Below are 188,357 nucleotides of genomic sequence, written 5' to 3'. Positions count from 1 at the left end.
GGGCATCACACCGGCCCGGCCCGACGCTCGGGTGTTCAGCGTCCGAGCCCCGCAACGAGTAATGCGACCATGCGGCGGGCGTCGTAGTCGGGGTTTCCGCCCGCGCCGATGCAGAGGTTTCCTACGCCTCGCATCAGCTCGAAAGCTTTTACGTCCGAGCGGATTTCACCCGTTTCGGTGGCGGCGGTGAGCAGGTGCTCGCATACGGGGACCAGTCGTTCGATGAAGTAGGCGTGCAGGGTTTGGAAGGCCGAGTCGTCGGACTGTAGGGCTTCGGCAAGACCGTGTTTGGTGACCAGAAAGTCAACGAAAAGATCGATCCAGCCGCGCAACGCCTCGTATGGGGTGGCGCTGGTGGCCAGCAACTCCGGACCGGCCGCGGCGCAGGCTTCGACCTGGTGGCGGTATACGCCGACGATGAGGTCCGCTCGGGTGGGGTAGTGCCGGTAGATGGTGCCGACTCCGACACCGGCCTGGGCGGCGATATCGCGGACCGGCACGTTGACACCGGATGCGATGAAGGCGGCGGCGGCCGCATCCAGCAGGGTTTCGGCATTTCGGCGGGCATCGGCCCGCTTACGTGGCGTCTCGGATCCAGTTTCGGCCACGGCACCTCCTCGAGCACTCTTGGCAAACGGAACAATGTTCCGTATGTTGGGTTTCGGAACGTTGTTCCGTTTAACGAGGGTAGCGCACCCTCGATTCCATCGCTTCGAGGAGAACCGCATGCAGTACCGCACCTTGGGCAGCACCGGCGTACAGGTCAGCACCCTCGCACTGGGCGCGATGAACTTCGGCAGTATCGGGCGCACCACCCAGGATGACGCCACCGCCATCGTCGACGCGGCGCTGGCAGCCGGGATCAACCTCATCGACACCGCCGACCGGTACAGCGACGGCGAATCCGAAAGGCTTGTCGGCCAAGCCATTTCCGGCCGCCGCGACGATATCGTGCTGGCCACCAAGGCGACCATGCCGATGGGCGAGGAGCGCAACCATCGCGGCGGCTCCCGCCGCTGGCTCACCACCGCCCTGGACGATTCCCTGCGCCGCCTGGACGTGGACCATATCGACCTCTACCAAATGCACCGCTGGGACCCGGCCACCAGCGATGAGGAAACCCTCTCTGCCCTCACCGATTTCCAGCGCGCGGGCAAAATCCGCTACTTCGGCTCCTCCACCTTTCCGGCCTACCGCATCGTCCAGGCCCAGTGGGCGGCCCGGGAACATCATCTGACCCGCTATGTCACCGAACAGCCCGGCTATTCGATCCTGCAGCGCGGCATCGAAACCCACGTGCTGCCGGTGACCGAGCAGTACCGCATGGGCGTGCTGGTCTGGAGTCCCCTGGCCTCGGGCTGGCTGTCCGGCGCGATCCGCGCGGGCAGCGAAATCACCACCAGCCGTTCACAATTCATGCCCGATCGCTTCGATACCGGCACCCCGGTCAATCGCGCCAAACTCGATGCGGTCGAACAGCTCGCGAAACTCGCCGACCAGGCCGGTCTGACCCTCATCCAACTGGCGCTGGCCTTCGTCACCACACACCCCGCCGTGACCAGCGCCATCATCGGCCCCCGCACGCTGGACCATCTGCACTCCCAGCTCGCCGCCGCCGACACCGTCCTGTCCCCCGACCTGCTCGACGCGATCGACGCGATCGTCCCACCCGGTACCGATCTCGCCCCCGCCGAAAAGCATGACACCCCACCGGCGCTGCTCGATCCGGCCCTGCGCCGCCGCTGAAGGATCACCCCATGCCGCACACTTCCCAGCCCAGCTTCGGAATCATGACCGCGCAGATGCAGGTCGAGTACGCCGATATCGTCCGCGTCTGGCGCGAAGCCGATGACATTCCGGAGATAGCGCACGCCTGGCTCTTCGACCACCTCATGCCGATCGGCGGCGACCCCGACGGCCCCATTCATGAAGGCTGGACCCTGCTTTCGGCGCTGGCCGCGCAAACACACCGCCTGCGCCTGGGCCTGCTGGTCACCAGCAATCGCTTCCGCCCACCGGCCCTGCTCGCCAAGATCGCGACCACCGTGGATATCGTCTCGAACGGCCGGCTCGACTTCGGCATCGGTGCGGGCTCACGGCCCAGCCACCCGCTGGCCCGCCGCGAGTACGACGCCCACGGCCTCCCCTACACCGACGGCCCCACGGCCGTCGCGGCCCTGGACGAAGCCTGCACGATCATCCGCCGTCTCTGGACCGAATCCGAACCCTTCGACTTCACCGGCGATCACTTCGAACTCACCGGAGCCTTCGCCAACCCCAAACCGATCCAGCACCCCCATCCGCCCATCATGATCGGCGGCCGCTCCGCCGCCGTCCTGCGGATAGCGGCCGAACACGCCGACCTCTGGAATATCCCCGGCCACGACCTCGACGACGCCATCGCACGCAGCGCCCTGCTCGACCGCTACTGCACCGAAATCGGCCGCCCGCCAACGGCACTCACCCGATCCATCCACCTGGCCGTCGACTATGAGCATCCTGCGCACACGCGAGACGCGATCGGCAAAGCCGTCGACAACGGCTTCCAGCACATCGTCCTGGGCCTGCCCGACCCCTACCCCACCGGTGTCGCCCGGTGGGTGGCCGACGAACTGATCATCCGATAGCCCTTGCCCGGACCCACGTAAACCGAAGCACCCCAACGCACTCCGGCTACGCGGGCCCCGACAGGAAAGATCAGTCCGTGTAGGAGTCGATCGGCGGGCAGGAGCAGACCAGGTTGCGGTCACCGTACGCGCCGTCGATGCGACGAACCGAGGGCCACACCTTGGCGCGAGCGCTGTGCAGACCCCGCGGGTAGACGGCGGTTTCGCGGCTGTACGGGTGATCCCATTCGCCGACCAGGCACTGCGCGGTGTGCGGAGCCCCGCGCAGCGGGTTGTCCTCGACCGGCCAGACACCCGCCTCGACCTGATCGATCTCACCCTTGATGGCGATCATGGCGTCGATGAAAGCGTCGATCTCTTCCAGGTTTTCGCTCTCGGTCGGCTCCACCATGAGGGTGCCCGCCACCGGGAAGCTCATGGTGGGGGCGTGGAAGCCGTAGTCCGCCAGGCGCTTAGCCACATCGTCGACGGTGACGCCGGTGCGCTTGGTGATCTCGCGCAGATCCAGGATGCACTCGTGCGCGACCATGCCGTTGTCACCGGTGAACAGCACCGGGAAGTGCGGATCCAACCGGCGCGCAATGTAATTCGCCGATGCGATGGCGGTCAGGGTGGCACGGCGCAGGCCGTCCGCGCCCATCATGCGAATGTAGGACCAGGTGATCGGCAGGATCGACGCGGAACCGTACTTGGCGGCCGAGACCGCGTGCGAACCCGCTTCCAGCGGATCACCGGGCAGGTACTGCGCGAGGTGTTCGCGCACCGCGACCGGGCCGACGCCCGGACCGCCGCCGCCGTGCGGGATGCAGAAGGTCTTGTGCAGGTTCAGGTGGCTGACATCGCCGCCGAAACGACCCGGACGGGCAACGCCGACAAGGGCATTGAGGTTCGCGCCGTCGACGTACACCTGACCGCCCGCATCGTGCACCATGGCGCACAGTTCGGCGACCTCGTGCTCGTACACGCCGTGCGTGGACGGGTAGGTGATCATGATGCAGGCCAGGCGGTCGGCATGGTCGGCGATCTTGGCGCGCAGATCGTCCAGGTCGACGTCACCGTTCGCGCGGGTCTTGACGACCTCGACGCGCATACCGACCATGGCCGCCGACGCGGCATTGGTGCCGTGCGCGCTGGACGGGATCAGGCAGGTATCGCGATGCGTATCACCGCGATCGAGGTGATAGCGCCGAATCGCGAGCAGACCCGCGTACTCACCCTGGCTACCGGCGTTGGGCTGCAACGACACCCGGTCGTACCCGGTGACCGCGGACAGCCAGCCCTCGAGATCCTCGATCAGCCGGATCAGACCCGGTGCGTCCTCGACGGGCGCGTACGGATGCACCCGATTGAACCCCGGCCAGGTGATGGACTCCATCTCGGCGGCCGCATTGAGCTTCATGGTGCACGAGCCCAGCGGAATCATGCTGCGGTCCAAGGCAATATCCTTGTCCGACAGCGACCGCAGATACCGCATCATGGCGGTCTCGGTCCGGTACCGGGTGAACGCCGGATGCGTCAGCATCTCCGAGGTCCGGTTCTCGATATGCGGGCGCTGCTTACCGTGGAAGAGCGCACCCTCCGGGCCGACCGGGATCTCCGCGCCGAAGCAGTCCAGCACCGCCACCACGTGCGCGTCGGTGGTCGCCTCATCGCAGGCGATGCCGACATGATCGGCATCCACCAGGCGCAGGTTGATCCCCGCGCCCTTCGCCTTGGCCACAATGGCTTCCGCACCGCCCGGCACATTCACCAGCACGGTGTCGAAGAAGCTCTGATGCACGACCGCGTCCCCGAGCCCGGCGGCCAGCCACTGCGCATGCCCGTGCACCCGCCGCGCGATGGACTTGAGCCCGTCCGCACCGTGGTACGAGGCGTACATGGCGGCCACGATGGCCAGCAGCACCTGCGCGGTGCAAATGTTGGAGGTCGCCTTCTCACGGCGAATGTGCTGTTCACGGGTCTGCAGCGCGAGCCGGTAGGCGGTATTGCCGTCCGCGTCCACCGAAACGCCGACCAGACGCCCGGGCAACTGCCGCGCGTGCGCGGTGCGCACCGCGAGGTACCCCGCATGCGGCCCGCCGAATCCGAGCGGCACACCGAAGCGCTGGCTGGTGCCGAAGCAGGCGTCCGCGCCCTGCTCCCCCGGCGAGGTGAGCAGTGTCGCCGCGAGCAGATCCGCGCCCACCGCGACGAGAGCGCCACGCGCATGGGCGGTTTCGATGACGGCGGTCCAGTCGACGATCTTGCCGGAGGCCCCCGGCTGCTGCGCGATCACGCCGAAGAAGTCACCCTCGGGCAGCTCCCCGCCGGACAGATCGGCCTCGACGATCTCGATTCCCAGCGGTTCGGCCCGGGTGAACAGCACGGTCCGGGTCTGTGGGAAGAGATCGGAGTCGACGAGCAGCCGCTGCGATTTGCTCGACCGATTGGCCCGCTGCAACAGCGTCATGGCCTCGGCCGCGGCGGTGGCCTCGTCCAGCATGGACGCGTTGGCCACATCCATTCCGGTCAGATCGGACACCATGGTCTGGAAGTTGAGCAGGGCTTCGAGCCGCCCCTGGCTGATCTCGGGCTGATACGGCGTGTACGCGGTGTACCAGGCCGGGTTCTCGATGAGATTGCGTACCAGCACCGGCGGGGTGAGGGTGTCGTAGTACCCGAGCCCGATCATGGTGGTGGCCACCGTATTCGACCCGGCCAGCGCGGCCAGCGCGTCGAGGGCCTCGTGCTCGTTCACCGCGGGCGGCAGCGCGTCCAGGCCATTGGCCCCGTCGCTGTCCAGAATGCTGGCCGGGATGGCCTTGGCGGCGAGTTCGTCCAGCGATTCCACACCGACGGTCGCGAGGATGCGCTCGAGTTCGCCGCTGTCGGGTCCGATATGGCGGTCGGCGAAGGATCGAGTCCAGGTCACGGCTGCTCTCCAAGGGGTGGGCGGGGGTCGGCTCGATGGCCGACGCGTCGTCTGCCCTCCCCCTCTGTCGTTGGCGCCTGAGAGATTCGCGGCACAGCCGTTGTGGCCGTACCCCTTTCACCATGGGCGGGTGGCTCGCGACCACCGCTTTCCAGAGGCGCCGAAACTCCGCACGGTCCCTTGTGCCTGAGAGATTGACGGGGAGGTGCTGCTCCTTCGGCGCCCGGTTCCACCGGTCTTCGAAAAGACCTGCATCCCCGGGACTCTCCCGCACGGCTGCGACGCACTGCCAAGTCTAAGGGGCGGCAAGTTACAGGAATGTTGCCTGGGTCGATTTCACACTCGCGCGCCCCCGAACAGCTATCCGGTCTTGCGATCCATCCGGGCCTTGCGACGGGACGAGAGCTCGTCTTCCGGCCGCTCGGTGGCGGTGCCCGCCTCGGCCCGTTCGGCCGGGAAACTGGCGATGGCCCCGGTCAACTCGCGCATGGCGCCGCCGACCGCGATACCGAATACGCCCTGCCCGCCCTGCAGTAAATCGACGACTTCCTCGGGCGAGGAGCATTCGTACACGGTCGCGCCATCGGAGAAGAGGGTGATCCCGGCCAGATCCTCGACACCTCTACTGCGCAGATGGTCCACCGCTATGCGGATGTTCTGCAGTGAGATGCCGGCGTCGAGCAGCCGCTTGACGATCTTCAGGACCAGAATGTCCTTGAACGAGTACAGCCGCTGGCTACCGGATCCGGTGGCGCTGCGGATGGACGGCACGACCAGTCCGGTCCGTGCCCAGTAATCGAGCTGCCGATAGGTGATCCCGGCGACCTGGCAGGCGCTGGGAACCCGGTAGCCGACGAGATCGTCCGGCACCGTGTCATCGGGGAACAGCCCTGGCTGCACCACATCCTGGGTATGCGGTTGGTCTCCCACTGACTACTCCCTTACTGCTGGCCTATCCGGGCTCGTGCCATATTTCGGACACTGCATCGACGATTGGAGCGTGGCCTAACTGTCGAGGCTACTCTCCTGATTGTCCCGGGAGCATCGGCGTCGAACCAAGCGTGACGAGCGGCGTGTTTCTAGACCTTAAGTACAGGTCGAGGTAACGATTCGGCCGCCCCCCGCCTAACTGTCGGTGGCCTTGAAATCATCCGGCGAGACCGACTCCAAGAACTCCTTGAACTTCTCCACCTCGTCCTCGCGCTCATCCGGCATGACGAGCCCGGCTTCCTCGAGCACCGGCTCCTCGGCATAGATGGGGCAGCCGACCCGCAACGCGATGGCCACCGAATCCGAGGGCCGCGCGGAGATACGCAGATCGTTCTCGAACACCAGATCGGCGTAGAAGGTGCCCTCCTGCAAATCCACGATCCGCACCTCTTTCAAGGTGTGCCCGAGATCCTTGATGAGGATCTTGATCAGATCGTGGGTGAGCGGACGAATGGGAGTGACACCCTCTTGTTCGAGAACGATCGCGGTCGCCTCGGCCTGCCCGATCCAGATGGGTAGGTACCTGTCGCCGGAAGCCTCGCGGAGCAACAGCACGGGCTGATTCTGTGGCTGTTCGACACGGATGCCGATCACACGCATTTCGCTCATCGCACGCCTCCCATAAACTCAGCCGGCCGCCCGGCCATCGACACAGCGGGGCGAGCCGTATCACCGAGTCTAGGCGAAGATTTCAGCCTCCGAGCGAAGCACGCACCGAGGTCTTCACCAGGCAGGTGTGCAAGGTCAGCGACAGTGCCGCCAACTCTCGCACGGTCTCCTCCGCACGGGCGCGAGCGTCCGCGTCCCGGCTCTTGGCGATGGGCGCGGCGATCTGCGCGACCATGGCCGCCTCCCGGTCCGCGGCCAGTTTGAAGGCACGCAAATGCCTTGCCTCCAAACCGAATTCACTCAATGCCTTGGCGGTGCGCGCGAGCGTCACCGCGTCGGCGTCGAAATAGCCTGCCGCACCGGGCGTGATGAGATTCGCGCGAATCAGTTCGGTGAGGAACTTCTCGTCGATTCCCGCCTGCTGCAACAGATCCGCCCGCGGAATCCGGATCTCGTGATCGAACCGGAGTTCCTCGGGCGATACCTCACCGGGCACGACGCCGAGCCGCCGTAAGCGGCCATCGCCGTTGGGCCCCAAGGCATCTCTGGAATCGGACACAGCTCCCCCACCCGCTCGGACCCGGGCTTCCCGTACTCCGAGCGTCGCGGCGCCGCTGTCGATCGCTTCCAGTTGTTCCTTGATCACCTTGAGCGGTAGATACTGATCCCGCTGCGCCGTGAGCACGAACCGCAGGCGTTCCACGTCGGCGACGTGGAACCTGCGGTACCCCGAAGGAGTGCGCTCCGGACTGATCAATCCCTCCGATTCGAGGAACCGAATCTTCGAGATGGTGATGTCCGGGAAATCCGGACGCAGCAAATCCAGCACGGAGCCTATCGACATGCCCCCGCGCGTCCACTGCGCTGCGCCAGTCATTCCGCTCGGTCCTATAGTGCGCCCGCCGCCGATTCACTCGACGCGGGACGCGGACCGGTGAGGAACACGAGACGGAACTTGCCGATCTGAACCTCATCGCCATTCTGCAGCTCCGAGGAATCCACCGGCTCCCGGTTGACATAGGTGCCGTTCAAGCTGCCCACATCGACGACCTGGAAGGTGTCGTCATCCTGGCGGAACTCCGCGTGCCGACGGCTGACGGTGACATCGTCGAGAAAGATGTCGCTGTCGGGGTGACGTCCCGCGGAGGTGGTGGGCTGATCGAGCAGAAACCGCGAACCGGCGTTCGGGCCGCGCTTGACGACCAGCAGAGCCGCACCCGCGGGCAGACCCTCGACTCCTTGCACCGGCTGTTCGCCGGTCTGCTCAGGGCGCGACGTGTCGACCTCGTTCAGGAAATCAGCACGGAACACCGAAGTGGTCTCTGCCGCTGTCTCCTGGTAACCCGGGTCCTTGTTCTCGCTCACCCTTGCTCTCCTCCTCGAACCGAATAATCCATAGCAAGCAGTTGATGCCTTCAGCGGAACTGTTGGCATTGACCGTACCCTGCCCGGGCACACCCGTGCAGGTAGAACTGTGAAGGCTGCTTCAGCCTCCGATAACTCCTTGATAACCTGCGGCATCGAGCAGGTCACCGTATGCGGCATCGAGGGTCTCGGCCGAGTCCAGCTCGAGTTCGAAGATCCAGCCGTCGCCATAGGGATCGGTGTTGAGGGTCTCCGGCTCTGCCGTCAGAATCTCGTTCACCGCAACGACTTTCCCGGCCAGCGGGGCGTAGATGTCCGAAACACTCTTGGTGGACTCCACTTCGGCGATGCTGTCGCCGTTGGCGACGTCTTTGTCGGTGTCGGGCAGCTGCACGAACACGACATCACCGAGCTGCGACTGCGCGTAGTCGGTGATTCCGACCCGCACGCGGGCCGGGCCGGCGATGCGCACCCATTCGTGTTCCTCGGTGTAGCGCAGGTCGTCGGGTAGGTCGCTCACTGGCGGTGTCCTTTCAACGGGCGGTCCTTTCGGGATCGGCGTCGATCCGTTCGCCACACACCCTAATGGCTACTGATCTTCACGCGATGCGGCCGGTATGGCTGGGGCGACCGTGGTCGGTATCGCGCGGGAAACGGCAATGGCCTTGCCCACGTAGAGAATGCCGGTCCAGACGTATACGGCGGTACCCCAGACCAGGAATGCCCCACCGAAGGCACGGCTGAAACCTGCCAGGGGCCAATCCATTTGGCCGGCGAGGGTCCACGGCAGCGCGGACATGAGCGCGAAGGTGGCGGCCTTGCCGAGGTAGATGACTTCGGGCGGGGGCAGCCCGCGTCGTTTGTAGATGCCCAAAGTCAGGAACAGGATGCCGTCCCGGGCCACCAGGATGACCACCACCCACCAGGGCAGGATGCCGCGAATCAGCAAGCCCGCCAGGGTCGCCAGCAGATACAGGCGGTCCACCAGCGGGTCCAGGATCGCGCCCAGCTTGGACGATTGATCAAGCAGCCGTGCGAGTTTGCCGTCCAGGAAATCGGTGAAACCGCTGGCCACGAGCAGGGCGAAGGCCCAGCCGTCGGCCTTCTCCACCAGCAGCAGCCAGAGGAATACGGGTACGCCGATGAGCCGGATCGCGCTCAGCACGTTCGGGACGGTGAGGATGCGGTCGCTGTACACCGGTTCGGCGTTCCGCTCGGTTGTCACAACCCTGGTCTTACCCCAAAGATCCTCGAGTCTCCAGGCGGGTGGCGTGCGAGTCTTGTTGTTGTATGGTCTCCGCCATACCCGGCGGATGACAGAATGAGTTGATAAGTTTCTCATTTGTTATCCCGGCATGCGAGAGGACAGACCCATGCCCGACTTCGACTACGACGTCGTTGTGATCGGCTCCGGTTTCGGCGGAAGCGTGAGCGCGTTACGGCTCACCGAGAAGGGTTACCGGGTGGCCGTGCTGGAATCGGGCCGCCGCTGGAACGCCGAGGACATCCCCAAGACCAACTGGAATGTGCGCAAGGCGATCTGGGCTCCGCGCCTGGGCATGACGGGCACCCAGCGCATCAGCGTGCTGGGCAAATGCGCGGTCTTCTCCGCGGCCGGGGTGGGCGGCGGCTCGCTGATCTACGGCAATACCCTCTACGAACCGCTGCCGGAGTTCTACACCGATAAGCAGTGGGCGCACATCACCGACTGGAAGTCCGAGCTCGCGCCGTACTACGACCAGGCGCAGCGCATGCTGGGCGTCACGCCGAATCCGCGAATGACGCCCGCCGACGAGGTGATTCGCTCGGTCGCCGAGGATCTCGGGGTCGCCGACACCTTCCACGCCACCAATGTGGGCGTGTTCTTCAACGAGGCCGATCCGGGGACCGAGGTCGACGATCCGTACTTCGGTGGCGTGGGGCCGCGTCGCAACGGCTGTATCCATTGCGCGCGGTGCTTCACCGGATGCCCGCACAATGCCAAGAACACGACCCCCAAAAACTACCTCTACCTGGCCGAACAGGCCGGTGCGACGGTCTTCGCGCTGACCGAGGTGACCAAGGTGCGGCCCATGGTCGGCGGCGGATACGCCGTGGAGACCGCCCGCTCGGATCGCTGGATTCGCAAGGACCGCAAGACCTTCACCGCCGAGCAGGTGGTGTTCGCCGCCGCCGCGCTGGGCACGCAGAAACTGCTGCACAAGATGCGTGACGAGGATGTGCTGCCGGAGCTGTCACCGCGCCTGGGCGAGCTGACCCGATCCAATTCCGAGGCCATTCTCAATGTGGTCAGTCACGGGCGCGATGATTTCGCGCAGGGCGTAGCGATCACCTCCTCGATTCATCCCGAGCCGAACACCCATATCGAGGTGTGCCACTACGGGCACGGCCAGAACGGACTGTTCCCCATGTCGGTGCCGATCGTGGACGGCGGGGCGTTCCGGTTCCTGCGCTTCCTGCTGGCGATCCTTATGCATCCGATCGTGTTCGCGCGCAGTCTCAATGCCCGCAATGCCTCGGATAAATCGGTGATCCTGCTGGTCATGCAGTCCCTGGACAATTCGCTGACCTCGTATCGGCGCTGGGGTCAGCTCAAGACCAGACAGGGCACGGGTAAGCCCAATCCGACCTGGATTCCGCTGGCGCACGAGGTGGGCAGGCGGTTCGGCAAGAAGGTGGACGGGGATGTGCACTCGCTGATCATGGATGTGTTCAATATCCCGGCGACCGCACACTACATCGGCGGCTGCGTGATCGGCGAGGGCCCCGAGGCGGGTGTGGTGGACCCGTATCAGCGGGTCTTCGGATATCCGGGACTGCATATCGCGGACGGGTCGGCGGTGACGGCGAATCTGGGCGTGAATCCGTCGCTGACCATCACCGCGCAGGCCGAGCGGGCAATGGCGTTCTGGCCCAATCGCAATGACGCCGATCCCCGGCCGGAGCTGGGACAGCCGTACCGCCGGATCAGCCCGGTGCAGCCCAAGCAGCCCACCGTGCCGGAGTCGGCTTCGGGCGCGCTGCGGCTGCCGATCTTCCCGGTGGATCCGCCGGTGCCCGCGCACTGAATCCCGGTGACCGGGACCACTGATCGGGTGGTTCCGGTCGTCTCGCGTGCGATCGCGCCCACCGGTAAGTTGGAACGTTGTGTGCTCCAACGTGATCGACTTCCGTACCCCCGTGTCGTCGCAGGAGGTGCGGGATCGCGGCCGAGCGCTGCGCGACCGCACCCCGGTCGAATCGCGGGATCGGGCCGCGGTGTCCGCGTCCCGGCCGGGAGTGCTCGACTTCATCGACGCCAGTAATGCTGGACGTTTGCCACACCTGCTGCCATTGCGCATCGGGCGGATGGCGGCGTCGCCGTATTCGTTCTTCCGGGGGTCCGCCGGGCTCATGGCGGCTGATCTTGCGAGCGGTCCGAGCAGTGGCCTGACGGCACAGCTGTGCGGTGACGCGCATGCGGCGAACTTCGGCCTCTACGGCACCCCGCGCGGCGAAATCGTGATGGATATCAATGATTTCGACGAGACCGCGCCGGGGCCCTGGGAGTGGGACCTGGAGCGTCTGGCCGCCAGTCTGGTGCTCGCGGGCCGCGAGGGCGGGGCATCGGAGGACGACTGCCTGGCCGCGGCCCGCGATGCCGCCCGGTCGTACCGGCTGGCGGTGGCCGAGCTCGCGACACAGCCGTTCCTGACCTCGTGGACGGCGCTGCCGGATGAATCGGTGATCGCCAAGGCCAGCGCCGATCCGCTGCTGGAGCAGTTCCGCAAGGCCGCCAAGAAGGCGCGCAAGAACACCAGCGCCAAGGTGGTGCGCAAGTGGACCGAACATCTCGAGGATCACGTAACCGGTTTCGGCGGTAGGCGATTCGTGGCCGATCCGCCACTGCTGACCCCGGTCGGGTCCGGCGTCGCCGATGCGGTGATCGACGGGCTGAGCGGATACGTGGGCACGCTGCGCGAGTCGCGGCGCAATCTCATCACCCGATTCACGGTGTCCGACATCGCTTTCCGCATTGTCGGCACCGGAAGTGTGGGCCTGCACAGCTATTTGGCGCTGCTGCACGGCAATGGCGATGAGGTGCTGGTGCTGCAGATCAAACAGGCCGCGCCGTCCGCACTGACGCCGTATCTGCCGCCCGTGCCCGCCCGGCACGAGGGTGAGCGAATCGTGCAGGGCGCCAGGCATGTTCAGGCCGAGACCGATATCCTGCTGGGCTGGACCACGCTGACCATCGACGGGCGGCAGCTGCCGTTCATCGTGCGGCAGTTCCGGAATCTCAAGGGCGGCATCGATCCCTCGGCCCTGGACGCGGGCCTGCTCGACGATTACGGGCGGCTGGCGGGCGCGCTGCTGGCGCGGGCGCATGCGCGCTCGGTGGATCCGCGACTGGTCGCCGGATACCTCGACGACGCCGAGGCGTTCGACGAGGCGGTGGCGGCTTTCGCGGTGCGCTACGCCGATCGGGTCGAGGTCGATCACGGCCAGCTGGTGACCGCGGTGAAGGAAGGGCGATTACCCGCCGAAATGGCCTGACCCGCCGACCGACACACGACAGGCCGCAAATCTGGGCGGCGGGTGCGGAGCGTCCGTACCATTTTCTTGACTGCCGGTATCGATTTCGACGAGAGAGGTGCGGCGCCGATGCTCGTTCGAGTGCAGAATCCCGCTGGCACACATGCGGAGAAGGTTCTGATCGATTGGCTGCGCACCTGGAAGGGCAGCGGCGATCCCAAGGGTGTGGCGACCGTCAATTGCAGCCTGTTCCACGGTGATCGGCTGTACCCGTTCGACGCGGTGATCTGGACGCCGTCCAGCTGTGTGGTCATCGAGGCCGAGGCCCTGGTGGAGCGCATGGAGGGTGAGTTGGAGGTTCCGCTCAACGGGCCGTGGCGGGTCGGCGACAAGCTGATCAACTTCGAGGGCAATGACAAGCGAACACCACTGGACAAATCCCGCGATCACACCTTCGCGCTACAGAATTGGCTGGCCGAGCGCGGGCTGGGGCAGCGCGTGGTGCACGGCGCGGTGCTGGTGGTGCCGCCGCCGGAGTCGAAACTGCGGGTAACCCAGCTCTGGAGCGATCCGAGTTTCGAGGTGCTGGTCGGCGATGATCCCAAGCGGCTGCACGACTATTTCGTCGGTCTGTCCTCGCGGGGTCGGCCGCAGTGGTCGGCCAATGATGTGGCGTGGGCGTTCCGCGGGCTGGGGATTCTGCCGTATCTGCCCGCACCGCAGGAACTTCTGAACGAGGGCTTCCTGGGTCCGGTGGACATCACGCTGTGGCACGGCGGACCGCAGCAGGCCCAGGCCGAGGCGTATGCCGAGGAGCAGGCGCAATTGGAGGCCGACGCGGCGGCGGCCGGTGGTTCGTTCCGGGTGCCGACGCCGTGGTTCGCGCCGACCCAGCTCTATCCGCGCGAGCGCGGGGATATCAATTTCGGCCGCGGGTTCATGCGGGTGATGCTCACCCTGGGCATGATCGTGGCGGTGCTGTGGGTGCTCTGGATGATCATCGCGGGAGTGGTGGCGTACGGCTGAGGTCTTCGTCGGTATCGCCGAGCCGCTCGCCCTGGCGGGCGGCGAACCAGCGCCACGGTAGGTAGGCCGCCGTCACCATCGCGATGGCGGCGGCGGTGCCACCGATGACATCGGTCGGATGGTGATAGCCCATACCCACCATGCCGACCAGCACCGCGGGCAGCACCACGGCCATGATCACCACGATCGTGACCCGCGCCCGCGTCGATTCGCTGATCAGCGCCAGCGCGGTGACCACCGCGACCAACTGCACGGTGTGACCGCTGGGATAGGCGAGATAGTGGTGCAGGTGCCGGTCCCAGAAGGGCTTGAGCGCGAACGAGTTCACCAGGATGGCGAGTTCGGGACCGACGATCATGAACCCGGCCGCCCACCAGCGCCGCCGGTACCCGAACCACACCGCCGCACCCAATTGCAGCGGGATGACGATGTAGTTGTTGCTCGGGGCGACCAGCAGCCGGTACAGCCACTGGTGCCCGTCGAAGGACGAGTGGATATGCCCGTCCAGTGAGTTGTCCAGTCCGGTCGGCCCGCCGTCGGCCGGAAAGAATTGCGGCACAACGATGGTCACGATCACGGCCGCGAGAATGAGCGCGGGCAGCGCGGCTTGTCTGGCCACTGAATCCAGCCGGTTCGGGGCGGGCGCGATCGATCGGGTCACGCCGCCACGATAGCCGCGAATCGGACTCAGTCCCGCAGCGCGGCTTTCTCCAGCAGTGGGCGGGATCGCGCCGGAGCCCACCAGTTGGCGGTGCCCATCAGCCGCATGAACGCCGGAACCAGCACCATGCGGACCAGGGTGGCGTCCATCAGCACCGCGACCGCCAGACCGAGGCCGAGCATGCGATTCATGGTGACCCCGCTGGTCGCGATACCGAGGAAGATCACGGACATGAGCAGGGCCGCGGCGGTGACGATGCGGCCCGAGCGCGCGATGCCCAGCGCCACCGCATTGTCATTGTCGGCGCGGGTCTTGTCCGAACGCTCCCATTCCTCGGTGAAGCGGGCGAGTAGGAAGACCTCGTAATCCATCGAGAGTCCGAAGGCCACGCAGAACAGCAGCACCGGCAGCGTGGCGATGGTGTACCCGGTCGCCAGGGTGCCGAGCCCGCCGAGGTGGCCGTCCTGGAAGATCCAGACCAGCGCGCCGAAGGTCGCCGAGAGCGAGAGGATATTGAGCACCAGGGCTTTGAGCGGGAGCACCACGCTGCCGGTGAGCAGGAGCAGCAGGATGAACGTGGTCAGGGCGATCCAGATGACCGCCTTCGGGAAGCCCTCCTTGATGCCCGCGGCGGAATCGGCGTTCTGCTGGGCGAGGCCGCCGAATAGGGTGGTGACGCCGGGCGGCTGTTCCACCGCGCGCAATGCGGTCAATTGTCGTTGTCCCTGAACGGAATACGGGTCGACGCCGGAGGTGACGGTCAGATGCGCACCGCCCTCGTTATCGGTCCCCGCCGGATCGGCGGGACCGGCGACCTTGCCGCCGATGAAGGTGCCCGCCGGTCCGGTGACCGCCTTGACCTCCGAAACCTGGGACAGCGCAGCCGAATACGCGCTCAGATCGCCGATGTGCGCATAGCGGTTCGGCAGCTGGAAGACGATATGCACCGTGCCGGTGGCATTGTCGTCGAAGCGTTCGCGCAGCAGATCGCCGACCTGACGTGATTCCAGTGAGGTGGGCAGTACCCGGTCATCGGGCATACCGAGTTTGAGCCCGAAGATGGGCAGCCCCAGCAGGATCAGCAGGGCCAGCACCGGCAGGGCACACACCGCGGGCCGTCGCTGCACGATGCGGGCCACCCGATACAGGAAGCTCTCCTGGACCGGCCTGGCCTCGCGCAGCGGTTTGCGATTGATGCGTTCGCCGAGCACAGCCAGCAAGGCCGGTACCAGGGTCAGGCTGAGCACGATGGACAGCGCCACCACCGCGAGTCCGGCGACCGCGAGCGAGCGCAGGAATGTGGTGGGGAAGAACAGCATTCCGATGAGTGCGATGCCGACCGTGGTGCCGGAGAAGGCGACCGCGCGACCGCCGCGCTGCATGGCCAGGATGAGCGCCTGTTCGCGGTCGCGGCCGTTCGCTATCTCCTCGCGGTAGCGGCCGATGATGAGCAGGGAGTAGTCGATGGCCAGGGCCAGGCCGATCGCGGTGGTGATGTTCAGCGCGAACACCGACAGGTCCATGAACAGGGTCACCAGATACAGCAGTGCGCTGGTGCCCGCGATGGCGGCGATACCGGTGATGAATGGAATGGCCGCCGCCACAGCGCTTCTGAGGAACCAGATGAGCAGCACGATGGTGAGCGGCAGGGCGATGGCCTCGGCGAGGGCGAGGTCGCGCTGGGTCTGCTTACCGGTCTCGGACCACACCATGCCCTGACCGCCCGCGTGAATGGTGATGCCGTCGCGGACGCCGAGGTATTCCTTCGCGATATCGGCCGCGGCGGCGGGTGCGGTGTTCTCATCGCCGCGCACGCTGGCCACGATCAGCCCGATCTTGCCGTCGCGGCTGATCAGGGTGGAGCTCAATTGTGGTTCGGTCCACGGGGATACGGCCTTGACGACCCGGTTGTCGCTCTTCAGGCGCGTGGCGATATCGCTGCCGCGCGCGGTGGCCGCCGGTCCCTGTGCGCCGCTGTCGGATTCGAGGGTCAGCACCAATTGCATTCCGGACATGCCGAAGTTCTGCGCCAGAATGTCCGCCGCCAGCGCGGATTCGGAGTCCGAGGCGACGAAGCCGCCGTTGGTCAGCCGGGCGGCGGCCTGGGAACCCAGTACGCCGCACAGCAGGAACGCGATGCCCACCAGGGCCAGCACCAGTTTCGGTGCGCGGATCGCCGGTGTGATGAGCCTGGTGATCATCGGAGCCCTCCCGCGCGAATCGCGCACCGCGCCATGGTCGTCGACATTGTTCTCCACCCCGTGTCGATAGCTTCTACTACTCCATGTAGTACAAACTATGCGCCGGGACCGTTCGGCTCGATCGGCATCGAATGTGTCACATATCTCAACGAGACACTGCCGCACCATGGTTCATGGTGCGGCAGTGCGGGTGTGGCGATTGCTACGGCGCGGGCGAGTCGAGCATGGCCGCGCGCAGCATCTTCTCGGGCACGCCGAGACCGTCGATGAGGGTCAAGGCGCTGGGGCGCAGGCGATCCACCAGCTCATTGACTCCGCGCCGGACGTTCTTGGCGCGTTCCACCGACATGAACCGGTGCATGATGTACCACGCCTGGTTCTCCTCGAGCGAGGTGTAAACGAAGAGGTCGCAGACGGTTTCGGCGAGTTCGCGCGCCTCATCGTCCTCGATGCCCGCGATACCTTCGATGAACGCCTCCAGCACCAGCCGGTCGATATGCGCGGTACCCGCCGCCAGAATGTGGTCCTGGGCATTGTTGAACGCCTCGAACGGCCCGGTTTCCTTGGCGCGGGCGCGAAGTCGATGCCCGGCGGTGCGGACCAGGTAGTCCTCGCGGTCGGCGAAGAGTTGCAATTGCACCGCGCGGCGGGACAGATCGCCGTCGTCGACGCTCTCCCCGGTGCGGTCGCGCAGCCGCTGGATGAGCTGGCGCACGCCCGAGCGCTCACGCACCTCATCGCGGGCGATGGTGGCGGCGAACTTGACCCAGCCCAGGGCGTCCAGATCGCGGACCTCATCGGAGTAGGCGGTGAGCAGATCCTTCGCGACCAGCTGGGTCAGCACCAGATTGTCGCCCTCGAAGGTGGTGAACACATCGCTGTCGGCCTTGAGGGTGACGAGCCGGTTCTCGGTGAGATAGCCCGCGCCGCCGCAGGCTTCGCGGCATTCCTGAATGGTGCGGGTGGCGTGCCGGGTCTGGGCGACCTTGAATCCGGCGGCGCGCTTCTCGAGTGCGCGCTGGGCGCCGGGTGCCAGATCCTGACCGGTCTGCACCAGATGCATGCGGCGCACCAGATCGTTCTGCGCGAATTGCAGTGCGTAGGCGCGGGCGACCAGCGGCAATAGCCGGCGCTGATGGCTGCGGTAGTCCATCAGCACGGTCTCCTCGCCGGTATCGGGATCGGCGAATTGGCGGCGCTGTTCGGCGTAGTGTACCGCGATGCTCAGCGCCACGCGGGCCGCCGCCGCGGCCGCGCCGCCGACGCTGACCCGGCCCCGCACGAGGGTGCCGAGGGTGGTGAAGAAGCGACGGCTGGGGTTGACGATCTCGGAACTGTAGGTACCGTCGGGTGCGACGTCGGCATAGCGATTGAGCAGATTCTCACGCGGAATTCGCACGTGGTCGAACAGGATTCGGCCGTTGTCGACGCCGGGCAGACCGCCTTTGAGACCGTCGTCGGAGGTGGTGACGCCGGGCAGATCAACGCCCGCGTCATCGCGGATCGGCACCAGGAAGCAGTGCACGCCCCTGGTCTCACCGCCGGTCACCAGCTGCGCGAAAACCGCTGCCATGCGGGCGTGTTCGGCGGCGCCGCCGATGTAGTCCTTGCGCGAGGAGGGAGTTGGGCTGTGTACGACGAATTCCTGGGTCGCGGGATCGTAGGTGGCCGTGGTCTCCAGATTGGCCACATCGCTGCCGTGACCGGTTTCGGTCATGGCGAAACAGCCGAGCAGTTCCAGGGGCAGCAGTTTCTCGATGTACTGCTGATGCCGTTCGGTGCCGAGGTTGTCGACCGCGCCGCCGAAAAGTCCCCACTGCACACCGCATTTCACCCACAGCGACAGATCGGTGTAGGCGAGCATCTCGAGCGCGGTCACGGCCGCGCCCGGATCGCTGGCGCCACCGGAAATGCGGCCGAAGCCGAGTTCGGCCCATCCGAAGGAGGACACCAGATGCATTTGTTCCAGCACCCGCGCTCGCGCGGATTTGTAATCGAGGTAGGGATCGCCGTAAAGGCGGTCGTCGTCGAGGTGTTCCCGGGCCTTCTCCCGCACATGTCGCCACGAACCATCGAGGGCCGCGCGTAGATGTTCCGCTATCTGATCGCCACCGTTCGCCATAGTTCAAAACACTACTTGCATAGACCTGGTCGACCCGGTGATCTATCGCACCCGTGTACTTTTCTCCTGTGAGCAATGATCTGGCTACCGAACCTCGCGGGGCCGTAGCGGGCCTGCGCGGGCGGTGGCGACTACTGCTGACCAGCGTCGTCGATCGCGCGGTGGCCGACCGCAATGCGATGGCGGACGCGGTTGTCGAGGCGCCCGCGCCGCTGCAGCCGATCGATCTGACCGATGACGCGACGGTCACCCAGGTTTTGGATCTCGCGGAGCGGGTAGGAGAAGTGGTCCTCTCCGCCGGAACGGCCGTCACCGACACCACCGATCAAATCGAATTCATCGCCTCGACCTACGGCCTCTCCAATTGCGATATCGATGTCACCTATAACTCGATTCGTATTTCGGCCGATCGCGGGCCGACCATGCCGCCCGCGAGCACCATGCGCGTTGTGCATTACCGGTCGCTGGATTTCACGCGATTGGCGGCGGTGGATCGGCTCACCCGGCGTATTCGCCGCGAGTTGGTGCCGCCGGAGGAAGCGCTCGAGGCACTGGACGCCATCACCTCCGCGCCGCATCCGTACAACCGGTGGATCTCCACCTTCGGGTGGGCGTTCATGGCGGCCGGGGTGGCCCTGCTCCTGAACGGCGGACTGCTGATCGCGGCGATCAGTTTCGCGACCACCTGGCTGATCGACCGCACCAATCGCCGATTGAACCGGCGCGGTCTGCCCTTCTTCTTCCAGCACATGGTCGGCGGTGCGATAGCGGCCTCGCCCGCGGTCCTGGTGTCCACCTTCGCGAGTCATCTCAAACTGGATCCCGCGCTGATCATCGCGGCCGGAATCGCCGTGCTGCTGGCCGGTTTACAGCTCGTCGGCTCGGTCGAGGACGCGATCACCGGCGCGCCCATCACCGCCTCGGCCCGCATGCTCGAGGTGGTCATGATGACCGGCGGCATCATCGCGGGCATCGTGCTGACCCTGCGCGTCGCCGAACTCATGGAGTTCACCGTCCCGACCGTCGATATGTCCCCCGGCCGCGACCTGACCAACCTCCCGGTCAAACTCTTCGCCGGTGCGATCACCTCGCTGGCCTTCGCCCTGGCCTGCTACGCCGAACGCCGCGCCCTCGCGGCAGCCGCCTTCAGCGGCGCGGCCGCGACCGTGGTCTACCTCCTGGTCCAGCACGCGGGCTTCGGCCCCGTCATCTCCTCCGGCGTGGCGGCCGTCGTCGTGGGTCTCGCCGGTGGCCTCCTGGCCCGCCGCGCCCTCACCCCACCCCTGGTCGTCACCCTTGCGGGTATCACTCCCCTGCTCCCCGGCCTCCGCGTCTACCGCGGCCTCTACGCCCTCCTCAACAACGAACAACTCATCGGCCTCAACCAACTCTTCAGCGCCTTCGCGGTCGGCTGCGCCCTCGCGGCCGGCGTAACCCTCGGCGAATGGTTCGCCCGAGACCTCCGCCGCCCCCGAATCATCACCCGCCTCAACACAATCCGCCGCCCCCGTTTGAACAAGGCCGGACTGGGCGCTGTGCCGCGGGGCGATAACCCCTCGGGCCGATAGGATCGGAGCAGGTAGTCGTCGCCCGGGCGAGGAGTTGATGGTGTCGGAACTGCTGGATTGGGCTCGCAAGGAGAATCTGCAGCCCGCACCTATCACGGTGGAAATATGGAAGAAGATGCCCGAAGACTTCTGCCGCCTGGTGGAGGTTGTCAACGGCGAGGCCGTGCGGGCCGAGTCACCGTCCCGACCGCATCAGAAAGCCGGCCGACGAATCGCTGATCTTCTGGAGACCGCCGCGGAAGCGCACATCAGCCGATACAACGACGGCTGCCTCGACGTCGACACCGACTTCGATGTGCTCCTGTGGGAGCTGCCCCGGGTGACCATTCGACGACCGGATGTCGCGCTGTTCGAATGTGCTCCACCGGATCTGCGACCGTTACCCGCTTCGAAGGTGAAACTCGTGGTCGAGATCGTGTCGCCCGGCACCGAGCGAATCGATATGGCGGACAAGATGGCGGAGTACGCCCTCGCCGGAATTCCCTGGTACTGGATCGTTCACATTGCCGACAACGACGTCGTCGCGATCGAAACCTATGTGCTGGACCACGTATCGAGCCAGTACCGCCGTCACCTCGAACTCGAGCACACGAACGGTGTCACCGACATCGAGTTGCCGATCGCGATCAAACTGGACTGGACCCGCCTCTCCGGCCTCGCCCGATAACCCCTCTGCCAGCTAGGGATTCGTAGCGGGCAAGTTACCAATCGTAGTGGGATGTGACTGCGGGCTGTCCGGTGTAGCCGGGGCCCGAGGTGTCGTCGGCACCCAGGTAGGTGGCGGGGAAGGTTAGTGCACGCGGCCCCTGGGCGGTGAGGCGGTGGTGGCGGCGGTCGTAGTCCAGGCCCGCTTCGCGTAAGTGCGCCAGCACCTTTCGGGCGGCCGAGGAACCGTCGGGGTTTCGGATGGAGTGTGGGTCGAAGTGTGCGGTGAGGCGACCGGTGGGGGTGAGCCAGCTCGCCATGGCGGACAGGAGTGCTAGTTTGTCGCCGATGTAGTGCAGGCCGTGCACGCAGGTGACCAGGTCGGCTGGGTGATCGGGGTGCCAGTCATGGGCGCTGGCGGTGATCAGGCGCAGGCGGTCGGTATGCGGGCGGGTCTGGAAGTAGTCGATCAGGTCGATGCCCAGGAGGGCGATATCGGCGTTGGGCAGGTCGCGGGTGAAGCGCTGTTCGGCCTCGAGGAGTGCGCGGCCCGATCCGCAGCACAGGTCGATCCAGGTGACGGTCGTATCCGGCTGGGCGCGAACGGTTTCGGACAGCAGGTGGAACGGGTCGAAGCCGAGGTCTCGTTCGTAGCTGTTGACGCCCGCCAGGCCGCGAGTGCGATTCATCGAATTGTTGGCGACCACCGAGGATCGTTCCAGTGCTGGGTCGTCGAGTAGCTCGGACACCGGATCAGGTAAACACACATTGCCGGGCGGGGGTGAATAACAGGTGGTGGGAGCGGGTAATGCGTTGCGGGGCAGGTTAACAGCGGGTGGGGTGGGTGCCGGGGACGATCTTGCTTGTTACCGTGACGTATGAACCTGTTCGCGCGATGGGGTGATCTGGCCTGCCGCTTGCGGTTTGCTGTCATCGGGATTGTGGCAGCGGCGCTGCTTGCTTTGGGAGGTTACGGGCAAGGGCTCGATGATCATCTGAGTTCGGGGGGCATGTTCGATTCGGGGTCGGAGTCGACCGAGGCTGCGGTGTTGGCGGGGTCGGCGTTCGAGCAGAATCACGATGTCGACGTGGTGCTGCTGTTCACCGCGCCGGAGGGCAAGACCGTCGATGATCCGGACTTCAAGCAGGTGGTCGTCGATCATCTGAGAAGCTTGCCGATAGATCATCCGGATCAGATCACGAGTATCCGGGGCAGTTACTGGCCGACCGAAACCGGCGGTGTCACACCGGCTCTGGCGACCAAGGATCACACGCGGGCGCTGGCAGCGATCGCTTTGCGTGGCACCAACGATACCGAGCTGCTGCAAAGCTATCGAGCGGTCAAGAACGACTTCGGTATTCCGGGTTATGACGTCCAGGTAGGCGGATTGCAACCGGTGGCGGTGACGCTGAGCGATACGGTGGCCGACGATATCCACCGCATGGAGCTGCTGGCGATTCCGCTGGTCGGACTGCTGCTGTTCTTCATCTTCGGCGGTGTGGTAGCGGCGGCACTGCCGCTGGCCATCGGACTGCTCACCATTTTCGGCGCGTTCGGCGTGGTGCGGTTCATCACCAACTTCACCGAGGTGAATACCTTTGTTTCCCCGGTGGTTTCGATGATCGGGCTGGGGCTGGCGATCGATTACGGGTTGTTCATCGTGAGCCGGTTCCGGGAGGAGCTCGCCGCCGGGTACGACACCCGTTCGGCGGTGCGGCGTTCGGTGATGACGGCCGGGCGCACGGTGGTGTTCTCCGCGACCATGATTGTGGCGAGTCTCGGTGGGCTGCTGCTGTTTCCGCAGGGCTTCCTGAAATCCATCGCGTACGGCGCGATCGCGACGGTGAGCATCGCGGCACTGACCGCGCTCACGGTATTGCCCGCGCTGCTGGCGATTCTGGGTCCGCGCGTGGACGCTTTCGGGCTGGAGCGGTTCCGACGCACCAAGTCCAAAGTCACACGGGAGAGCGGATTCTGGACGCGCACCACCCGCTGGGTCGTGAAGCATCCGCGCGTGGTCGCCGCACCACTGCTCATCGGCCTGTTCCTATTGATCCTGCCGATGCGCAATCTGGTCTTCGGCGGTTTCAGCGAAAAGTATCTGCCGCCGGACAATCCGACCCGTGTGGCGCAGGAGCAGATCGACCACTACTTCCCGGTACGCAAATCCGATCCGATCGAGCTGGTGTTCGACTCGGCCAATTCGGCTGCGGTGGGCCCGGTCTGGGATCTGGCGAATAAGGCCCCGGGCCTGGTGGCGCCGTTCGACATTCCCACCCGCTCGGCCTCGCATCCGGATATCTTTCGCACCAAGGCTCCGGTCGCCGATATCAACGACGCCGGGCAGACCATCGAATATCTGCGGCATATGGAACTCCCGGACGGGATGCGGGTGCTCGTCGGAGGCGTACCCGCACTACAGAAGGACAGTATCGACGCCCTGCTGGCGCGCATGCCCTGGATGATCGCCCTGGTCCTGCTGACCACCACCCTGCTCATGTTCCTGACCTTCGGCTCCCTGGTGTTGCCGATCAAGGCCGCGCTCATGAGCGGCCTCGGCCTCGGCTCCACGCTGGGCATCGTGACGTGGATCTTCGTGGACGGCCACGGCGCGAGCCTGCTGAACTTCACCCCGCAACCCGGCCAGGCCAACATGCTGGTCCTGATCATCGCCATCGTCTACGGCCTGTCCACCGACTACGAGGTATTCCTGGTCTCCCGCATGGTCGAAGCGCGTTCACGCGGCGCGACCACCGAGGAATCGATCGTCAAGGGCACCGCCCAAACCGGCGGCATCATCACCGCCGCCGCCCTGATCCTGCTGGTGGTCACCGGCGCGTTCGCGTTCTCGGATCTGGTTCTCATGCAGTACATCGCGTACGGCATGATCGCGGCCCTGTTCATCGACGCAACGGTGCTGCGCATGTTCCTGGTCCCGGCCACCATGAAACTGTTGGGCGACAGCGTCTGGTGGGCCCCGAAGTGGATGCAGCGCCTGCAACGCAAAGTCGGTCTCGGCGAACCGGTGCTGGAGGACGATCCGCGCCTGATCACCGCCCCGGATCTGGCGGCCGCCCGGCACTGAGGATGCGGCATCGCGCGAGCGGACCCGGGCGGCTATAGGGTTGGGCATCGTGTCGAATCTCCGCCTACTGGCCGCGCTCTGCGGTGCCCTCACCCTCATTCCAGGTACAGCCGCCGCCGAGACCGGACAACCGACCGACGCGCCGATTCGGTTGCTGGGTCAGCAGATCGTGCCGTTTGGTCTGACCTTCGACGGCACCACAGTCGGCGGCCTGTCCGGAATCGACTATCGCGCGGCGACCGGTGAGTACGTCCTGATCAGCGATGACCGCTCGGATGTGAATCCGGCCCGGTTCTACACCGCACGATTCGATGTGGGCGCGACCGGAATCGGTCCGGTGACATTCACCGGGACGCGGCCCCTGCTGACCGCCTCCGGTTCGCCCTACACTCCCAAATCGGTTGATCCCGAGGAGATTCGGGTCGATCCGTGGTCCCGGGACTACTGGTGGACGCAGGAGGGCGAGCGCGTCGACGCGACCCTGCAGGATCCGTCGGTGCGGGTGGCACGCCCGGACGGCGCTTTCGTGGCGGATATGCCGATTCCGGAGAACGAGCGCATGCGGCCCGATTCCGGCCCGCAGCGCAATCTGGCCCTGGAGGGCGCGAGCTTCGCCGCTGCCGGTTCCCTGTTCGTGACGGCGATGGAAGGCCCACTGGTACAGGATGATCCGGCCGCCCGGCAGACCCGCATCACCGTGGGGACGCGGTTCGGCCAGATCCTGGCGCAGTACGCCTATCAGCTGGAACCACCCTTCGCCGAATCCCGGCCGGAGCCGGGCCAGAGCATGAACGGGGTGGCCTCGATCCTGGCCGCAGATCCGGTCGACCCGGCGAAATTCCTGGTGCTGGAACGCTCTTTCGCGAACGGGGTCGGCAATAAGATTCGCGTCTACGAGGCGGATCTGGGCGGGGCCACCAATGTGCTGAACGCTCCGCTCACCGGTGCGCGCCCGGCGTCCAAACGCCTGCTGGTGGACCTGGACGAGGTGGGCCTGTCCGCGGTCGACAATATCGAGGGTATGACCTGGGGCCCGCGCCTGCCCTCGGGCGAGCGCACGCTGATTCTGGTGAGCGACAACAACTTCAGCGATAAGCAGCTCACCCAGCTGATCGCCCTGGCAGTGCGCTGACCTCAGCCCACCACGCCGATGCTGCGGCCGATATCGGCGAGCGTGGCGTCGAACAGCACGTCCGGATGGGTGATGGGGATCGGGTAGTTACCGAAGACCTCGAGGGTGACGTGGCCGTACAGGCGCGCCCAGAACTGGATCATCACGTAGCTGACCCCGAGGTCGAGTTTCTCGGCGGGGAACTTCTGGCCGGAACCGGCCAGGACGCCGAGCAGTTCGGTCTGGAAGGCGACGAGGTCATCGCGAAGGTCATCGGGGATGAATTCCAAAGGCGGTGTGACCACGTCGAATTCGGTGAGCAGGCGGCCGGCGGCCTCCAGGAAGAGGCGGCCGACGGGTTCGCCGAACTGCTGCATGGTGCTGCCGGATTCGGCAGCGCTGGGTGAGGCGAAGACCAGGGTGAATTCGCGGGAGTGGTCCAGCGCCCACTGCCGGAAGCCGCGGCAGACCGCGAAGAAGCGCAGGCCCGCGTCATCGGGCAGCCCGTCCGTCGCGGCCGAGAGCGCCTGCGCGAGATCGTTGCAGACATCGGTGCGGATCTCCGCGACCAGTTGGTCGCGGGATTCGTAGTACCGGTAGAGCGCGGGCGCGGTGATACCCAGCTCGCGCGCGATGGCGCGCAGCGTGATCGCGTCCGGTCCTTGCTCCACCAGCAGTGACCGCGCGACGCGGCGAATATCTGCGTCACTTACCGCAGGCACTCGTCCGCGTCGGCGTGGTTCACTCATGCTCACTCCATATCAAATGATCGGGGCACGACCGATCATTCGTACTTGACCTGCCAGCTCTTGATGCCGTTGAGCCAGCCCGAACGCAGCCGGACCGGGTCCGAGACCTGGCTCAGGTTCGGCATCACATCGGCGATGGCGTTGAACATGAGGTCGATCTCCAGGCGGGCGAGGTTGGCTCCCACACAGAAGTGGGTGCCGGTGCCGCCGAAGCCTACATGCGGATTCGGGTTCCGGAGGACGTTGAACTCGAACGGCTTGTCGAAGACCTCTTCATCGAAGTTGGCGGCCGAGTAGAACATTCCGACGCGCTGACCCTGCTTCATCTCCACACCCGAGAGCACGGTGTCCTGCAGCAGCGTGCGCTGGAAGGCGATGACCGGGGTGGCCCAGCGGACGATCTCGTCGGGAGCGGTGCGCGGACGCTGCTCGCGGTAGATCTCCCACTGCTCCGGATTGTCGACGAACGCCTTCATACCGTGCGTGATGGCATTGCGGGTGGTCTCGTTGCCGGCGACGGCCAGCAGGATGACGAACCAGGCGAATTCGTCCGAGGCCAGCGCCTCACCGTCGACGTCGGCATTGAGCAGCGTGGACATGATGTCGGCGTGACCGTCGAGGTCGACCGGGCATTTGCGCTTCTCTTCGGCCAGATTCCACGAGTAGCCCATGACCTCGGCGGTGGCGACCTTGTGGTCACCCTCGAAGTCGGGATCGTCGTAGGAGATCATCTGGTTGGTCCAGTCGAAGATCCGCCCGCGATCCTCCTGCGGAATTCCGATGAGCTCGGCGATGGCCTGCAGCGGCAGCTCACAGGCGACCTGGGTGACGAAGTCGCCGGAGCCGGTCTTCTTGGCCTCGTGCACGATTCGCTCGGCGCGGTCGCGCAGCGCGTTGCGCAGCGATTCCACCGCGCGCGGGGTGAAGCCCTTGGACACGATGCGGCGCAGCTTGGTGTGCCGGGGCGGATCCTGGTTCAGCAGCAGATAGCGCTGGACCTCGATCTCCTCCCGCATGATGTCGTCGTAGAAGCGGATGACCGCGGTGTTCTCCTCGGAGGAGTACACCTCCGGAGTCTTCGAGATCTCCTTGATGTCATCCATTTTGGTGACGGCCCAGTAGCCGTCGTCTTTGAATCCACTGCCCGCCTGGGGAACCCAGGCGATGGGCGTGGTGCGGCGGAGTTCGGCGAACTCCTCGACGGGAAGACGCTTGGCGAGCAGGTCGGGATCGGTGAAGTCGAACCCGGTGGGGATGGACGGCGCGGACACGGGTACCTCCTTTGGAACACGTTCCGGAGCAGTGAACCACACCACACCCCCGTTTGTGAACACCTATTAGTAAATAGGTTTCACTTGATTTCCGAGCACCCCGTCGTGCCGGGCGAAATCCGTTGGGTGTCAACCTATCCGGTTCCCGTAATGCTGGCCGTGCGGCGAGCGAAACCAGTAGTATCAGCTCGGGCGTCCGATCGGGGGGATTGCCACGAGGCTCAAGTGCCGCACGATGGAGCTCCAGCATGGCCTTCCAGCTCGACGGGGAACAAACGCTCGACCGCAATACCACGCACCGCATTACGCCGCGACCTTCGGGCAAACGGCACTGGCAGGCCGAATACGGCCGACGGCTGCGCATTACCGACACCCTGGTGGTCTGCGGGTCGATCGCCCTGGCCCAGCTCATCCGCTTCGGCGGACTCAACTACGATTCCCCGCTGGACTGGGCGGGTGACGCGCGCATCGGCTATTCGGTCATCTCGGTGCTGCTGGCCCTGACCTGGGTGGTATTCCTGGCGGTTGGCAATGCCTGGTCGACCACCGTCATCGGTACCGGCCCGGACGAATACCGCCGCATCATCGCGGCCACCATGCGCCTGTTCGGGCTGATAGCGATCGTCTCGCTACTGCTGCGGATGGATTTCGCGCGCGGCTATCTGGGCATCGCACTACCGGTCGGTTTGCTCGGCCTGATCCTGAATCGCATGCTCTGGCGCAAGTACGCGGCCCGCCGCCGTCGCGCCGGGCAGTACCTCACCTCGGTTCTCGTTGTGGGCCGCCCGGATTCGGCCCGCGAGATCATGCGCTGTTTCGAACGCGATGCGGCCGTTGGCTATTCGGTCACCGGCGTGTACATCCCGTACGCCGCCGATGAGACGGTGGAGGCGGCCGACAATGCCGATCTGCCGATTCTGACCGAGGCCTCGGTGCTGGACGCGGCCGAAGCGGTCGCCGCCGATACCGTGGCCATCGCCGCCATCGAGGAGCTCGGCACCCACGGCATCAACGACCTGGTCTGGAAGCTGTCCCCGCTGGGCATCGATCTGGTGGTGACCCCGGGCGTGGTGGATGTGGCCGATCAGCGACTCTCGATTCGCCCGGTCGCGAATCTGCCACTGCTGCATATCGAGAAGCCGCAGTACGACCGCGCCAAATCCTTCGGCAAGGCGGTCTTCGATTTCGTCTTCGCCACGCTCGCGCTGCTGGCGGTGTCACCGGTCATGATCGCCATCGCGCTGATGGTCAAGTTCACCAGTCCGGGTCCGGTCTTCTACAGATCCGAGCGGATCGGCTTGAACGGCGAGCCGTTCCGCATGATCAAATTCCGCAGCATGTGCGAGGACGCCGATAAGGAACTGCACAATCTCCAGGCCGAGAACGAGGGCGCGGGACTGCTGTTCAAGATGCGCGAGGATCCCCGCGTCACCCCGATCGGGCGCGTGCTGCGCCGCCTGAGCCTGGATGAGTTGCCGCAGTTCATCAATGTGATCCGCGGTGAGATGAGCGTGGTCGGCCCGCGCCCGCCCATGCGCAGTGAGGTCGAGCGCTATGACGGTAAGGTCCGCCGCCGCCTGCTGGTGAAACCGGGCGTGACCGGGCTCTGGCAGGTCTCGGGCCGCTCGGACCTGTCCTGGGAGGAGGCCGTGCGCCTGGACCTGTCCTATGTCGAGAACTGGTCCATGGTGCAGGATCTCATGATCATCAAGCGCACCATCTTCGCGGTGGCGCGCAGCGACGGCGCGTACTAACCGACCAGCCGCCGCTGGAGTTCGCGATGCCAGACCTCGAGTGAGAGCAGCGTCCAGATGCGCGGCTGTTCATCTCTTCCGCCCGTGGTGTGCGCCTCCAGCAGGCCGCGCACCGCGGTGCGGTCGAAATGCTCGCCGACGAACGATGACGGCCCGTCCAGCAGGTCGAAGGCCATTTCGCGCAGATGGCCGCGGAACCATTCGTCCAGCGGCACCTTGAACCCGACCTTGGGCCGGTCGACCAGATCCACCGGAAGGTGTTTGCGCGCCAGCTCTTTCACGATCCATTTGGAGCTGCCGCCGCGCACCTTGACGCCGCTCGGCAATCGGAAGGCCAGTTCGGCGACCCGGTGATCCAGGAAGGGCGGGCGCAGTTCGAGCGAGGCGGCCATGGACATGCGGTCGCCGCGTTCGAGCAGATTGTCCGCGAGCCAGGTGTGCACATCGGCGTGCAGCATGCGGCGCAGCGGATCTCCGCGTCCGGCCAGATAGGGATCCAGGACACTGCGCTGGGCGGGTCCGCCCAGCAACCGGTTTCGCTCACGAGTGGTGAAGGGTGCGAACCAGCCGCGCATGCGCTCGGCGTACGTCGGCTCCGAAAGTGCCCGCAGCGCAACGGTCAAACGCGCCCGGCTGGCCGGGAGCCGCTGTTCCAGTAACCGCAGCGGGCCGCCCGGAATCATCCCGGCGAGCCGGGTGGCCCGCGCGAACTGATATTTCGGGTAGCCGCCGAACAATTCATCGCTGCCCTCCCCGGACAGCACTACCTTCACGTGTTCCCGGGCCAATTGCGCCAGCCGGTACACCGCGACATCGGCGGGTTCGGACAGCGGTGAGTCCCGGTGCCAGCTCAGCCGCGCCCATTCGTCCTGGAAGTGGCTCGCGGTGATGGTGGTTTCGTGGTGGTCGCTGCCGACGATGAGCGCCGCCTTACGCGCCCAATGGGTTTCGTCGACTCGGGAGTCGCCGAATCCGGCGGAGAAGGTGTGCAGTCCCGCTCCCCCGCGCTCCCGCGCCACCAGGGCGCAGATGAGACTGCTGTCGACGCCGCCCGAAAGGTACGCGCCCACCGGCACATCCGCGGTCAGGGCATCGCGCACCGACTCCCGCAGCGCCTGATCGAGCAGGTCGACGGCCGCGGCCGGGCTGACGTCGAGTTCCTCGGACGGATCCGGCAGCTTCCAGTACGCCTCGATCCGGATGGTCCCGTCGGCGCGCACCACCAGGTGATGGCCCTGCGGAACTTTGCGCACCCCTTCGATGAAGGTGTACGGCGCGGGCACCGATCGATGCGCCAGGAAGTCGTGCAGGCTGACGGTGTCCACCCGCGGTGCTTCGATGAGCGGGTAGAGCGCCTTGATCTCCGAGGCGAAGGCGAAGACGGTATCGGTGGCGTAGTAGTACAGCGGCAGGATGCCGAGCCGATCGCGGAACAGATGCGTCTCACCGGTCGCGGAATCGTGGATGGCATAGGCGAATTGGCCGCGCAGGCGACTCACCCCGGCGGCTCCGTACCGCTCGTAGATGGCCAGCAGCACCTCGGTGTCACCGCGCGTGGTGAACGGGTAGTCCAGGTCCCGGCGCAGTTCGCGATAGTTGAGGATCTCGCCGTTGAAGGTGAGGTGGGTGGTGCCGGTGACACCGGTCATGGGTTGCGCGGAGGCGGACAGATCGATGATCGATAGCCGGGTATGCGCGAAACCGACCGGCCCGTCACACCAGAGGCCGTGATCATCGGGTCCGCGGTGGTGCAGCGCCGCACTCATATCGGTGAGCAATTCCTTGCTGACCGGTCCCCCGTCGAATCGGCGCACACCGACTATTCCGCACATCGATTCCCCCTTTGCCCGCACCCGTCACGCACATCGTGACCGAGCCTGTGTCGCCAGCCTAGTCGCGCCGAAGCCGAGGGGGTGGATCTACGAATCCTCTTGGAGGCGTTATGGTTTCGCAACATTCGCAGCCGACTCCGACGGCGCGGCGGTGCGCACGCGGAAGTCGTGGATGATTTTCGCCGGTACTCCGGCAACATGTACATCGGCGGGAACGTCCTTGATGACAACAGCGCCTGGGCGCACCTCTACACGGTCCCCGACCGTGACGCCGATTATCACCGCATTCGGACCTATGAATACGTCGTCGCCGATGACAGGGTAACTTCCCGGCGCACCGCTGGCCAGCGATACACCCTGATGAATCCGGCACCGTGCGCCGACCCGGGCTTCCGGGTTGACCACCAGTGTTCCGGCGTGCGCGATCGAGAGCCCGGGCCCGAACACATTGCGCGGCACGGTGAATCCGAGTCGTTCACCGAGCAGTTTGGTGCGCAGCGCATACCAGGCGAACACCACGCGGCCGATCGGATCGGTGCGGACGTTGTACCAGTACTCGGATTTGCGCAGCAGCCGCTGGAAGTACAGCGGCCGATAGGTGAGCCGATGATGCGGTCGCCAGCGGGTGAGCTGATGTCCGGCCAAATCCGCTGCGAGATAACGCCGTAGGCTCTCCTTGGAATCGATCACGGACAGATCCTCCCGTACAACTCGCCGGGTCCACAACCGATTCTCGCGGTATCGTCCAGTGCGTTGTCGACACAGCGGGGCGCGGCGGACGCCCGGTCGGAAGGGGCGATCGTGAGCCGGCTGACCTGGTATGTCCATCGACTGCGCGCCATGGACGCGCAGGAAATGCTGTGGCGCGCGGGCAGATTGCGCCAGCGCCTGGCCGCCAGGCCGGTGAGCTGGGACGCCACCGCCGACGCACTGTTCGGGCGCACCCGGCCGGAGTGGGACGCACTGCTGCGCGACCTGCGCGCCAATGCCGGGCGGCCCGTACTGCTCGATCAGGCCCGGGCCGCCCGTATCGCCGATGAGCAGCCCGAGGCGGCCGCGGCGGTGATCGCGGCGGCCGAACGGGTGCTGACCGGCAAGTTGGCGTTCTTCGGGTATCCGCCCGCCGGGCTGGGGCCGATCATCGACTGGAATCGGGATCCGCTCTCGGAAACGCGCTGGCCCAGTGTGAGTTCCGAGCGCATCGACCACCGCACCGCCGACGGCGATCCGAAATGGATCTGGGAGCTGAACCGGCTCCAGCATCTGCCGCTGCTGGCGCAGGCGTGGCTGTTCACCGGTGAGGAACGCTTCGCCGACGCGGTGTTCGAGCATCTGGACAGCTGGATCGAACAGCAGCCGCCGGGTGCGGGTATCGCCTGGCGCGGGGCGTTCGAATGCGGAATCCGCGCGATATCGGTGGGTTTCGCGCTCCAGGGCGTGCGCGACGCACCGGGTCTGACGCCCGAGCGCTACGGCGCGTATCTCACCATGCTCGGTGAGAGCGCGCGGCGCTGCTGGGTGGAGCGTTCGCTGTACAGCTCGGCCAATAACCATCTGATCGGTGAGCTGACCGGACTCGCGGTGGTGGCCATCCTGTTTCCGGAACTGCCCGCCGCCGCGACCTGGCAGCGCGATGCGCTGGCCCTGCTGACCGAGCACGCCGATCGGCAGCTGCTCCCCGATGGCGCGGGCGCGGAGCAGGCCATCGCCTATCAACTGTTCACGGTGGAACTGCTGGCGCTGGTGTACACGCTGCTGGCGCTGAAATACGAACCGCCGCAACGGCTCGGTGCGGCCATCGCCCGCAGCTCGCGCTTCCTGGCGCTGCTGGTTGGCGATAGCGATCCGCAGCCGCGGTACGGCGATGACGACGGCGGTTTCGCGCTGCGGCTGGGGCCCGAGCACTATCGCACGGTGCGGGACCATCTCGGCATCGCCGATGCGGTCGTGCCCGAGCCCGCGGCGACCCGGGCGGGCACCCCCACGATCGCCGCCGCCTGGTTCCGCGATGCGCTCGGCTCGGCCGCCGTGGCCGCGCCGGAACCGGCCGCCGACGGTTACGCACCCGACGGCGGGCTGGTCGTGCTGCGGTCGGGCCGTCGCCGCGTGCTGATGGATATCGGTGCGCTTGGCTATCTTTCGATCGCCGCGCACGGTCATGCCGACGCCCTGTCGGTGACGGTGGCGCTGGACGGCGCGGACGTCATCGGCGATCCCGGGACCGCCAGCTACTACGGGCATCCGGCCCGGCGCACGGTGCATCGGGGTACGCGCGCACATGCGACGGTCACCGTCGACGATCTGGATCAGTCCGTGATGGGCGGGCCGTTCATGTGGAGCGAGCACGCCCGGGTGCGGGTCCGCGCGGTGGATCTCGTGCGCGGCGTGGTGGATGCCGAGCACGACGGCTACCGGCGGCTGGAGGAGCCGATCACACATCGCCGCTGGCTGCTCGCGCCGCCGGGGGCGCGCGAGGTGGTCGTGGTGGATCTGCTGTCCGGCACCGGAATTCACTCCGCGCGGGTGTCGTGGCCCCTGCATCCCGCGCTCACCGCCGCACCCGCCGAGTACGGTCATCTGCTGTCGCGGGGCGGTGAGCCGGTGCTGACGCTGGCCTATGCCGCGATCGTGCCGGTGGGTACCGAACAGGTACACGGGGATGAGGGCACCGATCTGGGCTGGTGGTCCGAACTGCTCGAATCGCGCGAGCCGTCCTGGCTCATCGGCGCGCACTGTACGGGGCTGACGCCGCTCGCGATCATCACGGTGCTCACCCTCGATCCGGAGCCGAGCCGGGGACTGCGGATCACCCACGCGGGCACCGAGATCCGGGCGCACTGGGAGAGCGGCGAAACGGCACGCGAGCTGGTGATCGATACCGGGCGGGACGGTGCGGCCGAGCTCAGCACCCGGGATCGATGAACGCCCGGACGTAGCCCGCACTCTGGTACGCGTACGACCAGGCCCAGTACCACGGTGAGATATCCACCGGGCTGGGCTCCATGATCAGCGCGCCGGTGAAGCACTGCTCCAGGATGTATCGCGCCCGGGACAGATGCGGGCGCATGGTGACGACGATGACGGTATGCCAGCCGCGCGCGTTCGCCAGGGTGCGCAACTGCCGCCCCTCACCGAGGGTGGTGGGCGGATCGGGCGCGAAGCAGAGCAGGGTGAAGCCCTGCTGCGGGGTGTGACAGGGTTCGCGCACCTCGTCGATATCGGTGTCCTCCCCATAGGGATTGGAGAACAGCACGGTCGAGGCGTAACCCTGGCGAGCCAGGTCCAGGCCGTAGGCGTAGCGGTCGACGCCCTCGCCGCCGAGCACCAGGATGGCATCGGCATGGCGCAGCGCATCGACCTGGGGGCGCACGTAGACGGGGTAGCCCGCGCCGATGAGGGCCGCGATCAGCGCGAGCACCGCGGCGGCCGCGTACAGCCGCCGGCGGGTGCGCCGCTCCCGCACCCGCTCGGTCATCCGCGCCGCGCGGCCGACCATAGCGGCCGCAGGGTCGAGGGTGAGATCGCCTGGAGTACGAGAACGAATACGCCGAGGAAGCCGAGCGTTTCCAGCACGATCAGGGCGAGCCCGGGGGCCACCCCGCGCGCACCCGCGTGCACCGCGTGATGTTCGAGCAGCCCGGTCGCGACCGCGGCGATCACCCCGGCGAGCAGGGCGGGTACGAGGCAGCGCAGGAGTTCGCCACGGGACACCCCGACCACCTTACCCGCCAAGATCAGACCGGTGAGTCCGGTGGCCAGTGCCGAAATCGACAGTGCCACACCGACTCCGGTCAATCCGTGCGGTACCAGCAGCAGTATCAGGGGTATGGCCGACACCGCTCCGACGCCGGTCATCCAGTTGATCAGCTGCGGTCGCCCCGCGCCCTTCAGCGCCTCGGCGCACACCGACATGAGCGCATAGCCCACCCCCACCCCGCACATGGCCTCGACCAACTGCCCCGCACCGCGCCACTGCGCACCGAGCAACAGCGTCACCGCAGGCTCACCGAGCGCGGCGAGCAGCGCGGATGCCGGAATCACCGCCAGCCACATCCAGCCGAGCGCGGTGAGGAAGCCGCGCCGGAAGCGCTCCCGCTCCCCTGCGATCCGCGCGAAGGCCGGAAACAAGACGTACGAACAGATTTGGATGATGGCCATCACCGGCAGGAACGCCAGTCGCCGCCCATTGCGATAGTTGCCCAGCGCCGAGGTGTGCAGCCGATGCCCGACCAGCACCACCTCACCCGCCTCGATGGCCCGTTCCACCACGCTCTCCAGCAGCAGCGGAAACGCGAAAACCGCCAGCTCCCGCCACAATCCGACCCGGAAGCGCCCGCGCCCGGGCCGCCAGCCCGACAGCCACCACGCGGCGATCACCGATACCGCGACCGAGACGTAGTACCCGGTGACCAGCGCCCAGACCCCGAATCCGGCCGCTGCCAACCCGATCGCGACGATCGCGAAGGTGGCGGCATTGAGCGGATCGACGATCACCCGCCGCTTGAACTGGAAATCGCGCTGCATCAGCGCATCCGGCACCGCCAGCAGCGAGGTGAGCAGCACGGTCCCGGAGGAGATCGCGGCCACGTGGCCAACCTGCGAGTTCCCGAATACGTGTGAGAGCACCGGGGCGGTGGCCAGTAGCAGTCCCGCCAGCACCGCACCGGAGACGAGCGTCGCCCAGAACACGGTCTCCGCCGCGTCCGCCACCTGATCCCGGCGCTGAATCAGCGCATGGCTCAGCGAACTGTGCGAGAACACCACCACGAACCCGGTCAGCACGGTTCCCGCGGTGAAGACGCCGACTTCGCTGGGTGACAACAGATGTGCGAGCACCAGTGTCTGCACCAGCGCGATCACCTGCACCGAGGCGACCCCGGCCGCCGAAAGCGCGGCACCGCGCTTCAGGATGGCGAGCAGCCCGCCCGCCCCGGGCTGTTCGCCCACGTCCTCGGCGGTCACCGTTTGACGGCGGTGACGACCCGGCCTGCCGTATGCGCGACGCGCTCGGTGATGCGCTGTTTGAGCGGGTGGATCCGGCGCAGGACGCCGGGAATCGTATTGACGGACACGATGATCGCCGCCGCGCGGACCGTGCGGCGCTGGCCGAACGCTTCCCGCGCGGATGTTCGCGCGTCCCGATCCCGGCCCGCGAGCAGCGCCTGTTGCGCCCGGTGCAGGAAGACCCAGTAGCGGAAGGTGCGCAGCGTCTTGTCCAGTGCCGCCTTCTCCTTCGGATCGCTGGGTGCGGCCCAGGCGAAGGAGCGTTCCAGCTCGGCCATGAAGGATTCGACCTTGGCGGGATCGCGGGTCATGGAGTCCCCGCGCAGCCGGAAGCGCGCGAGGCGCTGCGGCAGTACGCGAATGTCGTACTTGCCGACCATGCGAATCCAGATGGCGACCGATTCGTGCAGTTCCTCACCGCCGCGGTCGTAACCGCCGACCGCTTCCCATGCCTCGCGGCGGATGGCGGCGGTGTAGTAGGGCACCAGCCCGCCGAGCAGATCGGTCAGGGTGAGCGGGCTGGCCGGATCCGGCTTCTGCTTCACATTGGTCGACCGGTAGTACCCGGTGGGCAGATCCGCGCCGGAATCGTCGAAACGGTAAGCGTCGCAACCGATGGCGTCGATATGCGGGTCGGCGTCGAAAGCCCGGGAAATGGTGTCGCAGAAGGCGGGCATGATCTGATCGTCGCTATCCAGCACCACAATGTACCGACCGGTCGCGATTTCAGACGCGGCCATCACACCGCCGTCATAACCCTTGTTCTCCTGTCGCACCAGCCGAATGCGCTCGTCATTCGAGCGCGATTCGACTATCGCGGCGATCTCATCGGACATCCCATTGTCGACGACGATCAGTTCCCAGTCCGAAAACGTCTGCGCCACCACCGAATCGATGGTGTCGCCCAGATAGTCCTCGGTCTTGTACGCCGTTGTCAGAAAGCTGAACGCGGGAACGGAAGTCCCCATGAAGTACCCCTTACCGCTACCACCCGATGCCCAGATATCCCGGCTGCTGCCGCCGCTGTGCGGCCCCCGGCAACCGCACCAGATCGATGACGGTGTGCTCGGGGCCGAGCCCGTCGATGGCGGAGACCACCTCGGGGTCGGCGCTGCCCGCGATGAATATCTCCCCGTGTGCGAGAACCGTTGCAATGTCATCGGTGAGCAGTTCGCCGATATGCGGCAGCCGTTCCTCGATGAAGGCGCGGTTCGCGCCCATCAGCCGGGACAGCGCCACATTGGCATCGTAGATGCGCACGTCATAGCCCTTACCGAGGAGCCGTTCGGCGAACTCCACCATGGGGCTCTCGCGCAGATCGTCGGTGCCGGATTTGAACGAGAGCCCGAAGATGCCGACCCGGCGGCGGCCCAGCCCTATCACCAGGTCCACCGCGCGCCGCAGCTGGGACTCGTTGGAGGCCAGCACATTCGACAGCACCGGCAGTTCCAGATCGTGCTGGCGCGCGGTATGGGTGAGCGCCCGGACGTCCTTGGGCAGGCAGGAGCCGCCGAAGGCGAACCCGGGCCGCAGATAGGCGGGGCTGATATTGAGTTTGGTGTCGGCCAGGAAGATATCCATCACCGCGTGCGAGTCGAGGCCGAGTTCGGCGCAGAGCGCACCGATCTCATTGCCGAAGGTGACCTTGAGCGCGTGGAAACTGTTGTCCACGTATTTCGTCATCTCGGCGACCGGAATGGGCACCCGGAAGCGCGGTCCGGGCAGATCGTCGTACAGGCTCATCATTTCCGCACCGGTGCGCTCATCGGTCTCGCCGACAACGGTTTTGGGCGGATTCTCGAAATCGCGCACACTGCTGCCCTCGCGCAGGAATTCCGGGTTCACGCACACCCCGAAATCCACCCCGGCCTTTTTGCCGGATGCCTGCTCCAATATCGGAATGAGCTTTCCGGCACAGGTGCCGGGCACCATGGTGCTGCGATAGGCCACCACGTGCCAGGCGTCCTTGACCGCCAGCGCCTCACCGATCTCCCGGCTCACCCGCTCCAGGTAGTCGGTGGACAGCGCACCGCCCGGCGCGGACGGCGTGCCCACGCAGACGATCGAGATATCGCTCGCCACAACGGCTTCGGCGACCTTCTCGGTGACCGTCAGCCGCCCGGAGGCGACCACCTCGGCGATCACCTCACCGATCCGCTCCTCCACCACGGGGGTGCGCCCCTGCCGGATGAAGTCGGTCTTCTGCGGGTTCACATCCACCCCGATGACCGCGTTACCGCGCGCCGCCAGGCAGGCCGCGGACACACACCCGACGTAGCCGAGCCCGAATACACTCACCCCCAGTGCGCTCCCCCTGCGCGGTTCCTGTTCGTTTGCCATCAGCCGGTCGTGCTCGTCCATCTGTACCCCATCAGGGATCGTCGCTACCGCTATTTAGCTTTATACCAATGTATTCCGTGATTCGTTCGAGTTAGGATCGTGCGGTGGAACGCGCGGCGGGTCCCCGTGTACGTCGCGGTCGGGGGTGAGGAAGTCGAGGCCGGTGAGCTCGCGGGGTCGGCTGGGGGGTTGCTGAGTAGATGAGATTGTCGAGCGCGGGCTTGAGCATGAAATATCGGCTCCGGCGCGCTCACCCGCGTCGCGGTGCGATCGGGCGGATGCTGGCGGGTTTGGAGGGGGCCGATGCGGAGCAGATCAGGCTGTTCCAGGAGCGGCGGTTGCGTGCCCTGGTGCATATCGCCGCGCGCCGTTCGCCGTTCTACCGCGAGTACTTCGCCGCCAATGACATAGCGCCCCAGGATATTAGAACCCTGGATGACCTGGCCTTACTGCCGCTGATCTCGCGCAGCGAACTGGCCGAGCGGTCCGAGGACTTCCGCACCGCGCCGCGCCGCCTGATGTGGTCGGTGCGCTCCAGCGGCACCTCCGGCGTGCCCATCGCGTGCTATCGCACGGTGAATTCCTCGGTATTCGAAATGGCGGCCATGGAGCGCCAGTGGAGCTGGTTCGGCCTGCCCGCGGACGCCCGGCGAATTGTGCTGCGCGGTAGCGGGTTCGCCAGCGACGGCACCCGCGGGCCCACTTTGGCGGTGCCCGGCGCGCGCCAGCTGCTGGTGTCCAGCTATCACCTCACCCCGGATCGAATCGATGTGATAGCCAATGACATTCGCCGCTTCCGGCCCGATGCCATCGAGGGCTGGCCGTCCAGCATCGCGTTGCTGGCCGCACTGCTGCGCGATCGGCGCACCCCGATTCCCATGCGCGCCATCATCACCTCCTCGGAGCTGATGGCCCCGGGCCAGCGCGCCCTCATGCGCGAGGTGTTCGGGGGTCCGATCGTCGATCACTACGGCCAGACCGAGCGGGTGGCCATGGCCGGCACCTGCGAGGCGGGCGGCTATCACGTCTTCCCGCACTACGGCGTGGTCGAGTTGCTGCCGGTGGCGGGTTCGGACTCACGCTGGGAGATCGTCGGAACCTCTTTGCAGAACAAGGGTTTTCCGCTGTTCCGATATCGCACCGGTGACGAGGTGCGCCCGGCCGCGCCCGGCCCGTGCCCGTGCGGGCGGGCGTTTCCGCTGCTCGGCGTGGTGGACGGCCGGGTGGAGGACACCTTCGTCGCGGCCGATGGCAGACCGCTGCCGCTGCCGTCCAGTGTGGTCGACGATCTGAGCGGTTTGCGGGAGGCGCAGATCGCCCAGTTGCGGCCGGGCGTCTTCGAACTGAGAGTGGTACCCGGCACCGGATTCTGCGAATCGCGGACCATCGCGCATGTGCGGCGCAATGTGGCGCAGCAGTTCGGGCCGGGACAGGAGGTCGGGTTGCGGGTTTTCGACCGACTACCCCGGCCGCCCAGCGGCAAGCTCAAGACAGCGGTGGTGGAACGCGAGCGCGCGAAACGGCTACAGCCATGACGGATGGGCAGTCATGACGAAAGGGATAGTGGCCGTGCGAATGGCGAGAACGGTTGTGCTGGTGGCGATCATGCTGCTGGCGGCGGCCTGCGGGGGCGGTGGCGCGGCGCCCGGGCACGCGCCGACCACGACCTCGGCGGCCCCCATCGACGAGTTCGTCGCCAAGACCAGAACCCCGGATCCGGGAGCGGTCGGCATCGGGCTGACTAATATTTCGCTCTCCCGCACCGATAAGTCCGATCGAGTGACCTTCGGGTTCACCGGGACCGCGGTACCCGGCTGGGCGGTGCACTATGTGACACAGGCGGTCTCCAATACCAATACGCAGGCGGTGTTTCCGGTGACCGGGCAATCGATAATCGAGGTGCTCATTCGTGAGGCGGCCAATCCGTTCGAGACGGGCGTGCCGCCGTACGCGGGCCCGCCGGTCCTCACCGATCCCACCCTGGGCACGGTCGGCGAGGTGCGCTACGCCAGCGCACTGCGCGGGGTGACGCAGGCGTTCATCGGCCTGTCGACCCCACAGCGCTCGTTCCGGGTGATCGCGCAGACCGATCCGGTCCGCATCGTGGTGGAGGTGGACCACAAATGAGCGCACCCGTCACCGAAACGGTCACGCCGAATGCGTTGCAGGTCATCCGCGATCGCGTCTGGCAGCGCCGCTGGCTGGTGCTGGCGATCGCGCTCGTGGTGACGTGCGGGGCGTATCTGTCCGCGCACGGCAAGGCCACCGTCTACACCAGCCGGGTGCTGGTCTCGGCGGCCTCGACCCGGCCGCCGACCCAGGACGCCATCCTGGCGCAGGGCTACACCTACTACCTCAACGATCCGACCTATCAGTCCAGCCTGCGCCAGAAGCAGGGCTTCCCGGCCGATATCAGCGGCTTCTCGGCCGAATTCGTCACGGCCAGCCCGCTTTTCTACGTTCAGGTCATCGCGGCCACACCGCAGGCGGCCACCACCGCCGCCCCGCAGGTGGCGCAATTGTTCATCGAGGACATCAACGGCCGCCTGGACGCCAGCCGCAATGCCACCGCCGCCGATATGACCGCGGCCATGCTGCGGGTGTGGGGTGACCGGCTCACGGCCAATGATCCCAGCGCCTTCAGCGCGCAGATCCAATTGCAGCAGCAGATCGATCAGCTCAATGCCAATGCGGCCAACCGGCTCACGGTCCTGCAGAACGGTGCGGGCGCGATGGCCATCGGGCCGGGTAAGACCCGCACGCTGGGCACCGGCATGGTCGGCGGAGTCCTGCTCGGCGTGGTGGTGGCGCTGATGGCCGGGGCGTCCACGCGCAGACTGTATTTCGACTACGACGTGGTGGAGAAGACCGGTATCCGGCCGTTCGATGTGATCCCGCCGGGCGGCTCACCCGCCCTGGACGCGCGCCGCGAGGTGGCGCTGCGGCATGTGGCCAATCTGGTGGCGCGGGCGGCCACGCACTCCCCCACTTCGATTGCGGTGGTGCCGGTTTCGGCGGGTCGCAGCGCGGATCAGATCGCGCGCGCCATCGCCGAACAGCGCGCGGCGCAGGGCTCGCGCACCGTATTCGTCAATGCCGATCTGCGGACCGCCGATTACGGTCCGCGCCAGTGGGGTGTGGCGGAGTATCTGCGCGGGCTGGTCGGCGATGTGCGGGATCTGGTGAAGAATCGCACCGAGGAGGGCTTCGCCGAGATCGCCGCGGGTGAGGCGACCTCGGATCCGTATCCGCTGTTCGATCGGGATCGGGTGCGCGAGTTGCTCCGAAGTGCCGGGGCCAGTTCCGATCTGGTGATCGTGGCCTTGCCGCCGATCGGCAGTGCGCCCGAAGCGCAGATCGTCGCCGATCTCGCGGATCTGACGGTGCTCGTCATCGAGCGCGGCACCACCAGGGTGCCCGAGGTGACCGAGGCGGTGCGCGCGGTGAATCAGGTCGGCGCACAGGTGGTGGGCGCGTTGTTCGTGGACACCACCGAATACCGCCCGACGGTATGGGATCGGCTGCGCCCGAAGCGATTGCGGACCGCCCCGTGACGACCGTGCTGGACCGGCTGACCCGGCTCGGCCGCACCCCGGACGGCCCGCTGCCCTTCCGGACGCCCTCGGTGGATCGGCTGGGTCAGCTCGCGGTCATCGCGGCCGCCATGATCGTCGGGCTCGGGGCCATGCTGGCGGTATCCCCGAAGGCTCCCGGCGGTATCGGCACGGTCGCGGCGGCGGGCGGCATCGCCGCGGTACTCGTCGTGATCGGCCTGCGAGATCCCCGGTGGGCCTTCGTCTTTCTGATGGTCGCCACCTTCCTGCGCCCGGCGATCCCCAAGATCCTGCCGACCACGGACCCGTTCATCCTGGCCTTCGGCGGTCTGCTCATCGCCACGCTGGCCTGGGTGCGCGGACATCCCGAGCGCCGGGTCTCGCTCGGTGCGCTGGAATGCGCGATGGCGCTGTACCTGCTGTGGAATATCGATTCGATTCTGCAACCGCACGAGTACAAGCCGATCCTGTATCCGCTGACCGGGGTAATGCTGGATCTGTGGCGGTATCTGATCATCGGCACCGGTATCCCGTTCGCCACCTATCTGATGTCGCGGATGATCTTCGATACCCGCCGCGCCGTCGGCTTCCTCATCACCACGCTGCTGTCCTGCAGCGCGTATTCGGCGTGGGTCAGCATCATGCAGTTCCACGGTCCGAAGGCGCTGGTGTGGCCGAAATACATTGTGCTGGCACCCGCCTGGTCGGATCGCGCGGTGGGGCTGCCCAATCAGCCGGAGGTCAACGGGCTGATTCTGATCGTGGGCTATGTGCTGGCGCTGGTGCTGCTCGGGGCCGAACAGCGGCCGCGCTGGCATAAGATCCTGCTCGCGGTGATCGCGGCCGCCTGCGCGTATTCGGTGTTCCTCACCCATACCCGTTCCATCTGGCTGGATTTCGCGGTCGTGGTGGTGGCCGGAATCGTCCTGGGTAAGGGGTATCGGACGGGATTCGTCGCGACCGCGCTGGGCACCTTGGCCATCATCGGCATGAACTGGAGCACCTTCACCAGCTCCGACCGTAAAGCGGGCGGCGTGGCCTCCACCAATGAGGTGTACGACCGGCTCAACGCCGATGCCACCGCGGTGTGGGCATTCCTGCAGAAACCCTGGAGCGGCTGGGGCCTGGGCCGCTTCGTCTCGGTGAATACCTATCGGCACCAGCAGTATTCGCCGACCACACCCTGGGAGCGCGGGCTCGGCATTCCGGCCCACGAGACCGAGCTCGGCATCCTCGCCGAACTCGGCATCATCGGTCTGCTGCTGTGGCTGACCGTGCTGGTGCTGCTGACCCGCCGGCTGATACTGGCGTTCGTGCGACTACCGGCGGACGGCCTGATGGGCCGCCCGCTGGCATTCATCGCGCTGACCGCGCTCATGTGCCTGGTGCTCGGCGGCCTATTCGTGGATCTGCGACTCTTCGACTATCCGAGCACCATGGTGTTCGCCCTGGTGGGCGCGGCGGTCGGAGCGGCGGATCGGGCGTCGAAACGCAGGCTCGCCGATCCGCTCGCCGCCGGTGCGGATCAGCGCGCGGCTTTGCGCGCGCGGAAGACCCGCGCGTAGAACTCGATCAGGTTCTGTCGCGAAGTGTCCCAGGACAATTCGCGTTCGACCCGGGCCCGCCCGAACGCGCCCATGCGTTCGCGCCGGGCCGGATCGTCGAGGAGTTCGGCAATGGCCTCGGCGAAGCCGAGCTCGTCATTGCCCGCGACATAGACCGCCGCCGCACCCGCCGAAACGCGGGCCTCGGTGAGCTCGAAGGACACCAGCGGCCGCGACATGGCCATGTACTCGACCACCTTGTTCATGGTCGACACGTCGTTGAGCGGATTGTGCGGATCGGGTGAGAGGCAGATATCCGCGGTGGAGAGTCCGGTCTGCACGAACTCGTCCGGCACCCGGCCGGTGAATTCGACCAGATCCTCCAGGCCCAGTTCCTTGGACAGCGCGACCAGATCGTCGAAGGCGTCGCCGCCGCCCATGAACAGGAAGTGGGTATCGGTGCGCCCCAGCTTGTCCCGCAGCAGCGCGATCGCGCGCAGCGCGTAGTCCACGCCGTCCTGCGGGCCCATCACCCCGAGATACGCGCCGAGATAGGTCTTGCCGCGCTTGAGCGACGGATCCGGTTCGCGCGGTACGAATCTGCTCAGATCGGGTGCGCTGCGCACCACCGTCACGAGTTCGGGAGCCATATGCCCGCGCCGGATGGCGACCTGCCGATAGCTCTCATTGGTGGAGATCACCGCGTCCGCACAGGCGAAGGTGATGCGCTCCAACAGTTTCGACACCCGGTACAGCGGTCCCCCGCCCCCGCCGAACCGGGACAGGAACAGCTCCGGCACCAGATCGTGGTGGTCGAAGACGAATCGGGTGCCGCCGATCCGCAGCACCAGTGCGATCAGGAACAGCAGATCCGGCGGATTGCACGCCTGCACCACATCGATCGGCCCCTCCCGCCGCACCTTCCAGGCCAGGCGCAGGGTGTGCCAGAGCGCGAGGGAGTATTCGCGCAGATATCCGGCCGGTCCGCCGGTGGCGGCGCGCAGCGGATAGCGCAGGATGCGCACGCCTTCCAGGGTCGCCTCGGGTTCGCGATCCTGTTTGGCGCCCATCGGGCAGATGACGGTGACCCGGTATCCGGCCTCGACCAGGGCCCGGCTCTCCTGCCAGACCCGGCGATCGAAGGGCACCGAGAGGTTTTCGACCAGTATCAGAATGTGTCCGCTGTGTTCGCTCACCGATTCACGACTTCTTCCAGGGCCTGCTCCGCGGCCGCGATACTTGATTTCAGGGTGAAATTCGCTTCGACGCGATCACGCGCCGCCAAGCCCATGCGTTTGCGGGCCTGGGGATCGCCGAGCACCTCGAGCAGGCGCGCGGCCAGTTGTTCCGGATCGCGCGGCGGGACGAGGTATCCCGTCTCGCCGTCCGCGATCATCTCCGGGACACCGCCGACCGCCGTGCAGACGGCGGGCCGCGCCGCGGCCATGGCCTCGAGCAGTGCCATGGGGAAGCATTCGACGCTGTAGCTGCTCAGCACCACGACGTCCATGGCGCGCAACAGATCCGGAATATCGGGGCGGTTGCCCGCCAGGATGACGCGTCCGGTCAGGCCGAACGCCTCGATGCGGGCTTCGACGGCGGCGCGTTCGGGACCGTCGCCGACAATGAGAAACCGTGCTGCCGGGAGCTGCTCGGCGACCAGGCGGGCCGCGGTCAGAAAGGCGACGTGGTCCTTCTCCGGCCGCAGCGCCGCCACGATGCCGACCACGAGATCATCGGGGCCGATGCCGAGGGTCGCAACCGCCGTGCGATCGTCGGCGATCTCGAACAGCGCGGGTTCGACACCGTTGTAGATGATCTTGATCTTGGATTCGGGATAGCCGAGATCGTCCGCCATATAGCGGATCTGCGCGCGGGCGACGCCGAAGTACGCGCTGGTGCGCCGATCCAGGACGCGATCCACCACGGTCCGGAATCGCCCGCGCGGTTCCACATCGCCGTAGTTGTGCACCCACACCACCGAATTCGGCACTCCCGCGCGCCAGGCGGCGATCCGGCCGAGCGCCTCGGCGTTGTAACCGCGCGTGATCACCACATCCGGACGCTGTTCGCGCATGGCCCGGATGAGATCCCGCAGCGCGGGGGCCGCCTGCCGCTTGGTGTAGCGCAACGCTTTCGCGGGCACACCGCCCGAGGCGAGATCGGCGAACAACTCGCCTTCCTCGCCGATACAGATGACCGAGGGTTCGAAGCGGGTGCGGTCCAGGTTCGGCAGCAATGTCGTCACATGCCGTTCGGCCCCGCCCACGCGCAGATCGGGTACCACGTAGAGCACTCGAATCGGCTGTCGCGCTGCGCTGTTCATCGTGCGATCTCCCGATAGATGCCGTCGAAGCGGCGGCAGACCACCTCGATATCGAATTCGTCGCGCACGCGTTGCAGGGCGGCCGCGCCCAGGCGCGCGCGCAGTTCGGTATCGCGCACCACCCGACCGAGCGCCTCGGCCAGCGGTTCCACCTCGCCCGGCGGCACCATGAGCCCGCAGGTCTCGTCGATGAGATCCGGGATACCGCCGACCGGGCAGGTAACCACGCACAGTCCGCGTGCCATGGCCTCCAGGATCGCCATCGGCTGACCCTCGCGATGCGAGGGCAGCACCAGTACCTGCGAGGCGGCGATGAGCGCCGGAATCTCCTGCGGGCCGATCCATCCGGTGATCTCTACGCTGGCCCCGATACCGAGTTCGGTAACCATTTCTCGCGCTCGCTCGACCGCGCCGTCACCTGCGACGATCAGCCGGGCGGGCGATTCCGGATCGGCAGGCAGCATTCGCCGCCAGGCTTCGAGCAGGGTGAAGGTGCCCTTGCGTTCCCCGATCTCACCCAGGAACAGCACCTGCACCGGTGCGCCGGAATGCTGTTCCACCTGCTGCGCGGGCCGAATGGCATTGGACACCACGATGATCCGCGATTGCGGCGCGATAGCGCGCAGCGCCACCGCCCAGGGTTCGCCGAGCGCCACCACCACCGCGGCCCCGCGCAGCGCATCGCGAATGGCGGTCTGGAGCAGGCGCGGCGAGCGATCGTAGAAGACGCTGAAGTCCGAGCCGTGCACATGCAGCACAACGGGTTTGCGGACCAAGCGCGCGATCAGCTCGAACAGGTATTTGCGCGGGAAGCTGCCGTAGGACGACAGGTGCAGGTGCACGATCGAGGGCCGGTGCACCGCCAGCCGATAGAGGTAGACGAAGACCGCCTGCGTATAGGCGGCCAGTTTGGTGGCGATGCCGCCGTCGCGATGGGTGGCGACATGTCTGATGTCCCATTCCATCCAGATGGGCGTCTCGCGCATCTCCCGCACGAAGGTCGCTACCCCGCCGCGCGTGGACATGCTCGTCGACACCCACAGGGCCCGTTGCCGTTTCATAGCCCGTCCGTGGTTATTCGGGACCGCGCGAGGGGGTGAAGACCCGCTCGCCCGGCACTGCCTGCTGCGCCGGGGGACGGGCGGCCACATCGCCGCTCGCCTCCTGTGGCGCATCGATCAGCACCGCGCCGAGCACGGTGGTGTCCAGCGCCGCGAGTAGGCGGTGCGCACGCCGGGCCGCGGCGGCCACGGTCGTGTTCTGTTCCAGCACGACGACGGTCAGTCCGGTGGTGGCGGCGATCACCTGCGATTCGACGGCGTCCAGCAGCGGTGGTGCGATCACCACCACGAAGTCCGCGCGATCGTGCAGCTGCGTCAGCAGCCGGGAGAAGCGCTCGCGGCTCAGCGCGGTGAACGGGTCCGCACCGGTGCTGCCGGGTGGCAGTTCGGTCAGGTACGGATTGCGCGTCTGCAGCAGCGCCTTGCCGAGATCGGCTCGGCCCGCGAGCAATTCGGCGACGCCGACGCCGCGGGTGCGGCGCAGATCGGCGTGCACCAGAATGGTGCGCACGCCCTGGCGGGCGCGTTCGTCGGCGATGGCGCGCGCTACGATATCGGCTCCGGTGCCGGGTCCGGGTGCGGCCACCGTCACCGCCGCCCGGGTCGCGGGAGCGGCCAGGCCGACCGCGGTGACCACCTGTTTCAGCGCCCGATCCCGTTCGGCGGCAGTCTTTTCGGTATCCGGCGGCACCACGGCCAGCGCGGTCATACCCGCCTTGCGCTCGATATCGTCGGCCGTGCGCAGCCGGCGCGACACCGTGCCCACCACCAGTGCGATCGCACAGCCGATGAGCAGTCCGCCGACCCCGTACGCCATCAGTGTCGGCCACGTCGTCGGATTCGTGCGCACCACATCCGAGGCCAGTTGCAGATCGATGAGCTTGTTCGAGGTGTCGGCGTTGATGCGGTTGATCTGATCCTGCATCTGGGTCAGCGAGACATCGCTGACCACGCCGTTGGCGGCGCGAATATCGTCGAACGGTTTGCGCACGGCCGCGATGGCGGCGTCCTGGGCGGCGCGCAGCCGGGCATTGATCTCATCGCGGAAAGCGTTGCCCGCCTTGGCCGCGGCGTCCTGGGCGAGCTGCGGTGTGCTCGCGGTGGCCTCGATGTAGAGGATCGGGCTCGATGCCACGGTCCGGGCCGCGAGGGTCACCGATTTCGGCAGCCCCGCGGTGGATTTGAGCTTGGCCTGATACGCCGGATCACCGAAGTACTGGGCATAGCCCACCGAGAGCACCGCGTCCTGATCCGGGGCGCGGTTGGGCGAGCCGACGGTCATGGCGACCCGGCCCGTATACGTCGGCTGCGCATCGCGGGTGCTCAGGAATCCCAGCGCCACCGCCAGTGCGACAGCCACCAGCACCAGCCATTTGCCGCGCCAGATTCGTAGTAGGTGAACTCGTGCGGCGCTGTTCAATTCTTCTCCCTCGAAGAGCGGGGCTCCGCGTTCCCGGATATCGCCGTCCGGGAGTCGTCGTTACGTCTGGGCTTCAATCGCGCTGCCAGCCTGGCGAATCCGCGGACCACATCCGGGGCCAGGACGGCCAGCACGAGCAAGTAGATCGCGGTGAAGGCGAGCGTGTCCAGGATGAGCAGCCCGACCGCGATCAGCAGCGATCGCGAATCCGAGTGCAGCACCTGATGTTCCAGATACCAGGTGGCCGCCAGGGCGAGCGCCGCGGCGGGCAGCGGGGGTCCGATCGCCCGAATCAAGGCGAACAGCGGCACACCGAGCGCGGAGCGCGCCAGCGTGGTCACCACCACCGCGACCACCATCGCGGTGCCCGAGGTCGCGAGTCCGACACCGGTCAGACCGTAGAACTTCACCAGCACCAGCAGCAGGCCGATACCGAGGAATATCTCGATCGCGGTCTGCCAGTTCAGCAATTTGGTGCGACCCGCGCCCTTGATGGCTTCCTCGCTCACACTCATCCAGGCTTTGCCGAGTCCGAGTCCGGCCATGGCGACCACGAGCACACCGGCCGCGCGCCAGCGCTCACCGAAGACCACCACCACCGCCGGTTCACCGAGCGCGATGATCAATCCGGTCAGCGCCGCCGCACCGATGGTGGCGAGCCGGATGGCACGCAGGTACGCGGCTTGCAGACGGGCCCGGTCGCCTTCCTCGGCAATGCGCGCGAACGCCGGAAACAGTGAGAAGGCACCGACTTCCACGATGAACCGCACCGGAATCTGCGCGATGCGCTGCCCATACCGGTAGTGCCCGAGCGCCGCCGAACTGAGCCCGCGCCCGACCACCGCGGATTCGACGGTGCTCTGTATGCGCGAGCCGAGCATGTTCACCACCACCGGTGAGCCGTAGCGCGCGAGCTCGCGCCACAGCTTGATGGACGCGCGCCCGCGTCCGGGCCGCCAGCGCGCCAGCCACCACACCGTGATCACCCAGACCACATAGGAGGCGTAGCTGCCGATGACCATGCTCCACACGCCGAAGCCGAAGATGGCCAGCACCACCGATACGACGGCGAAACTGATCGATACCGCCGGTCCGACGATGATCCGGCGTTTGACGCTGAAATCGCGCTGCAGCAGCGCTTCCGGCACATTGGTGAGCGCGAAGATGAGCAGGTAGCCGGAGGTGGTCGCGGCGATCAGGCCGATGGTGTGATTGTGGAAGACCATGCCGATGATCGGCGCGGCCGCCAAAGCGCCCAGCGTCATGGCCAGACCGTTCAGGAACGAGGCCCGGAACACCGTCTCGGCGGCATCCTCCACCTGCGATTCCCGCTGCACCAGACCGGATCTGAGCCCGCCTTCGACGAAGGTGGTCAGCAGCATGGTGAGCACGGTGCCCGCCGCGAAGATGCCCACCTCGGCGGGACTGAGCAGCCGCGCCAGCGCGATGGTCTGCCCGAAGGACACCACCTCGCTGAAGGCCAGCGCCGCCGCCGAGGCCAGCGCCACCCGGCCGACCTGTTTGGTGAGGGTGGAATCGCCCGCGGGCGCACCGGTTTCGGCGGTCACCGCCACCGATTCGACCGTGGGCGGTGCGCCCGGTTCGATGCGGGTCAGCGCGGTGGGCAGGTAGATCTGGACGGTATCGGCATCGTGCACGTGCCGCAGGATCAGGTCGTAGGCTCGGATGGAGCCCCGGCCCGGAACGTCGCCGTCGTGTCTATGCATGCTCGATATGCGTTCGTTCGAGCAATTCGAATAGTCGGTCGTAGACCTGCTGGCTGCTCGCCACCTGTTCATCGGCCCTGGCGCACAGGGTGTCCCGCAGTGCGGGGGCGTCCTCCCAGGCGTCGGCGATGGCGGCGCGCAGCCGCTCACCGAATTCGGGATCGTCGAAGTGGATCAGGCGCACACCGCCTTTGAACATATCGTCCAGGCCGAGGAACTTGTCGTCGTAGTACTCGGTGGAGGTGAGCGCGACCACCGGAATGCCCTGGCTCAGCGCGAAGACCGCGAGATGGTAAGCCCCCGTGACCAGTACCCGGCACCGCGACAGCTGTGCGGCGACATCGGCCGGGCGCACGAATCGGTCCAGGGGCGCTACCGGATTCGCGCTGCCGCGCACCAGCGGGACGGTGGTGGCGCGGTCCGGTGAGCCCGGGGTCTCGGCGATGATGAGCGGCACCAGTCGCGCGCCGAATTCGGCGGCGGCGGCCCGCACGGCGATGCCGACGCCGTCCTGTGCCAGCCGGGCGACCGGTGAGTATTTGGCGACTCGCAGGCACACGCCGATATCGCCGCCGAGTTCGCCCGCGCGCGCATCGCGCGCGAGTTCGATGGCATCATCCCCGGTCACGGTCACCGCTCCCGGCGAAACCCCGAGCGATTCCAGCAGTTCCGGTCCGCGCCTGCGCTCGCGCAGGGCGATGAGCGGCAGCCTGGTCAGCGCCCGCGACGCCTGTGCGGTGAGCTCCGGATCGCGCAGCGGCCCGATCCCCTGCCCCACCAGCGCCACCGGAATGCCCGCGTCACTTGCGTATTCGAGCAGGTCGAGCACCCGCCCGGCCTGCGGGATATCGGCATCGGTGAGATAGCCGCCGCCCAGCCCGATGACCAGCGACGCCTCGCGCACGGCCCGAGCCGCCCCCGGATGACGGCGCTCGATCCGCAGCGCTGCGTCCTCAGGAAGCGGCGCTGTGCCATCGGATAGCGGCACGGCGTTCTCGGAGCCGGGCACATCCGGCTCCGCCGCCGGGCTCGCACCCCGATCACGCAGCTGATCGCGCAGCCGAATCGCCTTGGGCAGCAACCAGGCTCGCGCCCGCAGCCATGCGATGGCCACCGGCCCGACGACCGCCGGACCCAGCGCCGCCGCCACACGTTCATTCAGCCGGGGCTCGCCCCAGGGATCGCGATCGCCGACGGTGATTCCGACCGCGCCCGGAAAGTATGCCGCCACCAGGGCGGGCGATTCGGTCATGATGCCGATGCGCGCCAGCGGCCAGCGGGCGCGCACCCGGCGCACCGTCACCTCGAGCATGGCCACATCGCCGTAATTGCGCAGCCAATACTCACTGTTCTCGATGAGCACCCGATGCCCAGATCCCCCGCACGGCAGTCCGGTTCCCATCTTCGACCTCCCCCGGCCACACCCGTGCCGTAGCTTGCGTTCGGCTTCGACTGCACTCGCAACAGTAACTCAATTAGCCACACCCACAACCGCTTTGCAACTCTTGGCACACAGCTACGCAGCGGTGCGCAGCGGATTTCCGGTAACGTCGATCGCATGCCGCAACGCGCCGCGGTCACCGGGTCCGCCCGCCGCCGAATCGAGCTCGGACCGGTGCTCGTCGCCGGACATCGGGTAGCGCTGCGCGAGACCCGGCTATCGGATTTCGAACCGTGGCGACGGCTGCGCGCCCGGGATCGCGAATTCATCGAACCGTTCTGGACCACCTCGGCGCTGAGCTGGGAGCAGCGGCATTCGCGGGCCTGGTGGGTGCGCGAATACCTGCGTCAGCGCCGGGCGCGGGCGGCCGGGTACGCGGTGCAATTGAGTGTGCTGGTGGACGGCGAATTCGCCGGGCAGTGCACGCTCGCGCCCATCGATCACGCCAATCATGCCGCCGAACTGGGTATTTGGCTGGATTCGCGACGGGCGGGGCACGGGGTGGGGACGGTCGCGGGTGCGCTCGTCACCGATCACGGTTTCGGCGATCTGGGCCTGCATCGCATCACCGCGCCGGTATGCGTCGGCAACCATCCGGCACGCCGGTCCGCGATTCGGGGCGGGATGTGGCTCGAGGCCACCATGGCGCGCGGTATGAGCGTGGGCGGACAGCCCCGCGACCATGAGCTGTGGGCGGTCACCGCGGGTAGGGCACCAACCGGCGGGTATGTGACCGCACTCATATCCACCGGCGTTGCCGCCGAACGCATTTCACCGCGTCCGGCGTCCGTGCTGACCCGGCTCACCGATCATCGGCGCACCCTCGGCACGGTCTCGCCGACGGTGCTGCTCATCGCCGCGCGGTACTACCTGGGCGCGCGACTGCGCCGGAACGTCACCGGCGGCCCGGCGCTGCCGGACGCCCTGTACACCCACGACAGCGCGGATCAGCGCATCTCGCTGCGGAAACACCAGTCCCGCCTGCCATCTCGCCGTAGCCCGCGCATCCGCTACGAGGTCACCGCGGCGGGCCGCCCCATCGGCAATCTCATCGTCGGCACCGTGGGCGCGCACCCCCGGCTCACCCTCGAACTCGATCCGGATCCCGCGCATACCAAGGCCGCCGCGGCCGGACTGGCCCTGCTGCTCGATTACGCCCGCGATGAACTCGCCCTGGATCGCATGGAGGCGCTCATCGATCCGGCCGCGACCCATCTGCCCGGTATCGCCGCGGCCGCCGGATTCCAGCGCGAGGGCGTCCTCACCGGAGCCCGGCTCGGCCCGGACGGCCGCTTCCACAATGTCGAACTCTGGGCCGCGATCACCGAGAATCAGTCGCGCACAAGCGCTCCCGGATAGGTAGAGTGCCGCGTAGCCCAGGTCTGCGGGGGACGGCTGTGGCGGTGACGCATCGAGGAGCACACGTTGGGCCTGAACGTTGTCATGATCGCGACCTATCCGTTCGAACCCGGAAAGATCGTGGGCGGGATCGAATCGGTGACGAGCACCCTGGTGCCCGCGCTCGCGGCTCGCGACGAGATCGACAGGCTCACCGTGCTGCGCTTCCACACCGGCGAGGTGCCGGTGCACACCCGGCAGGAGGGTCCCAAGGTCGAGATCCGCTATCTGCGCGGACAATCCCGGCTCGGGGTGGCGACGGGCTCGTATCTCGATGTGCGCCAGGCCCGCCGGATCATCGCCGAGCTGAATCCCGATGTGGTGCACGCGCAGGAGATCGGCCTGCGCGGCGATATCGCCACCCAGATCAGCCTGAACACCATTGTCACCGTGCACGGCCTGGTGCATCTGGAGACGAAACTGCAAGCGCGCGCGAGCATCAAGGAGCGGGTGCGCTATCACCTGGTGGCCGCCATGGTGCGCCGGGTGCTGCGCCGGGCGAAGGTCGTCATCTCCATCTCCGACTATGACGCGAAGGCGCTGGCGGGCATGGTGCGCGGGGAGCACATCAGCATTCCCAATCCCACCGCGCCGGAATTCTTCGCGCTCGCGCCCTCGGCGACGACCGAGCCGCGACTGCTGTTCGCAGGTGTGCTGTCGCCGCGCAAGAATCCGGAGGGTCTGCTGACCGCGTTCTCCCTTGCGGTACAGCGGGTTCCGAAAGCCCGGCTCACCGTTGTCGGCCCGCAGCCCGATGCCGAGTACGCGCGCGCCATTCGCGCGCACGCCACCGCGCTGGGGTTGGACGACAACCTCGAATTCACCGGCATGGTCGACAATGACCGGCTGCGCGAAGAGATTTCGACCGCCCGCGCCGTGGTGCTGTTCTCCCAGGAGGAGACCTCGCCCACCATCCTGGCCCAGGCCATGGCCGCCGGGAAACCGGTGCTGTCCTCCCGCGTCGGCGGTATCGGGGAGATGGTGACCGACGGCGAGAACGGCTATCTGGTCGCGCCCGACGATGTCACCGCACTGGCCGCGCGCATGGTGGAACTGCTCGAAAATCAAGAACTGGCACTGGATCTCGGCCGGCGCGGCCATGAGATGGCCCTGGAGAAATTCGAACCGGACGCGGTCGCGCGCCGCACGGTAGAAACATATCGCCGGGTCGCCGGGATGTAGTGGACGTCGAGACCGCAACGGGGAGAGACCGTGACCGCATCGCAGCAAGATTTCAACTGGACCGGGGCCGCCGTACTGGTGACCGGCGGGGCCGGATTCATCGGATCGCACCTGGTCGAACTGCTCGTCGCCGCCGGGGCACGGGTCACCGTGCTGGACAATTTCACCTCGGGCAGCCGGGACAACCTCGCGGCCGTGGCGGACGCGATCACCCTGCGGGAGACCGATATTCGGCAGCTGGACTGGCCGGAGTACCTCACCGAGCACCCGGCCGATTTCATCTTCCACCTGGCCGCCAACGCCTATGTGCCGCCCTCGGTGGAGGATCCGGCCTTCGATCTCGAACTCAATTTCCAGACCACCTTCCGACTACTGGAAGCGCTGCGCGGGCTGAAATGGCCGGGCCGCCTGGTCTTCGCCTCCAGCGCCGCGGTCTACGGCAATTCGGTGCGCATCCCGATCAGCGAGGACGATCCCACCGTGCCCATCTCCCCGTACGGGGTGGGCAAGCTGGCGGCCGAACGGTATCTGGCGGTGTTCGCGAACCTGTACGGCCTGAATATGGCCTCGGTGCGGTTCTTCTCGGCGTTCGGGCCGCGCCAGCGCAAGCAGGTGGTGTTCGATCTGCTGGCCAAACTGGATCGCGACCACGAACGGCTGTTCATTCACGGCGACGGCACCCAGGTGCGCGATTTCCTGTTCGTCGGCGATGCCGCGCGCTCGGTGATGATCGTGGCCACCAATGCCCCGCTGCGCGGTGAGGTCTACAACGTGGGCGCGGGCCGCGAGTACACCATCGACCAGCTGGCGAAATCGCTGTGCTCGATCACCGGTCTGCATCCGGATTTCGATTACAGTGGCAGTAACCGGCCCGGTGATCCGGAACAGCTGGTGGTGGACATCTCCCGGCTCAATGCCATTGGCTACCAGCCGCATACCGACTTCGATCAGGGCTTGACCACGACTGTAGCGTGGTACGAGTCGCTCACCGGCGCGAGTTGGCGCCATTCACCACAGGAGTAGCTCGTTGCGGTTCGCCCGCGCCTTCGGGGTCCTGCTGCTCGCCGTGCTGACGGGCTGCGGCGCGCCGGATGTCACCGTGGTCTCACCGACCCCCGATGTCACCACCGCCGCCGAACCCTTCGTGGCGGATCGGTTCGTCGGCGATTTCGAGACCGGTAATTTCGATCAGTGGGCCGACTGCCAGAACATCGCGGTCCGCAGTGAACCGTGCACCAGCTATCACGATCAGTCCGATCGCATGCAGGTGGAGACCTCGGTGGTGCGCCAGGGCCGCTATGCCGCCAGATTCGAAGTGCACCAGGGCGATACGCCCGGCAAACTGTGCTGCGGTGATCGCGCCGAGGTGAGCGGTGAGGAGGCCACCCGCTCCGATGAGGGCGATGACCGCTGGTATCAGTGGAGCACCCGCTTCGAGAACGGCTTCCCGGCCGATCACGGCTGGACCGTGCTGTCGCAGTGGCACGCCAATGAGGACGGTCCGCCGCCGCTGGCGGTGGCGTCCGGGCCGACCAATGTGGGCGTGAACCGCTGGGGCGTGGTGGTTTCCACCTATGACGCCCCCGGGCATCCGGGCGCGACGTATACGCCGTGGAGCACCCCGCTGATCACCGATACCTGGCTCGATATCAAACTGCATGTGCTCTGGTCGACCCGCGATGACGTGGGTTTCATCGAACTGTGGATCGGCGGCGTGCGGCAGGTGTTCGACGCCGAACCCTGTGCGGGACAGACGCGCTGTATGGTCCGCACGCTCATGCCGCACGGCGGCGGCACCTATTTCAAGCAGGGCTACTACCGCGATCCCACCATCGGCGGCCCCGGTGTGGTGTTCCACGACGGATTCACCGCAGCGAAGAACGAGGCGGCACTGGCCCCGCTATAGGGCCTGGCTATAGCACCTGTCCCCTGGTCACCGCGCCGATGGATTTGGCGATCATCACCAGATCCAATACCGCGGACCAGTTCTCGATATAGGACAGGTCCAGCCGCATGGCGTCCTCGGGCGTGAGATACGAACGACCGCTGACCTGCCAGAGTCCGGTCACACCGGGCCGCATCAGCAGACCGCGCAGGGTCGCGTCATCGTCCGGATCGGCGTGCAGCCGCACCTGCGGACGCGGTCCGACAATGCTCATCTCACCGCGCAGCACATTGAGGAACTGCGGCAGCTCGTCCAGCCGATGGCGGCGAATCACCCTGCCCACCGGCGTCATTCGCGGATCGACCCCGGTGCCGAGCAGTGCGTCGATATGCACTTCCGGCTCGGCGTACATACTGCGGAATTTCAGCATGCGGAACGGGCGGCCGTCCCGGCCGACACGCTCGGACCGATAGAAGACCGGCCCGCGACTGGTGGCCTTGATGGCGGCCGCGATACCCAGCAGCATAGGCGCGATGGCGATCAGCACCAGCAGCGCGAAGCAGAAGTCGAAGGCGCTCTTGCGAATCGATTTGGAGTGGCCGTACCGCGGTTTCGTCACCTGGAGCACCGGCATATCGGCGACGATGCGATGGGTGAGCTGGGTTCCGGAGATGCCGATCAGCCCGGGCGCGACCAGCAGTTCGATGCCGTGCGCATCCAATTCCCAGGCCAGACCCCGGAAGTCGGCGAGATTCAGGGTGTCGGTGACGGTGACGGCCACCGCTTCCGCGCCCGTACCGCGGGCCGCGGCCAGCACCGCGCCCGGTCCGTCCGCACCGGTGCACACGCCGATGACCTGGTACGCGCTGTGCGGATCGCGAGCGAACACCGCCGCCATCTCCTGTGCCGCATCGGGATTGCCGACGATCAGCAGATCGCCGCGGTGCACACCCTGCCTGGCCGCCCAGCCCCGCCAGCACCGCCGCCCCGCCAGCAGTCCGGCGCCGCCGAGCAGCAGCGCCGCTATCAGGTAGGACCGAGAAAGGCCCAGGCCGAGCAGCATGGACGCGATGGCCAGGCCGCCGAAGAGCTTGAGCGAGACCGACACCACATGCCGGTATTCGTCTGTGCCACTGCCGATCGCGCGTGATACCCGGGTGCCGGTGAGGGCGAGCACGGCGCTCCAGGCCGCCACCAGCAGCACCGATATCGCGGCGTAGGGAATACCGATCGGCAGCGGCCGCGGGGCACAGGCGCACTGTGCCGCGATGACGGCGACGGTGAGGATCGCCAGATCGCTCACACCCACCCGGCGGGCGTAATCCGCTTGCCGCCGTTCACGATCCGAGCGCGGCACGGCTCGGGTGAAACGGGTCGAGCGCACGATGCGACCGGCGGACATCTCGAAACTCATGTACGAACGCACCTCCCCCACGGGAGAACTGGGTTCCGATCCCCACTGATCAGTTCCTCAAACGGGCTGATGCCGGTCCCCGCGTGGCATACCGCTGGGGCCGCCGACTCTTTCGGTGGTAAGAGCCCGAATGTTACACACCCCGCACTCGCGCGACGGCGAAAACTGCGGGCTACCAATGTTTCCGGAGGATTGCGGTAAGCGTCGCAACCGGTTTCCCGTTTGTTTCCCCCATCCCTCCCCCGAACGCGTAATCGCAGGCCGCCGCATATGGTTTCGAGCACATTAGATACGCGTAACCCTTGAATTGCAAGACTCGCGAGGTAGCCGATCGACTACCGACTTCTGCGAGTCGCAGAAATCCACTTCCCGGATGCCGGGAGGTCACCCGCAGACCCGGCGGTGGCGGCCAAACCTGTTGTAACGTAAGGCCGGATCGAGCCGACCACAGTTCAGCCGGCCTTTGCCGCCGGGTCGGTATCGGTGAAAGGTGGGGATTTCGCGTGCACTGCCGTCTGTGCTCTTCCAGCAATTTGGTGAGCGTTCTCGATCTGGGGGCGACACCGCCCTGCGAGAAATTCCTGACCGCCGCGGAGCTGGATCAGCCGGAACCCACCTATCCGCTGCACCTGCGGGTCTGCGCGGACTGTCTGCTGCTGCAGATCCCGGCGCTGATCACCCCGGCCGAGACCTTCACCGAATACGCCTACTACTCTTCGTATTCCGACAGCTGGGTGCAGCACGCCAAGCTCTTCGTCGAGGAGGCCACCCAGCGGCTCGGGCTGAACGGTGATTCGTTCGTGGTCGAGGTCGCCAGCAATGACGGCTACCTGCTGCAGCACGCGGTGGCCGCGGGTATCCCGTGCCTGGGCATCGAACCGTCGGTGAACGTCGGTGCGGCAGCGCGGGAGAAGGGCGTGCCCACCGAAACCGCCTTCCTCGACGAGGAACTCGCAGCCCGGGTGCGGGCCGAACGCGGACCCGCGAATCTCGTTGTGGCCAACAATGTTTATGCGCATATCCCGGACCTGCTGGGTTTCACCCGGTCGCTGCGGGCGCTGCTGGCCGATGACGGCTGGCTCTCCATCGAGGTGCACCACGCGCTGAACCTGGTGGCGCTGGGGCAGTTCGACACCATCTATCACGAACACTTCCAGTACTACACGGTGCTGGCGGCGCAGCGGGCGCTGGCCACCGCGGGGCTCACGGTAGTGGATGTGGAACTGCTTCCCACCCATGGCGGTTCGCTGCGCGTGTGGGCCCGGCCCGATGCGATCGCCGAACCCGGTGAACGGGTCGCCGAGGTGCTCGCGCTGGAGGCCGAGGCCGGATTGCACGATGTGGCAGGCTATCTCGCACTGCGCCCGCGTACCGAGGCCGTGCGCCAGGAGCTGCTGCGCTTCCTGCTCGAGGCGCGGGCCGACGGTAAGCGCGTGGTCGGCTACGGAGCGCCCGGTAAGGGCAACACCCTGCTCAACTACTGCGGTATCCGCCCGGACCTGCTCGCGTACACGGTGGACCGAAACCCTTACAAGCACGGGCGATTCACGCCAGGCACCCGCATTCCCATTCATCCGCCCGAGGTCATCGACGCGGACAAGCCCGATGTCGTGCTGGTACTGCCCTGGAATCTGGAAACCGAGATCACCGCGCAGTTGAGCCGGGTGACCGACTGGGGCGGCGAGATCGTGTATCCGCTCCCCACCCTCCATCACGCTGAGAGGCCGGCGAAATGAAGGTTGTACTGTTCTGCGGCGGCTACGGCATGCGCATGCGCAACGGCTCCGAGGACGCCATCCCCAAACCCATGCAGATGGTCGGGCCGCGCCCGCTGATCTGGCATGTCATGCGGTACTACGCGCACTTCGGGCATAAGGACTTCATCCTGTGCCTCGGGTACGGGGCCGCGCACATCAAGAACTTCTTCCTGACCTATCAGGAGTCGGTGTCCAACGATTTCGTGATCCGCGGCGGGAAAGTCGAACTGCTGCAATCCGATATCAGCGACTGGACCATCACCTTCGTGGACACCGGGGTCGAATCGCCGATCGGGGAACGACTGCGCCGGGTGCGCGATCACCTCGAGGGTGAACGGTACTTCCTGGCCAACTACGCCGATGTGCTCACCGACGCCCCGCTGGACAAGGTGATCGGTGATTTCCAGGCGTCCGGGGCCGCGGCGTCGATGATGATCGTGCCGCCGCAGTCCTCCTTCCACTGCGTGGACGTGAACGCGGCGGGCGAGGTCAAGAACATCACCCCGGTCTCGCAGCTGCCCATCTGGGAGAACGGCGGCTATTTCGTGCTCACCCAGGACATCTTCGACCATCTACCGCCCGGCGGGGATCTGGTCGAGGACGCCTGCGGTGCGCTGGCGGCGCAGGGACGGCTGTACGGCTATCAGCACCACGGCTTCTGGAAGCCCGCGGACACCTTCAAGGAACGCGCGGAACTCGATTCCGGCTATCACTCGGGTGATCGCCCGTGGATGGTGTGGGAGCAAGCCAAAGCATGATCCGACTCGATACCGGGGCCGTCCGGGAGATCGCATTGCTGGCCGCGCACTGCGATGATCTGGCCATCGGGCTCGGCGGCACCCTGCTGACACTCGCCGATACCGTTCCCGGACTGCGCGTCCGGGCGCTGGTGCTGACCGGTGCGGGCACCGAGCGCGCGGTCGAGGAGAAGCAAGCCCTGGCGGCCTTCTGCCCTGGCGCGGAGGTGGATCTGCGGATTCTGGATATCCCGGACGGCTACGCGCCCGCGCACTGGGAGCGCGCCAAGCGGGCGGTGGCCGAGCTGCGCCGGGACGGCAATCCAGATCTGGTGTTCGCGCCGCATCGCGGTGACGCGCATCAGGATCACCGGCTGCTGGCCGAACTCGCGCCCACCGAATTCCGGGATCAGCTGGTACTGGGCTACGAGATCCTCAAGTGGGAGACCGACACCCCGCAGCCCTCGATCTTCCATCCGCTGCCCGAGGGCTGTGCGGAGCGCAAGGCGGAGCTGCTGCTCGAACACTATCCCTCGCAACGGGATCGGGACTGGTTCGACGCACAGTCCTTTCTCGGACTGACCCGGCTGCGCGGTGTGCAGTGCCGGGCCCGGCACGCGGAGGCTTTCCTGCTGGACAAGGCGATCATCACTTTCGGAGGGCAATGAGCATGCGGGTACTCGTCACCGGGCATCAGGGGTATCTGGGGACGGTCATGGTGCCGGAGCTCCAGGCGGCCGGACATGAGGTAACCGGTTTGGACACCGGCTATTTCGCCGAATGCGTCCTGGGTGACGCACCGGAGCCACCACCCGGGATCGCGGTGGACCTGCGCGATGTGACCGTCGAACAGCTGGCCGGATTCGACGCGGTCGTACATCTGGCGGCGCTGTCCAATGACCCGCTCGGGGCGCTGGCTCCGCAGATCACCTACGACATCAACCATCACGCCTCGGTGCGGCTGGCCCGGCTGGCCAAAGCGGCCGGGGTGCGGCGGTTCCTGTACGCCTCCACGTGTTCGGTCTACGGTGCGGCCGGAGCCGGACTGGTCACCGAGGACGCACCGCTGCGCCCGCTGACCCCGTACGCCGAATCCAAGGTGCGGGTCGAGGACGATGTGGCGGCGATCGCGGATTCCGGGTTCTCGCCCGTATTCCTGCGCAATGCCACGGCTTTCGGATTCTCGCCCCGGCTGCGCGCCGATATCGTGCTCAACAATCTGGTCGGCTACGCGGTGCTCACCGGTGAGGTGAAGGTGCTCTCCGACGGCACGCCGTGGCGGCCGCTGGTGCACGCGCAGGACATCGCGCGCGCGTTCGCCACCTGCCTGGAGGCCCCGCTGGAGGCGATTCACTGCCGCGCCTACAACGTCGGCACCGAGGCCAATAACCTCACCGTCGCCGAGATCGCGCAATCGGTCGTCGAGGCGGTGCCGGACTCCAAGCTGCTGATCACCGGTGAGAGCGGGGCCGATCCGCGCTCGTACCGGGTCGACTTCTCCTATGCCAGAGAGGAACTCGGCTTCGAGGCGGCCTGGAGCATTCCGGACGGCGCGGCCGAGCTGTACCGCGAATACACCGCGCGCGGACTCACCAGCGATGCCTTCTTCCAACGCTTCACCCGCCTGGCACACCTGACCTCCCTCAAGGAGGCCGGAGTGCTCGATGACGAACTGCGGCGGATCGGAGCCTGAGTGCGACTACATTCCGAAGGCGGTGAGCAGGTCCCGCCAGGAGTTCGCGGCGGCATCGCGATCCGAGACCACGGTGACCGGCTGTGGCCACTCGATCGCCAGATCCGGATCGTTGTACGCGATGCCGATATCCTCGGCCGGATCGTGCGGCCGGTTGATGCGGTAGCAGACATCGGCGACCTGGCTCACGGCCTGGAAACCGTGCAGGAAGCCGGGCGGTACGAACAGGTTCCGGAAGTCGTTGTCGTCCAACAGGAAAGCCTGCTGGCGGCCGAAGGTCGGCGAGTTCGGGCGAATGTCCACCAGCACGTCGTGCACCGCGCCGTGCGCACACCGCACCAGCTTGGCCTCACCCCGGCCCGCCCGGCCGTGCATTCCGCGCACCACACCGCGATGGGAGCGCGATTGCGAATCCTGGATGAAGCTCGCCGCGAAACCCGGTCGATCGAGGTACTCGTCGAACTCCTCGGCGTCGAAAGTGCGGGTGAACAGGCCGCGGTCGTCCCGGAACGGGTCCGGGGTGAGCACCAGCACGTCGGCGAGCTCGGTGGTTTCGATGCGCATCAGGCCATCGTGCCATGACCGCGGCATCGACGCGGGGATGCCGCGGCTGCGGGGCGGCCGGATTGGAGCGGGTGCTCGATCTCGGCAAAATGCCTGCGGCAGACGACTTTCCAGCGCTGGACGCGCCGACGGCGCATAGTGTTTCCATGCATCCGCTGGCCATGGATCAGTGCCCGGACTGCGGGCTGGCCCAGCTCGCCGAGGATGACACCGTCACCGCCGAACCGCGCGGCGTGGAACCGCAGGCCCTGCGCGATCAGGCCGCCGCGGCCGTCTCCGGCGTGCAGGCCGCCGGATGGCTGCACGGCGGCACCGTCCGGGAATTCGGCAGTCCGCACGGTGGCAGCTGGCTACCGCTGCTGGAGTCGCGCGGGTTCACCGTGGCCGAGGCACCGGCCGATGTGGTGATCGACTGTTTCGGCATCATGCACGAGCCCGATCAGCGGGCGGCCTTCGCGCAACGGGCGGCGGCGACGGCCGATGACGGCGTGCTACTGCTCCAATTCCACACGCTGCGTGCGATTGTCGCGCAGGGTCAGTGGAATGCACTGCGGCACGGGCATTTCGCGTACTACAGCCTGCGAACGCTGCGACTGTTGCTCGCGGCGGCGGGGATGCGGGTGGCCGCCGCATGGGAGTTCAGCCTGTACGGCGGAACGATTCTCGTCGCGGCGGTGCACGGAACCGACAGTGCGCCGGTGGATTCGGACGTGACACGGATACTCGATGCCGAATCCGAGGTATTGGACGCCGGACCCGACGCGGTCCGCGATCTCCAGCGCGCGGCCGATGAACAGGCGCACGCGCTGAGCTCCTGGCTGGAGCGCGAAAACGCCGACGGGCACACGGTTTTCGCCTACGGCGCCGCCTCCCGAGCCGTGGCGCTGCTACATCTCGCGGGCGCGCACCGGGGCCTGCTCGCCGCCGTGGCCGATGCCTCGCCCGGTAAGCAGGGCCGCCGCATGCCCGGGACCGATATTCCGATCATCTCCCCGGCCGAACTCGTCGCGGCCCGGCCGGATCGGATCCTGCTCACCCTTCCCGACCTACTGCCGGAAGTGCGCGCGCAGTGGCCGGAGCTGGAGGGGAGGTGGGTGGTCGACCTGTGATCGAGAGGAACAGCCGCTGATGAGGGTCGGCGGCTGAGATGAGCAATACCTGATGAGGGAAAAGTGGGAACATCAATGAAGCGCTCCAAACAGCGCGCCATCGCGCGCACCCTGGCCGTAGCGGCCGCGTTCACCGTCGGGCTGGCCATGGAGACCAGCACCTCGGTCGCCGGCGTCGACAGCACCAGTTCCATCCTCGACCGCCAGCAGCGCACGGTCGAGGCCATCCAATCCGATACGCACATCAGCTTCGTGCCGCCCCTGGACGGCAACCCGCTCAGTCGTGAGTGGTTCCACGACGGTAAAGCGGGCTTCCATATCAGCGGTCCCAACGCCGATAACTGGAACGGGCACATCACCATCGGCTACCAGGTCGGTTATCCCGCCACTCTGGACGGCAAGATCCGTTTCCAGTGGTGGACCCCCAGCCTCGGTCTGGAACTGGGCAATGACCCGAAAGTCGATGTCAACAGCCTGATTCCGCAGTTGGGCGTGGAATTGGCGGTCGGCTTCGGCCCGGGTATCCAGACCGTCGAGGCGGCCGGTGGCGATATCTCCGGCGCGGACGGCTTCATTCAGATGTCGGGCTTCCACGCCACCGTGACCGGTGTGCTCGGCCAGACCACCATTCGCCCGTGGGTCAAGATCGTCACCAGCAATGGGGACAGCGTGACCACCTACGGTCCGCTCTGGACCATCTGATTCGACCTTCCCGACCGGAACTTCATCGCAGCAGCTCCGGCCGGCGCAGCAGGGCGGCGGCCGCCCGAGCCCGCAATCGATCCAGCGCGATGCGGGCCAGTCGCAGGTCGCCGCCCAGTATCGTCGCGGGTCCGATCAGCTGCGGATACTCCCGTCGCAGGCGATGCTGAAACCGCAGCAGCTCACCGAGTTTCGCGGCGGTGGCGATGTCACCGCAGCGGTTGAAGCGCGAATCACGCCAAGCGGCAAGGCTTTCCGCCATACCGTAGAAATGCCCGAGGGCGCTGACCCGGGCCAGCAGATCCACGTCCATGGGCAGCACCAGATCACCGCGGAAACCGCCAACCCGCGAGAAGTCCGCGCGCCGGAACATGGCCGTGGCGGTCGGCCCGAATTCCGATGGCCCGCGCCGCACGATGCTGCGCATCAGGCTGCGGGAATCGCGCTGCCCCAGCAGATTCGCGAGTCCGAGCCCATCGCGCTCCACCTGACCGGCCGCGTCGACCACCTGGAACTTGGACGCGCACACCGCGATACCGTGATCGCCCATCACCTCGAGCTGTTTGTCCAACGCGCCGGGCAGCAGGATATCGCCCGCGCACACCACCTTCACCAGGCGGCCGGTGGCCAGCGAGACCGCCTTGTTCCAGTTCTCGCCCATGGGTAGCGGCTCCCGATTCCGGACCACCCGCACTCTGCTGTCCCGGTGCAGATTCGCCACCCGGAAGGTGTCGTCGGTGCTGGCGTTGTCCAGCACGATCACCTGGAAGGCACTGTCCTGCTCCAGAATCGAAGTCAGCGTGGCGGCCAGTGTGCGTCCGGAGTTCCGGACCGGGACGCAGATCGAGAGGTTGACCATCGTTCCCCCTGAGCTGAGGCGGCGGGTTAACGGATCGGCGCCGGCCGCTTCCGCATCAGCCCGGACACTCGGTCCAGGCCCGCGCCAACGGCGTCGATCTGTTCGACCGCCCGCTGCTGCAGGGTATCGCGCAGTTCGGGCGCGAACTCCCACAACTCCCGGACCGCCTGCGGCAGTGCGGATTCGGGGTCGTCCACGCCCAGCCGCACGACCCGCAGGCCGGAGCCGAACATATCAGCCAATCCGATGAACTTGTCGTCGTAATGGTCCGAAGCCGTTACAGCAACCGCCGGAATACCCTGGGACAGCGCGAAGACCGCCAGGTGATACGCGCTGGTGACCAGCACGCGACAGCGCGAAACCTGGCGCGCCGCCTCCTCCGCCGCGCCGGGGCGGGCGACCGTAGCACCGAACCGGACAACTCTTGCCCGCTCCACCGCGCTACGCACCGCGTACCCGATCCGGTCATGCTCGGAATTGCGCAGGCACAGACCCAGATCCGCGCCGATCTCCGCGCGGCGCATGCGATAGGAGAATTCGATGGCGTCGTCGCCGGTGACCTCGAAACGATCGGCGGAGACACCGAGCTCGGCCAGCAGCTTCGGGCCGCGCACCCCTTCGCGCAGGCCGATGAAATCCGCGCCCGGCAGTACCGCGGCCGCCCGGCGCAGCAGTTCGGGATCGCGGATCGGCCCGAGTCCCTGCCCGAGCAGCACGTTCGGAATACCCAGGGCCTGCGCGTATTCCAGCAGATTGAGGGTGCGATGCGCCTGATAGGGATCGGCGTCGGCGATATACCCGCCACCCTGCGCGATCACCAGATCCGCCTCGCCGACCGCGGCCGGAACCGGTGGCAACGGCGGCATTCCCGCCGAGGCGGTGCGATCCCTGCCGATGAACGCCTGCGTCTCGGCGCGCAATCGGCTGCCCACACCGCGTAGCTGCCGCATCGGGGCTTCGGTGGCGTCCCGCCATTTCAAGGTCGCGGGCCCGGTCAGCTTCGCACCGGCCAGCTGCTCCAGCTGTCCGGCGAAACCACTTCTGCCCCACTGCCATCCGCCACCGGCGTGTACGGGTTCGGCGTCCGGAAGCACCGTTCGCAGCACTCGCGGTTGCTCGGTGAGCATGCCGATTCGGGCGTGCGGCCAGAGCTCCCGCAACCGATGCACCGTCATGACCATCGTGGCTATGTCACCGCGATTGTGTAACCCATACTCGCCGTTCTCGACCAGTATCTTCAATTCCCCGCACTCGCTCTGCTCGCCCTGCCAAGCACATGAACGGAGCGAATCTATCGTATGTACCTGTCATCCGCTCGATTTCACCTCGGAGGGCACACAGAGATCACATCGGAGCACACAGTCCGGCGTCGACGACCTCGTCGAGATCGATATTCCGCTCCCGCGCGCCGAGAATATCGGGAATCTGATTCATACTCACCGTGACCGAACGCTCCGCGGTCGCACCGCCGTACACGAAGGTGCCGTTGATGGTCCCGCCGTGGCCCCAGGCTTGGATCCCGCACGAGGTGGTCCAATGGAAAAGTCCCAGGCCGAAATCCTCCGACCTGCGCCAATCCCCGCTCGGGACAGTGCGTTGCATCTGCGCCAGTTCGTTCGCGCCGACCACTCGCGCCTGGAGCAAGGCCATGAAGAAACGATTCAAATCCGCGCCGCTGGAGACCATCGCGCCATCGGGCAGACCCCAGCCCGGGTCGATGTCGGTGATATCGACGAGGCCGCCGCCGAAGTCGTCATAGGCGCGCGCGTGCGGGCCGCGAATCACCTGTTCCGCCGGATACAACGGCCAGTAGGTACTGGTCAGCCCGAGGGGAATCAGAATCCGCCGCGTCACCTCCACTCCCACCGGCAGTCCGGTGACGCGCTCCACCACCTGTCCCGCGATCAGATAATTCGTATTCGAGTACTCGGAGCGAGCTCCCGGCTCGAAATCCTTCTCCTTCGCCATGCCCATCGCGATCAGATCGCCGATCGGTTTGGGCTGTTGCAGCGCCGCCACCGACGACAGATCCAGATCGGTCAGGTAGTCCGGAATGCCACTGGTGTGCTGCAACAGATTTCGAATGGTGATGACATTTCCGTCACCACCGGGGGCGTGCACTACACCGGGTAGGTAGCGCTCCACCGGGGCATCCAGATCGACCTTTCCCTCACCGACGAGTTGCAGCAGCACCGAGGACACGAAAACTTTTGTGTTACTGGCGATCCGCACCTGCGCGTTGTCCGGAAATGGTGCGTTGGTGCCGAGATCGCCTACGCCGCTGTTGATCTGGAGCACCCGGTCGCCGTCGGTCAGCACCAGCTGAGCGCCCGGGACGCTTCCGCCCGCCACGGTCTCGTTGAGACCGATCTGCAAACGCTCTTGAAGCGAGGTCGGATCAGCGGCGGTGGTACCGGCCGCCAAGGCGACCGTTGTGGCGGATACGGCCAGGAGCGCGAGCGCTCTCGGTACGGCGGGCATTGGGCCTCCAGTCTGTCCCCCGGGAGAGCCATACACCTCCGAGCCCAAGTTGGTTCGAGGACAACACGGTTAAAGAAAAAGACTAAAAGAACAAAAGAAAAAGACGCCCGGACAAGAAAGAACAAGAACAAAGATAAAGACCAACAACAAGAACCAAAACACTTGAGCGGCTTGGTTCTTTGGTCTTGGAAGGTGACCACAGCCAGTCACCCCGTCGGGTGCGTGAGGTACGAGCCTGAGCTGCGGGAGAGCAAGTCGGGTACGGCAGGCGACGTGCCCAGCACTGCGTCTTTGTCTGGACTGCGGCAGGGCTGGAACCGCAGACGTGTCAGGGTAGGCGCGGGCACCCTATTTGGATGCGGACATGCCTGTAGCACCGGCAGGAGGGTTCCTGACGGTGGATACAGGTGGTGGTGGAACCTATTGCCGCGCTGGGCAAGCCGGGCGAGGCAAAACCCACGGTCGCTGACGCATCCGATTCGGCACACACCCCCGAGAGGGGCGAGCAGGCAACGGCGGGGCCGCCGGGGCGGTGGCCATCAACTCGTCCGGGTGATGAAGATGATTCACCTTCGGTGTCCGTGTCGGGTCGATGTGCGCGGGCGCGATCCACGCGGTACGGCCCGCGAAGGCCGAATCCTTACCGAGCTTGATTGTGGTCCACCCGGTCGGGGTGTCGTTCACCAGCGCGTGGCAGTGATCGCAAGCCAGGGTGAGGTTCTCGATGTCGGTCGGGCCGCCTTTGACGTACTCGGTGACGTGGTGCACGGCCGCCATGCTGGCTGGTGCGGTGCAGCCGGGGCGGGTGCAACCACGCTCGGTGGCGATGAGCGCCATCCGCTGTGCCGGGTTCGCCAACCGTGCCTCACCGATATGCAGAGGCATAGCGTTGCCGTCGGTGACCACGGAGAACGTCTTGCTCTTGCGCGCAGCCATTTCCAACGCGACCGCGACCGGCATCGTCCCACCGGTAGCCGTGGTCGCCACACCAGCAGCGCGCTCCACATCGGTGATGCTCATGGTCAGGATCGTGGTGACGGGCAGTCCACGGTGTGAGCCGAGGTGTGCGGGGTTGAAGTCGGGGTGCAGGAGCGCGAACAGCGCATCGTGCTGACGCTGCACCGTGGTGCGCGTATCGCGTGCGGCAGCGGCCTTCACGACCTCGGGGTCGAGCTTGTCATCGACCACGAACGGGCTTTCGGGATCAGCGGGGTTGCACAGGCCGGGCCGTGCGAGTTTGGCGAGTACCGCGTCCATGGCCGCGCGGGCTTCGGGAGTAAGCACCACGGTCATGGTGGACATCAAGTCGAAGCCCTGTGGGCTCAACCGCATACTGCGCATGCGAGCGCGGTCCGTGTCGTCTGTGAGGGTGCCATCGGGATCGAGATGGCCGAGGATGCGGTCACCGATTTTGGGGAGCTGGTTCGGGTTCAACACCCGCGCGTGGCGGGCCAGGTGTTCTTCGGCGAGTGCGCGGTCTTCGGCAGTGACTTGGTTGGGCAGCCGGTCCATGACCTGCCGGATCACGCGCACATGATCGAGACCGATCGCGCCTTCCTCTTGCGCCAGAGCGGTATTGGGCAACACGGGTGCAGGTGTGGACACTTCGGCGTTGTCTCCGATGCGCGGCCAGATGGCGGCCTGCTCGGCGCAGTGCCACCGGTTCAGCGCGTCCCCGTGTGAAATCCGCAGGGTGTCTTGCAGGAACAACGCCACCGAGCCTGCTCCGGCGCGCTTGGGCAGTGACCGCGAGCAGGTCTGCACGACCAGGTCGAGTTTGAGTGCGTCGAGTTTGCGGGTAGCGGTTTCGACCTGCTGCATCAATTCGACAATGTCGTTGTCCGACACCGGAATGAGCGGCTGAGAAACGAGGGAGTCGATCGCAGCGGAGAGTGCGTGTGCACTGTCCGTGATTGCGATGTTCTCCCCTGAATTCATACTTCTATTCTACTCCCGAAAAACAGACCCAGAAAGCCTAATTCCTTTGTGATATAAGGTTATTCAGAATTGCCACCATTTCCCTCACGAGGGGAACAGCGGGCTAACCAACCTGCCACACAACCATTTCCCATCCACGTAATCCATAGACAGCGTGATGTTCTGATGATTGGTGGTATCGGCTTTGCCTTTGGTCGAGTTGATCTGCGTGATATCCGCCGCCAACTCATAGTGCGTTGCACCCCCGGACGTAACCGTGCACTTGGCGTCCGTGCCACGAGTGTGCTCGGAATCCGCTTCCAGCAGAAGCCGAACGGTGGGGAGCAATGACTGCGCCTGGGATTTCCATGCCCCCGTCGCGCCGTTCACGACCTTCGTCTGCCAGCCTTCACCGTCGCTGTAGTCGTAGGTCGACATGAGAATTCCGTAGTCGCATGCCGCCTTGATCGCACCGTCACGGGTGGCGTCGGTGGGCACGCCACCCGGATCCGAGGCACCGGGTGTCGATCCCGCGCCGATCGTGAAATGCAATGCGCCACTGCCTAATCCGAGCCCAAGTCCCGCCGCGACGATCAATCCGGCGACACCCGCGAGGATCAGGCGCTTCCGAATCCGCCGCCGCGGAGCAGGTGCCGGACTCATCGGAGGTGCCGGAATCGGGAACGACGAGGCGTCCCGCAATTGCGTCACTTCCACTCCCGTCCGGGTGGTTCCGAAACTTGCGGCCGGATATGCCGAGGGCGGAGTCGCCATGACCGGCGGAGTCCAAGGCGCGCCGCCCTGGTTCGTGGCGGTCGATGCCTGGGCGGCCGCCGCCGCGAATTCACCGCAGCTCGCGTATCGATCGTCCCGATTCTTAGCCAGCGCCCGCGCGATCACCTGATCGAAAGCCATTGGCACACCGGGATTTCGCTCACTCGGGCGCGGAATTCTTCCGTTCAGGTGACCGTTCACCAACTGCGCGGTACTGCCACCCGGATACGGCAGTTCCCCCGTGAGCATGTGATAGAGCGTGCACCCGAGCGCGTACACATCCGAACGCTGATCCATATCCGTGCGCAGTTCGAACTGTTCCGGCGACGCGTACTGGAAACTCGCGTACATCTCCCCCGTCCGCGTCAGCGCACTGGTCTGATCCAGGGCCTTCGCAATTCCGAAGTCCGCCAGGAACACTCGCTGATCCGGTCCCCAGGCGAGCAGGATATTGGCGGGTTTGACATCGCGATGCAGCACCCCGGCCCGATGCGCGTGATCCAGCGCCCGCGCCGTCTCCCCCAGAATCCGCACCGCGTGATCCGGCCGCAGCGGCCCGTCCCGCAGCACCGCGGCCACATCGGTGCCCTCGACGTACTGCATGGCCATCCAGAGCCGGTCCTCGGTGCGCCCGCGCGCGTACACCGCGACGATATTCGGATGTGCCAGGCGCGCAGCGGTATCGGCCTCTCGCAGGAATCTCGCCCGCACCTCGGGATCGTCCGCCACGTGCGGGCTGAGCAGTTTCAAGGCGACCAGGCGCGGCAGGTCCCGATCCCGGGCCAGATACACCTCGCCCATTCCGCCGGCGCCGAGCTGCCGCTCGATCACATAGCCCGCGAATGTCTGCCCCTGCGCGAGTGTCCTCGCCACGACCCACTACCTCCGACCGGCTACCTTCTGCCGCTCACCGTAACCCACGCGTGCGGCGCGCTCCCGGCCGACAGCATTTAGACTTGCGCTGCACGGGCGTCGGGGCCTGTACCGCGCAATTCAGGGACAAGCCCGGGGGTGAGGCGACCATGGATGAATCCTTCAGCAGTGAACAGCGGCCTGCCGCGCAGACCGTTATCGCCGTGGTCGGTCGGCTCGCACCGGAGAAGGGGCAGGATCTGTTCCTGCGCGCGCTCGCCGGAGCCCGGGTGCTGCCGCGCGAAGTCTTCCTGATCGGCGGTATGTATCCCGGGGACGAGACCTATCTCGCCGAACTCGAGGTGCACGCCACCGCGCTGGATCTACCGGTGACCTTCACCGAACGGGTCGAGGATCTGGAACCCTATCTGCGCCATGCCGATATCCTCGTGCAGTGCTCATTGCGGCCGGAACCGTTCCGTCGTGTGGTGTGGGAGGCGATGCGGGCGGGATGCGCGGTGATCGCCACTCGCCCGGCCGGAACCGAACAGCTCATCGAGCCCGGACGCAACGGGCTGCTGGTGGATCCGGGGAATCGCGCCCAATTGACCCGCGCCCTGGACACTCTCATCACCGATCAGGAGCTGCGCGGTAAGTACGCCGATGCCGCCCGGGTGCGCGCGGCCGAGTTCGAGATCACCGCATCCGCCCGCGCGACCCCCACGTTCGCGGCCACACTGAGCGAAACCCGTTGGCGCGCCGCAGGAGGAACGTATGCCTGAATTCACTCGCAGCAACGACATCCAGGAGCGGCTACATCGGCTGGTGCCGGGCGGGGCGCACACCTACGCGCGCGGGGCCGATCAGTATCCGGAGGGCAAAGCGCCGATTCTGGTGCGCGGGTACGGGGCTCGGGTCTGGGACTGCGACGGGAACGAATACGTCGAGTACGGCATGGGATTGCGGTCGGTCACCCTCGGGCACGGCTATCCGCCGGTGGTGGAGGCGGTGACCCGCACCATCGCGCACGGTGTCAACTTCTCCCGCCCCACCGAGCTGGAATTGCTTGCGGCACAGGACTTCCTGAGTCTGGTACCGCACGCCGACATGGTGAAGTTCGCCAAGAACGGCTCCGACACCACCACCGCGGCGGTGCGATTGGCGCGCGCGGTCACCGGCCGCGAGACCGTGGCGGTCTGCGATCAGCCGTTCTTCTCGGTGGACGACTGGTTCATCGGCATCACCGAAATGTCCGCGGGCATACCGGCTTCCCCGACGGTGAAGTTCCGCTACAACGACCTCGGATCACTCGCCGAGGTGCTCGAATCCGAGGATATCGCCTGCGTCATCCTCGAACAGGCCACGGCCCTGGCCGAACCCGCGCTCGGCTTCCTGGAAGGCGTTCGGGCACTGTGCGATCGGCACGGCGCGCTGCTCATCTTCGATGAGATGATCACCGGCTTCCGCTGGTCTCCCGGTGGCGGACAACAGCTCTACGGCGTCCGGCCGGACCTGTCCTGCTGGGGTAAGGCCATGGCCAACGGCTTTCCGCTGTCCGCGCTCGCGGGCAAACGCGAATATATGGAACTGGGCGGGCTGCGCACCGATGCCGATCGCGTCTTCCTGCTCTCCACCACGCACGGCCCGGAAACGGCCTCCCTGGCGGCTTTTCGCGCCGTGGTCGAGGCGTACCGCGGCACCGATCCCATCGGCCGCATGGAGCACGCGGGCCGCCGCCTCGCCGAGGGCGTGAACGCGGTCGCCGCCGAAATCGGTATCGCCGACCACCTTCAGGTGCGCGGCCGGTCCTCCTGTCTGGTCTTCCTCACCAAGGATCCCGAGGGCAATCCCTCCCAGCCCTATCGCACGCTCTTCCTCCAGGAACTCCTGGAACGCGGTGTGCTCGGCCAGTCCTTCGTCACCTCCGCCGCGCATACCGACGCCGATATCGATCACACCGTCGACGCCTGCCGCGAAGCCGCCATCGTCTACCGAAAAGCGTTGGAACACGGCAGCGTCGACGGATTCCTCACCGGCCGCCCGGTCGCCCCGGCACTGCGCAGGCAGGCCGCGCCCCGCCGACTGCCGGACATACCGACGCGTCGGTAGGCCCTCGCGCACAGGAATTCCACAGCCGATTGCCGGAGTTGTGTCGCAAATCAGTCGCTGAACGACTATTCATGGATTGCGAAGCATTCATGGACGGACGGGTGAGGCAGTGGGTGACGGCGACAGCGCTACCGGCGCGCTCGTGACGGGCGGTGCGGGCGATATCGGCGGCGCGGTCGCGCGCCGGCTCGCCGCGTCCGGGCGCGAGGTGGTCATCGCCGATATCGATCTGGACGCCGCCACCGCGCTCGCCGCCGAACTCGGCCCGAAAGCCGTTGCGCTGCACCTCGATCTGACCGATCCGGACAGTATCGAGGCGGCGGCGCGGGCGGTGCGCAGGAGCGTCTCGGCGCTGGTGCAGTGTGCGGGCGCGGCAATCGTGGAGCCGTTCCTGGACAGCGCCATCGCGCACTGGGATCTCATGCACCAGGTCAATCTGCGCGGTCCCATGCAGCTCACCCAGCACCTGCTCCCGGCGCTCCAGGACGCGGACGGGGCGCGCATCGTCTTCGTCTCCTCCGATGGCGCGCGAGCGGGCGCGGCGGGTGAATCCGCCTACGCCGCATCCAAGTCCGGACTGTTCGGCTTCGCCAAATCGCTCGCCCGCGAAGTGGCGCGGCACCAGGTCACCGTGAACGTGGTCTGCCCCGGCCCCATCGAGGGCCATATGGTCGACCGCGCCATGGCCGATCACCCCGGCCACCTCGAAGCCCTGCGCAAGGCCATCCCCCTCAAACGTCTGGGCCGCCCGGATGAGGTCGCCGCCCTCATCGCCTGGCTGGCGAGCCCGGAAGCCAGTTATCTCACCGGCCAGCTGATCAGCGTCAGCGGCGGCATCACCATGCAGTGAAGGAGACGCCACCATGCCCACCATCCCGATAGTCGACGCGCACCTGCACCTGTGGCACCCCACGGCCAACGACTGGTATCCGCAGTTGCGTGAATTCGGCACGGCCGCAGGCGCACCCGAGCTGGCGAACGATTTCCTACTCGCCGACTACGAGCGCGCGGCCGGGGTCGAGATCGCGGGGCTGGTGCACATCTCGGCGACCACCGCACCGCACGCCTACCTCGACGAGGGCCGCTGGATCGACGGAATCGCCGCCACCGCCGGGCGGCCCGTGGCGATCATCGGATCGGCTGATCCGGCCCTGCCCGAGACGGAGTTGCTGGCGCATCTGGACCTGCAGGCGCAGAGCCCGAACTTTCGCGGGCTGCGGGTATTCGGCGGCCTGCACCCCAATACCCCGGCCGCCGAGACCATCGCCGCCTGGCTCCAGGAACGCGACGGCGTCTTCGATCTGGTCGCGCATCCGCACGATATGCTCGACTGGATCGACTTCCTCGCGGGCTATCCGCAACTGCGCGTCGTGCTGGAACATCTCGGCCTGCCCCAGGGCACCACCGAGGACGACCGCGCCGCCTGGCATAACGCGCTCTCGCTGGCCGCCAAGGAAACCCAGTGGCTGTGCAAACTCTCCGGACTCGGCATGATCTGCCCGGATCTGTCCTGGGAGACCCTGGAGTACTGGCTCGAATCGAGCGTGCAGCTGTGGGGCTGGCGACGGCTCATGTTCGGCTCGAATATGCCGATCGACACCATGGCCGGGAGCTTCGACAATCTGCTGGCCACCGTCGACCATCTGGTGGGCACCGACGCCACCGAACAGGAAGCCGAATTCTTCTACCGCGCCAACGCCTTCGACACCTACCGGCTGGGCTAGGCGGGCGACTGCGGCGTCCACGGTGTGCGCCGGGGAACCCAGGCGGGCACCGCGGCGCGATACCGCTCGTACTCCGCACCGAACTGGCCCAACAGCGTCGGCTCCTCGTAGAAGCGGACGAACAGCGCCTGCCCGACGGCGATGATCACCGCGTACCAGAGCAGATCGACGCGGCCGAACAGCAGCGCCTGGCCCAGCACCATCGACACCACCGCCAGGTACATCGGATTGCGCACGAAGCGATTCGGGCCGCCGACCACCAGGTGCGCGGTCGGGGCCACCGGCGCGGGCGTGCCGAGGCCCTCGACCGCGAAACGGTAGATCGCACCCAGCAGGATGGGTAGCCCCGCCGCGATCAGCAGTACACCGAGCACCCGCCACAGCGCGGTCGGCGGTAGCGCGTTCTCGAAATGCCAGCCGCTGATCCACAGCGGCAGGAAACCCGCCACCGTGCCCGGCACCAGCACGGTGAAGAGCAGACTCCCCCACACCGCCCGCATTGATCGCATATCCGCCCCCATCGATCGGCTGACTCGTATTCTGCACCGACCGGATTCGAGTGACCAGCCACACAGGACACTCGACCAGTTGCGGTCGAATTGCCAAGTGCATCCGGGAGTTACACCAAACCCGTTGTCACACACAAAAACTCGAATTGCCACCGGGTGACCAGTCCCACACGCCGGAAAACCCCGTTTTGGTTGAAGCGTCTATGTGCGGGCCGTAAAGTTACCCATCAGTTAGGCACGATGGTGTTCCTACCTCGGCCCGACATTCTGCTACGGGGCCGCATTCTCTCGTCCACATCCACCGACGCATGTCGGACGAACAACGTTGAGCACCAACAAGTTCGTATTTAGGAGGGGCGATGGTTTCCTACATCGTGACGGGCGGCACCGGATTCCTCGGCCGGCGAGTGATCGCCGGACTGCTGGAGCGCGACCCCCAGGCTGTCATCCACGCACTGGTTCGCGAGGCGTCGGTCGCCAAGCTGCGCGAGATGGCTCAGGGCTGGGACGCCGAAGATCGAGTGTTCCCGCTGGTCGGTGACCTCACCGCACCCGGCCTCGGGCTGCTGGACATCGACGGCGCGTTCGAGGCGCCGCAGGCCGATCACGTCATCCACCTCGGCGCGGTCTACGACATGACCGCCGACGAGGACAGCACCTACGCCGCCAATGTGAGCGGTACGCGTTCGGTCGTCGCACTCGCCACCGCCATCGGCGCGGTAATGCATCACGTTTCCTCGGTCGCGGTCGCCGGTGATCATCAGGGCAAATTCTTCGAAGACGATTTCGATCTCGGGCAGCGCCTCGAGTCGCCTTATCACCGCACCAAATTCGAAGCCGAGAAACTGGTCCGGGAGTCCCGCGACCTGCGCTGGCGCGTTTATCGACCCGCAATTGTGGTCGGCGATTCCCGCACCGGCGAAATGGATAAGATCGACGGTCCGTACTACTTCTTCCCCGCCATTGCCGGACTCGCCGCACTGCCCTCGGAACTGCCGGTGCCACTGCCGGATCTGGGCGCGACCAATATCGTGCCGGTGGATTATGTCGCCGCGGCGATGGTCGAGCTGATCAACAAGCCGGGCCTGATCGGGCGCACCTTCCACCTCACCAATCCCGAACCGCAGCCGTTCGGCAAGATCTACGCGGCGCTGGCCCGCGCGGCCGGAGCACCCGCCGGGATCGGGCCGGTCCCTGGCAGCCATGCCGCCCTGCACGCGCTCGGCGAACTGCCGGGCGTGCCCGCGGTGCGCGATTTCGTACTGGAGCGGCTCGGGATTCCCGCCGAGGTCGCACCACATACCGCGTTCGAATCGAACTTCTCCTCCGACTTCACCCGGGCGCAGTTGCGCGGCAGCGGCATCGCGGTGCCCGCCTTCGACAGCTACGCGGCCAAGCTGTGGAGCTACTGGGAGCACAATCTGGATCCCGATCGCGCCCGCCGCGGCCGGGAGAAGCTGTCCGGGCGCATCGTGCTGGTCACCGGCGCGTCCTCCGGTATCGGCTTGGCCACCGCGCACGCGGTCGCCCGGCGCGGGGCCACCGTGCTGATGGTGGCGCGCACGCCGGAGGATTTGGAGGCCGCGGCCGTGGCGGTGCGCGCGGAAAGCGGTGCGGCACAGGCGTACACCTGCGATATCACCGATGAGAAGTCGGTTGAGCTGCTGGTCAAGCAGGTGCTCGCCGATCACGGACATGTCGATTTCGTGGTGAACAACGCGGGGCGCTCCATTCGCCGCGCGGTGGCCAATTCCACCGACCGCATGCACGATTTCGAGCGCACCATGGCGGTCAACTACTTCGGCGCGGTGCGGCTGATCCTCGCACTGCTGCCGTCCATGCGCGAGCGCCGGTTCGGGCACTTCGTCAATATCTCCTCCATCGCGGTGCAGACCAAGGTGCCGCGGTTCGCCGCGTACGTGGCGAGCAAATCCGCGCTGGATAACTTCAGCGAGATCGCGGCGGTCGAGAACGCCGATGCCGGAATCACTTTCACCTCGGTGCGCATGCCGCTGGTGCGCACGCCGATGATCGCGCCGACCGATCTGTACAAGTCCATTCCGGTGCATTCGCCGGAGCAGGCGGCCGATCTGGTGGTGCGGGCCCTCGAACACCGGCCCAGCCGGATCGATACGCCCATCGGCACTTTCGCGCAGCTGGTGGACACCGTGATGCCGTCGGTGAAGAAGGCCATCCTGTCGCAGGGCTTCAAGACGTTCGGAGAGTCCAAGGCGGCCAAGCCCGATCCCGCTGCGGTCACCGAAAACGCTTCGGACAAGCCGGAATCGCGCAGCCCGCTGCTGCTGCTCGCGCCGATCGTGCAGCCGCTCATGGGCCTGCCCGGCCCGGCCGCGCGCTTCACCAACAAGATTCCGGGACTGCACTGGTAATCGCTGCCCGCACACAGCGGTCCGGCCCGGTGGGATCATCCCACCGGGCCGGACCTTTTATCCCCCGGGCCTCAGATGCGCACTGCGGCAAAGTTCGCCGCGGCTACGAAGCTATTGCTGTAGGACACATGGGCGGGGGCGTTCCATCCGGCGCCGCAGACCGGATCGCCTCCGGTGCACCAGTCTCCGGTCCGTCCGGCGTACTCACCGGGTACGGTCCAGCCGATGGCGCGCATGGGATCGCCGAACAGCAGTACCGCCGCGATCCGGTCGCCGAGATAGGCGGGCAGTTGCACCCGGCCCGGATACCCGGTCATCGCACCGGTGCCGAGCGCCGCGTGCACGACCGCCGCGCCCTGTGAGTAGCCGACCAGGACGAAGCGCTGGCCCGGGCAGGATGCGGCCTGGGATGCCATATGCCCCACCAGATCCGCGGTGCCCGCGCCGACGTTGAAGCTGTAGTCCGCCGGATAGGCGACCGGGTATGCCGTGGTCGACGCCGGCAATCGATCCTGTAGCAGACCGTACAGCTGATTGCCCACCACATCGCCGAGCCAACCGGGTTCACCCGTGCCCCGCGCCACCACCACGTCCACATCCGAACATCCGTCGGCATGGGCTCGCGGTAGTGGGAAGAACACGCTCGCCACCACCAGCGCGGCGGCGAAAACCCAAGCGATACGCCATTTCTCAGATAGCAGAACCTTCCGGTCGGCCATTGCTCTCACCCTCTCACGCCATTGTGAGCAGCCCGGTGACTCTTGTCAGTGACAAGTGACAATTCACCGGGCTATGTGACCCAAGGTAGGGAGGGGCGTTAACAGCGGCAACGCATTCCACCGGAGAGATACCCAATCGGTGCGCAACCGTATCACTGCGAAACTTGTTATCTACAAGCTACTTTGAGGCAACGAACCGGCCTCGAACGGGTACGGGAGGCTACCGCAATCGGTGCGCAAAATAGAACCAGTTCTCATAGGGTGTTGGTATGGAACGACTTACCGGGCTCGATGCGAGCTTCCTCTATCTCGAAACCGATACCCAACTCCTGCACGTCTGCGCACTGCTGATAGTTGATCCCGGCGCCGACGGCGTCGAATTCTCCTATGACGACTTCAAAGCCGAACTCGGCAGGCGGCTGCACCTCATCCCCGCCATGACGCGGCGGCTGCACGCGGTGCCGTTCAACCTCGATCATCCGGTGTGGGTGCGCGACACCCGCTTCGATCTCGACTATCACGTGCGGCGCATGGGGCTGCCCGCACCGGGCGGAAAACGCGAATTGGCCGAAGTCACCGGCGATATCGCAGGTCGGCCCCTGGACCGGTCCCGGCCGCTGTGGGAGATGTGGGTGGTGGAGGGCCTGCCCGAGGGCAAGGTGGCGATCATCTCCAAGTACCACCACGCCATCGTGGACGGCATCACCGGCACCAATATGATGATGCACCTGTGCGATGTGCAGCCGGGGGTCACCTACAACCCGCCCGCTGAAACACCCGTCGCCGAAAGCGAACCCAATGATCTCGCGCTCGGGATCGAAGCGCTGGCCAAATTCCCGGGCAAGCTCGGCATATTCGGTATGGTGCCGCAGACCGTCGGAATCCTGAGCGGACTGGTGCAGCGGCGGCGCAACGGTGACGGAACCCGGGGTATGCCACTGCCGTTCACCGCACCGCGCACCCCGTTCAATCGCGCAATCACCCCGCATCGCTCCACCGCCTTCGTGGCCTCGGAACTGAGCGATATCAAGGAGATAAAGACCGCGTTCGGGGTCAAGGTCAACGATGTGGTGCTGGCCGTAGTCGGCGGCGCGCTGCGCAGTTATCTGGAACTGCACGAGGAACTGCCCGAAACCTCGTTGATCGCATCGGTTCCGGTGTCCACGCACGAGTCCTCGCGGCATGACGAGGGCACCAATAAGGTGTCGACCATCTTCTCCCGGCTCTACACCGATATCGCCGATCCGGTGGAGCGGGTGCGGGCCATTGCCGCGGATAACCAGGGGGCCAAGGAGGAGCACAATCTCATCGGCGCCGACTTCCTCCAGGATTGGGCGAAGTACGCCCCGCCCAACACCTTTCAGCTTGCCGCGCGCGCCTATTCGTCATTGAAGCTGGCCGAGCATCATCCGGTGGTGCACAATCTCGTGGTCTCGAATGTGCCCGGGCCCAACTTCCCCATGTATTTCCTGGGCGTACGCGTGGCCTCGATGTATCCGTTCGGGCCGGTCTTCCACGGCGCGGGATTGACCGCCACCGTCATCTCCAATAACGGCAACCTGGACTTCGGCTTCATCGCCGCCAAGGAGCTGGTCCCCGATATCGAGAAGATCGCCGACGCCGTCCCCGAGGTGATCACCGAGCTGCTCAAGGCGGCCCGCGAAAACAGCTGAGCCGTAACGGCTTACAGCCCGGCCCGATTCGCCCTACAGCCGACCGGCCACCGATTGCACGGCCTCGAGGAATACCGGGACAAAGACGTCCGCCTCGAGTGCACAGGCCGCATGACCGGCCTTGGCGAGGAAGATCTCCGCTCCCGGAATGGCTTTCGCCATCTCCAACTGCCGGAATACCGGCAGCGCCCGATCCCTGGTCGTAATGACCACCGCCGCCGGCACTTTCAGGGTCGGCAGCCATTCGCTCGAATCGAACTGCCCCAGCACCGCCAGCGCCTGCGCCAGCGCCCAGCCACTCGTGCTGCGCATCTCCGACATGGCCCAGCGATCCATCCGGCCCACCGGCCAGGACGACTCCGGCAGCAACGGCAGCTTCTGCTTATGCAATTCCGCACGCCGCAGGGACAATTCGGCGAAGGATGCGGCCAGCACGCCCCAGCTCTTATGGAACGCCCGCTCCCGGCGGGTCTCCTGGAACCGATAGGTGGTGGCGGCCAGCACTATTCCGCCCACCTTGTCCGGCTGTCGATGCGCGGCCAGCTGCGCCACCACACCGCCCATGGAATATCCGGCCAGAATCGGGCGCTCCACCCCGAGCACCTCGCACACGGCGATGGCGTCATCGGCCAGATCGTCGAGAATGAAACGCTCCGAACGGATTCCGTGTCCATGCCAGCGCTGATCGAACAGCACCACCCGATACCGCTCATTGAGCTCGCGCAGCGACGGGAACCAGTTCAGCATGGCGGTGGTGGCCATCCCGTGCAGCAGCACCACGGTCGGCGAATCCGCCGACGGCCCCGGCAGATCCACCACGTAGGTGCTCCCGCGCCCCGGCAGCTCCACCATCGAGCCCTGCGGCACCTCGGTCAACCTGGCGATCCGCGGTGACAACCGCCGCCGCCCACGCTTGTCACCCGCCACGTCCTGCGCCTGGTAATCCACACCGGAGTTCGTCATCGAGGGCCTCCCTGCGAGCCGCGTCAACTACCGAAAATAGAACACGTTTCACTCGATGATGCCATAATCCCGCCCCACCGGCGGATCGGCGGCCGCCCAGCGGACGGGCTATTCGGCGAATTCGATGTCGTCCGTGGGGATTACCGCCGCGATGCGACCGGGGGCGGAGGTGTGCTGCCAGTAGAGGTTGGTGTGGCGAATCACGGCCTCCGGGGAAGGCGCGCCCCATTCGGACAGGTCCTCGGTGGTGTGGGCATCCGCCACCAGGACGGTGTCGTAGCCGCGGACGAACGAGCCGTGCAGTGTGGACCTGATGCAGGCGTCGGTCTGCGCACCGGCGATGTACAGGCGACTGGCCTCGAGTTGGGTGAGGAGCATCTCGAGTTCGGTGTCCTCGAAGGAGTCGCCGTAGCTCTTGTCTACGCGGAGTTCATCCTCGGCCGGAACCAGTTCCGGGACAACCTGCCACGGTTCGGTCCCGTGCGCGCGGTTCTCCCCCACGTCCTGAATCCAGAGCACGGGCACCTTGGCGGCACGCGCCTTGTCGACGAGGCGGCCGATCGCGCCGACGACCTCGTCACGCCGATAGGCGTCGGCGACGACGCCATTCTGCGCGTCGACAATGATGACCACGGAATTCGGTTGATTCGCTGGGGACGTCACAGCTGTCGATGGTAGAGCCGGTGACCGGCCCCGTGGCGCGAATGGCTACTCGCCGAACAGCGGCTCGTAGGGCGTACCTTCCGAGGTCAGGACGAGGACGTAGTCCCGCGACGCCTGCGACGAACGCTGCCGAAGTCGTTGCAGCGCTTCGGATTCGGTCGGCAGATCGAGCCCCAGCGCGGCGGCCGCTCGATCTCGGAGATCCGCCAAATCGGGCATATCCTCCAGAAATTCCGACGCGGCCGCGCGACTCTCCGCCTCGGTGAACGACGGACAGTCCCGCCACCAGGGCACGACGAACAGCAGCTGCAACAGCTCCCGCAGACCGACCGCGATGAGCCCCGCGCTCCCCTCCGAATCGGCGTACATCACCGCCCGCTCATCGCCGCCCTCCCCGCAGAAGAAGAAGGTGCCGCCGCTCCCGTCCCCGGCGAAGCCCTCCAGCCGAGCGCCCGAAGCGAGATGCACCGGTTCGACGTGGTCCGCCCGATCGAGCTCGAAATCACCGGGCCAGCGGAGGAATTCAGTTACCTCGGACTGAGTGCTGATACGGGAGAGCAGCGTCGGCATTCGGCAATCCTAACGGGCGGCCGGAGTGCTAACCTCTCTTAAGAGTGGTTTTTCTAGCTTTAAGGAGTCGGCGTGAGCGAATCGCGTGCGGTCGGGATCGTGGCCGATATCGGCGGGCGTCGCGTCGAACGGGACGAGGTGCTCGCCTGGGAGGACCGCCGCATCGATGCGGCGGCGAAGAAATTGGGGCTACCCGCGCCGGGACGCGGGAGCGTCGATGAGCGCCGGGAAGAACTGTTGCGAACCAAGCTCGACCTGGGTGCGGCCGAGGTGCGGGCGCGCCTGGCACGAGACGTGAGGTGGGCCGATCGCATCGCGCGGACGCAGGCGCGGATGAGTCCGCGGCGGCGCACGAGCGTGGTCGACCTCCGGGTATCCGCGGGAACCGCCGCGCAATTCGCCGCCTGGTTCGAGGCGGCCGCGGGCTCCGGCGATCCCGTCGCGATGCTGCGCGCCTGTCCGGATCATTTCGATTTCGGTGTGGGCGAACGCGGTCAGGAGGTGCTCGAGACCACCGGCGGCAGTCCGCTCGCATCGGACTTCCTCGTCGACTACGACGATGTATCCAGCCTGGTCACCGTCGCGGACAGCGCATTTCCCCATCAGGTCGCGGGGGTGGCGCGGTCGCACAACGGCAGTCCGATCGGCGGTGTGCGGCACCAGTTCCGCGATACCCCGAACGGTTTCCACGCTCGGTTGGCGGTCGAATTCCCACTGCCGACCCTGCCCACCATGGTCGCCGCGCATCGATGGCATCTGGCCTGCGAATTCTCCAATTGGATCGAGGCCGCGACCACCGGTGCGGCGCAATGAGTCCGGAGCCCGTGGCACCGCCGCGCAAACGCACCGGTGGCCGCAGCGCCCGAGTGCGGGACGCGGTGCTCGCCGCGACCTTGCACCAGGTCCTCGACCACGGCATCGAGGGACTCAGCCTGGGCAGTGTGGCGGTGCGCGCCGGAGTCGCCGAGACCACGCTCTATCGCCGCTGGGGTTCGCGCACCGCCCTGATCGCCGATGCGGTGACCCAGCTCGCCGAGATCGGCAATCCACCGCCGCACACCGGCGCACTGCGGGGTGATCTGCGTCAGGTGCTCGAACAGATCGGTGATCTGATCACCCGCCCCGGAGTGGCCCGGCTACTGGGCACCGCGGCCGCGCTGGACGGCGATCCGGAGCTCACTGCCGCTCGAACGGCGTTCTGGGACAATCGATTCGCACAGATCGCGCCGGTCATCGACCGCGCCCGGGCCGCCGGAACCCTGCGCGCCGACGCCGAACCGCGAGCGGTCCTGGAAACCCTCACCGCACCACTGTATTTCCGGCTGCTGGTGACCGGGGAGGCGATCGACGACGATCTGATCGACCGCTGCACCGAGCACACCATCACGCTGTACCGGCCGTGAGCTACCGCCGTTCGGCGAAGTAGCGGGCGTTCTCGGCGATGAAATGCTCTTGGCCGGAAGGCATATCGTCCTCGTAGTAGATGGCCTCGACCGGGCAGACCGGTTCGCAACCGCTGCAGTCGATGCACTGATCCGGATCGATGTAGGCCATGCGATCACCGACGGCGATGCAGTCGACGGGGCATTCCTCGATGCAGGCTTTGTCCAGGACGTCTACGCAGGCGGCGCCTATCACGAAGGTCATGGTGTGCTCCTCGGTCGAACTTCGGGGCCGCGTACTGCGGATATGCATGATCGTGCTGCGCATCCGCGCTCGCGGGTAGCGGGCAGCAGACGCCCACGTCATAAGCTGTGCTTATGTCATTGCCGCCGGGGACACCCGATCTGGAGGTCCTGGACCTGCTCGTGTCGGTGGCTGAGCTCGGGAGCCTCGGTGCCGCCGCACGGCGGCACGGCATCAGTCAGCCCGCCGCGAGCATGCGGATCACCGCGCTGGAACGGCGGTTGAACCTGCGGCTGCTGGATCGCGGGCGAACCGGATCGATGCTCACCGATGCCGGGCACGCCGTGGTCGAACTCGCCCGGCCGGTGCTGGCGGCGGCGCTGTCCCTCAATGACGGGATCGCGGCATTGCACAGCGCCGGTCGCCCCGGACTGCGCGTGGTCGCCTCCACAACCATTGCCGACCACCGCATTCCGCACTGGCTGACCGCGCTGCGCAAGATCCGCCCGGAGCTGGCGGTGGTGCTGGATGTGGCCAATTCCCGGCAGGTGGCGGCCGCCGTCGGCGCGCGCGAGGCCGATCTCGGATTCGTCGAAGGACCGCACGCGCCACCGGGATTGGGCAGTCGGGTACTCGCCGCCGATGAGCTGGTCGTCATCGTCGCGCCGACGCATCCCTGGGCGTCCCGGCGGCGAGCACTGACCTCGCGCGAACTCGCCGACACCCCGCTGCTGTGGCGGGAACGGGGCTCCGGCACCCGCGATACGGTGTGGGAGACACTGGAAATGCACGGCACACCGGCTCCGCCCGCAGCCGAACTCGGTTCCGCCGCAGCGATTCTCACCACCGCACGGAACGGTGACGCACCCGCGGTGGTCAGCCGCCTGATCGTGGCGCACGAACTGCGCGCCGGAACCCTGTGCGAGGTGCGTCTGGCCGATTCGATGGTGCTGACCAGAAAGTTTCGTGCCATCTGGCACCGGCGCACGCCGCCGAACGGCCCCGCCGCGGATTTGGTGGAATTGGCGGCGCGCATCGAGGCGGCGCGCACTCGTAAGCCGCGTCCTGCGGCGTCGTAGGCCCGGGATTCGAGCGCCGCGCTATTTCGCGCAGTGCTGCGGCGCGGCGACGACGGTCGTGACCACCACCGGCGGTGGCGCGGGTGCGGGCGTCGTGGTGACGGCGGCCCCCGGATCGGGCAGGTCGTAGAGCCGAATTCCGGTGTAGCGCAACTGACCCGGGTCGATGACCACGCCCGGCACCTCGACGACGTGATCGTAGACATCGGTGACGCGGGCGGTGAACGGGCCCGCACCCAGGCCGGAAATGGACCAGTAGTTGTCGTAGCCGCGGCGCAGCGGGCGGAAGTCACCGCCGGATTCCGGCCGTAATGCCACCTCGCGCAATGGATTTCCGCCGCCGGAGAAGAGCAGGCCGATCCAGCTGACCGAGGAACTCTGCTGCACGCGGTAGAAGAGTTCGGGGGCCGGATTGGGATCGCGCACGCGATTGATCCGAATCTGGGCGACACCGTCGATGGTGTGCGCGATGGCTTCGAAAGCCGCTCTGCTGAGGTCGTATTGGTGCGGGGCGCAGCCCGGACAGCGATCCACGATCTGGGCGCGGACGCTGCCGAGTGGACCGTCGATATCGATATAGGAGCCGCACGGGGTGGAGCCGTCGTATTCGCTGGTCGAGACGCCGACGTAATAGCCGTCCAGGGGCAGGTCCGGCAGTGAACAGGCGACGCCGGGACCGAACGCGTAATAGCGCGCCTCGGCCGCCTCGGGGGCGGGCGCGGGCTGCGGCGGCGGAAGCTGCTGCGTGGTAACCGAATTCGCGGTGGCGGTGGGGGGCAGCGTAATGACGGTGGTGATGGGCGCGGCGCTGCGACAGGCCACCGGTTCGGGGCGCATCACCCAGGTGGCGGTGCCGACCACGACCAGCGCCGCGAGCGCCGTCCACAGCCACGGTCTGCCGGACCGGACCTCTTCGTGTCCTGTGCGGTGCATGGCTGTTCCCCAACCTCCGAATTGTGTTTGCTGTAGCGATGCTGAACCCTCTTCAGGAAAGCAGCCTGGCCGGTCGTACAGGGCTCGAATCGGAAACTCGGAGTGAAAAGCACGGAGTGTCGCCGGTGTGTCATGGATCTAGAACGCATCGCGCATCGCCCCCGTATGTCCTGGTGTCCATCGACCACAGGAGCGCCTCATGGCCGCCGATCTCGCGCCGTTCTATCAGCAGGTGCAGTCGCACTACGACCTGTCCGACGAGTTCTACGAACTCTTCCTCGACCCCTCCATGACCTACAGCTGCGCCTACTTCGCCGATCCCGCAATGACTTTGGAGCGGGCCCAGCTCGCCAAGATCGATCTCGCGCTCGGCAAGCTGAAGCTGCAACCCGGGATGACCCTGCTCGATATCGGCTGCGGCTGGGGCGCGACCATGATCCGCGCCGCCCAGGAGTACGGCGTGCGGGTCATCGGACTCACCTTGAGCCGCAATCAATTCGAGTACGCGCGCGCCCGCATCGACCGGCTCGGACTCACCGATGCGCAAGTGCTGCTGCAGGGTTGGGAGGAATACACCGGCGGCGCCGATCGCATTGTCAGCATCGGCGCGTTCGAGCATTTCCGCAAGGAACGCTATCCGGAGTTCTTCGCGCGCTGCCACGCCATGCTGCCGACCGACGGGCGCATGTTGCTGCACAGCATTATCGGGCGCACGCTGGCCGAATTGCGGGAGCGGCAGATTCCGGTCACCCGGGAGGACGCGCTGTTCCACATCTTCATGAAGCGGGAGATCTTCCCCGGCGGGCAGTTACCGCAGCCGCCGGTGGTGACCGGACTCGCCGGGGCGGCGGGATTCCACACCCAGCGCATTCATTCGCTGCAACCGCATTACGCGCGCACCCTCGAACTGTGGGCGCAGGCCCTGGAAACCCATCGTGAACAGGCGATCCGCCTCACCTCCGAGGAGGTGTACGAGCGCTACATGAAATACCTGACCGGCTGCGCGCACTACTTCCACGCCGGGCACCTGGACGTCATGCAATTCACATTGGTCAAATAGCTACTCGGTTACCGGACTCAGTTGATCCGGAAGCGGTTTCGATATTCGGTGGGCGTCGTATCGAGGATGCGGCGAAAGGCGCGGGTGAGCGTATCGGTGGTGTTGAAGCCGCTCAGCGTGGCAATGCGCGCCAGGGTGTGATCACTGGTTTCCAAATGATTCCGGGCCGCCTCCACGCGTGCGGATTCGATGTACGCGGCCGGGGTCATACCGAGATCGGTTTTGAAGACCCGGCTCAACTGCCGTTCGCTCACATGCGCCTGCGCGGCCAGATCGGTGACGGTCAGCGGTTCGCTGATATGCCGGGAAATATAGAGCCGCAACTCCTCTATCCGCCGCGTCGTGGACAGCGGCTCCAGCGAAACGCTGAATTGGCTTTGGCCGCTTGGCCTTTTGAGATACATGACGAGCTGGCGCGCCACCCGCAGCGCGGCCGCGTCGCCGAAGTCATCGGCGACCAGCGCCAGCGAAAGGTCCAGGCAGGCCGTCAAACCCGCACCGGTCCAGACATCGCCGGAGCGAATGTAGATCGGATCGGCGTCGACCTCCACGGCCGGATGGTCGGCGGCCAACTGCTGTGCGGTGGACCAGTGCGTGGTGGCGCGCTTACCGTCCAGCAGTCCGGCATCGGCGAGGATATGCGCGCCGACGCAGACCGAAGCGATCCGACGGGCATGGGCGGACAGGGCTTTCACCCAGCCCACCACCATGGGATCGCAGACCGCGCGCACCCGGCGGTCGGCGTCGACCTCGACCGCGCCCGGCACGATGAGCGTATCGATGGCGCGCGCAGCGATGTCCTCGAAAGTGCTGTCCGGCAATACCCGCACCCCCGCCGAGGTGGTGATCGGGTCCATCGTCTCGGCCGCGAGCAGCACCCGATATCCGGTCGGCGCATCCACCTCGCGCTCCAGCAGCGCGAACACCTCCGGCGGACCGGTGACATCGAGTAGGTCCACGCCCTCGAACAGGACGACGACGATCAGGCGTTCCTTGGTGCGCATGGCCGCTCCGCTGCGATTCGGGTGATGTCCGGATTTGCAGGTTACATGACATTTCCGACACGCCGATTCGGGCCTAGCGTGATAGACATTCACTTCCCGAAAGGATGTTCCATGGCTTCCACCACGCTGCGTGAGCTCGACGGTCTCGATCAGACTCCGGCTTCGCTCGCCGATTCGACCCTCGTCCTGATCGACTACCAGAACACCTACACGCGCGGTGTCATGGAACTCACCGGCTGGGAAGCCGCGCTCGACGCCGCGGCCGATCTGCTGGCTCGGGCCCGCGCGGCCGGATCGACGATCATCCACGTCATCAATGACGGCGGCGAGGGCACGGCCTACGACATCACCGCCGAGATCGGGCAGATCCACCCCCGTGTCGCGGCCCTCGAGGGTGAGGCGGTGGTGGTGAAGACCGCGCCGAACAGTTTCATCGACACCGATCTCGGCGAGCGAATCGACGCGGCGGGCAATAAGAATGTCATCCTCATCGGCTTCATGACCCATATGTGCGTGCAGTTCACCGCCGAGGGCGCGTTCCTGCGCGGTAATGCGCCGACCGTCGTCGCCGATGCCTGCGCCACCCGCCCGCTGTCCACCGCCGTGGCCGAGGTCTCGGCCGAGCAGTTGCACAATGCCGCGCTGGCCACCATCGGCGACGTGTACGCGGTGGTCGTGGCCAAGGGTTCGGAGCTGAAGTAGCGCCGGTCACAGCCCCTTGACCTGAACCTTTGTTCAGGTACGAGAGTGGCGGTATGAACGCGACCTCCACTCCGGCACTGCCTTCCGCCGGTTTCGCCCTGTCCGATCTGCCGATCCGGCCGCTGGATGCGGCCGGGCTGGCGGAAATCGCGCGCTCGGTGGCCACCGCCCAGGTGGTCGGCATCGGCGAATCGACCCGGTTCGCACCCGAGACCTTCGCCATTCGCGATGCGCTGTTCCATCTGCTGGTGCAGCAGTACGGGTTTCGCACGGTGGCGCTCCAGGACAGCGCGGATGTGGCCGCCGTGCTCGACGACTACGTGGTGACCGGTGCGGGGTCGGCCACCACGGCGCTCGAAAACGCCTGGGGGCCTTGGCGGCACGCGGAGATGGCGACCGCGCTGGACTGGATTCGGGATTTCAATCGCGAGCATCCCGCCGATCCGGTGCGGATCATCGCCGTCAAACCGGCACAGGCGAAACCGGCGGATTACGACCTGGTGCTGGCAGCCGTGCGGCAGGCCGCACCGGAACTGCTGGCCGAACTCGCCGCTCATCTGGACCCGATTCGCACCGCGCACGATACCGATGAGCATGTGCAGCGCGCCCAGGGCATCCATCCCGGCCGCGCCTTCCGGGAGCGCGCCGAAGACGCTGCCACCCTGGTCAATTCACTGAAGATCTCCGATGAGGCGCGGGCCGCGATGCGGGCGATCGTGGATTTCCACCGCAACAGTGTGGCCGGGCGCGGCAGCTTCGTCGGCGATGACGCGATCTGGGCGACCACGATCATCGACCACCGGATCGCCACCGGACAGCGCATCGTGTACTGGGATGGCATCGCGCACAGCGCCGCCACCACGCTGGGTGAGCAACCCACCGCGGACACCCCGCCGACCGTCGGCAGCGTGCTGCGCGGGCATTACGGCGACGACTACGCCTCCATCGCCATCGGCTTCCACCACGGCGATGTGGGCATAGTCGATATCCCCTCCCCCGCACCGGATTTCGTGGATTCCGTGCTCGGATCGTCCGAACTGCCGGTGCACTGGTCCGATCTGCGCGCCGCCGATCCCATCGGCCCGGCCAAGCTGCGGGTCATCAGCGGCGTCTACAACCCGGCCCAGGACACCGCGGCGTTCATCGCGGTGGCATCGCTGTCCGCCGCCTTCGACGTGCTGATCCACGTCCGCGAAGTCTCACCGCTGCACTGGTTCTCCTGATCCGGCCGGGTGCGCCCGCAGCACGGCGGCGAACCAGCCGAAGATCGGCGACATATCCGGCAGCGGCGGCCAGCCGTTGATGGCGCCGAGCAGTCGCCAATAGCGTTCCACGCGTGGATCATTGGCGATACCGAGCCGCTCCAGCATCCAGCGGCGCAGCTCGGTGTCGTCCGGCTTGCCGAAGGTCTCGGCGTAGCGGGCGGTGAGACCGTCGAGAACCGTTGCCGCCGCGCCGGATTCGGGGTCGAGGCCCGCCGTGAGCGCCGCGCCGACCTCGGTGCGCACCGCCTCGGTGAGATCGTGATGCAGTCCGGTGGTTTCACCGCCGGCGCGCTCCCTGGCCTGGTACTCGACCATATGCCGCACGGCCGCACGGAAATCGGGGTCCTGCACCAGATCGGCCAGCTCGATCCACGCCTCGACCTGATGCGGCTCCGGATCCTCGGGCAACTCCGGCATGGCGGTGCGCACCAGTTCCGCCATCTCGGGATTGCCGTCGGCCGAGCCGAAGGTGTCATCGATGAAATCGTGGATGAGGCGTTGGCGTTCGGCATCGGAGAGCTGAACGAGCTTGTGCATGAGGGTCATCTCCCGTGGGTCGGATTCTCGTTTGGCAACGGCGCGCAGCACCGCGCGCCGCAGTTGCAGCACCCGGATCTGCAGATCCAGGGCCTGCGCATGAACGGCCGCCACCTGTGCCACGGTGATCTCATCGGCCAGCACCCGGCGAATGGTGGCCAGATCAACCCCCAGATCGCGCAGCGTCCGGACCAGTTCGAGCTTGGCCACCGCCGCGGCGTCGTAGAGCCGGTAGCCGGCGGGGGTGAATTCGGTGGGCGGCACGATTCCGCGATCCGCGTAGAACCGGATGGTCTTGACCGTGAGGCCGGTCCGTTCGGCCAGGGCCCCGATGGTGAAGAGCGCTTCGTCGTCCATGCGATATAGCTTGCTGTCTCCCCCTGATGGAGACTCAAGCGGTGACTACGGAAAATTTCCTCGCAGGGCTGTTTTCGCTGGAAGGGCGGGTCGCGCTCGTCACCGGGGGCAGTTCGGGCATCGGGCGCGGTATCGCCGGGGCGCTCGCGCAGGCCGGGGCGAAGGTCGTCATCGTGGCGCGCCGCAAAGCGGAACTGGCCGAGACCGTCGCCGAATTCGCGGTGGACGGATGCGAAATGAGCTGGGTGAGTGCGGATCTCGGGACGCGGGCCGGGGTGCGAGCGGCCGCCGAGGAGGCGGTGGGGGTCTACGGTGAGCCCGATATCCTGGTCAATTGCGCGGGGATCAATCTGCGGCCGCCATTCGCCGAACTCGGCGAGGACGTGTGGGATCAGACCATGGCGGTGAATCTGGACGCGCCGTTCCTGCTCGGGCAGCGGTTCGGACCGGGTATGGCGGCGCGCGGTTTCGGGCGCATCATTCACATCACCTCGCAGCAGGCGCATCGGGCGTTCGTGAACAGCGGCGCGTACGGGGTGTCCAAGGGGGCGCTGGAATCACTGGCCCGATCGCAGGCCGAGACCTGGTCACCGCACGGGGTGACCTGCAATACGCTGGTGCCGGGTTTCGTGCTGACGCCGTTGAATCGGCGGTTGCAGGACGATCCGGAGCGGGTGCGGGCGCTGGCCGCGCGAACCATGGTCGGCCGCAATGGGATTCCGGACGATTTCGCGGGTGCGGCGGTATTTCTCGCGAGCGCGGCGTCGGCGTATGTCACCGGACAGGCCATTCACGTGGACGGCGGATTCTCCGTGCACTGATCCTCCGCGCCGATCGCGGTGATCAGGAAGGTGGTGAGCTGACCGCGCACGCGCTCGCGGGTGAGTCCGTCCGCACCGCCGCGCAGGGCCGAGAAGAGCGCGGAGACCAGCACCGAGAGCAGCACCTCGCCCGCGATATCGGCGTCCAGGCGGGAGTCCAGGAAGCCGCGTTCCATGCCGCGGCTCACCTGCTCGACCGCCTGCACACCGTAGAGCCGGGCATTGTGCATACAGCGCTCGATCACCCGATCATCGATCGATGACGCCTCCAGCAGTAGGAAATTCACCAGTCCGGGTTCGGTCTCGACCAGGTCGTAACAGCGGTCGATGACGCGTTCGTAGCGGGCCCGGAAGTCCGCCATCGAGGTGGGCGGCGTATCGGCCTCGGGTCCGAGCAGACGCTCACGGATATGGTCGAAGCAGTGGTCGATGACCGCGTCGAGGATGTCCCGCTTGTTCTCGAAGTAGTTGTAGAAGGTGCCGTGGCTGACGCCCGCGGCGGTGGCGATATCGTCGACGCCGATACCGCGAAAACCCCGCGTCATCACCAATTCGTATGCGGCGCTCACCAATTCGGTGCGCCGCTGCTCCGCGCGCACGGCATGGCGGGCGGTCCGGACCGGATCGCTCACGAAGCCGCCCGCCGCGCGCGCAGCGTCTTCTCCAGCAATTGCAGCATCATGGTGGCGGTGCGCTCCCGGGCCCGCGGATCGGAGATGCCGTGCAGTTCGCGCAGCAGCACCGGCACCACCAGCGTCAGGATGGCGTGCGCGATCACCGGCGGATCGATATCAGCGCGAATCCAGCCCTCACGCACCCCGCGCGCCAGCTCACCGGCGACCAGCGATGCGGTGACCGCCTCCAGGCCGAACAACCGTTGCGCCAGTTCGGGATCGATGGCCCCGGCCTCGACCAGGAGCAGTCGCAGCACCCGTGGTTCCCGCTCGAGCAGGTCGTACATGCCGTGTATGGCCATGCGCAACGCTTCCATGAGGTCGTCCAGGCTCTTGGCGGTGCCGACCAGATCCGGGATCCGCACCGAGTCGATCACCTTCTCGACCCCGAAATCGATGACATGGTCCAGGATTTCGCGCTTACTGCCGAAATACCGGTAGACCGTGCCCTGGCCGATTCCGGCGCGCGCGGCCACCGCCGAAATGGCGGTGGCCTCGTACCCCTGAGCGGTGAACACCTCGAACGCGGCTTCGATGATCTGCCGGCGCCGCCGCAGTGGAAGCCCGGGCTGCGGCGGCCGCCCTGTGCGCGGGGCTATTTCGCGGCCCCGTCCTTGGCCGCGTCCTTGGCGACGCCGTCCGTGCTGAGCCCGTCCTTGGGGCCGAAGTCCACGACCAGCCAGTCGCCGCCGCTCTTGGCGACCGTGACCAGCAGCAGATTCGGCTTGGTGGCCGGATCGGTCTGCTGGATGCTCTGGGTGCGCTGCAGGGCGTAGACGGTGACCGCGTACTGATCGTTGCCCTTGGCCTCCACCGAGGTGCCCATCACCTTGCCGGTGGCGGTCACCTGGGCCCCGGTCATGATCTTGGTGAGGGCGTCGTGCGTCTGGGTGAACTTATCGCGCAACGGCTGTGAGGTATCGCGCTGCACGCCGTCGAAGAAGGCGGGCAGATTCTTGTAGTCGTAGGTCAGCGAGCGGGTCGCGTAGTCGGTCGCGATCTCGGCGGCCCGATCCCGATCGGAGTTGTTGGCGCGCAAGGCATTCAGATCGCCGGTGGCGCCGTACCAGAGCACCCCGAGCGCCAGCGCCAGCACGGCGAGCAGCGCGGCGGCGGACAGTACGATCGTATCCTTGCGACGGCCGATCGCGGCCAACCGCACCGGCCGGTCAGGTTCGGCCGCGGTCACCGGTGCGTCCACCACGGTCGTCTTCTCCAGCACCACGGGGGATTCGCTGTTCTCGTTCACACTCATGATCGCCTGCTCTCTCTATCGAGGAAAATCAACGCCGACATGGGCTTTGCCATCGCCGGGGAATACCGTGGCCAGCAGATCCACAATCGATCCGGCGTCCACTCGCAACGGTTTGATCGCGCGGGTCGAGGGTTCCAGCGCGGTGGCGATGAACCCCAGATCCGGGCCGATCATGGACAGGTACTGATCGATCCGGGTGACCAGCGGCCCCAGCGGATCGTCGAAAATATGCTCGCCGACATAGGAGTAGTTCTGGAACGCGGCGATGATGTGCAGCAGTTCGGGCAGCGCCGAATCGATATCACCGGCGGCGGCGGTGAGCGAGGGCGCGCGGCCGTCGAATCGATCGCCGAGGGTCTGCACGTTCGAGTACAGCCGGGCGATGGCATCGCGCTTGTCCCGCAGCAGATTCGCGGTCCCGGTCAGGGCCTTGGTGAGGTTCGCGATATCGGCGTCGCGGCCCTCGAAACCGGCCGCGACCGTGGTGGCCAGATGTTGGAGTTTGACCGGATCCAATTGCGCGGTGAGCGCGTCCAGCTTGGCGAGCGCGTCACCGACGGTGCTGGCGACCTTCACCTGCCGCTGCGGTACGACGCTGCCGTCGTGCAGATACGGCCCGGCCGTACCGGTGGGCCGGAAGTCGATGAACTGCTCCCCCGCCGCCGACAGGTTGGCGATCTGCACCACGCTGTCCACCGGAATCCGGTATTTGGCATCGTATTCCAGCGTGACGGCCAGTCCACGGGTCGTCGCGCCGATACTGTGCACCCGGCCGATCGGCATACCGCGCAGGGTCACCTCGGAGGTCTTCATCAACCCGCCGGAGGAGTCCAGCAGGACGGTGACGCTGTTGTTATCGCGGCGCGGATCCAGTTTCAGCACGCCGACCGCCATATAGCTGCCGCAGATCAGCGTCAGCACCATGAGCAGGACCAGTGACACCGGTCCGGAGAGTGAGAGTTTCACGGCACCATCCCCAGCGCTCGCATGGTCGTGATCAGCTGATCGGCCTGCACATCCGCCGACACCCGGTCCACTCGCACATCCGGGGACTCCAGGAAGGGAATCAGCTTGTCCCGCAATAGATTGTGGAAGGCGTCCAGGTTCTGGGACAGGGTGATGTCGGAGTATCCGATGGTCACCGCGGCCGGGGCCAGGATCTGCACGATGGAGCGGATATCGCCGACGTGCGGCAGCACCAGCGTGCTGACATTGCCCGCCAGCTGGCCACCGCTGATGATCAGCTTCACCACGTTGAACAGCACGGCCGACAGGCCCGCCGCCCGCTCCGGGCCGTAGGTGAGAATGCGGTCCACCGCATCGCGCCCGGACTCCAGCTTGCCGGTGATCTGCTGCGCGGAGATCAGGATGCGATCCAGATCGGCACTGTGCGAAGCCATATCGCTCAGCGCCGCGCGCCCGGCCCGATTGATGCGATCCAATTCGGCCGGATCGCTCGGGAAGGCCGCGTTCACATCGGTGACCAGCTGTTCGATATCCGCCCAGCGTCCACCGGTGATGATATTGGACAGCGCCCGCAGAATGTCCTCCACATTGGTGGCGGGCACGGTCTGCGAGACCGGGATGACATCACCGTCGCGCAGGAATACCGCCGGTGCGTTCTTCGGCGCTTCCAGCGCGATATGGATATCGCCGAGGATGGTGCTCTGCCGCAATTCCGCCGTGGTGGTCTTGGGCAGTTTGGCGTCCGCGTGCACCTTGACCGTGGCGACCGCGGTATTGTCGATCAGATCGATGTGATCGAGCATGCCGATCTCGACACCGTCGGCGATCACCTTGGCTCGATCAGGCAGATTCAATACCGAGCCGAATTCGATTCGCACGGTGTAGGTGTCACCGCTGGGATAGGTCCCCGGAATGGGGATATCGGTGGCCCGCACCCCGCAGCCGCTGAGCAGCAGGGTGACCGCGGTCAGGGCCGGAACGACCCGCGATGCGATACGCCTCATTTCGCACCCGCCCCCGGTAGTTGCGCAGCCAGCGGCGGCAGCTGGGCGAGCAGGGCGGCGATATCGCCCTGGTGCTGCTGCAGGAAGTCGTGCGCCTGCGGCAGATACAGATCCAGGAAGCCGTAGACCTGCTGATCGTATTTGCCGACATTGCGCGCCAGCACCGGCAGGAATTCCACCGCGATATCCACCGCACCGGCGAATTCGGTGGAGAAGTCGCCGATCAGTTGTAGTCCGGCGCGCAGATTGTCCAGTACCAGCGCCATATCCGGCCAATTGCTGACGAACATGGTGGTGAGGGTGTCCAGGTTGTCGACCAGTCGCCGGAACACCACATCGCGCTGCGATGGATCGCCGACCACGGCCGAAAGCCGTTGCAGCAGTTGGTTCCACTGCGGCCCGGTACCGCTGATCGCCGCGTCGGCGGCGGTCAGCGTGTCATTGAGCAGGGTGTCATCGGCCTTCCCGCCGCCGGTCAGATCCCCGGCCAGTTTGCCCATGGCATCGAGCGCTTCGCTGATGCCGATGGGGGTCTTGGTGTGGTCCAGCGCAATGCATTTCGAGGTGTCGAACCTCGGTCCGGCGGTATACGGCTTGGTCAGCTCCACATGCCGGTCGGTCACAATGGAACTCGACATGGTGACCGCCTCGATATCGGCGGGCAGTTTCACCTTGTCGCCGATGCTCATGGTGACCCGCATACGGTCACCGAGCGATTCGATCTTCGATACGGTGCCGATCTCGACACCGAGCATGGTCACGCTATTGCCCTGATAGAGCCCGACGGTATCGGTGAATTCGGCGCATACGCTCTGTTTGGTCTCGCGTACCGTCCCCGCCCAGGTCACGCCCGCGGCCACCACCACGGCCACCACGACCGTCGCACCGGTGGCGAGCGCTGTTCTTCCTCGCGTCCACTGCATCAGCACGCCTTGCCTTCGTAGGGAATGCACACCTGAATTCCATCGGCCGGTGTGTTCGCCTTGACCTGAACCCCGAGCAGGCCATTGAGTTTGGCGATCACATCGCGCAAACCGTTCACCACGGTGTCCAGCCGATTCGGATCGGCGAATACCTTCGAGAACAGCTGCTCCAGCTGCGTCACCGACGGTTCGATGGAATCGCCGTACGCCATGATCGGCCGGTCCAGTACCACCAGCAGCCGCTTCACCAGGTTGAAGACGGTGACGATATCGTCCTTGCGATTTCCGAGTTGATCGGCGACCTCGCCGAGCTGGCGCACGAAATCGGCCACGAGCGCTTTGTCATCGGCGATGGCGGCGATGTATTCGTCCGAGATCTGCAGGGTAGTGTTGAGCTGCCGGGTGCGATCGGCCAGGATGCCGGTCAATTCATTGGCGTTGTTGATGATTCCGCGCAGCGCGTCCGGCTGCCCGGCCAGCGCCTTGTTCAGCTCACCGACGGTATCGCGCATGGTGCCCGCATCGACCTTGCCGAAGATCGGCGTGCCCTTGTCCAGGATATCGCTGAGCTCGAACGGGGTTCCGGTGCGCTCGGGCGGAATGTGCTTGGCCCCCAGCGTCTTGTCCCCGGTAGGCACCAGCGCCAGATAGTGCCCGCCGATCGGGGTGAGCATCTTGACCTCGACCGAGGCCCGATCCCCCACCCGCACATCGGATTTCACGGTGAAGCTGACCTCGACATGATCGCCGACCAGGTCCACCGAACGGATCTTGCCCACATTGATGCCCGCCACCCGGACCTCATCGCCCGCCCGGGCACCGCCGGAGATCTTGAAGTCCGCGATATAGGTGTGCTGGCCGAACGGCACCACGTACAGGGTGCCGGCGATCAGCAGCGCGACCGCGCAGACCGCGACACCAGCTATGCCCCAGCGCAATTGCTTCTGCTGATCACCGCGCCCGGTCAGGGTGTCGCGGATCAGCGCCCCGAAGTATTGGATCAGCGCCTTCAATTGCACACCACCAGGTTCTGATTTGACAGGATGACGCCCGCGAGGGCGGGCAGCGCCGCCTCACCGTTGGAGCAGGTGATCCGCGGTTTCACCCCGTTACCGGGCACGTTCTCGTTCAGACCGGTCACCAATTGCGGTGTGAGCGCCAGGATCTGGGTGAGCTGGTCGGTCTGCGGAACCAAGCGCCGCAGCAGACCGTCGATCGGGCCGTAACCGATGTCATAGGCGTCACGGGTCTGCTCCAGCAGCGGAATCAGCGGGGCGAGCGCGCCTTTCGCCGAATCGATCGCGGACAGGATGGTCTGGGTCTTACTGGTGAACTGGCGCAGAATCCCGGCCAGCTGTGCCACCAGATCGCCGACCGCCTGGGATTTACCGCCGATCTCATCGGAGACCAGACCCAGATTGCGGATGAGCAGCACGATCACCGCCTCGCTGTTGCGGGCGTGTTTGGTGAGCGTATCCAGATCCGAGAGCACCGGGCCGATACCCGAACCGTCGCCCTGGATCACCCGCAGCAGATTGTCGCCGAACTGATTGAGCTGCGCCGGATCCAAGGTGTCGAACATCGGTTTGAACCCGTTGAACAGTTTGGAGACGTCGAAGCTGGCGATGGTGCGCTGCACCGGGATGGTCGCGCCCGCTTTCAGTTTCGCGCCGCCATTGCCCTCGGTCAGCAGTTCCACATAGCGCTGGCCGATCAGATTCTGATAGCGCACCGCCGCCTTGGTGTTGTCGAAGATGGGCCGGTCGGTGTCGACGGTGAAATGCACCCGCGCCTGTGCGCCGTCCAGTTCCACCGTCTCCACCTTGCCGACCGCGACACCGGACATGCGCACCGAGTCACCGGCGAAAAGCCCCGACACATCGGTGAATACGGCGTCGTAGCCGACCTTGTCCCCCGGGATCGGGGTGCGCAGCGCGGTCACGATGAAGACCGAACAGGCCGAGACGATGAGCAGGAAGATCACCAGTTTGACGGAGGATTTGGCGATATCGTTCATTTCTGCGGACCTCCCTGCGCCGGAGCTCCCAGCGCTGGAGCTCCCAGCGAATCAGCCAGGTAGGGCATGGTTTTCACGATCAGCTCGAGTTGCAGCTGCACGTGACCGTCCACCTCCGGGAAGGCTTCGTTCATGGCGCGCAGCAGATTCGGAATCCGGTTGTAGGCCGGGGCCACCGTGCCGAGCGAAACGCTCACCGGCACCGCCACATCCAGCACCCCGCTGAGCACCTTCTCCAGCTCGGGATTATTGCGCTGCAACAGATTCGAAATGCCGATCAGCACAGCCTGATCCACCCCGTCGGTGGCCTTATCGGTGCGCGCGCGATTGTCCGGGTCACCGAAGTACGCGGACTGCTCGAGCACCGCCAGGATGGCGTGCCCGGCCGAGGGCGTCAGCGCGGCGAACGCACCGGTCATATCCGCACCGATATCGATGTAGTGCCCGATCGGGGCCTTCTGACCGTCGGCCAGCATGCGCGCGGTCTCGAAGAACGATTGCAGCACCGGCCCCAGACTGTCGGCATTGTCCAGCAGCAGATCGAAAAGCCTGCGCACGGTATCGGAGTCGAGCACCTGGGTGAGCCGGGCCGCACGCCGGAACACGCCCGCGACGGTGGCATTGGTGGCGTTCTCGCCGATCTGCAGCACGGCGTTCTCGCGCAGGGGCGCGCCGTTCTTACCGGCCACCAATTCGATTGCGCTGGAACCGAAGACATTCGAAGAGGTGAAGCGCGCGGTCACATCATCGGTGAGTGCGGCGGCCTGGGAGCGGTCGATCTGCACCTGAATGCGCTGATGGCCATAACCCACCGTCTCGACCTCGCGCACTGTCCCGATGGCATAGCCGCGGAACTTCACCTCCGCGCCCGGCGCGAGACCCTCGCCGAGGGTGGCCGCATCGATGGTGATCTGGAAGCGATCCTCGAAAGATCCACGGGCATAGGAGGTTACGAGCACCGTCACCACGACCAGCACGATCGCCAGCAGTACCCCGCGCAGGCGCAGCATCCACGGTCCGGCACTGCGTCCGGAGTGATCCTTGAATACGCTCATCACATCACCCCGAAATCCTGATGCCGACGTCCAGGCCCCAGATCACGATGGTGAGGATCATGTCCAGGATGACCACCAGCACCAGGCTGGCGCGAATCGCGCGGCCCGAGGCCCGGCCCACGCCCTCCGGTCCACCCGAGGCGTAGAAGCCCTGGTAGCCGTGGATGAGAATGATGGCGATGACGAAAATCGTTGCCTTGATCAGGGATGCGACCACATCGGCGGGTTGCAGGAACGCGTCGAAATAGTGGTAGTAGGTGCCCGAGGACTGCCCGTGCAGCACATTCACCACCGTCGCGCAGGACAGGTACGACAGGATCAGCGTGAGCAGATGCAGCGGCACGATGGTGATCACGCCCGCGATGACGCGGGTGGTCACCACGAACGGCATCGGCCGGATCCCGATGGCCTCCAGCGCGTCGATCTCCTCGGAGATGCGCATGGCCCCGATCTCGGCGGTCATGCGGCAGCCCGCCTGGGCGGCGAAACCGATGGCGGCCACCATGGGAGCCATCTCCCGGGTATTGGCGTAGGCCGAGACGAACCCGGTGAGCGGGCCCATGCCGACCATGTTCAGCGCGGTGAAGCCCTCCACGCCGATGGAACCGCCGACCGCGATACCGAGGAAGGCCAGCACCGCCACGGTGCCGCCGCCGACGATGATCGCCCCGGAGCCCCAGGTGATATCGGACAGGATGAGCATGGTCTGGCGTCGGTACACCCGCAGCGTATGCGGGATGGCGGCCAGTACCTCGTAGACGAAAGTCGCTTGGTGCCCGAGGGATTCGAAGATCCCCAGCGGGGCCTGCGCGCCGCGTTCGGCGGCCCGGCCGACCGCGCCGAAGGCGTGATAGTTGGCGGGAACCTGGGTCATCAGCCCACCTGCGTCGGAATGAACATCGAAACCAGCTGGGTGATAACGAGATTCACGCCGAAGGCGGCGATGACACCGATCACCACGGCCGCGTTCACCGCATTGGCCACGCCCTTGGGACCGTGCATGGCCTCCAGCCCGCGCTGACAGGACACCACCAGCACGATGATGCCGAAGAGCACCGATTTCACGATCGCCACCACCAGATCGCTCATCTTGGCGAAGGCCGCGAAGGCGGACAGATAGCTGCCGGGCGTCACACCCTGGAAGCCCACCGCGATCACATAGCCGGTGAACACGCCCATGAAGATGATCAGCATGCACAGCAGCGGCGTGAGCGCGATCATCGCCGCCAATCGCGGCGCGACCAGCCGGCGGATCGGATCGATTCCCATGGTGCGCAACGCATCCACCTCATCGCGGATGGTGCGCGCGCCGAGATCGGCGGCGATGGCCGAACCGGCCGCACCGCCCAGCAGCAGCGCGGTCACCATGGGCGCGCCCTGCCGAATGACGCCGAGGCCGCCCGCCGCACCGGAGACCGAACTCGCGCCGACCTGCTGGGTCAGGCTGCCGACCTGCACCGCGACGATGACGCCGAATGGAATCGCCACCAGCACAGCGGGAATGGCGGTGACGCTGACGATGAACCAGCCCTGCTGCAGGGTGTCGCGCCACGGATGTTTGAGGGCCACGATATCGGTGACCAGGTAGCGGAAGGCCGCCACCGCGAGCTGAATGGTGCGCCCGAATGTGCGCAACCCCGAGAGAACGAACTCGACCGCCTGCCGAATCAACGGCTCAGGCCCCCGAATGACCTTGTCGACCAATGCTTACCACCCCGTTGCCCCAATGGGTCCGTACCGACCCAGACGGACAGTAATACAGATTTCGGACTGACGTGTCAGTCTTCACTGGTTTCGTCCGAGGGCTTGACCAACCGCGCGGTTCGGGTGAAAAATACCCGCGCGCGAGCGTATGCCGCCTGGTCAGGGTGATTTCAGCAAGGTATCGGCAAATGCGAAATGCCCCTGATCAACACGGTTGATCAGGGGCATTTCACTCTTTGCGCGCGGTTAGCTCTCGGCCGCGATCCGCTCTCGGGCGGCACGAATATCGGCCGGACGACCAATGGAGACAGCGCCTCTGAGACAGCCGTCGCGGGAGGCGAGCACGGTGATATCCGGCGTACCCGGCGTACCCTGGATCTCCAGCTCGTCCTCCGGCGCGATCCGTCCCGCGAACTGGATGTTCACCCCGTATTGCGAGGACCAGCCCCAGGACACTCCCGCCGGGCCGACCGGCAGGCCGAGCATGGACTTCGCCGCGGCCGCGCCCTGCTCCAGGGCGCTGTTCCAATGTTCCTCGCGCACATACGCATTGAGCTTCGGCGCGAACCGCGCGGCGACATCACCGGCGGCGAAGACGCCCGGAATCGAGGTGCGATACGCCTCGTCGACCAGAATGCCGTCGTCGATCTTCACCCCGGCGGATTCGGCCAGTGCGGTATCGGGCAGCGATCCGATGGCGACCAGCGCCGCCCCCGCACTCCAGTGGCGACCCTCGGCCGAGGTGGCCAGCACCCCGGCGGTCGTGCGCTCCACACCGGTCAGCACGACATCGGAGTGGATCTCGACGCCGTTGTCCGCGTGCAGCTTCCGGACGTAGTCGCCGATGATCGGCGGTGCGATGCGGTCCAGCGGAGCCGCACCGGCATCCAGGATCGTTACGCGCGCACCGAGTTTCGCTGCGGTCGCGGCGACCTCGCAACCGATCAGCCCGGCCCCGATGATCAGCAGCGACCCACTGTCGATGGCGCGGCGCAGGGCCGCGATATCGGCGTGCCCGCGCAGGGTGTGCACCCCGGTCTCGGCCCCCGGTAAGCGCCGGGCTCGCGCGCCGGTGGCGAGCAGCAGTGCGTCATAACCGATTTCGCCGCCGTCGGTCAGGCGCACCAGCCTGTGCTCGGTGTCGATGCTCGCGGCGGTGACGCCGATGCGCACATCGATCCGCTGTTCCGGCCAGAACTCGGCGGTCTCCAGCAGGGTGCGCCGTTCCAGCGCCGTCCCGGCCAGCAGTTCCTTGGACACCATGGGCCGCCGGTACGGCAGCCCGCGTTCGGTGCCGAGCAGCACGATCTCACCGTCGAAGCCCGAGCTCCGCAGGGTCTTGGCGGCGGTGGCGCCCGCGACGCCGCCGCCGATGATCACCATGCGCTCGGTCACGACCGGCTGACCTCGACCATCTCGAAATCCGCCTTGGCCGCACCGCAATCGGGGCAGGACCAGTCCTCGGGGATATCGGCCCAGCGGGTGCCGGGACCGATGCCGTCCTCGGGCCAGCCCAGGGCTTCGTCGTATTCGAAACCGCAGACCAGGCAGCGGAAGAGTTTGTAATCAGTGCTCATGATCAGCTCCTGTTGTCGCGGTGACGGATTCGAAGTCGAGCTTTTCCCGCACGCCGCAGTCCGGACAGCACCAGTCATCGGGCACCGACGACCAGGGTGTGCCCGCCGGAAAACCCTCGCGGGGTGCGCCTTTGGCCTCGTCGTACACGTAATCGCAGACGGGGCAACGGTAGGCGGCCATCACCGGGTCCCGTAGCGGGCGAGCACGCGATCACGCTTGCCGGGCTGGATGTTCACCAGGGTGATATCGCCGTCGTAGTGGTTCAGCACCCGGCGATCCATCACCCGCCGCCACAGTGGCGGGAAGTAAGCCAGCGTGATCATGCTCGCGTAACCGCTGGGCAGATTCGGCGCACCGTCCATACTGCGCAGCGTCTGATACCGACGGGTCGGGTTCGCGTGATGATCGCTGTGCCGCTGCAGGTGGTACAGGAAGATATTGGTGACGATATGGTCCGAATTCCAGCTGTGCTCGGGGGTGCAGCGCTCATAGCGGCCGCTCGCGGTGCGCTGGCGCAGCAGACCGTAATGCTCGAGGTAGTTCACCGTCTCCAGCAGCGCGAAACCGTAGACGGCCTGCAGGACCAGGAACGGGAGCACGATCGGGCCGAAGACCGCGGCCAGCACGCCCCACAGCACCACCGACATGAGCCAGGCATTGAGCACGTCATTGTGAATCGTCCACGGGCGCTTGCCCAGACGGTGCAGTCGCGCCGCCTCCAACTCCCAGGACGAGCGCAGGCTCCCCCAGACGCTGCGGGGCAGGAAGGTCCAGAACGATTCGCCGAAGCGCGAACTCGCGGGATCCTCCGGGGTCGCCACCCGCACGTGATGGCCGCGATTGTGCTCGATGTAGAAGTGCCCGTAGAACGTCTGCGCCAGGGTGATCTTGGAGAGCCAGCGCTCCAATTCGGCCTTCTTATGGCCGAGTTCATGCGCGGTATTGATGCCGACGCCGCCCACCACACCGATGCTCAGCGCCAGGCCGATCTTGGAGATCAGGCTCAGACCGCCGTCGATGCCGAGCCAGGACAGATCGCTCGCGGTCCACAGGTAGCAGGCGTACGCCAGGCTCAGCAGCTGGAACGGGATGTAGGCGTAGACGCAGTAGCGGTAGTAGCGATCGTTCTCCAGATACTCCATCACCTCATCGGGCGGATTCTGGCCGTCCGGGCCGAAGAACCGGTCCAGGATGGGGAGCAGCACGTAGACCAGCAGCGGGCCGATCCACCACCAGACGGGCGCGACCGCATCCCAGCCGAATTGGTTGAAGGCCGCCACCAGACCGGTGGTGAGGAAGAGCGCGGTGGGCGCGATCAGGCCGAACAGCCACAGGTAGCGCTTGCGGTCCCGCCATTGCGGGGACGGGGCCACGGGCGTCGACTCGTCGATTCGAGACGTCGTCATTGTCGATCTCCTTGCATTTACACTTCTTGAAGAAGTGTATTCAGTAGATACACTCTTCGTGAGAATGTCAACGAGCGAGACGAAAGACGTGCTCATGTATCATCACGAGGTGGCAGAAACGCCGAACTTCCAGACCGAGATGCGCCAGCTGCTGCGTGAACGCATCATCGACAGCACCCGCGGCATCGTCTGCGCCGAAGGCTGGGGCGCGGTGAACATGTCCCGGCTGGCCAAGGAGGTCGGGGTCAGCCGACCGGTCATGTACAAGGAGTTCGGCAACAAGCACGAACTGGCCGAAGTGGTGATCCGGCGCGAGGTCGACGGGTTCCTGGTCGGCATCGCCGAGGCCGTGGCCGCACACCCCGAGGACGTCCTGGCGGGTTTACGCGAAGCGGTCGACTACACGCTGCGCACCGGTGCGGACAACACCCTGCTCAAGGCCGTGCTCGCGGGGCGCACGGCACCGGACACCGCACTGCTGCCGGTCCTGATGACCGAGCCCGAACCCGTGCTGGGGCGCGCCATCGAGGCGGTCACCGCACTGGTGCGGAGCCAGTACGGGCTGACCGCACTCTCGGACACCGAACTGGCCTCGCTGACCGAAACCCTTGTCCGGCTGGCCCTGAGCCATTTGTTCCAGCCGACCGGACCCATCGACAAGGCCGTCGATCAGATCATCGTGGTGATCGCGAGCGTGCTGGGTCCGGTGCTGGCGGGCTGACCGCTACCGCAGCGAGGCGATCCAGCGGCGGGTATCGGCCGGATCGATGACATCGTCGAGTTCCAGCACGGTCGCGGCGGTGAGGGCTTTGCCACTGGCGTAAGCCATCTGGACCAGATTGTCGAAGGCGGTCTGGCGGGCGGCCGGGTCCTCGATAGCGGCCAGTTCCTTCGCGAAGCCCAGGCGGACAGCGCCTTCCAGGCCCATACCGCCGATTTCGCCGGTGGGCCAGGCGATCACGAAATTGGGGGCGCGGAATGAGCCCGCCGCCATGGCCTGTGCGCCGAGACCGTAGCCCTTGCGCAGGATGATGGTGCCCCAGGGCACGGACAGGGCGGCGGCGTCGATGAACAGGCGACTGAACTTGGTGACGGTGGCGTGCGTCTCGGCTTCCGGGCCGACCATGAATCCCGGTGTATCGCACAGGGATACGACCGGCAGTCGATGGGCGTCACAAAGTCGCAGGAAGGCGCTGAGCTTATCGGCGGCGGGGGCGTCGATCGCACCGCCGAGATGGTGGCAATCGTTGGCGATCAGGCCGTAGGGGCGGCCTTCGACCCGGACCAGGACGGTGATGATGCCCGTACCCCAGTCCCGGCGCAGTTCCAGCACCGAATCCAGATCGGCGACGGATTCGATGGCGGCCCGGATATCGAAGGCGCGCAGGCGGTCCTCCGGGATCACATGGCGGGCGAGCCGGGGATCCGGTGCGGTCCACTCCGATTCGGCACCCTGGAAGTACGACAGATAGCGACGGGCCAGGTCGACGGTTTCGGCCTCATCGGCGGCGACCAAGTGCACCACACCGTTTCGGCGCTGCACCTCGATCGGGCCGATGTCCTCGGGAGCGTAGACGCCCAGGCCGCCGCCCTCGATCATGGCGGGGCCGCCCATGCCGATATTCGCGTCCGGGGTCGCGATCACCACATCGCACATGCCCAGCAGCGCGGCGTTTCCGGCGAAGCAGCGACCCGACACCACCCCGATGAGCGGGACCTGTCCGGACAGCGCGCCCATGGCGCGGAAGGTGGTGACATCGAGGCCGGAGATGCCCGGGTAATCGGTGTCGCCGGGGCGGCCGCCACCGCCCTCGGTGAAGAAGACCACCGGAAGACGCTGGGCGCGAGCGAGTTCCAGCATGCGATCGGTCTTGGCGTGATTGCGCATGCCCTGGGTGCCCGCGAGCACGGTGTAGTCGTAGGACATCACCATCGTGCGGGTGCGGTCGGCACCGAAGCGGTCGGCGTTGATGGTCGCCACGCCGCCGATGAGACCGTCGGCAGGGGTATTGGCGATCAAATCCTCCGGGGTACGGCGCAGGCGCTGCGCCGCGACAGCCAATGCTCCGTATTCGAGGAAGCTGTCCGCGTCCACCAGATCGGCGATGTTCTCACGAGCGGTCCTGCGGCCCAGGCGATGTCGTTTGGCGACCGCCTCGGGGCGGGATTCATCCTGCCCCACCAGATGCCGGGCGAGCACCTCGGCCAGATCGGGACGGATCGAATCCAGGTCCACCGCAACGGTATCGGCGTGCTCGCCGTCGTGATCGGCTTCGACCCACACCAGCAGGGGTGCGTGCGGATCGATCACCGCGCCGGGTGCGGTCAGTAGCCGGACCACCCGCAACGGCTGTTCGGCGCGCAGCACATGCTGCATCTTCATCGCCTCCAGCACAACGACTTCCGCACCGGCGGGCACCACCGTGCCGGGCTCGACCAGCGAGACCACGGTGCCGCCCATCGGGGAGCGCAGCGCCTGTTCGTCCCCGGCCAGGTCGACCGCATCGGTTACGGCGGCGATCTCGGGTCCGGCGTGCGGCGGCGGGGCGAAATCCGCTGCTCTGGAGACGAATTCGCCCACCAGGCGCTCGTACCAGGATGTCGAGACCGCACCCGCGCCGACGAGTTCGTCCAATACCGCGCGCTGTACGGCCAGATTCGTCTCGACACCCGCGATCATCGTCTCCGCGAGCGCGTCCGCGGCCCGGCGCAGGGTAGCGGGATACGACGGTCCGCGCGCGATGATCTTGGCCAGCAGCGAATCGAAACGCGGGTCCTGCCGCATACCGATCCCGGCGGCCGTATCCACCCGCACCCCCACCCCGGTCGGCGCGGCGAACTGTGTGAGCGTTCCGGTGCTCGGCAGCACTTCCCCACCGGCCGTGACGATTTCGGCGTTCACCCGCACCTGCACGGCGTATCCGCGCGGCGCGCTCGCGGTCAGCTCCAGATCGGCCAGACTCCGGCCGCGCGCCAACTCGAATTGAATCGCGACCACATCCAGGCCGGTCACCTCCTCGGTGACGGTGTGCTCCACCTGCAACCTCGGATTCACCTCGAGGAACCAGCATTCCGCCCCGCTGACCAGGAACTCCACCGTGATCACACCCCGGCAGCCCACCGACTCGGCCAGCCGAACCGCATACCCGTGCAATGATTCCCGCAGTCCCGCATCCAGATTCGGCGCGGGTGCGATCTCGATCAGCTTCTGCTGCCGCCGCTGCACACTGCAATCGCGATCCCCCACCGCGATCGCCCGCTCGCCGTCGGCGATGATCTGCACCTCGATATGCCGGGCCTCGGTGATCAGTGCCTCGGCGTACACGGCGTCATTCCCGAACCCCGCCGACGCTTCCGCACGACAGCGCTCATACGCGTCGGCGAGTTCACCGACTTCGCGCACCACCCGCATACCCCGGCCACCCCCACCGGCGGCGGCCTTGACCATGACTCCGCCGGGCCGCGCGGCAAGCAATTCCGCGATCTGTTCCACCGTCGCGTCACCCGCGGTCGCCGGAATCACCGGCAGCCCGGCACGTTCGGCCGCCGCCCGCGCCGCGACCTTATCCCCGAACAACCTCAGCACTTCGGGCGAGGGCCCCACGAAGGTCAGTCCTGCCGCGGCACACGCGGCGGCGAATTCCGCGCTCTCGCTGAGGAACCCGTAGCCGGGGTGCACCAGCGCCCCGTCCCCCGCCTTATGCGCCGCCCGCACCACCTCGTCCACATCGAGGTAGGCCGCCACCCCATGTCCGGGCAGCCGGACCGCCTCATCGGCGAGCCGCGCCGCCATCGCATCGGCCTCGTCCCCGGTATGCAGGGCGAGCGCGGAATACCCCTGTTCCCGCGCACTGCGAACGATCCGGACAGCGATCTCACCACGATTGGCCACGACGACGTACATGCCGCCATCCTCGCAGCCGGGAAACGAAACGTGCGTGCAATCCCGCGGGCGGGGTGCCCGCGCGGACTACACGCACGTGGGGAGAATCAGGCCGGGATGCCCATGCCCTGGGCCAGGATCGGCCAGGAGTTGTGCAGGGCGTCATCCCAGTACGGCCAGTAGTGGGTGCCGACCGGGGTGAACTGGTAGGTGGCCGGGATGTTCAGACCCTCGAGGCGGCCCTTGAGGTTCACGGTGCAGGCGTTGACCGCGCCCTCGATGATCATGCCGAGACCGAGGTTGACCCCGCCCATGACGCCGGGGGCGTTGCTCAGGTAGTACTGCACGTCCGCCGCGACCGGGATACCGCTGCCGCTGGAGACGTAAAGCAGTGTGCCGCGCAGCTTCTCGGCATTGATGACCGGATCGTTGGCGGCCCACAGCGGGCTGTCGTCCGGACCGTACATATTGGTGACGTCGCCGCCGGCCCAGGTTTCGGTGGCCAGCTTGACGAACTGCTTACCGGCCGGATCCGCGATCTGGGCGCAACCGCTGTACGCCGCCACGGACTTCCACAGGCCCGGCTTGGCCTCGGCCAGCTGCAGCACCGAGGTGCCGGAGGTGGACAGACCCGCGAGCGCGTTCAGACCGGTGGAGTGCAGCGCGTCGTCCAGCAGCGGCGGCAGTTCCTCGGTGAAGAAGGTCTTCCACTTGTTCAGGCCCAGCCGCGGATCTTCCTTGATCCAGTCGGTGTAGTAGCTGCCCAGGCCGCCGATGGGCTGGATGACATTGACCGGCTTATCGGCCAGCCAGTCCAGCGCCTTGGTCTGCGCCTTCCAGTTCGCGGTGCCCTCGCCGCCGTCCAGGCCATTGAGCATGTACAGGTTCGGCGCGGGCGTGGACTCATCGGCCGGACGCTGCACATCGACGGTGATATCGCGGCCCATGGCCTGCGAATACACCTTGAAATGCCAGGTACGGCCCTCCTTGACGATCGAGCTGATCGCGGAGGGCTTGGCCGCCGGTTCCGCCGAGGCGGTCGCCCCGAGCATGGTCGTGGACAGCGCAGCGGCGAGGGCCACGGCGGAAACCCGGAGGGCGGTCGCGCTGCGTAGTGCGGAGAGCTTCATCGAACAGTCAAATCCAATCCAGTGGACACCGTCGCCCGTCAGTCGACGGGGAGTTCGGTGCCTTCTTCGGCGATCTTGGCGGCTACTTCAGTTGGAAAAACGTTGCGGAACAGGTACAGGTCTCGGCCGAGCTTCCATCCGGGAGCCAGCGCTACCGCATATCGTTCGAAATAGCCGAGTTGTTTCCCCATAAGAATTAGCTGTTCCGGGCCGGATGCGCCACGCCGCTTCCCGAATTCGAGAAGACGGGCGGCGACCACACCCAAATCCAGCTTGTCCAGGCTGCCCGAGAGCACCGGACCCAGCGCCACAGCGAGCTGTCGCCCGATGGTGGCGTCGTCACCGCTGTCATCGGCGACCAGATCCAATTTGCGCAGTGCCCGGGCCACCGGGCGGAAATCGTTGTCGATGGCGCTGGCGTAGAACAGCGCCCGCACGAATTCGCGCCATTCGGTTTCCATGCGCCCGACAATGCCGAAGTCCAGCATGGCGACCCGGCCGTCGTCGAGCAGCCAGAGATTGCCCGCGTGCACATCGCCGTGGAAGAGCCCGTGCACCGCGACCGATTCCATCCAGGCTTTGACCAGGCGGCGGATCAGTAGTTCCGAATCCGGATGCACGGCGCGGATATCGTCGAAGCGATCGAGCGGCATACCGCGCATGCGTTCCATGCACAGCACGCGCGGCCCGCAGTGCTCCCAATAGACCTCGGGGATGGCGACACTGGTGTTGTCGCCGAACGCGGCCAGATTCTGCCGCGCCCGGGTCTGGTTATCGGCCTCGATCAGGAAGTTGAGTTCGGCGACGGTCGCCTCGTACAGATCGCGAACCACGGCCTGCGCGTTGGCCACTCGCGCGTTCTCGGACCGCTTCTCCAGTGCGCGAGCCAGTTTCATGGCCGCGCGCAGATCCACGATCATGCGCTTGGCGATCTCGGGCCGCTGCACCTTCACCACCGCGGGGCGGCCGTCGGTCAGCACGCACGCGTGCACCTGGGCGATGGACGCCGCCGAGAGCGGTTCATCGTCGAAGGACCGGAACAGCTCCGAAATCGGTTTGCCCAGATCGGCTTCCACGATGGCGCGCGCGTCCGCGGACGGGAACGGGCTCATATCGTCCAGGCAGCGCAGGCAGGCATCGGCGAGTTCGCGCGGGAACGCGCCCGGTGACGAGGCGATCAGCTGACCGAGTTTGACGAACATCGGGCCCAGCGATTCGAAACCGTTCACCACGCCCTCGGCCACGGCCTGTCTGCGCTTGGCCTTGCGCAGGCCGCCGCGTAGCACGCTGCGGGTAACCGATCCGCCCAGTACCGCACCCACGATCGCGGTTCGGCGCACTTCGGAGAACCCGAAGGTGTCCAGATCCGGCCGGATCACCTCGGGCGCCCCCGCCCGCACAGTCATCGGTGAGCTCACGGGGCGCAGTGTATCTCTGTGCCACCCGGTCGGTCCGCTGTGGTGCCCGGCACAGTCGACACACCCGTTCGGTGGTTAGGACCCCGCTATGCCGGGTACCGTGGCTGGCTGGGCCGCGATCCGGCCCGACACTGATGAAGGCGAAAGGCAAGACCGAAGTAATGACGGGTACAGCGGAGAAGCTGGCGGAACTGCGCAAGCTCCTGGAAATCGCCGAAGAACCTTCGGGTGAGAAGGGCATCCAGAAGCGCCGCGCCAAAGGTATCCCCAGTGCCCGAGAACGTGCGCAGATGCTGCTGGACCCGGGCACCTTCGTCGAAATGGGCGCGCTCATCCGCCAGCCCGGCAACCCCAACGCCTATTACGGCGACGGCGTGGTCACCGGGCGCGGTTATATCGACGGCCGCCCGGTCGTGGTGATCTCGCACGATCAGACCGTGTACGGCGGATCGGTCAGCGAGATGTTCGGCCGCCGCGTGCGCGCGGTCATGGATTTCGCCTATAACAACGCCTGCCCGGTGGTCTGCATCAACGACTCCGGCGGCGCGCGCATTCAGGACGGCGTGGCCTCGCTGGCCTGGTACGCCATCATGTGCCGCCTGCAGGAGGACCTGTCCGGCTATGTGCCGATGGTCGCGGTCATGCTCGGCAAATGCGCGGCCGGTTCGGTGTACGGGCCCATCAATATGGATGTGCTTGTCGCGACCGAGGATTCGTACATGTTCGTCACCGGCCCGGAGGTCATCAAGGCCGTCACCGGTTCGGTCGTCACCGCCGAGGAGCTGGGCGGAGCGCGTGCGCTGGAGCAGAACGGCACCGTGCACCACGTCGCCAAGACCGAATCCGAGGCCTTCCAGTGGGTCCGCGACTACCTGAGCTATCTGCCCACCAGCTGCCTGGAGCAGCCGCCGGTGGTCAACCCGGGTCTGGAGCCCGAACTCACCGATACCGATCGCCAGCTCGACAAGCTCATGCCGGATCTGGACAAGACCGGCTATGACATGCACGAGGTGCTGCTGCGCATTTTCGACGACGGCGAATTCCACGAGATCAGCGCGAAAACCTCGGCGAATCTCATTACCGGGTTCGCGCGTGTCGACGGCCGTCCCGTCGGCGTGATCGCCAATCAGCCGCTGGTGCTCGGCGGCGCGCTCGATGCCGCGTGCTCGGATAAGGCCGCGCATTTCATCCGGCTCTGCGACGCGTTCCATATTCCGCTGGTTTATGTCGTCGACACCCCGGGCGTGTTGCCGGGCGTGGACGAGGAGCGCAATCACGTCATCAAGCGCGGCGGGCGCATGTTCCGCGCGCTCATCGAGGCCACCGTGCCGATCGTGACCATCGTGACCCGTAAGGCGTACGGCGGCGGGTACGCGGTCATGGGCTGCAAGCAGCTCGGCGCCGATATCAGCCTGGCCTGGCCGACCGCGCGCCTGGCGGTCATGGGCGCGGAGTCCATGATCCCGATCGTGGGCAAGCGTCAGCTCGAGGCGACCCCGGAGCAGGATCGGGAAGCCGTGCGGCAGGGCATGATCGACTTCTACAACGCCACCGTGGCGACCCCGTGGACGGCGGCCGAGCGCGGCTATATCGACGCGGTCATCGAACCCTCGGCCACGCGGCTGGAGATCCGCAAGGCATTGCAGCTGCTGCGCGATAAGGATGCGGTGCGCAAGCCCAACCCACGCAAGCACAACCTGTTCCCGATGTGATCCGGGAGTGACGAGCCGAACCGCCCCGGTCATCACGACCGGGGCGGTTCTCGTTTCAGCATTCGTTGGGCGCGGGTTCGCCGCCGAGTCTCGCGCCGAGCCAGGCCAGGGATTCCGGATACCCGGTGAAGGCGGCGATGATGTGCTCGCCGATCACACTGCGATAGATCGCGGTCGCCCCCAGCGCGCACTGTTCGGCGTAGAGGTTCTTCGCCCCTTCCGCGGGCACCCAGAATTCCTGCTCACCGTTGTAGATGTACAGCGGCACAGCCGATTTCATACCGTCCATACGGGTGATCGAATAGATCTGCTGTGCCAGCGGACTGTGCAGCGGATCCGGGAAATCGGCGGCGGCGTCCATGGGCAGCTGCAATAGTCCGGGCACGCCGAAGGAATCCATACAGGAGTCCTTCATGACCAGCGCCACCCACTGCGCCAGTTTGTTCATATGCGCCAGAATCTCCGGACGCTCCCGGCCGATGGCGAAGGTGGCGGCCATGAACACCCCCGACGCCAGATTCGCGTTCATGCTGCGCGCCAGGATCTCGTAATCGGCGGGCACGCCGCCCATGGCCGCACCCACCACCACATCGGCCAGTTCGGGCGCGTAGTCGGCCATCAATTTGACCGCGCCCTTGGTGGCGATCGCACCGCCGGAATAGCCGATCATTCCGAATCGACTGGCGCCGAACTCATTCGGCATGGAACCGCGCACCGCGCGAATCGCGTCCAATATCGCGTGCCCGGCCACATACGGTTCGGCATAGGCCATGCGCGGACCCTCGTGGTCGGTGATCAGCACCGCGTAGCCGCGCAGCAACGCCAGCTGGGTGGTCGGCGGCAGATATTCGGCCAGATTGGTCAGATTCGAATAGCCGTGCGCCAGTGTGTAACTCGGATTGCAGTCGCGGCCCAGCGAATTGATCGGCAGATTGTTCACCACCACCGGTCGCTCACCGTCGCCGCCCCACTGTCCGAGCGGGAGCACCAGTGAGGCGATGGCGTACGAGGCCGCGCCGTGCGCGTCGGTGGTCCGGTATTTGAGCTGCACCACCTGGCGCACCGGCATGAACAGCGCGGGGCCGCCGGTGTTGGTGACATCCCGCCAGGCGATCAATTGCCCGGAGCCGAAATCCTCCAGCCGAGCGGGCCATTCGTCCACGAAACCGTCGCCGATGGGTGAGGGCATGGTGGCGGCGCGCAGGGCCGCCAGTTCGGGGGCGAGCCCGCCCGAGTCCACCAGCGGTGTGGCGGGCGCGATGGGCAGTGCGGGCGGCGGCACCACCGAATCGACCCATTGTTGAAATGCGGGGAGCAACCCGGAAACCGGGGAAGCGGATGGGGGTGCATCGGCCGGTTGGGCGTGCGCGACTCCCGCGAATCCGCCGAATATCAAGACGGCAGCGACAATTCGCAGAACGGAGAGCAAGACACCCCCAGCGGAATTCGTGGGCTCGGCGGACCTGGCGAGCGTAAACCCGGTCCGGGTGGCGACACTCCGGGGTGGTCTGTTCGAAGCCGCATCGATACCACACTGTGTCGATCGACTCGTGCGTGTCGCCGAAACGACTACAAAATGTGGCTCTGAGCGTGGAATCCGCTGTCAGGCGCCCGGGCCGCGCGGACGGCAGAATTCGACCGAAACCGGGTATCCCCCGCTCGCGGCGTCGAACGGACTCGATTGCGCGGCGAGATTCTCGGTGATGGTGTGCAATACCTGCCAGCTGAATCCGTTTTCGTCGAACGCATCGCTCCCGAGGGCCACCGCGGCCATTCGAACTCGCATGCGCTCGGCATCGAATTCGAATTCGCAATCGACACAGCTGTCCGGTATCGCGCCGATAATCAGCGCGGTCGCCACCTCGTCCACGGCCACACGAATATCGGTCAGTTCGTCGAGGGCGAAATCACCGATGAGAGCGACCGTTTCGGCGAGGGCGCGCAGCATGATCAGCTGGTCGAGTTCGGCGGGCACCCGAACGCCCACCGTGCCGGTATCCGCCGATGACCGGGTGATCGGATCGCCCATACCTGTCTCCGTCCGCTCCGAACAAGCACTTCATCGGCGAAACGTCGATCGCATGAATTTCCACCGGATAACCGCGTCCGTCATCGTCATCCGGTGCGATACCCGGTCGAGATCTGCCGAAACGTCTGCGTGGCAGATCAATCCGATGGCAGCCGTTCATGCACGGTCAGCAGCAGATGATCGAAGCGGGTACGCAACTCCACCGCCGCGCCGCCCATTTCCGTCGCCTCGGCGATCAGCCGCTCGGAGAGCGTGCGGAGTTTGGTGTTGGTCTCCTGGGATCGCCAGGTGAGCACCCGGAAAGCCTGTTCGGCATTGATGCCGTACACCAGCATGAGCGCACCCTTGGCCTGTTCGATGACCGCCCGGGCGCGATAGAGTTCGGGCAGCGCGTCATCGAGGGTTTCCTGCCGGTGTTCGGCCAGTGTGCCGGTGACATCGATGTAGTAGCCCGCGGTGCCGATCACCCGGCCGCGCTCGTCGACCATATGGTCGCCCACCACGATCACATGATGTTCCGCGCCGCCGGTATCGAGAATGCGGTGGCGGCTGCAGAACGGCTCCTGATTCCGCACCGCGCGGTCCAGCGAGGTGGCGACCTGCTCACGATCCTCGGGGTGTTTATGCGTGAGCAGCAATTCGGTGGTCGGCACGACGGTTCCGGGCGGATAGCCGTGCATGGCGGCCACCTCATCGGACCATTCCCAGCGCTGATCCGCGGACCAGAAGCGAAAGCTGCCGACATGCTGCCGGTGGCCGCCCACCACCTGTTCCAGCGCCGGCGCCGCGCTGCGGTGTTCACCACCCGGGATCACCAGATGATTATCGGCCGCCGGGTGTGCGCGCGGAGCGGATCGGCGACAGCGGAACCGGAATCGCTGCGCCGCTTGCCGATTCAGCTGCGCGAGGTCATCACCGCGTCGAGTTGCGCACTGCTGATCTGCCGCGCCGCGTTCGATACCGAGGTGACCATGCAACTGCCGAACGCACCGCGCCGATCGAACAGCGTGGCCACCCCGACCGCCATACCGCGTTCGCTGAAGTGACTGTCGGCCTCGACGCCGATCTGCGCGCCGTCCGGCATGCGGGACAGCGCCAGGGTCATATCGGTATTGATGAAGCCGATGCCGGCATCGCCCCAATTGGTCATCATGCTGGTGGCCTCGCCGACCAGGGCGGCGCGGGTGAACGGGGAGAGTTCCTCGCCGGTGATCACGCGCATGGGGCTCTGCCAGGTGCGCTTGCGCGCGGTGTTCTCGTGCTCGGTGGGCACCGAGGACCAGTAGCCCGGTTCGGCATCACTGCTGAACAGTGGGATCTGCGGCAGGTCGGTGGTGGGCGCGATATCCAATGCCGGTGGCAGCGGCTCGAATTCGCGATGCCAGAGAGATCCCGCGGGCTGTTCGGAGGGTTGCAGCAGCACCACCGAGGCGCGCGCGGCCATCTTGCCGCCCTGCATGACCGCGACGTCCGCGACGCGAATGCGTTTACCGTCGCGCACCCGGACCATCGGGGTGGTGGTGTGCTCGAAGCGCGCGGCACTGAACATATCCACGGTCAGGCGCACCGGTACGAAACCGTCGGTGGCGTGCTCGCGCTCCAGCTCCCGGGCCATCAGACCGCACAGTGCCGGGCCGACCACCTGGGCCGCGGACCATTGACTGGCCGCGATCGGTGTAGGTACGAACCCGCCGTCCACCTCGTCGAAATACGCCGGCACATCCACCACGGGTCCACCTGTCCAGTTCCGTTGATCAAACCACTGTTCCCAGACCTAACACAGGGATGGAACCGGTTTCAATACGACGGCCCACCGGCGGCCGGTGGCATTTCCCACAACCGGCCCGAATCGGCCGGGCTCAATCGAGCAGGACCGGGCGCAGCCGGGTGGTGTAGACGCCCGCGCGGTCGAGGGCGTCGGTCGCGGCGGTGAGGTCGATTTCCGCCTCCTCGAAGACCTCGCGCGCACCGGCGATACAGCGGCCGGGGGTGAGCAGCGCGGCGATGCCGTCGGTGTCGACGAGCATGCCGGACTCGCCGAGGGCGGCGTAGTCGGCGCGCAGTTCCGCGACGCGTTCGCGCAGCGTGGTCAACTCGCGCAGCAATTGTGCGCGGCGGCTCTCCAGACTGCGCGGATCGGTCATGAATTCCAGTGTGCCGCAAGGACGCACGCTACGCACGCGATCATGAAAATCGCCCGGCGGTGGTATCCGCCGGGCGATTTCGGTTATCGATCACGTCATTGTGTACGCGGGCGCACTAGTCGCGCTGATGCGCGCGCTCGCGCTGCTTGTCGACTTCGGCCTGGGCGCGGGCCTTCTCGGCCTCGGCTTCGTGGGCGGCCGCCTCCCGCTGGGATTCGGCCTTGTCCTGCTGGGCCTGGCCTTCGCCGCGCAGTGCGTCATTGCCGAAGACGGTGCCGGCGGCCTCTTTGACTTTGCCCTTGGCCCCCTCTACGACTCCTTCGACGCCTTCCTGGAAACCGCCCTTTTCGTGCTCGGACAAGAGAAACACCTCCACAGTGTCGGTATTACCTGACAATGCGGCGGTACCCGGGCCCCGGAGGCCGAAACACCGGGCGCCGCAAGGTGACTCGTGTCGATTGTCACCGCACGGGCCGTGATTGGCCCGTGCCGCCGCGGGTATCCCGCTGTAATCGGCGGCCGCGTCGCCACGGAAAGGGTTGCGACCATGACGGGAGACCGGGGGAATTCGGGGGACGAGATTCACGACGGCCCCGGACTCGCCCTGGCCACCGCCGGAATCGTGGCGGTCGCGCTGACCATGATGGTCGCCGGATACGGTTTCACCGGCTGGGCGATTCTCAGCGGGCTGGCGGGCGGGCTCTGCCTATGGACCGGAATAGCGATGATTATCGCTGAACAACGGCATCGGGCGCACTCGCGCGACGATCACAATCGTTCCTGACGATCGCCCGGAAAAGTTAGCTCGCAAACTTTTAGCATCCCGAAATCCCTGGTGGCCATACATATTCGAGGTTGCAGATGTACTTGCATCTGCGCGCAGCACGGTCATAGACTCGAGTGGCAAGGCACCGTAGGGGACAACCAGGGAGCCGAGCGGTGGATCACCGGCGATTCCGCGCCATCGGTTTAACCCTCGGCTTGGCATCAGGGGCGTTCTAATGAATCAGCCAATCAACCTCAGCCGACTCGGGTTTGCCGATAGAACCCGGCCGGAGCAATCATGCTCACATGAGACGGCAACCGCTTTCGTCATTCATCAGGTCGAATCCACTGGAGCGGCCACTCGGTATGATTTCGATATCGAGCGAATAGTCACCACCGCGCACGCGATGGTGAACGACTGGGATCTGCACATGATGCAGCCGGAAGCGTTCTGGCGTATCGCTTCCAGCTTTATCAGGCAGTAGTTCCGGGACGAACAAGAGAACATTCGGCATACGCAGGCAGGGGCCCCCAAAAGGGGCCCCGCAGCCTGTATCCGTAAGTTCCTATTCTCCGATCAGAGCGCGTCGGCGATCTCCGCCAGCAGTTTGCGGGAACGCTCCGGCGCTTCGGCCTGCACACTCAGTTGATCCATGACCTGGCGGTAGAGCTCCAGATCCGCCCGGCGGTCCAGATAGAGCGCGCTGGTCAGCTGCTCCAGGTAGACGATATCGGGCAACTCCATCTCCGCGAAGCGGAGCATTGTGAACGAACTGCCCGCTGCCGCATGACCTCCGGCCGTGTACGGCAGGATTTGAATGGTCACATTCGGCAGCTTCGACAGTTCGATCAACTGATGGATCTGATCGCGCAGCACAGCCGCGCCACCCACCGGACGATGCAGCACCGCCTCGTCGAGCACGGCCCAGAAGCTGGGCGCGCTCGGGCGGGTCAGCAGTTCCTGACGGTGCCGGCGCAGCGATACGCGCCGCTCACCGTCTTCGTCATGGCCGAGTGCGACGATGGAGCGGGCGTAATCGGGGGTCTGCAAGAGGCCCGGAATCAGCTGTCCCTCATAGGTTCTGATGGACTTGGCCGCATACTCCAGGCCGAGGTAGGTCTCGAACCACTGCGGCAGCAGGTCGCTGTAGCGGTGCCACCACCCAGGCTCATTCGCCTTGCGCACCAGATCCAGGAACTGTTCACGCTCTCCGAGATCGTCGACCTTGTAAAGGGTCAACAGGTCTCGGATATCGCGCTCCTTGAATCCAGTCCGCCCGAGCTCGAGGCGACTGATCTTGGCATGGGAGCCGCGGATGTGTTCACCGGCGGCCTCCCTGGTGATGCCGTTCTCTTCCCTCAACTTTCGTAGCTGCCCGCCCACTGCGATACGCAAAGCGGTCGGGCCACGGTCTACGACAGCGGAATTCGCCCGACCGTGAGGAACGGGTTCTGCGATCATGGGGTCCACTCCGATGCTCGGGTTTTCCGGCAGTGGGCCACAACCGCAACCGCAACGTCGCGTTCCACCGCGCCGATTGCCAATGCTACCGCTCAGAGAGCGAGATCGTCGAACTCTCCGCTCTTGGCGCCCAACAGGAAGCATTCGATCTCGGGGCGGGTGTAGACCAGTACCGATCCTTCCGGATCACGAGAGTTTCGCATGGCCACCTCGCCGTTCGCCAGTTTCGCGAGTTCCACGCAGTTACCGCTCGGGTTGCTGAAAGTGCTCTTGCGCCAAGCGAGTTGAGCGACGTCCATGTCGATACGGGTTGCCGGATTGTCCATCATTTCAGACTCCTTGCCAGTACCACCCGTGAGTGGTGTCCCAGTACTTGCAAATGTTCGGTCAAATGTTCTTACAGTTGCAACCGCAAGTAGAACGATAGCACGCGGGTAGCCCGCCATCGATCCCTTGATTTCCGTGAATCCTTTGCAACACAACACCTTTGATCTTGGTCAACGGCGTGGCGATGCGAAGTTGTGAAGAAATTCAGACATTTCATACCGTACGGTCTGCGCCGTAAACGCTTGTGACGTCATGGAACTCGTGCAGGGCAATCTCTGGCGAACACCCCGGACATCCCCCGAGTCAGGCAAAGCGGATGCTCGAATCGACAGCACCCATCCACTGACGGGCGGAATAGCGAACAGTTGCCGGTCGCCCGCGGCCGCCCCCGCGCGGTATGGCAGGGTGGCCGCAAGGTCCCCGCCACCATTCCGGACATTTCGTCACAGTGGCGGATAACGCGTAATCCCATACGCCACAACAACACCGAACCGGACCAATCCCACCGACACGCGTGCTCGAACGTACAGATGTACTTGCATCTGCTCCTTGCACCCTCATAGACTTCGGGACAACCATTCACCCTCGGCCAGAGGCATCCAATGACACAGATGCTCGCCCACAGCACCGATCTCTCCGGTGACGACTGCGATTACGAACCGCGCGGTCTGAATTACCGCCGGGCCCGGACCATTCTGCGCGCACATGATCAACACTTCGCGTGCCGGCAGTATCTAGCGGCCATCGCCTATCTCTCCGCGGACAATGACGTGGACTGAATGCTTGCCCGGGTGACGCGGAATAACTGAATTCTCTTGCGCAATACGGGCTCCGGCGGGTACTCCGGATAGGAAACCGCCGTCACGTGGAGAGCGCCGAGATGATTCTTACTACCGCGCACGACCTGTTGACCCAGGACTATCTGGCCCAAGTCTTCAACCCCACGCCCGAAACCCCGCCTGTCGCAGACAAATTGCTGCGCCTGGTTCGGTATTTCACCTGGTTCGTCCTATTGGCCGGGGTGCTCGCCATCATCTACGCGGGCGGCCGATTCGCCTGGGAGAAGTGGAGCGGCGGTGCGCTCACCGCACCGAAGCAGATTGCCGGGGCACTGGTCGGCGGCGTCATCGCGACCAGCGCGGGCACCATCATGAACGCCGTCATCGGACAGTAGCGCGGCTCCCGGAACCTCCGCACAAAACAACGCCGGGCCGGTCCTGTCGTCTCAGACAAGACCGGCCCGGCGTTCGTCTATATCCGCCCGAACCTACGCCGTCGCGGCGTGCACGGTCTCCTCCACCTCCGGAATCGCGCCGGACAGTTCCTCGAACCGGGCGATCACCTTCTGGTGGTAGAGGCCGAACAGATCCTCGAACAGCGCCAGCTGCGCTTCGCTCGGCCCACTGTCCGATTCCCAGACCGCGACCAGCGCGCGCCAGACCAGCACATGCAGATCCGGCGATACCGCGAAGTAGGCGTCCACCGCCTCGGGCACCTCGAGAATCATCTCGCCGATGGAGTTGAGCACCGCGCGCTGCATACCGTGCCCGAGCGCGGTGAGCAGTCGCCGCAGCAGGTTCAACTCGATGCGCAGCATGCGGTGCGGATCCGGATCCGCGCCGCGCGCAAGGGTTTCCAATTCGTCGATATCGGCCTTGAGTTCGCTCGGATCGACCGCGCGTTCACTGCCGGTGTAGGCGAGCAGCGCCTCCAGGGCGATACCGCGCTCCTCCTCGACGATATTGCCGAACATCTCCGCGGCCACCTCGGGCTCGGGCATGGAGAGCCGGAACAGTCGCCGGTACACATCCACACCGCCCTCGGCGCGCACATCGCGGATCACGAATCCCTTACCGCGATGCGCGTCCACGAAGCCGTACGACTCGAGCCGTCCCAGAATCAGTTGCGCCGTCGCACGATTCAGATCGAACTCGTCGGCCACCTGTCGAACGGACGGCATGAGTCCACCGGGCGTGTACTGCCCGGATGCCACCCGCCGTGCCAATTCGTCGGCGACGTCGGCGACGACCGTCCGGTCTCCCATCGTGTCACCTCTCCACATTCTGATTCACGTCCCAGACAGTGTATGTGTTCAGTCGGACAACTGCACAAGTGTTCGCACTGCCCATATCAGCCAGTGACACAATCTTGTCGGTCTAGGTACTGCCGGATTTCGCCAATAGGTCCGAAATAGTGACAAAGGTGTAGCCGCGCGCCTTCAATCCGGCGGCGATCAGCGGGATGGCGGCCAGGGACGCGGCCCCGGATTCGTACATGGCATGCAGCAGGATGATCGACCCCGGCCGCACGTTCGCCAGCGTCTCGGTCACGATCTGCTCGGTGGTCGGCCGCTTCCCGGAGTCGGGCTCCACATCCCACATGACCGTGGTGCGGTCGTGGTCGGACAGGTACATGGGCAGCCCGAAGAGCTTCTTGCCATTGGGCGGACGCACCGTGACGGTCCCGCGGTAACCGGTCTTCGCGATTTCGGCGTCGGTGCGCTCGATTTCATCGCGCACGGTGCCCGGCCCGACCAGAATCATCCGCCGATGCGTATAGGTGTGATTACCGATCTCATTGCCCGCCCGCGCGATTGCCGCACCCTGGTCCGGATGCGCGGCGAGTTCGGAGCCGATGAGATAGAACGTGGCCGGAATTCCGGCGTCCGCCAGGGCTTTCAGCAGCTGCGGCGTGCGTTCGGTCGGCCCGTCGTCCAGGGTCAGGGCCACCACGGGTTGATCGGTGTCCACCCGGGGGACGATTCGCCCCGCCACCTGATAGGTGCGCGAATTCATCAGCACGTAGAGCCCGGCCGCGGTCAGCAATAGGACGACCGCGCCCAGGGCGGAACCGAGGAACAGCTTGCGGCGCATGCGAAATCCTTACGCGTCGTGATCGGTGACGGTCCGCTCCAGGTTCGCGCCCCAGTGTCCGGCCCACTGCCACAACGGTTTCAGCGCCGTCCCGAGTTCCTTACCGGCGGTGGTCAATTCGTATGACTTATCCGCCTTCTTGACCACCACGCCGGCTTCGGTCAGGCGCTGCATGCGCACCGAGAGCATGCTCGACGAGCAATTGCCCATGCGGCGGCGCAGCTCCAGGAATCCGAGCGGTCCGGGTTCGAGTTCCCAGACCACGCGCAGCATCCAGCGCTGGCCGAACAGTTCCATGGCGGCCAGTGCGGGGGCGGGCGGTTCGCTTGCGCTTCTCATTCAGAACCACCATATTGATTCTAAATCAGAAGCACTCGTCGGGGTTGGAGGAACGGATATGAAGCGAATCGTGTTGATCACCGGTTCATCTCGCGGCATCGGCGCGGAGACGGCCCGGGTGCTGGCGGCGCGCGGCGACCACGTCGTGGTCAACTACCGGGAGAAGCGCAAGCGGGCCGAAACCATCGCGGCGGAGATCCGGGCCGCCGGTGGCAGCGCGTCCACCGCGGGCGCGGATATCGCGGACCCCGGCAGCGCGACCGCGCTCATCGACAGCGTCGTATCCGAATTCGGGCGGCTGGATGTGCTGATCCTGAACGCCTCGGGCGGTTTGGAACGCGATGCCGCACCCGATTACGCCATGGCACTCAACCGGGACGCCCAAGCCCACCTGACCCGCACGGCACTACCCCATCTACCGCGAGGCGGTCGCCTGGTCTTCGTCACCAGCCACCAGGCCCACTTCTCCCCCACCCGCCCGGTCCCCACCGGTTATGAACCCATCGCCGCCAGCAAGCGCGCGGGTGAAGACGCCCTGCGCGCCATGGTCCCCGAATTCGACAGTCGCGGAATCACTTTCACCGTGGTGTCCGGTGACATGATCGACGACACCATTATCGTCCGGCTGCTGGAACGCCGTGATCCCGACGCCGTCACCGCCCGCCGCGATCAGGGCGCGCTCCCCACCATCGAGGATTTCGCGACCGCGATAGCCGACGCGACCATCGCTCCCGCGCCGGACAACCACACCGTCTACGTCGGCGGCCAGGACTTCCCACTGCTGACCCCGGCACCCTGACCTCGGGTTGCGGGCGTGGCGGAGGCGTCAGCGGGCGTCGGCCGCCAGTCCGATCCCGAGGCCGATCAGCACGGCGGCCAGCGCTCGTTCGACCCGCTGCCGGATCTCGGTGCGCCGCAACCAGGTTCCCGCCCGATCGGCGGCCAGGACGATGCCGACGCACCACAGTGTGTCGATCACCAGCTGGATGGCGGCCAGAATGATGACGGTCGGCAGGACGGGGCCGGTGCCGGGCAGGAATTGCGGCAGGATCGTCAGCCCGAATACCGCGGCTTTCGGGTTGGCGGCAATCGAGACCAGTGACGCGCGGAAAGCCGCCGCCGGGGTGTGCCCGCCCGGCAATACCGAGGTGAGCGCGGTGCCGAACGCCTGCTCGGCCTTCGAACTCCGCGCGCTGCGGGCACTGCGCCAGGCTTGAATCCCCAACCAGATCAGCATGGCCGCGCCGAGAATATGAATTCCCACGCTGAGCACCCGGTTCGCCACCAGCAGCGCAGACAATCCGGCCCCGCCGGCCAGCGTCCAGCCGAATACGCCGATCTCGTTTCCCGCCACCGCCGCCAGCCCGGCCTTACGGCCGTCGCGCACCGAGCGCTGCAGGAACAACGCGGTGGCCGGACCCGGCAGGGCGGCCAGAATCAGACAGGCGAGCATGAACGCGGGAAGGACCTGGACCCAGTGCGGCATCAGCCGATGCTGACAGGTGCGCCCGCACGCCGCCACCCGTTTCGACGGCCGGGCGGGAGTACGTTCGGGTTGGGATAGGTGGAGCGGAGGAGGTGCGCGGTGGTGGATGACGTGGAGAAGCGATGGCGGCATCCGCGAACCTTTCGGCGGGCGGCACGCTATGTACTGATCGTGCTGGCGCTGGCGGCGGTGGTGGGTGCGGGGGCCACGGTCTGGGCCGCCGCACGGGAGCGGTGTCTGGACGCGGACACGATGCTCTGTGACAGCGCGTCGAAATTGGCCGTCGGGCTGGGTCCGGGGCTGGTGTTGCTGTTCGGTGGCATCGGGGCGTTCGTGCTGACCCTGCGGGAGTGGCGGGCCGGTGGGGCCTGGCCGATCTGGCAGGGAGCCGGATGGTTCCTTTTCACGCTGATGGTCGCGTATCTGGCCATCGCGGGTGGGTCCGCCTGACCGCTCAGAGGGGACAGCGCGCCGTGCTGTCCGCGGAGACATCGTGATGGTCGAACGGGGTGCCGTGAATACCGACGCGAGCGGCCAGGAACTTCGCGACCTTGATATTGCGCTCCCAGAACGGATCCGAACCCGCCGTGCGGCGCGTCATGCGGCGGCGGGCACCGGGTAGCCGATCATCGACTGCGCGCAGGCGTACGGCAACGGTGGTGGCGACCGCGGTCGCGTCCATCCACGGCCGGACCGGAACATCACGAAGCGGGGTGTCCGCCAACAGGGTTCGCACCAGCGGTTCGCTGCTGTAGAACGCCAGCGCCCCCACCATCGGCGCGGTGGCCGCGATGCGCGCCCGGCCCGGCAGCGAGCGATCGGCGAAGACGCGGGTCGCCGCACCGGCCATGGCGGCGGTGCGCTCAGGGGCGACACCGGCGGTGGCGACCATATAGTCGACCATTTCCATACCTTCGGCGGCCGAGCGCGGGATGAGTTCGTCGGCAACGCCGAAACAGTGCGCGATATAGGCCCAGTAGTGCATGACGGCATCGAGTTGCGCTGTGCTGCAGCGCCTCCCGTGCACGTGGTCGAAGCAGATCGGGGTCAGGCCGAAGGTGACGGCCGCGCCCATCGTGGTGGCATTGGAGATCGGATTGCCGTGCAGCGCGAAATGCTCCGCGCCCCAGCGGCGGCGCAGCATGGCCCGCACCTGGGCGTGCATGAGCCGCACCCGCACGGTGTCGTGCAGGATCGGTGAGCGGCGTTCCAGGGCACCGGGTTCGGTGACGCTGCCGAACCACACCGAGGTTTCGAGATTGCGGCGGTAGGGATCTCGTACGAAGCGCCCCGTCTCCCCCACCGCCGAGGCGACTTCCGCGCCGACGAAGGTGCCCATGAAGTCCTGAACGCCCATGGCCATTTTCCCGGCGGTGGAGACGTTGACCCAGAGCCGCCGCCCGTATTCCCACAGGTCCGGGTCGTACCAGTCCGGCGGATTGTCCACGCCCGCGAAGAGATTCACGAGTTCGGCAGGCGGATCGTCGACGCTGTCGATGCCGTGCGCCAGCGCCCGATTCAGCATGCGCCGCCCGCCCGCGGTACCCAGCCGGCGGAAGGCCGCCACCACCTCGTCCATGGGTTCATCGCCCTGCCAGAGGTGATCGGCCATGAGCCGGGTGCGGGGTGTCTCGCGGGGCTCGCGGAATACCGGCATCCACGGTGAGAGCATGGCCTTACGCGGTTCGTACCAGAGGTCCGAGGCCACCGCGCGTCGCGGCGGCGGCCGCAGCGGCATGCCCGCGCGGTAGTAGTAGTCGTAGGGGTGCGTGGTCGCGGGCTGGGGATCGGTCTGTGGCCGCATTGCTCAAAACCCTGTCAGCTGACGGAATGTGGTGACCGCGTCCGTGCCGGAATCGGCGTGGACCGGGCAGTAGTGCTTGGGATCGGCGCGATGTTCGGGTGCGGGCCAGAGCGCCCGAGGCGCTTCCGGCGGCGGTAACCCGCCCGGCCGTTTCCCGGCGGCGCGGCGGCGTGCGGCGCGAATGCGCGGGAACGCGTAGTTCACCTCGGCCGGGGTGATGCGATTGGCCGCCGACAGGGCCCGGCACAGCCGATCGAAGAGCCATTGATCGCGTGCGGTCCAGGTGAAGCCCATGGTGCGGCGGATGGCGGGATCGCACAGTCCGACGGTGACGAATTTGACCAGTCGCCCGCCGCCGGGGCGAATCAGCTTCTCCCACAGTGGTTCCGGAAGCCGCCGCAGCACCGGGAACGGCGGAACGGGTGCGTGATCGATCAGGTTGAACACATCCCAGGCGGCCCTGGTGGGTTCGAGGGTGTCCCGGCACATATCGCGCCAGTACCGCTGGAAGGCGGGCCAGGATTCCGGCACCACCCGCATGCTCATGCCGTACAGCTCGTACCAGCGGTAATGCTCTCGCCAGAGTTGTTCGCGCTCGGGCGCGCTCAGCCCGCCCATGAAGAGTTCGGCCGTGCGCAGGGTCTGCACGAAGAACACCGCGTGCGCCCAGTAGAAGGTCTCCGGATCCAGCGCGTGATAGCGGCGGCCCTGTGCGTCGACGCCTTTGATCTCGCGGTGGTATCCGACGATCTCCCGTGCGGTGCGCCGGGCGTGCGGTCCGTCGAAGACCACCCCGAGAATCGGATAGGCCGAACGCAATACGCGCTGATACGGCTCGCTCGCGATATCGGAATGGAATTCCACGCCCGCACCGAGTCCGGGGTGCATGTTCTGCACCATGCCCATGAAGAATCCGGTCGGCGCGTAATACAGCGACCCGAAGATTCGCCATGTCAGCGAATCCGGTCCCAGCGGTTCCGGTTCGGGGCGCGGGTCGCTTCCGACCTCGGCGTGTGTCACCATGGCCACAGGCTGACACGAATATTTACTCGCATTCAATTCGCGTTCCGAACCGCAGTGGAAATGACATGCCACCGAAGCGACAAGTCCCGAAATCGCCTGCCGCACCCCGGAAAACGCCGCGGCAGGACCGCTCGCGCGCCATGGTCGGGCGGATCGTGGACGCCGGTGAGCTGGTGCTCATCGCGCACGGTTACGACGGCTGTTCCACCAATCGGGTCGCCGAGGCGGCGGGTATCAGTCCCGGATCGCTGTATCAGTACTTCCCGAACAAGGACGCGGTGGTGGCGGCGGTCATCGAGCGGTACACCGGTGTGGTCGCCGAGCGGGTGCGCGCCCGGGTGGTGGCGAATATGACCCGCGATCCGGAAATCGCGGTGCCCGAAACCATTTCCGAACTCCTGGACGCCCTGGGCACCCATCGCGAACTGCTGCGCGCGGTGGTGGAGCAGACCCCGCGACTGTCCTCCGGCGCGACGGTGCTGGCGTTCGAACAGCAGATCGGCGAATTGGCGCGGCTGGGATTGTCCATGCGCTCACGCGCGGTTCCGCCCGATGTCGATTTCGACGCGGCCGCCTGGATGCTGGTGCGCGCGGTGGAACATCTCACCATTCGATATCTGCTCGATGATCCGCCGATCCCGCGCGAACGCTTCCTGGCCGATATCACCCGCCTGGTACTCAATTACTTTCGCGAGCCGCGACCGCGAGCCGAACGCGAGTAATCCGGCGGCACTACAGCGCGAGCAGCAGGTCCACCGCGCGGGCTGCGCTCTGTGCCGCGCTCTCCATGGTGGCGGACCAGTCGGTGCTGGTCCAGTCGCCCGCGAGCACGAGCGTCGGTATCGAGGTGCGCTGGCCCGGGCGCAATCCGTCGGTGCCGACCACCTGCGAGAAGGTGGCGCGCGGCATCGGAACCACCTGCGCGTACAGCACTTCGGCGTCGGCGGCGGCCGGATAGTAGCGGCGCAGCAGTGCCATCTGCTCGTCCACCACTTCGTGGCTGGGTTTGTGCACCTGCCCGTAGGCCCCGCTGGTGGTGAGGCAGTACAGCCACCCGTGTTCGGTGCGGCGCCCGTGCATGCGCTGCCGATCGAAGACCTGGTCGATGACATCCGCGCCGCCGATCAGCGCCTCCATCGCGGCTTCGGTGCCCAGTGGGCGATCCAGGTACAGGTTGGTGCTGACGATCGGGGTGTACCCCAATTTATCGGCGGCCGAATAGATCTCATCGTGTTCGGGCAGTTCGTCCAGCAGTCCGCCGAGATAGGAGTTGGGTACCGCGCACACCACCGCATCGGCCGCGATGACATCGCCATCGGCGAGCGTCACGCCGGTGACAGCACCCTTCGAGATCCGAATCCGCCGCGCCACAGCGCGATAGCGCACCTGCACGCCGTACCGGTCGAAGACCCGGTGCGCCCCGGTGACGAAGAGCGTATCGAGATCGGTGGTCGGATAGCCGATGCTGACCGCCCGGCGATGCTTGACGCCCAGTCGAATTCCGGTGGCGAGCACATCGGCGAAGACCTTGGCCGATTCCTGCCGCACCGGTTCCGCGGCGATGCCGAGCGCCAGCCAATCCCACAGCGCCTCACGCGCGGTGGCGGGCATGCCGAGCCGCCGGAACCATTGATCGGTGGTGAGATCGGCCAGATCGGCGGGCTGACGCAGACTCTGCCAGCCCATGCGCATGGTGGCCATCGCGGCCCGGGCCCGATCGCCCGCGCTCGCATCGGGGTGCGCGCCGAGTAGCGAACGCAGGGCCTGAAAACCCTTGGTGCCCATGGTCGTGGTGCGCCCACCCGGCCACCGCAGCACGCCCCGATGCGGGAATTCCACGTAATCGCGGGTGCCGACGCTGGTCAGGTACCGGAACAGGTGGTCATAGCCGCTGGCGATGACATGCTGCCCGTTATCCGGAATATCGTGCAGCGCGGGCACTTCGAGCGCATGGGTGCGCCCGCCGAGCCGGCCGCGCCGCTCCAGCAGTGTGACCTGTTTACCGGCCTCGGCCAGCCACACCGCGGAGGCCAGGCCCGCGAGCCCGCCTCCGATCACCACATACTGTCGCGGATCGTTCATGCGTGCTCCCGGAGCCATTGCCTTCACTGGCAAGGTAGTCCTCCGGGAGCGCCGACATGCCGTGTTCGGCTGAAACGTGTTGCTGTTAAACGCTTTCAGGCTGGGCGTTACGCCGGGTCAGCAGCGGATACGCGGCGCACACCAGCACGCCCCAGACCACTCCGACCACCACCGCGGTGCGACCCGATTCGGTGAAGAACAGCAGCACCACGACCAGCGCCAGGAAGGCCAGCGCCACCGCGGAGGTGAACGGCGCACCGGGCAGCCGGTAGTCACTGGCCGGGAGCGCTCCGGCGCGCACGCGAGCGCGATAGATCATGTGGCACACCAGGATCACGCCCCAGACGAAGATGATGCCGATGGTGGACACCGAGGTGACATACCCGAACGCCTTCTCCGGCGAGAAGTAGTTCACGCCGACACCGATCACCATGACCGCCGCCGATACCGCGATTCCGGCCGCAGGCACCGAACGAGAGCTCAACTCGCCCAGCCCCTTCGGGGCCTCATCGCGCTGGGCCAGACTGCGCAGCATGCGCCCGGTCGAGTAGATGCCCGAATTGCAGGAGGACAGCGCCGCCGTCAACAGCACGAAATTGATGATGGCCGCCGCGCCCGGAATGCCGATCTGCTCGAACACCTCCACGAACGGACTGCGACCCGAATGGAAGGTGCGCCAGCTGGACACCGACATGATGACGATGAGCGCGCCGATGTAGAACAGGCCGATGCGGAACGGCAGCGTATTGATCGCCTTGCGCAGCGTCTTCTTCGGATCGCGGGCCTCACCGGCGGTCACGCCCACCAGTTCCACACCGACGTAGGCGAACAGCACGATCTGCAGCGCCAGCAGGGCCTGGCTGAACCCGTTCGGGAAGACGCCGCCGTCGTTCCACAGGTTGCTCACGGTCGGGTTGGCGGCGTGGCCGAACCCGAACAGCAGTACCCCGATGCCGATCAGGATCATCGCGATGATGGCGGTGACCTTGATGGTGGAGAACCAGAACTCGCCCTCGCCGAAGAGCTTCACCGACACCAGGTTCGCCACGAACATGACCCCGAGCACCACCAGCGCGGTCACCCACTGCGGGATGTCGAACCAGTACTGCACGTACTTGCCCGCCACGGTGATCTCGGCCATGCAGGTGGCGACCCAGACCGCCCAGTAGGTCCAGCCGGTGGCGAAGCCCGCGAAGCGGCCCAGGAATTCATTCGCGTATTCGGCGAAGCTGCCGGTGACCGGGCGATAGGTGAGCAGTTCGCCCAGTGCCCGCATGATGACGAAGATGGCCAGGCCCGCCGCGAGGTAGGCCAGAATGAGTGCGGGACCGGCCTGTTCGATGGCGCCGCCCGCGCCGTAGAACAATCCGGTCCCGATGGCCCCGCCGATCGCGATCATCTGGATGGTGCGCGGGGATAGTCCGCGCGAATAGCCCTCGTCGGTGGTGGCCGCGCCGGTCTCGGTGACCCGCGCCTGCCTGTCCGATGCAGTCATACGTTCCTTCCACGAGCGAGCGGCCGCACCGCTGAGCGGCGTGGTTCACACCGCGTCACGTGGGCCGCGCCGAGCTAACCGGCGGGTTGCCGCACTCGGTCCAACGGCGTGTCACGCTACCGCAGAGGTATCGCGCGTCACAGGCGGCGGGCCGCCAGCGCTGGTGAGGAAGGTGCGGGATCTACCGATCGGTAACCTCAGGCGTCGAGATCATCGACCAGTTCCAGTCCGGTGACGATCTCGGTCTCGATCCGAATGACATGGTCCATCGGCATATTGATCCACGGGTCCAGCAGCGTCTCGTAGCGCTGGGTCTGTTCGGGATCCATCACCACCCGGGCCACGCCGGTGACGATGACGCTCCAGCCGCGCCGGGTGTGCTCATCGAAGTCGTCGGCCTCGTACGCGACGATCTGCCCGTCACCTCGCAGCAGACTTGCGCCCAGATTCGCCCGCACTACGACAGCGTCCGGTTCGACAATATGGTTCACGGGCCTGATGATCGGAAGTCCGCGACGCGAGAAAACGATTCGGCCGTATTGTGCGCTTGCCAACCGCTCGAGTGAATCGGCAGCCGAGAGTTCGCGCAGCTTTCGTGACCCTTCGCCGCCCATTCCTCCGATTGTGGTCGCTTCTTCGGAATTTGGCCAATTGTGTTGCCGCAACGCAATGTTCATAGGCCGGGCTCAGTGCACCGGAGGTACTTCCACCTGCGCCGGAGCCTTGTCCGTGCGCAAACCTTTCCAACTCGGCATACGGAGCCGGGCGCCCGCGAATTCGCGATACTGCACATCGCCCACCAGGATCGGATCCACCCAGTGCCAGCGGCCCGCCGCGGCTTCCGGCGGCGCCGGGTCGAAAGGGCTTGTGACGACCTCGATTTCATCGAGGGTGCGGCGAATAATGCGCCGGGCGGTCTGGGTGAAGCCGGTGCCGACATTGCCGATGTAGGCGAATCGACCGGTCTCGTCGTATGCGCCGAGGACCAGCGAACCGAACGTGGGAGCCATCGCACCGGTCCCCGGCGTCCAACCGGCAACCACCACTTCGGTAGTGCGCCGCAGCGGTGTCTTGATCCAGGCGGGCGATCGACGGCCGGGCAGATACACCGAATCGACGCGCTTCGACACGATGCCCTCGAGGTGATGGTCGCGAGCCGCATTCAGCAAACTGTCCGCATCCATATCGAGCCAGTGCGGCGGGGCGGAGAGCGGGTCGGTGAACTCCAGTCCGGCCAGTATGTCCCGGCGCGTCAGATACGGCTCGGGCATGGTGTCGCGATCCCCCAGCGTGAGGATGTCGAAGGCGAAGAACCGTACCGGAACCTCCGCGACGAGCTGTTCACCCGGCCGCGCCACATGCATGCGCCGCTGCAGCAGCCCGAAGGAGGGCGCGCCGTCCGGCCGCTGCGCCACGATCTCGCCGTCCAGGATCAGAGATCCCTTACCCGCCAAGGTCTTCAGCGCGGCCACCAACTCCGGATAGGACGAGCCGACGGAGTTGCCGTTGCGACTGTAGAGCGCGCACTCCCCCGCCGCGCACACCGCGATGATCCGCACCCCGTCCCATTTCATCTCCACCGCCCACCCGGGCTCGTTCGGCGGCGTACCGCCGACCGCCAGCATGGGGGCCGGGACACCGGACAGCGGCCAGACCACGGCGGGCCGCTACCCGCGCAGACAATCGGGCAATGGGGACATGCCCCGGAGTTTGCCGCTCGATTGCCATTCCGGGCGGGCGACCCGCCGGGAGCGATCCCTTCGTTACCGCGTCACCGCGCTACTGAGCCGAGATGCCCTGCTGACGCAGCACATCCAGCACCTCGCCGTAGCTCAGCGAGGAGTTCACGGTGAGGGTCTCCGAGGACTTGTCGGCGTTCACCGCACTGGTCGAGTCCATCCCGCGCAGTGCGCGTTCGGCCTGATCGGCATCGGCGGAGAAATGCGGGAGTTGGAATGTGTAGGCGCTCATACTGTCTGCCTTCCGGGTGGATTTCGCGAACACTTCCGCAATGACCGGCGAGCCGCCCGGCAAACCCCGGCGCGTCGCCCAGCCAAACCCGGACAACCCCGCGTCCTGCGGGTTTGTTGTGCCGTACCGCGGGAATAGCGACAGTATGTTCACCATCATCGGGCTCATCGCGCTGGTCGCGGCCGTGGCCGTAGGGGTCGCGGGGATAGTCGCCAACAGCGGCGGAAGCCATCTGCTCTCCGGCGGTTTCACCGTCTTCGGTCATAACTACACGGGCTCCTCGGGCCTACTTTTCGCGTACGGCATCCTCATCGGCGCCGTCGGTACCTGCGGGCTCATCATGCTGCTGGCGGGCACCTGGACCACCTCCCGCCGCGGTATCGCCGCACGCCGGGACCTGAGACAGTCGCGGCGCGAAATGGCCGCCGCGCGAAAGGAATTCGGTACACCCATCCCGGATACCGCGCCCGCCAGGCCGGTCGCGGCGAAGCCCGTGATGGCGAAGCCGGCGCCCGCCGCCGCCCCCGCACAGCAGCCACAGTGGTCGATGAACCGCTTCCTGCGCCGGCCGTCGGCCGACACTCCGGCCAACCCCGCAACAACCTCCAAATAGGAATTCGTCATGATTGTTCTCGGACTCGTCCTGCTCGTCATCGGCTGGCTCGTCGGCATTCCGCTGCTGACCACGCTCGGCATCATCGTGCTGGTGGCCGGTCTGGTGCTCTGGGCGCTCGGCTCGGTCGGCCGTCCGGTCGGCGGCAGGCGCTGGTATTACTAACCCTCATTGACAGCATTGACAGCTCGCGACCGCCGCGAGGCCCATCCGATAACGTCACCACCATGAGTGTGACTGTGCTCGTTCCGGATGATTACGGCCTCGCGGCGGTCGCGCGTCTGGAGGGCGTGCGGGCGTTGCGTTTCCGGCTCGGGGAGCCCTTGCCCGCCGGGGCCGAGGAGGCCGAGGTGCTGGTGCCCGGGTTCCTGGTCGGCCCCGAAGCGGTGCATATGACCTGGGAGCTGCCGAAACTGCGACTGGTGCAATTGCTCACCGCCGGTGCGGAGGCGTGGGTCGGGAAGGTGCCCGAAGGGGTCATGCTCTCGATCGCGCGCGGTGCGCACGGGGCGAGCACCGCCGAATGGGCGATGACCGGATTGCTCACGGTGTACCGGGAATTCGTGGAGTTCGCGGCGGCGCAGCGCGAGCACCGGTGGACCCAGCACCAGACCGACACCCTGTCCGGGAAGCGAATTCTGATCGTGGGCGCGGGCGATCTCGCCAATGAGCTGGAACGCAAGCTGCTCGCGTTCGACGCCACGGTCGCCAAGGTCGGCACCCGGGCACGGACGGGCGTGCACGGGGTGGACGAATTGCCCGGGCTGCTGGGCGATTTCGACGTCGTGGTGCTGATGGTGCCGGTGACCGCCGCGACCACCGGCATGGTGGACGCGCGATTCCTGTCCCGCATGGCCGACGGCGCGATCCTGGTCAATGCGGCACGCGGTCCGGTGGTGCGCACCGACGCGCTGCTCGCCGAGCTCGAAAAAGGCCGTCTGCGCGCGATTCTCGATGTCACCGATCCGGAGCCGCTGCCCGCGGGGCATCCGCTCTGGGATGCGCCGGGTGTGCTCATCACCCCGCATGTGGGCGGCAGCAGCCGGGGCAGTCAGCAGCGCGGCTGGGCCATCGCGGTCGAGCAGATCGGCAGATATCTCGCGGGTGAGGCGCCTCAGCACCTGGTGCACGGCGAATACTGAACCGGGAGGCGCGGCGAATACCGCTCCGCGCCCGTACATCTCGCGATCAGCGGCTGCCCCTGGCAGCTCAGCGACCGTCCCCGCCGGATCAGCTACCGTCCCCGCCGGATCAGGGTCAGAGGCTGTCCTTGCCGATCGGCCGGTTCATCGACCGCCATTCCCGGTCCCAGCGCGAATTGCGCCGGGTTTCCAGCACGGTCCCGGTGATCCACACCGTCGCCGCTGCGGCACACCAGCTTTCGACCAGAATGGCGAGCCCGGTGCCGACGCCCTCGGCCGCGGCCGCACCCGGCCGTGCGGGTGCGATGGTGGGGTTGCCGTCATTGCCGATCCACAGCGGCACCGTACTGCCCACGGTCTGCGGTGCGGGCACGTCGATGGTCGCGATCACGGTGTGCCCGTCGTGATTCCAGGTCGCGGGCGCCTGATACCGGTCCTGGTGCACCCCGTACCGATCGGCCGCCGGCAGCCGCAGCGTCTCCCCGGTGAGCGTGGCGTCCACATGCTCCTTACCCGCGTCCTGTGCCGCGATCCGAGCCGCCGCCCCGGTGTAGCTCACGGTCCCGATCGCACCCGATACCGGTATCGCCACCACGACGGCCGCCACCGCCAGCGCCCGGACCACCACCTCGAATCGATCCGAAAACCGCATGAGCGGATTGGGATTCCACGGCCGGACCCGCCAGGCCCGCACCGACGTGGGAGGACTCTCCGACACCAGGACCACCTCCTCCACGGCGTCGCACTACCTTGATATCGGTAGCCATACCCACTCTGATACCCCTCGAAAAGCGGATTGTCCAGCGGGAACTCGGATTCGGCGGGTGAGGCGGACGATCGGCGCGCGGATCACCACCGTGTTCGCGATTCGGGCCCTGCACCAAGCGGCCGATCCCCGGACGGACGCGACCACCACATGCCCTCGCCCCGGGTCAGACCCGGCAATCGCTGTTCGGCAGAGCGGACCCGGCGCGCGGGAAGGGTTCCGGTGAGCTGCCAGCCGGTCGCGCCGGGCACGGTGTCCTCGATATCCGCGCCGAGTTCGGTGAGACAGGACAGGACCGGTGCGATCGTGTCGGCGGGGAACTCGGCCTCGAAGGCGTGGCAGGGCTCGTAGATTTCGGTTCCCGCGGCGTCGAGGGCACGGGCGAGCACCACCGGTGTCAGCGCGCGGAAGTCACCGGCGGTGCTGAGCGGGCCGACGAAACCCGAACGGGTCAGGGTGACAACGCAATCGGTGACGGGCCTGCCGTGTGGTCCGGTGCGCAGCGTGGCCTGCACCGTCTCCTCGATGGCGCAGTGGAAGGCGTGCGGTAGCGCGCCCAGCTCGGTCTCGTAGCGAAAGGCGGTACCGGATCCGATGGGCGCTGGGTCGACGCGCAATCCGATGGTGGCCCACCAGCCGCCGGGGCTGGGTGCGCGCCTGCCCATTTCCTCGCAGGATTCGCCGCTGTCGCGCGGTCGTTCGAAATAGGCGGGGCGGAAGGGTTCGAAGATCGCGGCTATGCCGAATTCCTGTGCCAGGGTCGCGGCGATGATCTCCTGCTGGATCTCGCCGTACAGCAGTAGTGCGGTGCCGCCGCCGGGTGCCGCGGTCGCGTGGATGAAGGGGTCCTGTTCGGACAGTTGTCGCAGGGCCAGGTGCAGGCGGGCCGCCGCGCTCGGATCGGCGGACCTGACCACCGTGCGGAATGTCGGTGCGGGAAAGTGTTGTGCGGCACTGTTTTCCGAACCCTCGGCACCGATCCAATCCCCCACCCGCAGTTCGGCCGGGCCGCTGATTCTGGCGATGCCGCCCGCGCGCAACCGGTCGGCGGCAGGCTCGCCGATGACCTCGACGGCGGTGATCCGGCCGGTGTACGAACTCTCGGTGCCATCCGGGTCGCGGCGACGCATGATCACCTGCTGACGCGGGATCACCGTTCCCGCGAACAGCCTCAGATAGGCGGTTTTGGCACCGGATGGTCCGCGTTCGAGCGCGAACACGATGCCCTCGGGATCGGCGGTCTCATCGCCGGGGTGCGGGCGCAGCAGCGCGGTCATACCGTCGATGAGCGCGCCGATGCCCTGACCGCTGATGGCCGAACCGAAGTACACCGGATGGGTGCGGCCCGCGTCGACGCTGTCCGCGAACGCGGTCCACAGTTCGGCGGGGGTGGGGTCCGGCCCGTCGACCAGGCGATCCAGCCAGGCGTCATCGGTGTCGGCGAGCAGCTCCGACAGGCGAGCGGTGAACTCCGGGGCCGCAGGTGAGACCGCGAGTGCGCGGGCCGATCGGGTGCCGAGGTCGCACACCTCCGTCATGGGGATCAGATGCGGTGTCAGCCACCGCCGAATATCGTCGAGCAGTTCGTCCCGGCGCGCACCACGCCGATCGATCTTGTTGACGAAAAGTACTACCGGCACGCGCATTTCGCGCAGCGTGCGCATCAGGCGGCGGGTCTGCGCCTGGACGCCCTCCACCGCGGACAGCACCAGGATCGCGCCGTCGAGCACCGCGAGCGCGCGATCCACCTCCGCGATGAAATCGGAGTGCCCGGGAGTGTCGACCAGATTCACCTGGACGTCGTCGGCGGTGAAGGACACCACCGAGGAGCGCACGGTGATACCGCGCTGACGTTCGATCGCGCCGGTGTCGGTGCGGGTATTGCCCGCGTCGACTGCACCGAGCACGTCGATGACGCCGGTATCGAACAGCAGGCGTTCGGTCAGGCTGGTTTTACCGGCGTCAACATGCGCCAGGATGCCGATATTGAGGGTGTGCCGAATATGCATGGGAGTCGAAGTCCTCGAAAGTCACCGTCCGGTAAGGGATTTGGGGTGTATCGAGGAATCGGCGCATGGCATCTCCCGCTGTGAATGGACCGGACACCAGCACGTTTCCACCATCGGCGGCGACCGGCAACTGATTTTCGGTCCCCGGCAACACCCGGGCGAACCATGCGCCCGGGCGGTCCGGCGGGCTCGTAGGCTTGACTCTCATGACGCTGGACGAGGTTGCGGCCGAACTCTACGGGGCGGCGCCCGCGGACTTCGTGGCGTTGCGCACCGAACGGGCCGGTCAGGCGCGGGCCGACGGGGACAGGGCGCTGGCCGCGGAGATCGGGAAGTTGCGGCGGCCCACCGTGGCGGCGTGGGCGGTGAATCTGCTGGCCCGCGAAGCCGCCGAGGACGTGGCCGCACTAATGGACCTGGGCGCGGCCCTGCGCGAGGCGCAGCGCCGACTCTCGGCCGAGCAATTGCGTGCGCTCAGCACTCAGCGGCAGCAGGTGATCAGCGCACTCACCCGCAAGGCCGGTGACCTCGCCGCCTCGCACGGACAGCGGCTCACCGAATCGGTGCTGCGGGATATCGGCGGCACCCTCCAGGCCGCGCTGGCCGATCCGGAGATCGGCGATCAAGTCAGCGCCGGAACACTCACCGCCGCAGCCAGTTACGAAGGATTCGGTCCCGCCGGGCTCGTCGCCGTCCCCGATACGAGCGGTGCCGCAAAGGATTCCGGAGCGGCCGGGACGCCTGACAGCACATCGCACGACACGCGGACCGGTCGTACACCCCGCAGACAATCCACCGAGTCCGCGCCCCGGACCGGTTCAGGCCACAGCGATAAAGCGTCCGAAGCGCAGGCCAAAGCGCAGGCCGAGGCGCGCCGCGAACTGAAGGAATCGCTCGCCGAGATCGAATCCGCCCGCGCCGCGGTACTTTCCACGCGTTCCGAACACGACACCGCCACCGCCGAACTGACAGACCTCGATTCGCGCATCACCGAACTCCGCGACGAATTGGCCCAGGCCCAGGAACAACGCCGTTTCACCGCCGCCGCCGAACGTTCGGCCAAGGAATCCCTGCGCCACGCCGAGCAGCAACTCGAGGCCGCCGAACGCCGAGCGAAAGCCGCCCGGAACCGACTGTCCTGACACCGATTTCGCCGCGGCGTCGGCGATCACCCGCTCGACTACGGCTATTCGACGGCGAGGCCCGCGATCAGCTGTTCGATCACCGCTCGGATGGCCGGGGTCTCGGCGTCGGCATCGGTGGTGTTGGCCAGGCATTGGGCCGCTTCGTCCAGTGCCCCGACGATGATCAGCGCCAGCGGCCGAACCGGTTGCGCGCGTACCCGTCCCGCCGCGATGGCACCGGCCAGCGCGTTCTCCACCAGGCCGATGGTGTGCCGCAGTTCGATCTCGCGCCAGCGGCTCCACCCCAGCACCGCGGGCGCGTCCAACAGCGCGATGCGCCGCACATCCGGTGCGGTGGAGGCGTCCAGCCAGGCCAGGCACCCGATGGTCAGGCTGGCCAGCGGATCGGTGGCCCGGGCTCCCGCGACGGCCGCGCCGATCACCCGGACCAGATCGCGTTCCAGGTCTTCGAACGCCGCCTCGAACAGTTCGCGCTTCTCACCGAACTGGTGGTAGAGCGCACCCCGGCTGACCCCGGCGGCAGCCGCCACCGCGACCGTGCTGACCGCCCCATATCCGTACTGTCCGAACAGCTCTCGCGCCGCGCGGATGACCGCGCCGCGAGTGGAGGCCGAGCGTTCGGCTTGGGTTCGGCGATCAGCGTTCATGGCGACGTCGAAGTCTAGGGCAGCACCGCCGCGTCTTCGATTCGAGGCATATCGCGCTCTCGCCGGTGCTACCGTTACATACAGTCATCCTGTTTGTATCTTAGAAGGATTTCGCATCATGTCCGATGCCACCAGAGACCTTTTCGAGCGCTATCACGCCTGCTGGGCCGACCACGATCCGGACCGCATCGTCGAATTGCACACTCCCGATTCGATATTCCACCTGCATTCGGGCAGTGCGCCCGCACGCGGCCGCGATGAGATCCGCGCCTCCGCCGCCGGAACCTTCGCCCTGGTCCCGGATCTCACCTTCGAACAGGTCAGTCTCCGTGTCGGAGAGGATTTCTGGGTGGTGCAGTGGGTGCTGCGCGGCACCTCCGTCACCGGATCGCCGGTCGCGGTGGATCTGGCGGATGTGGTCTTCGTCGAGAACGGCCTGGTCCGGGAGAAGCATTCGTACGTGGACGGCGTGGCCATGCAGGCCGCCCTGGCCGCACCGGCGGAAGTATCCTGACCCCGAAATCGCCTGAGCCGGTGGCATGATCATCGGGGTGAGCGATAAGCACCTGGTGTACTGCCGTATCGAGCGCGACGGCGCGGTCCTGCTGATCCGTCGCGCCCCGGGCGTCTTCCTGGCGGGCCGCTGGGAATTGCCCGGTGGCGGTATCGAACCCGGTGAGCGCCCCGAACAGGCCGCGGTCCGCGAGGTATCCGAGGAGACCGGGCTGACAGTGACGGTCACCCGTGAGCGCGCCGAACATTCCTGGATGGATGTGGCCGGTCGCCCGCTGCGCATTCACGCCCGCGTCTACGAGGTGATCGAAAGCGGTTCCGGCCCGGTCACTCTCAACCCCGAGGAACATGACGACCACGCCTGGGTCACCCCGGAGCAGGCCGCGGCCCTGGATCTCGCCGCGCATTTCCGGGCTGCGCTCGCGAGCTGAGGTCACTGTCACCCGGTCCTTCTACAATCGCCGCGTGACGCTCACTCTCACCGATCTCACCGGCTATATCGATCGCGATCTCGACGCCGATCTGGCGCGCTGGTTCCCCGCTGACGACCCGGTTCACGTTCCCGTGGAAACCCGTTCGGTAGCACCGTTTCTCGCTCGTTTGCAGCCCGCGGACGCGGCGGCGCTCGCCGCCCTGGATCGGCGGGTGCGCTCGGATGCCATGCCGCAGTTCCTGGATATCTACGACTGGTCCTACGGCTTCGATTTCACCGGGAACGACTGCGGCATCCTGGATTCGGACTACACCACCGAACTCACCGATGACGATCTCTACTCCATCGGCGCGGACGGCGGCGGCAACCTCTACGTCGTACTCACCAATGGTCAAGTGGCCGTGTGGTTTCACGAGGAAGAGGTTGTCGAAGCCGGGACGCGCTTCGACAACCTCGATGTCTTCGTCTGGTCCTATGTGCGGTATCAGGCGGTGCGGGCGGGCAGGCTGGAGCGCGCGGCGGTGGAGTCCGATTTCCTGGCCCTGGGCCAGGACGGCGTGCTGGAGCCGAACCTCGGACTGCTCAGATACCTGAAATAGCCCGTACCCCTTGCGAATACCGGGTCACTGCGCCGCCGCCCTGCGCAGGCGCAGGACCTGGTCCACCCCGAACAGTCGCAGCCCCAAGCGCTCCGAGCGCGATTGGTACCGGGCCACCGAGGCGACCGGCACCAGTTCGGGCTCGGTGATCCGGTAGGTCGCGCCCTCGTGCACGACCTCGGCGGTACCGGCCGCCAGCACATTCTTGAGCCAGTCCGGCGTGGTGCCGTAGGGCAGTGAGATCAGGAAATCCTCGCCCGCCTCGGTGATGCCGACCGGCGTCGCGTACTCCTTCCCGCTGGAGCGGCCGGTGTGCCGGACCACCGAGGCGTCCGACCCGCGCTGACCGGCGGTCTTCATGACCCGCCGATTGGTGACCCGCCGGTTGAAGCGGCGCACCAGCGCGAGCCCGGGTTCATATCCCGTCTGCATCACCGCCAACAGGAAGAACAGCGCTCCCAGGGCCAGGCCCACCGGCGTGCCCACCCCTATCGCGATCACGATCCACATGGTTCTCATCACTCTCCCTTACGACGTAAGTCTGATGGAACCAGGGAAACATTACGTTGTAAGGCTGTCAAGACCTGGGAGACTTACGACGTACGGTAAATTTGTCTGTCATGGTCACCGATCAACGTCCCCGCCTGAGCCGGGAGCAGATTTTCCGCACCGCGGTCGCGCGGGCCGACCGGGACGGCGTCGAAGCGGTCACCATGCGCAATATCGCGACCGACCTCGGCGTCGAGGCGATGTCGCTCTACCACCACGTGGCCAATAAGGCCGAATTGCTCGACGGCATGGCCGAAGTCGTGCTCGACAGCATCACCGCGGCCGTCGGATCACCGGTCGTGAACGACCCGGCCGACTGGAAACCGTTGCTGCGCAAGCGCATTCTCATCGCCCGCGACATTCTGCTCGGCCATCCGTGGGCCCCCGCGCTGATCGGCACCCGCTCCCCCATGACGCTCTCGATCGTCGCCTACTTCGACGGCGTCATCGGCCTGCTCCGCGGCGGCGGCTTCTCCTACGAACTCGCCCACCACGCCATGCACAGCCTGGGCAGCCGCGCCCTCGGCTTCACCCAGGAACTCTTCGGCCCCCCTGCCGATCAGAGCGAACCGGACGCGGTCGCCGCCCTCACCGCCATGGCCGACCGCTTCCCCAATATCGTCGGCATGATGGCCGCCGACACGCACGACGACACCGGTGCGCTGCTGGGTTGGTGCGATGACCAGACCGAATTCGAATTCGGCCTGGATCTCATCCTCGACGGCCTGGAACGGCTGCGGTCGGCGGGCTGAGCCTCACTCGCGGCGGCGCGGTGCGCGCCCGGCGGGTGCGGAGACCGGGGGCGGGGTCGGTGCGGGCGGATTCGACAGGGTCAGTGCGGAATCGGTGAGGGTGTGGGCGATGCCGTGGTGACGCAGGCCGACCGGATCACCCGACAGCAGGCGATAGGTGGTGTGCTGCGGCAGGATCTCGACCGCTATTCGACTGGCGCGCCAGCGAATTCGGAAGGCCAGCCGGTCGAGCTGTTCGGGCAGGCGCGGCGCGAAGGCGGGTTCGCCCTCGTGATCGCGCAGGCCGCCGAAACCGCCGACGCAGCTGATCCAGGTGCCCGCGAGCGCCGCGATATGCAGTCCCTCACCGACATTGTGGTGCAGATCGTGCAGATCGGTGAGGGCCGCCTCGGCGAAGTGGTCGAAGGCCAGGTCCAGATGTCCGACCTCGGCGGCCATGACAGCCTGCATGCACGCGGACAGTGAGGAGTCCCGCACGGTCAGTTGTTCGTAGTAGCCGAAGTTCCGGGTCTTCTGCTCCAGGTCGAAGATGCCGGGGCACAGGTACATCGCAAGCACCAGGTCGGCCTGTTTGACCACCTGTAGCCGGTACAGGTCGAAATAGGGGTAGTGCAGCAGCAGCGGATACTTCTTCTCCGGTGTGCCGTCGAAATCCCAACGGGCATAACGGGTGAAGCCCTCGGACTGCTCGTGCACGCCGAGTTCGTGGTTGTAGGGCAGCACCATGGCGTCCGCGTATTTCCGCCAGCGGCCGTACTCCTCGGCGTCGACGGCCAACTTGTCGGCGACCTCCGGGCGGCGCTCGCAGGCGTCGGCGGCGGCGCGCAAGTTCCGCCGGGCCATCAGGTTGGTGTAGAGGTTGTTGTCCGCGAGCGCGGAGTATTCATCGGGACCGCTGACGCCGTCGATGCGGAACCCGTCCGATTCCAGATGTCCCAGGCTGGCCCACAGCCGGGCGGTTTCCACCAGAAGCTCTACGCCGCACTCGATATCGAATTCCTCGTCGCCGGTGGCGGCCAGATAGCGCACGGTCGCGTCGGCGATATCGGCATTGACGTGCACGGCGGCGGTGGCGGTCGGCCAGTAGCCGGACGCCTCCTCACCATTGATCGAGCGCCAGGGGAACATGGCGCCGGACTGGCCGAGTTCCTCCGCGCGCTTGCGCGCCTGATCGAGCGTGGAATGCCGCCAGCGCAATGCGTCCCGCGCGGCCTGCGGCACGGTGTACGTGAGCATCGGCAGCACATAGGTTTCGGTGTCCCAGAACGCGTGCCCGTCATAACCGGGCCCGGTCAGGCCCTTGGCGGGGATGGCGCGGGCCTCACCGCGCGCACCCGCCTGCAAGACATGGAACATCGCGAAGCGGACGGCCTGCTGTAGCTCGGGATCACCGTCCACCTCGATATCGGCCTGCGCCCAGAACTCGTCGAGGTACTCGCGCTGGCGCGCGCACAGTTCGTCCCAGCCGGTCTCCATGGCGGACGCCAGTGCGGCATCGACCTGTGCGCGCAGTGCGGGCGAGGAGCGCCGCGCGGACCAGCCGTACGCGAGATATTTGGTCAGGCGCAGGCGATTTCCCGCCGCGACGTCCACCGCGATGGTCACCCGCGCCAGATCTTCCTCGGCGTGCACATCGCAGCGCGCGGACTCGCTCACCTCGAGCTCATGATTCATGGCGGCCGCCACCCGCAATCCCGAATCGCGGGTCCGATGCACCAGCACCGCGGCGAGATCGTGCGCCACCGCATCCTCGGCGACCAGCGGCCGGTCCAGCGCCGCGCCCAGCCGTGGATCGCCGTGCGCCGCCGAAATCGGTTCATTGGCAAGCAGATCCGATTGCACGACCAATTCGATCCCGCCGTCGAGGGGTTCCACCTCATAGCGGATGGCGGCCACCGCGCGATCGGTGAAGGACACCAGGCGTTCGGAGTGGATGCGCACCCGCCGCCCGGTCGGCGAGGTCCATTCGGTGCTGCGCCGCAGCGTGCCGGAGCGGAAGTCCAGCACCCGCTCGTGCGGCCCGGTGCGCCCGTAGCGCAGATCCATCGGCTCATCGCCCACCAGCAGGCGAATGATCTTGCCGTCGGTCACGTTCACCACGCTCTGACCCAGCTCCGGATAGCCGAATCCGGCCTCGGCGTACGGCAGCGGGCGGGATTCGTAGAAACCGTTCAGGTAGGTCCCCGGCAAGCCCACCGGTTCGCCTTCGTCGAAACTCCCGCGCAGACCCAGATGCCCATTGGCGAGTGCGAAAATCGACTCGGTGCGGCGCAGCGCGTCGAGATCGAGTCCGCACCAGCGCAATTCCCACGGCGCTATTTGAAACCCGTTCTCCCCCATCAGCGCTTCACCAACTCGGACAGATCGGCGACGACCACATCCGCCCCGGCGGCGCGCAACGCCTCGGCGTGCTCGGCTTCGCCGGTGCGCTCCACCCCCACCACGAATCCGAACTTACCTGCATGCCCGGCCGCCACTCCGGAAATGGCGTCCTCGAAGACGGCACACTCCTGCGGTCGCACACCCAATTCGGCCGCACCGGCGAGGAATCCATCCGGTGCGGGCTTTCCCGCAAGACCGCGTTCCGCGAAAGTCTTCCCGTCGATGCGGATTTCGACGAAACCGGCCAGATCGGCAGCGGTCAGCACCGAGGCGGCGTTCGCCGAGGAGGACACCACCCCGATGCGCAGTCCCGCCGCCCGCACCGCGGTCAGATAGTCCGCCGATCCGGGGTAGACGTGTACGCCTTCCCGGTCGATCAGCCCGCGCAGCACCCGATCCTTGCGGTCCCCGATCGAGCGCACCGTCCACCCGTCGGCGGGATCACCGCTTTCCCCCTCCGGCACGGTGATATTCCGGGACTTCAGGAACGCGCGCACGCCGTCCAAGCGCGGCAGCCCGTCCACGTGATCGCGATAGTCCGCACCCGAGAACAGCGGCGTCCCCGCTCCGCACCACTGCACCAGGAATTCGTCGAAGACCTGTTTCCAGGCCCGCTCGTGCACCGCCGCGGTACTGGTCAGCACCCCGTCCAGATCGAACAGCACCGCCGAGATCGTCTCGGGCAGACCCACTCGCGCATCCACATGAACCATGCCCCGGCGGTACCCGGACCCCGAACGATCAAACGGTGGCGCTCTCCCGCACGGACCGGCGCAGGCGGGCGGCCAGCCACAGTACGACGCCGTAGCCGAAAGCCGCGTCCGCGTTCGAGACCAGCGCCGACGACGGGAAGATAATGGCGTGCCGCAGACCCGCGTCGGCGAGTTCGCGTACCCGGGAAAGGATTTCGGCCGGGGTGCCGATGATCAGCCATTCGTACAGCACCGCATCGGGCACTTCGGCGATGGCCGCCTGCACCTCGGCGCGACTGAGGCGATGCGGCAGCAGATCGATGAGCCCGCGGAAGTTCTCTCCCAGTGGATGTTTCGCACCGTGCCGCGCCCAGAGTTCGGCGGAGGCGAACAGACCGAGGTAGCGCACGCCCGGTGCACGCAGCAGCCGCTTGATATCGGATCTGGTGCGGGCGGGCAGGATTTGGACCATGGCCGCGGGAACGATCGCATCGGGATCCCGGCCGGCCGCGCTCGCGGATTTGCGCACCAGTTTCCAGCGGCGTTCGTATTCGTCCGGCGGCATCGACTCCCACGGGTACCAGCCGTCGGCGTAGCGGCCGGTCAGTTCCAGCATGCGGGGACCGTGCGCGCCGATCCAGATCTGCGGCATGCGATCCGGCGGAGCGACCAGATCCATTGGCGCGTGGTCGATCCGGTAGTACTTCCCGGTGAATTCGATGGGCTCGGTCGACGTCAGCGCCAGGCGCAGCACCTGCAATGCCTCTTCGAGCCGATCCACCGGGCGGTTCCAGGTGAATCCGTACGGATCGAGATTCTCCGTCTCACCGGAGCCGATCCCGAGAATGGGCGGCGTCTTGGTCATATGCGCCAGGGTGAGAAAGGTCTGCGCCAGCAGCACCGGATGCCGCCGGTGCGGATCGGTCACGCCGACCCCCAACTGCACCTTGCCAGCGCCCGCGGCGAGATGCGCCAGCAGCGGGGCGTAGTCGAATTGCTCATCGGGACTGCGCACCGTCTTGGCCTGCGGGGTGAAATCGGTGTCCCACACCGATTTCGGGAAGACGCTGATCAGATGATCCGGCGCGAGAATCGAATCCAGCCGTCCCAGGCGCGCCGCCTTCACCATGAAGCGCGCGGTCGCCAGGGGCGGATTGACACCGGCGAGCGTGCCCACCGCGAATGATTTGCCTTGCTGCGAGTCCGGCACGGCCGTCTCCTCTCGGCGGGCGCACCCCCTGCGAGCCCCCACCGATTATCACGTCGACCCCGCCGTCGTATGCGAGAAACGGCGCGCATTGGTCCGGGGCGCGCGTTCATCGGTCCGGCACCCTCGTTCAGTGGTCCGGCACTCTTGTTCGGTGGTCCGGCACAGCCACACTCGCTATGGTTCGGCGATGTACAGCGCAGAGTTCGTCGAACACGGCAGCTCGATCGTGGATCGACTGACCACCACCCAGTCCGCGCCGCCCTGGCAATTGGTGATCGGAACCGGAGTGGTCGCGCTGCTATTGGTGGCGTTCCGCCCGAGCTGGCGGCTGATGCGCAATGTGGTGACCATCGCGCACGAGGGCGGCCACGCCTTCACCGCCCTGCTGACCGGACGGCGGCTGAACAGCATCCGCCTGCATTCGGACACCTCCGGGCTCACGGTGTCCAGCGGAAAGCCGTACGGCCTCGGCATGATTCTGACCACCGCGGCCGGATATCCCGCGCCCGCGCTGCTGGGCCTGGCGTACGCGGGCCTGCTCGGCGCGCATCGGATCACGCTCATGCTCTGGCTCACCGTCGTACTGCTGTTGATTCTGCTGGTGAAGGTGCGCAACGGGTACGGCCTGCTGACGGTGCTGGTGATCGGCGGCATCATCGTGGTGGTGTCCTGGTTCGGCACCGATGACACCCAGGCCGGATTGGCCTATCTGGCGGCGTGGTTCCTGTTGCTGGCGGCGGTGCGCCCGGTGATCGAGTTGCAGCGTAATCGCCGTCACGAGCCGAATTCCGATGCCGATCAGCTGGCGCGCCTGACGCATGTGCCCGGACTAGTGTGGGTGCTGGTGTTCGGTGCGGTGGCGGTGGGCGCGCTCGTGGTCGGCGTGCGTTTGCTGCTGGCGGGCGTACCGCTGTCCTGAGATCGGTACCGCTACAAGATTTCTGGAGAACGCGGGCTAACATCGCGGGTGTGCACCGGCCGGGTGATCGCCGAACACGGGGATCCACGGCCGGGTTCTTTGATTGCAGGAGGGTGCAGGATGGACAGACCGGCATGGGCCCCGGAGGGCGTGGATATGTCGCAGGCGAGCCCCGCTCGCATGTATGACGCACTGCTCGGCGGCTCGCATAATTTCGAGATCGACCGCCGGGCCGCAGAACTGGGCAAATCGCTCGTACCGGACCTGCCCCGGGTTGCCCTGAGCAATCGCGCCTTCCTGCGCCGCGCCGTGCGATTCCTGGTGGATTCCGGCGTCACCCAGTTCCTCGATATCGGCTCGGGCATTCCGACCGCGGGCAATGTGCACGAGGTCGCGCAGGAGATCGATCCGACCTGCCGGGTGCTGTACGCCGATATCGATCCGGTGGCCGTGGCGCACGCGCGCGCCATCCTGGGCGGCAATGACCATGCCGCCGCCATCGAGGCGGATCTGCGCAAACCCGCGGATCTGCTCACCGCCGCCCGCGAGGTCGGCCTGCTCGATTTCGATCAGCCGGTGGGCGTGCTGCTGTTCGCGGTGCTGCATCTGCTCGGTGATGAGGACCGCCCGGGCGAGACGGTCACCGCCCTGCATGCCGCCGTTCCATCGGGCAGCTATGTCGCCATCTCCCATCTCACCACCGCCACCCGGCCCGAGGACGCCGCCAAGCTCGGCGCGAACGCCGCCAATGAGAGCAAGGTCGGCATTCATTTCCGGTCCCGCGAGGCCATCACCGGTTTCTTCGACGGCTGGGAGCTACTCGAGCCGGGCGTGGTGGAGCTACCGCTGTGGCGCCCGGAATCCGAGCGCGATCAGCATGAAACCCCGGGGCGCTCACTCGGTTTGGCCGGCGTAGCCCGGAAAGCCTGAGTCCGAGTAGGGCTTTCGGGGCGGCAGGGGGTCAGCGATGGGAGCGGCACACGAACTGGCGGTGCGCTGGGCGAGCATGCTCGACGGCGCGGTCGCGCCGACCCTGAACCGCGACCAGGTCGAAGCACTGCTGACCCCGTACGCCGAGGGGCTCATCGCCGCCGTGCGGGGCACCGCCGACTCGGATGTGGCGCGCGCGGCCGCCGCCGCGCTGGTGGCCGCCAATTACCGTGACCCCCTTGCCGTGCACCGGTCGGTACTGGTGCTCTGCAAGGATCTGGTGGCCGCCGTCTGCCCGGATCCGGACTGCCCGGATTTCGGCCCGGTGCGCGAACGCGCCATCGATGTGGCCGCCGAATTCGCCGCCGAGTTCACCGCCGGATTACGCGGGGCCGCACTGGCCGAACAGGAAGCCACCATGGCCGCGGCGTTCATCGCGGCCCGCGAGGCCGAGGCCCGGCGGCAATTGTCCGAGGCGCGCTTCCAAGCCATTTTCGCGGGCGCGTCGGTGGGCATCGGCACCATCGATATCACCACCGGCCGCGTGGTCGATGTCAATAACGCCATGGCCGAAGTCCTCGGCGTCCCAGCCGAATCCATGCCGGGCCGATCGGTCGCCGATATCCTCGGGCCCGTCAATATCGGCAATGCCTTCGAACAGTTCCAGCAGCTGCTCAGCGGCGCGGTGGACAGCTTCCGCACCGAGACCGTGCACACCCGGCCCAATGGCTCCGTCACCATCATCGACCTGTCCATGTCGGTGGTGCGCGACAGCGACGGTAATCCGCGCTTCCTCATCGGGGTCACCGTCGATGTCACCGAGCGCAAGCAGTTGGCCGATCAGCTCTGGTACGACGCGCACCATGATTCGCTGACCGGACTGCCCAATCGCCTGCTCTTCTTCGACCGGCTCGCCGCGGCCAATGGTCAAGTGGGCGTGTGCTATCTGGATCTGGACGGGTTCAAGGAGATCAACGATCGGCGCGGGCATACCGCCGGGGATCGGGTGCTGTGCGATGTGGCGCTGCGGTTACGCGCCGCGCTGCCGGACAATGCCGTGGCGGCCCGGCTGGGCGGGGACGAATTCATCGTGCTGGTCGAGGATTGCACGGGCAGAACGGAATTGACCGCCGTCTCGGATCGCATTCTGGCGGCGCTGCGCGAACCCTTCGATGTGGCGGGGCTTTCGGTGACGGTGGGCGCGAGTATCGGTACCGCACTGGTGGATACCCACTCCACCGCCATCGACGAGCTCATGCATGCCGTGGACACCGCCATGTATCGCGATAAGGCGGCGCGCCAGGGACGCTAGATGGCGAAGGGCACCAGGGCTTTTCGCTCGGCCGGATAGTCCGCGAACTTCTCCCGGTACCACTTGTGCGTGGCGAAGGCGCGCGGCACCAGATTCCCGAAGGTGATCAGGAAGATGACCACGCCCGGCAGCGCCCAGGTGAGGATGGCGAAGCCCGCCCAGGCGATCAACTCACCGAGATATGTTGGGCTGGTGACGAATCGGAAGCCCAGCCCGAACGGGATCTTGTATTCGGTCGCGCCCGGATTGTTCTTGTCGCGCAGGTTCCGCACGATCCACTCCGAGCTGGTCAGCAGGGCGAAACCGCTCAGGTAGATGACCAGACCGATCAGGAAGCGCGGATCGGTGAGCCAGTCGGTTCCGTACTGCCCCAGATAATCATGGCTGAACAGCGCACCATTGAGATAGCCGTGCAGCGCCGTGACGAACATGCCCATACCGAGCACCGAGACATTGAAACTGCTGGTCTTGCCCGGCACCTGACGAATCGAAAGGGGGAAGAACCAGCCGCGATTGGCGTAGTGCAGAATCCAGATGGCCGCCAGCACCAGCGAAGTCGGCTCGAATCGATTCGGACCGCTGAGGTAGGCGACCGCGAAGACGATGGTGGCTGGAATCTCCATGAGCCACCAGCCGAGCTTCGGATTGAGGTTCAGCCCCAGCTTTGCGGTGGCGAAGCGGCCGTACGGGCTCTGCCCGAACAGTCCGCCCACCAGCACGAATGCCGCGAATCCGAACGCGATCGTCAAGACGGTGTCATAGACGGTGTTACCGGTATACCAGTTCATTCAGGGTCCTTCGTAGTAAAACTAGAACAGGTTCTACCACGCGGGGTGGTCCGTTCGATACCCGTACGGGGCATCGATCTCTACTGCCCGGTAGGTTGGCGGACAGCCTGGAGGGAGGCGAGGATGGGTACACAGGGTTGGGATGTACTGCTGAAGTGGATGCCGTTCTTCCTGGAGGAGGAAGACGAGGAGGCCGATCGATTCGGCCTGGAATGGAATCCGCGCTTCATCCAGGTGCGCGACGAAAGTATCGGGCGGCACGCGCATTTCGCGCAGCAGGGCAGCGATATCGAGGTCGTCGTCGCGGTGCCGCCGAACCCGGCCGAGGCCGAACGACTGCTCGCGGTCTTGCGCACCCAGCCCGAGGGCGTCTGGGATCCGTGCCCGCTGCCGCTCGAATCCGATAGCGCCGCACCGGATGCGCAGTGGCGCGCCGTGCAACGGGTGCGCGAGCGCCCCGAGACGGCCCGGGAGTGGAGCACCGGCTGGCGGCGCACCGCCACCGTGGCACAGCGCAAACAGGTCGCCGAATCGGTGGTCGCGGTGCTCTCGCGCGGCCTCACCATGCGTCCGGAACGGCTGCGCTTCAGCGCCTGGAGTCTGGACGCACCCGATACCGTCGGCGATTACGGCCTGGCGGCCGAGCGCCCGAGTGAGCGCGACGCGCCCGTACTCTGTTCGGACTGGGACGATTTCGAGACCCGGCTGGCGTGGTCGCTCACCACGCTGCCGTGGGATGGCGTGATCAATCTCAGCACGCCACATCCCGGACCGGATCCGTGCTTCGTGCAATTCCTGCACGGGCGGCAGCTGTTCAACGAGGCCAGCGGCTGGGATGTGGCCGGACTCGGCGCGGGCGAATTCGACCGGCGCATGCGGGATCTGGGCTGGAGCTTCGCCCCGCACAGCGTGCCGGGCGGGGCGGCGCTCATCTGGGAGGGACCGGTCGCGCAGACCGGGTACAACCCACGGCTGCTCGGCACACCCCGGCGCACGGTGACCACCTTCCGCGAGGTGTTCGCGGTGCGGCATCCGCAGGACCTGGTGTTCCGGGCGTTCCGCAACGGCAAGCGCCGGGACCCCGAATTACGCTATCTCGATGTGGAACTCGGGGTACCGCGCGATGTGCGCTAGAGCCGTTCCAGGGTGATGGGCAACCCGTCCGCCGGTTGCGGACCGGTGCCCGCCACCAGCGGCACCTCGTACCCCTGCGGCACGCTCCAGCGGTAGTTCAGCAGCATGCGATGCATGACGGCCTTGACGGTCATCCCGCCGAAGTAGCGCCCGATGCACTTGTGCGCGCCGCCGCCGAACGGTGGCCACGCGAAGCGGTGCGATTTGTCTTCCGCGCGTTGGGGTTCGAACCGCTCGGGATCGAAGACATCCGGATCATGCCAGTACTCGGCGGAGCGCATCATGACGTACGCGCCGCAGATCGCCACCGTGCCGCGCGGAATGTAGTAGCCCGAGATCTCGGTATCGGCAACGGATTCGCGCACCACCTGCCCGACCGGGGAGTACATCCGCAGCGTCTCCTTGAACGCCAGATCCAAACCGGTGAGCTGATCCAGATCCGCGTAGTCGAGGGTCGGTTTGCCCAGCGCCCGGGACTCCTCGCGTAATCGGTCCTGCCACTTCGGATTCCGCGCGAGCTCATAGCTCAGCATGGAGATGGCGTTGGTACTGGTGTCGTGCGCCGCCATCATCACGAAGATCATGTGATCGACGATGTCCGCGTCGGTGAAGGATTCCCCCTCCTCGGTACTGGCCTGACACAGCACGCTGAACAGGTCGTCGCCCTCCCCCGCGCGTTTGGCGGGGAGTTCGCGGCGGAAGTACTCCTCCAGCAGCTGCCGCCCGTGCAGACCCCGATTCCAGATGCCGCCCGGCATGGGGAATCGCAGCATGGCCTGTCCGCCCTTGACGGCGTCCTCGAAGGCATGCCCCAAACGCGTTGCCTCCGGGCCGAGTTCGGCTCCGGCGAAGACCGCGGTGGCCTGTTCCAGCAGCAGCGCCTTGACGTGATCGTAGAGCGGGAATCGGGGCCCGGGCTGCCAGCCGTCCACGCCCCGGGTGATGCGCGGTGTGGTGAGATCGAGATATCCGATCAGCCGCGAGCGCGTGAACGCCTGTTGCAGAATACGGCGGTGATAGGCGTGTTCCTCGAAGTCCCGCAACAGGATTCCGCCCCGGAAGAACGGCCCGATCAGGAAGTCGTAGCCGCGCTGGGCCGACCACGCGTGCTGCCGATCCAGCACCAGTTCCTCGAGCGCCTGCGGACTGAGCAATCCGACGATCGGGCGGCCGAACGCCCCGGACCACTGCACCGGGCCGAAGCGTTGCATGCGCCGGCGCGAGAAGCCGATCGGATCCGCGAGCTGGCTGACGATATGACCGACCCCCGGCGGCCCGAAATCACCCATGACGGGTTTGAGGCCGCTCCCGGGCGGCGGGGTGGCCAGGGCGCGCGGTGCGGAGGGGTATCGCTCCAGCACCCCGGCCGCATGAGCTTGAATCCTGTGGTTCAGCACGGCTTTTCGAGGCACCATGTTCCAACGGTAGCGGAAACGATTGTTTCCGTAAACGGTTGTTTCCCGATATCTGTGCGAAGCTGTGTGGGTGACGCGAGCTTTCAACGGGACCTATCGCGGAACCTCCACCGATGAGCGCAGGGAACAGCGGCGGCGCAGGCTCCTGGACACCGCCCTGGAGATCGTCGGCACCCAGGGCCTGGCCGCGCTGACCGTGCGCGGGGTGTGCGAACAGGCCAAGGTGGGTCCGCGCTTCTTCTACGAATCCTTCAGCGATCTGGACGCTTTGGCGGCCGCGCTGCTGGACGAGGTGCAGTCGGCCGCGCTCGATCAGGCCCGCAGCACCATGGCCGAGACCCCAGGCGATCCCGAGACCAAGATCCGCGCGGGAGTCGCCGCCCTCATCATCGCGATGACCGATGATCCGCGGCGCGCCAATATCGCCTTCGCGCAGGCGTACGGCAGCGAGGCGCTGATGCGCATGCGGTTCGACGGTATGCGCAAGGTGGCCGCCACCATCATCGAGCAGACCCGCACGCTGCTCGATATCCCAGCGGGCGATGACACCGCGCTCACCGCGCTGGCGCAGCTCATCACCGGCGGGGCCGCCGAACTCATCCTGGTCTGGCTGGACGGCGGGCTGAAGGTGGAGCGGCCCGTGCTCATCGAGATCGTGGCCGACTATGTGGTGGCTATGGTGGATCGACTACCGGGGACGGCCGCGAAGCTGCGCTGAGCAGGATCTTGTCCACCACGATCTTGGCGGTTTCGGCACAGGCGGTGGTGCCGCCGTGCGCGTATTCCTTCACCGCGTCACCGACATTCCAGAGATTCGGGATCGGTGTGTCGTGCGGCATGTCGTAGCCCGCGACGGTGCGCTGGGTGGGCCAGTCGTCCCGGGTGACGGCGATGGAGAGCAACCGGGCCTCGTCGAAGCCGTCGATCTCATGGCGCAGATCCTGCAGCACCAGTGCCGCCTCGGCCTCCACATCGAAATCGCCGACCGAGGGTTTGGGCACGCCGGTGCCGACGTACAGATGCCAGCCCTCGGGGGCCATCTCCGGGCAGGTGGCGGTGAAATCGGCTGCATAGCAGAGTCTTCGGGTATTGACGAAGCTGAGCAGACCGGGCGCGTCCAGCAGCTTGTCGCGACTGGTGAAGTTGACCGAGATCATGGCGCTGGGCAGATCACCCTGCAGGACGGTGCCGATGTACTCCGACGGGAAGTGTTCCGGGCCGACGAGATCTAGCGTTGCCGACGGCCCGATATCGCTGACCGCGAAATCGCAGGTGATTTCCCGGCTTTCACCGCCCTGCCGCAGGGTCGCCCCGGTGATCCGGCCGTCCTCGACGTGCAGGCGCAGCGCCTGCGTGCTCAGCAATACCTGTCCCCCATTGCGTTCCACGACCTCGGCGAGCGCCTTCCACAATCCGATCGTGCCCTCGGGGCAGAACCCGAAATTGTCGAACGCCGCCGTGCTGGAGAAATGCGTCAGGAAGACCCGCGCGGGCAGCTCCTCGGGCGCGGCCGCGAACACCGTCCCGCACATGGCGCGGAAGATCCCGTGTACCGCAGCGTTTTTGGTGTGGCCGCGCACCCAATCCGCTGTGCAGAGCTCGCGGTCGGGCATACCGCCGCCACGCTCGGCCGTGTCCTGGATCAGTGGCGCGCCCTGGCGAATCAGCTGGGAGATAAGCAATTGCCAGCCGCCGGTGGCGATATCGACCGTGCGCCCGCCGATCCGGTACAGGATCGGCGGATTCGCCGGTCGCACTTCGAATTTCGCGCCAACCTCGGTGAAGGTCTGCTCGGTGATACCGCCCAACTCGACGCCGATGGCCCCGGTGTTTATCTTGAAGCCGTAGACGTCCTCGGTGGAGGCGCGCCCCCCGACCCGATCCAGACATTCGACGACGAGGGTGCGGTAGCCGTGGTGTGAAAGCCGGGCGGCGGCGCAGAGCCCGCCCGCCCCCGCTCCGACAACCAGTGCGTCCCAATGGTTCTCGCTCATGGCGAGGCTCCTTAGGAAAGCTCAGCCGACGGGATTCCCCCGGTTGAGCGTCGGCCATATCGGTGATACGACCCAATTGTCCCGCACTTCGCGGATAAGCGGGACATCCGGGAACAACACCGGTTTTTCGGCGCGCGGCCGAATACGCTGCGCCGAACCGCCGTCGGCGCCGCGAATCATTCCGGTGTCGTCATCGTCCCAGGTGAGCGGATCAGCAGTGCACCCCGGTGATCGCGAAACGCTCCACCGCCTCGATGTGGCCGCCGGTCGCGACCGCGACGGTCAGCGTGCCCGGGCAGGTCGCGGTGAACGGCACACTGCCGGACCACGGACTGTTCTGCCCGCCCGCGGGGATTCCGGGAATCTCACCGACGGCTTGCGCTTTGTCGAGTTGCCGGACCTGTACCCGCAGACTCTCGTCGACGCCGGTGACGTGACCGCCCACCGCCAGCGGCGAATTCACCTTCGCGCCATACACCGGATTGTCCAGGGACAGGGTGCGGTCATCGGTGCCGATGACCTCCCAGGGCGCGTCCGCTCCGGTACCGATCCGGGCCAGATGCAGCATGGCGGCGACGATGGCGACACCGTTGGGATTGTCGAAACCGACTGTCACCCAGGATTCTTCGCCCTTGGTGGTGGTCAATACGGCCTTGTTCAAGTTGTCGTAGCCGAGGTAGCCCTGGGTGAAGTTCAGTGCGGTGGCGGCGGGATCCAGATGCCAGGGCTGATGCCCGCCGTCGCGATAGGACTGCTGCCAGAGGGCTGCCGCCGCCTCATCGGCGAACGGCCACAGCGCCTGATGGGCGAAGCCCGGGGCGGGCGCGGTCGAGGGCGCGGTGGTGCCCGGCTGCGGGGCGATCGTCGAGGGCACGGGCTGTCCGGCGGTGACGCCGCCGGACGGAGGGGGCACTCCCGCGGAGTTCTGGACGACCGTCGTCCCCGGCGGCAGGGTGACGGATTCGGGCGTGCCCCCGCCGCTGTCGCGATGAGCAATGAAATATGTGGTGGCGGCAATGGCGAGTACGAGCGCCACCCCGACCACCACCAGCGCGAGCAGCGGTCCGGTGCGTCGACCGGGCGGCTCCGAATTGGTGGTCATGCTCCAGCATGACTCATGTGCGCCTCGCCACGCTCGTATCTGGACTGGGCAGTCGATACGTTGGTGTGTGTGACGCCGCATCTGCATCAGCAGTACCCCGAACTCGAGAGCACGCTGCCGCATATCGAACTCGGTAAGAGTCCGACCTCGGTGCGGCGGTTGTCCGCGTTGGATTCGGTCGCGGCGGAGCTGTGGATCAAGGACGACAGCGAATTCGGCGACGGCGGCTGGGGCGGCAACAAGGTCCGCAAACTGGAATGGCTGCTGCCGGACGCGCTGCGGCTGGGACGGCACACGATCGTCACCGTCGGCGGGCTCGGCACCAATTGGGGACTGGCGACCGCGCTGTACGGCCGCGAGCTGGGACTCAAAACCGTACTGGCACTTATCGATCAGCCGGTGGACGACCATGTGCGCAGCCAGCTGGAGCGACTGCGGCATTCGGGCGCGAAACTGTACTTCACCCGGAACAAGACCCGCACGATCCTGAGCGCTCCCTACATTCTGGCCCGCAATTTCTCCGGCCGACGGCCACCGTATTTCCTGCCCGCGGGCGGATCGTCACCGGTGGGCGCGCTCGGCTATGTCGAGGCCGCACTCGAACTCGCCGCGCAGGTGCGGGCGGGGGAACTGCCCGAGCCCACCCATCTGGTCGCCCCGGTCGGATCCGGCGGCACGGTCGCCGGGCTCTCCCTCGGCCTGCGACTCGCTGGCCTGTCCACCCGGGTGGTCGGCGTGGTCGTCAATGACACTTTGCGCTTGGACGCGGCCACCCTGTACCGACTGGCCGATCGATCCGCGCAGGTGCTGCGCGAGCGCGGGGCGCGACTGCCCGAAAACATCTCCGCCCTGACCAATCTCGATATCGTGACCGACTATCTGGGCCCGGGCTACGGCCGCACCACCATGGAAGCCACCACCGCGCAGACGCTTTCGGCCGATCTGGAACATCTCACCCTGGAGCCGGTCTACACCGCCAAGGCCATGGCGGCGCTGCTGGAGATGAACGGGCAGGGCCGGTTCGGCACCGGCACCGTCGTCTTCCTCAATACCAACGGCCCACGCTGACAGGCGATTTCACGCCCGGACCGGAGCACCGAGACGCTCGGCCAGGAATTCCTCCCAGGTCTGCTCACCGACGGCGCGATCGAGGTTGAGGTTGCCGCCCGCCTTGTAGATCTTGGCGGCCTTGCCCGGAGCCTTCAGGCTCAGGATGGGACGGCGCTTGCCGATGGCGTCCTGATAGCCGCGCAGCACCTCCTTCATCGTGTACACCTTGGGCCCGGCCAGCTCCGGCACCAGTCCGGCGGGCTCGCCCAGGGTCAGGCGCACCAGTTCCGCGGCCACCTCGGCCGCCGCGATCGGCTGGAACCTGAAATCGAAGGCCGGTGCGATCGGCAGCTTGCCCAGTGCCTGCACCATGGTGAACAGCAGTTCGTGGAACTGGGTGGCGCGCAAGGTGGTCCAGGGCAGACCCGACTCCTGCACCACGATCTCGGCCTCCCGCTTGGAGGCCATGTAGCCGAGCATCGCGCGATCCAGCGCGCTTTCGCAGACCACCCGCTCCGCGCCGACCACCGAGATGTAGACCAGATGCGGGGTGACGCCCGCGGCCTCGGCGGCCGTCACCAGGGCGCGCGCCTTATCGCCGTCACCCTTCTGGGTGCCCGCCAGATGCAGGATGGTGTCGACGCCCGCGACCGCCGCCGCGACGCCCTCACCGGTCTGGAGATCGCCCGCCACGTATTCGATACCGTCCGTGCCGGTGCGGGCGGTGCGGCTCAGCACCCGCACCCGGACGCCAGCGCGCATCAGCAGCAGCGGGGTGACCAGCTTGCCCAGGGTGCCCGTACCACCGGTGACCAGAACCGTCTTCGTCATGACAACTCCTTCGTAGTCGTTCCGCGCCGCCCGTGGTGACGCCCATACCGATACGACGAAGCAGCCCGGGACGGTGTGACACGGTGTGACCGGGCGCACGGTGGCCCTCGCCTCGTAGGCTGGTCGGCATGTCGGATACCTCGATCGAGCAGCTGTGCGATCTGCTCACCGGCCGCCGGGTCGCGGTGCTGACCGGTGCGGGCGTCTCCACCGACAGCGGTATTCCGGACTATCGCGGCCCCGATTCCCCGCCGCGCAATCCCATGACCTATCAGCAATTCACCGGGGATCCTGTTTTCCGGCAACGGTATTGGGCGCGCAATCACGTCGGCTGGCGGTTCATGGATGCGGCCCGCCCCAATGCCGGACATCGCGCGCTGGCCCGATTGGAGCGCGCCGGAATCGTGCGCGGGGTGATCACCCAGAACGTGGACCTGTTGCACACCAAGGCCGGACAGCGCGCGGTCATCGACCTGCACGGGGTGTACGCGCGGGTGCGCTGCCTGAACTGCTCGGCACTGCTGTCCCGCATGCGCCTGGCCGAACTGCTCGAGGAAGCCAATCCCGGCTTCGCCCAAACCCTCCCGCTCACCGGTCTGGAGGTCGCGCCCGACGCCGACGCAGTGGTCGCCGACACCAGCGGGTTCCGCATGGTCGACTGTGCGGTATGCGGCGGCATGCTGAAACCGGACATCGTCTATTTCGGTGAATCCGTCCCCGCACCCCGGGTGGCCCAAGCCTTCTCGATCGTCGAGGACGCCGACGTCCTGCTGGTGGCGGGATCATCACTGACCGTCATGTCCGGTCTCCGATTCGCCCGCCGCGCCGCCAAATCCGGCCGCGATGTGGTGATCGTGAACCGCGGCGAAACCCGCGCCGACGACCTGGCCAAGCTGAAAATCGAGGAGAGCTGCTCGACGGTGCTCGGCGCACTGGCGGACCGGCTCACGGCCGTTCCCGTGCGGCCCTAGTCGCGAATCTCCAGTCGGCGCACCAGGTTCACCAGGCCCGCGCGCAGCGCCTCGGGGTCCTCTGCATCCGCCCCCAGCACCATCCGCACCACCTGCGGCACCGCGAACCACCACGCGGCGAGCGCGGCCACGGCGTACATGAGATATCCGGCCGGCACATCATCGGTGAGCTTGCCCTCGCGCTGGGCGGCGGCAACGGAGGCCACCTTCTCCGCGTAGTGCGAGGCGCGCGCGGATTCGGCGGGTAGCTCACCGCCCTGGGTCTGGAGTCCTTCCCAGTGCAGCAGGCGCAGGAATTGCGGGTGGGTGCGGTGGTAGTCGAAGACGTGCCCCGCGTATTCGGCGAGGTCCCCGGCCTTATCGGCGGCCAGCGGGCTGGCGGCCGCGAGCTGGGCCAATTGATCGGTCAGCACGGCCTCGAACAGCCCCTGCTTATCGCCGAAGTACTGGTAGATGCGCTCTTTGTTGATGCAGGCGCGGGCCGCGATGGCCGCCACCCGAGCGCCGTCCGGCCCGCGCTCGGCGAATTCGTACACGGCGGCCTCCAGCAGCCGCCGCTTGGTTCCCTCGGTATCCCACGCCATGCCTGATATCCAACCATTTCCGCGATCTCCAACCGCACGGTTGCAGTTAGACCCTCCGATGTGCAAGACTCCAACCATACGGTTGCAGTTTCTGAAGGAGGTGGCATCGTGCCGAATCTGCGTTCACGCACGGTCACGCACGGCCGGAATATGGCGGGAGCCCGCGCGCTCATGCGAGCCAGCGGAGTCCCCTCCGCGGATATCGGCCGCAAGCCGGTCATCGCGATCGCCAATAGCTTCACCGAGTTCGTCCCCGGCCACACCCATCTCCAGCCGGTAGGGCGCATCGTCTCCGAGGCGGTCCGCGCTGCCGGAGGCATCCCGCGCGAGTTCAACACCATCGCCGTCGACGACGGCATCGCCATGGGCCACGGCGGCATGCTGTACTCGCTGCCGTCCCGCGACCTGATCGCGGATTCGATCGAATACATGGTGAACGCGCACTGCGCCGACGCGCTCGTGTGCATCTCGAACTGCGACAAGATCACCCCCGGCATGCTCATGGCCGCCATGCGCCTGAACATCCCGACCGTCTTCGTCTCCGGCGGCCCGATGGAGGGCGGCAAAGCCGTCCTGGTCGACGGCACGGTCCGCAGCCGCCTGGACCTGATCGTCACCATGTCCGAGGCGGTGTCTCCCCTCGTCTCGGACGAGGATATGGCGCTGATCGAGGAAAACGCCTGTCCCACTTGCGGTTCCTGCGCGGGCATGTTCACCGCGAACTCGATGAACTGCCTCACCGAGGCCCTGGGACTGGCACTGCCCGGAAACGGCACCGTCCTCGCGACCCACACCGCACGGCGCGCGCTGTACGAAGCCGCCGGACACACCGTCATGGACATCACCCGGCGGTACTACGACGAAGACGATGACCGCGTGCTGCCCCGAAACCTGGCTTCGCACCGGGCATTCGACAATGCGGTGGCATTGGACTTGGCCATGGGCGGATCCACCAATACCGTGCTGCATCTGCTGGCCGCCGCACAGGAGGCCGGGCTGGACTACGGCCTCACCGATATCGAGAAGATGTCGTTGCAGGTGCCCTGCCTGTGCAAGGTCGCACCCAATGGGGACTACCTGATGGAGGACGTGCATCGGGCGGGCGGCATCCCCGCGATCCTCGGCGAGCTGGATCGCGCCGGACTGCTGCACCGGGATGTGATTGCGGTGCACTCGAATTCGCTGGACGACTGGCTCGGCGCATGGGATGTGCGCGGCGGCAAAGCTTCCCCCGAGGCGATGGAAATGTTCTACGCCGCTCCGGGCGGAAAGCGTTCCGCGACCGCATTCTCACAGTCGGAGCGGTGGGACTCCCTCGACACCGACGCCGCCGAAGGCTGCATTCGCGATCGCGCCCACGCCTATTCAAGCGATGGCGGGCTCGCGGTGCTGCGCGGAAACCTCTCCCCCGATGGGGCCGTGGTGAAATCCGCCGGGGTGGCCGAGCATATGCACACCTTCACCGGCCCCGCTGTCGTGGCGGAGTCCCAGGAAGACGCGGTCGACGCCATTCTGTCCGGACGCTTGCAGCCCGGAGACGTGCTCGTCATCCGATACGAGGGACCGCGCGGCGGACCGGGAATGCAGGAAATGCTCTATCCCACTTCGTATCTCAAGGGTCGCGGGCTGGCGGGCAAATGCGCCGTGATCACCGACGGGCGATTCTCCGGCGGATCCTCGGGGCTCTCCATCGGTCACATCTCACCCGAGGCGGCATCGGGTGGCGTGATCGCGCTGGTTCGGGACGGGGATGAAGTCACCATCGATATCCCCTCGCGGACAATGTCACTGCATGTCGGCGATGACGAGCTCGATGTGCGGCGACAGGAGCTGGAAAACCGTGGTGGGTATCGACCAGTCGCGCGGACGCGCGAGGTGTCGGTGGCTTTGCGCACCTACGCGTTGATGGCGACGTCGGCCGATCGTGGGGCCGTGCGGGATTCGGCCCGCCTCGAAGCATTGGAAGGAATGCGCTAAAGATGAAAGGGAGATATTCTGAATAGCTTTGTATCACAATACAATTACGCTTTCAGTATCAACCCTTCCCGAGTAGAATAGAGGCATGAACTCGGGGGAGAAAATCGCAATCGCGGACAGTGTGAACACACTGTCCGCGGCGGTGGACTCCCTCGCCTCGCTGCCACTTATTCCGGTATCGGACAACGACATCGTCGAATTGATGCAGCAGATCGAAACCGCTACCCGCAAACTCGACGCACTCAAACTCGACCTGGTGGTGCAGACCTGCTCTCGGTCACTGCCCAAGCGCGCCGGAGCAGGTTCCGTGGCGCTGTTCCTGCAAGACACACTGCGGATTTCGCACGGGGACGCGCTGAACCGGTGGCACTGCGCCGAGCAGGCCGCGATCTGGCCGCGCGTGGGCGATGCCGCCGAGATTCCCGCCGCACCGGCACTGCCCAATACCGCACTCGCGCAAGAGGAAGGCGCGATCGGCCTCGACCATGTGCGGGTTATCCGACAGGTCATGGACCGGCTGCCGAGCAAGGTAAGTGCGGAAGACCGCGCACTCGCCGAAGAGCACCTGGCCCGCCACGCGCGCGCCTTGAACCCGAACCAACTGCCCAAGATTGGTGACCGGATCCTGGGACACCTCGACCCCGATGGCACGCTGACCAATGATGCAGACCGTGCACGTTTGCGCAGCATGCGGTTGAGCCCACAGGGTTTCGATCTGATGTCCACCATGACCGTGGTGTTGACCCCCGAAGCACGCGCCGCGATGGACGCAGTGCTGGCCAAGCTCGCCCGGCCCGGCCTGTGCAACCCCGCTGATCCCGAAAGCCCGTTCGTGGTCGATGAGAACCTCGACCCCGAGGTCGTGAAGGCCGCCGCCGCACGCGATACCCGCACGACCGTGCAGCGTCAGCACGATGCATTGTTCGCGCTCCTGCACCCGGACTTCAACCCCGCACACCTGGGCTCGCACCGCGGGCTGCCCGTCACCACGATCCTGACCATGAGCATCACCGATGTGGAGCGCGCTGCCGGTGTTGCCACCACGGCTACCGGTGGGACGGTGCCGGTCGCGGTCGCGTTGGAAATGGCTGCACGGAAGAGCAAGACCTTTTCGGTCGTGACCGACGCCAACGCGATGCCCTTGCACATCGGGGAAGCCCGCCTTGCGAACCCGGCACAGCGGATGGCGTTGATCGCCACCGAACGGGGTTGCACCCGCCCGGGCTGCACCGCACCCGCGAGCATGGCCGCCGTGCACCATGTCACCGAGTACATCAAGGGTGGCCCCACGGACATCGAAAACCTCACGCTGGCTTGCGATCACTGCCACGCTCTGGTGAACGACACTCCGACCGGGTGGACCACGATCAAGCTCGGTAAGGATTCGGCCTTCGCGGGCCGTACCGCGTGGATTGCGCCCGCGCACATCGACCCGACCCGGACACCGAAGGTGAACCACCTTCATCACCCGGACGAGTTGATGGCCACCGCCCCGGACGCGCCACCACTGCCTGCTCGCTCCTCTCGGGCCTGTGTGCCGAGTCGGATGCGTCAGCGACCGTGGGTGTTGCCTCGCCCGGCTTGCCCAGCCCAGCAATAGCTCCACCCCACCTGTATCCAACCGTCAGGAGCCCTCCTGCCGGTCCTACAGGCATGTCCCGCACGGCCTCTGCCAAGTCCGTACGGCTCCACGCCGGTATCTCGAGGCCCTTCGGGCCTTCTTTCTTCTTGTCCAGGCGTCTTTTGTCTTTTTATCTTTTGTTCTTAAACACCCCAAGCCTCAACAACAAATCCAGCCACGGTAGTGGCACTCCCCCCAATATTCAACGTAGCGATCCTCCGAGCCCCATCAACCTGATAATCCCCCGCCTGATCAGTCACCTGCTTATAGGCATCAAACAACATCCGAGCCCCGGTAGCCCCCACCGGATGCCCGATCCCGATAAGCCCACCTCCCGGATTAACCGGAAGACTTCCACCCCTCCCGATCTCCCCCGACTCGATCGCCTTCCAACTCTCCCCCGGCGACGTGATCCCGAGATGATCAATCGCCATGTACTCGGACATCGAGAAACAGTCATGCACCTCCACCGCATCCACATCGGTGATATCGGCCAGCCCAGCCCGCCCGAGCGCATCCAGCATCGTCTGCCGCACATGCGGGAACACATACGGTTCGGCCACCGCGACCTCGAACTTCTGCGCAAGCGACAACCCAGCCGTCCGATGCCCCCACCCGGTGATCACCGCATGCTTCGTAGCCCGCAAATCCCTGTGCTGCTCCAGGAATCGATCGGAGACGAGAATCAACGCCGCCGCCCCGTCGGTCATCTGACTGCAATCCTGACGCCGCAACGGCCCCGCCACCGGCGGATTCGCGGTGTCATCGGCGGTGAAACTATCCGGGGTGTACGACCATTCACGAGTCTGCGCCAGCGGATTCAACCGCGCATTGGCGATATTCAACTCGCTGATGGCGTGCAGATGCGCCGGGTCCAATCCGTATCGCCGATCGTATTCTTCGGCGACAGCGGCGAACATGGTCGGCCACACCAGATCCGTATCCTGGGCTTCATGCCCCTTCCAGGCGGCCGCACCCATATACGCGGCAGCCTGATTACCCGGAACGGTCTTCTCCAACTCGGCACCGATCACCAGGGCACAGTCGTAGCGCCCGGATTCCAGGTCCGACATCGCGGCCAGCACCGCCATACTTCCGGAGGCGCAAGCGGCTTCGTGACGGCTCGCCGGAATCCCCCAGAGCTCCGGAAGCACGGTGGCGGGCATACCGCCCAACTGCCCCTGCCCCGTGAAGAGCTGCCCGAATGCGTTGCCGACATGGATGACTTCGAGATCGGCGGGATCGACCCCCGTCTCGGTCAACGTCGCTTCGGTCACCGAACGAACAAGCGCGTCGAACCCGAGTCCGGCGCGATGCCAATTGACAGCGAAATCGGTTTGGCTGCCGCCGAGTATATGGACGGACACTGTGACTCCTGGATTGTGTTGTACCGGTTCAGAGTTGGTCGCGAAGCTCGCGGCGGAGCAGCTTGCCGACGGGATTGCGCGGCAGCGATGCCACGACCTCCAGGCGTTCGGGCAGTTTGAACGAGGCGACCTCGCGGGAGCGCAGGTGCGCGACCAGATCGTCGAGCGTGACGGTGGCTCCAGGCGCGGGAACCACGAAGGCGCAACACTTCTCGCCGAGAACCTCATCCGGATAGCCGACGATCGCCACATCGGTGATGCCGGGATGATCCGACAGCAACCCCTCGATCTCCGCGGGCGCGATATTCATCCCGCCGCGAATGATGATCTCCTTCACCCGATCGACGAAGCGCAGGTAGCGTCCGTCCGGCCCGCAGAGCTCGAAAACGTCTCCGCTGCACAGATATCCCTCGTCATCGAAGGGCTCGGTACTGGCCGTACCGGGCAGATATCCGCCGAATACCGCAGGGCCACGCAGGCGAAGTTCGCCGCGCCCACCCAGCTCGGTCACGGTCTCGCCGGTGACGACGTCGACAAGCTTGACGGCGGTGCGCGCCGCAAGCCGGGTGGACCATTCCACACCGGGCGCACCGTAGTGCGGTAAATGCTGCGCGCGCACAGTCGGATCCGGGATATCGGCCGGTGCGCCGAGCAGGCTCACACCCTCATTGGATCCGAAGAAATTGAGCACGTGAATGCCCAACTCCTCCTGCCAGCGCCGCACCACGGGCGGCGGCAGTGGCGCACCACCGGACCCCACGGTGCGCAATGACGACAGATCGGCGTGCGCGCGCAGACTCTCGTTCTGCAACAGCATGGTCAACAGCGCGGGCGGCATACTTGTATGCGTCACACGATGTTCGGCGATCTGACCGAGGAATACCGGCAGATCCAGCGGATGATGCTGCACCAGATGCCCGCCGGCCAGCAGCCACGGCAGGAACGCACCGGCGAAGCCCGCCATATTCACCATCGGAAATGGGTTGAGCACCACCGACTCCGGGGTGATTCCCAGACCGTCCTGAACACCCTGCGCCACCGCCAGCCAATCCCCGTGACAGCGCGGGATGCCCTTCGGCGCAGCTTCGGTGCCGCTGGTCCAGCACACGGTGATGCGGTCGTTGACGGTGACCTGCAATGCGGTTTCATAGTCCCGGAACCGATCGCGCGACTGGGAATCAGCCGAATCACCGAGCGCTACAGCCTTATCCGGAACCGCCGGGCCGAACGCGAACACCGTCGCATTGCCGTCCGCGACGGACAGCGCCTCCTCCGCGAGCTCGCGGCCGGATAGCATTCCGGCGGTGATGATCGCATCGGCCGCCGTCGCCGCGACGATGCCGGATATCTCATGCCGTCGATAGGACGCGGGCATGGGTGTGGCGACCGCACCCAATCGCCACAGCGCCAGATAGGTGGCGGTGAGCGCGATGGAATTGGGCAGCAGTACGGCAATGGTGTCGCCCTGGCGGATGCCCTGCGCGAAAAGCACTGCCGCGATGTCGATTACGTGATCATCCAGCCCCTGCCAGGTCAGACTGCGCGGCACAGCGCCGGTCAGCTCCGCGAGATTGGCCGGATCGGTCAGCGCGGGCGCATCCGGCGCTTCGGCGACGCGACGGCGGAAGACCGCCGGAATCGTCTCGTTCTCCCACCAGCTGTGTTCGAGATAGTCGCGCACCGTGTCGTCCGGATGACACTGTCGCACCGGATGTCTGGTCCCGGTTGTCCGACGCGCACCGGTCAGCGGTGCGGGAGCGGGTGATTCAGCCATGAAGTTCCCTAGTACTCGTAGTTCTTGCTCATGACAGTCGCCGCAGTACGACCGCGGACCCCAGCCCGAGCGCGGCGGGGATGGTCACCAGCGCGTATTCGCCGTCGCACCGATTCAGGGCGTCGAGGGCCTGGGCGATGAGGATGCCGCCGGTCGCGCCGAGCGGATGCCCTACGGCGACAGCGCCGCCCGATGGATTGACCCGAGCCGGATCAAGATCCAGCTCACTTGTCAGCACCAGCGGTGTGACAGCGAAGGATTCGTTCACCTCGACAACATCGAGGTCTCCGGCGGCAATACCCGCACGTTCCAACGCCACCCGCGCGGCGGTCACGGGAGCGGTGAGCAGTGGCGAGCGCACCGCCGTCTGAGCGGTACCGACTATGGCGGCCAACGGTTTTCGCCCAAGAGTCCGCTCTGCCACCGCATTGCCGATCAGTACCGCGGACGCGCCATCGGCGAGCTGCGGTGCGGTGGCGATGGTGTGCAATCCGGCGACAGGGCGCGGAGCATCCGGCAGTCGGCGCGCCACCCGCTCCCACGACGGGTCATCCCCGAACAACGCGGGCAGCTCGGCAAACGATTCGACCGACGCATCCGCGCGAGCCCCCTCATCGGCGTCCAGCACCACCGTTCCACCCTTGCGAGCCGGTATCACCGCCGATGAGACCTCTGCGCCGAGGGCCCTCCGATGCGATTGCACCGCATAGGAATCCAGCTCCGGTCGAGTGATCCCGTACGCGGCCGCAGTCAGATCCGCCGACACCCCGATGGTGACGAACCCGGTCCGCTCCCCGAGGTCATTGTCCAGCGCAATGGCGGGCCGATCCGAAAGCATCGGCACCCGCGACATGGACTCCACCCCACCGGCGACAACAAGGTCCGCGTACCCGGCAGCCACCCGAGCCGCCCCGGCCTCCACCGCGTCGAGCCCCGAACAACAGAGCCGCGAAACCACCCCGCCCGGAACCGAATCCGGCCACCCCGCCCACAGCGCGGCGGCCCGAGCGATATCCCCGCCCTGCTCCCCCATCGCGGTACTGACCCCGATCACGATGTCGCCCACCGTCTCCGCCGGACACCCTCGCTCACCCAACGCCGAAAGCAGCTGCCCGAGCATCTCATACGGCGGCAACTCCGCCAGCGCCCCACCGCTGCGTCGCACCCTGCCCCGAGGCAACCGCACCGCGTCATAAATGAATGCTTCACCCACCGCAGCTCTCCCCGATCTCATTCGAATTCCAATGCTCAGGCCCGCCCGAGGCGGCACGGATCCGCGCGTCAGCCATGCTCGATCCTCGCGAGGGTCTCGAGGGTGTGGTGCGCGGCCGGATCCTCCGCGGTGGACACCGGAACAATGACCACCTCGTCGGCCCCGGCGTCCCGATACGCGGTGAGCCGGTTCGCGAGTGTGCCGGAATCACCGAACATCCCTACGGTGGCGGGCAATTCGTCCGGAACGGCTGCCAGCACCTCGCGCGGGTGAGCACCGCTGTGTGCCAGCCGCACCACGTCCCCGAAGCCCGCCTCCTCGAACATGGCGTCATACCCGGGCGCGCGCAGATAGCCGACCACCCCGCGCCGAAGCGTGTGGAGCATGTCGGACGTCGGGTCCGCGGCCGCAGTCACCCACACCGATACGTTCGGGGTGGCGCGCCCGGCCTCAGCCGCGAATTCCCTTATGCGCGTGACACATCGGGCAACCTGCGCGGGTGTCACCAGATTGAGGACTACACGATCGGCAGTGCGCGCCGCAGCCGCCAGCGCACGATCACCGAAGGCCGCCACGATCAATTCCGGCCCGCCCGGAGCGGGCAAACGCAGCCGGTAGCCGCGGATACGTTCGATCTCTCCGTGAAAGTCGCCCTTCTCGCCGTCGAGCAACCGCCGCACGATGCATGCCGACTCCTCCAAATGCACAGCGGTGCGGCGTCTTTCGCGGCCATGCCAGTCCTTCACCACGACGGTGCTCGAGGTGCCGAGGGCGATGCTGACGGCCCGCCCGGTGAGGGCGGCGACACTGGCCACACCGATGGCGATGGTTGCCGGAGTCCGAATATCGACCGCGAGCGGTCCAATGCACAGTGGGATTCGGCCTGGCGCTTGGCCAACCGCCGTGGCGAGGGCGAAGGCGTCGAAGGTCGCCATTTCGCCGAGCCAGAGGCGGTCGTAGCCAAGTTTGTCGGCGGCTTCTGCCACCAACAGGGCGTCCATGGGGTCGCGGTCCTGCCAATACGGCAGGCTCACGCTCAATCGTGGATCAGGCACAGGCGCAGACCTTTTCAGGCGATCGGCTGGGAAGCGGCGCGCATGCGGTCACCACTGACCCAGGTGGCGTGGAAGCCGAGGGGCACACGGGTGGGGATACCCAACCGGCAGATCGGCCCCTTGCTCAGATCGGCGGCGTGGTAGATCCACACTTCGGACAGTCCGGTGTGGTTGTTGTGGGCGAACATGGTCAGATAGGCGTCGTCCTCGGATTTCGCGCCGGGACGCGGGACCACGGTGAGTTCGCTGCCGTACATGCCGTCCCCGAAGGGCGCGGTTTCCTTTGTGCCGGTGAGCAAGTCGTATTTGATCACCGCGTCGAAGATCATGGTGCGATCCACCGACAGGCGCATCTGATACGAGTACCGCCCGCGCTGTCCGGTGATCCCCTGGTCGATGGCCGGGAATTCGGTGTTCACATCATCCAGGGGCGTTTCGGTGGTGACGCCGGTGCGGAGGTTGAACCGGTACCGATGCAGTTTCGCCTCGGGCCGCAGGTACGCGAGCAACTGCGCCAGCGGATGCGCGCGATCGGACACCGGGCTGGGTTCGGTGACCCGGCAGACGATGAGCACGATCTCATCGCCCTCCTCCCACGAGTTGACCGTGTGATAGATGTACCCGGGCGCGGCCTCGAACCATTTCGCTTCCGCCCCAACGCCATAGCGCGGCAGCACCGCGAAGCGGCTCGGCAGCTCGCGATCGAAGAAGATCTTGAATCGCCCGGCAGCGGCCGCGCGCGGATCGTTGTAGAGCGGCAGATCCATCAGAATGGAGTAGTTCTCGGTGATCGCCATATCGTGCGGCAGCCGTGGCCCGGGCAGTTCCAGCCCGGTGAAATGGGTGACCTTGCCGGTCGGATCGGCGACGCCGTAGCGCAGGTACGGGGCATTGATGCCGTAGTCGAAGAACAGGAATTCCTCGGTGCGCTCATCCACCTTGGCGTGCGCCGAAACCTCGCCCGGCAGGGTGCCGTTGAAGTCGTCGACCCCGCGCGTCTCCAGGCTCACCGGATCGATCGAGTACGGCTTGCCCGCGCGATACCAGAGCGCGAGCAGATTCCCGTGGTGGTAGATGACATCGGTATTGGCCGAATTGCGTTCGCGGCGATCCCCGGCGGGATTCCCGTCCCAGGGCTCGATCACCCCGCGCCACAGCGCGGTTCCGGCCGAACGCTCGGCATCGAATTCGGCGGTGCGAATGTACCGGTTGCGGTAGGTGGCCCGGCCGTTCTCGAAATGCACGGCGTGCAGCATGCCGTCCCCGTCGAACCAGTGATACCGGCCCAGCGGCGCGAACTGCGGGTTGGGGCCATTGCGCACATACACCCCGTCGAGGTCGACGGGCAGTTCACCGGCCAGCACCGTGAGGTCGGTGGCGGTGATCTCGTCGGACTGCGCGGCGTACGGACCTTCCAGGTACGGATTGGTCAACGCCTCGGCGGCGGGAGCGATGAGTTCTTCATTGAGCGGCATGAGCGGCGCCTCCAGCAGCCGGGCTCGGACGGCCCGGCAAATTTCACTACAGTTAATGAAGTGATACGCGTCTCAACGAGAGCTGTCAAGGCCCGACGGCCGCCGTCAGCCCTGCGAAACCCGGCCGGCAGCCGCTTCGAATCGCACGTCGGTCCGGACCAATTCGGTCTCGCAACCACGGCAGCGCAGCGCCGGAATCAATACCGCGCCACACTCTCGATGGTGAATTCGCAGACCCGGCTCGGGCTCCGGATGCGCCTGATCGGCCCAAGCCAGCAGAAAGGCGAACACCCCGAACAGCGCCCGCCCGCGCGGGGTCAGCCGATACTCGCGCGCATCGGTTTCCGGCCGATGCAGGACGCCCGCCTCGACCAGGCGGGTCAATCGTTCGGTCAGCGTGGTCGGCGACATATGCAGTGCCGCACGGAATTCCGAGAAACGCCGCACCCCCGCGAGCGCGAGACCGGTGACCGCGGCGCTCCAGCGATCGCCGATCGCCTCCATGATCTCGTCGAAGCGCGCATCGTCACCGGCGGGCGCGGCCGCGCGCGCCGAGCGCCTGCGACCGGAGGTGATGTGCCACAGCGCATCCCGATCCAATTCGACATCGGTGTCATGCGGCGTCACGGTGCGCCCGCAGCTCTTGCACATGACCACCGGCGGCCCGCGATGCCCGCATTCGGTGTGCACGAACTCCGGCAGCAGCGCCCATTCGGCTGTCCACTCCCGTTGCCAGGACCATACGCACACCAGGATCTGCCAGGTGCCCAGCCCCAATTCGGTGAGCCGGTACTCCCCCCGATCCCGGTACAGCACCCCGGCATCGACGAGCGCCGCCAGCCGTGCGGTGAGCACTGCGGGCGGCGCGTTCGTCCTGTCACTCCAGTGATTGAACCGCCGGGCGTGCTCGACGAAGGCCAGACGCAGGATGGTGAGCGTCAGGCGGTCGCCGAGCAGGTCGAAAGTGACGGCCACGGAGTTTGTTTGCACTTCAATAACTGTACCGGATTACCGTACGGATAGCGTTTCCAGCTCGCGGGACACGGCCTCATCGTGCGCGGCCGCCGCTTCCGCGGCCTTCTTCGGGCTCCAGAAACCGGACATGAAGAAGACGAACGGCAGGAACGCGATCTGTGCGATCAGGCAGATCCACCACCACGTCCGCCACTGCTTGGGCGAATCGATCGCCGCCTGCTGGGCATCCTTGGCATGGTCGGACAGGAAGGTCAGATCGTCGGCCGGAATGGCGCTGACCGCCTTGAGTTCATTACTGGCCGTGGTCAATTGCGGACCAACCTGCGAGGCGACGGCGAGATCGTTCACCGGAACCTTCTGTGCCGCTTGAATTCTGGCGATGGCCTGATCCGGCGGAATATTGAACTTCTGCGCGACCTGGCTGACCGCGGTGGCGGCACTGGCCTGGTCGGCCGGATTGATCAGCATCTTGGTCAGCACCGCCGGGTCGATGGCCTGGAGGGTGGCCAACTCCTGCGGATACTTGGCATTGAGCGCGACCGTGGTCTGCACATCGGCCGCCGAAGCGCCGGTCAGTTTCACCAGTGCGCTCACCTGTGCGGCAGCGTCATTCGGATTGGCTCCCAACTGAGCCATGGTATCCGTGCCGACCTTCTGAATGGTGGCCAGCTCATTATGGTATTTGGCCGAAATCGTTTGCAGCCGTGGACCGTAATTCACCAGCGTGCCCGCCGCGGTCACCACCAGCAGCAGCCCGAGCAGTACGAAGGTGACGACCGTGCGCAGAATGCCACCCCATACCGCGAGCCCCGCGACCGTCGCCGCCGGATTCCGGTTCTCCACCGTCTCGGTGTAGCAGGCCATCCAGGTGGCGTAGCAGATACCGCTGCCCACCGCGATCAGACTGAGCACCGCGGCGAAGGTGTAGTAATCGGTACCGGGTTTATCGGTATAGCCGAGGAATATGAATACCCCGATGATGCTGATGACGGCACCGAAGAGCATGAACGGTTTCCGGACCTTCAAATAGTCCGAGATGATGCCCGTCAGCACCAGCGATAGCGCATTGGCGATCCAATACCAGTTACCCATCGCATTGGCCTGCTGTGCGGTGAACCCGAAGTTCGTCGCCATATACACCGGCAGGAACGACACAATGGTGTAGAAGAACGCCAGGAATATCGAGATGGCGAAGGCCGATCCGACGATATTGAAGCGCATCATCTGTTTCCACTGATCGCGCTCGAGGCTCTCCACATCCAGGCCGCGGGCGCGCGCCTCGATGAGCGCCTTATCGCGCATGGACACCATGATCTGATCGCGCAGCGCCGGGCTGAGTTCGCGCAATCCGACCACGCCGAGAATGGAGATGACCACGCAGATGGCCCCGCACAGCCGGTAGTGGAACTGCCAATCCGGATGCGCGGACAGCGTCTGGGTGGAGATCTCGGTGGTCACCAGCGCGCCGAGTACGGGTCCGAGCGTCCAGAAGCCCATGGCCGAGGCGCGGCCCAGCTGCGGTGAGAAGTCGCGCACCAGGGCCGGGGTGGCCACCAGCACCGCGCCTTCCACGATGCCGATCACGCAGTAGACGATCAGGTACGCCTCTTTGGTGGTGCAGGCGGGTACCGCGACCAGGGTGAGTACCGAGCAGATGACCGTGCCGTAGGCGACGATATTGGCTCGCCCCCACCTGTCCAGCAGTCCGGCGATGACCGAGGCGACCGCGCCGAACGCCGCACCGGCGATGAAGATGCCGACGAAATACGCGAACGACAGGTGGAAATAGGCGATGAGCTCATTGCCCACCGCGCCCGAGACGAAGAGCTGGTAGTAGAGGGCGACCGAGACGATCACCACCAGGAAGAGATACCAGGACCGGGTACGGTTGTCCGGGTAGTGCGGAATCTTGCGCTGCCACAGCCCGGTCAACAGCGTCGGTGCTATCGGACCGGGGGCGGTCGAAGTCGAACTCATGATCGAAATGCCTTTCTGACCACGGCATTTCGTGTGACCGGAAGACCCATCAAGATGCGCCACGAGCTGCCGAGGTGATCACAGGGTAACGGCCACAAGTGATCGGCATCACTGTTATAGAAATACGTGTTTATTCGGTCCCGGAGCGGAAGTAGAGGGTGTTGGACCCGTGTTCGGCCAGCGGTCCGGCTTCGGCGGCCTGGCGGATACCGCTGCCGGGCAGGCTGGTGAGTTTGGTGAACATGGTGGTGTTGCCGAACGCGGACCGCACCTGGGTTTCGGAGGCGTAATCCGCGCCGTATTCGGCGAGTGCCTTGAAATCCAAGGGGGCGAGCGGCTTTTCGAGTGGAATCTGTCCCGCCGGGAGACCGAGCGCGGCGTACTGGATGGCGGAACCGCCCTCATACCAGCACAATTCGTAGGACATGTTCTCGGTGGTGGTAACGCTGACCACCGGCCATTCCTGGGAAAGCCGCAGGGCCAGTGGATGTTTCCCGACGGGGGCGATCTCCCAGTTCAGGCTCTTCACCGAAACCCAGTGCTCGGAAACCTTTTCGATGAGTACGACATCCTCACCGAGGCGTTCGGCGCGATTGGCCTCGGGGTCCGGTGTGCTCCAATGCTTTTCATCAACGCCGAGATACGCGGTGCTGGGCACGGCCTGTGCGCCGTCGGCCGAATACGCCGCGAGAATGGCGGCGCGCACCAGGGTGACGGCATTGCGCGAGGAACACCGCACGCCGAGCGCGCCGAACGAGGTGCTGATCTCCATCGGCTTGGACGGCTGATCCGGCATGGCGCCGGCGGCGAGCGGTTTGAGGCCGATCAGCGCGAGCTGCCAGTTGACCTCTTCGATCGTCGCCAGGTCACCGGAGGTTTGGTACAGGATCTGCTGCTGGGTCAGATATCCGGCGCGCTCCAGCGTGGCGACCTCGAGCTTGCGCAGCGCGGTGACGGTCTTGCTGGTGAACCCGATGTCCTCGACCCGGATCTCCCGCAGCCGCTGCGCCATGGCCGGTGAGGTGACCGCGGCATAGCGTTCGCGGTACATGGCGATCGCCGGTTTGCGCTGACGCCCCACCATCAGGGTGCGCAGCAGGGTATTGAGACTGGAGAGATAGCGCGCGGCCTGTTCCGGATCGGCGGAGAAGAGCTGCGCGCGAATGGCGACCGCGTCCGAACTGGCCGCGACCGCGGCATTGGGATCCAGGCGCAGCAGCCACACACCGCATTTGGCGAGCGCGTCGGCGCAAACGGCGGCGGCATTGGGATAGTTGTGCGCCACCTGCCGATACGCATTGCACGCATTGCGAATGGTGGAGGTCGCCAGCTCACGGTGGCCGATGGTGCGGGCGGCCTCCTCGAATAGTCGCAGCGCGTCCTGCACCTGTCCCGCGAAGATCGCGTTCACATGCCCGGCGGTGAGCCAGCGCAACCGCAGCAGCACGGCCTCTTGCGCGGGTTCGAGTGCCGAGGCGGACAGATCACGCTGTGCCGGATCGCTTTTGGTGGCAATGAGGCCGCGGGCCAATTCGCACAGGGTGGTGGCTAGGGCCAGTTCGGCTTCGGGCGAACGGTCGCGGGCGGCCGCTCTATCCGTAGCCACCTGGCGCTCAATGGCGCTGAGATCCATTGCGACCTTCAAACTCCCGCATCAACCGTGCGCGTGCGATCTCCTTGCCGACCGCCCTGCGCGTTTGCGCCGAGTCTGCCATAGATTGCCCGCGCGGGTCACGCGAGTCCCGGTATGACCGGATTGCTCGGGTGCGCCGCGCGCGGGGTCCGGATCAGTCCGCGCGGGTATAGCGGAGTTGGCCCGGTTTCTCCTGCTCATAGGCGGCACGGCCCGAGAGGTGCTGGGGCACACCGACTTCCCACCACGCCCCGGATTCGGTCCACGACGACGGCTGGGTGTGCACCACGAGCACGGCCGGACGCTTCTCCGCGACAGCGGTGGCTCGGGCGCGGACGTACGCATCGCGGAATTCCGCGGGTTCGCCCGCGGTGAACACCGCGCAGCCCAGCGCGCGGGCGTGCGCGGCGAAATCGACGCGCGGCGGCATATCGTGATTGCTGCGGCAATCGGCATAGAAGTTATTGAACGGCTGTGCGCCCTGGCCTTCCTGCAGCCGCGCGATCACCGCGTAGCCGTCGTTATCGCACACCACCGCCACCAGCGGATGACCCGCGAACGCCGCGGAGAACAGTTCGGAATTGAGCATCAGATAGGAGCCGTCGCCGAGCATTGTGGTGACCAGGCCGCGATGCGCGATGGCAGCGCCCCACGCGCCCGACAGTTCGTATCCCATACAGGAGAAGCCGTATTCGACATCCATGGTGGGTGCACCGCCGGTGGCGCGCCAGCCGCCGATGAGTTCGCCGGGAAGGCCGCCGGACGCCGTCATCACGTAATCCTCGGGCCCGCTGAGGTCATTGACCATGCCGACGATCTGGGCATAGGTGGGCGCGCCGAGCGCAGGGGTGCGGAGTTTGTCGATATGGGCGTCCCATTCCGCGCGAACGGTCGCGGCGCGGGCGGTCCAGGCCGGATCCGCGTGCCACTCCCCTGTTTCGTGCGCGAGTTCGGCCAGTGCGGCATCCGCGTCACCGACCACGGCGAGCGCACCGTGTTTGACGGCATCGAAGCGCGCGGCATTGATATGGATGAGTCGCACATCGTCGGCGAAGACGGTCCAGGAGGCGGTGGTGAAATCCTGGAGACGGGTGCCGACGGCCAGGACGACATCGGCTTCCGCGGCGAGGGTATTCGCCGAGGCCGCACCGGTAATGCCCAGCGGGCCCGCGTAGAGCGGATGATCGTGGGGAACCAGTGTCCGTCCGGCGGTGGTCTCGGTGATCGGAATACCGTGCCGCTCAGCGAATTTCACGGCGCTGTCGGCCGCACCCGAATAGCGGACGCCGCCTCCGAGTATCAACAGCGGACGTTGCGCGGTAACCAGCCGGGCGGCCGCCTCCGAAACGCTGCGCCGATCCGGGCGCGGACGAGGGATGCGATGCAGCACCGGTTCGAACAGCGCGTCCGGAAATTCGTAGGTCTCCACCTGAACGTCCTGCGGTAGTGCGAGCGTCACCGGTCCCGCCTCTGCCGGATCGGTCAGCACCCGCGCCACCTGCGGCAGCGTCGCGATCAGCTGCTCGGGGCGGGTGATGCGATCGAAATACCTGCTCACCGAACGGAACGCGTCATTCACGGTGACGGTGGGATCGCCGAAATTCTCGACCTGCTGCAGCACCGGATCGGGTGCGCGGCTGGTGAAGGTGTCACCCGGGAGCAGCAGTAGCGGCAGCCGATTAGCATGTGCTACACCGGCGGCGGTGACCATATTGAGCGCGCCCGGTCCGATGGACGAGGTGGCGATGCCGACCTGACGCCGATGCGCGGCCTTGGCCAAACCTACGGCGGCCAGCGCCATGCCCTGTTCGGTATGCCCGCGCCATACCGGGATATCGTCGCGGCGTTCCTGGAGCGCGGTGCCCAGCCCGAGTACATTGCCGTGCCCGAAGATGGCGAAAACATGTGGGAACAGCGGCACTTCGGTGCCGTCGAGCAGTTCCGAGCGCTGGGCGACCAGCCAGGCCACCAGGGCTTGTGCGGTCGTGAGTCTCATTCGCGGCGTCCTTCGTGCGTGGTGACCGGGCAGCGCGGGTCCAATGGTTCATCGGCCCAATGCGATCGGACCCAGGAGTAATCCGGGTCGTCACAGAAGGCCATGGACCGGTCGGGGGCGGGACCTGCCAGGACATTGAGGTAGTACATGGCGTAGCCGGGGGCGGCGATGCACGGGCCGTGGTAGCCGTGCGGGACCAGGAAGACATCGCCGTCCCGGACCGCGACATTCTCGTCGAGTGCGCCATCGGCGGTATAGGTGCGGTGCATGCCGAAACCCCTTGGCGAGGGCGTGATTCCGTCGCGGTCGGCAATGCGGAAGTAGTAGATCTCCTCGTTGACGACCTCGCAGTCGCTCGCCTCGTCATGCTTGTGCGGCGGATAGGACGACCAATTGCCGCCGGGGGTGATGAGTTCGCAGGCATTGAGTTTGTCGGCATGGTCCCATATTCCGGGAACGCCGAAACCGGTGACTTGACGAGTCGCGACGCCCGCCCCGCGTACCTCCACCGGAACCTTGTCCGCCGGACCGTATTTGGGTTCGAGGCGGCGGGTGCAGCGCGCCATGGGCAGCGCGACCTCGATGCCGTGTGTCGTCGTCAGCTCGACCTCGGCATCGCGCGGGACATAGGCGAAATCGGTGACTCGGGTGAAAACCGTTTCCCGGCCTTCCAGTTCGAAGGTGAGGCCGTCCACCCGGACGGTGCAGGATCCGGACAGGGGCAGGATGAACGCTTCGAACTCACCCGTGTGCACGGTGCGCGATTCGCCCGCCTCCAGTCGGAGTACGCGCAGCCCGGTGTAGGTCCAGCCCGCATCATCCGGTGTCAGCGCGACGGGATCGTTTCTGTCACCGAGGGTTTCGGCGCGACGGTGCAATTTGCTCATGACGCGGCCTCGAGCACCCTCGCGGCGGCATCCACCGCGCCCGCCACATCGCCATCGGGCGGATAGAGCAGGCTGCGGCCGACGACCAGGCCGCGCACCACATCGTGAGTGAGGGCCGAACCCCATGACGCCAGATCCGCCGCCGGATCACCCGAGGGCGCGCCGCCCAGCACCAGTACGGGCAGTGTGGTTGCATCGAGTGCCGAAATATCTTGCGGCGCTGGTACTTTGAGCCAGGTGTAGGCCGAGGTGACGCCTAGACCGGAGGCGATGGTGATGGCGCGTTGCAGCGAGGCGGCATCGCGATGCATGACCAGCGACCCCGACGGATCGCGCCCGTACGGCAGCGGTTCCACCATGGCCATGAGTCCGTGCTCGGCGAGTTCGGAGACCGCCCGGGCGCAGGCTTCCAGTGTCGGAATTGTGCCCGCGTCCGAATCCACCATGCGCAAGAGCATCTTTCCGCCATCGAGGCGGTATTTCACCAGGGATTCGGCGTCGTATCCGGTGAAGCGGTCGTCGATCTCCCAGTCCGCTCCGGCGAGGCCGCCGCGGTTCATGGAGCCGATGACGATCTTGTCGTGCACGGCCTCGAGCAGCAGCAGTTCCTCGACGATATCCGGGGAGCCGAGCACGCCGTCGACGGCGGGATTGTCGAGCGCGATGAGCAATCGCTCCAGCAGGGTGCGGCGATCGGCCATGGCGGTGTTGTCCGCACCGACGCCGAGAGCACCGCGGGCCGGATGGTCGGCGGCGACCAGGAACAGGGTTCCCTTGTCCGACAGCAGATTAGGGCGGCGAATGCGGTCGGCGTAGGCACGCTGCACCGCTTCGGGTTCGGTGGCTCGGGCCCGCAGCAGCCGGTACCAGCGGTCATCGGTCAGGTGCACAGTAACTCCTCGATCTCGGCCTCGGTCGGCATGGCGTCGGCGCAGGCCAGGCGGGAGGCGACCAGCGCCCCGGCGGCATTGGCGAAGGTGCCCAGGCGGTGTGGATCCCAGCCCGCGAGCAGGCCGTGGATGAGCGCGCCGCCGAACCCGTCACCCGCGCCGAGACCGCAGACGACCTCGACACGGCAGGGCGGGACGGTCCAGCGTTCGGATTCGGTGGCGACCAGGACGCCTTCGGCGCCGCGTTTGATCACGGCCAGGCGGACGCCCCGGGCGAGCAGCCGGTCGGCGGCCTCATCCGGATCGGCGGTGCCGACGGCGACCTGGACTTCGGTTCTATTGCCCACCACCACATTCACGTGATCGACCATCCAGCCGATCTCGGCGCGGGCGGTGTCGACATCGGGCCAGAACATGGGGCGGTAGTCCAGGTCCAGGACGGTGTGGCCGCGCCGGTCGCGGCGCTCCAGCATGGCGCGCTGGGTGGTGCGGCCGGGTTCGGCGCTGACGCCGGTTCCGGTGACCCACAGCAGGGGTACGGAATCGACTACATCCCAGGGGATCTCATCATCGACGAGGGTGAGATCCGGGGCGATGGGCGCGCGATAGAACAGCAGCGGCGGATCGGCGGGCGGGTTCAGCTCGCAGAACACCACCGGTGTCTGGAGACTCGGCGCGGTGCCGACATAGCGGTTCTCGACACCGAAGTCCGCTAGCGCGTCTCGCACGAAATCGCCGAAGCCGTCCGGGCCGACCTTGGTGAGCAGCGCCGTGCGGCGGCCCAGGCGGGCGGCCGCCACCGCGACATTGGTGGCGGTGCCGCCCAGGAATTTGGCGAAGGTCTGCACCTTGGCCAGCGGCACCCCGCTCTGTTCGGGGTACAGGTCGACCCCGACCCGGCCGACGGTCAGCACTTCCAGTTCGGTCATTCCGACACCACTCGCTGCAATTCGTGTTGCAGCGCTTCGAGTTCCGCGCCGCCGGACATCTGGCGGGTCAATTCGGAGAGGTCGATCTCGGACTTCTCATAGGAGCCGAGCTGGCCACCACGCTGCAACAGCAGGAAGCGGTCACCGACCGGGTAGGCGTGATGCGGATTGTGGGTGATGAGTACGACGCCCAGGCCGCGGTCGCGCGCCTGCACGACGTAGCGAAGCACGATGCCCGCCTGCTTCACACCCAGTGCGGCCGTTGGCTCATCGAGAATCAGCACCTTCGCGCCGTAGTGCACCGCGCGGGCGATGGCCACGCATTGGCGCTGGCCGCCGGACAGGGTGCCGACCGGCTGTTCGAGATCGCGAATCTCGATTCCCATGTCCTCCAAGGCTTTACGGGTGATGTCCTTAGACTGCCGCCGGTCCAGCAGCTGGATCGGACCCAGCTTCTTGGTGGGTTCGGAGCCCAGCACGAAATTGCGCCAGACGCTCATGAGCGGCACCACGGCCAGATCCTGGTACACGGTGGCGATGCCGAGATCCAAAGCCTCACGCGGGGAGGACAATCGGGTCGGCTTGCCCTCGATCCGGAGTTCGCCGGTGTCGTGCTGATGCACGCCCGCCAGAATCTTGATCAGGGTGGATTTGCCCGCGCCATTGTCGCCCAGCACGCAGGTGACCTCGCCGGGATTGACCACCATGGTCACATCGTGCAGCGCCACCACGCCGCCGTAACTCTTTCCGATATCGACGGTTTCGATGAGGGGTGCCTGCGAAGTCATCGGCGTACCCTTTCCGCTCGCTTCTTGAACTCGTTGTTGACCAGTACGGCCGAGAGCAGCAGCACGCCGAGGAAGAGCATGAACCAGTCGCTGTTCCAGCCCGCGAAGACGATGCCCTGCCGCGCCATACCGAAGGTGAGCGCGCCCAGCGCCGCACCGACCACCGAACCGAAGCCGCCGGTGAGCAGACAGCCGCCGACGACCGCCGCGATGATGTACTGGAACTCCAGTCCCACACCCTGATTGGCCTGCACGCTGGAGAAGCGCAGCAGATTGCACGCGCCCACCACCCAGCCCGCGAAGGCCGTGGTCATGAAGAGAATGATCTTGGTGCGGGCGGCCGGGACGCCGACCGCGCGGGCGCTGGGCAGTGAACCGCCGACCGCGAAGATCCAGTTGCCGAATCTGGTGCGCATCAACACTATTGCCGCGATGGCGGTGAGCACGATCCACCACACCACCGAGGCTTGAATATGCGCATCGCCGATATCGGTGGTGGAGGCGAAAACCCAGCCCGCGGACTGATATCCGTCGGCCCCGCGAATGCCCGAGACCTGCACGGTGCCGGTAACCCACCGGGTCACACCGAGATTCAGGCCCTGCAACGCCAGGAAGGTGCCCAGGGTGACAATGAAGCTCGGCAGGCCGGTGCGCATCACCACCCAGCCGTTCAGCGCGCCGACCGCGAGGGCGAACAGCAGCGAGACCGCAAGGGCCAGCCAGATATTCCAGCCCGCGTTCACCGCGAGCAGGGCTGTCACTAGTGCGGTGGACGCCGTCATCACACCGGCTGAGAGGTCGAATTCCCCGCCGATCATGAGCAGTGCGACCGCCACCGCCATGATGCCGAGCGTGGAGGCATCGTCCAGCCAGTTGGAGACGCCCAGTGCGCTCAGGAACTTGTCGGTGATGATCGAGAAGAACAGGAACACCACCAGCGCGCCGATCAGCGCACCCAGTTCGGGCCGCACCACCAGGCGCTGCACCAGCGATGACCGCAGGCTCGTCGCCGGCTCGGAAGTCGTTGTGGCAACACTCATGTCATTCACTCCCGGCCCTCTACCGTGTGCCCTGGGCGACGAGCCCGGCGACGACATCGACATTGCTCTTGTCCACGAACGCCGGACCGGTCTGCACCGGATGGCCGCCGCCGACGCCATTGAGATTCGACCGGTACAGCTTCAACATGACCACCGGCAGATAGCCCTGTTCGTACTGCTGCTGATCGACCGCGAACAGCAGCGATCCGGCCCGAATCGCGCCCACCACATCATCATTGAGATCGAAGGTGGCGATGGCGGCCTTGGATTTGGATTCGCGGACCGCGTCCACCGCGCGGGCCGCGATCTGCGAATTCAGCGTCAGCACGGCGTCGATGGAGGAATCCGCCTCCAGCGCACCGCGAATGCGCGCCTGGGCATCGGTGGGATTATTGATGTCGACCTGGAGGGTGACGGCGGTGCCGAAACCCTGGGTCGCGCCCGCGCAGCGTTCATTCGCGCCGATATTCCCGGCCTCGTGAATCACGCAGAGCATCTTCTGTTTTCCGGCATCGTGCAGGCGTTTGCCGGCGGCCTCACCGGCCTGGCGCTCACTCTGACCGACATGGCCGATCGCGCCGTAGGCGACGCTCTTGTCCTCACCGGAGTTGATGGTCACCACGGGAATGCCCGAGGACACCGCCTTCTCGATGGAAGTGCGCAGCGCGTCCGGGTTCGCCATGGAGACGACCAGCCCGTCCACGCCCTGTGCGACGGCATTGTCGATGAGCTTGGCCTGCTGACTCGGATCGCCCGAGGAGTTGTATTCCACGCGCACCCCGAGCTGATCGCCCGCGGCCTCCGCGCCGTTCTTGACCACATTCCAGAACGCGTCACCGGGTGAACCGTGCGTGACGACCGCGACGGAGGTCAGTTTGCCGACGGCGACGGGCGCCTGGGCGGGTGCGGTCTGATCGGTGCCCGGGCCGCTGCACGCGGCGAGCACGGCGGCGGCCGCGATCCAGGGCGATAGTCGCCGCCAGCGCTTCGAACCGGAGCGTTTCGCGCCCGGAGGGGCCGCTACTTGGGACTTCATTGTCATCACATAACCCACTAAATCCGGGTGGAGGCCTGTTCAGCCCCGATTTCGGCCAGGTGTCGCAGACTTACTTCGGTATCTCGGTCGGGACCGGCGGCGGTGTCGCCGGGATTGAGGGCGGTGTCCTGTTCGAGCACGTACCAGCCGGTGTAGCCCGCGGCACGGACGGCGTGCACCAGCGCGGCGATATCGACATCGCCCCGTCCGAGCGGTACGTACATGCCTTCGCGCACGGCCCGGCTGTATTCCATTCGGCCGCTGCGGACTTCATCGGCGATGGCCAGCCGGACGTCCTTGAGGTGGATATGCCCGATGCGGTTCGGATACTGCCGGGCCAGGGCCACCGGATCGGTGCCGCCGATGGCCAGGTGGCCGGTATCCAGGCACAGGTCCAGATCGGAATCGGCGAGGAAGCGCCGAACCTCGGCTTCGGTCTCGACGTGGGTGCCCACGTGCGGGTGCAGGGTGGTGCGCAGGCCGTGTTCGGCGGCGATATCGGCGATGCTCGCCGCGGTGTCGATGAGCGTGCGCCATTCGTGATCGGTGAGGGGGACGCGGGCGTCGTAGCCGTCTTCGCCGGTGGCGGCGGCCAGTACCAGTACTTCCGCGCCGGTCGCGGCGAAGAGGGCGGCGGTTTCGCGGGCGGTGGCCAGGGCCGCGCTCGGTTCTCGATGCAGGGCCAGGGCCAGGAATCCGCCGACGGGGGTGAGTCCGTGCGCGGCCAGTTTCGCGCGCAATTCGGCTGGGGCGGTGGGCAGATAGCCCGGCGGGCCGAACTCGGTGGCGGTCAGCCCGAGGGCCGCCATGGCGGGCAGCACGGTGTCCGCGTCCAGGACATAGCCCCAGGCGGGGACTTCGCATACGCCCCAGGAGATGGGCGCGGCGGCAATACGCAATTCGGTCATCGGCACTTCCCAGACCTGTCGGTAGCCAACGTGTGAAACGCTTCCTCTATTGGAGCGCTCCAACAATGTAACCCCGATCACAAGCGTGTCAAGAGCTCGGGTGCGACCGAAAAGTGGTGCATGACCATGCAATACGGCTCCAACCTGGGGCGTTGTGCAGGAATCCAAATGTCCGAAACATGTCGTTAGAGCGCTCTATTGCCGACAATCGCCCGGACCGGTACCGTCGTGCAGCATGACCCGACCGACCATGGAAGACGTCGCCGCCCGAGCGGGCGTTTCCCGCGCACTGGTCTCACTGGTCATGCGCAACTCCCCCAAGGTGAGTGAGCATCGCCGCGCCGCGGTGCTGGCGGCGGCCGATGAACTCGGCTACGAACCGCATCTGATGGCTCGCTCGCTGGCGAGCCGGACCTCGAACATCGTCGGGGTCATGGTGTCCGATCTGCGCAATGCGTTCTTCGCCGATGTGGTGGAGGGGATGGACGAGGCGGCGCAGGAGGAGGGCCTCGAACTCATCCTGAATACCGGGCGGCGCAGCGCTTCCCGGGAAAGCACGGCACTGGCGAGCCTGCTCGCCTTCCGGCCGGGCGGGATCATTCTGCTGTCACCGGTATTGCCCGCGGCGTCCATTCGCGATGCGGCGCAACGGTGTCCGGTGGTGCTGGTATCGCGCGGGTCCAACTTCGCCGAAGTGGACACGGTCAATGACGATGGCGAGGTGGGTGCCGCGCTGGCGGTGGATCACCTTGTCGCACTGGGTCATCGGCGCATCGTGCACCTGGACGGCGGGGCGGCGTTCGCGGCCGGGCCACGGCGCAAGGGGTACACCGCCGCCATGGTCCGGCATGGTCTGGAGCCGATGGTCATTGCCAGCGAGCACACCGATGAGGCCGGTGCTGCGGCGGTGCGCAGTCTTCTGAACCTGTTCTCTCCCAGCAACTTTCCCACCGCGCTGGTCTGCGGTAACGACTTCAACGCGGTCGGTGCCATGTCCGCGCTCGCCGAGGCGGGACTGCGCGTCCCCGAGGATGTCTCGGTGGTCGGCTATGACAACACCTCCCTGGCCGCGCTCCAGCACGTCGCTCTCACCACCATCGATCAGCCGCGCAACAGCATCGGCCGCCTCGCGGTGCGCGCACTCACCGAACGCATGCAGGACGGCCGCACCGATCCGGTGCGCCAGCATCTCGAGCCGTCCCTCGTGGTCCGCTCGACCACCGCCAAGCCCCGCGACTGAGCTGGGCCACAACCGATTTCGAAGGAGCAACCATGTCCACGATCAGACTGGGCCTCGCAGGCACCGGCCGCATCGGCAGCTCCCACGCCGAAACCCTCACCACGCTGCCCGGCGTGGATTCGGTCATCGTCGCGGACGCGGACGCGGACCGAGCCCGCGCCACCGCCGATAAACTCGATATCGACTTCGCCCCCGATATCGACGCGCTGCTGGCCGCCGATCTCACCGGTTTGATCATCACCACCGCCACCGATTCGCATCCGGAGCTCATCACCGCCGCCGTGGATCGCGGCATCCCCGTCTTCTGCGAAAAGCCCATTGCCGCAGACATTCTCGGCACGCTCGCGGTAGTCGAACGAGTCGCTTCCTCCGACGTCCCGGTCCAGATCGGTTTCCAGCGCCGCTTCGACGCCGGTTACCGAGCCGCCCGCGCGGCGGTAACCTCCGGCGACCTCGGCTGGGTCCACACCCTGCGCGCCACCACCCTCGACCCCGCACCCCCGCCCGCCGACTACATCCCCCGCTCCGGCGGAGTCTTCCGCGATTGCGGCGTCCACGATTTCGACATCATCCGCTGGGTCACCGGCCGCGAAGTCACAGAGGTCTACGCCACCGGCGCGAACCGAGGCGAACAATTCTTCGCCGATGCGGGCGACGTCGACACCGCGGCGGTAATCCTGCGCCTCGATGACGGCGCACTGGCCACGGTCTCCTTGAGCCGCTACAACGGCGCGGGCTACGACGTCCGCCTCGAAGTCCTAGGCTCCAAAGGCAATGCGATAGTCGGCCTCGACGACCGCGCACCCCTGCATTCGGTGGAACCCGGCTACCCCGCCTCCAGCGTCCCCGCCTACCCCGGTTTCATGGACCGCTTCCACCCCGCCTACGTAGAAGAACTGGCCACCTTCCTGGAGGTCGCCGCCGCCCAGCGCCCCAGCCCTTGCACCCCAGCCGAAGCCCTGGAAGCCTTCTACATCGCAGAAGCCTGCGAACAATCCCGCCGCGAAGGCCGCCCCATCCGCCTCACGGAAGTCCGCCACTAACACCCGAAAAGGTGAAGCCGAAATGGATTGGATCCTCGAAGTAGTCCCCGTCCCCGTCTCGAACCTGGACCGCGCCAAAGACTTCTACTCCACCCAGGTCGGCTTCACCCTCGACCTGGACATCCAAATCTCCCCCGACACCCGCATAATCCAACTAACCCCACCCGGCTCCACCTGCTCCATCCACCTCTCCACCGGCCCCATGCCCCCCGGCTCGGTATCAGGCCTCCAACTGGTGGTACCCGACCTGGACACCGCCCAGACCGAACTATCCAACCGCGGCGTCCCCGTCACCGAGATAATGCATTTCGACCAGGGCACCCGCCTCCCCGGCCGAGGCGACCCCTGGAACAACTTCATCTTCTTCGACGACCCCGACGGCAACTCCTGGGTAATCCAAGAACGCCCCGCCACCCCCGACTAGCCCTCAAAATCCCATTGCGATCACTTGAGGTACGGGAGCTTCAGCCCGGCTGATGACATCCTGTGCTCGTCATGCTTCGCGGATTTGGCTCATGAAATCGATCGCTTCGATGAGGGTGAATTGGAGGGATTGGCTGGTGGATCCGATTCTGGCACGCGATTCTTCCGGGGAAACCTCGTATGCCGATTTCAGCGCGGCTTCGAATTCTTTCCAAGCCTCATATATTCTCCGGATGTCTTGCTCCACGTGAGAAGTCAGGGTTACGAATGCCTTGGCGTCCATACGCTGTTGACCACCCGATGCCAGCCAGATGTTGAGATTCGAGTACTCGGTTATATAGCGGCCGACCAACGCGTTGTTCTCGTTATGCAGGAGATTGCAGGAGAGCAGCAATATTGCGAGATTGTGCGAGGTTGGTACGTCATACTTCTTCAGCTCATTGGGAATCTTCCAGCTCGGGAGATCTTCCACCCAACTCCAGTCGTATTCGGAGGTCATGGACTCAACCCTTCGAAGAGATATCAGATATGCACATTATAATATCTGATCAGCCATTTGATTGCTTCCGACGTCGGTTCCACCGGAATGTCCTTGATCCCCCCGGCACGTAGCACTTGTGCACAATACGTGATGCAGCTCTGCCGATCGAGATCATACATCGGATATCTACCGCGACCGGTCACATCCATCATGACTTCAGCGTAGGAGAGCGCGATTCCCGGTTCCGGCAATGGAATATGAATGTGCATGGTCAATGGCGAGAGAATACCGGAATCGAAGGCCGCGATTCCACTCGATGGGGATTGCGGGCTTCCCCACTGTTCGGTTCGCAGGAGTTCACCATCCGCCGTGCGAACGGAAACCAACGCGTGCAGTCCACCCCCTTCATGCTTCGGATCGAGGTGGACGACGGCTTCGCCCGGGAGCGGATCATGCCGCGGCCGTTCGCTGTCGGCGGGGTAAAGACCCAGTGGGTCTATCCAGCCGGTTGGGTTGTGCGGGTATATGTTCGGGTTCGGTGACGGGGCCAGGCCGAGTGGGTCGGAGGTCAGGTAGCGGCCGGTGGCGGGGTCGTAGACGCGGTGCAGGTTGTAATGGAGGCCGGTCTCCGGGTCGTGGATTTGGCCGGGGAAACGGAGGGGTGTGGTCGCGGTGCCCTGCCAAGTGGTTTCGCCCCAGAGGGTGGAAGTCGCTGTGGCGAGCGGGGTTCCGGTGGTCGGGTCGAGAAGATCGGTGGGAGTGCCGACTTGATCGGTGATGATCGCGTGGCAGGTGGTGTCGAATCCGTGGCGGGCGGAGGTCTGGGTGACGGGGGTGCGGGAGCCGGGTTCGTAGTGCCAGCGGGTGGTTTCGGTGGCGGTGGTCTGTTCGACCAGGTAGGTGTCGTCCCAGGTGTAGTCGGTGCGGGACAGGACGGTGCCGTCGGGGGTGCGGTGTTGTTTGGTGCGGCGGCGGCCCGCGGCGTCGTAGGTGTAGTGCCAGTGGTGGCCGTCGGGGGTGGTGACTTCGGTTAGTTGGTCGAAGGCGTTGTAGGTGTAGTGCCAGATGGCTGGTTTGCGGGATGGGCGGGATCGGGTTTTGCGGATCAGGCGACCGGCGGGGTCGTAGTGGTAACGGGTGCGGCCGTTCCGGGTCAGGAGGTTGTTGCGGTATTCGCGGGCCGGATTCGAGTCACCTTGTGCGGTAGTCGAATTAGCGTGAGAGGCGTGGGTGATATTGCTGAGCGGGTCGTAGGTGTACGACTCGGTCTCGGGGCCGTCGGCGATGGCGCCGATGCGGCCGATCGCGTCCAGCGAGAATTCTCGCAGCCGGTCGGGGGTGGCGGGACGTGCGGTGGTTTGTGCGGACAGGTAGCCGTCAGGGCGGTAGGAGTAGTTGTCGCGCCGGATCATTCGAGGATCGGGGCGAGTGGGCTCCAGGCCGAGATTCAGGAGCGGACGGGGATCGGCGGTTACCTCTCGAGCCATGAGGCGGCCCATGTCGGACAGGGTGCGCCGTACCGAGATCGTTCCGATTTGCCAGCCGGTGGGTCGGCCCACCGCATCGTGGGTGAAGGTGATGTCGTGACTGTCGGTCGATAGGCTCTGTGCCTGTCCGGTGACGTCCCAGTCCCAGGCGGTGCGCGCGCCGGTCGGAGTGGTGCGGCCGATTTGACGGCCGTGCTCGTCATACTCGAAACGCATCGGAGCTTGATCGTCCAACTGCTGCGAAACCAGCTGTCCAAGTGTGGAATACGAGAACTCGAGGCTGTGGATCGGATCTCGATCGACACCAGACTGGGCAGCGAGGACTCGGCCCGCGACATCGTGGCGATAGCTGAGCCATTCGCCGGTATCCGCCGTAATCGCGGTGACTCGGCCGAGGATGTCTCGGGCGTGGGTGCGGGTGATCCCGGTGGCCGGGGTGACCGTGGCGACGCGACCGGTGGTGTCGTTTGTGTAGCGGGTGGTCGCACCGGTGTAGTCGGTTTCGGCGGTCAGGCGGCCCGCGCGGTCGTATTCGTAAGTCCAGGTTTGGGATAGGGGGTTGGTTACCGTAGTCAGTCGGCGTTCGGTGTCCCAGGTGTAGCGGGTGACGGAGCCGTCCGGATCGGTACGCGAGGTCGGGAGATCGAAGGGGCCGTAGGTGTGGTGGGTGGTGCCGTTGGCGCGGTTGGTGTGGGTGCGGAGATTGCCTTCACCGTCCCATGTCCAGGATTCGGAGTGCCCGTCAGGATCGATGCGGCGCAACGGTTTTCCATCGGCCGCCCATTCGTACTGGGTGATTTCGCCGAGGGGGCCGGTCAGGCGCGTGACGCGACCGAGGCTGTCGCGTTCGATGTGGGTGACTGAACCGAGCGGGTCGGTGACGACAGCCGGCAGTCCGGCTCGATCGACTTCGATCGCGGTCCGCGCACCCGTGGACGAGACTACCCCCGCAGCCGCGCCATTGGGGTGGTACGAGTATTCGGTCCGCGATCCCGCCGCGTCGACCGTCGCGATCAGATCGCCTGCGGCACTCCACTCTTGACGCCGGACGGTGCCGTCGACATCGACAATTGTCGTCGGCCGATTCGCGCCCAGGTATTCGATGTTGACGGTCGCGCCATCGGGGCGCGTGATCCCGGTGAGGTCACCCAGATCGCTATAGCGGTAGTGGCTCTCGGCACCGTCGGGGGCGAGTACGCGTATCGGCTTGCGGTCCGGGTTGTAGTCGAAATGGGTTGTGCCGCCCTCCGGATCGGTGAGGTCGCGCAGGCGCAGGTCGCGGTCGAACCCGTGGCGGGTGATCGCGGACAGCGAATCGGTGATGGTGGTGTGGAATCCGGATCGCGATGTCTCGTATTCGAAGTCGCAGTCGAGGATTCCGGCGGTACCGCGCTGCTGGGTGACCCGGCCCGCCGCGTCGTAGGTGTTGCGCATCGTGGTGCCGTTGGAATCGGTCCACGAGGTGATGCGGGCTCGATCATCGTAGGTGAAGCTGGTCGTCGCGCCGATGCCCGTGGTGATCGCGGTCAGATTGCCTGCGCTGTAGGCGAATTCGCGAACTCGGGTACCGGACTCGTCTGCGGACACGACGGTCAAGGCGGTGACCCGGCCTGCGGCGGTGTCGACGAGTACCCGGTAGCCACCGGA

The 188,357-nt window shown here is 66.4% G+C and carries 176 protein-coding genes, 1 pseudogene and 1 riboswitch (1 of these 178 only partly in view); of the genes and pseudogenes, 67 read left to right on the top strand and 110 right to left on the bottom strand.

Annotated elements, in window-relative coordinates:
• Positions 1-35: 35 nt before the first annotated feature.
• Positions 36-608, bottom strand: coding sequence for a TetR/AcrR family transcriptional regulator (locus ACFC0O_RS39045; RefSeq protein WP_375967133.1), 573 nt, complete (start codon positions 606-608; stop codon positions 36-38).
• A gap of 118 nt (positions 609-726) precedes the next feature.
• Here ACFC0O_RS39045 and ACFC0O_RS39040 point away from each other — a divergent pair, with 118 nt between their 5' ends.
• Positions 727-1,746 (top strand): aldo/keto reductase, encoded by a 1,020-nt coding sequence (locus ACFC0O_RS39040; protein WP_375967131.1) that lies wholly within the window; start codon positions 727-729, stop codon positions 1,744-1,746.
• An 11-nt stretch (positions 1,747-1,757) separates the two neighbouring features.
• The gene (locus tag ACFC0O_RS39035; protein WP_375967130.1) at positions 1,758-2,627 is read left to right on the top strand and encodes an LLM class flavin-dependent oxidoreductase; all 870 of its coding nucleotides are present in this window, start codon (positions 1,758-1,760) and stop codon (positions 2,625-2,627) included.
• Between the two features lie 70 nt (positions 2,628-2,697).
• On the opposite strand, the gene gcvP is transcribed toward ACFC0O_RS39035, so the two are convergent.
• The 7 genes from gcvP to ACFC0O_RS39000 all read right to left on the bottom strand — a co-directional run bounded on the left by gcvP (position 2,698) and on the right by ACFC0O_RS39000 (position 9,727).
• Entirely contained in the window at positions 2,698-5,538 is a 2,841-nt protein-coding gene (gcvP, locus tag ACFC0O_RS39030) for an aminomethyl-transferring glycine dehydrogenase (RefSeq protein WP_375967128.1), read from the bottom strand.
• 163 nt (positions 5,539-5,701) lie between these two features.
• Positions 5,702-5,819, bottom strand: a riboswitch (glycine riboswitch).
• Positions 5,820-5,898: 79 nt separating this feature from the next.
• Positions 5,899-6,468, bottom strand: coding sequence for a MerR family transcriptional regulator (locus tag ACFC0O_RS39025; protein WP_364633662.1), 570 nt, complete (start codon positions 6,466-6,468; stop codon positions 5,899-5,901).
• Between the two features lie 195 nt (positions 6,469-6,663).
• A complete protein-coding gene (locus ACFC0O_RS39020) occupies positions 6,664-7,137 on the bottom strand; it encodes a bifunctional nuclease family protein (protein WP_067570905.1) in 474 nt (157 codons plus the stop codon).
• Between the two features lie 82 nt (positions 7,138-7,219).
• Positions 7,220-7,981, bottom strand: coding sequence for a MerR family transcriptional regulator (locus ACFC0O_RS39015; RefSeq protein WP_375967127.1), 762 nt, complete (start codon positions 7,979-7,981; stop codon positions 7,220-7,222).
• Between the two features lie 44 nt (positions 7,982-8,025).
• Positions 8,026-8,502 carry a glycogen accumulation regulator GarA gene (gene garA / locus ACFC0O_RS39010; RefSeq protein ID WP_364633657.1) on the bottom strand — a complete coding sequence of 159 codons (477 nt, stop codon included), beginning with the start codon at positions 8,500-8,502 and terminating at the stop codon, positions 8,026-8,028.
• Between the two features lie 121 nt (positions 8,503-8,623).
• Positions 8,624-9,022 carry a glycine cleavage system protein GcvH gene (gcvH, locus tag ACFC0O_RS39005; protein WP_364633655.1) on the bottom strand — a complete coding sequence of 133 codons (399 nt, stop codon included), beginning with the start codon at positions 9,020-9,022 and terminating at the stop codon, positions 8,624-8,626.
• Between the two features lie 69 nt (positions 9,023-9,091).
• Positions 9,092-9,727 (bottom strand): CDP-alcohol phosphatidyltransferase family protein, encoded by a 636-nt coding sequence (locus tag ACFC0O_RS39000; RefSeq protein WP_375967125.1) that lies wholly within the window; start codon positions 9,725-9,727, stop codon positions 9,092-9,094.
• A gap of 148 nt (positions 9,728-9,875) precedes the next feature.
• On the opposite strand from ACFC0O_RS39000, the gene ACFC0O_RS38995 reads away from it, so the two are divergent.
• The 3 genes from ACFC0O_RS38995 to ACFC0O_RS38985 all read left to right on the top strand — a co-directional run bounded on the left by ACFC0O_RS38995 (position 9,876) and on the right by ACFC0O_RS38985 (position 14,043).
• Positions 9,876-11,570, top strand: coding sequence for a GMC oxidoreductase (locus tag ACFC0O_RS38995; RefSeq protein WP_375967123.1), 1,695 nt, complete (start codon positions 9,876-9,878; stop codon positions 11,568-11,570).
• A gap of 112 nt (positions 11,571-11,682) precedes the next feature.
• Positions 11,683-13,038, top strand: a complete 1,356-nt coding sequence (locus ACFC0O_RS38990; protein ID WP_375967121.1) for a DUF2252 domain-containing protein — start codon at positions 11,683-11,685, stop codon at positions 13,036-13,038.
• 120 nt (positions 13,039-13,158) lie between these two features.
• Positions 13,159-14,043, top strand: a complete 885-nt coding sequence (locus ACFC0O_RS38985; RefSeq protein ID WP_375967119.1) for a nuclease-related domain-containing protein — start codon at positions 13,159-13,161, stop codon at positions 14,041-14,043.
• Here ACFC0O_RS38985 and ACFC0O_RS38980 read toward each other — a convergent pair.
• From ACFC0O_RS38980 to ACFC0O_RS38970, 3 genes are all read right to left on the bottom strand, one after another.
• Complete coding sequence (locus tag ACFC0O_RS38980; RefSeq protein ID WP_375967117.1) at positions 14,015-14,704, bottom strand: phosphatase PAP2 family protein; 690 nt, start codon at positions 14,702-14,704, stop codon at positions 14,015-14,017. The two genes, ACFC0O_RS38985 and ACFC0O_RS38980, sit on opposite strands and share 29 nt — an antisense overlap.
• A 26-nt stretch (positions 14,705-14,730) precedes the next feature.
• Complete coding sequence (locus ACFC0O_RS38975) at positions 14,731-16,962, bottom strand: MMPL family transporter (RefSeq protein ID WP_375967116.1); 2,232 nt, start codon at positions 16,960-16,962, stop codon at positions 14,731-14,733.
• A 145-nt stretch (positions 16,963-17,107) separates the two neighbouring features.
• Complete coding sequence (locus ACFC0O_RS38970; protein WP_375967114.1) at positions 17,108-19,027, bottom strand: acyl-CoA dehydrogenase; 1,920 nt, start codon at positions 19,025-19,027, stop codon at positions 17,108-17,110.
• Positions 19,028-19,206: 179 nt separating this feature from the next.
• Here ACFC0O_RS38970 and ACFC0O_RS38965 point away from each other — a divergent pair, with 179 nt between their 5' ends.
• Together ACFC0O_RS38965 and ACFC0O_RS38960 are read left to right on the top strand one after the other, a co-directional pair.
• Positions 19,207-20,595 carry a threonine/serine exporter ThrE family protein gene (locus ACFC0O_RS38965; RefSeq protein ID WP_375967149.1) on the top strand — a complete coding sequence of 463 codons (1,389 nt, stop codon included), beginning with the start codon at positions 19,207-19,209 and terminating at the stop codon, positions 20,593-20,595.
• Positions 20,596-20,635: 40 nt separating this feature from the next.
• Complete coding sequence (locus ACFC0O_RS38960) at positions 20,636-21,262, top strand: Uma2 family endonuclease (RefSeq protein ID WP_375967113.1); 627 nt, start codon at positions 20,636-20,638, stop codon at positions 21,260-21,262.
• Positions 21,263-21,296: 34 nt separating this feature from the next.
• Here the strand turns inward: ACFC0O_RS38960 and ACFC0O_RS38955 are convergent, their stop codons facing one another.
• The gene (locus tag ACFC0O_RS38955; protein WP_375967111.1) at positions 21,297-21,989 is read right to left on the bottom strand and encodes a class I SAM-dependent methyltransferase; all 693 of its coding nucleotides are present in this window, start codon (positions 21,987-21,989) and stop codon (positions 21,297-21,299) included.
• Positions 21,990-22,124: 135 nt separating this feature from the next.
• Between ACFC0O_RS38955 and ACFC0O_RS38950 the strand changes: the two genes are divergently transcribed.
• Complete coding sequence (locus tag ACFC0O_RS38950; RefSeq protein WP_375967147.1) at positions 22,125-24,326, top strand: MMPL family transporter; 2,202 nt, start codon at positions 22,125-22,127, stop codon at positions 24,324-24,326.
• A 49-nt stretch (positions 24,327-24,375) separates the two neighbouring features.
• Positions 24,376-25,458 (top strand): esterase-like activity of phytase family protein, encoded by a 1,083-nt coding sequence (locus ACFC0O_RS38945; RefSeq protein ID WP_375967110.1) that lies wholly within the window; start codon positions 24,376-24,378, stop codon positions 25,456-25,458.
• A gap of 2 nt (positions 25,459-25,460) precedes the next feature.
• Here the strand turns inward: ACFC0O_RS38945 and ACFC0O_RS38940 are convergent, their stop codons facing one another.
• Both ACFC0O_RS38940 and ACFC0O_RS38935 read right to left on the bottom strand, forming a co-directional pair.
• Entirely contained in the window at positions 25,461-26,186 is a 726-nt protein-coding gene (locus ACFC0O_RS38940; RefSeq protein ID WP_364633634.1) for a TetR/AcrR family transcriptional regulator, read from the bottom strand.
• 35 nt (positions 26,187-26,221) lie between these two features.
• Positions 26,222-27,457: a cytochrome P450 gene (locus tag ACFC0O_RS38935; RefSeq protein ID WP_375967108.1), complete on the bottom strand. Its 1,236-nt coding sequence runs from the start codon at positions 27,455-27,457 to the stop codon at positions 26,222-26,224.
• Between the two features lie 248 nt (positions 27,458-27,705).
• Between ACFC0O_RS38935 and ACFC0O_RS38930 the strand changes: the two genes are divergently transcribed.
• Complete coding sequence (locus tag ACFC0O_RS38930; protein WP_375967106.1) at positions 27,706-29,211, top strand: sugar transferase; 1,506 nt, start codon at positions 27,706-27,708, stop codon at positions 29,209-29,211.
• Here ACFC0O_RS38930 and asnB read toward each other — a convergent pair.
• Positions 29,208-31,043, bottom strand: a complete 1,836-nt coding sequence (asnB, locus tag ACFC0O_RS38925) for an asparagine synthase (glutamine-hydrolyzing) (RefSeq protein WP_375967105.1) — start codon at positions 31,041-31,043, stop codon at positions 29,208-29,210. The two genes, ACFC0O_RS38930 and asnB, sit on opposite strands and share 4 nt — an antisense overlap.
• Positions 31,044-31,151: 108 nt before the next feature.
• The gene (locus ACFC0O_RS38920; RefSeq protein WP_375967103.1) at positions 31,152-31,733 is read right to left on the bottom strand and encodes a serine acetyltransferase; all 582 of its coding nucleotides are present in this window, start codon (positions 31,731-31,733) and stop codon (positions 31,152-31,154) included.
• A gap of 111 nt (positions 31,734-31,844) precedes the next feature.
• On the opposite strand from ACFC0O_RS38920, the gene ACFC0O_RS38915 reads away from it, so the two are divergent.
• Positions 31,845-33,965 carry an alginate lyase family protein gene (locus ACFC0O_RS38915; protein WP_375967102.1) on the top strand — a complete coding sequence of 707 codons (2,121 nt, stop codon included), beginning with the start codon at positions 31,845-31,847 and terminating at the stop codon, positions 33,963-33,965.
• On the opposite strand, the gene ACFC0O_RS38910 is transcribed toward ACFC0O_RS38915, so the two are convergent.
• From ACFC0O_RS38910 to ACFC0O_RS38895, 4 genes are read right to left on the bottom strand one after another with little or no spacing between them, the layout of a single operon-like run.
• Positions 33,946-34,539 (bottom strand): YdcF family protein, encoded by a 594-nt coding sequence (locus ACFC0O_RS38910; RefSeq protein ID WP_375967101.1) that lies wholly within the window; start codon positions 34,537-34,539, stop codon positions 33,946-33,948. The genes ACFC0O_RS38915 and ACFC0O_RS38910 overlap by 20 nt on opposite strands.
• Entirely contained in the window at positions 34,515-36,005 is a 1,491-nt protein-coding gene (locus tag ACFC0O_RS38905; RefSeq protein ID WP_375967100.1) for a lipopolysaccharide biosynthesis protein, read from the bottom strand. Before ACFC0O_RS38905 ends, ACFC0O_RS38910 begins: the two co-directional genes overlap by 25 nt.
• Entirely contained in the window at positions 36,002-37,015 is a 1,014-nt protein-coding gene (locus tag ACFC0O_RS38900) for a glycosyltransferase family 2 protein (protein WP_375967098.1), read from the bottom strand. Before ACFC0O_RS38900 ends, ACFC0O_RS38905 begins: the two co-directional genes overlap by 4 nt.
• 16 nt (positions 37,016-37,031) lie before the next feature.
• A complete protein-coding gene (locus tag ACFC0O_RS38895) occupies positions 37,032-38,345 on the bottom strand; it encodes a nucleotide sugar dehydrogenase (protein ID WP_375967096.1) in 1,314 nt (437 codons plus the stop codon).
• A gap of 320 nt (positions 38,346-38,665) precedes the next feature.
• Here ACFC0O_RS38895 and ACFC0O_RS38890 point away from each other — a divergent pair, with 320 nt between their 5' ends.
• Genes ACFC0O_RS38890 through ACFC0O_RS38875 form a run of 4 tightly spaced genes read left to right on the top strand, consistent with a single transcriptional unit; the run spans position 38,666 to position 43,506 of the window.
• Positions 38,666-39,922: a phenylacetate--CoA ligase family protein gene (locus ACFC0O_RS38890; protein WP_375967095.1), complete on the top strand. Its 1,257-nt coding sequence runs from the start codon at positions 38,666-38,668 to the stop codon at positions 39,920-39,922.
• A gap of 13 nt (positions 39,923-39,935) precedes the next feature.
• Positions 39,936-40,514, top strand: coding sequence for a hypothetical protein (locus tag ACFC0O_RS38885; protein ID WP_375967094.1), 579 nt, complete (start codon positions 39,936-39,938; stop codon positions 40,512-40,514).
• A complete protein-coding gene (locus tag ACFC0O_RS38880; protein ID WP_375967093.1) occupies positions 40,511-41,941 on the top strand; it encodes a hypothetical protein in 1,431 nt (476 codons plus the stop codon). The genes ACFC0O_RS38885 and ACFC0O_RS38880 overlap by 4 nt, the downstream gene beginning before the upstream one ends.
• Positions 41,938-43,506, top strand: coding sequence for an O-antigen ligase family protein (locus ACFC0O_RS38875; RefSeq protein WP_375967092.1), 1,569 nt, complete (start codon positions 41,938-41,940; stop codon positions 43,504-43,506). The genes ACFC0O_RS38880 and ACFC0O_RS38875 overlap by 4 nt, the downstream gene beginning before the upstream one ends.
• Here ACFC0O_RS38875 and ACFC0O_RS38870 read toward each other — a convergent pair.
• Genes ACFC0O_RS38870 through ACFC0O_RS38845 form a run of 6 tightly spaced genes read right to left on the bottom strand, consistent with a single transcriptional unit; the run spans position 43,467 to position 51,421 of the window.
• Positions 43,467-44,681 (bottom strand): glycosyltransferase family 4 protein, encoded by a 1,215-nt coding sequence (locus tag ACFC0O_RS38870; RefSeq protein ID WP_375967091.1) that lies wholly within the window; start codon positions 44,679-44,681, stop codon positions 43,467-43,469. The two genes, ACFC0O_RS38875 and ACFC0O_RS38870, sit on opposite strands and share 40 nt — an antisense overlap.
• Complete coding sequence (locus ACFC0O_RS38865) at positions 44,678-45,811, bottom strand: glycosyltransferase (RefSeq protein ID WP_375967090.1); 1,134 nt, start codon at positions 45,809-45,811, stop codon at positions 44,678-44,680. Before ACFC0O_RS38865 ends, ACFC0O_RS38870 begins: the two co-directional genes overlap by 4 nt.
• Positions 45,808-46,872, bottom strand: coding sequence for a glycosyltransferase family 4 protein (locus tag ACFC0O_RS38860; RefSeq protein WP_375967089.1), 1,065 nt, complete (start codon positions 46,870-46,872; stop codon positions 45,808-45,810). Before ACFC0O_RS38860 ends, ACFC0O_RS38865 begins: the two co-directional genes overlap by 4 nt.
• Before the next feature lie 13 nt (positions 46,873-46,885).
• Positions 46,886-48,292: a hypothetical protein gene (locus ACFC0O_RS38855; RefSeq protein WP_375967088.1), complete on the bottom strand. Its 1,407-nt coding sequence runs from the start codon at positions 48,290-48,292 to the stop codon at positions 46,886-46,888.
• Positions 48,289-50,019 (bottom strand): oligosaccharide flippase family protein, encoded by a 1,731-nt coding sequence (locus ACFC0O_RS38850; protein WP_375967086.1) that lies wholly within the window; start codon positions 50,017-50,019, stop codon positions 48,289-48,291. Before ACFC0O_RS38850 ends, ACFC0O_RS38855 begins: the two co-directional genes overlap by 4 nt.
• Positions 50,012-51,421, bottom strand: a complete 1,410-nt coding sequence (locus tag ACFC0O_RS38845) for a polysaccharide pyruvyl transferase family protein (protein ID WP_375967085.1) — start codon at positions 51,419-51,421, stop codon at positions 50,012-50,014. Before ACFC0O_RS38845 ends, ACFC0O_RS38850 begins: the two co-directional genes overlap by 8 nt.
• A 156-nt stretch (positions 51,422-51,577) precedes the next feature.
• On the opposite strand from ACFC0O_RS38845, the gene ACFC0O_RS38840 reads away from it, so the two are divergent.
• From ACFC0O_RS38840 to ACFC0O_RS38825, 4 genes are all read left to right on the top strand, one after another.
• Entirely contained in the window at positions 51,578-52,819 is a 1,242-nt protein-coding gene (locus ACFC0O_RS38840) for a GNAT family N-acetyltransferase (protein WP_375967084.1), read from the top strand.
• A gap of 66 nt (positions 52,820-52,885) precedes the next feature.
• On the top strand, positions 52,886-54,040 hold the full coding sequence (locus ACFC0O_RS38835; protein WP_375967082.1) for a glycosyltransferase family 4 protein: 1,155 nt from the start codon (positions 52,886-52,888) through the stop codon (positions 54,038-54,040).
• A gap of 30 nt (positions 54,041-54,070) precedes the next feature.
• Positions 54,071-55,063 carry an NAD-dependent epimerase/dehydratase family protein gene (locus tag ACFC0O_RS38830; protein ID WP_375967081.1) on the top strand — a complete coding sequence of 331 codons (993 nt, stop codon included), beginning with the start codon at positions 54,071-54,073 and terminating at the stop codon, positions 55,061-55,063.
• 4 nt (positions 55,064-55,067) lie between these two features.
• Entirely contained in the window at positions 55,068-55,946 is an 879-nt protein-coding gene (locus tag ACFC0O_RS38825; protein WP_375967080.1) for a polysaccharide lyase, read from the top strand.
• A 7-nt stretch (positions 55,947-55,953) separates the two neighbouring features.
• Here ACFC0O_RS38825 and ACFC0O_RS38820 read toward each other — a convergent pair whose 3' ends face one another.
• Positions 55,954-57,339 (bottom strand): sugar transferase, encoded by a 1,386-nt coding sequence (locus tag ACFC0O_RS38820; protein ID WP_375967079.1) that lies wholly within the window; start codon positions 57,337-57,339, stop codon positions 55,954-55,956.
• 503 nt (positions 57,340-57,842) lie between these two features.
• Between ACFC0O_RS38820 and ACFC0O_RS38815 the strand changes: the two genes are divergently transcribed.
• From ACFC0O_RS38815 to ACFC0O_RS38800, 4 genes are read left to right on the top strand one after another with little or no spacing between them, the layout of a single operon-like run.
• The gene (locus ACFC0O_RS38815) at positions 57,843-59,075 is read left to right on the top strand and encodes a methyltransferase domain-containing protein (RefSeq protein ID WP_375967078.1); all 1,233 of its coding nucleotides are present in this window, start codon (positions 57,843-57,845) and stop codon (positions 59,073-59,075) included.
• A complete protein-coding gene (locus ACFC0O_RS38810; protein WP_375967077.1) occupies positions 59,072-59,854 on the top strand; it encodes a glucose-1-phosphate cytidylyltransferase in 783 nt (260 codons plus the stop codon). Before ACFC0O_RS38815 ends, ACFC0O_RS38810 begins: the two co-directional genes overlap by 4 nt.
• Positions 59,851-60,501: a PIG-L deacetylase family protein gene (locus ACFC0O_RS38805; RefSeq protein WP_375967075.1), complete on the top strand. Its 651-nt coding sequence runs from the start codon at positions 59,851-59,853 to the stop codon at positions 60,499-60,501. Before ACFC0O_RS38810 ends, ACFC0O_RS38805 begins: the two co-directional genes overlap by 4 nt.
• Positions 60,502-60,503: 2 nt before the next feature.
• Positions 60,504-61,526 (top strand): NAD-dependent epimerase/dehydratase family protein, encoded by a 1,023-nt coding sequence (locus tag ACFC0O_RS38800; protein WP_375967146.1) that lies wholly within the window; start codon positions 60,504-60,506, stop codon positions 61,524-61,526.
• A 6-nt stretch (positions 61,527-61,532) separates the two neighbouring features.
• On the opposite strand, the gene rfbC is transcribed toward ACFC0O_RS38800, so the two are convergent.
• Entirely contained in the window at positions 61,533-62,090 is a 558-nt protein-coding gene (gene rfbC, locus ACFC0O_RS38795; protein WP_375967073.1) for a dTDP-4-dehydrorhamnose 3,5-epimerase, read from the bottom strand.
• Positions 62,091-62,104: 14 nt separating this feature from the next.
• Between rfbC and ACFC0O_RS38790 the strand changes: the two genes are divergently transcribed.
• Together ACFC0O_RS38790 and ACFC0O_RS38785 are read left to right on the top strand one after the other, a co-directional pair.
• Positions 62,105-63,199: a methyltransferase domain-containing protein gene (locus ACFC0O_RS38790; RefSeq protein WP_375967071.1), complete on the top strand. Its 1,095-nt coding sequence runs from the start codon at positions 62,105-62,107 to the stop codon at positions 63,197-63,199.
• 75 nt (positions 63,200-63,274) lie between these two features.
• Positions 63,275-63,901 (top strand): MspA family porin, encoded by a 627-nt coding sequence (locus tag ACFC0O_RS38785; RefSeq protein ID WP_375967070.1) that lies wholly within the window; start codon positions 63,275-63,277, stop codon positions 63,899-63,901.
• A 22-nt stretch (positions 63,902-63,923) separates the two neighbouring features.
• Here the strand turns inward: ACFC0O_RS38785 and ACFC0O_RS38780 are convergent, their stop codons facing one another.
• The 5 genes from ACFC0O_RS38780 to ACFC0O_RS38760 all read right to left on the bottom strand — a co-directional run bounded on the left by ACFC0O_RS38780 (position 63,924) and on the right by ACFC0O_RS38760 (position 70,805).
• Entirely contained in the window at positions 63,924-64,760 is an 837-nt protein-coding gene (locus ACFC0O_RS38780) for a glycosyltransferase family 2 protein (RefSeq protein ID WP_375967069.1), read from the bottom strand.
• A 26-nt stretch (positions 64,761-64,786) separates the two neighbouring features.
• Positions 64,787-66,001 (bottom strand): polysaccharide pyruvyl transferase family protein, encoded by a 1,215-nt coding sequence (locus ACFC0O_RS38775; protein ID WP_375967068.1) that lies wholly within the window; start codon positions 65,999-66,001, stop codon positions 64,787-64,789.
• A 103-nt stretch (positions 66,002-66,104) separates the two neighbouring features.
• Complete coding sequence (locus ACFC0O_RS38770; RefSeq protein WP_375967066.1) at positions 66,105-67,241, bottom strand: serine hydrolase domain-containing protein; 1,137 nt, start codon at positions 67,239-67,241, stop codon at positions 66,105-66,107.
• Positions 67,242-67,661: 420 nt separating this feature from the next.
• Positions 67,662-69,062 carry a DUF222 domain-containing protein gene (locus ACFC0O_RS38765; RefSeq protein ID WP_375967064.1) on the bottom strand — a complete coding sequence of 467 codons (1,401 nt, stop codon included), beginning with the start codon at positions 69,060-69,062 and terminating at the stop codon, positions 67,662-67,664.
• 201 nt (positions 69,063-69,263) lie between these two features.
• Entirely contained in the window at positions 69,264-70,805 is a 1,542-nt protein-coding gene (locus tag ACFC0O_RS38760) for a serine/threonine-protein kinase (protein WP_375967062.1), read from the bottom strand.
• Positions 70,806-70,954: 149 nt separating this feature from the next.
• Between ACFC0O_RS38760 and ACFC0O_RS38755 the strand changes: the two genes are divergently transcribed.
• From ACFC0O_RS38755 to ACFC0O_RS38740, 4 genes are all read left to right on the top strand, one after another.
• Complete coding sequence (locus ACFC0O_RS38755) at positions 70,955-71,566, top strand: glycosyltransferase family 4 protein (protein WP_375967060.1); 612 nt, start codon at positions 70,955-70,957, stop codon at positions 71,564-71,566.
• Positions 71,559-72,893, top strand: coding sequence for a glutamate-1-semialdehyde 2,1-aminomutase (locus ACFC0O_RS38750; RefSeq protein ID WP_375967058.1), 1,335 nt, complete (start codon positions 71,559-71,561; stop codon positions 72,891-72,893). The genes ACFC0O_RS38755 and ACFC0O_RS38750 overlap by 8 nt, the downstream gene beginning before the upstream one ends.
• A 109-nt stretch (positions 72,894-73,002) precedes the next feature.
• Positions 73,003-73,743, top strand: a complete 741-nt coding sequence (locus ACFC0O_RS38745) for an SDR family NAD(P)-dependent oxidoreductase (protein ID WP_375967056.1) — start codon at positions 73,003-73,005, stop codon at positions 73,741-73,743.
• 13 nt (positions 73,744-73,756) lie between these two features.
• Positions 73,757-74,617 carry an amidohydrolase family protein gene (locus tag ACFC0O_RS38740; protein WP_375967055.1) on the top strand — a complete coding sequence of 287 codons (861 nt, stop codon included), beginning with the start codon at positions 73,757-73,759 and terminating at the stop codon, positions 74,615-74,617.
• Here the strand turns inward: ACFC0O_RS38740 and ACFC0O_RS38735 are convergent.
• Positions 74,614-75,126, bottom strand: a complete 513-nt coding sequence (locus ACFC0O_RS38735; RefSeq protein ID WP_375967053.1) for a methyltransferase family protein — start codon at positions 75,124-75,126, stop codon at positions 74,614-74,616. The genes ACFC0O_RS38740 and ACFC0O_RS38735 overlap by 4 nt on opposite strands.
• A gap of 359 nt (positions 75,127-75,485) precedes the next feature.
• Between ACFC0O_RS38735 and ACFC0O_RS38730 the strand changes: the two genes are divergently transcribed.
• Complete coding sequence (locus tag ACFC0O_RS38730) at positions 75,486-77,516, top strand: SDR family oxidoreductase (RefSeq protein WP_375967052.1); 2,031 nt, start codon at positions 75,486-75,488, stop codon at positions 77,514-77,516.
• A gap of 71 nt (positions 77,517-77,587) precedes the next feature.
• Here the strand turns inward: ACFC0O_RS38730 and ACFC0O_RS38725 are convergent, their stop codons facing one another.
• Complete coding sequence (locus ACFC0O_RS38725; RefSeq protein ID WP_375967051.1) at positions 77,588-78,235, bottom strand: cutinase family protein; 648 nt, start codon at positions 78,233-78,235, stop codon at positions 77,588-77,590.
• A 269-nt stretch (positions 78,236-78,504) separates the two neighbouring features.
• Here ACFC0O_RS38725 and ACFC0O_RS38720 point away from each other — a divergent pair, with 269 nt between their 5' ends.
• Entirely contained in the window at positions 78,505-79,908 is a 1,404-nt protein-coding gene (locus ACFC0O_RS38720) for a wax ester/triacylglycerol synthase family O-acyltransferase (protein WP_375967049.1), read from the top strand.
• 33 nt (positions 79,909-79,941) lie between these two features.
• On the opposite strand, the gene ACFC0O_RS38715 is transcribed toward ACFC0O_RS38720, so the two are convergent.
• The 3 genes from ACFC0O_RS38715 to ACFC0O_RS38705 form a co-directional block, all read right to left on the bottom strand.
• Positions 79,942-80,871 carry an alpha/beta fold hydrolase gene (locus ACFC0O_RS38715; protein WP_375967048.1) on the bottom strand — a complete coding sequence of 310 codons (930 nt, stop codon included), beginning with the start codon at positions 80,869-80,871 and terminating at the stop codon, positions 79,942-79,944.
• A gap of 108 nt (positions 80,872-80,979) precedes the next feature.
• On the bottom strand, positions 80,980-81,534 hold the full coding sequence (locus tag ACFC0O_RS38710) for an isochorismatase family protein (protein WP_375967046.1): 555 nt from the start codon (positions 81,532-81,534) through the stop codon (positions 80,980-80,982).
• A gap of 45 nt (positions 81,535-81,579) precedes the next feature.
• Positions 81,580-82,104 carry a hypothetical protein gene (locus tag ACFC0O_RS38705; RefSeq protein ID WP_375967045.1) on the bottom strand — a complete coding sequence of 175 codons (525 nt, stop codon included), beginning with the start codon at positions 82,102-82,104 and terminating at the stop codon, positions 81,580-81,582.
• A 72-nt stretch (positions 82,105-82,176) separates the two neighbouring features.
• Here ACFC0O_RS38705 and ACFC0O_RS38700 point away from each other — a divergent pair, with 72 nt between their 5' ends.
• A complete protein-coding gene (locus tag ACFC0O_RS38700) occupies positions 82,177-82,917 on the top strand; it encodes a hypothetical protein (protein ID WP_375967043.1) in 741 nt (246 codons plus the stop codon).
• Entirely contained in the window at positions 82,914-83,507 is a 594-nt protein-coding gene (locus ACFC0O_RS38695; RefSeq protein ID WP_375967042.1) for a TetR/AcrR family transcriptional regulator C-terminal ligand-binding domain-containing protein, read from the top strand. Before ACFC0O_RS38700 ends, ACFC0O_RS38695 begins: the two co-directional genes overlap by 4 nt.
• A gap of 10 nt (positions 83,508-83,517) precedes the next feature.
• On the opposite strand, the pseudogene ACFC0O_RS38690 reads toward ACFC0O_RS38695, so the two are convergent.
• Positions 83,518-83,751: pseudogene (locus ACFC0O_RS38690) on the bottom strand (indolepyruvate ferredoxin oxidoreductase subunit alpha); the annotation flags it as partial.
• Positions 83,752-83,864: 113 nt separating this feature from the next.
• On the opposite strand from ACFC0O_RS38690, the gene ACFC0O_RS38685 reads away from it, so the two are divergent.
• Positions 83,865-84,809 (top strand): LysR family transcriptional regulator, encoded by a 945-nt coding sequence (locus tag ACFC0O_RS38685; RefSeq protein WP_375967041.1) that lies wholly within the window; start codon positions 83,865-83,867, stop codon positions 84,807-84,809.
• A gap of 21 nt (positions 84,810-84,830) precedes the next feature.
• On the opposite strand, the gene ACFC0O_RS38680 is transcribed toward ACFC0O_RS38685, so the two are convergent.
• Positions 84,831-85,742: an expansin EXLX1 family cellulose-binding protein gene (locus tag ACFC0O_RS38680; RefSeq protein ID WP_375967039.1), complete on the bottom strand. Its 912-nt coding sequence runs from the start codon at positions 85,740-85,742 to the stop codon at positions 84,831-84,833.
• 199 nt (positions 85,743-85,941) lie between these two features.
• Here ACFC0O_RS38680 and ACFC0O_RS38675 point away from each other — a divergent pair, with 199 nt between their 5' ends.
• Positions 85,942-86,802 carry a cyclopropane mycolic acid synthase family methyltransferase gene (locus tag ACFC0O_RS38675; protein WP_375967037.1) on the top strand — a complete coding sequence of 287 codons (861 nt, stop codon included), beginning with the start codon at positions 85,942-85,944 and terminating at the stop codon, positions 86,800-86,802.
• A gap of 17 nt (positions 86,803-86,819) precedes the next feature.
• On the opposite strand, the gene ACFC0O_RS38670 is transcribed toward ACFC0O_RS38675, so the two are convergent.
• The gene (locus tag ACFC0O_RS38670; RefSeq protein WP_364633541.1) at positions 86,820-87,806 is read right to left on the bottom strand and encodes a DJ-1/PfpI family protein; all 987 of its coding nucleotides are present in this window, start codon (positions 87,804-87,806) and stop codon (positions 86,820-86,822) included.
• 111 nt (positions 87,807-87,917) lie between these two features.
• On the opposite strand from ACFC0O_RS38670, the gene ACFC0O_RS38665 reads away from it, so the two are divergent.
• Both ACFC0O_RS38665 and ACFC0O_RS38660 read left to right on the top strand, forming a co-directional pair.
• Positions 87,918-88,508 carry an isochorismatase family protein gene (locus ACFC0O_RS38665; RefSeq protein ID WP_375967035.1) on the top strand — a complete coding sequence of 197 codons (591 nt, stop codon included), beginning with the start codon at positions 87,918-87,920 and terminating at the stop codon, positions 88,506-88,508.
• A gap of 53 nt (positions 88,509-88,561) precedes the next feature.
• The gene (locus tag ACFC0O_RS38660) at positions 88,562-89,731 is read left to right on the top strand and encodes an erythromycin esterase family protein (protein ID WP_375967034.1); all 1,170 of its coding nucleotides are present in this window, start codon (positions 88,562-88,564) and stop codon (positions 89,729-89,731) included.
• Here ACFC0O_RS38660 and ACFC0O_RS38655 read toward each other — a convergent pair.
• Complete coding sequence (locus tag ACFC0O_RS38655; RefSeq protein WP_375967032.1) at positions 89,708-90,667, bottom strand: MerR family transcriptional regulator; 960 nt, start codon at positions 90,665-90,667, stop codon at positions 89,708-89,710. The two genes, ACFC0O_RS38660 and ACFC0O_RS38655, sit on opposite strands and share 24 nt — an antisense overlap.
• A 41-nt stretch (positions 90,668-90,708) precedes the next feature.
• On the opposite strand from ACFC0O_RS38655, the gene ACFC0O_RS38650 reads away from it, so the two are divergent.
• Positions 90,709-91,488 (top strand): SDR family NAD(P)-dependent oxidoreductase, encoded by a 780-nt coding sequence (locus ACFC0O_RS38650; protein ID WP_375967030.1) that lies wholly within the window; start codon positions 90,709-90,711, stop codon positions 91,486-91,488.
• Here the strand turns inward: ACFC0O_RS38650 and ACFC0O_RS38645 are convergent.
• The 15 genes from ACFC0O_RS38645 to ACFC0O_RS38575 all read right to left on the bottom strand — a co-directional run bounded on the left by ACFC0O_RS38645 (position 91,458) and on the right by ACFC0O_RS38575 (position 104,070).
• On the bottom strand, positions 91,458-92,120 hold the full coding sequence (locus tag ACFC0O_RS38645) for a TetR/AcrR family transcriptional regulator (protein WP_364633531.1): 663 nt from the start codon (positions 92,118-92,120) through the stop codon (positions 91,458-91,460). The two genes, ACFC0O_RS38650 and ACFC0O_RS38645, sit on opposite strands and share 31 nt — an antisense overlap.
• The gene (locus ACFC0O_RS38640; RefSeq protein WP_375967145.1) at positions 92,117-92,698 is read right to left on the bottom strand and encodes a TetR/AcrR family transcriptional regulator; all 582 of its coding nucleotides are present in this window, start codon (positions 92,696-92,698) and stop codon (positions 92,117-92,119) included. Before ACFC0O_RS38640 ends, ACFC0O_RS38645 begins: the two co-directional genes overlap by 4 nt.
• 59 nt (positions 92,699-92,757) lie before the next feature.
• Positions 92,758-93,417 carry a hypothetical protein gene (locus ACFC0O_RS38635; protein WP_375967028.1) on the bottom strand — a complete coding sequence of 220 codons (660 nt, stop codon included), beginning with the start codon at positions 93,415-93,417 and terminating at the stop codon, positions 92,758-92,760.
• Positions 93,418-93,432: 15 nt separating this feature from the next.
• On the bottom strand, positions 93,433-94,383 hold the full coding sequence (locus ACFC0O_RS38630) for an MlaD family protein (RefSeq protein ID WP_375967026.1): 951 nt from the start codon (positions 94,381-94,383) through the stop codon (positions 93,433-93,435).
• Positions 94,380-95,387, bottom strand: coding sequence for an MlaD family protein (locus ACFC0O_RS38625; RefSeq protein ID WP_375967024.1), 1,008 nt, complete (start codon positions 95,385-95,387; stop codon positions 94,380-94,382). Before ACFC0O_RS38625 ends, ACFC0O_RS38630 begins: the two co-directional genes overlap by 4 nt.
• Positions 95,384-96,310: an MCE family protein gene (locus tag ACFC0O_RS38620; protein WP_375967022.1), complete on the bottom strand. Its 927-nt coding sequence runs from the start codon at positions 96,308-96,310 to the stop codon at positions 95,384-95,386. The genes ACFC0O_RS38625 and ACFC0O_RS38620 overlap by 4 nt, the downstream gene beginning before the upstream one ends.
• Positions 96,310-97,329 carry an MlaD family protein gene (locus tag ACFC0O_RS38615; protein WP_375967020.1) on the bottom strand — a complete coding sequence of 340 codons (1,020 nt, stop codon included), beginning with the start codon at positions 97,327-97,329 and terminating at the stop codon, positions 96,310-96,312. The genes ACFC0O_RS38620 and ACFC0O_RS38615 overlap by 1 nt, the downstream gene beginning before the upstream one ends.
• The gene (locus ACFC0O_RS38610; RefSeq protein ID WP_375967019.1) at positions 97,320-98,327 is read right to left on the bottom strand and encodes an MlaD family protein; all 1,008 of its coding nucleotides are present in this window, start codon (positions 98,325-98,327) and stop codon (positions 97,320-97,322) included. The genes ACFC0O_RS38615 and ACFC0O_RS38610 overlap by 10 nt, the downstream gene beginning before the upstream one ends.
• The gene (locus tag ACFC0O_RS38605) at positions 98,324-99,382 is read right to left on the bottom strand and encodes an MlaD family protein (protein ID WP_375967017.1); all 1,059 of its coding nucleotides are present in this window, start codon (positions 99,380-99,382) and stop codon (positions 98,324-98,326) included. Before ACFC0O_RS38605 ends, ACFC0O_RS38610 begins: the two co-directional genes overlap by 4 nt.
• Positions 99,383-99,386: 4 nt before the next feature.
• Positions 99,387-100,256 (bottom strand): ABC transporter permease, encoded by an 870-nt coding sequence (locus tag ACFC0O_RS38600; protein WP_364633515.1) that lies wholly within the window; start codon positions 100,254-100,256, stop codon positions 99,387-99,389.
• Positions 100,256-101,086 carry an MlaE family ABC transporter permease gene (locus ACFC0O_RS38595; RefSeq protein ID WP_375967016.1) on the bottom strand — a complete coding sequence of 277 codons (831 nt, stop codon included), beginning with the start codon at positions 101,084-101,086 and terminating at the stop codon, positions 100,256-100,258. The genes ACFC0O_RS38600 and ACFC0O_RS38595 overlap by 1 nt, the downstream gene beginning before the upstream one ends.
• A gap of 246 nt (positions 101,087-101,332) precedes the next feature.
• A complete protein-coding gene (locus ACFC0O_RS38590) occupies positions 101,333-102,481 on the bottom strand; it encodes an NAD(P)/FAD-dependent oxidoreductase (RefSeq protein ID WP_375967014.1) in 1,149 nt (382 codons plus the stop codon).
• Positions 102,478-102,663 carry a rubredoxin gene (locus ACFC0O_RS38585; RefSeq protein ID WP_364633510.1) on the bottom strand — a complete coding sequence of 62 codons (186 nt, stop codon included), beginning with the start codon at positions 102,661-102,663 and terminating at the stop codon, positions 102,478-102,480. Before ACFC0O_RS38585 ends, ACFC0O_RS38590 begins: the two co-directional genes overlap by 4 nt.
• On the bottom strand, positions 102,653-102,844 hold the full coding sequence (locus ACFC0O_RS38580) for a rubredoxin (RefSeq protein WP_364633508.1): 192 nt from the start codon (positions 102,842-102,844) through the stop codon (positions 102,653-102,655). Before ACFC0O_RS38580 ends, ACFC0O_RS38585 begins: the two co-directional genes overlap by 11 nt.
• Positions 102,844-104,070, bottom strand: coding sequence for an alkane 1-monooxygenase (locus tag ACFC0O_RS38575; RefSeq protein WP_375967012.1), 1,227 nt, complete (start codon positions 104,068-104,070; stop codon positions 102,844-102,846). Before ACFC0O_RS38575 ends, ACFC0O_RS38580 begins: the two co-directional genes overlap by 1 nt.
• Before the next feature lie 109 nt (positions 104,071-104,179).
• Here ACFC0O_RS38575 and ACFC0O_RS38570 point away from each other — a divergent pair, with 109 nt between their 5' ends.
• Positions 104,180-104,791 (top strand): TetR family transcriptional regulator, encoded by a 612-nt coding sequence (locus ACFC0O_RS38570; protein WP_375967011.1) that lies wholly within the window; start codon positions 104,180-104,182, stop codon positions 104,789-104,791.
• A 3-nt stretch (positions 104,792-104,794) separates the two neighbouring features.
• Here ACFC0O_RS38570 and ACFC0O_RS38565 read toward each other — a convergent pair whose 3' ends face one another.
• From ACFC0O_RS38565 to ACFC0O_RS38555, 3 genes are all read right to left on the bottom strand, one after another.
• A complete protein-coding gene (locus ACFC0O_RS38565) occupies positions 104,795-107,974 on the bottom strand; it encodes a carboxyl transferase domain-containing protein (RefSeq protein ID WP_375967009.1) in 3,180 nt (1,059 codons plus the stop codon).
• An 86-nt stretch (positions 107,975-108,060) separates the two neighbouring features.
• Positions 108,061-109,083, bottom strand: coding sequence for an alpha/beta hydrolase (locus ACFC0O_RS38560; protein ID WP_375967007.1), 1,023 nt, complete (start codon positions 109,081-109,083; stop codon positions 108,061-108,063).
• 38 nt (positions 109,084-109,121) lie between these two features.
• Entirely contained in the window at positions 109,122-110,489 is a 1,368-nt protein-coding gene (locus ACFC0O_RS38555; protein WP_375967143.1) for an ABC1 kinase family protein, read from the bottom strand.
• 173 nt (positions 110,490-110,662) lie between these two features.
• On the opposite strand from ACFC0O_RS38555, the gene ACFC0O_RS38550 reads away from it, so the two are divergent.
• Positions 110,663-112,213 (top strand): acyl-CoA carboxylase subunit beta, encoded by a 1,551-nt coding sequence (locus ACFC0O_RS38550; RefSeq protein WP_364633498.1) that lies wholly within the window; start codon positions 110,663-110,665, stop codon positions 112,211-112,213.
• Between the two features lie 55 nt (positions 112,214-112,268).
• Here the strand turns inward: ACFC0O_RS38550 and ACFC0O_RS38545 are convergent, their stop codons facing one another.
• The 6 genes from ACFC0O_RS38545 to ACFC0O_RS38520 all read right to left on the bottom strand — a co-directional run bounded on the left by ACFC0O_RS38545 (position 112,269) and on the right by ACFC0O_RS38520 (position 116,747).
• Positions 112,269-113,531: a lipase family protein gene (locus tag ACFC0O_RS38545; RefSeq protein ID WP_375967005.1), complete on the bottom strand. Its 1,263-nt coding sequence runs from the start codon at positions 113,529-113,531 to the stop codon at positions 112,269-112,271.
• Between the two features lie 285 nt (positions 113,532-113,816).
• Positions 113,817-114,242 (bottom strand): anti-sigma factor, encoded by a 426-nt coding sequence (locus tag ACFC0O_RS38540; protein ID WP_375967004.1) that lies wholly within the window; start codon positions 114,240-114,242, stop codon positions 113,817-113,819.
• 137 nt (positions 114,243-114,379) lie between these two features.
• Positions 114,380-115,060 (bottom strand): PAS and ANTAR domain-containing protein, encoded by a 681-nt coding sequence (locus ACFC0O_RS38535; protein WP_375967142.1) that lies wholly within the window; start codon positions 115,058-115,060, stop codon positions 114,380-114,382.
• A 77-nt stretch (positions 115,061-115,137) separates the two neighbouring features.
• Positions 115,138-115,971 (bottom strand): thioesterase family protein, encoded by an 834-nt coding sequence (locus ACFC0O_RS38530; RefSeq protein ID WP_375967002.1) that lies wholly within the window; start codon positions 115,969-115,971, stop codon positions 115,138-115,140.
• A gap of 130 nt (positions 115,972-116,101) precedes the next feature.
• Complete coding sequence (locus ACFC0O_RS38525; RefSeq protein ID WP_375967000.1) at positions 116,102-116,386, bottom strand: hypothetical protein; 285 nt, start codon at positions 116,384-116,386, stop codon at positions 116,102-116,104.
• A 115-nt stretch (positions 116,387-116,501) separates the two neighbouring features.
• Positions 116,502-116,747, bottom strand: coding sequence for a CsbD family protein (locus tag ACFC0O_RS38520; RefSeq protein ID WP_375967141.1), 246 nt, complete (start codon positions 116,745-116,747; stop codon positions 116,502-116,504).
• 186 nt (positions 116,748-116,933) lie between these two features.
• Here ACFC0O_RS38520 and ACFC0O_RS38515 point away from each other — a divergent pair, with 186 nt between their 5' ends.
• Positions 116,934-117,170 carry a hypothetical protein gene (locus ACFC0O_RS38515; RefSeq protein ID WP_375966999.1) on the top strand — a complete coding sequence of 79 codons (237 nt, stop codon included), beginning with the start codon at positions 116,934-116,936 and terminating at the stop codon, positions 117,168-117,170.
• 217 nt (positions 117,171-117,387) lie between these two features.
• Entirely contained in the window at positions 117,388-117,636 is a 249-nt protein-coding gene (locus ACFC0O_RS38510; RefSeq protein WP_364633488.1) for a hypothetical protein, read from the top strand.
• A gap of 92 nt (positions 117,637-117,728) precedes the next feature.
• Here the strand turns inward: ACFC0O_RS38510 and ACFC0O_RS38505 are convergent, their stop codons facing one another.
• Positions 117,729-118,613, bottom strand: coding sequence for a helix-turn-helix domain-containing protein (locus ACFC0O_RS38505; protein WP_375966998.1), 885 nt, complete (start codon positions 118,611-118,613; stop codon positions 117,729-117,731).
• 92 nt (positions 118,614-118,705) lie between these two features.
• Complete coding sequence (locus tag ACFC0O_RS38500) at positions 118,706-118,942, bottom strand: DUF397 domain-containing protein (protein WP_375966996.1); 237 nt, start codon at positions 118,940-118,942, stop codon at positions 118,706-118,708.
• A gap of 609 nt (positions 118,943-119,551) precedes the next feature.
• Here ACFC0O_RS38500 and ACFC0O_RS38495 point away from each other — a divergent pair.
• Complete coding sequence (locus tag ACFC0O_RS38495) at positions 119,552-119,719, top strand: hypothetical protein (protein WP_375966995.1); 168 nt, start codon at positions 119,552-119,554, stop codon at positions 119,717-119,719.
• A 101-nt stretch (positions 119,720-119,820) separates the two neighbouring features.
• The gene (locus ACFC0O_RS38490) at positions 119,821-120,114 is read left to right on the top strand and encodes a hypothetical protein (RefSeq protein WP_364633481.1); all 294 of its coding nucleotides are present in this window, start codon (positions 119,821-119,823) and stop codon (positions 120,112-120,114) included.
• Positions 120,115-120,207: 93 nt separating this feature from the next.
• Here the strand turns inward: ACFC0O_RS38490 and ACFC0O_RS38485 are convergent, their stop codons facing one another.
• The 3 genes from ACFC0O_RS38485 to ACFC0O_RS38475 form a co-directional block, all read right to left on the bottom strand.
• Positions 120,208-120,984, bottom strand: coding sequence for a GntR family transcriptional regulator (locus tag ACFC0O_RS38485; protein WP_375966993.1), 777 nt, complete (start codon positions 120,982-120,984; stop codon positions 120,208-120,210).
• A 112-nt stretch (positions 120,985-121,096) separates the two neighbouring features.
• A complete protein-coding gene (locus tag ACFC0O_RS38480) occupies positions 121,097-121,813 on the bottom strand; it encodes a polysaccharide deacetylase family protein (protein ID WP_375966991.1) in 717 nt (238 codons plus the stop codon).
• Between the two features lie 9 nt (positions 121,814-121,822).
• Positions 121,823-122,152 (bottom strand): winged helix-turn-helix transcriptional regulator, encoded by a 330-nt coding sequence (locus ACFC0O_RS38475; protein WP_375966990.1) that lies wholly within the window; start codon positions 122,150-122,152, stop codon positions 121,823-121,825.
• A gap of 58 nt (positions 122,153-122,210) precedes the next feature.
• On the opposite strand from ACFC0O_RS38475, the gene ACFC0O_RS38470 reads away from it, so the two are divergent.
• Positions 122,211-122,951, top strand: a complete 741-nt coding sequence (locus tag ACFC0O_RS38470) for an SDR family oxidoreductase (RefSeq protein WP_375966988.1) — start codon at positions 122,211-122,213, stop codon at positions 122,949-122,951.
• A 27-nt stretch (positions 122,952-122,978) separates the two neighbouring features.
• On the opposite strand, the gene ACFC0O_RS38465 is transcribed toward ACFC0O_RS38470, so the two are convergent.
• The gene (locus tag ACFC0O_RS38465; protein ID WP_375966987.1) at positions 122,979-123,638 is read right to left on the bottom strand and encodes a LysE family translocator; all 660 of its coding nucleotides are present in this window, start codon (positions 123,636-123,638) and stop codon (positions 122,979-122,981) included.
• A 99-nt stretch (positions 123,639-123,737) separates the two neighbouring features.
• On the opposite strand from ACFC0O_RS38465, the gene ACFC0O_RS38460 reads away from it, so the two are divergent.
• Positions 123,738-124,088: a hypothetical protein gene (locus ACFC0O_RS38460; RefSeq protein WP_375966986.1), complete on the top strand. Its 351-nt coding sequence runs from the start codon at positions 123,738-123,740 to the stop codon at positions 124,086-124,088.
• A 4-nt stretch (positions 124,089-124,092) separates the two neighbouring features.
• Here ACFC0O_RS38460 and ACFC0O_RS38455 read toward each other — a convergent pair whose 3' ends face one another.
• Positions 124,093-125,442 carry an oxygenase MpaB family protein gene (locus ACFC0O_RS38455; protein ID WP_375966984.1) on the bottom strand — a complete coding sequence of 450 codons (1,350 nt, stop codon included), beginning with the start codon at positions 125,440-125,442 and terminating at the stop codon, positions 124,093-124,095.
• 3 nt (positions 125,443-125,445) lie between these two features.
• Positions 125,446-126,465, bottom strand: a complete 1,020-nt coding sequence (locus ACFC0O_RS38450) for an oxygenase MpaB family protein (RefSeq protein WP_375966982.1) — start codon at positions 126,463-126,465, stop codon at positions 125,446-125,448.
• A 65-nt stretch (positions 126,466-126,530) separates the two neighbouring features.
• On the opposite strand from ACFC0O_RS38450, the gene ACFC0O_RS38445 reads away from it, so the two are divergent.
• Entirely contained in the window at positions 126,531-127,187 is a 657-nt protein-coding gene (locus ACFC0O_RS38445) for a TetR/AcrR family transcriptional regulator (protein ID WP_375966980.1), read from the top strand.
• Between the two features lie 10 nt (positions 127,188-127,197).
• Here the strand turns inward: ACFC0O_RS38445 and hpnE are convergent, their stop codons facing one another.
• The 5 genes from hpnE to ACFC0O_RS38420 all read right to left on the bottom strand — a co-directional run bounded on the left by hpnE (position 127,198) and on the right by ACFC0O_RS38420 (position 132,013).
• A complete protein-coding gene (gene hpnE / locus ACFC0O_RS38440) occupies positions 127,198-128,547 on the bottom strand; it encodes a hydroxysqualene dehydroxylase HpnE (RefSeq protein ID WP_375966979.1) in 1,350 nt (449 codons plus the stop codon).
• Between the two features lie 85 nt (positions 128,548-128,632).
• Positions 128,633-130,042, bottom strand: a complete 1,410-nt coding sequence (locus ACFC0O_RS38435; protein ID WP_375966978.1) for an amino acid permease — start codon at positions 130,040-130,042, stop codon at positions 128,633-128,635.
• Between the two features lie 197 nt (positions 130,043-130,239).
• Entirely contained in the window at positions 130,240-130,656 is a 417-nt protein-coding gene (locus ACFC0O_RS38430; RefSeq protein ID WP_375966977.1) for a pyridoxamine 5'-phosphate oxidase family protein, read from the bottom strand.
• A gap of 72 nt (positions 130,657-130,728) precedes the next feature.
• On the bottom strand, positions 130,729-131,700 hold the full coding sequence (ligD, locus tag ACFC0O_RS38425) for a non-homologous end-joining DNA ligase (protein WP_375966976.1): 972 nt from the start codon (positions 131,698-131,700) through the stop codon (positions 130,729-130,731).
• A 121-nt stretch (positions 131,701-131,821) separates the two neighbouring features.
• Positions 131,822-132,013 carry a hypothetical protein gene (locus ACFC0O_RS38420; RefSeq protein ID WP_364633453.1) on the bottom strand — a complete coding sequence of 64 codons (192 nt, stop codon included), beginning with the start codon at positions 132,011-132,013 and terminating at the stop codon, positions 131,822-131,824.
• A 145-nt stretch (positions 132,014-132,158) separates the two neighbouring features.
• On the opposite strand from ACFC0O_RS38420, the gene ACFC0O_RS38415 reads away from it, so the two are divergent.
• The 3 genes from ACFC0O_RS38415 to ACFC0O_RS38405 all read left to right on the top strand — a co-directional run bounded on the left by ACFC0O_RS38415 (position 132,159) and on the right by ACFC0O_RS38405 (position 133,768).
• Positions 132,159-132,626, top strand: a complete 468-nt coding sequence (locus ACFC0O_RS38415) for a hypothetical protein (protein WP_375966975.1) — start codon at positions 132,159-132,161, stop codon at positions 132,624-132,626.
• A 9-nt stretch (positions 132,627-132,635) separates the two neighbouring features.
• The gene (locus tag ACFC0O_RS38410; protein WP_364633449.1) at positions 132,636-132,791 is read left to right on the top strand and encodes a hypothetical protein; all 156 of its coding nucleotides are present in this window, start codon (positions 132,636-132,638) and stop codon (positions 132,789-132,791) included.
• A gap of 62 nt (positions 132,792-132,853) precedes the next feature.
• A complete protein-coding gene (locus ACFC0O_RS38405; protein WP_375966974.1) occupies positions 132,854-133,768 on the top strand; it encodes a 2-hydroxyacid dehydrogenase in 915 nt (304 codons plus the stop codon).
• A 115-nt stretch (positions 133,769-133,883) separates the two neighbouring features.
• On the opposite strand, the gene ACFC0O_RS38400 is transcribed toward ACFC0O_RS38405, so the two are convergent.
• Positions 133,884-134,486 (bottom strand): hypothetical protein, encoded by a 603-nt coding sequence (locus tag ACFC0O_RS38400; protein ID WP_364633446.1) that lies wholly within the window; start codon positions 134,484-134,486, stop codon positions 133,884-133,886.
• Positions 134,487-134,617: 131 nt separating this feature from the next.
• Positions 134,618-136,543 (bottom strand): GTP-binding protein, encoded by a 1,926-nt coding sequence (locus ACFC0O_RS38395; protein ID WP_375966972.1) that lies wholly within the window; start codon positions 136,541-136,543, stop codon positions 134,618-134,620.
• Positions 136,544-136,749: 206 nt separating this feature from the next.
• On the opposite strand from ACFC0O_RS38395, the gene ACFC0O_RS38390 reads away from it, so the two are divergent.
• Positions 136,750-137,685 (top strand): hypothetical protein, encoded by a 936-nt coding sequence (locus ACFC0O_RS38390; protein ID WP_375966971.1) that lies wholly within the window; start codon positions 136,750-136,752, stop codon positions 137,683-137,685.
• Between the two features lie 44 nt (positions 137,686-137,729).
• Here the strand turns inward: ACFC0O_RS38390 and ACFC0O_RS38385 are convergent, their stop codons facing one another.
• Positions 137,730-138,335: a TetR/AcrR family transcriptional regulator gene (locus ACFC0O_RS38385; protein ID WP_375966970.1), complete on the bottom strand. Its 606-nt coding sequence runs from the start codon at positions 138,333-138,335 to the stop codon at positions 137,730-137,732.
• Positions 138,336-138,453: 118 nt separating this feature from the next.
• On the opposite strand from ACFC0O_RS38385, the gene ACFC0O_RS38380 reads away from it, so the two are divergent.
• The 3 genes from ACFC0O_RS38380 to ACFC0O_RS38370 are packed head-to-tail and all read left to right on the top strand — an operon-like array spanning position 138,454 to position 139,880.
• Positions 138,454-138,849, top strand: a complete 396-nt coding sequence (locus ACFC0O_RS38380; protein WP_375966968.1) for a nuclear transport factor 2 family protein — start codon at positions 138,454-138,456, stop codon at positions 138,847-138,849.
• Positions 138,850-138,886: 37 nt separating this feature from the next.
• Positions 138,887-139,279, top strand: a complete 393-nt coding sequence (locus tag ACFC0O_RS38375) for an NUDIX domain-containing protein (RefSeq protein WP_375966967.1) — start codon at positions 138,887-138,889, stop codon at positions 139,277-139,279.
• A gap of 34 nt (positions 139,280-139,313) precedes the next feature.
• A complete protein-coding gene (locus ACFC0O_RS38370; protein WP_375966966.1) occupies positions 139,314-139,880 on the top strand; it encodes a hypothetical protein in 567 nt (188 codons plus the stop codon).
• A 24-nt stretch (positions 139,881-139,904) separates the two neighbouring features.
• On the opposite strand, the gene ACFC0O_RS38365 is transcribed toward ACFC0O_RS38370, so the two are convergent.
• Entirely contained in the window at positions 139,905-140,399 is a 495-nt protein-coding gene (locus ACFC0O_RS38365) for a nitroreductase/quinone reductase family protein (RefSeq protein WP_375966964.1), read from the bottom strand.
• A 101-nt stretch (positions 140,400-140,500) separates the two neighbouring features.
• Between ACFC0O_RS38365 and ACFC0O_RS38360 the strand changes: the two genes are divergently transcribed.
• Entirely contained in the window at positions 140,501-141,181 is a 681-nt protein-coding gene (locus ACFC0O_RS38360) for a TetR/AcrR family transcriptional regulator C-terminal domain-containing protein (RefSeq protein WP_375966963.1), read from the top strand.
• Between the two features lie 3 nt (positions 141,182-141,184).
• Here the strand turns inward: ACFC0O_RS38360 and ACFC0O_RS38355 are convergent, their stop codons facing one another.
• Genes ACFC0O_RS38355 through ACFC0O_RS38345 form a run of 3 tightly spaced genes read right to left on the bottom strand, consistent with a single transcriptional unit; the run spans position 141,185 to position 145,465 of the window.
• Positions 141,185-143,521 (bottom strand): glycoside hydrolase family 65 protein, encoded by a 2,337-nt coding sequence (locus ACFC0O_RS38355; protein ID WP_375966961.1) that lies wholly within the window; start codon positions 143,519-143,521, stop codon positions 141,185-141,187.
• The gene (locus tag ACFC0O_RS38350) at positions 143,521-144,276 is read right to left on the bottom strand and encodes an HAD family hydrolase (protein ID WP_375966960.1); all 756 of its coding nucleotides are present in this window, start codon (positions 144,274-144,276) and stop codon (positions 143,521-143,523) included. The genes ACFC0O_RS38355 and ACFC0O_RS38350 overlap by 1 nt, the downstream gene beginning before the upstream one ends.
• A 28-nt stretch (positions 144,277-144,304) precedes the next feature.
• Positions 144,305-145,465, bottom strand: a complete 1,161-nt coding sequence (locus tag ACFC0O_RS38345; RefSeq protein ID WP_375966958.1) for an LLM class flavin-dependent oxidoreductase — start codon at positions 145,463-145,465, stop codon at positions 144,305-144,307.
• 187 nt (positions 145,466-145,652) lie between these two features.
• On the opposite strand from ACFC0O_RS38345, the gene ACFC0O_RS38340 reads away from it, so the two are divergent.
• The 3 genes from ACFC0O_RS38340 to ACFC0O_RS38330 all read left to right on the top strand — a co-directional run bounded on the left by ACFC0O_RS38340 (position 145,653) and on the right by ACFC0O_RS38330 (position 148,626).
• Positions 145,653-146,384, top strand: a complete 732-nt coding sequence (locus ACFC0O_RS38340; RefSeq protein ID WP_364633424.1) for a M50 family metallopeptidase — start codon at positions 145,653-145,655, stop codon at positions 146,382-146,384.
• 120 nt (positions 146,385-146,504) lie between these two features.
• Complete coding sequence (locus ACFC0O_RS38335; RefSeq protein WP_364633422.1) at positions 146,505-147,314, top strand: SAM-dependent methyltransferase; 810 nt, start codon at positions 146,505-146,507, stop codon at positions 147,312-147,314.
• Between the two features lie 37 nt (positions 147,315-147,351).
• Complete coding sequence (locus tag ACFC0O_RS38330; protein WP_375966956.1) at positions 147,352-148,626, top strand: diguanylate cyclase domain-containing protein; 1,275 nt, start codon at positions 147,352-147,354, stop codon at positions 148,624-148,626.
• Here ACFC0O_RS38330 and ACFC0O_RS38325 read toward each other — a convergent pair.
• Positions 148,623-149,414, bottom strand: coding sequence for a 3-oxo-5-alpha-steroid 4-dehydrogenase (locus ACFC0O_RS38325; RefSeq protein ID WP_375966955.1), 792 nt, complete (start codon positions 149,412-149,414; stop codon positions 148,623-148,625). The two genes, ACFC0O_RS38330 and ACFC0O_RS38325, sit on opposite strands and share 4 nt — an antisense overlap.
• Positions 149,415-149,537: 123 nt before the next feature.
• Between ACFC0O_RS38325 and ACFC0O_RS38320 the strand changes: the two genes are divergently transcribed.
• On the top strand, positions 149,538-150,548 hold the full coding sequence (locus ACFC0O_RS38320; RefSeq protein WP_375966954.1) for a hypothetical protein: 1,011 nt from the start codon (positions 149,538-149,540) through the stop codon (positions 150,546-150,548).
• Here ACFC0O_RS38320 and ACFC0O_RS38315 read toward each other — a convergent pair.
• Positions 150,545-151,963: a cytochrome P450 gene (locus ACFC0O_RS38315; protein ID WP_375966952.1), complete on the bottom strand. Its 1,419-nt coding sequence runs from the start codon at positions 151,961-151,963 to the stop codon at positions 150,545-150,547. The two genes, ACFC0O_RS38320 and ACFC0O_RS38315, sit on opposite strands and share 4 nt — an antisense overlap.
• 70 nt (positions 151,964-152,033) lie before the next feature.
• Here ACFC0O_RS38315 and ACFC0O_RS38310 point away from each other — a divergent pair, with 70 nt between their 5' ends.
• Positions 152,034-152,681 (top strand): TetR/AcrR family transcriptional regulator, encoded by a 648-nt coding sequence (locus ACFC0O_RS38310; RefSeq protein WP_375966951.1) that lies wholly within the window; start codon positions 152,034-152,036, stop codon positions 152,679-152,681.
• Here the strand turns inward: ACFC0O_RS38310 and ACFC0O_RS38305 are convergent.
• Both ACFC0O_RS38305 and ACFC0O_RS38300 read right to left on the bottom strand, forming a co-directional pair.
• Positions 152,638-153,957: a phytoene desaturase family protein gene (locus ACFC0O_RS38305; RefSeq protein WP_375966950.1), complete on the bottom strand. Its 1,320-nt coding sequence runs from the start codon at positions 153,955-153,957 to the stop codon at positions 152,638-152,640. The genes ACFC0O_RS38310 and ACFC0O_RS38305 overlap by 44 nt on opposite strands.
• Positions 153,958-154,168: 211 nt before the next feature.
• Positions 154,169-155,059: a hypothetical protein gene (locus ACFC0O_RS38300; RefSeq protein WP_375966948.1), complete on the bottom strand. Its 891-nt coding sequence runs from the start codon at positions 155,057-155,059 to the stop codon at positions 154,169-154,171.
• 69 nt (positions 155,060-155,128) lie between these two features.
• Here ACFC0O_RS38300 and ACFC0O_RS38295 point away from each other — a divergent pair, with 69 nt between their 5' ends.
• Complete coding sequence (locus tag ACFC0O_RS38295) at positions 155,129-156,127, top strand: 1-aminocyclopropane-1-carboxylate deaminase/D-cysteine desulfhydrase (protein WP_375966947.1); 999 nt, start codon at positions 155,129-155,131, stop codon at positions 156,125-156,127.
• A gap of 9 nt (positions 156,128-156,136) precedes the next feature.
• Here ACFC0O_RS38295 and ACFC0O_RS38290 read toward each other — a convergent pair whose 3' ends face one another.
• Positions 156,137-156,940 (bottom strand): SDR family oxidoreductase, encoded by an 804-nt coding sequence (locus ACFC0O_RS38290; protein WP_375966946.1) that lies wholly within the window; start codon positions 156,938-156,940, stop codon positions 156,137-156,139.
• 128 nt (positions 156,941-157,068) lie between these two features.
• Between ACFC0O_RS38290 and ACFC0O_RS38285 the strand changes: the two genes are divergently transcribed.
• Positions 157,069-157,911, top strand: coding sequence for an NAD-dependent protein deacetylase (locus tag ACFC0O_RS38285; RefSeq protein ID WP_375966945.1), 843 nt, complete (start codon positions 157,069-157,071; stop codon positions 157,909-157,911).
• On the opposite strand, the gene ACFC0O_RS38280 is transcribed toward ACFC0O_RS38285, so the two are convergent.
• Positions 157,908-158,495: a TetR family transcriptional regulator gene (locus ACFC0O_RS38280; protein WP_364633402.1), complete on the bottom strand. Its 588-nt coding sequence runs from the start codon at positions 158,493-158,495 to the stop codon at positions 157,908-157,910. The two genes, ACFC0O_RS38285 and ACFC0O_RS38280, sit on opposite strands and share 4 nt — an antisense overlap.
• 108 nt (positions 158,496-158,603) lie before the next feature.
• Between ACFC0O_RS38280 and ilvD the strand changes: the two genes are divergently transcribed.
• Together ilvD and ACFC0O_RS38270 are read left to right on the top strand one after the other, a co-directional pair.
• Positions 158,604-160,472 carry a dihydroxy-acid dehydratase gene (ilvD, locus tag ACFC0O_RS38275; RefSeq protein ID WP_375966943.1) on the top strand — a complete coding sequence of 623 codons (1,869 nt, stop codon included), beginning with the start codon at positions 158,604-158,606 and terminating at the stop codon, positions 160,470-160,472.
• Between the two features lie 85 nt (positions 160,473-160,557).
• Complete coding sequence (locus ACFC0O_RS38270; protein WP_375966942.1) at positions 160,558-162,072, top strand: DUF222 domain-containing protein; 1,515 nt, start codon at positions 160,558-160,560, stop codon at positions 162,070-162,072.
• A gap of 164 nt (positions 162,073-162,236) precedes the next feature.
• On the opposite strand, the gene ACFC0O_RS38265 is transcribed toward ACFC0O_RS38270, so the two are convergent.
• The 16 genes from ACFC0O_RS38265 to ACFC0O_RS38190 form a co-directional block, all read right to left on the bottom strand.
• A complete protein-coding gene (locus ACFC0O_RS38265; protein ID WP_375966940.1) occupies positions 162,237-163,460 on the bottom strand; it encodes an acetyl-CoA acetyltransferase in 1,224 nt (407 codons plus the stop codon).
• 28 nt (positions 163,461-163,488) lie between these two features.
• Positions 163,489-165,234 carry a class I adenylate-forming enzyme family protein gene (locus ACFC0O_RS38260; protein WP_375966938.1) on the bottom strand — a complete coding sequence of 582 codons (1,746 nt, stop codon included), beginning with the start codon at positions 165,232-165,234 and terminating at the stop codon, positions 163,489-163,491.
• A gap of 28 nt (positions 165,235-165,262) precedes the next feature.
• On the bottom strand, positions 165,263-166,447 hold the full coding sequence (locus tag ACFC0O_RS38255; RefSeq protein ID WP_375966936.1) for an acetyl-CoA C-acyltransferase: 1,185 nt from the start codon (positions 166,445-166,447) through the stop codon (positions 165,263-165,265).
• Positions 166,448-166,515: 68 nt separating this feature from the next.
• Positions 166,516-167,502 carry an LLM class F420-dependent oxidoreductase gene (locus ACFC0O_RS38250; protein ID WP_375966934.1) on the bottom strand — a complete coding sequence of 329 codons (987 nt, stop codon included), beginning with the start codon at positions 167,500-167,502 and terminating at the stop codon, positions 166,516-166,518.
• Positions 167,503-167,516: 14 nt separating this feature from the next.
• On the bottom strand, positions 167,517-168,977 hold the full coding sequence (locus ACFC0O_RS38245) for a carotenoid oxygenase family protein (protein ID WP_375966932.1): 1,461 nt from the start codon (positions 168,975-168,977) through the stop codon (positions 167,517-167,519).
• Positions 168,978-169,082: 105 nt separating this feature from the next.
• Entirely contained in the window at positions 169,083-169,967 is an 885-nt protein-coding gene (locus ACFC0O_RS38240; protein ID WP_375966930.1) for a winged helix-turn-helix transcriptional regulator, read from the bottom strand.
• A gap of 18 nt (positions 169,968-169,985) precedes the next feature.
• The gene (locus tag ACFC0O_RS38235) at positions 169,986-171,929 is read right to left on the bottom strand and encodes an MFS transporter (RefSeq protein ID WP_375966928.1); all 1,944 of its coding nucleotides are present in this window, start codon (positions 171,927-171,929) and stop codon (positions 169,986-169,988) included.
• 130 nt (positions 171,930-172,059) lie between these two features.
• Complete coding sequence (locus ACFC0O_RS38230; RefSeq protein WP_375966927.1) at positions 172,060-173,535, bottom strand: hypothetical protein; 1,476 nt, start codon at positions 173,533-173,535, stop codon at positions 172,060-172,062.
• 181 nt (positions 173,536-173,716) lie between these two features.
• A complete protein-coding gene (gene iolD, locus ACFC0O_RS38225; protein WP_375966925.1) occupies positions 173,717-175,558 on the bottom strand; it encodes a 3D-(3,5/4)-trihydroxycyclohexane-1,2-dione acylhydrolase (decyclizing) in 1,842 nt (613 codons plus the stop codon).
• Positions 175,555-176,445 carry a 5-deoxy-glucuronate isomerase gene (iolB, locus tag ACFC0O_RS38220; RefSeq protein WP_375966923.1) on the bottom strand — a complete coding sequence of 297 codons (891 nt, stop codon included), beginning with the start codon at positions 176,443-176,445 and terminating at the stop codon, positions 175,555-175,557. The genes iolD and iolB overlap by 4 nt, the downstream gene beginning before the upstream one ends.
• On the bottom strand, positions 176,442-177,335 hold the full coding sequence (locus tag ACFC0O_RS38215) for an aldolase (protein WP_375966922.1): 894 nt from the start codon (positions 177,333-177,335) through the stop codon (positions 176,442-176,444). The genes iolB and ACFC0O_RS38215 overlap by 4 nt, the downstream gene beginning before the upstream one ends.
• A complete protein-coding gene (gene iolC / locus ACFC0O_RS38210) occupies positions 177,326-178,264 on the bottom strand; it encodes a 5-dehydro-2-deoxygluconokinase (protein WP_375966920.1) in 939 nt (312 codons plus the stop codon). The genes ACFC0O_RS38215 and iolC overlap by 10 nt, the downstream gene beginning before the upstream one ends.
• Complete coding sequence (locus ACFC0O_RS38205; RefSeq protein WP_375966918.1) at positions 178,261-179,052, bottom strand: ATP-binding cassette domain-containing protein; 792 nt, start codon at positions 179,050-179,052, stop codon at positions 178,261-178,263. Before ACFC0O_RS38205 ends, iolC begins: the two co-directional genes overlap by 4 nt.
• Positions 179,049-180,092 (bottom strand): ABC transporter permease, encoded by a 1,044-nt coding sequence (locus ACFC0O_RS38200; RefSeq protein WP_375966916.1) that lies wholly within the window; start codon positions 180,090-180,092, stop codon positions 179,049-179,051. Before ACFC0O_RS38200 ends, ACFC0O_RS38205 begins: the two co-directional genes overlap by 4 nt.
• 19 nt (positions 180,093-180,111) lie before the next feature.
• Positions 180,112-181,128: a sugar ABC transporter substrate-binding protein gene (locus tag ACFC0O_RS38195; RefSeq protein WP_375966914.1), complete on the bottom strand. Its 1,017-nt coding sequence runs from the start codon at positions 181,126-181,128 to the stop codon at positions 180,112-180,114.
• Positions 181,129-181,145: 17 nt separating this feature from the next.
• Positions 181,146-182,036 carry a TIM barrel protein gene (locus ACFC0O_RS38190; RefSeq protein ID WP_375966912.1) on the bottom strand — a complete coding sequence of 297 codons (891 nt, stop codon included), beginning with the start codon at positions 182,034-182,036 and terminating at the stop codon, positions 181,146-181,148.
• A gap of 235 nt (positions 182,037-182,271) precedes the next feature.
• On the opposite strand from ACFC0O_RS38190, the gene ACFC0O_RS38185 reads away from it, so the two are divergent.
• Genes ACFC0O_RS38185 through ACFC0O_RS38175 form a run of 3 tightly spaced genes read left to right on the top strand, consistent with a single transcriptional unit; the run spans position 182,272 to position 184,743 of the window.
• Positions 182,272-183,276, top strand: a complete 1,005-nt coding sequence (locus tag ACFC0O_RS38185) for a LacI family DNA-binding transcriptional regulator (RefSeq protein ID WP_375966911.1) — start codon at positions 182,272-182,274, stop codon at positions 183,274-183,276.
• Between the two features lie 32 nt (positions 183,277-183,308).
• A complete protein-coding gene (locus tag ACFC0O_RS38180; protein WP_375966909.1) occupies positions 183,309-184,319 on the top strand; it encodes a Gfo/Idh/MocA family oxidoreductase in 1,011 nt (336 codons plus the stop codon).
• 22 nt (positions 184,320-184,341) lie between these two features.
• Positions 184,342-184,743, top strand: coding sequence for a VOC family protein (locus tag ACFC0O_RS38175; protein ID WP_375966908.1), 402 nt, complete (start codon positions 184,342-184,344; stop codon positions 184,741-184,743).
• Positions 184,744-184,812: 69 nt separating this feature from the next.
• On the opposite strand, the gene ACFC0O_RS38170 is transcribed toward ACFC0O_RS38175, so the two are convergent.
• Both ACFC0O_RS38170 and ACFC0O_RS38165 read right to left on the bottom strand, forming a co-directional pair.
• Positions 184,813-185,241: a hypothetical protein gene (locus ACFC0O_RS38170; protein WP_375966907.1), complete on the bottom strand. Its 429-nt coding sequence runs from the start codon at positions 185,239-185,241 to the stop codon at positions 184,813-184,815.
• Between the two features lie 23 nt (positions 185,242-185,264).
• On the bottom strand, positions 185,265-188,357 hold the 3' portion of the coding sequence (locus ACFC0O_RS38165) for a DUF6531 domain-containing protein (RefSeq protein ID WP_375966905.1). 2,568 nt of this gene lie beyond the right edge of the window; 3,093 of the gene's 5,661 nt are visible here — the last part of the coding sequence; its start codon lies beyond the right edge, outside the window — the gene reads right to left on this strand; it ends in the stop codon at positions 185,265-185,267.

Source organism: Nocardia sp. NPDC056100, from assembly GCF_042266325.1.
Lineage (GTDB): Bacteria > Actinomycetota > Actinomycetes > Mycobacteriales > Mycobacteriaceae > Nocardia.
Note: the sequence above shows the minus strand (reverse complement) of the source record. Positions and strands in the feature narration are given on the sequence as shown.

What these genes read in the sequence shown, in the direction of transcription:
- ACFC0O_RS38480 (WP_375966991.1), bottom strand. Translation starts at nt 121,813, where the DNA reads ATGCGCCGCAAGCTGTTCCTCGGTTCCGCCCTGGGCGCGGTCGTCCTA.
- ACFC0O_RS38800 (WP_375967146.1), top strand. Translation starts at nt 60,504, where the DNA reads ATGCGGGTACTCGTCACCGGGCATCAGGGGTATCTGGGGACGGTCATG.
- ACFC0O_RS38620 (WP_375967022.1), bottom strand. Translation starts at nt 96,310, where the DNA reads ATGCAGTGGACGCGAGGAAGAACAGCGCTCGCCACCGGTGCGACGGTC.
- ACFC0O_RS38525 (WP_375967000.1), bottom strand. Translation starts at nt 116,386, where the DNA reads ATGACCGATCCGCGCAGTCTGGAGAGCCGCCGCGCACAATTGCTGCGC.
- ACFC0O_RS38610 (WP_375967019.1), bottom strand. Translation starts at nt 98,327, where the DNA reads ATGAACGATATCGCCAAATCCTCCGTCAAACTGGTGATCTTCCTGCTC.
- ACFC0O_RS38340 (WP_364633424.1), top strand. Translation starts at nt 145,653, where the DNA reads ATGTACAGCGCAGAGTTCGTCGAACACGGCAGCTCGATCGTGGATCGA.
- ACFC0O_RS38805 (WP_375967075.1), top strand. Translation starts at nt 59,851, where the DNA reads ATGATCCGACTCGATACCGGGGCCGTCCGGGAGATCGCATTGCTGGCC.
- ACFC0O_RS38490 (WP_364633481.1), top strand. Translation starts at nt 119,821, where the DNA reads ATGATTCTTACTACCGCGCACGACCTGTTGACCCAGGACTATCTGGCC.
- ACFC0O_RS38675 (WP_375967037.1), top strand. Translation starts at nt 85,942, where the DNA reads ATGGCCGCCGATCTCGCGCCGTTCTATCAGCAGGTGCAGTCGCACTAC.
- ACFC0O_RS38320 (WP_375966954.1), top strand. Translation starts at nt 149,538, where the DNA reads ATGGGTACACAGGGTTGGGATGTACTGCTGAAGTGGATGCCGTTCTTC.
- ACFC0O_RS38720 (WP_375967049.1), top strand. Translation starts at nt 78,505, where the DNA reads ATGGAACGACTTACCGGGCTCGATGCGAGCTTCCTCTATCTCGAAACC.
- ACFC0O_RS38505 (WP_375966998.1), bottom strand. Translation starts at nt 118,613, where the DNA reads ATGATCGCAGAACCCGTTCCTCACGGTCGGGCGAATTCCGCTGTCGTA.
- rfbC (WP_375967073.1), bottom strand. Translation starts at nt 62,090, where the DNA reads ATGCGCATCGAAACCACCGAGCTCGCCGACGTGCTGGTGCTCACCCCG.
- ACFC0O_RS38390 (WP_375966971.1), top strand. Translation starts at nt 136,750, where the DNA reads ATGACGCTGGACGAGGTTGCGGCCGAACTCTACGGGGCGGCGCCCGCG.
- ACFC0O_RS38205 (WP_375966918.1), bottom strand. Translation starts at nt 179,052, where the DNA reads ATGACTTCGCAGGCACCCCTCATCGAAACCGTCGATATCGGAAAGAGT.
- ACFC0O_RS38185 (WP_375966911.1), top strand. Translation starts at nt 182,272, where the DNA reads ATGACCCGACCGACCATGGAAGACGTCGCCGCCCGAGCGGGCGTTTCC.
- ACFC0O_RS38845 (WP_375967085.1), bottom strand. Translation starts at nt 51,421, where the DNA reads ATGGGAACCGGACTGCCGTGCGGGGGATCTGGGCATCGGGTGCTCATC.
- ACFC0O_RS38365 (WP_375966964.1), bottom strand. Translation starts at nt 140,399, where the DNA reads ATGAGAACCATGTGGATCGTGATCGCGATAGGGGTGGGCACGCCGGTG.
- ACFC0O_RS38430 (WP_375966977.1), bottom strand. Translation starts at nt 130,656, where the DNA reads ATGGGCGGCGAAGGGTCACGAAAGCTGCGCGAACTCTCGGCTGCCGAT.
- ACFC0O_RS38235 (WP_375966928.1), bottom strand. Translation starts at nt 171,929, where the DNA reads ATGAGTTCGACTTCGACCGCCCCCGGTCCGATAGCACCGACGCTGTTG.
- ACFC0O_RS38885 (WP_375967094.1), top strand. Translation starts at nt 39,936, where the DNA reads ATGACGAAAGGGATAGTGGCCGTGCGAATGGCGAGAACGGTTGTGCTG.
- ACFC0O_RS38510 (WP_364633488.1), top strand. Translation starts at nt 117,388, where the DNA reads ATGAATCAGCCAATCAACCTCAGCCGACTCGGGTTTGCCGATAGAACC.
- ACFC0O_RS38360 (WP_375966963.1), top strand. Translation starts at nt 140,501, where the DNA reads ATGGTCACCGATCAACGTCCCCGCCTGAGCCGGGAGCAGATTTTCCGC.
- ACFC0O_RS38385 (WP_375966970.1), bottom strand. Translation starts at nt 138,335, where the DNA reads ATGAACGCTGATCGCCGAACCCAAGCCGAACGCTCGGCCTCCACTCGC.
- ACFC0O_RS39015 (WP_375967127.1), bottom strand. Translation starts at nt 7,981, where the DNA reads ATGTCGATAGGCTCCGTGCTGGATTTGCTGCGTCCGGATTTCCCGGAC.
- iolD (WP_375966925.1), bottom strand. Translation starts at nt 175,558, where the DNA reads ATGAGACTCACGACCGCACAAGCCCTGGTGGCCTGGCTGGTCGCCCAG.
- ACFC0O_RS38550 (WP_364633498.1), top strand. Translation starts at nt 110,663, where the DNA reads ATGACGGGTACAGCGGAGAAGCTGGCGGAACTGCGCAAGCTCCTGGAA.
- ACFC0O_RS38180 (WP_375966909.1), top strand. Translation starts at nt 183,309, where the DNA reads ATGTCCACGATCAGACTGGGCCTCGCAGGCACCGGCCGCATCGGCAGC.
- ACFC0O_RS38475 (WP_375966990.1), bottom strand. Translation starts at nt 122,152, where the DNA reads ATGAGAAGCGCAAGCGAACCGCCCGCCCCCGCACTGGCCGCCATGGAA.
- ACFC0O_RS38395 (WP_375966972.1), bottom strand. Translation starts at nt 136,543, where the DNA reads ATGCATATTCGGCACACCCTCAATATCGGCATCCTGGCGCATGTTGAC.
- ACFC0O_RS38970 (WP_375967114.1), bottom strand. Translation starts at nt 19,027, where the DNA reads ATGGCGAACGGTGGCGATCAGATAGCGGAACATCTACGCGCGGCCCTC.
- ACFC0O_RS38840 (WP_375967084.1), top strand. Translation starts at nt 51,578, where the DNA reads ATGCCGCAACGCGCCGCGGTCACCGGGTCCGCCCGCCGCCGAATCGAG.
- ACFC0O_RS38355 (WP_375966961.1), bottom strand. Translation starts at nt 143,521, where the DNA reads ATGGGGGAGAACGGGTTTCAAATAGCGCCGTGGGAATTGCGCTGGTGC.
- ACFC0O_RS38290 (WP_375966946.1), bottom strand. Translation starts at nt 156,940, where the DNA reads ATGACGAAGACGGTTCTGGTCACCGGTGGTACGGGCACCCTGGGCAAG.
- ACFC0O_RS38865 (WP_375967090.1), bottom strand. Translation starts at nt 45,811, where the DNA reads ATGAACAGCGCAGCGCGACAGCCGATTCGAGTGCTCTACGTGGTACCC.
- iolB (WP_375966923.1), bottom strand. Translation starts at nt 176,445, where the DNA reads ATGAGCAAATTGCACCGTCGCGCCGAAACCCTCGGTGACAGAAACGAT.
- ACFC0O_RS38910 (WP_375967101.1), bottom strand. Translation starts at nt 34,539, where the DNA reads ATGGTCGGCCGCGCGGCGCGGATGACCGAGCGGGTGCGGGAGCGGCGC.
- ACFC0O_RS38350 (WP_375966960.1), bottom strand. Translation starts at nt 144,276, where the DNA reads ATGGTTCATGTGGATGCGCGAGTGGGTCTGCCCGAGACGATCTCGGCG.
- ACFC0O_RS38200 (WP_375966916.1), bottom strand. Translation starts at nt 180,092, where the DNA reads ATGAGTGTTGCCACAACGACTTCCGAGCCGGCGACGAGCCTGCGGTCA.
- ACFC0O_RS38405 (WP_375966974.1), top strand. Translation starts at nt 132,854, where the DNA reads ATGAGTGTGACTGTGCTCGTTCCGGATGATTACGGCCTCGCGGCGGTC.
- ACFC0O_RS38170 (WP_375966907.1), bottom strand. Translation starts at nt 185,241, where the DNA reads ATGACCTCCGAATACGACTGGAGTTGGGTGGAAGATCTCCCGAGCTGG.
- ACFC0O_RS38715 (WP_375967048.1), bottom strand. Translation starts at nt 80,871, where the DNA reads ATGACGAACTCCGGTGTGGATTACCAGGCGCAGGACGTGGCGGGTGAC.
- ACFC0O_RS38665 (WP_375967035.1), top strand. Translation starts at nt 87,918, where the DNA reads ATGGCTTCCACCACGCTGCGTGAGCTCGACGGTCTCGATCAGACTCCG.
- ACFC0O_RS38670 (WP_364633541.1), bottom strand. Translation starts at nt 87,806, where the DNA reads ATGCGCACCAAGGAACGCCTGATCGTCGTCGTCCTGTTCGAGGGCGTG.
- ACFC0O_RS38860 (WP_375967089.1), bottom strand. Translation starts at nt 46,872, where the DNA reads ATGAAACGGCAACGGGCCCTGTGGGTGTCGACGAGCATGTCCACGCGC.
- ACFC0O_RS38195 (WP_375966914.1), bottom strand. Translation starts at nt 181,128, where the DNA reads ATGAAGTCCCAAGTAGCGGCCCCTCCGGGCGCGAAACGCTCCGGTTCG.
- ACFC0O_RS38930 (WP_375967106.1), top strand. Translation starts at nt 27,706, where the DNA reads ATGGCCTTCCAGCTCGACGGGGAACAAACGCTCGACCGCAATACCACG.
- ACFC0O_RS38410 (WP_364633449.1), top strand. Translation starts at nt 132,636, where the DNA reads ATGATTGTTCTCGGACTCGTCCTGCTCGTCATCGGCTGGCTCGTCGGC.
- ACFC0O_RS38755 (WP_375967060.1), top strand. Translation starts at nt 70,955, where the DNA reads ATGGATGAATCCTTCAGCAGTGAACAGCGGCCTGCCGCGCAGACCGTT.
- ACFC0O_RS38435 (WP_375966978.1), bottom strand. Translation starts at nt 130,042, where the DNA reads ATGACTGCATCGGACAGGCAGGCGCGGGTCACCGAGACCGGCGCGGCC.
- ACFC0O_RS38335 (WP_364633422.1), top strand. Translation starts at nt 146,505, where the DNA reads ATGGACAGACCGGCATGGGCCCCGGAGGGCGTGGATATGTCGCAGGCG.
- ACFC0O_RS38260 (WP_375966938.1), bottom strand. Translation starts at nt 165,234, where the DNA reads ATGGCTGAATCACCCGCTCCCGCACCGCTGACCGGTGCGCGTCGGACA.
- ACFC0O_RS38940 (WP_364633634.1), bottom strand. Translation starts at nt 26,186, where the DNA reads ATGAGTGAACCACGCCGACGCGGACGAGTGCCTGCGGTAAGTGACGCA.
- ACFC0O_RS38730 (WP_375967052.1), top strand. Translation starts at nt 75,486, where the DNA reads ATGGTTTCCTACATCGTGACGGGCGGCACCGGATTCCTCGGCCGGCGA.
- ACFC0O_RS38270 (WP_375966942.1), top strand. Translation starts at nt 160,558, where the DNA reads ATGAACTCGGGGGAGAAAATCGCAATCGCGGACAGTGTGAACACACTG.
- ACFC0O_RS38580 (WP_364633508.1), bottom strand. Translation starts at nt 102,844, where the DNA reads ATGGCCGCCTACCGTTGCCCCGTCTGCGATTACGTGTACGACGAGGCC.
- ACFC0O_RS38850 (WP_375967086.1), bottom strand. Translation starts at nt 50,019, where the DNA reads ATGCATAGACACGACGGCGACGTTCCGGGCCGGGGCTCCATCCGAGCC.
- ACFC0O_RS38175 (WP_375966908.1), top strand. Translation starts at nt 184,342, where the DNA reads ATGGATTGGATCCTCGAAGTAGTCCCCGTCCCCGTCTCGAACCTGGAC.
- ACFC0O_RS38555 (WP_375967143.1), bottom strand. Translation starts at nt 110,489, where the DNA reads ATGACTGTGCGGGCGGGGGCGCCCGAGGTGATCCGGCCGGATCTGGAC.
- ACFC0O_RS38565 (WP_375967009.1), bottom strand. Translation starts at nt 107,974, where the DNA reads ATGTACGTCGTCGTGGCCAATCGTGGTGAGATCGCTGTCCGGATCGTT.
- ACFC0O_RS38190 (WP_375966912.1), bottom strand. Translation starts at nt 182,036, where the DNA reads ATGACCGAATTGCGTATTGCCGCCGCGCCCATCTCCTGGGGCGTATGC.
- ACFC0O_RS38820 (WP_375967079.1), bottom strand. Translation starts at nt 57,339, where the DNA reads ATGAGTTTCGAGATGTCCGCCGGTCGCATCGTGCGCTCGACCCGTTTC.
- ACFC0O_RS38500 (WP_375966996.1), bottom strand. Translation starts at nt 118,942, where the DNA reads ATGATGGACAATCCGGCAACCCGTATCGACATGGACGTCGCTCAACTC.
- ACFC0O_RS39035 (WP_375967130.1), top strand. Translation starts at nt 1,758, where the DNA reads ATGCCGCACACTTCCCAGCCCAGCTTCGGAATCATGACCGCGCAGATG.
- ACFC0O_RS38470 (WP_375966988.1), top strand. Translation starts at nt 122,211, where the DNA reads ATGAAGCGAATCGTGTTGATCACCGGTTCATCTCGCGGCATCGGCGCG.
- ACFC0O_RS38420 (WP_364633453.1), bottom strand. Translation starts at nt 132,013, where the DNA reads ATGAGCGCCTACACATTCCAACTCCCGCATTTCTCCGCCGATGCCGAT.
- asnB (WP_375967105.1), bottom strand. Translation starts at nt 31,043, where the DNA reads ATGTGCGGAATAGTCGGTGTGCGCCGATTCGACGGGGGACCGGTCAGC.
- ACFC0O_RS38445 (WP_375966980.1), top strand. Translation starts at nt 126,531, where the DNA reads ATGCCACCGAAGCGACAAGTCCCGAAATCGCCTGCCGCACCCCGGAAA.
- ACFC0O_RS38280 (WP_364633402.1), bottom strand. Translation starts at nt 158,495, where the DNA reads ATGGCGTGGGATACCGAGGGAACCAAGCGGCGGCTGCTGGAGGCCGCC.
- ACFC0O_RS38900 (WP_375967098.1), bottom strand. Translation starts at nt 37,015, where the DNA reads ATGGGGACTTCCGTTCCCGCGTTCAGCTTTCTGACAACGGCGTACAAG.
- ACFC0O_RS39040 (WP_375967131.1), top strand. Translation starts at nt 727, where the DNA reads ATGCAGTACCGCACCTTGGGCAGCACCGGCGTACAGGTCAGCACCCTC.
- ACFC0O_RS38765 (WP_375967064.1), bottom strand. Translation starts at nt 69,062, where the DNA reads ATGCAGCAGGTCGAAACCGCTACCCGCAAACTCGACGCACTCAAACTC.
- ACFC0O_RS38660 (WP_375967034.1), top strand. Translation starts at nt 88,562, where the DNA reads ATGAACGCGACCTCCACTCCGGCACTGCCTTCCGCCGGTTTCGCCCTG.
- ACFC0O_RS38635 (WP_375967028.1), bottom strand. Translation starts at nt 93,417, where the DNA reads ATGAGTGTGAACGAGAACAGCGAATCCCCCGTGGTGCTGGAGAAGACG.
- ACFC0O_RS38245 (WP_375966932.1), bottom strand. Translation starts at nt 168,977, where the DNA reads ATGCCGCTCAATGAAGAACTCATCGCTCCCGCCGCCGAGGCGTTGACC.
- ACFC0O_RS38965 (WP_375967149.1), top strand. Translation starts at nt 19,207, where the DNA reads ATGGCGGACGCGGTTGTCGAGGCGCCCGCGCCGCTGCAGCCGATCGAT.
- ACFC0O_RS38770 (WP_375967066.1), bottom strand. Translation starts at nt 67,241, where the DNA reads ATGCCCGCCGTACCGAGAGCGCTCGCGCTCCTGGCCGTATCCGCCACA.
- ACFC0O_RS38450 (WP_375966982.1), bottom strand. Translation starts at nt 126,465, where the DNA reads ATGGTGACACACGCCGAGGTCGGAAGCGACCCGCGCCCCGAACCGGAA.
- ACFC0O_RS38725 (WP_375967051.1), bottom strand. Translation starts at nt 78,235, where the DNA reads ATGGCCGACCGGAAGGTTCTGCTATCTGAGAAATGGCGTATCGCTTGG.
- ACFC0O_RS38705 (WP_375967045.1), bottom strand. Translation starts at nt 82,104, where the DNA reads ATGCCGACGCTGCTCTCCCGTATCAGCACTCAGTCCGAGGTAACTGAA.
- ACFC0O_RS38890 (WP_375967095.1), top strand. Translation starts at nt 38,666, where the DNA reads ATGCTGGCGGGTTTGGAGGGGGCCGATGCGGAGCAGATCAGGCTGTTC.
- ACFC0O_RS38740 (WP_375967055.1), top strand. Translation starts at nt 73,757, where the DNA reads ATGCCCACCATCCCGATAGTCGACGCGCACCTGCACCTGTGGCACCCC.
- ACFC0O_RS38560 (WP_375967007.1), bottom strand. Translation starts at nt 109,083, where the DNA reads ATGAAGCTCTCCGCACTACGCAGCGCGACCGCCCTCCGGGTTTCCGCC.
- ACFC0O_RS38995 (WP_375967123.1), top strand. Translation starts at nt 9,876, where the DNA reads ATGCCCGACTTCGACTACGACGTCGTTGTGATCGGCTCCGGTTTCGGC.
- ACFC0O_RS38880 (WP_375967093.1), top strand. Translation starts at nt 40,511, where the DNA reads ATGAGCGCACCCGTCACCGAAACGGTCACGCCGAATGCGTTGCAGGTC.
- ACFC0O_RS38285 (WP_375966945.1), top strand. Translation starts at nt 157,069, where the DNA reads ATGTCGGATACCTCGATCGAGCAGCTGTGCGATCTGCTCACCGGCCGC.
- ACFC0O_RS38540 (WP_375967004.1), bottom strand. Translation starts at nt 114,242, where the DNA reads ATGGGCGATCCGATCACCCGGTCATCGGCGGATACCGGCACGGTGGGC.
- ACFC0O_RS38625 (WP_375967024.1), bottom strand. Translation starts at nt 95,387, where the DNA reads ATGAGGCGTATCGCATCGCGGGTCGTTCCGGCCCTGACCGCGGTCACC.
- ACFC0O_RS38330 (WP_375966956.1), top strand. Translation starts at nt 147,352, where the DNA reads ATGGGAGCGGCACACGAACTGGCGGTGCGCTGGGCGAGCATGCTCGAC.
- ACFC0O_RS38585 (WP_364633510.1), bottom strand. Translation starts at nt 102,663, where the DNA reads ATGAGCACTGATTACAAACTCTTCCGCTGCCTGGTCTGCGGTTTCGAA.
- ACFC0O_RS38685 (WP_375967041.1), top strand. Translation starts at nt 83,865, where the DNA reads ATGTCATTGCCGCCGGGGACACCCGATCTGGAGGTCCTGGACCTGCTC.
- ACFC0O_RS38605 (WP_375967017.1), bottom strand. Translation starts at nt 99,382, where the DNA reads ATGAGCGTATTCAAGGATCACTCCGGACGCAGTGCCGGACCGTGGATG.
- ACFC0O_RS39020 (WP_067570905.1), bottom strand. Translation starts at nt 7,137, where the DNA reads ATGAGCGAAATGCGTGTGATCGGCATCCGTGTCGAACAGCCACAGAAT.
- ACFC0O_RS38600 (WP_364633515.1), bottom strand. Translation starts at nt 100,256, where the DNA reads ATGACCCAGGTTCCCGCCAACTATCACGCCTTCGGCGCGGTCGGCCGG.
- ACFC0O_RS38680 (WP_375967039.1), bottom strand. Translation starts at nt 85,742, where the DNA reads ATGCACCGCACAGGACACGAAGAGGTCCGGTCCGGCAGACCGTGGCTG.
- ACFC0O_RS38515 (WP_375966999.1), top strand. Translation starts at nt 116,934, where the DNA reads ATGACGGGAGACCGGGGGAATTCGGGGGACGAGATTCACGACGGCCCC.
- ACFC0O_RS38790 (WP_375967071.1), top strand. Translation starts at nt 62,105, where the DNA reads ATGACCGCGGCATCGACGCGGGGATGCCGCGGCTGCGGGGCGGCCGGA.
- ACFC0O_RS38780 (WP_375967069.1), bottom strand. Translation starts at nt 64,760, where the DNA reads ATGGTCAACCTCTCGATCTGCGTCCCGGTCCGGAACTCCGGACGCACA.
- ACFC0O_RS38695 (WP_375967042.1), top strand. Translation starts at nt 82,914, where the DNA reads ATGAGTCCGGAGCCCGTGGCACCGCCGCGCAAACGCACCGGTGGCCGC.
- ACFC0O_RS38655 (WP_375967032.1), bottom strand. Translation starts at nt 90,667, where the DNA reads ATGGACGACGAAGCGCTCTTCACCATCGGGGCCCTGGCCGAACGGACC.
- ACFC0O_RS38305 (WP_375966950.1), bottom strand. Translation starts at nt 153,957, where the DNA reads ATGAGCGAGAACCATTGGGACGCACTGGTTGTCGGAGCGGGGGCGGGC.
- ACFC0O_RS38415 (WP_375966975.1), top strand. Translation starts at nt 132,159, where the DNA reads ATGTTCACCATCATCGGGCTCATCGCGCTGGTCGCGGCCGTGGCCGTA.
- ACFC0O_RS38380 (WP_375966968.1), top strand. Translation starts at nt 138,454, where the DNA reads ATGTCCGATGCCACCAGAGACCTTTTCGAGCGCTATCACGCCTGCTGG.
- hpnE (WP_375966979.1), bottom strand. Translation starts at nt 128,547, where the DNA reads ATGAACGATCCGCGACAGTATGTGGTGATCGGAGGCGGGCTCGCGGGC.
- ACFC0O_RS38455 (WP_375966984.1), bottom strand. Translation starts at nt 125,442, where the DNA reads ATGCGGCCACAGACCGATCCCCAGCCCGCGACCACGCACCCCTACGAC.
- ACFC0O_RS38325 (WP_375966955.1), bottom strand. Translation starts at nt 149,414, where the DNA reads ATGAACTGGTATACCGGTAACACCGTCTATGACACCGTCTTGACGATC.
- ACFC0O_RS38810 (WP_375967077.1), top strand. Translation starts at nt 59,072, where the DNA reads ATGAAGGTTGTACTGTTCTGCGGCGGCTACGGCATGCGCATGCGCAAC.
- ACFC0O_RS38495 (WP_375966995.1), top strand. Translation starts at nt 119,552, where the DNA reads ATGCTCGCCCACAGCACCGATCTCTCCGGTGACGACTGCGATTACGAA.
- iolC (WP_375966920.1), bottom strand. Translation starts at nt 178,264, where the DNA reads ATGACCGAACTGGAAGTGCTGACCGTCGGCCGGGTCGGGGTCGACCTG.
- ACFC0O_RS38300 (WP_375966948.1), bottom strand. Translation starts at nt 155,059, where the DNA reads ATGACCACCAATTCGGAGCCGCCCGGTCGACGCACCGGACCGCTGCTC.
- ACFC0O_RS38485 (WP_375966993.1), bottom strand. Translation starts at nt 120,984, where the DNA reads ATGGGAGACCGGACGGTCGTCGCCGACGTCGCCGACGAATTGGCACGG.
- ACFC0O_RS38315 (WP_375966952.1), bottom strand. Translation starts at nt 151,963, where the DNA reads ATGGTGCCTCGAAAAGCCGTGCTGAACCACAGGATTCAAGCTCATGCG.
- ACFC0O_RS38750 (WP_375967058.1), top strand. Translation starts at nt 71,559, where the DNA reads ATGCCTGAATTCACTCGCAGCAACGACATCCAGGAGCGGCTACATCGG.
- ACFC0O_RS38465 (WP_375966987.1), bottom strand. Translation starts at nt 123,638, where the DNA reads ATGCCGCACTGGGTCCAGGTCCTTCCCGCGTTCATGCTCGCCTGTCTG.
- ACFC0O_RS38735 (WP_375967053.1), bottom strand. Translation starts at nt 75,126, where the DNA reads ATGCGATCAATGCGGGCGGTGTGGGGGAGTCTGCTCTTCACCGTGCTG.
- ACFC0O_RS38785 (WP_375967070.1), top strand. Translation starts at nt 63,275, where the DNA reads ATGAAGCGCTCCAAACAGCGCGCCATCGCGCGCACCCTGGCCGTAGCG.
- ACFC0O_RS38575 (WP_375967012.1), bottom strand. Translation starts at nt 104,070, where the DNA reads ATGACGACGTCTCGAATCGACGAGTCGACGCCCGTGGCCCCGTCCCCG.